Annotated in this window: 221 protein-coding genes, 5 tRNA genes, 1 pseudogene and 1 riboswitch (1 of these 228 running past the window's edge); of the genes and pseudogenes, 172 read left to right on the top strand and 55 right to left on the bottom strand. The window is 65.8% G+C overall.

All coding sequences use genetic code 11. The annotated features are described in order from the left end of the window. From ACH82I_RS06300 to ACH82I_RS06285, 4 genes are all read left to right on the top strand, one after another. A protein-coding gene (locus tag ACH82I_RS06300; RefSeq protein WP_413336240.1) for an ISL3 family transposase crosses the window boundary here: on the top strand, positions 1–629 show its 3' portion. The gene continues 463 nt to the left of window position 1, outside the view; the window shows 629 of its 1092 coding nt (coding positions 464–1092); its start codon lies beyond the left edge, outside the window; its stop codon occupies positions 627–629. Between the two features lie 101 nt (positions 630–730). Then, positions 731–1840: an FUSC family protein gene (locus tag ACH82I_RS06295; RefSeq protein WP_413336238.1), complete on the top strand. Its 1110-nt coding sequence runs from the start codon at positions 731–733 to the stop codon at positions 1838–1840. A 41-nt stretch (positions 1841–1881) separates the two neighbouring features. Next, the gene (locus ACH82I_RS06290) at positions 1882–2652 is read left to right on the top strand and encodes a GNAT family N-acetyltransferase (RefSeq protein ID WP_413336236.1); all 771 of its coding nucleotides are present in this window, start codon (positions 1882–1884) and stop codon (positions 2650–2652) included. A gap of 1218 nt (positions 2653–3870) precedes the next feature. Further along, positions 3871–4107 (top strand): hypothetical protein, encoded by a 237-nt coding sequence (locus ACH82I_RS06285; RefSeq protein WP_413336234.1) that lies wholly within the window; start codon positions 3871–3873, stop codon positions 4105–4107. A gap of 82 nt (positions 4108–4189) precedes the next feature. On the opposite strand, the gene ACH82I_RS06280 is transcribed toward ACH82I_RS06285, so the two are convergent. Then, positions 4190–4414: a 2-hydroxymuconate tautomerase gene (locus tag ACH82I_RS06280; protein ID WP_413336233.1), complete on the bottom strand. Its 225-nt coding sequence runs from the start codon at positions 4412–4414 to the stop codon at positions 4190–4192. A gap of 225 nt (positions 4415–4639) precedes the next feature. On the opposite strand from ACH82I_RS06280, the pseudogene ACH82I_RS06275 reads away from it, so the two are divergent. The 3 genes and pseudogenes from ACH82I_RS06275 to ACH82I_RS06265 all read left to right on the top strand — a co-directional run. Beyond that, positions 4640–4819 (top strand): annotated as a pseudogene (locus ACH82I_RS06275) (winged helix-turn-helix transcriptional regulator); the annotation flags it as partial. 499 nt (positions 4820–5318) lie between these two features. Continuing rightward, on the top strand, positions 5319–5525 hold the full coding sequence (locus tag ACH82I_RS06270) for an Rv0909 family putative TA system antitoxin (protein ID WP_230747214.1): 207 nt from the start codon (positions 5319–5321) through the stop codon (positions 5523–5525). Between the two features lie 36 nt (positions 5526–5561). Further along, entirely contained in the window at positions 5562–6197 is a 636-nt protein-coding gene (locus ACH82I_RS06265) for an AAA family ATPase (protein WP_230747212.1), read from the top strand. 183 nt (positions 6198–6380) lie between these two features. Here the strand turns inward: ACH82I_RS06265 and ACH82I_RS06260 are convergent, their stop codons facing one another. From ACH82I_RS06260 to ACH82I_RS06240, 5 genes are all read right to left on the bottom strand, one after another. After that, positions 6381–6536 carry a hypothetical protein gene (locus ACH82I_RS06260; RefSeq protein WP_413336231.1) on the bottom strand — a complete coding sequence of 52 codons (156 nt, stop codon included), beginning with the start codon at positions 6534–6536 and terminating at the stop codon, positions 6381–6383. A gap of 471 nt (positions 6537–7007) precedes the next feature. Beyond that, positions 7008–7871: a uroporphyrinogen-III synthase gene (locus tag ACH82I_RS06255; protein WP_413336229.1), complete on the bottom strand. Its 864-nt coding sequence runs from the start codon at positions 7869–7871 to the stop codon at positions 7008–7010. A gap of 45 nt (positions 7872–7916) precedes the next feature. Then, entirely contained in the window at positions 7917–8519 is a 603-nt protein-coding gene (locus ACH82I_RS06250) for a DUF4396 domain-containing protein (RefSeq protein ID WP_413336227.1), read from the bottom strand. Between the two features lie 99 nt (positions 8520–8618). Beyond that, positions 8619–8966, bottom strand: coding sequence for a hypothetical protein (locus ACH82I_RS06245; protein WP_413336225.1), 348 nt, complete (start codon positions 8964–8966; stop codon positions 8619–8621). A gap of 133 nt (positions 8967–9099) precedes the next feature. After that, the gene (locus ACH82I_RS06240) at positions 9100–9510 is read right to left on the bottom strand and encodes a hypothetical protein (RefSeq protein WP_413336223.1); all 411 of its coding nucleotides are present in this window, start codon (positions 9508–9510) and stop codon (positions 9100–9102) included. Between the two features lie 295 nt (positions 9511–9805). Between ACH82I_RS06240 and ACH82I_RS06235 the strand changes: the two genes are divergently transcribed. The 3 genes from ACH82I_RS06235 (at position 9806) to ACH82I_RS06225 (ending at position 14255) form a co-directional block, all read left to right on the top strand. Beyond that, positions 9806–11014 (top strand): acetyl-CoA C-acetyltransferase, encoded by a 1209-nt coding sequence (locus tag ACH82I_RS06235; protein ID WP_230747200.1) that lies wholly within the window; start codon positions 9806–9808, stop codon positions 11012–11014. Position 11015: 1 nt separating this feature from the next. Next, positions 11016–13193: a 3-hydroxyacyl-CoA dehydrogenase NAD-binding domain-containing protein gene (locus ACH82I_RS06230; RefSeq protein WP_413336221.1), complete on the top strand. Its 2178-nt coding sequence runs from the start codon at positions 11016–11018 to the stop codon at positions 13191–13193. Positions 13194–13334: 141 nt separating this feature from the next. Next, positions 13335–14255 carry an NADP-dependent oxidoreductase gene (locus ACH82I_RS06225; protein ID WP_413336219.1) on the top strand — a complete coding sequence of 307 codons (921 nt, stop codon included), beginning with the start codon at positions 13335–13337 and terminating at the stop codon, positions 14253–14255. A gap of 21 nt (positions 14256–14276) precedes the next feature. Here the strand turns inward: ACH82I_RS06225 and ACH82I_RS06220 are convergent, their stop codons facing one another. After that, entirely contained in the window at positions 14277–14912 is a 636-nt protein-coding gene (locus ACH82I_RS06220; RefSeq protein ID WP_284934742.1) for a TetR/AcrR family transcriptional regulator, read from the bottom strand. Positions 14913–15006: 94 nt separating this feature from the next. Here ACH82I_RS06220 and ACH82I_RS06215 point away from each other — a divergent pair, with 94 nt between their 5' ends. From ACH82I_RS06215 to cls, 4 genes are all read left to right on the top strand, one after another. Beyond that, positions 15007–16620 carry a carboxyl transferase domain-containing protein gene (locus ACH82I_RS06215; protein WP_230747197.1) on the top strand — a complete coding sequence of 538 codons (1614 nt, stop codon included), beginning with the start codon at positions 15007–15009 and terminating at the stop codon, positions 16618–16620. Positions 16621–16628: 8 nt separating this feature from the next. Beyond that, positions 16629–18638, top strand: coding sequence for a biotin carboxylase N-terminal domain-containing protein (locus tag ACH82I_RS06210; RefSeq protein WP_413336217.1), 2010 nt, complete (start codon positions 16629–16631; stop codon positions 18636–18638). 25 nt (positions 18639–18663) lie between these two features. Next, positions 18664–19836: an acyl-CoA dehydrogenase family protein gene (locus tag ACH82I_RS06205; protein ID WP_230747195.1), complete on the top strand. Its 1173-nt coding sequence runs from the start codon at positions 18664–18666 to the stop codon at positions 19834–19836. A gap of 183 nt (positions 19837–20019) precedes the next feature. After that, the gene (gene cls, locus ACH82I_RS06200; RefSeq protein WP_230747194.1) at positions 20020–21492 is read left to right on the top strand and encodes a cardiolipin synthase; all 1473 of its coding nucleotides are present in this window, start codon (positions 20020–20022) and stop codon (positions 21490–21492) included. Positions 21493–21585: 93 nt separating this feature from the next. On the opposite strand, the gene ACH82I_RS06195 is transcribed toward cls, so the two are convergent. Together ACH82I_RS06195 and ACH82I_RS06190 are read right to left on the bottom strand one after the other, a co-directional pair. Next, the gene (locus ACH82I_RS06195) at positions 21586–22617 is read right to left on the bottom strand and encodes a hypothetical protein (protein ID WP_413336214.1); all 1032 of its coding nucleotides are present in this window, start codon (positions 22615–22617) and stop codon (positions 21586–21588) included. A gap of 328 nt (positions 22618–22945) precedes the next feature. Further along, positions 22946–23767, bottom strand: a complete 822-nt coding sequence (locus ACH82I_RS06190) for an HAD-IIA family hydrolase (RefSeq protein WP_413336212.1) — start codon at positions 23765–23767, stop codon at positions 22946–22948. A 149-nt stretch (positions 23768–23916) separates the two neighbouring features. Between ACH82I_RS06190 and ACH82I_RS06185 the strand changes: the two genes are divergently transcribed. Both ACH82I_RS06185 and ACH82I_RS06180 read left to right on the top strand, forming a co-directional pair. Next, on the top strand, positions 23917–24264 hold the full coding sequence (locus ACH82I_RS06185; RefSeq protein WP_413336210.1) for an ArsR/SmtB family transcription factor: 348 nt from the start codon (positions 23917–23919) through the stop codon (positions 24262–24264). A 23-nt stretch (positions 24265–24287) separates the two neighbouring features. Beyond that, positions 24288–24767 carry an SRPBCC family protein gene (locus ACH82I_RS06180; RefSeq protein ID WP_413336208.1) on the top strand — a complete coding sequence of 160 codons (480 nt, stop codon included), beginning with the start codon at positions 24288–24290 and terminating at the stop codon, positions 24765–24767. 34 nt (positions 24768–24801) lie between these two features. Here ACH82I_RS06180 and ACH82I_RS06175 read toward each other — a convergent pair whose 3' ends face one another. Continuing rightward, entirely contained in the window at positions 24802–25461 is a 660-nt protein-coding gene (locus ACH82I_RS06175) for a histidine phosphatase family protein (protein ID WP_413336207.1), read from the bottom strand. A gap of 88 nt (positions 25462–25549) precedes the next feature. Between ACH82I_RS06175 and ACH82I_RS06170 the strand changes: the two genes are divergently transcribed. The 9 genes from ACH82I_RS06170 to ACH82I_RS06130 all read left to right on the top strand — a co-directional run bounded on the left by ACH82I_RS06170 (position 25550) and on the right by ACH82I_RS06130 (position 37782). Continuing rightward, positions 25550–26059, top strand: a complete 510-nt coding sequence (locus ACH82I_RS06170) for a MaoC family dehydratase (RefSeq protein ID WP_230747185.1) — start codon at positions 25550–25552, stop codon at positions 26057–26059. Between the two features lie 8 nt (positions 26060–26067). Continuing rightward, the gene (locus ACH82I_RS06165) at positions 26068–26871 is read left to right on the top strand and encodes an HpcH/HpaI aldolase/citrate lyase family protein (RefSeq protein ID WP_413336205.1); all 804 of its coding nucleotides are present in this window, start codon (positions 26068–26070) and stop codon (positions 26869–26871) included. A 19-nt stretch (positions 26872–26890) separates the two neighbouring features. Beyond that, a complete protein-coding gene (locus tag ACH82I_RS06160; RefSeq protein ID WP_413336203.1) occupies positions 26891–27556 on the top strand; it encodes a peptide deformylase in 666 nt (221 codons plus the stop codon). Between the two features lie 58 nt (positions 27557–27614). Continuing rightward, positions 27615–28145 (top strand): peptide-methionine (S)-S-oxide reductase MsrA, encoded by a 531-nt coding sequence (msrA, locus tag ACH82I_RS06155; RefSeq protein ID WP_230747178.1) that lies wholly within the window; start codon positions 27615–27617, stop codon positions 28143–28145. Beyond that, positions 28146–28982 carry a nitroreductase family protein gene (locus ACH82I_RS06150; RefSeq protein WP_230747166.1) on the top strand — a complete coding sequence of 279 codons (837 nt, stop codon included), beginning with the start codon at positions 28146–28148 and terminating at the stop codon, positions 28980–28982. Beyond that, the gene (locus tag ACH82I_RS06145; RefSeq protein WP_230747164.1) at positions 28979–30265 is read left to right on the top strand and encodes an MFS transporter; all 1287 of its coding nucleotides are present in this window, start codon (positions 28979–28981) and stop codon (positions 30263–30265) included. The genes ACH82I_RS06150 and ACH82I_RS06145 overlap by 4 nt, the downstream gene beginning before the upstream one ends. Before the next feature lie 111 nt (positions 30266–30376). Further along, positions 30377–34246: an efflux RND transporter permease subunit gene (locus ACH82I_RS06140; protein WP_413336200.1), complete on the top strand. Its 3870-nt coding sequence runs from the start codon at positions 30377–30379 to the stop codon at positions 34244–34246. Positions 34247–34281: 35 nt separating this feature from the next. Continuing rightward, entirely contained in the window at positions 34282–35043 is a 762-nt protein-coding gene (locus ACH82I_RS06135) for a CPBP family intramembrane glutamic endopeptidase (RefSeq protein WP_413336198.1), read from the top strand. Between the two features lie 177 nt (positions 35044–35220). After that, positions 35221–37782: a PhoX family protein gene (locus ACH82I_RS06130; RefSeq protein WP_413336196.1), complete on the top strand. Its 2562-nt coding sequence runs from the start codon at positions 35221–35223 to the stop codon at positions 37780–37782. 215 nt (positions 37783–37997) lie between these two features. On the opposite strand, the gene ACH82I_RS06125 is transcribed toward ACH82I_RS06130, so the two are convergent. Continuing rightward, positions 37998–38642 carry a VOC family protein gene (locus tag ACH82I_RS06125; RefSeq protein ID WP_230747148.1) on the bottom strand — a complete coding sequence of 215 codons (645 nt, stop codon included), beginning with the start codon at positions 38640–38642 and terminating at the stop codon, positions 37998–38000. A 245-nt stretch (positions 38643–38887) separates the two neighbouring features. Beyond that, complete coding sequence (locus ACH82I_RS06120; protein ID WP_230747146.1) at positions 38888–39376, bottom strand: inorganic diphosphatase; 489 nt, start codon at positions 39374–39376, stop codon at positions 38888–38890. A 105-nt stretch (positions 39377–39481) separates the two neighbouring features. Here ACH82I_RS06120 and dacB point away from each other — a divergent pair, with 105 nt between their 5' ends. The 3 genes from dacB to tilS are packed head-to-tail and all read left to right on the top strand — an operon-like array spanning position 39482 to position 42937. Further along, positions 39482–40897, top strand: coding sequence for a D-alanyl-D-alanine carboxypeptidase/D-alanyl-D-alanine-endopeptidase (gene dacB, locus ACH82I_RS06115; RefSeq protein ID WP_413336194.1), 1416 nt, complete (start codon positions 39482–39484; stop codon positions 40895–40897). Further along, complete coding sequence (locus ACH82I_RS06110) at positions 40894–41910, top strand: zinc-dependent metalloprotease (protein WP_413336192.1); 1017 nt, start codon at positions 40894–40896, stop codon at positions 41908–41910. The genes dacB and ACH82I_RS06110 overlap by 4 nt, the downstream gene beginning before the upstream one ends. Then, positions 41897–42937 carry a tRNA lysidine(34) synthetase TilS gene (gene tilS / locus ACH82I_RS06105; RefSeq protein ID WP_413336190.1) on the top strand — a complete coding sequence of 347 codons (1041 nt, stop codon included), beginning with the start codon at positions 41897–41899 and terminating at the stop codon, positions 42935–42937. Before ACH82I_RS06110 ends, tilS begins: the two co-directional genes overlap by 14 nt. A 13-nt stretch (positions 42938–42950) precedes the next feature. On the opposite strand, the gene ACH82I_RS06100 is transcribed toward tilS, so the two are convergent. Next, a complete protein-coding gene (locus ACH82I_RS06100; RefSeq protein WP_413336188.1) occupies positions 42951–44195 on the bottom strand; it encodes an amidohydrolase family protein in 1245 nt (414 codons plus the stop codon). 156 nt (positions 44196–44351) lie between these two features. Between ACH82I_RS06100 and ACH82I_RS06095 the strand changes: the two genes are divergently transcribed. From ACH82I_RS06095 to ACH82I_RS06025, 15 genes are all read left to right on the top strand, one after another. Beyond that, entirely contained in the window at positions 44352–45581 is a 1230-nt protein-coding gene (locus ACH82I_RS06095) for a CynX/NimT family MFS transporter (RefSeq protein WP_230747123.1), read from the top strand. Between the two features lie 78 nt (positions 45582–45659). Then, entirely contained in the window at positions 45660–46211 is a 552-nt protein-coding gene (hpt, locus tag ACH82I_RS06090; protein WP_230747122.1) for a hypoxanthine phosphoribosyltransferase, read from the top strand. Positions 46212–46365: 154 nt separating this feature from the next. Continuing rightward, the gene (gene ftsH, locus ACH82I_RS06085) at positions 46366–48498 is read left to right on the top strand and encodes an ATP-dependent zinc metalloprotease FtsH (RefSeq protein WP_413336185.1); all 2133 of its coding nucleotides are present in this window, start codon (positions 46366–46368) and stop codon (positions 48496–48498) included. Then, positions 48498–49121 carry a GTP cyclohydrolase I FolE gene (gene folE / locus ACH82I_RS06080; RefSeq protein WP_230747113.1) on the top strand — a complete coding sequence of 208 codons (624 nt, stop codon included), beginning with the start codon at positions 48498–48500 and terminating at the stop codon, positions 49119–49121. The genes ftsH and folE overlap by 1 nt, the downstream gene beginning before the upstream one ends. Positions 49122–49130: 9 nt before the next feature. Then, complete coding sequence (folP, locus tag ACH82I_RS06075; RefSeq protein WP_413336183.1) at positions 49131–49970, top strand: dihydropteroate synthase; 840 nt, start codon at positions 49131–49133, stop codon at positions 49968–49970. Then, complete coding sequence (folK, locus tag ACH82I_RS06070) at positions 49970–50893, top strand: 2-amino-4-hydroxy-6-hydroxymethyldihydropteridine diphosphokinase (protein ID WP_413336182.1); 924 nt, start codon at positions 49970–49972, stop codon at positions 50891–50893. Before folP ends, folK begins: the two co-directional genes overlap by 1 nt. An 18-nt stretch (positions 50894–50911) precedes the next feature. Next, on the top strand, positions 50912–51373 hold the full coding sequence (locus ACH82I_RS06065) for a DUF3180 domain-containing protein (RefSeq protein ID WP_230747110.1): 462 nt from the start codon (positions 50912–50914) through the stop codon (positions 51371–51373). Further along, a complete protein-coding gene (locus ACH82I_RS06060; protein WP_230747108.1) occupies positions 51370–51870 on the top strand; it encodes a PH domain-containing protein in 501 nt (166 codons plus the stop codon). Before ACH82I_RS06065 ends, ACH82I_RS06060 begins: the two co-directional genes overlap by 4 nt. A 2-nt stretch (positions 51871–51872) precedes the next feature. Beyond that, positions 51873–53804: a PH domain-containing protein gene (locus ACH82I_RS06055; RefSeq protein ID WP_413336179.1), complete on the top strand. Its 1932-nt coding sequence runs from the start codon at positions 51873–51875 to the stop codon at positions 53802–53804. Continuing rightward, positions 53801–54691: a Rossmann-like and DUF2520 domain-containing protein gene (locus ACH82I_RS06050; RefSeq protein ID WP_230747098.1), complete on the top strand. Its 891-nt coding sequence runs from the start codon at positions 53801–53803 to the stop codon at positions 54689–54691. Before ACH82I_RS06055 ends, ACH82I_RS06050 begins: the two co-directional genes overlap by 4 nt. A gap of 123 nt (positions 54692–54814) precedes the next feature. Then, on the top strand, positions 54815–56374 hold the full coding sequence (lysS, locus tag ACH82I_RS06045; RefSeq protein WP_413336177.1) for a lysine--tRNA ligase: 1560 nt from the start codon (positions 54815–54817) through the stop codon (positions 56372–56374). Between the two features lie 5 nt (positions 56375–56379). After that, positions 56380–56625 (top strand): hypothetical protein, encoded by a 246-nt coding sequence (locus tag ACH82I_RS06040; RefSeq protein WP_413336175.1) that lies wholly within the window; start codon positions 56380–56382, stop codon positions 56623–56625. Continuing rightward, positions 56591–56923, top strand: coding sequence for a histone-like nucleoid-structuring protein Lsr2 (locus ACH82I_RS06035; RefSeq protein WP_230747095.1), 333 nt, complete (start codon positions 56591–56593; stop codon positions 56921–56923). The genes ACH82I_RS06040 and ACH82I_RS06035 overlap by 35 nt, the downstream gene beginning before the upstream one ends. 473 nt (positions 56924–57396) lie before the next feature. After that, positions 57397–59949, top strand: a complete 2553-nt coding sequence (locus ACH82I_RS06030) for an ATP-dependent Clp protease ATP-binding subunit (protein WP_413336172.1) — start codon at positions 57397–57399, stop codon at positions 59947–59949. 139 nt (positions 59950–60088) lie between these two features. Then, positions 60089–60673, top strand: a complete 585-nt coding sequence (locus ACH82I_RS06025) for an amino-acid N-acetyltransferase (protein ID WP_413336170.1) — start codon at positions 60089–60091, stop codon at positions 60671–60673. A gap of 27 nt (positions 60674–60700) precedes the next feature. Here the strand turns inward: ACH82I_RS06025 and ACH82I_RS06020 are convergent, their stop codons facing one another. After that, positions 60701–61735, bottom strand: a complete 1035-nt coding sequence (locus tag ACH82I_RS06020; protein WP_413336168.1) for an A/G-specific adenine glycosylase — start codon at positions 61733–61735, stop codon at positions 60701–60703. A 117-nt stretch (positions 61736–61852) separates the two neighbouring features. Between ACH82I_RS06020 and ACH82I_RS06015 the strand changes: the two genes are divergently transcribed. Then, a complete protein-coding gene (locus ACH82I_RS06015; RefSeq protein WP_413336166.1) occupies positions 61853–62566 on the top strand; it encodes a hypothetical protein in 714 nt (237 codons plus the stop codon). Positions 62567–62575: 9 nt separating this feature from the next. Here ACH82I_RS06015 and ACH82I_RS06010 read toward each other — a convergent pair whose 3' ends face one another. The 3 genes from ACH82I_RS06010 to map (ACH82I_RS06000) form a co-directional block, all read right to left on the bottom strand. Further along, positions 62576–62968, bottom strand: coding sequence for a VOC family protein (locus ACH82I_RS06010; protein WP_230747087.1), 393 nt, complete (start codon positions 62966–62968; stop codon positions 62576–62578). Positions 62969–63024: 56 nt separating this feature from the next. Continuing rightward, positions 63025–64380, bottom strand: a complete 1356-nt coding sequence (gene radA / locus ACH82I_RS06005; RefSeq protein WP_230747084.1) for a DNA repair protein RadA — start codon at positions 64378–64380, stop codon at positions 63025–63027. A gap of 67 nt (positions 64381–64447) precedes the next feature. Next, positions 64448–65215, bottom strand: a complete 768-nt coding sequence (gene map, locus ACH82I_RS06000; protein WP_413336163.1) for a type I methionyl aminopeptidase — start codon at positions 65213–65215, stop codon at positions 64448–64450. Positions 65216–65388: 173 nt separating this feature from the next. Between map (ACH82I_RS06000) and ACH82I_RS05995 the strand changes: the two genes are divergently transcribed. Further along, entirely contained in the window at positions 65389–65592 is a 204-nt protein-coding gene (locus tag ACH82I_RS05995) for a hypothetical protein (RefSeq protein WP_230747075.1), read from the top strand. A gap of 36 nt (positions 65593–65628) precedes the next feature. Here ACH82I_RS05995 and ACH82I_RS05990 read toward each other — a convergent pair whose 3' ends face one another. The 3 genes from ACH82I_RS05990 to ACH82I_RS05980 form a co-directional block, all read right to left on the bottom strand. Continuing rightward, positions 65629–65853, bottom strand: a complete 225-nt coding sequence (locus ACH82I_RS05990) for a PLD nuclease N-terminal domain-containing protein (protein WP_230747074.1) — start codon at positions 65851–65853, stop codon at positions 65629–65631. A 139-nt stretch (positions 65854–65992) separates the two neighbouring features. Further along, the gene (locus ACH82I_RS05985) at positions 65993–67528 is read right to left on the bottom strand and encodes an aldehyde dehydrogenase family protein (RefSeq protein ID WP_413336160.1); all 1536 of its coding nucleotides are present in this window, start codon (positions 67526–67528) and stop codon (positions 65993–65995) included. Positions 67529–67568: 40 nt separating this feature from the next. Continuing rightward, complete coding sequence (locus ACH82I_RS05980; RefSeq protein WP_413336158.1) at positions 67569–68777, bottom strand: NAD(P)/FAD-dependent oxidoreductase; 1209 nt, start codon at positions 68775–68777, stop codon at positions 67569–67571. A gap of 146 nt (positions 68778–68923) precedes the next feature. On the opposite strand from ACH82I_RS05980, the gene ACH82I_RS05975 reads away from it, so the two are divergent. Continuing rightward, positions 68924–69814, top strand: coding sequence for a LysR family transcriptional regulator (locus ACH82I_RS05975; RefSeq protein ID WP_230747064.1), 891 nt, complete (start codon positions 68924–68926; stop codon positions 69812–69814). A gap of 23 nt (positions 69815–69837) precedes the next feature. Then, on the top strand, positions 69838–70440 hold the full coding sequence (locus tag ACH82I_RS05970) for a class I SAM-dependent methyltransferase (protein ID WP_413336156.1): 603 nt from the start codon (positions 69838–69840) through the stop codon (positions 70438–70440). Between the two features lie 13 nt (positions 70441–70453). Here the strand turns inward: ACH82I_RS05970 and ACH82I_RS05965 are convergent, their stop codons facing one another. Continuing rightward, entirely contained in the window at positions 70454–71038 is a 585-nt protein-coding gene (locus tag ACH82I_RS05965; RefSeq protein ID WP_413336740.1) for a DUF1016 N-terminal domain-containing protein, read from the bottom strand. Positions 71039–71112: 74 nt separating this feature from the next. On the opposite strand from ACH82I_RS05965, the gene ACH82I_RS05960 reads away from it, so the two are divergent. Continuing rightward, the gene (locus tag ACH82I_RS05960) at positions 71113–71655 is read left to right on the top strand and encodes a hypothetical protein (protein WP_413336154.1); all 543 of its coding nucleotides are present in this window, start codon (positions 71113–71115) and stop codon (positions 71653–71655) included. A 32-nt stretch (positions 71656–71687) separates the two neighbouring features. Here the strand turns inward: ACH82I_RS05960 and ACH82I_RS05955 are convergent, their stop codons facing one another. Genes ACH82I_RS05955 through ACH82I_RS05945 form a run of 3 tightly spaced genes read right to left on the bottom strand, consistent with a single transcriptional unit; the run spans position 71688 to position 74645 of the window. After that, complete coding sequence (locus ACH82I_RS05955) at positions 71688–72512, bottom strand: energy-coupling factor transporter transmembrane component T (RefSeq protein WP_269067454.1); 825 nt, start codon at positions 72510–72512, stop codon at positions 71688–71690. A 7-nt stretch (positions 72513–72519) separates the two neighbouring features. Then, the gene (locus tag ACH82I_RS05950) at positions 72520–74016 is read right to left on the bottom strand and encodes an ABC transporter ATP-binding protein (RefSeq protein ID WP_413336152.1); all 1497 of its coding nucleotides are present in this window, start codon (positions 74014–74016) and stop codon (positions 72520–72522) included. Further along, the gene (locus tag ACH82I_RS05945) at positions 74016–74645 is read right to left on the bottom strand and encodes an ECF transporter S component (protein WP_413336150.1); all 630 of its coding nucleotides are present in this window, start codon (positions 74643–74645) and stop codon (positions 74016–74018) included. Before ACH82I_RS05945 ends, ACH82I_RS05950 begins: the two co-directional genes overlap by 1 nt. 23 nt (positions 74646–74668) lie before the next feature. Then, a riboswitch (TPP riboswitch) is annotated at positions 74669–74777 on the bottom strand. A 123-nt stretch (positions 74778–74900) separates the two neighbouring features. Here ACH82I_RS05945 and ACH82I_RS05940 point away from each other — a divergent pair. Beyond that, the gene (locus tag ACH82I_RS05940) at positions 74901–76751 is read left to right on the top strand and encodes a metallophosphoesterase (RefSeq protein ID WP_413336148.1); all 1851 of its coding nucleotides are present in this window, start codon (positions 74901–74903) and stop codon (positions 76749–76751) included. Positions 76752–76803: 52 nt separating this feature from the next. Here the strand turns inward: ACH82I_RS05940 and ACH82I_RS05935 are convergent, their stop codons facing one another. Together ACH82I_RS05935 and ACH82I_RS05930 are read right to left on the bottom strand one after the other, a co-directional pair. Further along, positions 76804–77784: a universal stress protein gene (locus ACH82I_RS05935; RefSeq protein ID WP_413336146.1), complete on the bottom strand. Its 981-nt coding sequence runs from the start codon at positions 77782–77784 to the stop codon at positions 76804–76806. A 149-nt stretch (positions 77785–77933) separates the two neighbouring features. Continuing rightward, complete coding sequence (locus ACH82I_RS05930) at positions 77934–78473, bottom strand: DUF4916 domain-containing protein (RefSeq protein ID WP_230747048.1); 540 nt, start codon at positions 78471–78473, stop codon at positions 77934–77936. A 243-nt stretch (positions 78474–78716) separates the two neighbouring features. Between ACH82I_RS05930 and ACH82I_RS05925 the strand changes: the two genes are divergently transcribed. The 10 genes from ACH82I_RS05925 to proC all read left to right on the top strand — a co-directional run bounded on the left by ACH82I_RS05925 (position 78717) and on the right by proC (position 90327). Beyond that, positions 78717–80213 carry an MmgE/PrpD family protein gene (locus tag ACH82I_RS05925; protein WP_413336144.1) on the top strand — a complete coding sequence of 499 codons (1497 nt, stop codon included), beginning with the start codon at positions 78717–78719 and terminating at the stop codon, positions 80211–80213. Then, positions 80213–81118, top strand: coding sequence for a methylisocitrate lyase (gene prpB, locus ACH82I_RS05920; protein ID WP_413336143.1), 906 nt, complete (start codon positions 80213–80215; stop codon positions 81116–81118). Before ACH82I_RS05925 ends, prpB begins: the two co-directional genes overlap by 1 nt. After that, positions 81115–82236 (top strand): bifunctional 2-methylcitrate synthase/citrate synthase, encoded by a 1122-nt coding sequence (locus tag ACH82I_RS05915; RefSeq protein ID WP_413336141.1) that lies wholly within the window; start codon positions 81115–81117, stop codon positions 82234–82236. The genes prpB and ACH82I_RS05915 overlap by 4 nt, the downstream gene beginning before the upstream one ends. A gap of 40 nt (positions 82237–82276) precedes the next feature. After that, positions 82277–83059 (top strand): enoyl-CoA hydratase/isomerase family protein, encoded by a 783-nt coding sequence (locus ACH82I_RS05910; RefSeq protein ID WP_230747040.1) that lies wholly within the window; start codon positions 82277–82279, stop codon positions 83057–83059. A gap of 9 nt (positions 83060–83068) precedes the next feature. Further along, positions 83069–84046, top strand: coding sequence for a Ppx/GppA phosphatase family protein (locus tag ACH82I_RS05905; RefSeq protein WP_230747033.1), 978 nt, complete (start codon positions 83069–83071; stop codon positions 84044–84046). A gap of 179 nt (positions 84047–84225) precedes the next feature. After that, positions 84226–85944: a glycerol-3-phosphate dehydrogenase/oxidase gene (locus ACH82I_RS05900; RefSeq protein WP_413336138.1), complete on the top strand. Its 1719-nt coding sequence runs from the start codon at positions 84226–84228 to the stop codon at positions 85942–85944. 91 nt (positions 85945–86035) lie between these two features. Next, positions 86036–86758, top strand: coding sequence for an MIP/aquaporin family protein (locus ACH82I_RS05895; RefSeq protein ID WP_230747015.1), 723 nt, complete (start codon positions 86036–86038; stop codon positions 86756–86758). Between the two features lie 57 nt (positions 86759–86815). Further along, positions 86816–88348 (top strand): glycerol kinase GlpK, encoded by a 1533-nt coding sequence (gene glpK / locus ACH82I_RS05890; RefSeq protein ID WP_413336135.1) that lies wholly within the window; start codon positions 86816–86818, stop codon positions 88346–88348. Positions 88349–88476: 128 nt separating this feature from the next. Beyond that, positions 88477–89460, top strand: coding sequence for a sugar phosphate isomerase/epimerase family protein (locus ACH82I_RS05885; protein WP_413336133.1), 984 nt, complete (start codon positions 88477–88479; stop codon positions 89458–89460). Between the two features lie 30 nt (positions 89461–89490). Then, positions 89491–90327, top strand: a complete 837-nt coding sequence (gene proC, locus ACH82I_RS05880) for a pyrroline-5-carboxylate reductase (protein ID WP_413336131.1) — start codon at positions 89491–89493, stop codon at positions 90325–90327. Positions 90328–90383: 56 nt separating this feature from the next. Here proC and ACH82I_RS05875 read toward each other — a convergent pair whose 3' ends face one another. Next, complete coding sequence (locus ACH82I_RS05875; RefSeq protein WP_230746998.1) at positions 90384–91265, bottom strand: helix-turn-helix transcriptional regulator; 882 nt, start codon at positions 91263–91265, stop codon at positions 90384–90386. 107 nt (positions 91266–91372) lie between these two features. Here ACH82I_RS05875 and ACH82I_RS05870 point away from each other — a divergent pair, with 107 nt between their 5' ends. From ACH82I_RS05870 to ACH82I_RS05855, 4 genes are all read left to right on the top strand, one after another. Continuing rightward, positions 91373–91714 (top strand): DUF485 domain-containing protein, encoded by a 342-nt coding sequence (locus ACH82I_RS05870; RefSeq protein WP_230746997.1) that lies wholly within the window; start codon positions 91373–91375, stop codon positions 91712–91714. Continuing rightward, on the top strand, positions 91711–93363 hold the full coding sequence (locus ACH82I_RS05865) for a cation acetate symporter (protein WP_230746996.1): 1653 nt from the start codon (positions 91711–91713) through the stop codon (positions 93361–93363). Before ACH82I_RS05870 ends, ACH82I_RS05865 begins: the two co-directional genes overlap by 4 nt. Positions 93364–93657: 294 nt before the next feature. Beyond that, complete coding sequence (locus ACH82I_RS05860; protein WP_413336128.1) at positions 93658–94713, top strand: hypothetical protein; 1056 nt, start codon at positions 93658–93660, stop codon at positions 94711–94713. Between the two features lie 173 nt (positions 94714–94886). Then, positions 94887–94957: transfer RNA gene (locus tag ACH82I_RS05855), tRNA-Gly, on the top strand. 44 nt (positions 94958–95001) lie between these two features. On the opposite strand, the gene ACH82I_RS05850 is transcribed toward ACH82I_RS05855, so the two are convergent. Further along, positions 95002–95664, bottom strand: coding sequence for a potassium channel family protein (locus ACH82I_RS05850; protein WP_230746994.1), 663 nt, complete (start codon positions 95662–95664; stop codon positions 95002–95004). Further along, positions 95657–97075: a TrkH family potassium uptake protein gene (locus ACH82I_RS05845; protein ID WP_230746993.1), complete on the bottom strand. Its 1419-nt coding sequence runs from the start codon at positions 97073–97075 to the stop codon at positions 95657–95659. The genes ACH82I_RS05850 and ACH82I_RS05845 overlap by 8 nt, the downstream gene beginning before the upstream one ends. Before the next feature lie 80 nt (positions 97076–97155). On the opposite strand from ACH82I_RS05845, the gene ACH82I_RS05840 reads away from it, so the two are divergent. The 14 genes from ACH82I_RS05840 to ccsB all read left to right on the top strand — a co-directional run bounded on the left by ACH82I_RS05840 (position 97156) and on the right by ccsB (position 111428). Next, positions 97156–98352: an acetoin utilization protein AcuC gene (locus ACH82I_RS05840; protein ID WP_413336126.1), complete on the top strand. Its 1197-nt coding sequence runs from the start codon at positions 97156–97158 to the stop codon at positions 98350–98352. A 133-nt stretch (positions 98353–98485) separates the two neighbouring features. After that, positions 98486–98584 carry a 30S ribosomal protein bS22 gene (locus ACH82I_RS05835; protein ID WP_009882927.1) on the top strand — a complete coding sequence of 33 codons (99 nt, stop codon included), beginning with the start codon at positions 98486–98488 and terminating at the stop codon, positions 98582–98584. A 74-nt stretch (positions 98585–98658) separates the two neighbouring features. After that, on the top strand, positions 98659–98904 hold the full coding sequence (locus ACH82I_RS05830; protein WP_230746989.1) for a glutaredoxin family protein: 246 nt from the start codon (positions 98659–98661) through the stop codon (positions 98902–98904). Between the two features lie 27 nt (positions 98905–98931). Then, on the top strand, positions 98932–99627 hold the full coding sequence (locus ACH82I_RS05825; protein WP_230746988.1) for a redox-sensing transcriptional repressor Rex: 696 nt from the start codon (positions 98932–98934) through the stop codon (positions 99625–99627). Next, the gene (gene hemA / locus ACH82I_RS05820) at positions 99624–102101 is read left to right on the top strand and encodes a glutamyl-tRNA reductase (protein ID WP_413336123.1); all 2478 of its coding nucleotides are present in this window, start codon (positions 99624–99626) and stop codon (positions 102099–102101) included. The genes ACH82I_RS05825 and hemA overlap by 4 nt, the downstream gene beginning before the upstream one ends. Then, the gene (locus ACH82I_RS05815) at positions 102098–103717 is read left to right on the top strand and encodes a uroporphyrinogen-III synthase (RefSeq protein WP_413336121.1); all 1620 of its coding nucleotides are present in this window, start codon (positions 102098–102100) and stop codon (positions 103715–103717) included. The genes hemA and ACH82I_RS05815 overlap by 4 nt, the downstream gene beginning before the upstream one ends. A 1-nt stretch (position 103718) precedes the next feature. Further along, entirely contained in the window at positions 103719–104711 is a 993-nt protein-coding gene (gene hemB, locus ACH82I_RS05810) for a porphobilinogen synthase (RefSeq protein WP_413336119.1), read from the top strand. Beyond that, a complete protein-coding gene (locus ACH82I_RS05805; protein WP_413336117.1) occupies positions 104708–105193 on the top strand; it encodes a MarR family winged helix-turn-helix transcriptional regulator in 486 nt (161 codons plus the stop codon). The genes hemB and ACH82I_RS05805 overlap by 4 nt, the downstream gene beginning before the upstream one ends. A gap of 47 nt (positions 105194–105240) precedes the next feature. Beyond that, entirely contained in the window at positions 105241–106578 is a 1338-nt protein-coding gene (gene hemL / locus ACH82I_RS05800; protein WP_230746963.1) for a glutamate-1-semialdehyde 2,1-aminomutase, read from the top strand. Then, positions 106575–107216 carry a histidine phosphatase family protein gene (locus ACH82I_RS05795; protein WP_413336115.1) on the top strand — a complete coding sequence of 214 codons (642 nt, stop codon included), beginning with the start codon at positions 106575–106577 and terminating at the stop codon, positions 107214–107216. Before hemL ends, ACH82I_RS05795 begins: the two co-directional genes overlap by 4 nt. Continuing rightward, positions 107213–107809 carry a TlpA family protein disulfide reductase gene (locus ACH82I_RS05790; protein WP_413336113.1) on the top strand — a complete coding sequence of 199 codons (597 nt, stop codon included), beginning with the start codon at positions 107213–107215 and terminating at the stop codon, positions 107807–107809. The genes ACH82I_RS05795 and ACH82I_RS05790 overlap by 4 nt, the downstream gene beginning before the upstream one ends. Beyond that, the gene (locus ACH82I_RS05785) at positions 107806–108570 is read left to right on the top strand and encodes a cytochrome c biogenesis CcdA family protein (RefSeq protein WP_413336111.1); all 765 of its coding nucleotides are present in this window, start codon (positions 107806–107808) and stop codon (positions 108568–108570) included. Before ACH82I_RS05790 ends, ACH82I_RS05785 begins: the two co-directional genes overlap by 4 nt. Further along, complete coding sequence (locus tag ACH82I_RS05780; protein ID WP_413336109.1) at positions 108570–110270, top strand: cytochrome c biogenesis protein ResB; 1701 nt, start codon at positions 108570–108572, stop codon at positions 110268–110270. The genes ACH82I_RS05785 and ACH82I_RS05780 overlap by 1 nt, the downstream gene beginning before the upstream one ends. 138 nt (positions 110271–110408) lie before the next feature. Further along, on the top strand, positions 110409–111428 hold the full coding sequence (gene ccsB / locus ACH82I_RS05775; RefSeq protein WP_230746956.1) for a c-type cytochrome biogenesis protein CcsB: 1020 nt from the start codon (positions 110409–110411) through the stop codon (positions 111426–111428). A gap of 226 nt (positions 111429–111654) precedes the next feature. Here ccsB and ACH82I_RS05770 read toward each other — a convergent pair whose 3' ends face one another. Beyond that, positions 111655–112095 (bottom strand): PLD nuclease N-terminal domain-containing protein, encoded by a 441-nt coding sequence (locus tag ACH82I_RS05770; protein ID WP_230746954.1) that lies wholly within the window; start codon positions 112093–112095, stop codon positions 111655–111657. Between the two features lie 84 nt (positions 112096–112179). Here ACH82I_RS05770 and ACH82I_RS05765 point away from each other — a divergent pair, with 84 nt between their 5' ends. Next, positions 112180–112452 (top strand): DUF4229 domain-containing protein, encoded by a 273-nt coding sequence (locus ACH82I_RS05765; RefSeq protein ID WP_230746952.1) that lies wholly within the window; start codon positions 112180–112182, stop codon positions 112450–112452. Here the strand turns inward: ACH82I_RS05765 and ACH82I_RS05760 are convergent. Genes ACH82I_RS05760 through ACH82I_RS05750 form a run of 3 tightly spaced genes read right to left on the bottom strand, consistent with a single transcriptional unit; the run spans position 112449 to position 115622 of the window. Further along, positions 112449–113381, bottom strand: a complete 933-nt coding sequence (locus tag ACH82I_RS05760) for a 1,4-dihydroxy-2-naphthoate polyprenyltransferase (RefSeq protein WP_413336106.1) — start codon at positions 113379–113381, stop codon at positions 112449–112451. The genes ACH82I_RS05765 and ACH82I_RS05760 overlap by 4 nt on opposite strands. A gap of 52 nt (positions 113382–113433) precedes the next feature. Next, positions 113434–114678 carry an AMP-binding protein gene (locus ACH82I_RS05755; protein WP_413336104.1) on the bottom strand — a complete coding sequence of 415 codons (1245 nt, stop codon included), beginning with the start codon at positions 114676–114678 and terminating at the stop codon, positions 113434–113436. 17 nt (positions 114679–114695) lie between these two features. Beyond that, complete coding sequence (locus ACH82I_RS05750) at positions 114696–115622, bottom strand: 1,4-dihydroxy-2-naphthoyl-CoA synthase (RefSeq protein ID WP_413336739.1); 927 nt, start codon at positions 115620–115622, stop codon at positions 114696–114698. A 75-nt stretch (positions 115623–115697) separates the two neighbouring features. Here ACH82I_RS05750 and ACH82I_RS05745 point away from each other — a divergent pair, with 75 nt between their 5' ends. Continuing rightward, positions 115698–116801, top strand: coding sequence for an o-succinylbenzoate synthase (locus ACH82I_RS05745; protein ID WP_413336103.1), 1104 nt, complete (start codon positions 115698–115700; stop codon positions 116799–116801). A 1-nt stretch (position 116802) separates the two neighbouring features. On the opposite strand, the gene ACH82I_RS05740 is transcribed toward ACH82I_RS05745, so the two are convergent. Both ACH82I_RS05740 and ACH82I_RS05735 read right to left on the bottom strand, forming a co-directional pair. Further along, the gene (locus ACH82I_RS05740; protein ID WP_230746945.1) at positions 116803–117513 is read right to left on the bottom strand and encodes a hypothetical protein; all 711 of its coding nucleotides are present in this window, start codon (positions 117511–117513) and stop codon (positions 116803–116805) included. Positions 117514–117528: 15 nt separating this feature from the next. Continuing rightward, entirely contained in the window at positions 117529–119079 is a 1551-nt protein-coding gene (locus ACH82I_RS05735; protein ID WP_413336101.1) for an alpha/beta hydrolase, read from the bottom strand. 59 nt (positions 119080–119138) lie between these two features. Here ACH82I_RS05735 and ACH82I_RS05730 point away from each other — a divergent pair, with 59 nt between their 5' ends. Continuing rightward, a complete protein-coding gene (locus tag ACH82I_RS05730; protein WP_413336099.1) occupies positions 119139–120860 on the top strand; it encodes a thiamine pyrophosphate-binding protein in 1722 nt (573 codons plus the stop codon). Positions 120861–120906: 46 nt separating this feature from the next. Here ACH82I_RS05730 and ACH82I_RS05725 read toward each other — a convergent pair whose 3' ends face one another. The 3 genes from ACH82I_RS05725 to ACH82I_RS05715 form a co-directional block, all read right to left on the bottom strand. Next, complete coding sequence (locus tag ACH82I_RS05725; RefSeq protein WP_413336097.1) at positions 120907–121851, bottom strand: HNH endonuclease; 945 nt, start codon at positions 121849–121851, stop codon at positions 120907–120909. Positions 121852–121935: 84 nt separating this feature from the next. Next, positions 121936–122373, bottom strand: a complete 438-nt coding sequence (locus tag ACH82I_RS05720; RefSeq protein WP_413336095.1) for a hypothetical protein — start codon at positions 122371–122373, stop codon at positions 121936–121938. Positions 122374–122455: 82 nt separating this feature from the next. After that, the gene (locus ACH82I_RS05715; RefSeq protein WP_230746929.1) at positions 122456–123820 is read right to left on the bottom strand and encodes an isochorismate synthase MenF; all 1365 of its coding nucleotides are present in this window, start codon (positions 123818–123820) and stop codon (positions 122456–122458) included. A gap of 110 nt (positions 123821–123930) precedes the next feature. Here ACH82I_RS05715 and ACH82I_RS05710 point away from each other — a divergent pair, with 110 nt between their 5' ends. From ACH82I_RS05710 to ACH82I_RS05695, 4 genes are read left to right on the top strand one after another with little or no spacing between them, the layout of a single operon-like run. After that, the gene (locus tag ACH82I_RS05710) at positions 123931–124638 is read left to right on the top strand and encodes a demethylmenaquinone methyltransferase (protein ID WP_413336093.1); all 708 of its coding nucleotides are present in this window, start codon (positions 123931–123933) and stop codon (positions 124636–124638) included. Beyond that, positions 124635–125936, top strand: a complete 1302-nt coding sequence (locus tag ACH82I_RS05705) for a geranylgeranyl reductase family protein (RefSeq protein WP_230746923.1) — start codon at positions 124635–124637, stop codon at positions 125934–125936. Before ACH82I_RS05710 ends, ACH82I_RS05705 begins: the two co-directional genes overlap by 4 nt. A 58-nt stretch (positions 125937–125994) precedes the next feature. Further along, on the top strand, positions 125995–127005 hold the full coding sequence (locus ACH82I_RS05700) for a polyprenyl synthetase family protein (RefSeq protein ID WP_230747241.1): 1011 nt from the start codon (positions 125995–125997) through the stop codon (positions 127003–127005). Positions 127006–127010: 5 nt separating this feature from the next. Then, complete coding sequence (locus ACH82I_RS05695) at positions 127011–128069, top strand: permease (protein ID WP_230746921.1); 1059 nt, start codon at positions 127011–127013, stop codon at positions 128067–128069. Between the two features lie 8 nt (positions 128070–128077). On the opposite strand, the gene ACH82I_RS05690 is transcribed toward ACH82I_RS05695, so the two are convergent. From ACH82I_RS05690 to rarD, 4 genes are all read right to left on the bottom strand, one after another. Continuing rightward, positions 128078–128821 carry a hypothetical protein gene (locus tag ACH82I_RS05690; RefSeq protein WP_413336092.1) on the bottom strand — a complete coding sequence of 248 codons (744 nt, stop codon included), beginning with the start codon at positions 128819–128821 and terminating at the stop codon, positions 128078–128080. Beyond that, positions 128818–129735 (bottom strand): ABC transporter ATP-binding protein, encoded by a 918-nt coding sequence (locus tag ACH82I_RS05685; RefSeq protein ID WP_230746916.1) that lies wholly within the window; start codon positions 129733–129735, stop codon positions 128818–128820. The genes ACH82I_RS05690 and ACH82I_RS05685 overlap by 4 nt, the downstream gene beginning before the upstream one ends. Before the next feature lie 3 nt (positions 129736–129738). Then, positions 129739–130140 (bottom strand): GntR family transcriptional regulator, encoded by a 402-nt coding sequence (locus ACH82I_RS05680; RefSeq protein ID WP_230746914.1) that lies wholly within the window; start codon positions 130138–130140, stop codon positions 129739–129741. 82 nt (positions 130141–130222) lie between these two features. Further along, positions 130223–131137, bottom strand: coding sequence for an EamA family transporter RarD (gene rarD, locus ACH82I_RS05675; protein ID WP_230746905.1), 915 nt, complete (start codon positions 131135–131137; stop codon positions 130223–130225). A 116-nt stretch (positions 131138–131253) separates the two neighbouring features. Here rarD and ACH82I_RS05670 point away from each other — a divergent pair, with 116 nt between their 5' ends. From ACH82I_RS05670 to ACH82I_RS05660, 3 genes are read left to right on the top strand one after another with little or no spacing between them, the layout of a single operon-like run. After that, a complete protein-coding gene (locus ACH82I_RS05670; protein WP_413336089.1) occupies positions 131254–132669 on the top strand; it encodes an FAD-dependent oxidoreductase in 1416 nt (471 codons plus the stop codon). A gap of 22 nt (positions 132670–132691) precedes the next feature. Beyond that, positions 132692–133618: a GTP pyrophosphokinase family protein gene (locus ACH82I_RS05665; protein WP_230746902.1), complete on the top strand. Its 927-nt coding sequence runs from the start codon at positions 132692–132694 to the stop codon at positions 133616–133618. Between the two features lie 58 nt (positions 133619–133676). Further along, complete coding sequence (locus ACH82I_RS05660) at positions 133677–134435, top strand: alpha/beta hydrolase (RefSeq protein WP_413336087.1); 759 nt, start codon at positions 133677–133679, stop codon at positions 134433–134435. Positions 134436–134453: 18 nt separating this feature from the next. Here ACH82I_RS05660 and ACH82I_RS05655 read toward each other — a convergent pair whose 3' ends face one another. Next, a complete protein-coding gene (locus tag ACH82I_RS05655) occupies positions 134454–134945 on the bottom strand; it encodes a YajQ family cyclic di-GMP-binding protein (RefSeq protein WP_413336085.1) in 492 nt (163 codons plus the stop codon). Positions 134946–135104: 159 nt separating this feature from the next. Here ACH82I_RS05655 and ACH82I_RS05650 point away from each other — a divergent pair. Further along, positions 135105–135186, top strand: a tRNA-Tyr gene (locus ACH82I_RS05650). Between the two features lie 108 nt (positions 135187–135294). Continuing rightward, on the top strand, positions 135295–135825 hold the full coding sequence (locus ACH82I_RS05645) for a DUF1992 domain-containing protein (RefSeq protein ID WP_413336083.1): 531 nt from the start codon (positions 135295–135297) through the stop codon (positions 135823–135825). 326 nt (positions 135826–136151) lie between these two features. Here the strand turns inward: ACH82I_RS05645 and ACH82I_RS05640 are convergent, their stop codons facing one another. Continuing rightward, positions 136152–137384 carry a M20 metallopeptidase family protein gene (locus tag ACH82I_RS05640; protein WP_413336080.1) on the bottom strand — a complete coding sequence of 411 codons (1233 nt, stop codon included), beginning with the start codon at positions 137382–137384 and terminating at the stop codon, positions 136152–136154. After that, positions 137381–138553 carry a hypothetical protein gene (locus ACH82I_RS05635; protein WP_230746893.1) on the bottom strand — a complete coding sequence of 391 codons (1173 nt, stop codon included), beginning with the start codon at positions 138551–138553 and terminating at the stop codon, positions 137381–137383. Before ACH82I_RS05635 ends, ACH82I_RS05640 begins: the two co-directional genes overlap by 4 nt. A 130-nt stretch (positions 138554–138683) precedes the next feature. On the opposite strand from ACH82I_RS05635, the gene ACH82I_RS05630 reads away from it, so the two are divergent. From ACH82I_RS05630 to ACH82I_RS05595, 8 genes are all read left to right on the top strand, one after another. Beyond that, positions 138684–139484, top strand: a complete 801-nt coding sequence (locus tag ACH82I_RS05630; protein WP_230746892.1) for a glycerophosphodiester phosphodiesterase — start codon at positions 138684–138686, stop codon at positions 139482–139484. Positions 139485–139563: 79 nt separating this feature from the next. Further along, positions 139564–139636, top strand: a tRNA-Thr gene (locus ACH82I_RS05625). 27 nt (positions 139637–139663) lie between these two features. Further along, a tRNA-Met gene (locus tag ACH82I_RS05620) sits at positions 139664–139740 on the top strand. Between the two features lie 138 nt (positions 139741–139878). Further along, positions 139879–140859: a squalene cyclase gene (locus tag ACH82I_RS05615; protein WP_413336077.1), complete on the top strand. Its 981-nt coding sequence runs from the start codon at positions 139879–139881 to the stop codon at positions 140857–140859. Positions 140860–140930: 71 nt separating this feature from the next. Continuing rightward, positions 140931–141947 carry an intradiol ring-cleavage dioxygenase gene (locus tag ACH82I_RS05610; protein ID WP_413336076.1) on the top strand — a complete coding sequence of 339 codons (1017 nt, stop codon included), beginning with the start codon at positions 140931–140933 and terminating at the stop codon, positions 141945–141947. 38 nt (positions 141948–141985) lie between these two features. After that, positions 141986–142231: a twin-arginine translocase TatA/TatE family subunit gene (gene tatA, locus ACH82I_RS05605; RefSeq protein WP_230746887.1), complete on the top strand. Its 246-nt coding sequence runs from the start codon at positions 141986–141988 to the stop codon at positions 142229–142231. Continuing rightward, on the top strand, positions 142228–143019 hold the full coding sequence (tatC, locus tag ACH82I_RS05600; RefSeq protein WP_413336073.1) for a twin-arginine translocase subunit TatC: 792 nt from the start codon (positions 142228–142230) through the stop codon (positions 143017–143019). The genes tatA and tatC overlap by 4 nt, the downstream gene beginning before the upstream one ends. Next, entirely contained in the window at positions 143007–143429 is a 423-nt protein-coding gene (locus ACH82I_RS05595) for a twin-arginine translocase TatA/TatE family subunit (protein ID WP_413336072.1), read from the top strand. The genes tatC and ACH82I_RS05595 overlap by 13 nt, the downstream gene beginning before the upstream one ends. On the opposite strand, the gene ACH82I_RS05590 is transcribed toward ACH82I_RS05595, so the two are convergent. Next, on the bottom strand, positions 143430–144050 hold the full coding sequence (locus ACH82I_RS05590) for a hypothetical protein (RefSeq protein WP_413336070.1): 621 nt from the start codon (positions 144048–144050) through the stop codon (positions 143430–143432). 151 nt (positions 144051–144201) lie between these two features. Here ACH82I_RS05590 and ACH82I_RS05585 point away from each other — a divergent pair, with 151 nt between their 5' ends. The 11 genes from ACH82I_RS05585 to ACH82I_RS05535 all read left to right on the top strand — a co-directional run bounded on the left by ACH82I_RS05585 (position 144202) and on the right by ACH82I_RS05535 (position 155692). Next, entirely contained in the window at positions 144202–145029 is an 828-nt protein-coding gene (locus ACH82I_RS05585; protein ID WP_413336068.1) for an aldo/keto reductase, read from the top strand. Next, positions 145026–145808, top strand: coding sequence for a sirohydrochlorin chelatase (locus ACH82I_RS05580; protein ID WP_413336066.1), 783 nt, complete (start codon positions 145026–145028; stop codon positions 145806–145808). Before ACH82I_RS05585 ends, ACH82I_RS05580 begins: the two co-directional genes overlap by 4 nt. Before the next feature lie 154 nt (positions 145809–145962). Then, positions 145963–147687, top strand: coding sequence for a nitrite/sulfite reductase (locus ACH82I_RS05575; protein WP_413336064.1), 1725 nt, complete (start codon positions 145963–145965; stop codon positions 147685–147687). Then, complete coding sequence (locus tag ACH82I_RS05570) at positions 147684–148424, top strand: phosphoadenylyl-sulfate reductase (protein WP_413336063.1); 741 nt, start codon at positions 147684–147686, stop codon at positions 148422–148424. The genes ACH82I_RS05575 and ACH82I_RS05570 overlap by 4 nt, the downstream gene beginning before the upstream one ends. Next, entirely contained in the window at positions 148421–149329 is a 909-nt protein-coding gene (gene cysD / locus ACH82I_RS05565) for a sulfate adenylyltransferase subunit CysD (protein WP_230746869.1), read from the top strand. Before ACH82I_RS05570 ends, cysD begins: the two co-directional genes overlap by 4 nt. Beyond that, on the top strand, positions 149329–150642 hold the full coding sequence (locus ACH82I_RS05560; RefSeq protein ID WP_413336061.1) for a sulfate adenylyltransferase subunit 1: 1314 nt from the start codon (positions 149329–149331) through the stop codon (positions 150640–150642). The genes cysD and ACH82I_RS05560 overlap by 1 nt, the downstream gene beginning before the upstream one ends. Positions 150643–150644: 2 nt before the next feature. Then, positions 150645–151445, top strand: a complete 801-nt coding sequence (cobA, locus tag ACH82I_RS05555) for a uroporphyrinogen-III C-methyltransferase (RefSeq protein ID WP_413336059.1) — start codon at positions 150645–150647, stop codon at positions 151443–151445. Then, on the top strand, positions 151442–151768 hold the full coding sequence (gene fdxA / locus ACH82I_RS05550) for a ferredoxin (RefSeq protein WP_413336057.1): 327 nt from the start codon (positions 151442–151444) through the stop codon (positions 151766–151768). Before cobA ends, fdxA begins: the two co-directional genes overlap by 4 nt. Before the next feature lie 30 nt (positions 151769–151798). Beyond that, complete coding sequence (locus ACH82I_RS05545; protein ID WP_413336055.1) at positions 151799–153220, top strand: FAD-dependent oxidoreductase; 1422 nt, start codon at positions 151799–151801, stop codon at positions 153218–153220. A gap of 199 nt (positions 153221–153419) precedes the next feature. Further along, entirely contained in the window at positions 153420–154538 is a 1119-nt protein-coding gene (locus ACH82I_RS05540; RefSeq protein WP_413336053.1) for an NAD(P)/FAD-dependent oxidoreductase, read from the top strand. Positions 154539–154555: 17 nt separating this feature from the next. Then, entirely contained in the window at positions 154556–155692 is a 1137-nt protein-coding gene (locus ACH82I_RS05535) for an MFS transporter (protein WP_413336051.1), read from the top strand. Position 155693: 1 nt separating this feature from the next. Here ACH82I_RS05535 and ACH82I_RS05530 read toward each other — a convergent pair whose 3' ends face one another. Together ACH82I_RS05530 and ACH82I_RS05525 are read right to left on the bottom strand one after the other, a co-directional pair. Then, on the bottom strand, positions 155694–156914 hold the full coding sequence (locus tag ACH82I_RS05530) for a serine hydrolase domain-containing protein (protein ID WP_230746846.1): 1221 nt from the start codon (positions 156912–156914) through the stop codon (positions 155694–155696). Between the two features lie 110 nt (positions 156915–157024). Beyond that, positions 157025–158734: a biotin carboxylase gene (locus ACH82I_RS05525; RefSeq protein ID WP_413336049.1), complete on the bottom strand. Its 1710-nt coding sequence runs from the start codon at positions 158732–158734 to the stop codon at positions 157025–157027. A gap of 193 nt (positions 158735–158927) precedes the next feature. On the opposite strand from ACH82I_RS05525, the gene ACH82I_RS05520 reads away from it, so the two are divergent. The 17 genes from ACH82I_RS05520 to ACH82I_RS05440 all read left to right on the top strand — a co-directional run bounded on the left by ACH82I_RS05520 (position 158928) and on the right by ACH82I_RS05440 (position 174598). Beyond that, positions 158928–159377, top strand: a complete 450-nt coding sequence (locus ACH82I_RS05520) for a MaoC family dehydratase N-terminal domain-containing protein (protein WP_413336047.1) — start codon at positions 158928–158930, stop codon at positions 159375–159377. After that, positions 159374–159817 (top strand): MaoC/PaaZ C-terminal domain-containing protein, encoded by a 444-nt coding sequence (locus ACH82I_RS05515; RefSeq protein ID WP_413336046.1) that lies wholly within the window; start codon positions 159374–159376, stop codon positions 159815–159817. The genes ACH82I_RS05520 and ACH82I_RS05515 overlap by 4 nt, the downstream gene beginning before the upstream one ends. Continuing rightward, positions 159814–160896, top strand: a complete 1083-nt coding sequence (locus ACH82I_RS05510; protein ID WP_413336044.1) for a UDP-N-acetylmuramate dehydrogenase — start codon at positions 159814–159816, stop codon at positions 160894–160896. Before ACH82I_RS05515 ends, ACH82I_RS05510 begins: the two co-directional genes overlap by 4 nt. 33 nt (positions 160897–160929) lie before the next feature. Next, positions 160930–162603 carry a metallophosphoesterase family protein gene (locus ACH82I_RS05505; RefSeq protein WP_413336042.1) on the top strand — a complete coding sequence of 558 codons (1674 nt, stop codon included), beginning with the start codon at positions 160930–160932 and terminating at the stop codon, positions 162601–162603. An 80-nt stretch (positions 162604–162683) separates the two neighbouring features. After that, a tRNA-Trp gene (locus ACH82I_RS05500) sits at positions 162684–162756 on the top strand. Between the two features lie 99 nt (positions 162757–162855). Continuing rightward, entirely contained in the window at positions 162856–163134 is a 279-nt protein-coding gene (gene secE, locus ACH82I_RS05495; protein WP_230746836.1) for a preprotein translocase subunit SecE, read from the top strand. A 65-nt stretch (positions 163135–163199) separates the two neighbouring features. Next, positions 163200–164108, top strand: a complete 909-nt coding sequence (gene nusG / locus ACH82I_RS05490) for a transcription termination/antitermination protein NusG (protein WP_413336040.1) — start codon at positions 163200–163202, stop codon at positions 164106–164108. Between the two features lie 313 nt (positions 164109–164421). After that, positions 164422–164859 (top strand): 50S ribosomal protein L11, encoded by a 438-nt coding sequence (gene rplK, locus ACH82I_RS05485; protein ID WP_413336038.1) that lies wholly within the window; start codon positions 164422–164424, stop codon positions 164857–164859. Between the two features lie 64 nt (positions 164860–164923). Beyond that, entirely contained in the window at positions 164924–165619 is a 696-nt protein-coding gene (gene rplA / locus ACH82I_RS05480) for a 50S ribosomal protein L1 (protein ID WP_230746830.1), read from the top strand. A gap of 143 nt (positions 165620–165762) precedes the next feature. Further along, a complete protein-coding gene (locus ACH82I_RS05475; protein ID WP_413336036.1) occupies positions 165763–167061 on the top strand; it encodes a GAF domain-containing protein in 1299 nt (432 codons plus the stop codon). Positions 167062–167174: 113 nt separating this feature from the next. Next, positions 167175–168698, top strand: coding sequence for an aldehyde dehydrogenase family protein (locus ACH82I_RS05470; protein ID WP_413336034.1), 1524 nt, complete (start codon positions 167175–167177; stop codon positions 168696–168698). Positions 168699–168837: 139 nt separating this feature from the next. Beyond that, on the top strand, positions 168838–169857 hold the full coding sequence (gene adhP, locus ACH82I_RS05465) for an alcohol dehydrogenase AdhP (protein WP_230747240.1): 1020 nt from the start codon (positions 168838–168840) through the stop codon (positions 169855–169857). Between the two features lie 362 nt (positions 169858–170219). Beyond that, positions 170220–170753: a 50S ribosomal protein L10 gene (gene rplJ, locus ACH82I_RS05460; RefSeq protein ID WP_230747235.1), complete on the top strand. Its 534-nt coding sequence runs from the start codon at positions 170220–170222 to the stop codon at positions 170751–170753. A gap of 57 nt (positions 170754–170810) precedes the next feature. After that, entirely contained in the window at positions 170811–171197 is a 387-nt protein-coding gene (gene rplL / locus ACH82I_RS05455) for a 50S ribosomal protein L7/L12 (RefSeq protein ID WP_230746818.1), read from the top strand. Positions 171198–171357: 160 nt separating this feature from the next. Continuing rightward, positions 171358–172614 carry a hypothetical protein gene (locus tag ACH82I_RS05450; RefSeq protein WP_413336032.1) on the top strand — a complete coding sequence of 419 codons (1257 nt, stop codon included), beginning with the start codon at positions 171358–171360 and terminating at the stop codon, positions 172612–172614. Next, positions 172611–173393 carry a hypothetical protein gene (locus ACH82I_RS05445; protein WP_413336030.1) on the top strand — a complete coding sequence of 261 codons (783 nt, stop codon included), beginning with the start codon at positions 172611–172613 and terminating at the stop codon, positions 173391–173393. Before ACH82I_RS05450 ends, ACH82I_RS05445 begins: the two co-directional genes overlap by 4 nt. After that, a complete protein-coding gene (locus ACH82I_RS05440; RefSeq protein ID WP_413336028.1) occupies positions 173390–174598 on the top strand; it encodes a hypothetical protein in 1209 nt (402 codons plus the stop codon). Before ACH82I_RS05445 ends, ACH82I_RS05440 begins: the two co-directional genes overlap by 4 nt. On the opposite strand, the gene ACH82I_RS05435 is transcribed toward ACH82I_RS05440, so the two are convergent. Continuing rightward, complete coding sequence (locus ACH82I_RS05435; protein WP_413336026.1) at positions 174585–175382, bottom strand: MBL fold metallo-hydrolase; 798 nt, start codon at positions 175380–175382, stop codon at positions 174585–174587. The genes ACH82I_RS05440 and ACH82I_RS05435 overlap by 14 nt on opposite strands. A gap of 77 nt (positions 175383–175459) precedes the next feature. Between ACH82I_RS05435 and ACH82I_RS05430 the strand changes: the two genes are divergently transcribed. The 3 genes from ACH82I_RS05430 to ACH82I_RS05420 all read left to right on the top strand — a co-directional run bounded on the left by ACH82I_RS05430 (position 175460) and on the right by ACH82I_RS05420 (position 184159). Then, on the top strand, positions 175460–176542 hold the full coding sequence (locus ACH82I_RS05430) for a GNAT family N-acetyltransferase (protein ID WP_413336024.1): 1083 nt from the start codon (positions 175460–175462) through the stop codon (positions 176540–176542). A gap of 196 nt (positions 176543–176738) precedes the next feature. Next, a complete protein-coding gene (gene rpoB / locus ACH82I_RS05425; RefSeq protein WP_413336022.1) occupies positions 176739–180218 on the top strand; it encodes a DNA-directed RNA polymerase subunit beta in 3480 nt (1159 codons plus the stop codon). A gap of 68 nt (positions 180219–180286) precedes the next feature. Beyond that, positions 180287–184159, top strand: coding sequence for a DNA-directed RNA polymerase subunit beta' (locus tag ACH82I_RS05420; RefSeq protein ID WP_284934718.1), 3873 nt, complete (start codon positions 180287–180289; stop codon positions 184157–184159). A 91-nt stretch (positions 184160–184250) separates the two neighbouring features. On the opposite strand, the gene ACH82I_RS05415 is transcribed toward ACH82I_RS05420, so the two are convergent. Both ACH82I_RS05415 and ACH82I_RS05410 read right to left on the bottom strand, forming a co-directional pair. Further along, on the bottom strand, positions 184251–185276 hold the full coding sequence (locus ACH82I_RS05415; RefSeq protein ID WP_413336021.1) for an ATP-dependent 6-phosphofructokinase: 1026 nt from the start codon (positions 185274–185276) through the stop codon (positions 184251–184253). Further along, a complete protein-coding gene (locus tag ACH82I_RS05410) occupies positions 185273–185959 on the bottom strand; it encodes a DUF1707 SHOCT-like domain-containing protein (protein WP_413336019.1) in 687 nt (228 codons plus the stop codon). The genes ACH82I_RS05415 and ACH82I_RS05410 overlap by 4 nt, the downstream gene beginning before the upstream one ends. 108 nt (positions 185960–186067) lie before the next feature. Between ACH82I_RS05410 and ACH82I_RS05405 the strand changes: the two genes are divergently transcribed. The 5 genes from ACH82I_RS05405 to ACH82I_RS05385 all read left to right on the top strand — a co-directional run bounded on the left by ACH82I_RS05405 (position 186068) and on the right by ACH82I_RS05385 (position 192557). Then, on the top strand, positions 186068–187336 hold the full coding sequence (locus ACH82I_RS05405; RefSeq protein WP_413336017.1) for a glycosyltransferase: 1269 nt from the start codon (positions 186068–186070) through the stop codon (positions 187334–187336). After that, positions 187329–189428, top strand: a complete 2100-nt coding sequence (locus ACH82I_RS05400; RefSeq protein WP_413336015.1) for an ArnT family glycosyltransferase — start codon at positions 187329–187331, stop codon at positions 189426–189428. Before ACH82I_RS05405 ends, ACH82I_RS05400 begins: the two co-directional genes overlap by 8 nt. A gap of 15 nt (positions 189429–189443) precedes the next feature. Further along, positions 189444–190172 carry a response regulator transcription factor gene (locus ACH82I_RS05395; RefSeq protein WP_413336013.1) on the top strand — a complete coding sequence of 243 codons (729 nt, stop codon included), beginning with the start codon at positions 189444–189446 and terminating at the stop codon, positions 190170–190172. Further along, a complete protein-coding gene (locus ACH82I_RS05390; protein ID WP_413336011.1) occupies positions 190169–191683 on the top strand; it encodes a sensor histidine kinase in 1515 nt (504 codons plus the stop codon). Before ACH82I_RS05395 ends, ACH82I_RS05390 begins: the two co-directional genes overlap by 4 nt. An 88-nt stretch (positions 191684–191771) precedes the next feature. Continuing rightward, positions 191772–192557: a hypothetical protein gene (locus tag ACH82I_RS05385; RefSeq protein ID WP_413336009.1), complete on the top strand. Its 786-nt coding sequence runs from the start codon at positions 191772–191774 to the stop codon at positions 192555–192557. Positions 192558–192730: 173 nt separating this feature from the next. On the opposite strand, the gene katG is transcribed toward ACH82I_RS05385, so the two are convergent. Together katG and ACH82I_RS05375 are read right to left on the bottom strand one after the other, a co-directional pair. After that, positions 192731–194938 (bottom strand): catalase/peroxidase HPI, encoded by a 2208-nt coding sequence (gene katG / locus ACH82I_RS05380; RefSeq protein ID WP_413336007.1) that lies wholly within the window; start codon positions 194936–194938, stop codon positions 192731–192733. 94 nt (positions 194939–195032) lie between these two features. Beyond that, positions 195033–195509: a Fur family transcriptional regulator gene (locus tag ACH82I_RS05375; protein ID WP_413336005.1), complete on the bottom strand. Its 477-nt coding sequence runs from the start codon at positions 195507–195509 to the stop codon at positions 195033–195035. A gap of 441 nt (positions 195510–195950) precedes the next feature. Between ACH82I_RS05375 and rpsL the strand changes: the two genes are divergently transcribed. The 32 genes from rpsL (at position 195951) to map (ACH82I_RS05215) (ending at position 219436) form a co-directional block, all read left to right on the top strand. Continuing rightward, a complete protein-coding gene (rpsL, locus tag ACH82I_RS05370; protein WP_167951898.1) occupies positions 195951–196325 on the top strand; it encodes a 30S ribosomal protein S12 in 375 nt (124 codons plus the stop codon). Beyond that, entirely contained in the window at positions 196325–196795 is a 471-nt protein-coding gene (gene rpsG / locus ACH82I_RS05365) for a 30S ribosomal protein S7 (protein ID WP_230746784.1), read from the top strand. Before rpsL ends, rpsG begins: the two co-directional genes overlap by 1 nt. Positions 196796–196894: 99 nt before the next feature. Then, the gene (gene fusA / locus ACH82I_RS05360) at positions 196895–199000 is read left to right on the top strand and encodes an elongation factor G (protein WP_413336002.1); all 2106 of its coding nucleotides are present in this window, start codon (positions 196895–196897) and stop codon (positions 198998–199000) included. Between the two features lie 115 nt (positions 199001–199115). Then, positions 199116–200309 (top strand): elongation factor Tu, encoded by a 1194-nt coding sequence (gene tuf / locus ACH82I_RS05355; protein ID WP_230746775.1) that lies wholly within the window; start codon positions 199116–199118, stop codon positions 200307–200309. Between the two features lie 128 nt (positions 200310–200437). Continuing rightward, positions 200438–202183 (top strand): glycoside hydrolase family 13 protein, encoded by a 1746-nt coding sequence (locus ACH82I_RS05350; protein ID WP_413335999.1) that lies wholly within the window; start codon positions 200438–200440, stop codon positions 202181–202183. Between the two features lie 79 nt (positions 202184–202262). Beyond that, the gene (locus ACH82I_RS05345) at positions 202263–203573 is read left to right on the top strand and encodes an extracellular solute-binding protein (RefSeq protein ID WP_413335997.1); all 1311 of its coding nucleotides are present in this window, start codon (positions 202263–202265) and stop codon (positions 203571–203573) included. Further along, positions 203570–204463: a carbohydrate ABC transporter permease gene (locus tag ACH82I_RS05340; protein WP_413335995.1), complete on the top strand. Its 894-nt coding sequence runs from the start codon at positions 203570–203572 to the stop codon at positions 204461–204463. Before ACH82I_RS05345 ends, ACH82I_RS05340 begins: the two co-directional genes overlap by 4 nt. A gap of 2 nt (positions 204464–204465) precedes the next feature. After that, the gene (locus tag ACH82I_RS05335) at positions 204466–205302 is read left to right on the top strand and encodes a carbohydrate ABC transporter permease (RefSeq protein WP_413335993.1); all 837 of its coding nucleotides are present in this window, start codon (positions 204466–204468) and stop codon (positions 205300–205302) included. A 76-nt stretch (positions 205303–205378) separates the two neighbouring features. Beyond that, entirely contained in the window at positions 205379–206635 is a 1257-nt protein-coding gene (locus ACH82I_RS05330; RefSeq protein ID WP_413335991.1) for an ABC transporter ATP-binding protein, read from the top strand. 344 nt (positions 206636–206979) lie between these two features. Further along, positions 206980–207288, top strand: coding sequence for a 30S ribosomal protein S10 (rpsJ, locus tag ACH82I_RS05325; RefSeq protein ID WP_009379191.1), 309 nt, complete (start codon positions 206980–206982; stop codon positions 207286–207288). 11 nt (positions 207289–207299) lie between these two features. Further along, the gene (rplC, locus tag ACH82I_RS05320; protein ID WP_413335988.1) at positions 207300–207974 is read left to right on the top strand and encodes a 50S ribosomal protein L3; all 675 of its coding nucleotides are present in this window, start codon (positions 207300–207302) and stop codon (positions 207972–207974) included. A gap of 5 nt (positions 207975–207979) precedes the next feature. Beyond that, positions 207980–208633, top strand: a complete 654-nt coding sequence (rplD, locus tag ACH82I_RS05315; protein ID WP_413335986.1) for a 50S ribosomal protein L4 — start codon at positions 207980–207982, stop codon at positions 208631–208633. Beyond that, a complete protein-coding gene (gene rplW / locus ACH82I_RS05310; protein ID WP_166970643.1) occupies positions 208630–208929 on the top strand; it encodes a 50S ribosomal protein L23 in 300 nt (99 codons plus the stop codon). Before rplD ends, rplW begins: the two co-directional genes overlap by 4 nt. Before the next feature lie 30 nt (positions 208930–208959). Continuing rightward, on the top strand, positions 208960–209796 hold the full coding sequence (gene rplB / locus ACH82I_RS05305; protein WP_230746759.1) for a 50S ribosomal protein L2: 837 nt from the start codon (positions 208960–208962) through the stop codon (positions 209794–209796). Positions 209797–209811: 15 nt separating this feature from the next. Next, entirely contained in the window at positions 209812–210093 is a 282-nt protein-coding gene (rpsS, locus tag ACH82I_RS05300; protein WP_230746756.1) for a 30S ribosomal protein S19, read from the top strand. A gap of 42 nt (positions 210094–210135) precedes the next feature. Further along, on the top strand, positions 210136–210522 hold the full coding sequence (gene rplV / locus ACH82I_RS05295; RefSeq protein WP_413335983.1) for a 50S ribosomal protein L22: 387 nt from the start codon (positions 210136–210138) through the stop codon (positions 210520–210522). Next, positions 210522–211337 carry a 30S ribosomal protein S3 gene (gene rpsC, locus ACH82I_RS05290; protein WP_230746748.1) on the top strand — a complete coding sequence of 272 codons (816 nt, stop codon included), beginning with the start codon at positions 210522–210524 and terminating at the stop codon, positions 211335–211337. Before rplV ends, rpsC begins: the two co-directional genes overlap by 1 nt. A 3-nt stretch (positions 211338–211340) precedes the next feature. Next, positions 211341–211757 (top strand): 50S ribosomal protein L16, encoded by a 417-nt coding sequence (rplP, locus tag ACH82I_RS05285; protein ID WP_230746746.1) that lies wholly within the window; start codon positions 211341–211343, stop codon positions 211755–211757. 2 nt (positions 211758–211759) lie between these two features. Then, entirely contained in the window at positions 211760–212011 is a 252-nt protein-coding gene (gene rpmC / locus ACH82I_RS05280; RefSeq protein WP_230747230.1) for a 50S ribosomal protein L29, read from the top strand. After that, positions 212011–212298, top strand: a complete 288-nt coding sequence (rpsQ, locus tag ACH82I_RS05275; protein ID WP_230746738.1) for a 30S ribosomal protein S17 — start codon at positions 212011–212013, stop codon at positions 212296–212298. Before rpmC ends, rpsQ begins: the two co-directional genes overlap by 1 nt. A gap of 150 nt (positions 212299–212448) precedes the next feature. Further along, a complete protein-coding gene (gene rplN / locus ACH82I_RS05270; protein ID WP_230746731.1) occupies positions 212449–212817 on the top strand; it encodes a 50S ribosomal protein L14 in 369 nt (122 codons plus the stop codon). Positions 212818–212819: 2 nt separating this feature from the next. Beyond that, positions 212820–213188: a 50S ribosomal protein L24 gene (gene rplX, locus ACH82I_RS05265; RefSeq protein WP_230746726.1), complete on the top strand. Its 369-nt coding sequence runs from the start codon at positions 212820–212822 to the stop codon at positions 213186–213188. Continuing rightward, positions 213188–213757: a 50S ribosomal protein L5 gene (gene rplE / locus ACH82I_RS05260; protein WP_230746724.1), complete on the top strand. Its 570-nt coding sequence runs from the start codon at positions 213188–213190 to the stop codon at positions 213755–213757. The genes rplX and rplE overlap by 1 nt, the downstream gene beginning before the upstream one ends. Positions 213758–213823: 66 nt before the next feature. Then, positions 213824–214222 carry a 30S ribosomal protein S8 gene (gene rpsH / locus ACH82I_RS05255; protein ID WP_230746714.1) on the top strand — a complete coding sequence of 133 codons (399 nt, stop codon included), beginning with the start codon at positions 213824–213826 and terminating at the stop codon, positions 214220–214222. A gap of 16 nt (positions 214223–214238) precedes the next feature. Next, a complete protein-coding gene (gene rplF / locus ACH82I_RS05250; protein WP_230746708.1) occupies positions 214239–214775 on the top strand; it encodes a 50S ribosomal protein L6 in 537 nt (178 codons plus the stop codon). A gap of 2 nt (positions 214776–214777) precedes the next feature. Continuing rightward, a complete protein-coding gene (rplR, locus tag ACH82I_RS05245; protein WP_230746707.1) occupies positions 214778–215158 on the top strand; it encodes a 50S ribosomal protein L18 in 381 nt (126 codons plus the stop codon). Further along, positions 215155–215847 carry a 30S ribosomal protein S5 gene (gene rpsE, locus ACH82I_RS05240; protein ID WP_230746702.1) on the top strand — a complete coding sequence of 231 codons (693 nt, stop codon included), beginning with the start codon at positions 215155–215157 and terminating at the stop codon, positions 215845–215847. The genes rplR and rpsE overlap by 4 nt, the downstream gene beginning before the upstream one ends. Beyond that, positions 215847–216029: a 50S ribosomal protein L30 gene (gene rpmD / locus ACH82I_RS05235; RefSeq protein WP_230746697.1), complete on the top strand. Its 183-nt coding sequence runs from the start codon at positions 215847–215849 to the stop codon at positions 216027–216029. The genes rpsE and rpmD overlap by 1 nt, the downstream gene beginning before the upstream one ends. A gap of 1 nt (position 216030) precedes the next feature. Further along, positions 216031–216483: a 50S ribosomal protein L15 gene (rplO, locus tag ACH82I_RS05230; protein ID WP_230746687.1), complete on the top strand. Its 453-nt coding sequence runs from the start codon at positions 216031–216033 to the stop codon at positions 216481–216483. A gap of 200 nt (positions 216484–216683) precedes the next feature. Next, positions 216684–217985, top strand: coding sequence for a preprotein translocase subunit SecY (gene secY / locus ACH82I_RS05225; protein WP_230746678.1), 1302 nt, complete (start codon positions 216684–216686; stop codon positions 217983–217985). A 51-nt stretch (positions 217986–218036) separates the two neighbouring features. Next, positions 218037–218603, top strand: a complete 567-nt coding sequence (locus ACH82I_RS05220) for an adenylate kinase (protein ID WP_230746670.1) — start codon at positions 218037–218039, stop codon at positions 218601–218603. Beyond that, positions 218600–219436, top strand: a complete 837-nt coding sequence (map, locus tag ACH82I_RS05215; protein WP_413335977.1) for a type I methionyl aminopeptidase — start codon at positions 218600–218602, stop codon at positions 219434–219436. The genes ACH82I_RS05220 and map (ACH82I_RS05215) overlap by 4 nt, the downstream gene beginning before the upstream one ends. Here the strand turns inward: map (ACH82I_RS05215) and ACH82I_RS05210 are convergent. After that, the gene (locus ACH82I_RS05210) at positions 219433–219672 is read right to left on the bottom strand and encodes a hypothetical protein (RefSeq protein ID WP_413335975.1); all 240 of its coding nucleotides are present in this window, start codon (positions 219670–219672) and stop codon (positions 219433–219435) included. The two genes, map (ACH82I_RS05215) and ACH82I_RS05210, sit on opposite strands and share 4 nt — an antisense overlap. Positions 219673–219785: 113 nt before the next feature. On the opposite strand from ACH82I_RS05210, the gene ACH82I_RS05205 reads away from it, so the two are divergent. Continuing rightward, positions 219786–220628: a PaaX family transcriptional regulator gene (locus ACH82I_RS05205; protein WP_413335973.1), complete on the top strand. Its 843-nt coding sequence runs from the start codon at positions 219786–219788 to the stop codon at positions 220626–220628. A 2-nt stretch (positions 220629–220630) separates the two neighbouring features. On the opposite strand, the gene ACH82I_RS05200 is transcribed toward ACH82I_RS05205, so the two are convergent. Continuing rightward, positions 220631–221782, bottom strand: coding sequence for a MalY/PatB family protein (locus ACH82I_RS05200; RefSeq protein WP_413335972.1), 1152 nt, complete (start codon positions 221780–221782; stop codon positions 220631–220633). Between the two features lie 208 nt (positions 221783–221990). Between ACH82I_RS05200 and ACH82I_RS05195 the strand changes: the two genes are divergently transcribed. The 6 genes from ACH82I_RS05195 to rpsK all read left to right on the top strand — a co-directional run bounded on the left by ACH82I_RS05195 (position 221991) and on the right by rpsK (position 228029). Continuing rightward, the gene (locus tag ACH82I_RS05195; RefSeq protein WP_413335970.1) at positions 221991–224987 is read left to right on the top strand and encodes an alpha/beta hydrolase; all 2997 of its coding nucleotides are present in this window, start codon (positions 221991–221993) and stop codon (positions 224985–224987) included. A 118-nt stretch (positions 224988–225105) separates the two neighbouring features. Continuing rightward, entirely contained in the window at positions 225106–226380 is a 1275-nt protein-coding gene (locus ACH82I_RS05190) for an MFS transporter (protein WP_413335968.1), read from the top strand. A gap of 236 nt (positions 226381–226616) precedes the next feature. Beyond that, positions 226617–226838 carry a translation initiation factor IF-1 gene (infA, locus tag ACH82I_RS05185; protein ID WP_009379245.1) on the top strand — a complete coding sequence of 74 codons (222 nt, stop codon included), beginning with the start codon at positions 226617–226619 and terminating at the stop codon, positions 226836–226838. Positions 226839–226900: 62 nt separating this feature from the next. Then, a complete protein-coding gene (gene rpmJ / locus ACH82I_RS05180; protein WP_009884960.1) occupies positions 226901–227014 on the top strand; it encodes a 50S ribosomal protein L36 in 114 nt (37 codons plus the stop codon). Between the two features lie 189 nt (positions 227015–227203). Then, entirely contained in the window at positions 227204–227572 is a 369-nt protein-coding gene (gene rpsM / locus ACH82I_RS05175) for a 30S ribosomal protein S13 (protein ID WP_025777905.1), read from the top strand. A gap of 52 nt (positions 227573–227624) precedes the next feature. Beyond that, positions 227625–228029 (top strand): 30S ribosomal protein S11, encoded by a 405-nt coding sequence (rpsK, locus tag ACH82I_RS05170; protein ID WP_230746638.1) that lies wholly within the window; start codon positions 227625–227627, stop codon positions 228027–228029. The last annotated feature ends 24 nt before the right edge of the window (positions 228030–228053 follow it).

Raw genomic sequence — 228053 nt, 5'->3', positions numbered from 1 at the left:
CGACCCGGTTCGACGGGGTCACCGTCATTGGTGTCGACGAGCACGTGTGGCGGCACACACGGCGTGGTGACAAGTACGTCACCGTCATCATCGACCTCACCCCGATCAGCCAGGCATCAGGTCCGGCGCGGTTGCTCGACATGGTGCCCGGACGGTCGAAGCAGGTGTTCAAGCAATGGTTGAAGGCCCGTCCGAGGGACTGGCGTGAGGGCATCGACGTCGTCGCGATGGACGGATTCTCTGGATTCAAAACAGCCTCAGCCGAAGAACTGCCCGACGCTGTCGAAGTCATGGACCCCTTCCACGTCGTCAAACTCGCCGGTGTTGCACTCGACGAGGTACGTCGCCGAGTTCTCCTGCAAACGGTCATCGACGCCCTGACAGCGAATCTGCCATCCGAACTTGTCGAGCTCAAACGCTTAGGACGAACTTTGAAGCGTCGAGCCTCCGATGTGCTCGCGTTCTTCACCGGACCGGGAACATCGAACGGTCCCACTGAAGCGATCAACGGCAGACTCGAACATCTCCGCGGGTCCGCGCTGGGATTCCGCAACCTCACGCATTACATCGCGAGGTGTCTACTCGAATCCGGTGGTTTCAGACCGGTTCTACACTCTCAATTACGATGAGCCCATAATCCTCAACGATTCCGAATTTCAGACTCAGAAGGATCTGCGTTTACGCTGCAATCGGCATATATCGCGCAGCTATCTCGGAGCAAACCTCGCCAATGGCAACTAAGAAGATCATCGAAACCCTGCAACGCCCAGAATTCACCACCGACACCCTTCAGATCGTGAAGACAGTCATCGCTGCCACGGCGGCATGGTGGCTGTCGATCACGATCCTCGACTCGGCCATGCCATTCCTCGCACCATGGACCGCTCTCCTCACCGTTCACGCGACGGTCTACCGGTCGCTCTCTCGAGGCGCGCAGTCGACGGTGGCCTCCGCGATCGGCGTTGGCCTGTCGTTCCTAATCGGCAGCTTCCTCGGAGTCAGCCTGTGGACGTTTGCTCTTGCACTGTTTGTCGGACTCATCGGAGCTCGCGTGACGTGGATCCGCGATGAGGGAATCGCCATTGCCACCACAGCGATATTCGTCCTTGGGAGTGGCTTCGACAGTCAGCAGCCCCTGCTCGTGGAGCGCATCGTCGAGATCGCGCTCGGCGTCGCGGTCGGTCTCGCTGTCAACCTCATCATCATCCCGCCGATTCGGGACCGGCAAGCTTCCCGCTACGTCGACAGCATCAACCGGCGCATGGGCGACGTCCTCATCAACATGTCAGACGAATTCAGCGACTCCTGGGACACCGACCGGGCGGAGGACTGGTTCCGCGAAACAGAATCGATGACCGACGAACTCAATACCGCTTGGCAGTCCGTGCGCTTCGCGCGAGAGAGCAGAAAGGCGAACCCGAGAGGAGACCTGCGAAAGACGCTCAAGAACCAGCGAGCGAACAGAGAGCACCATGAGGCAGGGGAAGAGGACTACTCGAACATTCTCTCTCGCGTCGATGAAGGGATCTCACACCTGCGGAATTTAGCTCGCACGCTCAGAGACGCCTCGTATGCCGAGGGGGAATGGGACACACGGTTCCGTCGCAAGTGGGCTGAGATCGTCAAGGACACCGGGCGCTCCATCAGTGACCCTGACGCCGATGTCGAACCGGTCTATGATCGTCTGGACACGCTGGCAAAGAACCTCTCAGGCGATGGAAAGCTGCCCGAAACCTCCTGGCCGCTCTATGGAGCTTTGATCACGAGTCTGCGACACATCGTCGTTGTCGTCGACGACGTCGCTTCCGCTCGGGAGGCGCGAGAACCGAACGACGCTTAGGGGACCGTGGAAGAATGCCCTCAGGCTGTGGGTTTGAGCCTATGGTGCAATATGAGGAATCGCGTCAACCGATTGAAGTGGGAACCGCAATGTATAACTTATCTGTCATCGAGCGGTGGATACCACCGGCAGCCCGTAAACTGCAGTCTCATCAGGCATTCGTTGCTGTCACTGACCACCATGGCCGTGATCAGGGAGTCTCCATCTTGCGAGTCCAGGGCGGGCCTACCATCGTCACAACATCAGCCGAACTGGCTTCCCAGTTCGGACTCCGGGATAGTGAAATCATCACCGCTCAGCAAGCTGAGCACCTCGTCGAGACCGACGGCCTCGCCTACGACCCGCAAGAACATATCCGCCTCTTGTATGTACCAGAGGACCGTCGTGCAGGAATGCAGGAACAGGAATCGGATTCACGAACTAGACGTCTGACTCAAGCCGATGAAAAAGCATTCTCCGATTTGACGAAGGCCGCGCCAAAGACAGATCTCGACGAAGCGCTCGTGGAACTTGACGATTGGCTGGTGTACGGAACGTTCGTCAACGAGTCACTTGCATCAGTATCCAGCATGTACATTCTGCAGGACACTCAGATTGCAGACATCGGGGTGATTACTCTCTCGAGAGCACGCCGGAATGGTCTAGCCAAAGCCACCGTTCGAGCGATTACGGCAGATGCCTTGGCTCAAGGTGCCGAACCGCAGTACCGGTGCCAATTCGATAATGCTGCGTCTACTTTCCTGGCGTCAGCAGTAGGATTCGAGCTTTTTGCAGATTGGAGGAAGCTCAGCTTAGTCACTCACTGTTCCTAGTTTCCATTAGCCTCGGCAGAGCAGTAGTGCGCCGACAACCTAGCTCCCGGCCGCACGATCACACCCGAATCTACAGAGGTGTCATGGCAGACGAGCATCAGGCTAGGTGGTCCACCCGCGTTGAGTCCGGGGGCATCGATTCTTCATCAGCTACCCTGAGCCCATGCCCTCATCGTCGAGTCCATCATGACCACTTGTGCTGTTGTTTGGTGTGACCGACCTGCTGTCTTGCGGGGCCTGTGCAGGCGCTGTTATGCCCGGTACCGCCGAGGCATCAGTCCTATTGCGCCAGGGCGAGGCTATGCGGTTGCCGAAGACAAGCAGCGCCTGCGGGTTGAGATCACGCGACGCCGTGAGTTTGGTGAGCGTGTTGCTGATATTGCCGCGGCAGTCGGGGTGGGGGTGTCCACCGTTGGCAGGTGGTTACGCGAGTGGGGTGTTCAGGCCGGGCCGAGGAAAAGCGAGCGAGCGGCGAACCTGTGGCGGCCATGGAGCCAAGAAGACATCGAGTTCGCTGTGAGTCGCACCGATCTGACTGTGGCGGATCGCGCTGCGAAACTCGGTCGATCTGCGACAAGCGTGATCGAGTGCATAAGGAAACACTCTAGACGCTGAATGCACGGGACGGCCCTGGCGCCACGGCGGGGCCAGTTAGTTCTCACCGGCGAGGGCCGGGACCGATCGGGCAACGGAGAGTCGCCGACCTCGCCGACACCAGCCCGCTGGACGCGAGCACGCACCGGGACGGGTGGGCGATGACGTAACGAGCTACGGGCAGGTTCCTGGTTTAGGATCTTCTGCCATTCGCGCCACGTTCCACTGCAGACGTCACTGGACCCGATCATGCGGTCTAATATTGACCGAGGCAGTGACGCGGCAGAGGGCTCAACCGTGAAGCGAGGCCAACCCGTCGATGCGAGCATCGACGGTATACTTCAATTGCTATGCCGACGATGCTAGAAGGTGGTTACCTATGTCAATTCCTCGCGATTTGATCAAAATGGCTTTAACTCTTACTGTCGCAGCGGTCGTGGGTGCTGGGATTGCAACCATCGTCACCTGGTCGCGCTCTCGCAGGACAGAAGGAGACCAGGAATATCACCCATGGGACCACACCATTGCACCTTCCGACAGTGCTAGGTAGTCCCCACGCCGCTCTGAGAATTCCCCAGTAGCGCCCGGTATACTTCGGTGCCCAGCCAACCGCAGGAGCGAATCATGGAACTGATTCAACAAAGCCAAGACGAGTGCACCCTCCGCAATGGCGACACCGCCGCGTACCACGTCGCAATCACCGGTGACGTGCACAGCGACATCAACGTGCCCGAACTGATACCGGGCCAACACGTCCAGTTCGAACTAGCTCCACCCCCGGAGAGGAAAACAGGTCAGCTGCAAGTGACCTGGGAAAATCACCTGGGCGAGAAACAGGTCCTCGACTTCGCGCTTCACTGAAGTAACTCGAAATGGAAACGACAATAGGCCCCCAGCCCACCGGAGTGGTGGGCTGGGGCATTCGAGTCTTGACTCCAAGCTGCTACGGCACTGCCTGCCCCGCGCGGTCAAACTGCTCACTCAGCATGGTGCCTCCGACCTCATACTTCGCGGAGGAGACCTCGTTGATCAGCACGTGCACGGATTCCGCAGGCGCTCCCGTACTCGATACAATCGCGTCAGTGATGCCACGTGTGATTCTCCGATACTGCGACTCCCTGTCGCCGTTCATGAGTTCGGGGACGATGTCGAGATTGACGATGGGCATAGCTTCTCCTTCTGTTCTTCGGCTCGTTCTTCAACTAGCCTGCTTGATACACAGCGAACCCGGAAGACGGCACTTTCAGGTCAGCAGCCATCTTCGAGGTAGGACATGTCAGCGACAGCACGGGACTATTGCGGTGAAGTCATGCGGACCACCATCGACATCGTCGGCGGTAGATGGACGATGCTGGTGCTGTGGGAGCTACTCATGTAAGAGCGTCGTTACGCGGACCTGCAGAGGCCGGTCATCGGAATATCGCAGAAGGTGCTCTCGAGCGAACTGAAGGCTCTAGTCGAACACGGCCTCGTCGATCGTGAAGTGGAACCCACTGTCCCTCCGCGGGTGACGTATCGAATCACAGATGAGGGCAGGAGCCTGGAACCGGTGGTCGAGGTTCTGCACAGATAGGGTCACGAGCATCGTTCGGAGGCGTGAACGTCTGCGCGACTAGCGCCGCAGCGGCGTAATGCGTCTGCACCCTCGCATGCATCATTCGTCCGCGACGAAATTGCTGAGCGCTTCAATTTGGCTTGCTTGAAACCTGCAAGTCCGCGGACAGAATCGGCGGGCGATGGCGGGCCGACTCATGCTGGGCGCATGGGCGAGGCAGTCGTGCTTTGCATAGGTGCAGAACCGCGACGACTCCGGACCGGTCTCGACCGGTCCCCGGCCGCAAGCCATGACCGGGGATTACTGGCGACCAGGCAACGCCCGGCTGGTTTGACTCACCGGCAGCAATCCGCGCGTCGACCGGATGCTTAGCCGGTCTTTTGGCCGCAACGAACGATCGCGAAGTCGGGGTCAACGTTGGGGGATCGCAACATCAGGGTCCTGTTACGCCTTTCACCTTCGAGTCGCAGACTTCGCCTCTATGCTTACTCACACTAGCGGACATAGGGAGGCCATCATGGGACTCGGTTCTTACGTCAGAAAGTTCAAGGCCGCACTCCGGGGAGGGAAAGGCCGGCAGCTCCTCGACCAGGCCGAATCCGCCGCGCGCAGGGCCACCGGAGGACGCCATGACGAGAAGATCAAGAAAGCTCGTGACGCGGCCGATCGGGCGATCGGCCTCGATGACGATGACCCCAATGACCGCCCCGCCGGTCGCCGATAGAACCACGCAATCAAGTCCCGCGCGCAATGGTCTGAAGTGAGTCGACGACAGAGCATCTCAGCCGCCAGGCGATGCCAGGAACCTCAAGTAGAATCCGCTGAACGCGCCAACGCACCGGCCACCCCACTCATTGTTGTTGCCGGCGTCCCCGGTGCCGGCAAGACTGAGGCACTCAAGGCTCTGCGGATTCAATCTCCCGGCCTTCGTATGGCGGACCCGGACCGTGTACGTTGTCGCTTGCGTCGCTTGGTGCCGTGGTTGCCCTACGCGTATGGTCGACCAATCGTCCACGTAATCGCCCATCTCTGGGTATTCGCCCGGATTCTCAACCGCGGCCGCGGTTCTCTTGTGGTCCATGACCCGGGAACTCGACGTTGGAGTCGACGAATGATTGTCGAACTTGCCCGACTGTGTGGGTACCGCCCGATGATCATCTACATCGAAACGAATCGTGACACGGCGCTCAAGGGTCAAACGCAACGGAAAAGAGTCGTCCGCAGCTATTCCTTCAAGCGGCACTGGGAACACTGGCTCGAACTGCAGAACCACATACTCGAAACTGGGGAAGTCGGGGCTGATGAGCCTTGGTGTCGTGTCGTGCTCTCGCGTCGAGAAGCGGTCGTCGATGATGTTCTTGGATTGCTCAGTCCGCGTCGGATCGAGTCGTCGTGAGGAATTGCGCCTCATTGAAAGCGGCCCGGAGAACATCGGTACTTGCCCGAGGCCGCGCCTATGTCCGCTGCAACAGCCCGATCGCCATGGCCGCAGCTGCCTCGCACCGGTTCCGCATAACAGTCATAGTGGGAAGTGTCCATGAGTGCGTCCGTGAGTTCGACTCGCCAGGTGGGGGTGAGTTCAAGTGCTGACGAACGGATGCCGGATGAGACCTGCAGTCGGTCGCGACACATCGGAGGCTCGGATCTGCTCATCGGTGGTGACATTGAAATCGCCGCGGTCGAGGAAGGGTTTGAGCGCAATGTCCTCGATGTGATCCCTGCTGCTGGGCCCCATCTGATGAGGTCAGAGACCGTGACGAACCGATAGCCTCGGTCCTTCAGCCGATCGATGACGGGAGCGACAACGTTTTGTATTGTTGTCCTGCCGGACCAGGGGTGGAGGAAGATGATCGACCCGGGCTGGGTGTTATCGACTGTCGTATCGAGGATGTCAGCGCTGTTCTGTGGATTGCCGGATCAGTACTCGAAGGAGACATCCCACGTCACCGTCAGGCGGTCATGCTTGACAATGAATGAAACGGGCAGCCTGGCTCGATCCAGCGCTCAGCTGGCCCGCTATCTCGGCACTGACTCGGCAATCCTGAGTATCGTCAAGCGAACTGGAGCAACGAAGATTTGCTGTCGATAAGGTTTGGCCAGCATCAAGAGAAATTCTGATCGCGTGAAACGATTGGCCCACCCGCATCATGAATGGGTCGCAGGTTCAATTCCCGCAGGCGGCTCGGAAACTGCTTAATCGCCAGACTCAACCGTCTGCGAGAGGGGAGTTTTTCGTGCCCATGAGTTCGTCGACCAAGGTGTTCACGAGCGCCCCCATCCGGAAGCGGGCAGGGATCGCCACCTTGATCCCGTGGTCCCACAGAGGCGCGGCGGTGACGTCGCCGACGGCTGCGGCAAGAACCCCGTGCTCGTGCGTGAAGGCGGCGATGACCTCAGGCAGCAAGTGCTGTTCCTCGGCGGCCTCGAGGAAGGCGGATGCGCCGGGTGCAGAGGTGAAGGCCACCGCGTCACACTCCCTGCGTGCAACCATTTCGACTGCAGCCACTACGGCATCGGGATCGGGTGCAGGTCCCCACCGGTAGATCACCAGCGAGCAGACATCGGCACCGGCGGCGTCGAATGCCTCGTTGAGTCCGTCGGCTCCAGACCCGTGATGCTGAATCGCAATGCGTTCGCCGTTCACGCCTGCTTCGAGCAGCTTCTCCTGGATCTCCGCACTGGTCTCCGACTCGGCGACCCAGCTGGCTTTCAGACCGGCGGCCTGAATCGCCCCGCGTGCCTTCGGCCCACGGGCGATGATGCGAGCCTCGGACAGCATGGCATGCCATTGCTCGGCAAGCCCGCCGGCCTCGGCCACCTCCGCCCACCCTTTGAAGCCGACGCCGGTCGTGATGACGACGATGTCGGGCCGCTCATCAATGAGCGCGCGAGTGCGTGCGAGAAGTTCGGGATCGTCGACATGCGGCACCACCGACAGCGTCGGTGCGTGCATGATCGTCGCTCCACGCCGCTCGAGAGCAGCCGCGAACTGTTCGGCTCGCCTCTGGGCCGTCAGAACGATCCGCTTGCCGGTCAGGGGGAGGGCATCGCCATCAGTGGACTCTTCCATGCTCTTATCCTTGTCGAGCAGAATCCGCAGGGCAACTTCCCCGGATCAGCTCAGCAGCGAACCGAGCGAGGCGACGAAGCCTCCGAGCAGAAATGCGCTGATGCCGATGACCAGCGGCCGATTGTCCATTCCCGCGTCATCGCCGAGGGCGTGGTGGGTGATGGCGTGCCCCTTCCCGCGACGCAGCAGGGCTCGATTGACGGGCCAGGCGGCGAAGAACGCAACTGTCAGAGAGATCGCCATGGACACCCAGAAGATGGGATTGAGCAGGCCGGCATTCATCGCACCGGGAATCACCATCATCACCAGGTTGTCCACGATCTCCATGGTCGCAATCGACAGAGTGTCGGCGGCGAGGACCAGGCTCAGGGCTGCCGACAGTGCGATGCCGCCGCGCACCAGCGGCAGTGCCGAGAGAGAATAGCCGAAGACGAACGCCAGTCCGATCGACAGGATTGTGGTGGGCAGATTCGACCAGCCGGCGGCGGTGCCGACAAGCAGCCCGATGATCTCGCCGATCGCGCACCCCGTCAGGCAGTGCAATGTCGCCCCGACCGCCATCCCCGACATGTCATGGGCATGGCCTGATGCGTGACCATTGTCGCCGTGGTGAGCATCGTCGTGTCCGCCATGCATGTGGCTGCTCATCGAGACCTCCTTCACCAATACCACCAGGGGGTATCTGAATCCGGACGTTACGCCTCGAGCCCATGAGGGTCAATCAACCACCGGTCACCGACGTGCATCCTATCCATCGACGGCGGCGACCGCGGGCTTCGCGGTGCGCGCACAGAGACGTGCGGACCGCACGACTGCGACCGTCGCCAGCGACAGTCCCCCTCCGGCCAGCATGAGTCCGACGATAAGATTCCTGCTCGAATCGCTGCGACACTCGACGATGCCGGCAGGCGGCGAACGATTCGCCGACTCGGTGATCTGAACGCCGCTGATGCCCGACGGGCAGGCCCACATTGCCTCGTCATCGACGTAGAAACCCTGCCCCAACTCGACGAAGAAGCCGCCGATGAGGAGGCAGAGAGCCACTGTGCCGATGACGACCGTGACGGTCGAGTTCAGCCGCCGCCCGTACTCCACGGCGACAAAACCGAGGATGGTGACGATGACGGCACCGATGGCGAAGAGCCACAGAGTGTAGCCCAGCTCCGACCAGAGAGTATCCGGCAGAGAATACTCGTCGTAGGTGTGGTCGCTGGCGAGTGGAGCGATGCTACTTCTTCTTCGGCTTGAACGACGTCGAGCACTTCCAGGTCGTCTTGCCCTTCTTCGCCACGACGGTCACCGAGACCTTCTTGCCCGGTGTTGCGCCCGAGATGTAGTACTTCAGCGAGGCCTTGCCCTTCTTCGAGGCGGTCGCCTTCTTCTGTGTCTTCGTCGTCTTGTAGTGCGCGGTCGTCGTGATCTTCGCCTTCGAGCCGACCTTGGAGACATTGACCCAGGTGTTCGAGTACTGGCGCGGCTTCGAGTTCGACATCTTCGCCGAACACTTCTTGGTCGCGGCCTCGGCCGGGGGTGCGTCGAGCACGATGGGACCGGCGAGCAGTCCGAGGGCCAGGAACAGTGCGAGGAATTTCGAGCCGAAACGGGAAGGGGCGATTCGGGCAGGAATGATCGAGGACATGATTCTCCGGGAGACTAAGAGTGTTAGATGGACCAATTCTAAGCACTGCGGGCGTGATTTCCAGCATTCGCCAACCGGTCTCAAAAAGTGATGTTGGTCACACGACGCGTCATCGCTCGAACGCTGGGATGCGCCCCTGGTTCGTGTTGACCGTCACAGCCAACTGGTATTGAATGGGGGTGTGAATGTTACTGAACGATCGATCAGCCGCGCGGCCGTTCGATCGTCATCGACTCAGCCACGTCAGGGATCCCACTCGGGGTCCCCGGACGCTCCCTAGGACTGTGAGGACCACATGAGCGAAGCGTACATCTACGATGCGGTGCGCACCCCGCGCGGTAAGAATCGCGGCGGCGCGCTGCACAGCGTCAAACCCATCGACCTCGTGACCGGGCTCATCGATGCCCTGCGCGAACGCAATCCCGACCTCGACGACAAGGCCATCGATGACATGGTCCTCGGCGTCGTCTCACCCGTCGGCGAGCAGGGCGGGGACATCGCCCGCACCGCCGCCCTTGTCGCCGGTCTCGACGAATCGGTGGCCGGGGTCCAGATCAACCGCTTCTGCGCTTCGGGGCTCGAAGCCGTCAACATGGCCGCCCAGAAGGTCGGCTCCGGCTTCGAGAGCCTCGTCCTCGCCGGCGGCGTCGAATCGATGTCCCGCGTGCCCCTCGGCTCCGACGGCGGCGCATGGGCTCAAGACCCGACGACGAACTTCGACACCTACTTCGTGCCCCAGGGCATCGGCGCCGACCTCATCGCCACCACCGAAGGATTCAGCCGTACCGACGTGGACACCTTCGCCGCCGAATCCCAGAAACGCGCCGCCTCGGCGTGGGAGAACGGCTACTTCGCGAACTCGATCATCCCCGTCAAGGATATCAACGGGGTCACCCTCCTCGACCGCGATGAGCACATGCGCCCCGGATCCACCGTGGAATCCCTGTCACAGCTCAACCCTGCCTTCACCAAGGTCGCCGCCCAGGCCGGATTCGACGAGGTGGCCCTGCAGAAGTACCACTGGGTCGAAGCCATCGACCACGTCCACACCGCCGCGAACTCCTCGGGAATCGTCGACGGCGCCGGCCTCGTCATCGTCGGCGACGCCGAGGTTGGCCAGACGATGGGAATGAAGCCGCGTGCCCGCATCGTCGCCACCGCCGTGACCGGATCCGAGCCCACCATCATGCTCACCGGACCGACCCCGGCCACCCAGAAGGTCCTCGACAAAGCGGGCCTGACCGTCGAGGACATCGACCTCTTCGAGCTCAACGAGGCCTTCGCCGCAGTCGTCCTCAAGTGGATGAAGGACCTGTCCATCCCGCACGAGAAGGTCAACGTCAACGGCGGCGCCATCGCCATGGGCCACCCCCTGGGAGCCACCGGCGCCATGATTCTGGGCACCGTCCTCGACGAACTCGAACGCCGCGACCTCAAGCGCGGCCTCGTCACGCTGTGCATCGGCGGCGGCATGGGCATCGCGACGATCATCGAAAGGGTCTGACATGACGAACACTGACAACTCCACCACGGAATACGCACACACCACCGACGCCGAGGGCATCGTCACGGTCGTCGTTGATGACCCGAACGCCAAGGTCAACACCATGAACGAGCACTTCGCGGCCGCCCTCGAGGGCACCGTGAACTGGCTCGAGGCCAACGTCGACGACATCACCGGCGTCATCCTCACCTCGGCGCAGAAGACCTTCTTCGCCGGCGGCAATCTCAACAAGCTGCGCGCGGCCGACCCCGAGAACTCAGAAGCCGAGGCCGCACAGACCAATCACGTCAAGTCCCTGCTGCGTCGCCTGGAGACCCTGGGCAGGCCGGTCGTCGCCGCGATCAACGGCGCCGCCCTGGGCGGCGGACTCGAACTCGCCTTGGCCTCCCACCACAGGGTCGCGGCCGACGACGTCTCGAGCCTGCGCGTCGGCTTCCCCGAGGTCTCCCTCGGGCTGCTCCCCGGAGGCGGCGGCGTCGCGCGAACCGTGCGACTGCTCGGCATCCAGGACGCCCTGCAGAAGGCGATCCTGCCCTCGACGAAGTTCAAGGCCGCCGACGCCCTCGACCTCGGCCTCGTCGACGAGCTCGCTCCTCTCGCCGAACTCGAGGATCGGGCCCGAGACTGGATCCGGGCCAACCCCGAGGCCGCTCAGCCCTGGGACGTCAAGGGCTTCAAGATCCCCGGCGGATCCCCGACATCACCGAAGCTCGGCGCCATGCTGCCGGCGATTCCGGCACTGCTGCGCCGCCAGACCAAGGGTGCGCCGATGCCGGCCCCGCGCGCGGTCATCGCCGCCGCCGTCGAAGGCGCCTACGTCGACATCGACACCGCTCTGGCCGTCGAGACCCGCTACTTCGTCCACCTCACCCACACTCCCGTGGCGAAGAACATGATCAAGGCCTTCTTCTTCGACCTCGGACACATCAACTCCGGCGGATCCCGACCCGAGGGCATCGCGCCCCGGCCGGTGACGAAGCTCGGTGTGCTCGGAGCGGGCATGATGGGCGCGGCGATTGCCTACACCGCGGCCAAGGCCGGCATCGAGGTCGTCCTCAAGGACGTCGAACTCGCCGCCGCCGAGAAGGGCAAGGCCTACGCCGCCAAGCGAGAGGAATCCGCCCTGTCCAAGGGCAAGACCACGGAAGAGAAGTCCAAGGCGGTCCTCGACCGGATCACCCCGAGCGCCTCGGTCGAGGACTTCGCCGGGGTCGACTTCGTCATCGAAGCCGTCTTCGAATCCGTGCCCGTCAAACAGCAGGTGTTCCAGGAGATCCAGAACGTCGTCGCTCCCGACGCCGTCCTCGGGTCGAACACCTCGACGCTGCCGATCACGGAACTGGCCACCGGAGTCGACCGGGATGCGGACTTCATCGGCGTCCACTTTTTCTCGCCGGCGGACAAGATGCCGCTGGTCGAGATCATCCGCGGCGAGAAGACCTCGGACGAGACCCTGGCCCGCACCTTCGACCTCGTCCAGCAGATCAAGAAGACCCCGATCGTCGTCACCGACTCCCGCGGCTTCTACACCTCCCGTGTCATCGGCACCTACATCGCCGAGGCGGTCGCCGCCGTCGGTGAGGGCGTGGAGCCGGCCACCGTCGAACAGGCGGCTCTCCAGGCCGGGTACCCGACCGGTGCCCTGCAGCTGCTCGACGAGCTGACGCTGACCCTGTCCCAGAAGATCCGCCAGGAGACGAAGGCCGGCACCGAGGCGGCCGGCGGCACCTGGGTCGAGCATCCCTCCGAGTCCGTCATCGACTGGATGGTCGAGCAGGGCCGCACCGGACGCAAGGACGGCGCCGGCTTCTTCGACTACGACGAGTCCGGCAAGCGGACCACGCTGTGGCCGGGGCTGCGGGAGAAGTTCGAGTCCGGTTCCACGGATCAGCCCTTTGCCGATCTGCAGGAGCGGATGCTCTTCGCCGAGGCGATCGAGACGATCAAATGCCTCGACGAGGGAGTGCTCACCTCCGTGCCCGATGCCAACATCGGATCGATCTTCGGCATCGGCTTCCCCGCCTGGACCGGCGGCGTCCTCCAATACGTCAACCAGTACGAGGGCGGTCTGGCCGGCTTCGTCGAGCGGGCGAAGGAACTCGCGGCGAACTACGGCGAGCACTTCACCCCGCCGGCCTCACTGGTCGAGCGGGCGAAGACGAACGAGACCTACGAGTAGGAGCTCCGGCCACGTAGGAACTCCATAGGATCTCCCACCACGTAGGATCTCCCACCGCAGGGAATAGGCCGCTGGCCTCCCGGTGTTGTCCGGACACACTGATACCTCAGTCACCGAGACGACAACCGGGAGGCCATTGCCATGCGCGCAGCAGTCTACGACCAGTACACCGACAACCTCGACGACATCACCGTCCGCGAGGTCGACGATCCGAAGCTGCCGCCGGCCTCGGTGCTCATCGAGGTCAAGGCCGCCGGCGTCAACCCGGTCGACTGGAAGCTCGTCGGCGGGCACCTCGACTCCTTCATGCCCGTCCAGTTCCCGGTCACCCCGGGCTGGGATGTTGCGGGAGTCGTCGTCGGACTCGGCTTCGACACCCCCGAATTCTCCATCGGCGATGAGGTCATCGCCTACGCCCGCAAGGATGTCCTGAGCACAGGAACCTTCGCCGAGAGAGTCGCCGTGCCCGTCCGCTCGGTGGCACCGAAGCCCAAGAGCCTGAGCTGGGAGCAGGCCGGCGGGCTGTCGCTGGCCGGGGGAACCGCTCTGCGGACCCTCGAGGCCCTCGGCGAGATCGACGGAAAGACCGTCCTCGTCCATGGTGCGTCCGGGGGAGTGGGCAGCTTCGCCGTGCAGATCGCCCGGGCATCGGGCGCCCGCGTCATCGGCACCGCCTCGGAGCGCAACCACGACTACCTCCGTGAGCTCGGGGCCGAACCCGTTACCTACGGCGATGGCGTGGTCGAGCGTGTCCTCGAGGCTGCCGGCGGCAAGGTCGACGGGGTCGTGGACTACGTCGGCGAACAGCTCGAGACGACTCTGGCCGTCCTCGCCGACGGCGGAGCTCACGCCTCGGTCGCCGACCCGAGCGTGTCCGAACACGGTGGACGCTACATCTGGGTCCGCCCCGACGGATCCGAGACCGCCCGCCTGGGCCAGCTCGTCGACGAAGGTCGGCTCACCGTCGAGGTGGCCGGCACCTACGGCCTCGACGAGGTGCCGCAGGCCTTCAAGGACAACGCCGCCGGTCACACCCGCGGCAAGATCGTCATCGTTCCCTGATCAGCCCTGAACGGGTTCGGCTCAGGCCAACCCCAGCGCCGCGGAAGCGGCGGCGCGCAATTCGACCCCGACCACCTCGGCGCTTGATCGCCGAGCCTGGTACGGGGTCGAATTCATCATCCCGAACACCGCGTGCACCCGCACCGTCGCAGCGTTGAGCGACCACTCGGGGTGCAGGCGGGAGACGACATCGGCCCAGGCGCTGACATAGGAACGCTGCAGACGGCGCACCGTCCGCCGCGATTCCTCCGGCAGAGCCGTGAAGTCGCGATCCTGGATGCGGATGAGCTCGGGCTCGCTCATCGCGAACTCGACATGGAAATCGATGAGAGCCCCCAGCGCCGAGGCGGCCGCCGCCTCTTCGTGCGCCGCGATGATCTGCGTACCGCCGGCATGCAGGTACTCCGAGATCCCGATGAGCAGCTCCTCGAGGACGGCCTCCTTCGAATCGAAGTGCCGATAGACCGCCGGGGCGGAGATTCCGGCTCCCTTGCCGAGGTCGTCGAGCCTGACCCCGTGGAAGCCGTGCCGGGCGTAGAGCGTCTTCGCCACACTCAGCAGCTGCTCGCGTCGAGCCGCCTTCGCCTCGGCGCGGGGAGTCGGCTTCGCCGCGGTCGGTGAGCAGTTCTTCGCTGCGTCCGTGCCCTCGCTTCTCACGCTCTCGCCTCCTTTCGCCCCCGCATTGTCACTTTCGCCTGTGAGCAGTATCATAGCAGTCAGTTAAGATTCATTAACTGAAATGGGGAGTGGAATGAGAGCAGTGGGAACTGCGGTCAGTCCGGCAGCGGGGCAGGTCAACGCCGACGCCCACGCCGAGCTCATCGCCGAGCTCCGGGAGCGCGTGCAGGCCACGGCCCTCGGCGGACCCGAGAAATCGCGGCAGCGGCACATCGATCGCGGCAAACTTCTGCCGCGCGAACGCGTCGAACACCTGCTCGACCCCGGCACCCCCTTCCTCGAACTCTCGCCGCTGGCCGCGAACGGCATGTACGAGGATGCGAGCCCCGGGGCCGGCATCATCACCGGCATCGGTCGCGTGGCCGGACGCGAATGTGTCATCGTCGCCAACGACGCCACGGCCAAAGGCGGAACCTACTATCCCGTCACCGTGAAGAAGCACCTGCGCGCGCAGGAGATCGCGAAGGACAACAACCTCCCGTGCATCTACCTCGTCGACTCCGGCGGTGCGAACCTGCCGAACCAGGATGACGTGTTCCCCGACCGTGAGCACTTCGGTCGGATCTTCTTTAACCAGGCCACGCTCTCGGCCGCAGGCATTCCGCAGCTGGCGGCCGTCCTCGGCTCCTGCACCGCCGGTGGCGCCTACGTCCCCGCGATGGCCGACGAATCGATTATCGTCGCTGATCAGGGCACGATCTTCCTCGGCGGCCCACCCCTGGTCAAGGCCGCGACAGGTGAGGAAGTCACGGCCGAGGAGCTCGGCGGCGGAGCGCTGCACTCTCGGGTCTCGGGTGTCACCGACCACCTCGCGGCCAATGATCCCCACGCTCTGGAGATCATGCGCGATATCGTCTCGACGCTCGGACCGAAGGTGGCACCGAACTGGGACGTCGTCGACCCCCGCGAGCCCGCGTACGCGGCCGAGGAACTCACCTCGGTCGTCCCCGTCGACTCGCGCACTCCCTACGACGTCCGCGAAGTCATCGCCCGCCTCGTCGACGGCTCGGAATTCCACGAATTCAAAGCCGAATACGGCACGAGCCTCGTCACCGGCTTCGGCCACCTCGACGGCCATCCGGTCGGCATCGTCGCGAACAACGGCATCCTCTTCGGCGAATCCGCGGTCAAGGGCGCCCACTTCATCGAGCTCTGCGACCAGCGCAGCGTGCCGCTGATCTTCCTCCAGAACATCTCCGGGTTCATGGTCGGCCGCGACTACGAAGCCGGCGGCATCGCCAAGCACGGCGCGAAGATGGTCAATGCCGTGGCCACCGCCCGCGTCCCGAAGTTCACCGTCGTCATCGGCGGCTCCTTCGGCGCCGGCAACTACTCGATGTGCGGCCGCGCCTACTCACCCCGCTTCCTGTGGATGTGGCCCAACGCCCGCATCTCCGTGATGGGCGGCGAACAGGCGGCCAGCGTGCTCTCCACGGTCAAACGCGACCAGATCGAAGCTCGCGGAGAGACCTGGAGCGCCGAGGCGGAGGATGAGTTCAAACAGCCCGTCCGCGACCAGTACGAAGCCCAGGGCAACCCCTACTACTCGACGGCACGGCTCTGGGACGACGGCATCATCGAGCCCGGCGACACCCGCCAGGTGCTCGCTCTCGCCCTCGACCTCGCCCGCTTCTCCCCGATGGAACGCCCGTTGAACGCCAGCGGCTACGGCGTCTTCAGAATGTGAGCCCCTCCATGTTCAACACGGTCCTCATCGCCAATCGCGGCGAAATCGCGCTCCGCGTCATCCGCACCTGCCGCAGACTCGGCATTCGCACCGTCGCCGTCTACTCCGACGCCGACGCCCACGCCGCTCATGTCAAAGCCGCCGACACCGCCGTGCACCTCGGTCCGGCCGCCGCCTCGGAGTCCTATCTGCGCATCGACAAGGTCATCGCCGCGGCTCGGGCCACCGGCGCCGAGTCGATCCACCCCGGCTACGGGTTCCTCTCCGAGAACGCCGACTTCTCCGCGGCCTGCGATGACGCGGGAATCGTCTTCCTCGGCCCGGGCCCGCACGCCATCCGGACCATGGGCGATAAGATCACGGCGAAGAACGCGGTCTCCCAGCGCGGTGTTCCCTTGGTGCCCGGCACCAAGGACGCCGACATGAGCAACGAGTCCCTCGTCGCGGCCGCTGCGGACATCGGCTTTCCCATGCTCATCAAACCTTCCGCCGGCGGCGGCGGCAAAGGCATGCACTCGGTCTTCGAGCCTGCCGATCTGCCCGCAGCCTTGGAGACCGCGCGCCGTGAAGCCGCGAGCTCCTTCGGCGACGACACCCTCTTCCTCGAACGCCTCGTGGCCACCCCTCGCCACATCGAGGTCCAGGTCATGGCCGATGCGCACGGCAACGTCATCCACCTCGGCGAACGTGAATGCTCGCTGCAGCGCCGCCACCAGAAGGTCATCGAGGAGGCCCCCTCGGCTCTGCTCGACGAGGCGACGCGGGCCCGGATCGGCCAGGCCGCCTGCGAGACCGCGAAGTCCGTGGGCTACGTGGGTGCCGGCACTGTCGAATTCATCGTCGGCGCCGACCGGCCCGAGGAGTTCTTCTTCATGGAGATGAACACCCGGCTGCAGGTCGAACACCCCGTCACCGAGGAGGTCACCGGAGTCGATCTCGTCGAACTCCAGCTGCGCGTCGGTGCCGGAGAGGTGCTGCCGCTGGCCCAGGACGACATCACGATGTCCGGGCATGCGATCGAAGCCCGCATCTACGCCGAGGATCCCTCCCGTGGGTTCCTGCCCACCGGCGGCCGTGCACTCGACGTCGTCTTCCCGAGCGGTGAGGGCATCCGCGTCGACGCCGGACTCGAGGCAGGACAGCAGGTCGCCTCCGACTACGACCCGATGATCGCCAAACTCATCGTCCACGCCCCCGACCGTACAGCGGCGCTCAAGCGACTCGATGCCGCTCTCGCCGCCTCGGCGGTGCCCGGAATCGTCACAAACATCGACTTCCTGCGCACGCTCGCCACCGACGGCAGGGTCCTCTCCGGGGAGCTCGACACCTCACTCATCGACAACCTCGGCGAGGGCCGGCTGGCCCACACCGCGAGCGAGGTCGACGTTCAGGTCGCCGCGGCTGCGGTGCTCCTGACCACGGGTGCGGCAGGGGCGAGCCTGACCGGGGCCGTCACAGCCGATCACCTGTCGCGGAACTCGGAAACCGCCTCGGCGTGGGATCGTCCGACTGCATGGCGGACCTCACGTCCCGACTTCCGACCCACGGTCGCGCTGAGCAGCGGGGGAGAGCTCGCCGAGATCGAGGCGCGAATCGGCGAGGTCACAGTTGACGATGTGGGACAGTGGCACGTCGTCCTCGACGGCATCCAGCACACCGCACGGGTCTTCTCCGACGCGCGCGACCGCAGCATCTGGGTCAGCAGCGACCGCGGCATCCACGTCTTCACCCGACCGCAGGCCGATACCTCACTGACACCCGGGCTCGGCGGCGCCGAGGTGCTCGCCCCGATGCCCGGATCCGTCGTGGCGATCCGCGTCGAGTCCGGCGACCACGTCGACGCCGGCGCCCCGATCGTCGTCATCGAGGCGATGAAGATGGAACACGTGCTCACCGCACCGGCGACCGGGATCGTCACCGTCACCGCCGTGCAGGGAACCCAAGTCGGACTCGACGAGGTGCTCGCCACCGTCGTCGACGAAGATTCTGCCACACCAGCCGATGAACCAACCAACTGACCACGCACAGAGCGGGGAGGAAATCATGACAGCTTTCGTTCCGGGCATGCTGCCCGAAGAATACGAGGACCTGCGCCAAGGAGTCGCGAAATTCGCCGACGAAGAGGTCGCGCCGGTCTCGGCCGAACTCGACGCCAAGCACGAGTTCCCTTATCAGCTCGTGGCGAAGATGGGGCAGATGGGCCTCTTCGGTCTGCCCTTCGACGAGGAGTACGGCGGCATGGGCGGCGACTACTTCGCGCTGTGCCTGGCCATCGAGGAGATCGCGCGCGTCAACCAGTCGCTGGCCATCACCCTCGAGGCCGGAGTCTCGCTGGGCGCGATGCCGATCTACCGCTTCGGCACCGAGGAGCAGAAGCGCGAATGGCTGCCCAAGCTCACCGACGCCTCCGGACTCGCCGCCTTCGGCCTGACCGAACCCGAGGCCGGCTCCGACGCCGGCGGCACCCGGACCAAGGCCACCCTGGACGGCGGCACCTGGACGATCAACGGCGGCAAGTGCTTCATCACGAACTCGGGCACGGACATCACCCGCCTCGTCACGGCTACCGCCGTGACCGGGACGAGAACCTCGAAGTCCGGTCGTGAGGTCCCCGAGATCTCGACGATCATGATCCCGACCGGAACCCCCGGCTTCACCGCCGAACCGGCATACGACAAGGTCGGCTGGAACTCCTCGGACACCCACCCCCTGACCTTCGACAATGTGCAGGTGCCTGAGGCCAACCTGCTCGGCGAGCGCGGGCGCGGCTATGCGAACTTCCTGCGCATCCTCGACGAAGGCCGCATCGCCGTGGGCGCACTCTCCGTCGGTGCCGCCCAGGGCTGCGTCGACGAATCGGTGAAGTACGCGAAGGAACGCCAGGCCTTCGGCCAACCGATCTCCGACTTCCAGGGCATCTCCTTCAAGATCGCCCGCATGGAGGCGCGAGTCGTCGCCGCACGCTCCGCGTACTACCTCGCGGCCTCGCGGATGCTGTCCGGACTGCCGTTCAAGAAGGAAGCGGCCATCGCGAAGATGGTCGCCGGTGAGGCGGCGATGGACAACGCCCGCGACGCCACCCAGATCCACGGCGGCTACGGGTTCATGAACGAGTACCTCGTCGCCCGCCACTACCGCGACTCGAAGATCCTCGAGGTCGGCGAGGGCACCACGGAGGTCCAGCTCATGCTAATCGCCCGCGAACTCGGCATCTGAGGGTCCGGGTGAGCTGAGCAGCCCGGTGCGTCTCCGCTGACCTCGTCGGTGAGACTCCGCTGACCGCGCCGGCCCGCCCGGCGCTTCGGCCCGCGCGACGAACCGATAGTGTTGACCGGGAGCGGCCACAGGTCCGGCCGCCGGTGAACCACAGGGCCGCGAACGCAGGCGAGGAGGGCGTGCATGGATCTCAGCGTCGTAGCGACCGTGGCTTCGGTGACGTGGCTCGTCATCGAATATGCGGCGAAGATCATCGCCATCGGAGTGGTGCCGGAGAACCGCCGGCCGTCCTCGTCCTCGGCGTGGCTGCTGCTCATCCTCTTCGTGCCCATCGTCGGGATCCCGGCATTCCTGCTGCTCGGCAGCCCTTATATCAATCAGCGCAGGGCGCGGATCCAGGCCGAGGCGAACGAACTCATGCACGAGGGTGCCGATGAGCTGCCCGATGTGCCGCCGTCGCTCGACGCCCCGCGTGAATTCGTCTCGGTCGCCCAGCTCGGACGCTCGCTGACCGCGCTGCCGATGGTCACCGGGGACAGCCACGGGGTGATCTCCGACTACGAGGAGAGCATCCGCCGGATGACCGAACTCGTCGACGCTGCCGAGGAGTACGCGCATGCCGAGATCTACATCATGGCCTGGGACTCCACCACCGACATCTTCTTCTGCGCCCTCGAACGCGCCGTGGAGCGCGGTGTGCAGGTGCGGGTGCTCTTCGACCACATCGGTTCGCGGAAGTATCCCGGCTTCCACCGTCTGGGCAAGCGTCTGAGTCGGGCGGGCATCGACTGGCATCTCATGCTGCCGTTCATCCCGTGGCGGGGAAAGCTGCGCCGGATCGACCTGCGCAACCACCGCAAACTCCTCGTCGTCGATGGGAAGCGGGCGATGATGGGTTCGCAGAACATGATCGATTCGAGTTATCTCAAGAAGAAGAACGTGCGGATCGGCCGCCATTGGCACGACATCATGGTCGAACTCAGCGGCCCTATCGTCGCGGGCCTCGAAGCCGTGTTCTCCACCGACTGGTACACCGAATGCGGTGAGGCCCTGGGGATCAGGCCCTATGAGGGCGATGACCATCAGCCCGATGTCGGGGGTGCGACGAGTGCGATGCAGCTCATCCCCTCCGGGCCGGGGTTCACCACCGAGCCCAATCTCAAGGTCTTCACCTCGATGATGTATCTGGCGCAGAAGCGGCTGGCGATCGTCAGTCCCTACTTCGTGCCCGATGAGTCCCTGCTCGCCGCGGTCGTCACGGCCGCCCGGCGCGGGGTCGACGTCGAACTCTACGTCAGCGAGGAGGCCGACCAGTTCATGGTCGACCGGGCCCAATCCTCCTACTACCGGTCCCTGCTCGAGGCCGGGGTGCGGATCTTCTTCTTCCCCAAACCCGAGGTTCTGCACACGAAGTGCTTCGTCGTCGACGACAGGTACGCGGTGATGGGCTCATCGAATATGGACATGCGCTCCTTCGGCCTCAACTACGAGATCAGCCTGCTGACGACCGGCGGGGACCTCGTCGATGACATCAACGAGGTGATCGCCGACTACCAACGGGTCAGCCCTGAGCTCTCTCTCGAGGAGTGGGAGAAGCGTCCACTCATCCGCCGGTACATGGAATCGGCGATGCGCCTGACCTCGGCACTGCAGTAGGAAGCGCCCACCGAGGCGGCCTCGCACCTGGTGATGCTCGCGAGAAACAGGTTAAGTGTCGGAGTGCGGGTGTGCACATGTGTTTCTTGGCACTCAACCCGATTTGGGCGGGCGGGATTGCGGCGAGCCAGTGTCTCGACGCTCAGTCTGTCTTCGGCGGAAACGTGCGGGTAGCCCGTTCAATGCTGCGCTTGATCTCGGCGAATATCCGCGGCCCCGGAACAGGTCGCCGAAGCTCAGATTGAACACCGTGAAGCCGGCATTGAGCAAGTCCATGTTTCGCTGATGGCTCGTTTTCGCAGCCTCGTCGGGACCATTCGAGTTGAGGTAGAACTTGCCGACTCCGTGGACTTCGACTGCTACTTGGGCCTTCTTGTGGCGAAAGTCGTTGCGACCGATGAACTCGCCCGACTCGGTCAAAGCGTCGAGCTGAGGGACCATTCCGGTGATCCCATGCCGATAGAACTTCACTGCGCAGAATGCTTCAGAAGGCGACTCGTGTCGGGCGTCGGCAAGTTCGAGTGCGAGTCTGGCTCGTCTTCGGCCACGTCGGCCGAGCGCCACGAACGCCTCGATGTCAGAGGGTGTCACGGTGCCGGCGTGCAGTGCCTGTGACATGAGTGGAACGGAGACTTCGAGTGCATGATCGAGTGCCAAGTCAGCCAGAGTGCGGGGAAGAGTCGTCGCCGGATAGGCGAACTCGTCTGTCGTATCCCCGGCGGAGAGTGCACGGGAGTAGCTGTAGAGCCCGTTGTAATTTCGGGTGGGGGACTGTCGCGAGATCTCGACTTTCGACGTTCCAGTGAGAACTGGATCGAGGTTGTGAATGAGTGCGGCCGAAACATGTGAGAACACGGCGTTGGGCGGAAGCGAATCGCGGCGGCAGGCGATCTGCAGGCGAAGCGCTTCCGCCCGGTCCCGAATGTCGCCGTACTCCGTGGGAAATGTGGTCTCTTCGTCGCTGGACAGATGAGCAATCGCTTGATGGTGACCTCGATTGCATCTGCGAGTGACCACATAGTGGCCTCGTCTCACCTTGTGCAGGCAGCAAAGCTCGGACTCAGCCAGATGGGCTCGAGACATGCCCAGCTCGCGGAGCTGTTGCGCAGTGAGTACCTGGAACATGAAATCAGTATGTCGATGATGAAAGCCAAATTCAATCAAACGGTACTAAACGTCATCAAAACTCTGGTCAAGGCTGAGCTGGAGGGTTGAGGCCAATCATTGAAAACGGGTTGAGTGTCGAATCGCGGGTGTACACATGCGTGTTTCGACACTGAGCCCGTTTTGGCTGGGAGTGGCGTGCACTAATTCAGTGTTTCGATACTTACCCCGTTTCTCGGCGGGAGAACCGTGTGGGCTGGCTGGTACGACGGAGGCCGCGCCCGTGGAGGCGGCGTCTCAGCCGAGGTGGATTCGGGCATCCCGCCGCGACCGCTCAGGCCGCGCCTGCTCAGGCCGAGCCGGTCACATCGGGGCCGAGCGCCTCGCGCTGATCGAGGGGAACGTCGAGGAGTTCGTGGACGCCGTTGACGATCTCATTGGGGCGGAACGGGAAGTGGCGGACATCCTCGGCGGATGAGATTCCGGACAGGACGAGAACGGTATGCATGCCCGCCTCCATACCGGCGATGATGTCGGTGTCCATCCGGTCGCCGATCATGGCGGTGCTCATCGAGTGCGCGCCGATCTTGTTCAGCGCCGACCGGAACATCATCGGGTTCGGCTTGCCGACGACGTAGGGGTCGCGGTTCGTGGCCTTCGTGATCAGGGCGGCGATGGCTCCGGTGGCGGGCAGAATGCCCTCGGGGCTCGGGCCGGTGGCATCGGGGTTGGTGACGATGAAGCGGGAGCCGCCCTGGATCAGCCGGATCGCCTTCGTGATCGCCTCGAAGGAGTACGAGTGGGTCTCGCCGACGACGACGAACTCCGGATCCCTCTCCGTCATGACGAAGCCGGTCTCGTGGATCGCCGTGGTCAGACCCGCCTCGCCGACGACGTAGGCGGTGCCGTGTTCGACCTGGTTGGACAGGAAGTCCGCGGTCGCCATCGCCGAGGTCCAGATGTTCGCCTCGGGTACGTCGAGTCCGTTTGAGCGCAGCCGGGCGGAGAGGTCACGGGCGGTGTAGATCGAATTGTTCGTAAGCACCAGGTAGGGAATGTCGGCCCGCCGCCACTGCGCCAGCAGCTCGGCGGCACCGGGTAGGGGATTGCTCTCCTTGACCAGGACGCCGTCCATGTCGGTCAGCCAGCAGTCGATCGAATCGCGATCCATCTCTCTCCTCGAGTAAGCGGGTGGGCCGAAGCGGCACACCCCCAGCCTAGTCGCGTTCATGACTGGCGGGGGAGCGGGAGGTGAACCCGCCCTTGACTCCTGCCCGCGAAGATGTAATGTAGGAATTGCTTAATTAAGGAAGTGGTTAAATGGATCTTGACCTCGTCTTCGGGGCTCTCGCCGATCCGACACGACGGGCGATCGTCGATCGTCTGCGCGGCGGAGAACTGAGCTCCGGAGAGCTGGCCGATCCACTGCCGATCAGCCGACCCGCGGTCTCCCAGCACCTCAAGGTCCTCGAAGAGGCCGGACTCATCACCCGGACGAAGCACGCGCAGCGGCGCATCGTCTCACTCAACGCCGATCATCTCTCAGGCGCCACCGAGTGGCTGCTCGCGGCGCACGAAGAATGGCAGCAGCGCTTCGACAACCTCGAAACGGTCCTCGCCGAGGACGGCCCCGGCGGTGACCGGACCACTTCGTCAGCGGAAGAATGATCGACTCAAGGAGGAGAACCATCATGAACACGACCGACACCACCACCGACACCACGCCCGCCGACCAGCCGAGCTTCACCATCGTCCGGGACTTCGCCGCGCCCCGTGACCGCGTGTGGGAAGCCTGGACGAACCCGGACGTCATGGCCCGCTGGTTCCACCCCGAAACCCTCGTCACCCCGCGAGAATCGGTGAGCGTGGACCTGCGCGTCGGCGGCACCTACACCTACACGATGCGCATCCCGGACACCGGTCAGGAGTTCCCGACCGCCGGGCGGTATCGCCGCATCGAGGAGCCTCGGCGGCTCGACTTCACGTGGGGGAGTCCCGAGGACATCGACGATGCACCGCTCGTCAGCATCGTCTTCGACGAGACCGACGCCGAGTCGACGCGGATGACCTTCACCGTCATCGGCCTCCCCAACGATTCGGGCACCGATGCGAGCGCCTACGACGGCTGGAACTCCGCGTTCACTGTCTTCGACGCCGAGATAGTTGGCTGAGCATCGGAGGTGCTCCACTCGAAGACGAACCACATCAAAGATCGCCGAGGTGGTACACCGCAGCCAGCGACCGCAGGGTCCGATTGCCGAACACATCGTCTTCGTTCAGTTCGGTGATGCACCCCGAGGTGGCCGCGAAGGTCGCCCGACCCATCGCCTCGAGCGGCAGCTCGAGCCACCGGCCGACGACGAAGGAGTGCGCGAACCCATGCGTGACGACCACCTGCTCAGTCGCCGGCCGCGCCAGCACGCTGTCCATTGCCGCGTACACCCGTGCCCCTGCCTCGCGCCTGGTCTCCGCTCCGTCGATGCCTTCGACATGGTCGAGGCGGAGGCCATGGTCGAAGGGGGCCTCGGGCACGGGAGGGAACACGAAGCGCTCATCGAGCCACGACTGCTCCCGCCCCTCGGCGACTCCATAGGACTTCTCACGCAGGCCCGGAAGAGCTGAGGCAACGGCGCCCAGGGACTTAGCGATCGCCTCGGCGGTCGACCAGGTCCGGCGCAGATCCGAGGAGAACACCTCCGCCGAGGTGCTCGCCGGGATGCGCCGCCGCAGTTCCGCGGCGATCGCGTCCGCCTGCCGCAGTCCGCGCTCGGTGAGTTCCGAGTCGTACCATCCGCCGACGCGCCCCTCGACGTGATGCCGGGACTCGGGGTGGGCGACGACGAACAGTCTGCGCGTGATGGTCATAGTCACCGAGGCTACCGAAGCCGCCCCGGGTTCACAGACCTCCCGGCACAGGCGATAAGCTCGAATCACGACGAGTGAGGAGAGACACATGAGCGAGAAGGTCATCGAACAACGGGGTCTGTGGCTGGACGAGATGGAAGTCGGAGCCACCTACAGGCATGCCCCGGGCCGGACCATCACCGAGGCGGACAACACCTGGTTCACGGCCGTGACCATGAATACCCAGGCCCTCCACCTCGACGCCGCCTTCGCCGAGACCGAACCCTTCGGCCAGCGACTCGTCAACTCGATGTTCACCCTGGCCACCCTCATCGGACTCTCCGTGACCCAGCTGACCCAAGGCACCATCGTCGGCAACCTCGGCTTCTCCGAGGTGAGCTTCCCGGCCCCGCTCTTCCACGGCGACACCCTCTACGCGGAGACGACGATCCTCGACAAACGGGCCTCGAAATCGCGCCCCGGTCAGGGCATCGTCACCCTCGAACACCGCGGCTACAACCAGGAGGGCACGCTCGTGGCCAAGGCCGTCCGCCAGACCATGATGTTCGACTCGTCCCACGCCAAGCCCGGCACCGACGACACCGCACACGGAAAGTGAGCTCCACGATGGCACTCGACTTCAAACCCGCCTGGCTGTTCTGCCCCGGCGACCGCCCCGACCGGTACACGAAGGCCGCTGAACGCTCCGACATCGTCATCCTCGACCTCGAAGACGCCGTCAACGACGGTGACAAGGCCGCCGCCCGCGAGGCGATCATCGACTATCCCCTCGACCCCAGCCGCACGGTCGTGCGCGTCAACGCCCGCGACTCCGAGCACCTCGGCGAGGATCTGCGGATGCTCGCCCGCACCGACTACACGGCCGTGATGCTGCCGAAGTCCGAGCACGCCTCCGACCTGACGATCCTCTCCGACTACCAGGTCATCGCGCTCATCGAGACCGGACTCGGCGCGATCAACGTCGCCGAGATCGCCGCCGCCCCCAACGCCTACGCCCTGATGTGGGGCTCCGAGGACCTCATCGCCGACCTCGGCGGCGGATCCTCCCGCAAGGCCGACGGAACTTACCGCGACGTCGCCAAGCACGTCCGCAACTCGACCCTGCTCGCCGCCCGCGCCCACGGGAAGTTCGCCCTCGATTCGATCTGGGCCGACATCCCCGACCTCGACGGACTGCGTGAAGAGTCCGAGGATGCCGTGCAGTCGGGCTTCAGCGGCAAGGTCTCCATCCACCCCAACCATGTGCCCGTCGTCCGCGAGGCCTTCCGCCCCAGCGAGGAGCAGCTGACCTGGGCGAACGCCGTCCTCGAACTCGCGCGGACCGAGAAGGGCGCCTTCGCCTATGAGGGCAAGATGATCGACGCACCGCTGCTCAAGCACGCCGAGCTCATCGTCGCCCGCGCCGTCTGAACACACGAAGAAGCAGAACATGAACGACGCTGACACTCGAATCGCCGCCCAGATCCGCTCGGTGCTGACCGCCGCGGCGGACAACGGGGGAGTGGCCCCGATCGTCGAGGCCGGGGACCCGATCCTGCGCTCGCCCACCCGCCCCTTCGACGGGCAGGTCGACGACGGCGAACTCGCGACACTCGCCGAGGTGATGCGGGCGACCATGCTCGCAGCCCCGGGCGTCGGCCTCGCCGGGCCACAGCTGGGCATCGGCCTGTCGATGTTCGTCGCCGAGGACCCCGGCAGCCTCGACCCCGAGGTCGCGAAGGTGCGGCAGCGCCACCCCATGCCCCTGCGCGTGGTCCTCAACGCCGAGTATGAGCGTGCCGGTTCCGAGGACGTCGCCTTCTTCGAAGGCTGCCTGTCGATCCCCGGCTACCAGGCCGTCGTCGCCCGTCCCCGAGAGATCGACCTGAGAGGTCTCGACCTCGACGGCAATCCCCTCGCCGAGTTGGTCACCGGCTGGTCGGCGCGCATCGTCGCCCATGAGACCGACCACCTGTCCGGGATCCTGTTCCTCGACAAGGCCGAGATGCGCTCCCTGGCGACGAACACCTCGGTCGCCCGATTCTGGAATCAGCCCTCGACACAGCAGGCCGCGGCCGAACTCGGCTTCTCCCTGCCCAGCGCCATGGTGATGTGAGCCAGTCCTGATGTCGGTGCTCCGGGAATAAGCGCACGCGCACATCGTTGTAGGAAATATGAGCGATCTTCGTACCCTCACCCTCGGCGCCGGCTGCTTCTGGTGCCTCGACGCCGTCTACCAGCGCACCACCGGAGTCACCTCGGTGATCTCCGGCTACACCGGCGGTCACACCCCGGACCCGCACTACCGTGAGGTCTGCTCCGGGACCACCGGCCACGCCGAGGCGCTCCAGGTCACCTTCGACGCCGACGTGGTCCCCGAGAGCGTCATCCTCGGACTCTTCTTCACCGGCCACGACCCGACGAGCCTCAACCGCCAGGGCTACGACGTCGGCACCCAGTACCGCTCGGCTATGTTCTACCGGGACGAGACGGAGAAGGAGCGCTTCGCCGCCGCCATCACGCAGGCGCAGGAACTCTTCGATTCTCCGATCGTGACCACCCTCGAACCGCTCTCGACGTTCTACCCCGCCGAGGCGGTCCATCAGGACTTCTACACCGCGAACCCCGACAACGGCTACTGCCGTGTCATCATTGATCCGAAGCTCTCCCGCGCACGGGAGGCCTTTGCGGATTGGGTGGGGTGAATGGGCAAGCACAAGGACAAGGGCTCGAAGAGGAAGTCCGACTGTCCGAAGGAGAAGGCGGCGCGGAAGCTCGCCAAGGAGCGGGCGCGCGCCCACTTCCTCGACGGCGAATCCGGGACGTGGGCGAAGAAGCTCGCCGCGGAATCTGAGAGCACCACGGTCCACGGCGGCGCCGAGGCGGGCGCGACCGATACCGCGCCTGATCAGGGACACGGCTCGGCCACCTCGGCGGGCTCACGCGGACCCGACTATTCGACGCCGACTGCGATCGACATCGCAGCCGACCCCGTGCTCAGCGCCATCGCCGCCCGCCGCTCGATCTCCAAGGTCGAATCCCTGACCCCGAACGATGCGGACCTGCGGGAGATCATCCGCACGATCTCCTCGGTCGCCGACCACAAGGGACTGCGCCCCTGGCGCTTCCTCATTATCCGCGGGGACGACCGCATCCGCCTCGGCGAGGCCTTCGACGAAGCGGCCGGAGTGACAAGAAAACCCGGCGAGATCAACGAGAAGCCCCTGCGAGCCGAACTCATCCTCGCCCTCGTCTCCTCATCGTCCGACCACCCGAAGGTCCCCGACTGGGAACAGCACGCCGTCGCCGCCGGAGCCGGGCACCTGCTCGAACTCGCCCTGTGGCAGGCCGGCTGGGGCGTCATGTGGCGCTCGGGCAACCTCACCAACGAACCGTCCGTGCGGCGTCTGCACCGACTGGAGGCGAACGAACTGCTCATGGGCTGGTTCTACATCGGTGCGATCCCGGACCGCTACCGACAGCGCCTGCAGACGAGCACCCGCCCCCTGCCCGAGCCCGAACAGTTCCTCGATACGCTGTGAGCGAGGAGAACGAGAAGACAGGCCCGGACGCGAACCCCACCGACGCAGCCACGGAAGATGATCGCAGACTCCCGAAGCAGATCTACGTCCTCGTCGCGGCCGCCTTCATCGTGGCGCTGGGCTATGGGATCATCGCCCCGGTGCTCCCGCAGTTCGCTGCGAGCTTCGACTTCGGCGTCACCGCCGCGACCATCGTCGTCTCCTCCTTCGCCTTCTTCCGGTTCGTCTTCTCACCCACCTCGGGCCGCCTCGTCGACGCCTTCGGGGAACGTCGCATCTACATCACCGGTCTGCTCATCGTCGCCGCCTCCACCGGCGCCGTGGCCTTCGCCCAGGACTACTGGCAGCTGCTGATCTTCCGCGGACTCGGCGGCATCGGGTCGACGATGTTCAGCGTCTCTGCGATGGCGCTGATCATCCGCCTGGCCCCGGTCGACGCCCGCGCCAAAGCCTCCTCGACCTACGCCACCGCCTTCCTCGTCGGCAACATCGCCGGCCCCGTGCTCGGCGGGGCGATGGCCGGCTGGGGGATGCGCATCCCCTTCATCATCTACGCGGTCGGTCTCGTCATCGCCGCCATCGTCGTGCGCATCTTCCTCGCCTCCACCGCATCCTTCGGTTCCTCGACGAAATCGGGCCGCGCCCGCCTCGAAGCGACGAAGGACGAAAAGCAGATGAAGGTCATGACCTTCCGCCAGGCATGGCAGGACTCCGCCTACCGGTCCGCACTGCTCTCTGCCTTCGTCCAGGGCTGGTCGGCCATGGGCATCCGTGTCGCCATCTACCCGCTCTTCGCCATCCAAGCGCTGAAAGCCGACACCGCAGTGGCCGGTCTGGCCCTGACGATGTTCGCCATCGGCAACGCCTCGGCGGTGACCGTGGTCGGCCGCTTCGCCGACACCTACGGTCGCAAGCCCTTCATCCAATGGGGGCTGCTCAGCCTGGGCGTGACCACCGCAGCTCTGGCCTTCACCGACTCGATCTGGCTGTTCTTCGTCTTCTCCGTCCTCGCCGGCATCGGCTCCGGCCTGGCCAACCCGGCCCAGCAGGCGACCGTCGCCGATGTCATCGGCCGTGACCGCAAGGGCGGACGGGTGCTCTCGAAGTATCAGATGGCCCTCGACGGCGGGGCGATCCTCGGCCCGGTCATCGCCGGAGCCGTCGTCGACCACTTCGACTACTCGTGGGCGTTCGTGCTCACCGGGGCGCTCTGCCTCATCGCCGCGGGGGTGTGGTTCACCGGCCGCGAGACGCGTCCGCGGGTGCGGGTTCAGACCGACTGAGGGACGTCGAGAATTCAGGTTATCCTCATGTGCCGTGGACCTCACACTCACTAGGATGGTGAAGTCGGCGCGTGTCAGCGGCGCCGGGCCCCTCGAAGAGAAAGTCCCCATGTGAGTTTTCTGACCCGCCTGAGCCTGAAGAACCGCGCACTCATCGCACTCATCTCCGTCGTCGCCGTGATCTTCGGTGTGATCGGTGCCGGAGCCCTCAAGCAGGAGCTCTTCCCCTCCCTCGAGAACCCACAGGCCACGGTCAGCGCCTCCTACGAAGGAGCCACTCCGGAGGCCGTCGAATCCGAGGTCATCGACCCGCTCGAAGGTGCCCTGACGGCTCTGCCGGAGGTCGAGGACATGACCTCGACCGCCTCGGCGGGCAGTGCGCAGATCACCGTGAGTACGAAGTACGGCGACGACTCCGACGATGTCATCAAGGCTCTGCAGCGAGCGGTCGCCCAGGTCCAGCCTCAGCTGCCCGACGGCGTCGAACCCGATGTCAACATGATGGGCACCGACGACATCCCCGTCGTCGCCCTGTCCGTGACCTCCGAGGCGGATGAGGACAAGCTCGCCTCCAACCTCGACGACATCGCCGAACCCGAGCTGAAGAAGATCGACGGCGTCTCCCAGGTGATGATCTCCGGGCAGAAGACCAAACAGGTCGAGATCACCATCCGCCGCGACGACCTCGAAGACGAAGGCGCCAGCCTCGACGAGATCGCCGGCATCCTCCAGTCCAACGGCGTCCCCACCTCGGCGGGCGAACTGAACGGCGACGACGGCACGGCCCCGGTCGAGGTCGGCACCCGCATCCGCTCGGTCGATGCCATCAAGGACCTCGTGGTCAGCGGCAAGGACGACCCGATCACGCTCTCCGACGTCGCCGACGTCAAACTCGTCGACGCCCCCATCGAATCGATCTCGCGGACCAACGGACAGCCCTCCCTGTCGATCTCGATCATGAAGGAATCCGACGCGAACACCGTCGACGTCTCCCATGCGGTGGCCGATAAGCTGCCCGAGCTCGAGAAGTCGATGGGCGATGACACTGAGTTCGTCTCCGCCTTCGACCAGGCGCCGTTCATCGAGCAGTCCATCCACGACCTCCTCAACGAGGGCGGACTGGGGCTGATCTTCGCCGTCCTCGTCATCCTCGTCTTCCTGCTGTCCGTGCGGGCGACGATCATCACCGCGATCTCGATCCCGCTCTCCCTCCTCATCGCCCTGATCGGTCTGTGGATGGGCGGGGAGACGCTGAATATGCTCACCCTCGGCGCGCTGACGATCTCCGTCGGCCGCGTCGTCGACGACTCGATCGTCGTCATCGAGGCGATCCGACGACGGCATGCCTCGGGTGGTGACAAATTCTCCAACATCCTCGCCGCGGTCTCCGAGGTCGCCGGCGCCATCACCGCCTCGACCCTGACCACCGTGGCCGTGTTCCTGCCCCTGGCGTTCGTGTCCGGGCAGACGGGGGAGATGTTCCGGCCCTTCGCCCTGACCGCGACGATCGCGCTGCTCTCGAGCCTGTTCGTGGCGCTGACCATTGTGCCGGTGCTCGCCTACTGGTTCCTGCGCCAGCGTGAGGCCAAGGTCAAGCTCACCCGTGCGGAGAAGGCCGAGATCCGTCGCGACCGGAAGTCCATGCTCTCCGAGTGGCGCAGCGAGAGGAAAGCTGCGAAGAAGGCGGAGAAGAAGCACAGCATCTTCGCCACCGGGCGACACGATGAGACCTCCACCGGCGCCGAGGCGGGTGCGGGGTCCACCTCGGACGCGCGGTCCACGTCGGATGCGCGGGCCGCGGCTTCGACCGGGGCGACTGCCTCGATCGGCGCGCCCACGGGCGCTGAGACGACCGCCTCGGTGCCGGGCCAGGGAACTGTGGCCACCGAGGGACCCCGCTACGGCGAGAGCGAGGACGGCACCGTCGAGGTCGACGAACTCGCCGGAATGCGCTCGCCGGTCACCCGGCTGCAGAAGACCTATATGCCGGTCATCGGCTTCTCCACCAAACACCCGGTGGTGATGATCCTCGTCGCAGTGCTCATCCTCATCGGCACCGGGGCGATGGTCCCGCAGCTGAAGACTGAGCTCTTCGGCGACACCGGTCAGGACTCCCTGCAGGTCTCCCAGACCTTCGATCCGGGCACCTCTCTCGAGGAAGCCTCGAAGCAGGCCGAACCCGTGGAGAAGATCCTCGAAGACGACGGCGACGTCGACAACTACCAGCTGTCCCTGGGCGGCACCACCTTCGGGTTCACCGACGACTCCTCGATCACGGGAACCTATATCGTCAACTCGAAGTCCGGAGTCTCCGCGGAGTCGATCTCCAACCAGCTGCAGGATGAGTTCGACGGTCTTGAGGACGTCGGGCAGGTCGAGGTGCAGAGCCAGACCTCGGCACCCGGTGCGCAGACCATCGACGTCACGCTCTCCGCCTCGGAACCCAAGGAGCTCGAGGACGCGACGAACGAGGTGACCGACAAACTCGAAGGCATCGACGGCGCCCAGTCGGTGACCAGCGATGTCGAGGCGGTCCAGCCCGTCATCGAGGTCAAGGTCGACCACAAGAAGGCCGCCGAGGAGAACCTCACCGAGGCCTCGATCGGCCAGTACGTGCAGCGGGCGATGCATGGGCAGAACCTCGGAGAGGTCGTCATCGACGATGTCTCGCATTCGGTGCTGCTCTTCGACCGCAATGCCGACACCGTCGAGAAGCTGCGCGATCTCAAGATCCCCGGCAAGCCCAAGGAGACGACGCCGACCGGCGGTGACACCGGAGCCGGCGGCGACGCGGGTGCAGCCGGCGGGGCCGGTGGCGCGGGTGCTGCCGACGCCGGTGGTGCCGCGGGTGGAGCCGGCGGTGCCGGTTCGGCCGGGGGTGCAGGCGGAGGTGCTGCCGAGGGTGCAGGAGGCGCCGGTGGCGGTGCCGGCGCTGCGGCCGATCCCGGAGCCAACGCCGGGGCGCCAGCTCCGACCGCGGAACCGCGGTTCATCAAGCTCGATGACGTAGCCGAGGTCAAGGAGGTCAAGACCGCACCGACGATCCGCCACACGGATTCGCAGCGTTCGACCACCGTGTCTGTGACGCCGGAGGGCGATGACCTGGGCACCGTGTCGACGAACGTGCAGAGTGCCCTCGACGAGCTCGATCTGCCCGATTCGGTCTCCGTCGACACCGGCGGAGCCACGCAGGAGCAGAACGAGGCGTTCTCACAGCTGGGTCTGGCGATGCTCGCGGCGATCCTCATCGTCTTCGTCATCATGGTCGCGACCTTCAAGTCGCTGCTGCAGCCGCTGATCCTGCTCGTCTCGATTCCGTTCGCGGCGACGGGTTCGATCGCGCTCTCACTGCTCACGGACACCCCGCTGGGTCTGACCTCGATGATCGGTCTGCTCATGCTCATCGGCATCGTGGTGACGAATGCGATCGTGCTCATCGACCTCATCAACCACTTCCGAGCCCGCGGAGTCGAACTGCGCACGGCCATCGTCCACGGTGCCCGGCTGCGTTACCGGCCGATCCTGATGACCGCGGCGGCGACGATCTTCGCGCTCATTCCGATGGCCCTGGGGCTGACCGGCGGGGGAGTGTTCATCTCCAAACCGCTGGCCATCGTCGTCATCGGCGGACTCGTCAGCTCGACGCTGCTCACGCTCATCCTCGTCCCCGTCCTCTACCTCCTCCTCGAAGGAGTCAAGGAACGCCGGGCGGAGAAGAAGTACGTGAAGAACCTCGCCCGCGGGCAGGTCCTCGACGTCGCCGAGGCGCGAGCCGCCGAGACCGCGAACGCACGGTCACAGCGGTCCTCGACAACCGCCTCGGCGTCGGGGAACGGCGCGACGCAGGAGCGCCGGGACACTGAGGCGGCCCCCACCGAGGCCGCCCGCACCGAGGCGGCGCCTGACACTGATGTGCCCAGCACGGACGCGCCTGACTCGGATGCACGGGATCGTGGGCCGGAGGACGAACCGAAGCACTGACTCAGGCACCCTCCCGTGCCGCTACAGTGGGATCCATGATGACCGAGCTCGAACCCCAGGAGAAGAAGCGCCTGTGGTTCGAGCTCGGTCTCGTTGCGGCGCTGTCGCTGGGTCAGTCGGCGATCTACGCGATCGTCCGGCTTGCCGACATCTCCACCCGCGGGCCGATCAGCGATGCCCAGGCCAAGCTCAACACCTCGCTGAACCCGCGGCCCGGCTTCGACCTGATCTACCAGCTGTTCGACATCGGCTTCACCCTGGTGCCCGTCGCCCTCGCCCTCTACCTGCTGACCAGGGACCAGGGCGCCGGGCACCTGAGCGCCCGCCTCGGCGTCGACGGTCACCGGGTCCGGGACCTCGGTCAGGGCACGCTGATCTTCCTCATCATCGGCATCGGCACCCTCGGGGTCTACGCGGGCGGCAGGGCACTCGGGATCACCGCCGAGGTTCAGCCGGCCAACCTCGGCGACCATTGGTGGACGGTTCCGGTGCTCCTCCTCGCGGCCGCGAAGAACGGCATCCTCGAAGAGGTCATCATCTTCGGCTTCGGCGCCGAACGCCTGCGCCGGCTCGGGTACGGGCCGTGGACGATCATCATCGGCCTCGCAGTCTTCCGCGCCAGCTATCACCTGTATCAGGGGATCGGGCCATTCATCGGCAACGTCGCGATGGGCCTCATCTTCGGCTGGTACTTCATGCGCCGGGGGCGGCTGATGCCGCTCGTGTGGGCGCACTTCATCATCGACGCGGTCGGCTTCCTCGCCCCCGGCGTGCTCACCCTCGTCGACAGTCGCTGAAGCTATAGACGAAATCGGCGAGCCCGACGCCGCTGAGTCTTTAGGCAAAGTTTCCCTGACGAAATCTACTGCTCCGCGGGGGTTCACTCTCGGTTCACCGACGGGTAGCGCCCGGGCAAGTTGACGCTGGAAGTCTCGATCGAGTGACTCACCAGAACCGTTGCGAGGAGAAAATCGATGCGTGAACTTCTGCCCATGGCCGGCCATGTGAAGGGAAAGCGAAGCCCCGTCACCTGCGCACTCAAGTGCGGAAACGCCTGCATCAAGGCCACCTGCAACACCTCCGCCAACGGCTACTTCCGTGACATCGTGGGAGCCCAGCTCTCGCGACGCGCCATGCTGGGCGTCTCCGCGGCCGGTGCGCTCGCCGTCGCCGTGACCACGGCACCGAGCCCCAGCGCACAGGCCGCCGCAGCAGCCGGCACCGCGGGCGGCAGCCTCGACTTCACCGCGATCGATCCGGTCCAGCACGAAGTCGACAAGTTCATCGTCCCCGACGGCTACTCCTGGCATCCGATCGTCCGCTGGGGCGACCCCCTGTTCCCGGACGCACCGAAGTTCGACCCCGAGAACCAGAGCGTCGAGGCCCAGCGCCGCCAGTTCGGCTACAACAACGACTACCTCTCGATCCAGGTCGACGAGGACGGCGACGGCAACACGGCGATCCTCTTCGCCAACCAGGAATACACGAACGACGCGATCATGTACCCCGAGTCGATGGATGCGGCCACGCAGCGGGAGATCAGCCGCAACGCCCACGGCCTGACCGTCATCGACCTGGTCCGCGACGACGAGAAGTCCCCGTGGAAGGTCGATGTCAACGGCAAGCACAACCGGCGCTTCCTCATCGACACCGAATACGCCTTCACCGGCCCCGCCGCCGGATCCGATCTGCTGCGCACCAAGGACTACCCGAACGGCGACAAGGCGCAGGGCACCCTGGGCAACTGTTCGGGCGGGCTGACTCCCTGGGGCACCCTGCTCTCCGGCGAGGAGAACTTCAACTCCTACTTCCGGGCGCCGGGCACCTCGGCGGCGGACAAGCGCTACGGACTTGCCGATGAGGAATCGGCCAACGGCTGGGAGGCCGATGAAGACCGCTTCGACACGAACAATGCCGGATACGCCAATGAGGCCAACCGGTTCGGGTGGATCGTCGAAATCGACCCCCGCAACCCGGACTCCACACCCCGCAAGCACACGAACATGGGCCGTCTCAAGCACGAGGGCGCCAATGTCCGCATCGCCGAATCCGGGCAGGCCGTGGCCTATATGGGCGACGACGAGAAGTTCGACTACCTCTACAAGTTCGTCTCGAAGGGCAAGTACGTCGAGGGCGATCTCGACCACAACCTCACCCTGCTGACCGAGGGTGACCTGTTCGTCGCGAAGTTCACCGGAAACTCGCCGAAGGACGAGATCGACGGCTCCGGTGCCGTGCCCTCCGACGGGGAGTTCGACGGATCCGGAAAGTGGCTGCCGCTGATCAAGGGCGGCAAGTCGCAGGTGGCGGGCATGTCCGTCGCCGAGGTGCTCGTGCACACCCGTCTGGCCGCCGACAAGGTGGGGCCGACGAAGATGGACCGCTGCGAGGATGTCGAACCCAACCCGGTCAACGGCAAGATCTACGTGGCGTGCACGAACAACGACGCCCGCGGCACCGAAGGCAAGGCCGGAGTCGACGAGGCCAATCCGCGGACGGAGAACCGCGACGGCCACATCGTCGAGATCACCGAACGCGGGGGAGACCACACCGGGACCGAATTCGACTGGACCCTGCTGATGGTCTGCGGAGACCCGAAGCAGGGCGATCAGACCTACTTCTCGGGATTCCCCGTCGATCAGGTCTCGCCGATCTCGTGCCCCGACAACGTCGCCTTCGACTCCGCAGGCAACCTGTGGATCTCGACCGACGGCGCCCCTGACGGCATCGGCTACTGCGATGGACTGTTCAAGGTCACCATCGACGGTGACCAGCGCGGACGTGTCGAGCAGTTCCTCTCCGTGCCGCGTGAGGCCGAAGTCTGCGGGCCGCTGGTCCACGACTCCTACGCCTCGGCGTTCGTCGCCGTCCAGCACCCCGGCGAGGACGGCGAATGGTCCGATCAGCACTCGCAGTTCCCCGACTACGTCGACGAGACCGACGTCGATGGCGGCAAGGCAGCCCTCCCGCGGCCCACGGTCGTGCAGGTGATCAAGGGCAGCGGCGAGACCCCGACCGATCCGCCGGAGGACCCGGATGACAAGGACGCCGATGCGGATGGTTCCGACGGTGCCGACGGCGGCTCGGCCGACAAGGACGGCTCGGCGAACGAATCCGGTGGTGACGACGGGTCGAAGGATGGTTCGTCTGCCGACAGCACCGGTTCGAAGGCCGGCTCACAGGACGGCGCGAAGGATGCCGCAGCGGCAGGCGCGGCATCGAATTCGGGCGGATCGAGCAGCTCCGGCGGTTCGGGTTCGGGCGGTTCGGGCGGTTCAGGTTCGGGTTCCGGCGGGAACGCGAGCGGAGGCTCCGGAGGAGGCTCGAACGGCGGAGGTTCGAGTTCCGGCGGCTCGGACGGCGGCGAATTGCCGTGGACCGGTTCGGACAGCACGCTTCCGCTGCTCGGCGGCGGTGCGGGTCTGCTGGCCGCCGGCGGTGCTATGGCCACCGCTGCGCACATGAAGCGCAAGAAGGCAGGCGAGGCCGAAGGCGGAGCGGACACTCAGTTCGAGGACGAGACTACTGGCGAGTGACCATGCCAGTCTGCCGGCCATGTGGCCGAATGGAGCAGTCTGACGATCGGATCAGTCGCTGAAGACGAGTTCAGGACGATCCGTGCGGAATCTGACTATAGAATCCCGCACGGATCGTCCTGAACTTGCTTGTTGGGTTGAGTTCTCCGGCGCTGCGGACAGTGAGGGACGCGTGAGTCCCGGTCTGCGGGCCTCGGAACCGGACCTCAGACGGCTCAGATGGTGACGAGGCCGTTGTGTTGCGTCTCGAAGCTCACCGACATGATGCCCGGAGTGCCGTGGGGTGCGGACCAGTCGATGTGGATCTCGGGAATCGGCTTGGCGTCCTGGGTGCCCAGCCAGTCGCGGAGGCGATCGCGATCGCCGGCGATCTGCAGGGTGTCGATGGCCACCGCCCCGTTGGTCTTGTGGGACGAAGGGTGCTGGGACGAGTCGGCGGACCACTTGATGAAGAACGGGAGCTGGGGATCGGCGATGAGCCCCTTGACTCCGATCTGCAGCCACCTGAGCTCGAGGCCGGTCTCCGGTGTGCGGTTGCCGTCGACTGCCTTGCGTTCAAGGCGGGTCTCGACTTCGGTGAGGTCATCGACCGAAACACACCAGCCCATCCAGCCGCCGCCGAGTTCGGACCGCGCCCGAACCGCCTGACCGAAGGGTGTTGACAGCGCGGCCGGGTGCTCCAAGGCTTCGACGACTTCGAGGTAGTGGCCGTTCGCGAGGGGGAAGATCAGATTTCTGGTGCCGAATCGAGGATGCACACCGCCGTCGTAGGGAACCACACCGAGCCGCTCCGAGATCCTCTCGGCCGTTGCCTGGTAGCCATCGGGTTCACTGGCGAATGACACATGATCGAGTTTCATGACTCGACAATCGCATAACCTGGCTCACACTTCCCATTAGGCTCACCTAAGAAATTGTGATCGAGACCACGGCCGCACACCCCGAGGCCACGACCGCGCCGCACCCGAGACGCGCCCACAGCCGGCGCAGAACAGACAACCGCCCGGACGTTCAACGTCCGGGCGGTCGTCGCAGCGCGAACAGCGCTACGCAGGTGTCACTGCGCCAACCGCGACTCAGCGGTCGCGGCTGGGCGTGTCGAGCCTCAGTGCCCCTCGGCCTTGAAGCGCTCGATCGAGGCGTTGACCTCGGCCTCGGCGGCCTCACGGCCGACCCAGCTCGATCCCTTGACGAACTTGCCGGGCTCGAGATCTTTGTACCGGGTGAAGAAGTGCTCGATCGAGTCGAGGGTGAACTTGTCGACATCGCCGATGTCGCCGAAGCCCTCCCAGCGGGGATCGCCGGCCGGAACGGCGAGGACCTTGTCGTCGCCGCCTGCCTCGTCCTCCATCTGGAACATGCCGATGGGCCGGACGTCGACGAGCACGCCGGGGAACAGCGGCTCGGTCAGCAGCACGAGCACGTCGAGAGGGTCGCCGTCATTGCCGAGGGTGTCCTCGATGAAGCCGTAGTCGGCGGGGTACTGCATCGACGTGTAGAGGTAGCGGTCGAGCTTCACCCGACCGGTCTCATGATCGACTTCGTACTTGTTGCGCGAACCGCGCGGGATCTCGATCGTGGCCAAGAGTTCCATAGTGCTCCTTCAAGCTAGGCGTGCATCACTAGAATAGAGCTTACAAGTCCCCACCACCGATGAGCACAGCGACCGGAATGCGGTCAGAAGAACGGGAGCTCGCGTTTGAAACGGAAGAAGACAGGCGCCGTCGTCACCGCCGGCATCGTGGTCCTGGCCCTGGGCGCCTACACCGTCGTCGACGCCTATGATCTCGTCCCCGGGATGCCCGGGTTCCTCACCACCGACCCCGCCATCGAGGTCCAGGCCGTGCCCACCCCCGATGCCACCGGCAAGGAGGTCCCGGCGCCGGCCTCGGCGGTCGACGATTCCGCTCCCACACCGACGAAGATCCCCGAGGAGGTCGACGCGATCCTCAAGGACGCGAAGGTCAAGGGCTTCGGCATCGAAGTCCGCGATGGGCTCAGCGATGACGTCCTCTACGCGAAGGACGAAACCAAGGCGCGCACCCCGGCGTCCGTGACGAAGGTGCTCACCGCGGCCGCCGCCCTTGAGACCATCGGCGGTCAGGCGCGGCTGAAGACCACGACGAGCTTCGACGCCTCCACCGACACGGTGACCCTGACCGGCGGCGGGGACCCGCTGCTGTCCGCGGGGGAGTCCGACCCCGGTTCCGTCAACGGCCACGGCGGACTGAAGACCCTGGCTGAGCAGACCGCTGAGTCCCTGAAAAGCAAGAACGTCGCCGAGGTGGCCCTCAACCTGGATACGTCCCGGTACTCGGGGGAAGACTTCAGTCCCGGCTGGGAGCGGGCGGACATCGCCAAGGGCGTGATCACCCCGATCCAGCCGCTGATGGTCGACTCCGGCTACGTCGGCAGCAAGGACCGTGCATGGCGCGGCCGCAGCGACAAGCCCGCCAAGGACGCCTTCTCCACCTTCGAGAAGGAGCTGAAGAAGGCCGGAATCACGGTCACCGACAGCAGCGACGCAGGCGATCAGGCCGCGGATGAGAATGCAGAGCCCCTCGCCGAGGTGGAATCGGCGACGCTCTCCGAGATCGTCGAATTCGCGCTCGTGCACAGTGACAACGTCGTCGCCGAGGTGCTCGGCAACGAGGTCGCCATCGCCCAGGGCGAACCCGGCAGCATCGAGGCCGGACCCGAAGCGGTGCTTGCCGCCCTCGGCGATTCCCTGGACCTGGGCACCATCCATCTCGAAGACACTTCCGGGCTGTCCTACGAGAACCGGATCAGCCCGCACGACCTGACGACGATCCTCCAGGCCTCGGTGGTCGCCGATGACTCCCTTGCCGGGCTGATCAGCTACTTCCCGGTCGGCGGACTGACAGGAACGCTGACCGAGCGGCTGACCGAGGACGAGAACGCCGCCGGCACCGTGCACGCGAAGACGGGCACGCTCTCGACCGTGACCTCCCTGGCCGGCGGGGTGCTCGACGCCGAAGGGCGCTATCTCGTCTTCTCCCTGCAGATCGACGATGTGGACAAGGACAGGATCTTGGAAGCCAGAAAGACCGTCGACGATGTCGTCACCGTGCTCGCGAACTGCGGGTGCCGATGATCATCGACGAGAAGTTCGCCGCCCGCACCGCCCGCGAACTCGTGCCCACCGCGAAGGTCCCGGACCCGGACGAACTCGACCAGCTGGTCGCCGGACTCAAGGACAATGCGCTGACCGCCCAGGACCTCGTCCTCGACTCCTTCCTGCTGACACCCGAGCACGCCGATGACGTGCGCTCGCGCCTGGCCGCAGGTTCCGTGCTCGTCCTCGACCAGCTCGGCTGGGTTAAGGCGAACGCGCAGTCGATCAACGGCATGGTCGAACCGGGTGCCCTGCCGGCCCCGGTCGGTCCGGCCACGGCGAAAGGCGCGGCCGTCGAACTCGCCGGAGTCCTCTCGCTGCTTTCGACCAGGGTGCTCGGCCAATTCGACCCCTTCGCCGTCGAGACCGGACGCCTGATGTTCGTCGCCCCGGCAGTGCTCATCGCCGAGGAGGCGATGAACGTCGACCCGCGTGACTTCCGGATGTGGGTGGCCCTCCACGAGGCGACCCACCAGGTCCAGTTCGCCACCGCACCCTGGCTGCGCGAGCACATGCGCACCCTGCTCTCCCGCGTCGTCGCCACCCCGCTCAAGGTCTCCGGGATCGGAGGCGTCGCGGATCTCTTCGCCACCCTCGGCCGGATCGTCAAGGGCGAGGCCAGCATGGTCGACCTCATCCGCGATGAGGACATGCGTGAAGCCCTCGATGAGGCCTCGGCGATACTCAGCCTCCTCGAAGGCCACGCCGACGTCGTCATGGACGAGGTCGGCATCGAAGTGATCCCGAGCGTGCGGAAGCTGCGCCGGAAGTTCGAGGCCCGCCGCGACGCCGGACAGGGCGGATTCCTGTCCAATCTGCTGGGCCTGAATCTCAAGCTCGCGCAGTACCGCGACGGGGCGAAGTTCGTCCGCGCAATCCGCCGCGAGGTCGGCCAGACCGGGTTCTCGGCCATCTACGCCTCGGTGCGCAATCTTCCGACGAGCGCGGAGATCCAGACCCCACGCCTGTGGCTCGACCGTGTCCACGGCTGAGACACCCGGCCCGCCGCCTCGCCGTCCGAGCCTCGACCCCGCCAGCAGCGCCATCCGCAATGCCGTGCGCGCCCTGCTGGCCGAGGTGAACGCAAGCGAAGTCGGACCCGGGACCGGTGCCCCGCCACGCATCATCCTCGCCGTGTCCGGGGGAGCGGACTCGATGGCCCTGCTCCACGCCTGCGCCTTCCTCCACCGCCGCGGGGAGTGCGAGGCCCGCGCGGTGACCGTCGACCACGGACTGCAGACCGGTTCCGCCGAGGTGGCCCGCCGTGTCCTCGCCACCGCCGAATCCTGGGGTGTGCCCGCAGAGATCAGCACCGTCTCCGTCGACGCCGGCACCGTAGGCCTCGAGGCGGCCGCCCGGGACGTCCGCTACGCAGCCCTCGAGGCGGCGCGCTCACGGGCCGGGGCGAGATGGATCCTCACCGCGCACACCCAGAGCGACCAGGCCGAGACCGTGCTGCTCGGACTCATGCGCGGCTCCGGCACTCGGTCCCTGGCCGGAATGGCCCCGCGCACGGGGGCGCTGCTGCGTCCCCTGCTCGGCCTGACCCGGGCCGAGACCACCGCTTCGTGTGCGGCACAGAACATCACCGTGTGGGACGACCCGATGAACGAGGACGAGTCCTTTGCGCGGGTGCGCACCCGCCGACTCCTCGCCCGGCTCGAGACCGAACTCGGGCAGCCGATCACCGCGAACCTCTCCCGCACCGCCGAACTGTGCCGGACCGATGCCGACTGCCTCGACTCCATCGCCGAGGAGGACGCAGCCGAACTGCGCGGACACTCCGAGATCCCTTTCGAACGGCTCACCGCCCTGCCCGAGGCGATCCTCACCCGAGTGCTGCGCGACTGGCTGACCTCCCTCGGCGTTCCGGCCCAGAGCTTCGGGGCCCAACGCATCGCCGAACTCTCCGCCCTGATCAGAGCCGGAAAGCGGGGCCGGCTGTCCCTGCCCGGGGACACCGAGGTCATCATCGCCGGATCCCGACTGCGGTTTCAGCTCGCCGCCAAGGCCCGCTGAGACTCTCGCCTCGTCAGTCCAGGCGCAGCCCGCCGAGCAGCCGTCCGCCCGAGGCGATCAGCCGACCCGCCTTGTAAACGTCACGGTCCGTCGGGCAGTCCATGATCGCCGAGGTGACCGTATCGGCATCGACGAGCATGAAGTCCGCGGGGGCGCCGACGGCCAGCCCGAACCTGGCATCCTCGGTCAGTGCGGAGCCGTCGGGTCTGGCCCCGGCCATCACCTGGGCGCCGCCCCGGGAGGCGATGTCGAGGCAGTGCTCGATAGCGGCATCGGCCCGGAACCCGTTCGTGAAGGCCAGCTGCCAGGTCCGCCGCAGCAGATCCCCGTCGCCGTAAGGGCTCCAGTAGTCGCGCTGCCCGTCCTCTCCGAGGCCGAGGGCCACCCGGTTCTCTGTCAGCAGCGTCTGCGGCAGGACGCTCTTGGCAGGAGCCACCGTGGTCAGGCAGATGCCCGCCTCGGCGAGGAGTTCGATCACGCGGCGAACCTCCGATTCGGGGTTCGAACTCAGGGCGAAGGCGTGGGAGATCGTCACCCGGCCTTCCATCGCCAGGGACTTCGTCCGGGCGGCGATCTCCTCCATCGAGAACACGCCGGCGCTGCCGCCCTCATGGAGGTGGATGTCGACGCCTGCCGCGTGCTTCTCGGCCAGAGCGAAGACCACGTTGAGGTGGGCCACGGGATCCCGATCATAGAGCAGCGGATCGAGTCCGCCGACGAGATCGGCGCCTTCGGACAGTGCCGCATCGAGGAGATCCCGCACCCCCTTCTCGGACACGATCCCGGCCTGCGGGAAGGCGACGAGCTGCGAGTCGAGGACATCGGAATGATCGGCCAGGGCATCACGGACCCCACGGAAGCGCTCGAGACCGCAGTCGGCGTCGACCTGCGCATGCGATCGGATCCGCGTGCCGCCGGAGGCGATGATCGCCCCGATCGCAAAGGCCGCCTGATCGCGGACGCTGCGCTCGCCGCCGCGCCAGTTCTCCCGATCGTTCATGATGTACCCGTGCAGGGTCCCATCGGCGGTGTGCGGACGGAAGGTCTGACCCATCCGGTTCGAATCGAGATGAGCATGGACGTCGCCGAGGCTGGGCAGCAGCAGCCTGCCCCCGCCGTCGATGGTCTCGCCGGCAGTCTCAACCGGCGATCCCGCCGAGGCGGTGATGCCGGAGATCCGCCCAGCGGCGATCTCCACATCGACGGCCTGATCATCGGGCCGACGGGAAAACAGGCGGACGTTCGTCAGCAGGGTCATGGCGGCATCTTTCGAGCGGGGACAGGCGGTCACTTAAACGGTATACCATTGAAGCTCGCCTCGGAAGGGATACCCGGCGCACCTCCACAGTTCCGGATGTGAACCTCAGCCGATCCGGGTGCGAACCGACACCGAACCGTCTGAAAGGATGAGGCCATGACCACTGAGCCCACCGCAGCACCCCGCACCGGGCGGGGGCTCGATGCGCTGGCGCTGCTCACCCTCATCCTCATCGCCTGCTCGCTGCGTCCCGCAGCCTCCTCGCTGGGCCCGGTGCTCTCCGAGGTCAAGTCCGCCTTTGCCCTGGTCGAATGGCAGACGGGGCTGCTCACCGCGCTGCCGGGGCTCGTGTTCGCGATCTGCGGATTCCTCGCCGTGCCGCTGCTGCGCCGGGTCGGCCTCTTCACCTCCCTCGTCATCGCCTGCTCGCTCATCACCCTCGGCGTCGGCGCCCGGGTGCTCGTCGGCGACTGGGTCGGATTCGCCGCGCTGACCGTCCTCGCCCTGGCCGGAATGTCGCTGGGCAACGTCATCCTGCCGGTGTTCGTCAAGACCCGCTTCCCCGACCGCGCCGGACTCGGCGCCACCGCCTTCACAGTCTCGCTGGGCCTGGGCTCGATGTTCCCCGCCTTCCTCACCGCCCCCATCGCCGGACACTTCGAGGACTGGCGCTTCGGTCTCGGCTTCTGGGTGCTCCTGCCCGCCTGCGCTCTGCTTTCCTGGACCGTGCTCAGACTGGCCGGATCGGTGCCCAACCTGCGCGCGAGCGCGCCCGAGACGGATGCCGCAGGGTCGCCTCGGCGCCACATATACACCTCCTCCAAGGCCCGGTACATGGCCATGTTCTTCGGGCTCCAGTCCGTCAACGCCTACGTCCAATTCGGGTGGCTGCCGCAGATCTACCGGGACGCGGGCCTCGATCCGGTGGCCGCGGGCATCATGCTCACGATCGTCACCCTCGGCGGGATTCCCGGCGGCTTCCTCGCCCCGCAGATCATCATGCGCGGCATCCTGCCGCGCTTCTTCCTCCTCAGCTTCTCTCTCAGCGCCGTCATCGGATACACGGGCCTGCTGCTGGCCCCGACCGCGGTCCCCGCGCTGTGGGCGATCCTCCTCTCCTACGGCGGCTTCGCCTTCCCGGCCGCACTCGCCCTCATCACCGGGCGAACCCGCGAGGTCTCGGTGACCGCTCGCACCTCCGCCTTCGTGCAGTCCTCCGGCTACATCCTCGCCGCCATCGGCCCGCTCGCCGTGGGCGGACTCCTCGGTCTCAGCGGGGGATGGGCGGTGCCGCTGTGGTTCATGGTCGGAGTCTCGACGCTCATGGGCGTGACCGGATTCCTCGCCGCATCCCCCGGTTCGGTCGACGAGGAACTCACACTGTGACCCTCCGCGGTGGCACGGCGGGTCGTCGGTGACCCATAATGGAGGCACACCCACCCCATACGAGGAGAATCGACCGCAGTGGACATCAACGATCTCGGCAGTGACATCGACCAGGTACTCGTCTCGGAAGAACAGATAGCCGCACGACTCGTTGAGCTGGCCGCCGCCATCGATGAAGACTACAAGGACAAGGACATCCTCCTCGTCGGCGTCCTCAAGGGCGCGGTCATGGTCATGGCCGATCTGGCCCGGGCCCTGCACTCCCCGGTGACGATGGACTGGATGGCCGTGTCCTCCTACGGCTCCGGGACGAAGTCCTCCGGCGTCGTGCGCATCCTCAAAGACCTCGACACCGATCTCACCGGCCGCCATGTGCTCATCGTCGAGGACATCATCGACTCCGGTCTGACCCTGTCCTGGCTGGTCCAGAACCTGCGCACCCGCGGGGCGGCGACCGTGGAGATCTGCACGATGCTGCGCAAGCCCGAGGCCGTCAAGGTCGACATCGACGTCAGGTACGTCGGCTTCGACGTCCCCAACGAGTTCGTCATCGGCTACGGCCTCGACTACGCCGAAAAGTATCGCAACGTTCCCTTCGTCGCGACCTTGGCGCAGCACGTCTACAGCTGAATTACGTCGAGAGCGCAATCGGATCCGCTGGGACCGGTAACAACGCCGGTCCCATTCGGGCTATACCGGTGACAGGGACTAGGCTGTGGGGGATGTTCCCAGGCAGCCTCGGTAGCCTGAAGCGGTTGCCCACATCTTTTTCCTGAGAGGACTTATGGCCGAGTCGAACAAGCGTCGCCCACTGCTCAACAAGGCGACGAAGGGGCCGTTGATCTGGATCGTGATGGCCCTGCTGGTGGTGTCCATCGGGGCGTTGCTCTTCAGCCGGGTCGGGTTCAGCCAGATCGACACCGAACAGGGTCTGGATCTGCTGGGCGACGACAAGGTCGAGCAGGCCAAGATCGTCGACAAGGACCAGCGCGTCGACCTCACCCTCAAAGAGGACTTTAAGGTCGGCGACCAGGACTTCGGCAAGAAGGTCCAGTTCTTCTACGTCGAGCAGCGCGGTGAGCAGGTCGTCAAGGCCGTCGACTCCGCGAGCCCGGACAAGGGATTCACCGACGAGGTGCCTAAGCAGTCCTGGCTGATGTCCCTGCTGGGAACCCTCATCCCTTTCGTCATCATCTTCGTTGTCTTCTGGTTCCTCATCTCCCAGATGTCGGGCGGGAAGATGATGAACTTCGGCAAGTCGAAGGCCAAGCTCGTCAACAAGGAGAACCCCGACGTCACGTTCAAGGACGTGGCCGGAGTCGACGAGGCTCTCGAAGAGCTCGAGGAGATCAAGGAATTCCTCGCCGAGCCTGAGAAGTTCAAGGCTGTCGGTGCGAAGATCCCCAAGGGCGTGCTCCTCTACGGCCAGCCGGGCACCGGTAAGACCCTGCTCGCGAAGGCCGTGGCCGGTGAGGCCGGAGTGCCCTTCTACTCGATCTCCGGCTCCGACTTCGTCGAGATGTACGTCGGCGTCGGCGCCTCCCGCGTCCGCGACCTGTTCGAACAGGCCAAGACCAACGCCCCCTGCATCATCTTCATCGACGAGATCGACGCCGTCGGCCGCCAGCGCGGCGCCGGCATGGGCGGCGGCCACGACGAACGCGAGCAGACGCTCAACCAGCTCCTCGTTGAGATGGACGGCTTCGACGTCAAGACCAATGTCATCCTCATCGCCGCGACCAACCGCCCCGATGTCCTCGACCCGGCGCTGCTGCGCCCGGGCCGCTTCGACCGGCAGATTCCCGTCGAAGCCCCGGACATGAAGGGCCGCAAGCACATCCTCGAGGTCCATGCCGCGGACAAACCCCTGGCCGAGGAAGTCGATCTCGGGCAGATCGCCAAGCGCACCCCCGGATTCTCCGGTGCCGATCTGGCCAACGTGCTCAACGAGGCGGCCCTGCTGACCGCCCGTGAGAACGCGAAGGTCATCGACAACCGGATCTTGGATGAGGCCATCGACCGCGTCATCGCCGGACCCCAGAAGCGGACCCGCCTGATGAACGACAAGGAACGCCTCGTCACCGCCTACCATGAGAGCGGTCACGCCCTGGTCGCGGCGGCGATGAACCAGACGGATCCGGTCACGAAGGTGACGATCCTTCCGCGCGGTCGGGCCCTGGGCTACACCATGGTGCTGCCGAGCGAGGACAAGTACTCGACGACGCGCAATGAGCTGCTCGACCAGCTCGCCTACGCCATGGGCGGGCGCGTGGCCGAGGAGATCGTCTTCCACGACCCGACCACCGGAGCCAGCAACGACATCGAGAAGGCCACGGGCATCGCCCGCAAGATGGTCACCCAGTACGGCATGAGCGAGAAGCTGGGCATGGTCAAGATCGGCGACGACCAGTCCGAGCCCTTCGCCGGCCGCGGCTACGGCGGGGGAGACGAGTACGGGGATTCGACCCTGTCCTCGATCGACGCCGAGGTCAGGACCATCGTCGACTCCGCCCACGCCGACGCCTACTGGGCGCTGACCCACAACCGCGACGTGCTCGACAATCTGGCCTACCAGCTGCTCGAACGCGAGACCCTCGACCAGGCCGCCCTCGAGGCGATCTTCGCCGATGTCGTCAAGCGTCCCACCCGCGAGGTGTGGCTGGCCCACGACGATCGTCCGGTCTCCGAACGCGGTCCGATCGATCCGCCGCCCTCGGCCAACGGCAAGTCCGAAGGTGAGGGCTCGACCGGCGCCGAGGTGGACACCACCGACATCCCGGGCGCGGGCCCCACCGGTGTCAACGGTCCGCACGTTCCCGAGAACCCGAGCGGACCGACCGGCCCCGACGGCCCGACAGGCCCGACCGGCCCCAACGGGCCGATCAACCCGAACGACGACAGAGGGAACGGCATCTGATGGCCGATATCGAAGGGGTGACCGCCGGCCTCGGCACGGCCCCCGCCGGGCACGAGAACAAGGTCGACCAGGCGCGGATCGCCGCCGCCGTGCGTGAGATCCTCATCGCCGTCGGAGAGGATCCCGACCGGGAGGGGCTGCTCGAGACTCCCGCCCGAGTCGCCCGCGCCTATGAGGAGGTCTTCGCCGGTCTCCACCGCGATCCCTCCGAAGTCCTCGGAGTGACCTTCGACATCAGCCACGAGGAGATGGTCCTCGTCCGCGACATCGACCTGTACTCGATGTGCGAACACCACCTCGTGCCCTTCCACGGCGTCGCCCACATCGGCTACATCCCGAGCAAGCAGGGCAAGGTCACCGGCCTGTCAAAGCTGGCCCGCCTCGTCGAGATCTACGCCCGTCGTCCGCAGGTCCAGGAACGGCTGACCACGCAGATCGCCGACGCACTGGTCGAACACCTCGAACCGCGCGGAGCGATCGTCGTCGTCGAGGCCGAGCACCTGTGCATGACCATGCGCGGGGTCCGCAAACCCGGAGCCTCGACGATCACCTCGGCCGTCCGCGGCCAGCTGCGGGAGACCGCCTCCCGAGCAGAAGCGATGAGCCTGATCCTGCGGGGGTAGTGGACACCGATGCCGAATCCCGAACCCACGAAGATCATGGGCGTCCTCAACGTCACGCCCGACTCCTTCTCCGACGGCGGACGCTGGTTCGATCATGAGCGAGCCATCGCTCACGGGATCGACCTCCTCGATGCCGGTGCCGACATCATCGACGTCGGCGGGGAGTCCACCCGCCCCGGAGCCGTCCGCGTCGACGAGGCCGAGGAGCTGCGGCGAGTCATCCCCGTGGTCAGAGAGCTCGCCGCCGCCGGCATCGTGATCAGCGTCGACACCATGCGGGCGAAGGTCGCCGAAGCCTCGCTGGATGCCGGCGCCCAGATCATCAACGACGTCTCCGCCGGACAGTCGGATCCGACGATGCTGTCCGTGGCCGCGCAGACCGCGGCCCCCGTCGTGCTCATGCATTGGCGCGGCTACCTCGATCAGGCAGCCGCTACCTTCCATTACGAGGATGTCGTCGCCGAGGTGATCGCCGAGCTGCGTGTGCGCATCGACGGGGCCACCGCCGTCGGGGTGAAGACGGAGAACATCATCGTCGATCCCGGCCTGGGGTTCTCGAAGAACGCCGAGCACAACTGGCAGATCCTGGCCGCCCTCGATGAGTTCGCGGTGCTCGAGCACCGACTACTTGTCGCCGCCAGCCGCAAGCGCTTCATCTCCACCCTGCTCTCTCCTAAGGATCCGAAGCGCGCCGAGGAGGCCGCGAAGGACCAGGCGACCGCTGCGATCTCGACCCTGGCGGCTCAGGCCGGGGCCTGGGCGGTCCGCGTCCACGAACCGGCCACCTCGGCGATCGCCTGCCGGGTCGTTGCCGCCGTGGCCGAGCATGCCCGCGGGGTGCAGGCCTGATGGGCGTGCAGAAGCACCCGCACGCACCCGACCGGATCGAGCTGCGCGGACTGCGGGTGCGCGGCAACCACGGGGTCTTCGACTTCGAGAAACGCGATGGCCAGGACTTCGTCATCGACGTCACCCTCCACACCTCGGTGGTTGCGGCCGCGGCCAGCGACGACATCGCCGAGACCATCCACTACGGGGAGCTGGCCGAGGACGTCGCGCACATCGTCGAGGACAACACCTTCGATCTCATCGAAACACTCGCCGAGACCATCGCCACGCACTGCCTGACCCTCGCCGAGCGGGTCGACGTCGTCGTCCACAAACCCAGCGCCCCCATCCAACGCAGCTTCGCCGACGTCTCCGTCAGCGTTGCACGCGCTCGCGATGCGGACGCCTCCGTGGACGAGGTGCCCACAGAGACCGAGGCGTACCTCAATCTCGGGGCCAACCTCGGCGATCCGAAGGACACCCTCGAACTCGCCGTCGAGGCTCTCGACCGGCACCCGCGGATCACTGTGACCGCACGGTCCTCGCTCTACCTCACGGCCCCGTGGGGCGGGGTCGAGCAGAACGACTTCCACAACCTCGGCGTTCTGGTCAGGACGAGCCTGACGGCGCACGAGCTGCTGGCCGTCGCCCAGGGGATCGAAGTCGCTTGTGGGAGGACTCGGGAGCTGCGGTGGGGGCCGCGCACGCTCGACATCGACCTGATCCGATACGGGAGAGGCGAGGATGAGACGATCCTCGACACCGCGGTGCTGAGCCTGCCGCACCCGCGCGCCCACGAACGCGCCTTCGTCCTCGCCCCCTGGGCCGAACTCGAGGAGCAGACGAGCATCCTCACCCCTGCGGGCAGGCGTCCGCTGACCACGGTGCTCGCGGAGCTCTCCGGGCAGGAGATCACGAAACTGCCCTCACCAACGGACCCCTGATCTGACAGACTGGGAACCATGCAGAGAACATCCTCGGGGACCCTCGCCGTCTGGGCCGTCATCGGCGCAGTGCTGGCGCCGGTGGTCGACGTGGTGCTCGAAAGCCAGGGCTTTGCACTGCCCGGCCTGCCCTGGTTCGCGATCATCGGGATGCTCATTCTCTCAGGCGTCCTGCTCGTCCTCGGGTGGCCGATCAAGAAATGGAACGACGGCGACCGGACCAAGGAGATCGACCCCCTGCAGGCGGCTCGGGTGGCCATCATGGCCAAGGCCAGCGCCCTGACCGGAGCAGGCCTCGCCGGCTGGTACGTCGGCAATGCCGCATACTACTTCCTCTCCGCCCCAGGAATCCGCAACGATCTGGCGGCAGGTATGCTGTTCGCAATGATCGCCGCCGCCGTCCTCACGATCGTCGGCATGATCGTCGAAGGGTTCTGTGAGATCCCGCCCCAAGACCCGCCAGGAGCCGAAGCAGCATGAGCCGTGACCTGTCCTTCTCAATCGGAGCCGATGTGAACTTCAACCGGGTCAGTCCGAAATACGGGCTCAAGGAGGTCATCGGCAGTCTCATCATCCTCGTGCCGATGATCATCGTCGCCCTCGTCTTCGCCATCATCTTCACCGCCGAGGTGCCCTGGCTGCATGCGATCTGGGCAGTGCTCGTGGCCTTCACCGTCTTCATCGTCATCATCACCCTGCGCCAGGCCAGAGCGATCGGCTATGCCGAACGCGAGGACGATCTGCTCATCCGCCGCGGCATCATGTTCCACCGGGCCACCGTCGTCCCCTACGGCCGGCTACAGTTCGTCGACGTCGACTCCGGCCCCATCGACCGGATGTTCGGGATGGCCACTGTCAAACTCCACACCGCCTCGGCGGCCACCGATGCGACCATCCCCGGCCTGCCCCGTGCAGAGGCCGACCGTCTCCGCGACAGCCTCGCCGGACTCGGCCAGGTCAATCTGGCGGGTCTGTGAGCATGAGCGAGGAACAGCCCGAGCCCACGATCAGCGACTCTGCCGCCGCTGACTCTGCGGTCAGCAACTCAGCCGTCAGCGACTCTCCCGTCACCAGCTCCCTGCACGGTGCGGCCGCACCCGAGGTGTGGCACCGGGTCCACCCGCTGACACCGATCCTCGAGAGCCTGGCCGTGCTCGTCGGTATCTTCATCGCCGCCGCCTACGGACTGCAGAACTTCGTCCAGTCCGCGGTCGAGGATCTGGCCACCGGAGACGGCGTCGACCTCGGGTTCGCCGGGTGGCTGCGCTCCCATCCGCTCGTTATCCTCGCCGTGGTCGGCGGCATCGTCCTCATTCTCCTGCTCACCGCCTTCATCAGCTGGCTGGCGTGGAGGGTGATGGGCTACCGCGTCGACGAGGAGTCCATCTACTACCGTCGCGGACTGCTGTCGAAGAAGCTGCGCAAGGCCCGCTTGGACCGGGTGCAGTCCATCGAGCTGCAGCAGAAGCTGCTGCCGCGGATGCTAGGCATGGCCGAGCTCGTCTTCGACGTCGCCGGCGGCTCCGACTCGAACATCTCCCTGAAGTACCTGGCGAGGAAGCGCGCCGAGGAGCTGCGCGACGAACTGCTCGCCGCCGTCAAGGCGAAGAAGCAGGGGACCGCCCGCGCCGAGGCTGGTGCCGGGTCGGTCTCGCCGGCAGGGGAGTCCGGGACAGCAGGGGCACCTGGGGCGCCTGGGGCGGGAAATTCCGTCGCTGCCGGGACCGCAGGGATTGCCGGTGCCGCTGGAGCCGCGGGGGCCGGCGCCGAGACCGACGGCACCGCTGCTGCCGCCGGTGCCGCGGAGCCGGGCATCGATCGCTCGGTACCCGAACGCCGGGATGAGAGCATCGGCGTGCGCCTTAGCAAGCAGCTCGGGACGATGGCCGATGGCGTCTCCCACGAAGCCGAGGGCAGTCTCAACGAACTGCTGGCGCCGTACAATCTCTCGGCCAATGTCGGCAAGGAGGGCGAGATCATCCGGGTGCCCGTGCACCGGGTGGTGGTGTCCTCACTGCTCAAGACCGAGACCATCATCTCGGTCCTCGTCGTCCTCCTCGTCCTTGCCGCCGCCATCGTGCTCCTGGCCTTCGGCATCACCGAAGCATTCATCCCGATGCTCGTCGGTGTCATCCCCGGCATCTTCGCCGCCTTCTCCGTGTTCAAGAAGAACCTCGACAATGCGAACTTCGTCGTGCGGCTCAGCGAGAACGGATTGGCCGTCAACCACGGCCTCTTCGCCACCTCACGCAAGGTGATCCCGCTCGATCGGCTGCAGGCCGTGTGCCTGCACCAGCCGCTGCTGTGGCGCTGGGCCGGCTGGTGGAAGGCCGAATACAACATCGCCAGCGCGAGCGGCTCGACAGATTCGAACCTGCTTCTGCCCGTCGGCGACATCGACCAGGCGCTGCTCATGGTCGGCCTCGCCCTGCCCGATCCGCAGCTGCCAGAAGGCGTCAGCGCCGACACCCTGATCCGCTCGGCGATGTATGACCGGAAGTCCGAGGATCCGCAGGCCCCCGCCGCGGAGGCGCTGTTCCATGGTCAGCCCCGGTCCTCACGGATCATCGACCCGCTGGTGTGGAAGCGGCGGGCCTACGCGCTGACCGAATCGATGCTCGTCCTCCGCCTCGGGGCGCTCGACCGGAGGGTCGACTTCGTCCCCCACGTGCGCGTGCAGTCGCTCAAATACCATCAGGGTCCTCTGCTGCGGAAACTGCGGCTCGCCTCGGTGTCAGTGCATTCGACCGCGGGCCCGATCATGCCCAGCGTCACCCACCAGGGTGTCGATGAGGCCAAACGCTTCTTCAACGAGCACGCCGATCGCACCCGCATCGCCCGCCAGCGCTTCGACGCGGAGGCGAAGACGGCCACGACCGCCCACCGCCCAGCCGAGGAGGACCGCGGATGAGCCCGGACGACGCCCCGCGGCTGGGCATCGGCATCATCGGCTGCGGCCGCTTGGGTGCGAGCGTCGGTGCCGCCTGGCGGCAGGCCGGGCACGCGGTCATCGGGGTCAGCGCCACCTCGGCGGCGAGCCTGGAGAGAGCCGAGAGCATGCTCCCCGGCGTACCCGTCCTCGACCCCGACGAGATCGCCGAACGGGTCGAGCTGCTGCTCATCGCCGTCCCTGACGGAGAGATCGAATCCCTGGTCACCGGGCTGGCGAACCTGGGGCGGATCCACTCCGGACAGATTCTCGTCCACTGCTCGGGACGCTACGGCACGGATGTCCTCGACGCCGGGACCCGCCTCGGCGCGCTTCCCATCGCCCTCCATCCCTCGCTGTCGTTCACGGGTACCGAGGTCGATCTGACGCGGCTGCGTCAGGCCACGGTCGCGGTCACCGCACCCGCGCCGATCCGCGCGGTCGGGGAGGCTCTCGTCGTCGAGATGGGCGCCGAACCGATCGAGCTCGCCGAGGCCGACCGCGCCCTCTACCACGCGGCCATCACGCATGCCTCGAACCACTCGATCACGATCATCAGCGAAGCCATGGAGATGCTCGCCGAGGCGGGAGTCGACGATCCTGCGCGTGTGCTCACCGCCCTCGTCGATGCGAGCGTGGCGAACACGTTGCAGAACGGACCCAAGGCTCTGACCGGACCGGTCAGCCGCGGGGACACCGGAACCGTCGCCGCCCACCTGAGCGCACTGAGTGAGTTCAGTCTCAGCGTCTCCAACCCGGCGGCCCGCAACAGCTACATCGCCTTGGCCCGGTCGACCACGGCGAAGGCGCTCAGCCTGGGGCGGATCAGCGACGCCCAGGCCCAGGAGATCCTCGCCGCACTCGACTGAGCGCACGGCTGAGCAGTCGGCTGACCACGCAACTGAGCACTCGGCTGCTCACGCGGCTGTTCACCCGACCGGACCGGTGGCTCCGAATTCCCCCGTGGGGCAGGGCACGGTAGCCTTGATTCCATGGCAGATACCGAGTCGAACACGCCCGAGAACGCAGACCTTTCACCCGAACATCTCGATCCGGAGCAGATCCGGATCCGAAAGGAAAAGCGCGCCAGGCTCTTGGACTCCGAGACCGAGGCGTACCCGGTTTCGATTCCCCGCACCCACACGCTGAGCGAGGTCCATGCCGCTCACGACGGACTCGAAGCGGGGGAGGAGACCGAGGACATCGTCGGCGTCGTCGGCCGCGTGGTCTTCGTGCGCACGACCGGGAAGCTGTGCTTCGTGACCCTGCAGTCCGGCGACGGCACCCGACTCCAGGGCATGCTCTCGCTGCGGGAAGTCGGTCAGGAGCGCCTCGACGACTTCAAGACCGATGTCGACCTCGGTGACTTCCTGTTCGTCCACGGCAAGGTCATCAAGTCCAAGCGCGGCGAGCTCTCCGTGCTCGCCGACTCCTGGTCGATGGCCTCGAAGGCGCTGCGCCCGCTGCCGGGACTGCACACCGAGCTGGCCGAGGACACTCGCGTCCGCCAGCGCTACCTCGACCTCATCACACGCGAGCAGGCGCGGGAGACGATGCTCACCCGCTCCAAGGTGATGAGCTCCCTGCGCCGGACCTTCGCCGACCAGGACTTCGTCGAGATCGAGACGCCGATGCTGCAGGTAATGCACGGCGGTGCCGCCGCACGTCCGTTCAAGACGCACATGAACGCCTACGACATCGATATGTACCTGCGCATCGCCCCCGAGCTCTTCCTCAAGCGCGCGATCGTCGGCGGCATCGAGAACGTGTTCGAAATCAACCGCAATTTCCGCAACGAGGGTGCAGACTCCACCCACTCGCCGGAATTCGCGATGCTCGAGGCCTACCAGTCCTATGGGGACTACCATTCGATCGCGGAGCTGACGAAGACGCTGATCCAGAATGCCGCGCAGGAGGCCACCGGTTCGCTCGTGGTCACTCTCGAAGACGGCAGCGACTACGATCTGGGCGGCGACTGGGCCGTGGTGAGTATGTACGAGAGCCTGTCCGCGGAGTCCGGGGTTGAGGTCACCCCGGAGACCGGTCTTGAGGTGCTCGATAAGATCGCGGCCGAACACGATGTCGACCTTGGCGGCGTCTTCCGCTCCCACGGAAAGTACGTCGAGGAGCTGTGGGAGCACTTCCACCAGGACAAGTTGTGGGCGCCGACATTCGTCACCGACTTCCCCGTCGACACCTCTCCGCTGGTGCGCGAGCACCGGACGAAGAAGGGCGTCGTGGAGAAATGGGATCTCTATGTGCGCGGCTTCGAGCTCGCCACAGGCTATTCCGAGCTCGTCGACCCCGTCATCCAGCGCGAACGCTTCGAGGCGCAGGCCGCCGACGCTGCGAAGGGCGATGACGAGGCGATGGGGCTCGACGAGGAATTCCTCACCGCCATGGAACACGGCATGCCGCCGACCGGCGGAATGGGAATGGGACTCGATCGCCTCCTGATGGCACTGACCGGTTTGGGAATCCGCGAGACGATTCTCTTCCCGTTTACGAAGCCGATTGCGAATTCGAGCGACGAAACGGTTCAGGAAGGCTGATTTCAATGATGGATCTCATCAAGGCTCTGCTCCCCTCGATCTGCGTGGGGCTGCTGTTCTGGTACGTGATGCGCAACATTCTTCGCGCTGACCGCACCGAACGCGAGCAGATCGATAAATTCTATTCGGAGCATGAAGTTAGTGAATTAGGCGGTAATACACAAACGGATGTTAAGCTGACTTCGACAAAAACCTCTGATTATGAAAAGAGTGATCATGGCAAGGGAGATGCGACTCGTTCTCACGGATGATTTTGACGGCTCCGAAGCGGCGGAGACCGTGCGCTTCAGCCTCGACCAGGCAACATACGAACTCGAGCTCTCGACAGAGAATGCCGATAAGCTCCGTGAAACGTTCGCTCCGTTCATCGCCAAGGCTCGCCGGGTAGCCAACCCCGGGGGACGCGGACGCCGTGCGGGCTCGAATGCGGGCCCGAAGCGCGACACCGCGAAGATCCGCGAATGGGCACAGGCGAACGGGTATCAGCTCGGTGACCGCGGACGTATTCCGCTGGAGATCGTGGAAGCCTACGAAGCAGCCGATAAATAGGATCTGATTGCGGTTTCTTCGAGAACCGCAGTATCCGCATTCCAAGCCGAGGGGCCAACGGTTCGACCGTTGGCCCCTCGGCCATTCACACGATGAGAATTCAAATCTCGTACGAATCGGCACCGTCAGTTCTTTGTCACAGGAATTTGCCAGAATTAGGTTCGCCCCATCCGTGGTCCGATCCGCGGTTCCCGCAATTGCGGGCAATAGTGTCTTCTTGACAAGGCGATATGTGATGGCTATAGAACTGGTCTCGGAAGGGGAATTCCGAGCGGAAATGGCGTCGCCGTTCTTCGTCGCGGGGTCGTCGGACCACCTTGGCGACGACATTGTGACGCGGCTTGGGTCCGCACGGATTGCGATGACCGGATTTCGCCCACAGCCAAACGGTTTCGGCTGATGGCGAAACGGGCAATAGAACCGTGCCCCAGGTCGTTAGGCTCAGAAGAATAACAAGACCGAGGAGGGTGAATATGTTCGAGCGGTTCACTGACCGAGCCCGCCGCGTGGTGGTGCTCGCCCAGGAAGAAGCCAAACTTCTCAAGCATAACTACATCGGAACCGAGCACATCCTGCTCGGACTGATCCACGAGGGTGAAGGCCTGGCGGCCAAAGCACTCGAGGGAATGGACATCTCCCTCGAGCAGGTGCGCGACCAGGTCCAGGAGATCATCGGACAGGGGCAGCAGGCGCCGAGCGGGCACATCCCGTTCACCCCGCGCGCCAAGAAGGTCCTCGAGCTCAGCCTCCGCGAAGCGCTGCAGCTCGGCCACAGCTACATCGGCACCGAGCACATCCTGCTCGGCCTTATCCGCGAGGGTGAAGGTGTTGCAGCACAGGTGCTCGTCAAGCTCGGAGCGGACCTGGGACGGGTCCGTCAGGAAGTCATCAAGCTGCTCTCCGGCTACCAGGGCAAAGAGCCCGTCTCCGCCGGCGGACGCGAAGAGGGGACCCCATCGGGTTCGCTGGTCCTCGACCAGTTCGGAACCAACCTCACCGCCGCCGCTCGCGAGGCGAAGCTCGACCCGGTCATCGGCCGGCATGAGCAGATGCAGCGCGTGATGCAGATCCTCTCGCGCAGGACGAAGAACAACCCCGTCCTCATCGGCGAACCCGGTGTCGGCAAGACGGCCGTCGTCGAGGGGCTGGCTCAGGCCATCGTCAACGGCGATGTCCCGGAGATCCTCGTCGACAAGCAGCTCTACACGCTCGACCTCGGCTCCCTGGTCGCGGGCTCCCGCTACCGTGGTGACTTCGAGGAACGCCTGAAGAAGGTGCTCAAGGAGATCCGCACCCGCGGTGACATCATCCTGTTCATCGACGAGATCCACACCCTCGTCGGTGCCGGTGCCGCCGAAGGTGCGATCGATGCGGCCTCGATCCTCAAGCCGATGCTCGCCCGCGGTGAGCTGCAGACGATCGGTGCGACCACACTCGAGGAGTACCGCAAGCACATCGAGAAGGATGCCGCCCTCGAGCGTCGCTTCCAGCCGATCCAGGTCCCCGAGCCCTCGCTGGCGCATTCGATCGAGATCCTCAAGGGGCTGCGTGACAAGTACGAAGCCCACCACAAGGTCACGATCACCGAAGGTGCCTTGGCTGCGGCCGTGAACATGTCCGATCGCTACGTCAACGACCGGTACCTGCCGGACAAGGCGATCGACCTCATCGACGAAGCCGGTGCCAAGCTGCGCATCTCGCGTCTCTCGGTTCCCCAGGAGATCCGCGACCTCGAGGAGCAGATCCTCGAGGCTCGGCACCGCAAGGAAGCCGCGATCGACGCTCAGGACTTCGAGCTGGCGGCTTCGGAGCGCGACTCCGAGATGAAGCTGCAGCAGGAGAAGGACGACCAGACCGAGGCCTGGCGCAAGAGCGGCAAGGACACCTTGGCGACCGTTGATGCGGACCTGATCGCAGAGGTTCTCGCCTCGGCGACCGGCATTCCGATCTTCAAGCTCACCGAGGAGGAGTCCTCGCGTCTGCTGCGGATGGAAGACGAGCTGCACAAGCGCATCATCGGGCAGAACGACGCGGTCAAGTCGATCTCCCGTGCGATCCGCCGGACCCGTGCGGGTCTGAAGGATCCGAAGCGCCCGTCCGGTTCGTTCATCTTCGCCGGGCCCACCGGCGTCGGCAAGACCGAGCTTGCGAAGGCTCTCGCGGAGTTCCTGTTCGGCGATGAGGACTCGCTCATCAGCCTCGACATGTCGGAGTACTCGGAGAAGCACACCGTCTCGCGTCTCTTCGGTTCGCCTCCTGGCTACGTCGGCTACGAAGAGGGCGGCCAGCTGACCGAGAAGGTCCGTCGCAAGCCGTTCTCCGTAGTCCTCTTCGATGAGGTGGAGAAGGCCCACTCGGACATCTTCAACTCGCTGCTGCAGATCCTCGAAGACGGTCGCCTGACCGACTCCCAGGGTCGCGAGGTCGACTTCAAGAACACGATCATCATCATGACGACCAACCTGGGAACGCGCGACATCTCCAGCGGTCTTCAGATGGGATTCCAGGTCGAGGGTGACACCAAGAACAACTACGATCGCATGAAGCAGCGGGTCAACGAGGAGCTCAAGCAGCACTTCCGCCCCGAGTTCCTCAACCGCGTCGATGACACAATCGTGTTCCCGCAGCTGAACAAGGAAGAGATCCTCGAGATCGTCGACCTGTTCCTCGAGCGGCTCGACACCCGTCTGGCCGACCAGGGCATGAAGGTCGAACTCACGGATGCGGCGAAGTCCCTGTTGGCCGATCGCGGCTACGATCCGGTGCTCGGCGCCCGCCCGCTGCGTCGGACCATCCAGCTCGAGATCGAGGATCATCTCTCCGAGAAGATCCTGTTCAAGGAGATCGGTCGGGGTCAGACCATCAAGGTCGACGTGACCGGCGAAGGCAAGGACGCAGAGTTCACCTTCGACGGTGTGGAGACCGAGAGCCTCGTCCCGAGCGGTGACGGCGACTCGGATGCCGAGAACGAGCTGGCCGGTGCCGGTTCGTCCGGTTCCACCGGTTCGGGCAGTTCGGCTTCCTGATCGGAGTGATCCGACTGATCGGATCGCTGCCTGGCGAAGGCACCCGTTCGACTCGCTGAGTCGTGAAGGCCCGGGGGACCAGCAGCAGCTGGGACCCCGGGCTTTTTCGTGCCCGCCGTCGATGGTGTTGAATGAGGTCATGAGCTCAGTCGCAGAGGATTTCGACCATGATCGGATCGCCCGGGACCACCACGACAACCACGGACTGCCCGGTGGCCTCTACCTGCGTCGAGCCCGGACCGGTGACGTCAAAGGCATCGAGGCCCTCGTCGCGCCGCTGGCCGAGGATCGCATCCTGTTGGCGAAGGACACGGTGACCTACTTCGAGACGCTGCAGGAGTTCTGGCTCGTCGTCGACCCGCAACCCGACGGCACGGAGATCCTCGCCGGCTGCGGGGCGCTGCACATCATCTGGTCCGATCTCGCCGAGGCGCGCACGGTCGCCACCTCGCCCGACTACCGGGGCAGGGGAGTCGGCAAGGCCCTCATCCGCCAGCTCATCGCCGATGCCCGGCAGCTCGGCGTCGACCGGATCTTCTGCCTGACCTTCGAGACCGGGTTCTTCGGCTCCCTGGGCTTCGAGCCGATCAAAGGCATCCCCGTCTCTCCGGAGGTCTACGTCGAGCTTCTGCATTCGACCGATGAAGGCGTCGCCGAGTTCCTCGACCTTGCTCGCGTCAAACCCAACACCCTGGGCAATTCGCGGATGATCAAGTTCCTCTGAGCCCTCGGCGATGGCGGCCTGCGGGTTTCAGCGCGGCAGGCTCAGCAGTTCGCCCCGGCGGTGCGCCAGCCCGTCGGTGACGAGGTCGGCGATCAGTCGTGAGACTCGTTCGGCATCCGTGCTCAGATCCCTCATCGTCCCCAGCTTCGCCGAGGTGGCCGTCCCCAGGGCGTCGAGGAGTTCGGGATCGATCCGGGTCGTCGAGGCCGTGAAGAGGTCGATGCACACCGCGTCGGAGTCCGTGCCCTCGGCTTCCTCGTGGGCGGCCTTGAGCACGTCCATGATCGCACCCCGGAGCTGCCGGTCCGTGCCCGCCCATTTCTGCGTCTTCGGCTTCGTCGCCGAGGCGGGTCTGCCCAGTCGATTCCAGGCGCACATGTCCTGCAGCGGGCATTGCCCGCAGCTCGGGTTCCGGGCGGTGCACACGAGAGCACCGAACTCCATGACTCCGGCGTTCCATTTCACATGGTCGACCTCGGGAACGAATTGAGCCGCCCACCGGGTCTCCGCCCGGCCGGGCGAGGCCGTCGGCCGCTCCTGTCCGGCGAAGAGTCGGATGAGGACTCTGCGGACGTTCGTGTCGAGGACGGTGGTCCGCTGACCATTGGCGAACGAGGCGACTGCCGCAGCGGTGTATGAACCGATTCCGGGCAGTCGTTCGAGCTCTTCGGCCAATTCCGGCACCTCGTCGTCGAGTTCCTCGCTGATGGCTCGGGCGGCTTCCTGGAGGCGCAGGGCCCGACGGGGGTAGCCGAGCCGATCCCAACGTCGCAGCACCTCGGCGGTGGGCGCCTTCGCGAGGTCGGCCGGTGTCGGCCAGGTCTCCATCCACTCCTGCCACCGGGGTGCGACGCGGGAGACGGGGGTCTGCTGGGACATGATCTCGCTGACGAGAATGGCCCAGGCGCTCGTTCCGGGTGCTCTCCACGGCAGGTCTCTGGCTGCGGAGTCGAACCAGGAGATGATCGTGCTGCGGACTCGGCGAATGTCCTCTGCGGCAACCTCCGGGAAGACGGGACGGGTGCCGCGGGAACTCGTTTCGCCGGTCGCTCGGTGTGTCATTTGGATGCTCCAACGCTTCGGCCTAGGCTCAAAGCGATGACTCCTTCCAATCGTGGTTCGCAGCCGAAGAACGGTGCCGGGCAGCCCCGCCAGTCTAGCGGGAAGCAGCCTGCGCACGTGTACCGTCGGCGACGGATCACGCTGGCTGTGCTCGGGCTCGTCGTCATCGGATTGCTCATCCTTGGCATCGTCGGGATCGTCAAAGCCATCGGTGGCAATGACGAGGGCAAGACCGATGTCGCTGCGGAGACCAGCCCCACGGCCGAGGAGAACACCGAGGCCCCGGTGCCCGATGAGAAGGCAGCGAGCGGGCGATGCCCCGATGACAAGGTCGCTCTCAAGGCCGAGATCGACAAGAAGAGCGTCAAGGATGGGGCCGAACCCGAGCTGGGCATGGTCATCGAGAACAAGCATGATGCCACCTGCCTCATCGAAGTCGGGACGGAGCAGCAGGAATTCGAGGTGAAGAAGGACGGGGATGTCGTCTGGTCCTCGAAGTACTGCGCGGCCGACAAGGACGAGAACGCCGAGGCGTCGACCGAGTTCGCTCCGGAGTCAGAGAAGACCTCGAAGATGAAGTGGAATCGCATCCAGGTCGATAAGAACTGCAACCGGACGAACAAGGACTTCGCTCCCGGCAAGTACGAGCTCGTCGTCAAGCTCGGTGAGCTCAAGAGTGAGCCGACGGAGTTCGAGCTCGAGAAGGATGCGGCCACCAAAGCCAAGGAGAAGAAGGAAGCCGAAGAGAAGAAGGCCGAAAAGGAGAAGGCCGAGAAGGAGAAGGAATCGGGGGAGTCGGAGAAGAAGACCGATGAGCCCGAGGACTCCTAAGGCTGAGTCTCAGGCTCCTCGGTAGGAACCCACTCCCCACGAGTTTCCGTCGTGGTCGCGGAAGTCGAATTCTCTGCCGCCGTGAGGCTGCGTGGCGACGGGGCGGACGATCGCATGCCCCATGTCGACGATCTCCTGGTAGAGACGGTCGACTTCCCGCTCGGTGTCGACGACGACGTAGATCGAGCTGCCGCCCACATTGTCGAGGGCAGAACCGTCGTTGCGGACCGAACCGAACATGATGCCGCCGGTCTCGCCGAGGGCGAACTCGGCGTGGACGATGATCTCCGGGTCCTCTTCGTCGCGGACGAGCAGCCGCTCGGTGAAGCCGAGCGTGGCCAGCAGTGCGAGCGTGGCCTGCCCATCCGTGGTTCGCATGGCTGGAAAGACTGTCGTGGTCATCTTCCAAGGATGCGCCATTTTCGGGCAGAAGTCCCGAGTTTTCCCGCAACTGCCTCTTAGGACTCCTTGGGCTTGAGCAGGATTTCGACGGCTTGGGCGATGTGGTCGCATTCCTTGATCGCCATGTCCTTGGGCGTCGACACGTTGCGCATCGCACCTCTGGCGACGATCGCATGGGTGATGCCCAGGCGGGCCGCCTCGTTGAGTCTCTGGCCCAGGTTGGGTACGTTGCGGATCTCTCCGGAGAGGCTGATTTCTCCGATGCCGACGAACTTCGCGGCCAGCGGTCGTCCCAACGCGGCCGAGGCCAGTGACAGGCAGATGGCGAGGTCGCTGGCCGGTTCGGCGAGCTTCGCTCCACCGACGGTGGCCGTGAACACATCGTTCTTGGCCAGGCTGAGGTTGCCGAGGTTCTGGCTGAGCACCGCGAGCATCATCGCCACTCGGGATGAGTCGACCCCGGAGACGGAGCGTCGGGACTGCCCGCCGGCTGATTCGGTGATGAGCGACTGGACCTCGACGAGCAGCGGTCGTTTGCCCTCCTGCGTCACGGTCAGGCAGGTGCCGGGCGGATTGCTTCCGCTGCGGGAGAGGAAGAGCCCCGATGGGTCTTCAAGGCTCTTGATCCCGTCCTCCTCCATGTCGAAGCAGCCGACATCGTCGGTCGGTCCGAAGCGGTTCTTCACGGCGCGGAGCATACGCAGCCGCGAGTGTCGTTCGCCTTCGAAGTTGCAGACGACGTCGACGAGGTGCTCGAGCAGCCGCGGCCCGGCGATGGTTCCGTCTTTCGTGATGTGCCCGACGAGGACCGTGGGCAGAGATCTCGCCTTGGCCTCGCGGATGAGTGCGGCGGCGACCTCGCGTACCTGGGTGACTCCACCCGGCACGCCGTCGATTTCGGAGGAGGCGAGCGTCTGGATCGAATCGACGATGAGCATCGAGGGAGCTTCCGCCTCGATCATGCCCAGTACGGCCCCGAGATCGGTTTCGGCGGCGAGCAGCAGGGAGTCTTCGAGGGCGTTGATTCGTTCGGCCCGCAGCCGCACCTGTCCCGCTGACTCCTCACCGGTGACGTAGAGGACCTTGGTGCCGAACTTGGCGATGCGGGCGGCCACGTCGAGCAGCAGGGTGGACTTGCCGACGCCGGGTTCTCCGGAGAGCAGCACCACTGCGCCGGGGACGATGCCGCCGCCGAGCACACGGTCGAATTCGCTGACGTAGGTCGTCCGGGCCTGTGCCTGTGAGGAGTCGACCAGGTTGATCGACTTCGCGCCGCTGGACTTCTTGACTTTCGTCTTCACCTTCGTCGACCCGGCGCCCTTCTCCTCGAGGGTGCCCCAGGCTTGGCATTCCGGGCAGCGCCCGAGCCATTTGACCGTCGAGTAGCCGCATTCGGCGCAGGTGAAAGACATACCGCAATTCTGGCACGAGGCACTGACGCCGCAGCGTCAGTGCCTCGCAGCCACGGTCGAGTGGAGATCAGTCGAGGGTGGTGAGCACCCTGGGCCCGTCTTCGGTGATGGCGATCGTGTTCTCCGAGTGCGCGCCGTTCGAACCGTCGGCCAGGCGCAGGGTCCAGCCGTCCTTGTCCACGCTGAGCTTCTTCGAGGTGAAGGACCACCAGGGTTCGATCGCCAGGGTCAGGCCCGGCTTGAGGACGAGGCCACGTCCGCCCTTGCCGCGGTTGGCGACGTGCGGATCTTCGTGCATGGTGTGCCCGAGGCCGTGGCCGCCGAAGTCGAGGTTGACCGGGATGCGCTGAGCGTCGGCGACATCGCCGATGGCCTTCGAGATGTCGCCGAGGCGGTTCCCGGCCTGGGCGGCGCCGATGCCGGCCTGTAGGCCTTCCCAGGTGGAGTCGATGAGACGCTGGTCTTCATCGGTTCCGTTGCCGACGATGACCGACCGGGCGGCGTCGGCGACCCAGCCGTCGATGGAGACAGCGAAGTCGAGGGTCAGCAGGTCGCCGTCTTTCATCACGTAGTCGTGCGGTTTGCCGTGGAGGACGCCGTCATTGACGGAGAGGCAGATGACGTTGCGGAAGGGGCCTTCGCCGAAGGAGGGGGCGTAGTCCCAGTAGCAGGACTTGGCACCGGCATCGGCGACGAGCTGTCGGGCCCGCTTCTCCAGGTGCATGATGCTCATGCCCGGTTCGGCGATCGAAGACAGTTCGGCCAAGGTCTTTGCGACGAATCGGCCGGTCACCGCCATCTTGTCGATCTCGGCGGGTGTCTTCAGCTCAATCACGGGTGCTCTCCTTCATCATTTCTTCGCTCATCTGCAACTTTAGTCGTTCGCACTCAGCCCGTCGCGCTCGCCAGCAGATTCCGTGACGAACCAGACAGCTCGACAACTGACGCTGAGCGGAGACCACGCAGGGAGCCTTGTCAGTCTGTCGCCGTCGAGGTAGATTCCCCGCCATGAGGGATATCTTCACGGCATTCATTCTCGGTCTTGTTCTGGCGAACTCCATGCATTTGGGTATTGACGATATCCACGAGGGCGGTTGGGTGTGGATCCTCGAACTCATCGTCTTCCCCGCGGCGGCCCTGGTCGGCTTGATCTCACTCCTGTGGACGCACAGGAAACGGGCGTCGGCCGAAGACCGACACCCGCATCCTTGAACACTCTTGCAAATCGTCCGATTCGTTCAGCTCAGCTCACTCGAACTGGCTGACGGTGCGGCGTGACTTGATAACGAACCAGCAGATCGGTCCGATCACTGGCAGGAGGAACACGATGATCGCCCATACGAGCTTCGATGGGGCATCAAGATCAGAGCGGTAGATGCTCACGAACGCCCAGATCAGCAGGGCGACGAAGGCCAAGAGAATTCCCGACCAGATGATGTCGTAGGCGGCCGGCAGCAGGGGATTCTCATTCATGGTTTCAGGCTACAACAGTGCCGGAAAAGTGGTCGTTGCGAGCGCCATTGGCGATCGAGGAGGGCCCTGGGCACCATCAGGCAACGCGAAGCTCGAAAAGGTCGTCACTGGCGACGACTTTTTCGAGCTTCGCGTTGACTCAGAGGAACTCCACCCCTTGAGCCAGCGGAAGTTCGCCCGAATAGTTGATCGTGTTCGTGGCCTGCCGCATATACGCCTTCCATGAATCGGTGCCCGACTCGCGGCCGCCGCCGGTCTCCTTCTCACCGCCGAAGGCACCGCCGATCTCCGCACCCGAGGTGCCGATGTTGACGTTGGCGATGCCGCAGTCGGAGCGGGACAGGAACCGCTCCGACTCGGCCAGCTCAGAGGTGAAGATCGCCGAGGACAGTCCCTGCGGCACGCCGTTGTGGATCTCGAGTGCCTCGTCGAGATCCGAGTAGGTGACGACGTAGAGGATCGGGGCGAAGGTCTCGTTCTCCATCACCGCGGTCTGCGCGGGCATCTGCACGACCGCCGGCTGCACATAGTGGGCATCCGGGCGCTCATCGGCCAGCACGCGTGCGCCGCCGCAGAGGACTTCGCCGCCCTCGGCTTCGGCCTGCTTGATTGCCGACTGCATCGCCTCGTAGGCCCCGGAGTTGATGAGCGGGCCGACGAGCACTCCGTCATCGGTCGGCGACCCGATGCTCAGCGTCCGATACGCCGCGACGATCTTGTCCACGAAGTCAGCGGCGATCGATTCGTGCACGATGAGCCGGCGCAGGGTCGTGCAACGCTGCCCGGCAGTGCCGGCCGCGGCGAAGACGACTCCGCGCAGGGCCAGATCGATGTCCGCGCTCGGGGCGACGATCGCGGCATTGTTGCCACCCAGCTCGAGCAGGACCCGACCGAAGCGCTCGGCCACGACCGGACCGACCTCACGGCCCATCCGCACCGAGCCCGTCGCCGAGACCAGAGCCACTCGCGAGTCTCTGACCATCACGTCGCCGATGTCCCGTCCGCCGATGAGCACAGGCACGAGACCCTCGGGCGCCCCCACCTCGGCGGCGGCCCGGGCCAGCAGAGATTGGGCACCCAAGGCAGCGAGCACCGCGTTCTCCGAGGGCTTCCACACCACGGCGTCACCGGCGACGAGTGCCAGGGCGGTGTTCCACGAGTACACGGCCACGGGGAAGTTGAAGGCCGAGATCACGCCGACCACTCCGAGCGGATGCCAGGTCTCCATCAGCCGGTGACCCGGGCGTTCACTGGGCATGGTCTTGCCCCACAGCTGCCGGGACTGACCGAGCGCGAACTCGCAGATGTCGATCATCTCCTGCACCTCACCGGCGGCCTCGGATGGGGTCTTGCCGGCCTCGACGGTGATGATCTTCGCCAGGTCCTCCTTATGCTCGGCCAGCAGCCGGCCCCAGCGTTGGACCAGCTGGCCGCGCACGGGAGCGGGCACGTCACGCCAGGTCTCGAATGCGGTCACGGCCCCGGAGATCTTCGCCGCGGCAGTCTCTGCGGTGTCGGCGGCCAGGGTGTCGAGTTCCTGACCGGTGATGGGGGAGCGGGCAGGCAGACTCGCCGGGGCGGTCCTGCCGTCGAGGACGTATGTGTCCACTCCGCAGGCGTTCAGTCCCGAGGTGAGAAGGTCGGTGATGGTCTGGTCGGTGGGCAGGGCGGTCATTGCTGTCCTTTCGTCGGTGGATCGTGTGCGTGTTCGTGAGTCAGACGATGTTGAGTTCTCGGCGGAGCCCCGAGGTGGCGAAGCGGCGTTTGTCCAGCGGCGAAACGTCGACGAAGGGTTCGCGTCCGGTCATGAGGTCGGCGACGACCTCGCCGACGGCCGGGCCCATGAGGAACCCGTGCCCGGAGAATCCGCAGGCGTAGAAGAAGCCGTCGAGTTCCTCGGCCTCGCCGATGATCGCATTGTGATCGGGGGTCATCTCGTAGAGTCCCGCCCAGCCGCGCCCCGGCTCGACGTCGGCCAGAGCCGGTGCCCGATGGTCGATGTGCTCGGCCAATGTGGCCAGCCAGTCGGGATCGCGTCGATCGTCGAAGCTCTCGACATCGGTCTCATCCGGGCACCCGAAGAGCAGTCCCGGCCCTTCCGGGTGGACGTAGAAGCTCGTCGTGAAATCGATGGTGAACGGCATCGACGCCAGGTCCACGCCGAGGGTGTCCGTGTCCACGGGTTCGCTGACCATGATCTCGCGGCGCAGCGGAGTCACCGGCAGGTCGACCCCGGCCAACTCGCCGATGCGGCCGGACCAGGCTCCCGCAGTGCACACCACCTGAGAGCAGGCGATTGTGCCGCGGTTCGTCATCACCGAGACGACCCGGCGTCCCGCGGTATCCTCACCGGCCGTCTCGAAGCCGGTGACCTCGCAGGACTTGAGTACGCGTACCCCCAGGTCGCGGGCGGCGGTGATGTAGCCTGCGACCACCGCCTCCGGAGTGCAGTGCCCGTCCCCGGGATTGAAGGCCCCCGCCAGGAGTCCTTCTGTCTCGACATAGGGGGCGAGTTCGGCCACCTCGGCGACGGTGAGCATGCGGGAGTCGAGTCCCATACTCTGCTGGAGCGCGACATTGGCGCGGAAGGCCTCAACCGCCTCGGCGGTGTCGAGGAGGAACAGGTAGCCGTTGCTGACCAGGTCGATGTCGATGCCGAAATCGGCCTCGAAGTTGCGCAGCACCTCGAGGCTGCGGACCGAGAGGGCGATATTGAGCGCATCGGAGAATTGGCAGCGGACGCCGCCGGCGGCCTTCGACGTCGACCCCGATCCCGGGGTGTCGCGCTCGACGATCACGATGTCACTCACCCCGGCCTTGGCCAGATGGTAGGCGGTGGACGCTCCCATCACTCCGGCGCCGATGATGACCACCTCGGCGCTCGCCGGTGCGTCGTTCGTCTGTGCTGGTGCTGCGTTGTCCACGTTTCACCTCGCTGTGTCCTGCCGCGCCGACCTCGTCGTCGGCGAACTGTGGCCTGATGCCATTGTGCTTCCGATCACTTTTAAGGACAAGCGCGAGTCTGTGAAAACTGTTTTTAGGAAACGTGAAAACACTCTATGCTGAGCCCATGGGATGGACACTCGGACAGCTGCGTACCTTCGTCGCCGTCGCCGAACTCGGTTCGATGACGAGGGCCGCCGAGCAGCTCGGCTACAGCATCGGCGCCGTCTCCCAGCACATCACCGCGCTGCGCCGGGTCGTCGGCTCCGAGCTCTTCCTCCGCCGCGGCAGGGGTTTGGTCCTCGCCGAGGCGGGCCGAACCCTGCTCCCGCGTGCCCGGAGCATCCTCGCCGCGCAGAAGCAGGCCGAGATGGCCATGCTCGGTCGGGACTTCCGCAGCGAGGCCATCGTCACCCTCGGCGTCTTCGGCTCCGCGTCGACGAGAGCGCTGCCCGAGATCGTGCGGATCCTCGGCGACCGGCATCCCGATATCGGGGTCCGGGCCCGCGAGATCAATGTCGAAACGATGTCCGCGGCCGTCATCGACGGCGCCATCGAACTGGGCATCGGCATCAACTATCCGGCCGTGCCGCTGCCGCCGATGCGGGGGCTGAGCTGGCACGCCGTGGCCGCGGAGGAATTCGGCGTCGTGGTCCCGGCCGGTGCGCCCCTGCCCGAGCCTGAGGAGTTGGCTGAGGCCGATTGGATCCTGCCCCCGGCCGAGGAGCTATTCGGCCGAGCGATGCGCCTTGCCACCTCGGCGCTGGGGATCGCCGCCAAGGAGACTCACATCGTCACGGATACGGCCGTGGCGCTCGCCCTGGCCGGCACCGGACTCGGCCTGACCCTGGCCACGCCGATCATGATGTCCCTGGGCGGGCCGGACGTCGAGCTCCACCCGGTCACCGCAGGCTCCGACGCCGAGGTAGGCGGTCGGGAGATCATCGTGCTGACCTCCCCGGATCCGGCGGGGCCGGTCAGGGCCGTCGCCGAGGTGGTCGCCGAGGTCTTCGCGTGAGGGTTTCGGCCTAGGATTGGGCCATGAGCTTCGATCATCAGTGGAACAGGATCCGTGAGACCAACCCCGATCATTCGGCGAACTACGCCGAACGGTGGCGCAAACTCGTCGCCGCCGGGCACGACATCGGGGGAGAGGCCCGCTTCGTCAACGCCATGGCTCCGCGCGGGGCTCGCATCCTCGACGCCGGCTGCGGCACCGGTCGAGCCGGCGGACTGCTGATCAATGAGGGACATTCGGTCTACGGGGTCGACCTCGACGAATTCCTCATCTCCGTCGCAGAGGAGGACTTCCCGAGCGGCCAATGGCACACCGGTGACCTCGCCGTCTTCGACTTCGCATCCGCAGGAGTCACGGACATCGACGTCGCCTTCTGCGCCGGCAACGTCCTGTCCTTCCTCGATCCGGCCTCACGACGTCAGACGCTGTCGAACATCAAATCGACGCTGAAGTCCGGAGGGCGCTTCGTGGCCGGATTCGGAGCCGGACGTGGCTACGACTTCACCGACTTCATCGAGGATGTGGAGTCCGCCGGCATGATCGTCAACCTCAAGCTCTCGACCTGGGAACTCCACCCCTTTGAGACCGACAGCGGATTCCTCGTCCTCATCGCCGAACGGGTCTGAGGCTGCATCGCCCTCACCACGGACCCTGGAGGTCGTTCAGAGGTCCCTTCGACATGGCGATGAACGCCTCGGTGGCCGGGGACAGGGTCGCATCGGTGCGGGAGATGAAGGCGAAGTGGACGGGGAACGCCGGCGACAGGTGTGCCCATGACAGCTCGTCCCGGAGGGGATGGCGCTGGAGCTCGACGAGTGGCCGTTCATCAACGTCAGATCCGAGCGCCAGAAAATCAAAGACGAAAGGATCCTTAGTCAGGTGGCGTGCCAACGCGGAATCCTGCTTCTCAAGATGTGCAGCGAAATTTGACGAAGCGTTGCCCTCCCGGTCAATCAGTCTGCTGGAGATCTGCTGTTCGAGCACGTTTCGGGACCAGCCGTTTTCGGCCGCTGCTGCCGCATACCATTCTCGGGCGAGTTGACTGTCAACCTTGTCCAGAAGCATTCGGATGTGACCCCACGGAAAAATTCCCACAGCCTGTGGGACTTTTGCCGTCCACTCAGGCCAAGCGCGGGCAAATGACCGCATGTAGAACAAATCCTTGCGGGAAAGCCCTCTCATATCAGGAAACGCGGAACGCAGATCAGCTGCAAGTCGATTTATCTTGCGGCACTGACGTAGATACGGGTACCGAGAACACCATCGACGGGGGACTCACCGCCAACTAGACTTCTGCTATGGCGACGAAGGCAGTGAACATCGAGTCCATCGAGAAGGCGCTCGGAGAACCCTGGGCGAAGACGCGGGAGCGTCTCGAAGCGGCGGGAGGAGCCTCGGCGAGTCACAAGGAACTCGCCGATGCCCTCTATCCGCAGTTCGACGGCGTCGTCGACAAACACGGCTGGTGGGTCCAGGGTGCTGTCGTGGCCTATGAGCAGGAGATCGGCAGGCGGGTGCCCGGCCAACGCGCCGACGGAACCTTCGACGTCGCGGTCTCCCGCACGATCGTCGGGCAGCGCAGCGACCTCGTCGCCGCGCTCGCCTCCCACGTCGACGGATCCCTCAACGGGGTCGCTCTCTCCGCTGCACCTCGCACCTCGGAGACGGCGAAGCGCTCATTCTGGAGAGCGAACCTCGAGGACGGGACGAAGAGCGAGATCGCGGCCGAGACGAAAACCGAGGACAGATCGCTCGTGGTGATCACCGCGTCGAAGCTGCCGAGCCCCGAAGCGCTCGAGGACTGGCGGGCCTTCCTCAAGGGCTTCCTCCAGCAGTTCTGAGCGTGTCTGAGGACTGAGCGAATCCTGACCTCTCAGTCCCCGCCGATGATCGGGTTCCACGTACCCAGGACATGAGCCGCGACGATTGCGAGCACGCACACGCCCATCGCGAGCACCACGACCACGAGATCACGGGCGCCGAATGTCGAACGCCTCCGCCACGTCCTGCCGGGACGCCCGAACGCTCTGCCCTCCATCGCCATGGCCAGAGTGGTGCCGCGGCGGATCGAGACCACAAGCAAGACGAAGACTCCGCCGAATAGACTCCCCGTGCGGCGGAGGATCGATCCTCCGGCCACACCTCTCGCGCGTCTGGCCATTGACAGGGTCTGCCATTCGCTCACGAGCAATCCGAGCAGCCGGGAGGCCGCGAGCACCGAGACGACGACCACCTCGGGCAGTCGCAGATGTTGGATGAGGGCATCGGAGAGGTCGCGCGGATCGATCGTCGAAGCGAGCACGATGAGCGGAATCGCCAAGGCCAGGGCACGGACGAAGATCGCCGCCGCCGCATCGAGAGAGCCTGTGGTGATGAGCAGCAGGCCGAGATCGATGACGACGGCTCCGGTCTTCTCCGCGAGGATTGCCGTGCCCCAGGCCGCCAGCAGCGCACCGAGCGGCAGGAACCACAGGCGCTTGAGCGCGGCGAAGAGGTCGAGCCCGGTCGCCGGCAGGCCGAGCAGGGTGAACCCGAGGACCACGCCCGCCGACACGAGGTCGATGCTCAGCAGCGCCCCGACCATGAGGATGAGTGCCACGGCGATCTTCGTCAGCGGATTGCATCGGACCAGGGCGGTCCGGCGCACCACAGGAATGAGCTGGCTGGGGTCTTCGACCTCGGAGCGTTCTGCCTGCAATCGAGTCTCAGTCGACACGAGCACCCCGTTTCGCCTCGACCCGAACACCGGACCCGGAGGCCGGAAGCTCGACTCGTCTGGCACCGATCGCATCGAGGAAGGCGTGGTCGTGGCTGACCGCGATCACCGCGGTGCCGTGGGCGAGCACGTCGAGGAACAGTTCGACCAGTCCCGCCCAGGTCAGTGCGTCCTGGCCGAAGGTCGGTTCGTCGACGATGAGGACCCGCGGGCGGGGAGCCATCATCGCCGCCACCGACAGCCGCCGCTTCTCGCCGCCGGAGAGTCCCTGCGGATGCGCCTCGGCAAGACCGTCGAGACCGAGCACATCGAGCAGCTCGGAGACCCGGACATCGATCTCGGTCGCCGACCAGCCGGCGAGCTTGGGCCCCAGAGCCAACTCCTCGGCGACGCTGCGGGAGAGGAACTGATGCTCGGGCTCCTGAAAGACCATCCCGATCCGCGGCGCCAGCTGGGCCGAAGGCCAACGGAACGGTCGGGCGTGCTTCGTCCCGGTCCGCAGCCCCGCCTCGGCGAGGACCTCACCGGAGAATTCCGGGATCAGCCCGGCCAGGGTCAGTGCCGTCGTGGACTTGCCCGCGCCATTAGGGCCGAGGATGCCCACGACCTCACCCGCCCGGATCGCGAGGTCGAGCCCGACAGCGGCCGGGACCTTCGCCCGCGCTCGCCCCACACTCAGGTCCCTCGTGCGCAGCAGCACCTCGCTTTCGGTGTGATCTGCAGGTTCGACCGGGCTTCTGTTCTCGTGGCGCCCGGGTACCCAGATCCCGCACTCATGCAGGACCTCGGACAGCGCCGGATCGTCGAAGATCCGCCTCGGCGGGCCCTGGGCGAGCAATCCACGGCGTCCGATCACGACGACGGTGTCGACGTGGTCGAGCCACAGGCTCACCCGGTGTTCGACGATGAGCATCGTCGCCGAGGTGGCCGCCTGGGTGGCGAGAATCGCGTCCCGGACCGCTTCCGCGGAGTCCGGGTCGATGTTCGCGGTGGGTTCATCGAGGACGATGACCTCGGGAGACATGGCGTGGATCCCGGCCAGGGCCAGACGCTGCTTCTGGCCGCCGGAGAGTGCCGCGGTCGGGTGATTCGCCGGCAGTTCGAGGCCCATTGCCGCCAGTGAGCTCGGGATGCGCGACTCGATGGTCGCGGCGGGCAGGCTCAGGTTCTCCATTCCGAAGGCGACATCGTCGCCGACCCGGGAGAAGATCACCTGCGAATCGGGGTCCTGGAGGACCAGCCCGGTGCCGCCTCGGCGAGGATCCGGTGCGGCGTCTCCGACGAGCAGCTCACCGGTCGACTCTCCCGACTCAGCCGGCAGGACGCCGGCGATCGCATGCAGAAGCGTGGTCTTGCCTGCCCCGGACGGGCCGAGCAGGAGGATCTTCTCACCGGCGGCGATGTCGAGATCGAGGGGGCCGACGGCGGCTCGTTCGCGGTCGGCATGGGTCCACGAGTAGCCGTGCGCCGTGATCGGCAGGGACATCAGCGGATGCGGCCGGAGGCGAAGGAGCTCAGCGCCCCGGTGCGGGCGATCGCCCGGTAGGCGTACCAGGCGCCGATGCCGGAGATCACGGCACCGGAGACGATCGCGCACACGGCGTAGGCGATCTGGAAGCTCGGCTGCCATTCGGCGTTGTACATGATGTTCTCGCTCACGGACATGAAGGCCCCGGCCATGAGGCCGGAGAGTGTGGTGATCCACAGTGAGAACCGGCGGTAGCCGAAGGCCGCGAAGATGATTTCGGCGCCGAGGCCCTGGATCAGCCCGGACAGCAGCACGGTGGCCCCGAAGTGCGAACCGAGGACGGCTTCGACGACGGCGGCGATGAGTTCGCAGAGCAGGGCGGCACCGGGTTTGCGGATGATGGCTCCGGCCAGGGGTCCGGCGAGGACCCAGAGTCCGGCGATCAGTCCGATCGAGGGTGGGAAGGCCTGGAAGCCGAGTTCGAGGACCTTCCAGCTCAGGGCCAGCACCCAGAAGATCAGTCCGACGGCGATGCCGAGGACGGCTGTGGTGACGTAGTCGACGACCCGCCACTTCTTCGTCTTCGGTGCCTGGGTGTGTGCGGGTGCGGTCTTCGCAGCGGGTTCCGGTGCGGTCGTTTTCGGCATTGTGCCTCCTCAGATCAAGGAGGGGTAGAAGAGTCTCGACTTCCTTCGGCGGTGCTAACCGCATCAGGTTCGAGGGTCTGCAGCTTCATCTGCACTCTCAGCGCCCCTCGCGGCGCTCCCCTGTCGTAGCCACCACTGTACAACAGGGTCTGGGTTCGGCCGAGCCGTTCTCATCATGGAGCGTTCACCTGCCGTTTCAGGCAGGGACGTATGCCGCAGACTCTTCTGTTACTACTGCTCGGTAGGAATGGTCTGGTGAAAACTCAGCTTCTCATCAGGTCCCTCAGCTCCGCGTCGGTTCTCGCACTTCTCACCGCGTTCGTCGCCGCTCTCGTTCCGGCTCACGCCGAGGTGGTCGAGGACTCGACGATCACCGATCCTGTTCTGCAGGTCGGTGCGGATGAGTTCTCCCGCAATCTGTCGTGGATGAGCGAGAGCTCGGATGGGGGAGAGGTTCGGTGGGTGAAGGTCTCCGAGCTCGAGGGCGAAGAGCTGCCCGAAGACGCCGACAGCGCTGAGACCTCCGATTCCGGTCGCTCGTCCGATCTCAAGCGACATTACAACCATGCGAGCATGACCGGTCTGGAAGCGGGCACCGAGTACGCCTACCAGGTTGGCAGCGAAGAAGATGGGTTCACGTCGGTGGAGACCTTCACCACCGGCACGCCGGGCGGGGACAGCGAGTTCCTGGTCTTCGGTGATCCGCAGGTCGGCTCCGGCAGCGGTGAGCCCGATGATGCGACCGGTTGGGCTCGGACGCTGAGTTCGGGTCTGACCACGGCCGAGGCGCCGCGCTTCTTCTATTCGCTCGGTGATCAGGTGAACTCGGCGGGCGATCAGGACGAGTACGCACAGTATCTCGCTCCGGAGGCGACCCGGACCGTGCCCCAGGCGACGACGATCGGCAACCACGATGTCGGCTCGAAGTCATACGAGCAGCACTTCAACCGACCGAACGTCAGCCAGGATCACGGGGGAGACGGACTGATCACCTCCGGCGGCGACTACTGGTTCATCGACTCCGGCGTGTTGTTCATCAACATCAACTCGAACAATCTCGACACGGATGAGCATGCCGAGTTCATCGACGAGGTTGTGGCTGAGCACGGTGACGAGGCCCGGTGGAAGGTCCTCGGATTCCACCACTCGATCTATTCGACTGCGACGCACAACGATGATCTCGATGTGAAGAAGCTGCGCAAGGCGATTCCGCCGGTCGCCGCTCGCAATGACATCGACCTGGTCGTCTCGGGGCACGATCACATCTATAACCGGACCTTCCTCATGGATTCCGAGGGGCAGCCGGTCGAAGGATCCGATGACGGCCGCGAGCAGGAGAAGGACGAAGGGCAGACCCTCTATCTAACGCTGACTTCGTCCTCGGGGTCGAAGTTCTACGACTACGTGCCCGGTCTCGACTGGGAGGCCAAGAGCGTCCACAACGACGTTCCCGCGTTCACTAGGATGCGGGTCTCCGACGATGCACTGCGGGCGACGACCTACGAGGTGCCGTCAGGAGCCGACGGACAGGTCTCGGCTCAGGCCGCCTCCGAGCAGATCGACGACGTCGAGCTCACTCGAGCCGGCGACGAGGACCCTGATCCCGGTGCGAACGCCGAGGCGGACGCCGATGGTGCCGAGGCGGACGGTGCAGGAGCGGAGGCAGACGCCGGATCCGAAGGCGCTGAAGGGGGCACGGACGCGGGTTCCGAGGCGAATGCTGCCGAAGCGGACACCGATACTGGTTCTGAAGCGGATTCCGACGCTGGCGCCCGAGCGGATGCGGGCGCCGACGGCACCGAAGCTGACTCAGGCGGCACCGAAGCAACGGCAGATGAAAGCGCTGAGGCCGGCGCGGGCGAAGAAGCAGGCTCCGACGGGGGAGAAGGTGACCCGGGCGCGGAGGCGGAATCCGACGCTGCCGGAGCGGAGTCCGACTCGGACTCCCACGACGCCGGTGCCGGTAGCACAGACCCGGTCGGCGGCGACCTGCCCCGGACCGGCGGTGAGATGGGACTGCCGGTCGCCATCGGCGCCGCCGCCGTTCTCCTCGGTGCCGGACTGGTGCTCCTCGCCAGACGTCGCCGTCGCGCTTGCAGTCACTGAGCCCTCCGCTCGCAAAGCGAGCGACACCCGCTCAGTTGGGATCGACACCAGCTCAGCTGGGAACGATCATCACCGGGCCTGCGGCATGATTGAGGACTCCGCGGGAGACGGAGCCAAGCAGCGCCGACTTCACGGCTCCGCGACCGCGTGTGCCCAGCACCGTGAGTTGGGCACGGCCGGTGGTCTCGACGATCGTCGACTTCGGATCGCCCACCGGCACCGAGGTGGTGATCGGCAGCTCGGGGAACTGAGCCTGCAGCCCCTCGGCCTCCGTGCCCAGGGCAGTCTCAAGCTGCTTCTGGCGACGCCCGGTGACCTCGGAGCTGAGTTCGAGGTCGGGGTACCAGTACAGCCATTCCTCGCCCGCGGGAAGAATGCAGATGATCTCGAGCCCGGTGCGCCGAAGCGAGGCCTCCTGGGCCGCGGTGAACATCGCGACCCGGCCGGCCTCCGAGCCGTCCACGGCCATAGCGACGGGACCGGACTCCTGCCCTGCAGCCGGCGAGTGCTCTCCGGAGCCTGAGTGCCGGGGCACGACGATCGTCGGGCAGTGCGCATGGGCGGGCAGGGCGGTGGAGACCGAGCCGAGTATCCGACCCATGAAACCGCCGCGGCCGCGGGCGCCGACGACGGCGACATCGGCACTGGTGCTGAGGGAGATGAGGACACCGGCGGCATCGCCGGGCGCGGTGCGGAAGCTCTTCGGGCCCTCGTGATCGCGGAGCAGTTCGACCGCCTCGGCGAGGGTCCTCTCCGCTGCCCGCTCGGCGACCTCGGCCTCATTCTCGGGCGGCATGGAGGCCATGTTCGCATAGACGGGGACCGGTTCCGTATACGACGTGACGACGGTCAGAGGGACATTGCGTCGGGTCGATTCCGCAGCGCCGTGGCGAACGGCCAGGGCCGACAGCTCGGAACCGTCGAAGCCGACGAGGACTCCCAGTGAATGCTCCAGCGACGCCTCGGATGCACGGGAATCGGTGGCACGGGCATCTGTGGGGCGAGAATCGGTGGGACGGGGTGCGGCAGTCATGATGGACCTCTCCATCGGGGCCTGACCAACCCTGAGACCGACGACGGCCCCGAAAACCAACTCCGTCGGCATCAGGGCCAGTCTATCAAAGGACTTCTACGTCTTGTAGAAAAATTTCCGGCTCAGGTTGCTCCGGCGAGCTCGACCCTTCAGATCGGGAAGCCCAGATGCGCGAGGGCGACTCGCAGGACGTGCTCTTGGCCGTGGCAGAGCTCGGAGACGATGTCCTCTCGCTGCGTCTCCTCCGGAGTCAGCCAATCGAGGCTGAGCGCATCGGCGCGCGGGGTGCACTCGCCGCGGACCTCGAGGATGAAGCACATCGAGATCGCGTGCTGCCTCGGATCGTAGAGAAGGGAGGAGCCCTCTGTCGGGAAGTACTCGGCGATGTGGAACGGGGCGATCGCCGGCGGAATGACGGGCAGGGCCATCGGCCCCAAATCGTTCTCCGCGTGCCTCATCAGCGCCGCGCGGATCGACTCGTGGAAGCGGATCCGTCCACCGACGACCTCACGGCCCAGGGTGCCGTCGTCAAGACTGCGCAGAAGCAGTCCGATGCGCTCGACCTTGCCCGACTCTCCGACCCGCACGGGAATCGCGTTGACGTAGGGGATGGGCATGCGTCGTCGCAGCTGTGAGAATTCGGCGTCGTCGAACCAATTGTCGTCGTAGTCTAAGGCGGTGCGCGTCATTGTGCCATCGTCCCACATCGTGGGCCGCGGCAGAAGACTTCAGCCGGAACCCGGCGGGCCCTGCCGAGTGCCGGGGCTTGGCCCGCTCTTCCCCCCCCGGTGGTGATCGAGGGGAGGCTTCGGGTAAAGTATCTTGATGTCGAGATAAAATTCCGGCCGATCCGTGACAGCGCAGTGACGTAGCCTACAGTGGTGAGCACGACACTCGACCCACACGGTCAAGGACGTTTGAAGGGGAAATCCATGATCAATCATGAAGTCCGCACGCATAAGAGCTCAGAGAACCTGGCTCGCGAAGACCAGCTCGCCTGGAAGATCGCAGAGGTTGCTTCCGACCCGACTCCGGTCGACGCAGACGTCACCGAGATGGTGATCAACCGAGTCATCGACAACGCCTCCGTCGCAGCCGCCTCGGTGCGCCGTTCGGCACCGCTGCACGCTCGCGAGCAGGCCCAAACCCACCCGTTCACCCCCGGCGCCGCAATCTTCGGCCTGCCGCTGAACGAACGCTTCTCCCCGGAATGGGCCGCCTGGGCCAATGGCGTCGCGGTCCGCGAACTCGACTTCCATGACACCTTCCTCGCCGCCGAATACTCCCACCCCGGCGACAACATCCCGCCGATCCTCGCGGTCGCCCAGCATAAGGGCATCGGCGGCAAGGACCTCATCAACGGTGTGGCCACCGGGTACGAGATCCAGGTCGACCTGGTCAAGGGCATGTGCCTGCACGAGCACAAGATCGACCACGTCGCCCACCTCGGCCCCTCGGCCGCGGCCGGAATCGGCGCGATGCTCGGCCTCGACACCGAGGTCACCTTCCAGGCCGTCCAGCAGGCCCTGCACGTGACCACCGCGACTCGCCAGTCCCGCAAGGGCGAGATCTCCTCATGGAAGGCCCACGCCCCTGCGTTCGCCGGAAAGATGGCCGTCGAAGCCGTCGACCGGGCGATGCGCGGCGAAGGCGCACCGAACCCGATCTACGAAGGCGAGGACGGCTTCATCGCCTGGATCCTCTCCGGCCCCGAAGCTCGCTACACCATCCCGCTGCCGGGCGCAGGCGAGGCCAAGCGCGCGATCCTCGACACCTACACCAAGGAGCACTCGGCCGAGTACCAGGCGCAGGCGCTCATCGACCTCGCCCGCAAGCTCGGCGGGGAGATCGAGGACCTGTCGAAGATCAAACGCGTCGTCATCCACACCTCGCACCACACCCACAACGTCATCGGCACCGGCGCCAACGATCCGCAGAAGATGGATCCGAAGGCCAGCCGCGAGACCCTCGACCACTCGATCATGTACATCTTCGCCGTGGCCATGGAGGACCAGGGCTGGCACCACGAGCACTCCTACGCCCCCGAGCGCGCCGGCCGCCTGGAGACCGTGGCACTGTGGCACAAGATCGAGACCACCGAAGACAAGGAATGGACCCGCCGGTACCACTCGACCGATCCCAACGAGAAGGCCTTCGGCGGCCGCGTGGAGATCGAATTCGAGGACGGTTCGACGCTGGTCGACGAGATCGCCGTCGCCGATGCCCACCCGCTGGGTGCCCGTCCCTTCGCCCGAGCGAACTACATCGAGAAGTTCAAGACCCTCTCCGAGGGCATCCTCACCGGTGCTGAGCAGACCCGCTTCATCGAGCTGGCCGAGGACCTCGAGAGCCTCGACGCCAAAGGCGTGGCCGAACTGTCCTTCGCCGTCGACGGACTCGAGCACAGCGGCTCGAAGGGCATCTTCTGATGCTGGGCGCCACAGCGACCCCGGCCGAGCGTCGGGCGAAGTTCCGCGAACTGCTCGCTGGGGACCAGATCGTCCAGTTCCCCGGAGCCATCAACCCGATCAACGCCCAGATCATCGAGCAGACCGGATTCGAAGGTGTCTACATCTCCGGCGGTGCGTTCTCCGCCGCCATGGGCCTGCCCGACATCGGACTGACCACACTCACCGAGGTGGCCGAACACGGCCGCAACATCGCCCGGGTGACGAACCTGCCGACCTTCATCGACGCCGACACCGGGTGGGGCGAGGCCATGAACGTGGCCCGCACCGTCCAGGAGTTCGAGGACGCCGGGATGTCGGGCATGCACCTCGAGGATCAGGTCAATCCGAAGCGCTGCGGCCACCTCGACGGAAAAGAGGTGGTCACCACCGCCGAGATGTCCAAGCGGATCAAGGCCGCGGCCAAGGGCCGCCGGGACGAGAACTTCGTCATCTGCGCGCGCACCGACTCTCGCGCCGGCGAGGGCTTGGACGCGGCGATCGACCGGGCCAAGGCCTATGCCGACGCCGGAGCGGACATGATCTTCCCGGAGGCCATGCGGGATCTGGGCGAATTCGAGAAGTTCGCCTCCAGCGTGGACGTGCCGATCCTGGCGAACATGACGGAATTCGGAAAGAGCGAGCTGTTCACGACCGAACAGCTGGCGAATGTCGGAGTCAAGCTCGTGATCTACCCGGTCACGACTCTGCGCATCGCCATGGGTGCGATCAAGTCGGGCCTGCAGACGATTCGGGACAAGGGCACTCAGGTGGACCTGCTCGAGGGAATGCAGACTCGTGCGGACCTCTACGACACCATCGACTACGCTGCGTACAACGATTTTGACTCAGCCGTATTCAACTTCTCACAGGAGGGTCACCAGTGACCGAAGAAATCAAGAAGGGACTGGCCGGGGTCGTCGTCGACACCACGGCCGTGTCCAAGGTAGTCCAGGAAACGAATTCGCTGACCTATCGCGGCTACCCCGTGCAGGAGCTCGCCGCCAAGCGCAGCTTCGAAGATGTCGCCTACCTGATCTGGAACGGCGAACTGCCCACCGAGGCTCAGCTCGAGGAGTTCAAGGCCCGGGAGCGCTCTCAGCGGACCGTCGATGATAGGCTGGTCCAGCTCATCCTCGACCTGCCCAAGGACTGCCACCCGATGCACGTGGTGCAGACGGCCGTGTCCTACCTCGGCGCCGTCGATCCTGAGGCCGACGTCGAAGGCGAAGAAGCCAACCTGGCCAAGGCCGAGCGTCTCTACGCCCAGCTGCCGACGATCGTCGCCATCGACCACCGTCGTCGCCACGGACTCGACCCCGTCGCCCCGACGACGGACCTCGGCTACGCCGCGAACTTCTTCAAGATGGTCTTCGATGAGGTTCCCGACGAGGCGGTCGTGCGCTGCTTCGACATCTCGATGATCCTCTACGCCGAGCACTCCTTCAACGCGTCGACCTTCACCACCCGCGTGATCACCTCGACGACGGCCGACCTGTACTCGGCGGTCGCCGGCGGCGTCGGTGCCCTCAAGGGACCCCTGCACGGTGGTGCCAACGAGGCCGTCATGGCGATGCTCGAAGAAGTCGGAACCGCTGACAAGGCATCGGCCTGGATCGACGACGCCCTGGCCAAGAAGGCCAAGATCATGGGCTTCGGGCACCGTGTCTACAAGAACGGCGACTCGCGGGTGCCGACCATGCGCAAGGCCTTCGAGAATATGGTCGAGGCGAAGGGTGCCACCGATCTGCTCGACCTCTACAACGCCTTCGAAGAGGACTTCGTCGGCCGCAAGGGCATCTACCCGAACCTCGACTACCCGTCGGGCCCGGCCTACCACCTGATGGGCTTCGACACCGATCAGTTCACCCCGATCTTCGTCATGGCCCGGATCACCGGCTGGACCGCTCACATCATGGAGCAGCAGGCCAACAACGCCCTGATCCGGCCCTTGAGCGCCTACGGCGGTGAAGAGCAGCGCGAAGTTCCGGACAACCGGGGCTGAAGCGGCAGCGCTGAATCGTCACAGCTGAAAGGCTCAACACATGACCGCTGACGGTGCCTACCGTCCGGTCGATCTCGAGGGTTTCGACTTCACCGTCACCGGTGGAGTCGGAACCCTCGTCATCGATCGGGAAGAAAAACGCAACGCCATCTCCCGCCCGATGTGGCGGGCCCTGCCGGACATCATCGCCGGCGTCGATGCCGATGATTCGATCGGCGCCCTGGTGATCACCGGTGCCGCCGGGCATTTCTCCGCAGGTTCCGACATCGCCGATCTCGACGTCCCGCTCGATGATTTCTGGTCCCTCAATTCCACCGCCGAGGCGGCCGTGGCGAATGCGCGGACCGTGACCATCGCGGCCATTGCGGGCAACTGCGTCGGGGGAGGCACCGAGATCGCCGCGGCCTGCGATATCCGCATCGCCGCCCCCGGATCGATCTACGGCGTCACCGCAGCGAAGCTCGGGCTCGTCTACCCGCCGGGACCGACCCGCCGACTGGCCAAAGTCCTCGGCGACGCCTGGGCCAGATACCTGCTCACCACCGCCTCGATCGTCTCCTTCGATCAGATGCGCGAGCTCGGATTCTTCCACGAGGTTTCAGAGGCCCCGCTGGCTGCGGCGCAGTCGCTGGGGGAGCGGATCTCTGCGCAGTCCCGGCTCAGTCAGATCGGGGCCAAGGCCGTGCTCGCCGGCGAACTCGACACCGCTGCGCCCCCGGCGTGGCTCGACGAGGCGTACCGGGCGGAGATCGCTCGCGGCCAGGAGGCCTTCTTCGCCAAGCGGTCGCCCGAGTTCGACTTCCGCGGCTCGGACTGGCGCTAAACTGAGCGAATGCGCCTAGCCGTTCTGGACATCGGGTCCAACAGCGTCCACCTGCTTGTCGTCGACGCTCATGTCGGAGCCCCGCCTCTGCCTGCAACCTCCCATAAGGAGGTGCTGCGTCTGGCCGAGTACTTGGGCGATGACGGTGAGATCTCCGCGGAGGGGCAGGAGCGTCTGCACAGCTTCATCGCCGAGGCGGTCGAGATCGCCGAGGACCAGGGTTCGGAGCAGATCCTCGCCTTCGCCACCTCGGCGGTCAGGGACGCCCCGAATGGAAACAGTCTGATCGAGTCGATCAACTCCCAGCTCGGGGTCACCCTCAACGTCATGTCGGGCAAGGACGAGGCCCGGGTGACCTTCCTCGCCGCGCGTCGCTGGTTCGGCTGGTCGGCCGGCAAGATCCTGCTGTTCGACATCGGCGGCGGTTCGCTCGAGATCGCGGCCGGACAGGACGAGTACCCGCAGGCGGCGGTGTCGATTCCGCTCGGCGCCGGTCGCACCTATTCCGATTTCCTGCCCGATCCGCTGCCCAGCGAGGACGACATCCACCAGCTGCGCAAATACGCGCGCTCCCAGATCGGCCGCATCGCCGGCAAGGTCAACCGCGTCGGCACCCCGGACCATGTCGTGGGCTCCTCGAAGACCATTCGGTCCCTGGCCCGGATCGCCGGAGCCGCCCCGAGCGGGGACGGCATCTACGCTCCGCGCAAGCTCTTCCGCCGGGACCTCGCCGGCATCATCGACACCTTGGCTGCGCGGACCCCGGAGGAGCGGGCGACCCTGCCGGGAGTCTCGCAGGCCCGGGCCGGTCAGGTGCTCGCGGGAGCCATCGTGGCCGAGGCGGCCTTCACGATCTTCGACGTGGGAGTCATGAGCATCTCTCCCTGGGCGCTGCGCGAAGGCATCATCATGCGCAAACTCGACCTGCTCGACTCCGCCGAGACCTCCTCGGCGATGCGTGTCGAACCGGTCGGCGGACTCGACTGACCCACGGATCGCGGCCGACAGAGCCGGATAACCGGACGTTTTCTCTTCTGTGCGGACAGTTTCACTTCTGCTCATTGCCTGTTAGGTTCTTCATATCTACCGAACTTCGCCCCACAGAGTCGGTCGGAAGACGATAATGGTGGATGTCCGAACGTTTGATAGAAGGAACAGAACAGTCAATGCGAAATGGCGAACTCTCCCCATCGTTCCGTGATCAGTCCCTGCAGATGCTGCAGAACACCACCGCCTCCGATCCCCTCGACGTCTTCGTCGTCGGGGGAGGAGTGACCGGAGCGGGATCGGCCTTCGACGCTGCGACACGTGGTCTCAAGGTCGGCGTCGTCGATGCGAAGGACTGGGCCTCCGGCACCTCCTCACGCTCCTCGAAGCTCATGCACGGCGGACTGCGCTATCTCGAGATGCTCGACTTCAAGCTCGTCGCCGAGGCACTCAAGGAACGCGATCTGCTGCTCACCCACACCGCGCCCCACCTCGTCGAACCCGTCGCCTTCGTCTTCCCATTCGAGCACCGCCTCATCGACCGGGCCTTCATCGGCTCCGGCGTCCTCCTCTACGACACGATGGCCACACGCCCGGGACGCAAGCGGGCCGTGCCCATGCACCGGCACCTGAGCAAGAAGGCCCTGAGCTCGCACTTCCCGGGCCTGGCCGATGACGCCGCGGTCGGTGCGCTCGAATACTACGACGCGAAGGTCGACGACGCCCGCTTTGTCATGACCCTGGTACGCTCGGCGGTCAGCTACGGCGCTGCCGCGGCCAACCACGTCTCCGTCATCGACTACCTCCATGACGGTGATCAGGTCACCGGTGTCCGCGCCCGTGACGAGCTCACCGGCACCGAATTCGACATCCACGCCAAGCGCACGATCCTCGCCGGCGGGGTCTGGACCGAGGAGCAGCAGGACCTGGCGAACGCCGACGCGGGACTGAAGGTGCTCGCGTCCAAGGGCGTGCACATCACCGTCGCCCAGGACAAGATCAAGGCCGATCCGGGCACGGGCATCATCTCGAAGACCGAGAAGTCCGTGCTCTTCGTCATTCCCTGGGAGGGCTACTGGGTCATCGGCACCACAGACACGCCGTGGAACGAGGACGTGGACGTGCCGGTGGCGACCGAGAACGACATCGACTACCTGCTCGAACACGCGAACGCGATCCTCGCCGACAAGCTCACCCGAGACGACATCATCGGCGTCTACTCGGGTCTGCGTCCGCTGCTCCAGCCGGTAGTCAAGGAGGGTCAGGCCTCGACGAAGGTCTCCCGCGAACACACTGTGATGGAGGTCGAGCCTGCGCTGGCCGCGATCGCCGGCGGCAAGTTCACCACCTACCGGGTGATGGCCGAGGACGCCGTGGACTTCGTGCTCGGCGACGATGCCAAGGATCGCCGCTCGCTGACCGAGTCGGTGCCGTTGCTCGGCGCCCAAGGTGTGGGTGCCGTGCGTCGCGGGGAGTCCGGAATCGCAGAGAAGTACGGCTGGGACACCGACCGGGTCAAGCGCCTCATCCGCCGTTACGGAACCCTGCTCGAGGACCTTCTCGACCTCGTCGACGACGATCCCGAGCTCGGCCGTGAGCTGGAGGGCGCCGAGCGCTACCTGCGCGTCGAGGCCCACTACGCGGCCGCCTCGGAGGGTGCGGTCCACCTCTCCGACATCCTGGAGCGACGGATGCGCCTGAACTACGAAGTCAGGGACCGGGGCAAGAACGCCGCCGAGGCGGTCGCCGCCATCGTCGCCCCGCTGCTGGGCTGGGACGCCGAGAAGCAGGCCGCCGAGGTCGCGGACTTCAAGGCCCACGTCGACGCCCAGATCGCCGCAGAGTCGATGGGTGACGATGCGGAGGCGGCGGCACTCGCAGAAGAGTCCCTGGCCTGAGGTCTGAGAAGTCCAATCGAATAGCGACAACTGAATAGCAACTGTCATGGAAATACCCGCGAGCAGGACAAACAATAGGAGTTTGTGAGATATGGGTACTATCTTCCTCTATGAGATCGGCGGCACCGCCATGCTCATCCTCCTTGGCGTCGGAGTCGTCGCCAATGTGGTGCTGGGCAAGACGAAAGGCAACGGGGGAGGCTGGCTGCTGATCTCGTTCGGTTGGGGCCTTGCGGTCTTTGCTGGTGTGTTCGTCGCCTACAAGACCGGCGCTCACCTCAACCCTGCGGTGACCTTCGGCATCCTCGCCAGCGGAGCCGATGAGTACGCGCCGGGCATCGCCGTGACCTTCGGCAACACCATCGCCTATCTCGCCGCCGAGATGATCGGTGCGATGATCGGTGCCTTCCTCGCCTGGGCCGTGTACAAGAAGCACTACGACGAGGAGAAGGAGGCCGGGAACATCCTCGGCACCTTCTCCACCGGTCCGGAGATCCGCAGCTACGGCTGGAACTTCGTCACCGAGGTCATCGCCACCTTCGTCCTCGTCTTCGTCATCCTGCTCTTCGGCGGGACCCCGCACGGACTGGGACCCTTGGCCGTCGGCCTGCTCGTCGTCGTCATCGGTGCTTCCCTCGGCGGTCCGACCGGCTACGCGATCAACCCGGCCCGTGACCTCGGTCCGCGCATCGTCCACGCCCTGCTGCCGATCCCGAACAAGGGCAGCTCGGACTGGGCGTACTCGTGGGTCCCGATCGCCGGACCGCTGGTCGGCGGAATTATCGCCGGTGTGGCCTCGCGGATCTTCATCTGAGCTATCTGAGCTGAGCACAGCAGCACAGTCCGAACCACCTCGACACAGGAGTCAAGAATGAGCCAGGAAAAGTACATCCTCGCAATCGACCAGGGAACCACCTCGTCGCGGGCGATCGTGTTCGACCACGAGGGACAGATCGTGTCCTCGGGCCAGCTCGAGCACGAGCAGATCTTCCCCCGCGCCGGCTGGGTCGAACACGACCCGACGGAGATCATCAAGAACACGAACGAAGCGATCGGCCAGGCGCTGAGCAGGGCCAACATCAACAGGCACCAGCTCGAGGGCATCGGCATCACCAACCAGCGTGAGACCACGGTGGTCTGGAACAAGAACACCGGCGAACCCGTCTACAACGCCATCGTCTGGCAGGACACCCGCACCCAGAAGGTCTGCGACGAGCTCGCCGGAGACGAAGGACCCGATAAGTACAAGGACCGAGTGGGTCTGCCCCTGGCCACCTACTTCGCGGGACCGAAGGCCAAGTGGATCTTCGACAACGTCGACGGGGTCAAGGAAGCCGCCGAGGCCGGTGACCTGCTCTTCGGCACCATGGACACCTGGGTGATCTGGAACCTCACCGGCGGCACCAACGGGGGAGTCCACGTCACCGACGTCACGAACGCCTCGCGGACGATGCTGATGAACATCGACACCCTCGACTGGAACGAGGACATCGCCTCCGACATGGGGATCCCGGTCTCCATGCTGCCCGAGATCCGGTCCTGCTCCGAGATCTACGGCTACGGTGCGAAGAACGGGCTGATCATCGACACCCCGATCTGCGGCATCCTCGGCGATCAGCAGGCGGCGACCTTCGGGCAGGCCTGCTTCGAGAAGGGCCAGGCCAAGAACACCTACGGCACCGGCAACTTCATGCTCATCAACACCGGCACCGAGCCCGTGGCCAGTAAGAACGGTCTGCTCACAACCGTGGCCTACAAGATCGGCGACGCCGAGGCGGTCTACGCCCTGGAGGGATCCGTTGCGGTCACCGGTTCGCTGGTGCAGTGGATCCGCGACAACCTGGGCCTGATCAAGGACGCCCCGGAGGTCGAGACCCTGGCCAAGCAGGTCGAGGACAACGGCGGCTGCTACATCGTCCCGGCATTCTCCGGTCTCTTCGCCCCGCACTGGGAATCCGATGCCCGCGGCATCATCGTCGGCCTCACCCGCTATGTGAATAAGAATCACATCGCCCGTGCGGCTCTCGAGTCCGTGGCCTTCCAGTCCCGTGAGGTCCTCGATGCGATGAACCTCGACTCGGGCGTCAAACTCACCGAGCTCAAGGTCGACGGCGGCATGGTCGCCAACGAGACGCTCATGCAGTTCCAGGCCGACCTCCTCGGCGTTCCCGTCATCCGTCCCGAGGTCGTCGAGACCACGGCCCTGGGTGCGGCCTATGCGGCCGGAATCGCTGTGAAGTTCTGGAACGGCGAAGAGGACGTCAAGGCCAACTGGCACGAGGACAAGCGCTGGAACCCCGAGATGGACGAGGAGAAGGTCGACCGCGTCTACCGGCTCTGGTCCAAGGCGGTCGACAAGTCGAAGAAGTGGGTCGACGAGGACGTCGAAGAACTCTACGGCTGATCCCCACCACCACTGCTACCCGACGGGGGCTGAGCTACCTGGCGCCAGGTAGCTCAGCCCCCGTCGGGTAGCAGTGGGAGGGGCGGTTCTGAGCAAACGTGGAATTTCGGGGCGTTAAAATGGAGTCGATGAGCAGCTCGAAGCGGTCGAAGTCCCAGCGCAAGGTGTACACCACCAAGAATTCCGCGCGCTCGAATTCCCGACGCCATCGCAATTACTTCGATTCTCACGAGGTCTACGACCACGACGCCCACCACGTCTCCGAACATCCCATCCGGCTCGGTCTCTCCAGCTCCTCGGTGTCCCCGATGACCGTGCAGGAGACCTTCTCCCAGGCGGCCAAGCACGGCTACGACGGCGTCGAGATCATGGTCACCCACAATGCCGAGACCCGCGACGTCGACCTCATCAACGGCCTCGCTGCTGAAACCGGCCTCGAGGTCATGTCGCTGCACGCTCCGACCCTGCTGTTCCTGCCCAGGGTCCTCCACAAGGACCACTGGGAGAAGCTGCGGATCACCGCGAACCTCGCCAAGGAGGTCGGCGCCACGACCGTCGTCCTCCATCCGCCCTTCCGCTGGCAGGGCGAATACGCGCTCGGCTTCGTCGACGGGGTCCGTCAGGTCTCCGAGGAGACCGGAGTCGCACTCGCCGTGGAGAACATGTACCCGTGGCGGGCGGGCCTGCGGGAGATCCTCGTCTACTACCCGGACTGGAATCCGCTCGACGAGGACTACGACAACCTCACCTTCGACTTCTCCCACGCCTCCACGGCCGGTATGAACGCGGTCGACACCGTCGCCGAGATCTTCGACAAACTCCGCCACGTTCACCTCACCGACGGCTCCGGCTCACTCAAGGACGAACACCTCGTCCCCGGAGCCGGCACCATGCCGGTGGCAGAGACGCTGCAGTACCTGGCCAAACACGACTGGTCCGGCGACGTGGTCGTCGAGGTCAACACCCGCTTCCAGCGCAAGCAGTCGACCCGGGAGCAGATGCTCGCCGATTCGATCGCCTTCGCCCGCAAGCATCTCGGACTCAACGACCGCGGCCCGCACCGCAACTCCGGCAGCCATGTGCGCACCTCGGATCGCACCGGGAAGAACTGAACCAGACGCAATGAGAAAGGAAGGTCCGAATTGACCTCCATCGCCTCCATCGGCACGGGAAACATGGGCTCGGCACTCATCAAGGGAATCCTCAGCGCCGACGAGAACCTCGAGGTCAGGGCCACAACGAATTCGACCGCCTCGGCGCAGAGGCTCTCGACCGAACTCCCGAACGCCACGGTCACCGCCGTGGAGGACGATCCTGAGGCCAATCGAAAGGCCGCCGCCGGCGCGGACTTCGTCTTCCTCGGCGTCAAGCCCTGGATGATGGCAGAGACGCTGCGCGACCTCGCCGCCGAACTCGACCCGCAGGCCGTGCTCGTGTCCATGGCGGCCGGCGTCGCGTCCTCCGACCTGGCGGTCCTCGCGCCGGGCAACCCGATCGTCCGGATCATGCCGAACACCCCCAGCTCCATCGGCCACGGCGTCATCGCGCTGGCCCCCGACGCCGAGGTGGACGCCGCCACCGTTGAGACCCTGCACACCCTGCTGTCCGGAGCGGGGCTCGTCGTCGAACTCTCCGAATCCGAAATCCCCGCGATGACCGGGATCTCCGGGTCCGGTGTCGCCTATTTCTTCCTCCTGGCCGAAGCGATGATCGCCGCCGGGGTGAAGATGGGGCTGAGCGAGGAGACCGCGAAGCAGATGGTCGTGGCCACCGCAGACGGCGCCGGTCGACTGCTCAGCGAGAAGCCCGACCCGGCCGCGCAGCGCCAGGCCGTGAGCAGCAAGGGCGGGACCACCTTGGCCGGGCTCTCACAGTTCCTCGATTCCAGAATCTTCGACATCGCCGAGGCGGCCGCCCGTGCCGCCGGTGACCGCTCCCTTGAGATGGAGCGGGAGAACTCCGAGGTCATCAACGGCTGAGTGCCCAGCGGCGGCTGTTGGGTCAGCAGCGACGCAGCCGTGAGCGCAGCCGTCCTTCAGGGCAGGATGCTCGAGGATCGAGCGATCGACACGGCTTCGTGCCGGGTCCTGGCCGAGAGTTTGACCATGGCGGTGTTGAGATAGGACTTCACCGTCGACTCACGGAGCTTCAGCGCCTCGGCGATCCTGGCATTCGACCATCCCAGGGCGACGTGGGAGAGGATGTCCGTCTCCCTGGGAGACAGGCTCACCTTCGACGTCGGGGTCGGAACCAGGTCCGGATTGTGGCCGGAGAGGATGTCCGCGAGCCGGTTCTCCACCGAGGACAGACGGTCCCTTGTCTCGTCGTCGGCGAGCTCGGAGCGGATGGCGCGCAGTTCGGCGTAGGTGTGGCGCAGCGCCTCGCGGCTGGACGCATCGAGGTCGGAGTAACGCTGCTCGGGCTCCGGGACCGCCTTGCGCAGTGAGGGCTGTCCGAGCCGTCCGAGGTCGACCGAGAGCTGCCGAACCCGCTTGACCAGATCACCGGTCTGCTGAGCGGCCGCGGCATAGTCGCTGCGGTGACCGCAATAGACCATCCCCGTCACGTCTCCGCCGCGAAGGGTGGGCACGGCGATGAGCACCTTGATCCCCTCGCCCAGAACCTCTTCGTCATAGTGGTGGGTGATGAAGGGATCGATCTCGTAGTCTCTGGTCAGCTGCGGCGTTCCCTCGGTCATCGCGCGTCCGCCCAATCCGCGCCCGGTGCTCACGACCAGTGACGAGAGTCTGTCCTTGCCGGCGCCGGCGACAGCCTCGACGGCGACCGAGTCCTCTTCGACCATCCCGCCGAACACGACATCGCCCGTTCCGCTGCGATGCAGGGAGTCGACTGCTTCGACGAACAGCCGGCGGGTCTCGGCCTTGAGCACCCGGGTTTCTCTGCCTTTCGCATTCATGTGAATAAGCTACCAACTTTCGGTGGTATTCCCCAGTACATACTGAGCGTTAGTTTGAACGTATGTGATCCAGACCACCGTAGTTCTGCACATATGAAGGAGAAGCTATGACCGATCCTGCCACCCAGCGGGTCGACTTCCTCGCCGAAGAGGACGATCCCGCTTTCAAGGCGCTCAAGCGCAAGAGATTCTCAGTGGTGATACCGCTGTCGATCGCATTCCTGGCGTGGTACTTCCTCTACGTCATCCTCAGCACCTACGCCCATGACTTCATGTCGACGAAGGTTGCGGGCGAAATCAATGTCGGGCTGGTCCTCGGGCTCCTGCAGTTCGTCTCGACGTTCGCGATCACGATGTTCTACGTCTCGTTCGCCAACAAGAAGCTCGACCCGCCGGCCTCGCAGATCCGTGAGCGCCTGCAGCGGGAGTCGGAAGGACACACCTCATGAGCACCTTGGCCATCGGAGACCTCTTCGCATCCGGAGTCGATCTCGTCTCCCAGGGTGTGACCGAGGTCGAGAACAACCCGGTCCTCAACATCACGATCTTCGCCGCCTTCGTCGCGGTGACCATGTTCATCGTGCTGCGGGCCAGCCGCAACAACAAGTCCGCCTCCGACTACTATGCCGGCGGTCGGTCGTTCACCGGCCCCCAGAACGGGTTCGCGATCTCCGGCGACTATCTCTCGGCGGCATCCTTCCTCGGCATCTGCGGGGCCATCGCCGTCAACGGCTACGACGGATTCCTCTATTCGATCGGCTTCCTCGTCGCCTGGCTCGTCGCTCTGCTCATCGTCGCCGAGCTCATGCGCAACACCGGCAAGTTCACCATGGCCGATGTGCTCTCGTTCCGCCTCAAGCAGCGGCCCGTGCGCATGGCGGCGGCGCTGTCGACACTCGCCGTGTGCTTCTTCTACCTGCTCGCGCAGATGGCCGGAGCCGGCGGACTCGTCTCGCTGCTGATGGGAATCGACAGCAAGGTCGGCCAGTCGCTGGTCGTCGCCGTCGTCGGCGCGCTGATGATCATCTACGTGCTCGTCGGCGGAATGAAGGGCACCACCTGGGTGCAGATCGTCAAGGCGGTCCTGCTCATCGCCGGTGCCGGTGCGATGACCATCTGGGTGCTCGCGCTCAACGGCTTCAATCTCTCGACCCTGCTGGCCTCCGCGGCGGACAATGCGGCCGAGGGTGTCGGCGAGGCCGTGCTCAATCCGGGTCTGCAGTACGGGGAGAACCCGCTCGACTTCATCTCCCTGGCGCTCGCCCTGGTGCTCGGCACGGCGGGACTGCCGCACGTGCTCATGCGCTTTTACACGGTACCCACGGCCAAGGAGGCCCGGCGTTCCGTGGTGTGGGCGATCTGGCTCATCGGCGCCTTCTACCTCTTCACCCTCGTCCTCGGCTACGGTGCCGCCGCGCTCGTCGGCGCCGATGCGATCAAGGAAGCCCCGGGCGGAGTGAACTCAGCGGCACCGCTGTTGGCACTCCACCTCGGCGGGCCCATCCTGATGGGCTTCATCTCCGCGGTGGCCTTCGCGACGATCCTCGCCGTGGTCGCGGGGCTGGCGATCACCGCCGCGGCCTCGTTCGCCCACGACATCTACGCCAATGTCATCAAGAAGGGCAAGGTCGAGGACTCGGAGGCCGAGGTCAAGATCGCCCGTCGCACGGTCATCGTCATCGGTGCCGTCGCGATCATCGGCGGCATCGGCGTGCAGGGTCAGAACATCGCATTCCTCGTCGCCCTGGCCTTCGCGGTCGCGGCGAGCGCGAACCTGCCGACGATCATCTACTCGCTGTTCTGGAAGCGCTTCACCACCCGCGGTGCGGTGTGGTCGATCTACGGCGGCCTCGGTTCGGCGATCCTGCTCATCGCCTTCTCCCCGGTCGTCTCCGGTTCGGAGACCGCGATGATCCCGGGCGCCGACTTCGTGATCTTCCCGCTGTCGAATCCGGGAATCATCTCGATTCCGCTCGGGTTCATCCTCGGCTGGATCGGATCGATCTCCGACCGGACCGTCGAGAGCCCGGAGTTGGCCGCGGAGATGGACGTCCGCGCTCACACCGGCTTCGGCGCCGAGGAGGCCGTGGAGCACTAGCGCCGTCGCGCCCTCGCCGACAACCGCTCGCCAGAAGTCCCTGTGTACCGGACTAGTTCCGTGCGCAGGGACTTCTGGCGAGCGGTTGTGCATGGCTGGAGCCCATTCGCCGAACTTCCGGTCGTTTGCCGCACCTTTCTGCGCCACTTCCTGGCCAGGCATGGCCCACTCGAGGCAGATCGGCTGGGGATAGGAGCCGGACTCGCGTGCAGATTGCCTGTGGATGGGGAAGCGGTTTCCCCAAGGGGATCTGCCGTCGTTGCCCCCATTCGCCGCTGCCAGGATGATCAGTGGATGTACAACGTCGTGCGAACCTCCGAACTGCGCAGCCACGGAAGCAACAGCAGGCTCATCTCACACGCGATCGGCTGCTGCCTTCTCAAACTGACCTATGGAATGTACTCGATCATTCGCCGCTGCGGTCGATCCGAGCACCGGCCGATCGCAGCCCTCATCAGTGACGAGGCGTGGATCGCAATGGTGCGAGAGGAGACGGACAAGTCGGGGCGGCGAAGCTACAGACTTCTCGACACGATCGAGAAGCTGTGTGTGGCCTCGTACCCTCACTACTGGCCCGATGACGTCGTCTGGGGGAGTTCGGCGGCGTTCATCCACGAGCTTCCTCTGTATCGTCCGCCTCGGGGACGGGTCCGCATCGCCAATCCTTCCCGGCGCGGTGCCAGTCGAGACATCACTCGCACGACGAGGCCGATACCGGAGGAGGATGTGGTTCGGATCGGCAAGATGGCGCTGACCTCTCCGATTCGCACCGGCTTCGACCTCGTCGGACAGCTCGGGGAAGCCGAGGGGTTTGCGGCACTTGAATCATGCCTGCGGCTGAGGGTGTTCGGCTCGGCGAAGGCGGCCGATCACGCAGCTCTCGTGGGATACGCGCCCGATACCGCGAGGCTCGCGCAGGGAGTCGTCGAGCAGGAGTTCGCTCCCGTACTCGACCGGCTGACAAAGGGCCGGAAGCGTGCAGCACATCTGGCCTCGATCATCGGTCCGTTCTCCGAGAGCTATGCGGAGAGCCGCTGTTCGTACAACCTTCGTCTGCTCAAGCTGACCGGCTTCGAACAGCAGGTCGACATTGTCGATGCGGGGCGGACGATCGCGCGTGTCGATTTTCTGCACCGCGAGACGAAGACGATCGTCATGGTCGATGGAGTGACCAAATATGCCGACAACGGCTTTCCGCTCATGCAGAAGGAGGCGCTGCAGACGAATCGGCTCATCGCGATGGGATATCGGATCGTCAGGCTCACCTTCGCCGATGCGACACGGCTGGAGGACTGTGCGACGCGACTGTTCGGTCAAGTGCCCCAGCTGCGCGGCTTCCAGGACCGCTGATGCGGCGAAAGCGCCGAGCTGCCCGCAACGCCCGGGTCAACCGCTTGCCAGAAGACCGAGTGTCACGGACAAGTACATGGCACAGGGACTTCTTCCCAGCGGTTGTGGCTGAGCGAGCTCGCCGAGGCTGTACACTGGTGGCGAGTCGTTCGACCCCAGGTCAGACACGATTCGCGGGCGTAGCTTAATGGTAGAGCTTCGGCTTCCCAAGCCGACGACGCGGGTTCGATTCCCGTCGCCCGCTCTCTTTGTGCCCGCACAGCGCGGCAAGTCTGCGCCAACCCGCCCCTACGGCCGGCCGGCGAAGCGACCGAGCAGCTCGACGTGGCCGGCGACGATGAGCAGATCCTGTTTGCCCACACGTGTCGTCGGCTCCGCATAGGTGAAGTCGCGACCGGGACTCTTGATGCCCACGATCGTCACACCGTACTTGTCGCGCACTCCCGATTCGCTGAGCGTGAACCCCTGGATCTCTCGGGGCGGACGCATCTTCACGACCGCGAAGTGGCCCTCGTCGAACTCGATGTACTCCATCATCCGCGAACTCACGAGGTGCGCCACCCGTCTGCCGGCATCGGATTCGGGGTAGAGGACGTGGTGGGCGCCGATACGGTGGAGGATCTTGCCGTGCGAGGGCGAGATCGCCTTCGCCCATACCTGACCCACGCCCAGGTCGACGAGGTTGGCCGTCGTCAGCACGCTGTCCTCGATCGAGGTGCCGATGCCGACCACGGCGGTGGAGAAGTCACCGGCCCCGACCTGTCGCAGGGCGTCGATGTTCGTGGCATCGGCCTCGACGACGTGGGTGAGCTTGCCGCTCCAGTCCTTGACGAGTTCGGCGCTGTGCTCGATAGCCATCACCTCCCGGCCCAGCTTGGCCAGGGTCGCCGCCGTCGACGACCCGAAGCGTCCGAGCCCGATGACCAGGATTGAGGTGTTCTCGTTAGCCAACGACCGGCCTTTCTTCGGGATAGCGGTACAGGCGCACCGTGTCCTGCATGGACAGGGCTGCCGCAAGTGTAATCGTACCCAGACGTCCGATGAGCATGATCACCGAGAGCACGTACAGCCCGGATTCGGACACGGAAGCCGAGACTCCGGAGCTCAGACCCACCGTGCCGAAGGCGGAGATCACCTCGAACAGCACCCGGTCGAGCGGTTCGGCGCTGATCTGGAGCATCAGCAGGGTGCCGATGAAGACGATGGTTGCGCCGGTGAGCAGGATCGAGATCGAGAGCTTGATCGTCGAGGAGGTCAGCCGCCGCCCGAACACGTGCACATCCTGCATTCCTCTGGCCTCGGCGAGGGCGGCGAGGACCAGCACCGCGACCGTGGTGACCTTGATCCCGCCGGCCGTGGACGAGGATCCGCCGCCGATGAACATCATCAGGTCCATGAGCAGGTGGGAGGCCTGGCTCATGTCCGCGATCTCCATCGTCGCGAACCCGCCCGAACGCGGCATCACCGCCATGAACAGGACCTCGACGAAGGTGTGCCCGGCCCCTTTGTCCCCGAGCGTGGCGGGGTTCGCGGACTCGAAGATGAGCAGGAAGAGCAGGCCGATCGCGAGCACCGCGGTCGTCGTCGTCAGCGTCAGCTTGGTGTGCAGGTCCCAGCGCTTCGGATGGTTCCATTGGATGGCGATCATCAGCACGACCGGGAAGCCGAGGGCGCCGACGAAGACTCCGAGCATGAGCAGGGACAGGATCCACGGATCCGAGGCGAAGTAGGCCCCGCCGCCCGGGTGGATGGTGAAGCCGGCGTTGTTGAACGCCGAGATCGAGTAGAACACCGAATACCAGACGGCATCGCCGAGGCTCTCCCCGCGGATGAGGAACCGCGGGAACAGGAGCAGCGCCAGGATCGCCTCGGCGGTGACGATGGTGATGACCACGGTCTTGAGAAGTGTGCCGACCTGGCCCAAGTTGAGCGCCGAGGTGGCCTGCTGGGCGATCAGCCGCTGCCGCACGCCGAGGCGGCGGGACACCGCCATCCCCAGCACCGAGGCGAGGGTGAGGATCCCGAGACCGCCGACCTGGATGCCGGCGGTGATGACCGAGACGCCGAAGTCCGACCAGTAGCTCTCCGTGACAACCGGGGTCAGCCCGGTCACGCACACCGCGGAGACCGCGACGAACACGGCATTGGCGATGTGCTCGGCCTGTCCGACCGAACCCGGGTCGCGCATGCTCGCCGGGAGCATCAGCAGGATCGCGAACAGCGCCACCACGGCGAGGAAGGAGCCGATGGCCAGGCGTGCGGGGGAGGCGACGGCGAGGTCGTCGACGAAGTCGCGGACCCACCGGCCGGGCCGCAGCAGCCGATCGAAGCGCTGCGAGGAATTCTTGGACACAAGCACCATGGTAGATCTCCGCGGACGGGAATCAGATCTCCGCGGACGGGAATCGGCGCAAGTGAACTGCGCCATATAGCATGGAGCACATGGCCGATAGCGATGTGTATGTCGTCTGGGACGATGCGGTGACCGGATACAACTTCGGTCCCAGCCACCCCATGCACCCCCTCAGGCTCGACCTGACCGCCAAGCTGGCGATGGACTTCGGGCTCTTCGACGCCGCCAACGTCCACGTGAACACCGTCGGCGAGATCGACGAGGACAAGCTCGCCCGCCTCCACGACGCCGCCTTCATCTCCGCGGTGAAGCAGGCCGGCACCGCAGCGGGTCTGAGTGACGAGGATGCCCAGCGGTACGGGATCGGCACCGAGGACGTCCCCGGATTTGAGAACATGCACACCGCCTCGGCGATGCTGTTCCAAGGCTCCGTCGATGCCGCACAGGCGATCATCTCCGGTGACTTCGCCCACGCCGTGAACTTCACCGGCGGTATGCACCATGCGATGCCGGACAAGGCCAGCGGGTTCTGCGTCTACAACGACGCGGCCGGAGCGATCCACGAATTCTTCGACGCAGGCTTTGAACGCATCGCCTACATCGACATCGACGCCCACCACGGGGACGGCGTCGAGACCTTCTTCTGGGACGACCCCCGGGTGCTGACGATCTCGATCCACGAGTCCGGCAAATTCCTCTTCCCCGGCTCCGGCTTCGCCGCAGACATCGGCGGACTCCGGGCGGCCGCCTCGGCGGCGAACATCGCCCTGCCCCCGCGCACCGGAGACGCCGACTGGCTGCGTGCCTTCGACGCCACCGTCCCGGCCATCATCGACGGCTTCGCCCCGGACGTCATCGTCTCCCAGCACGGCTGCGACGGGCACCGCTCGGACCCGCTGACGCACATGCGACTGAGCGTGGACGCGATGCGGGTGGCCGCGGAGATGATCCGCTCACTGGCCGAGACCCACGCCGAGGGCCGCTGGCTCTCCGTCGGGGGAGGGGGCTATTCGATCATCGACGTCGTGCCCCGGGCCTGGACGAATCTCCTGGCGATCTCCGCGGGACTCGACATCGATCCGGCCGCGCGGATCCCCGGCCGCTGGGCCCACTACGCACAGACGAAGACCGGTCGCGAGGCTCCGCTGTCGATGACCGACGGCTATGCGGGGGAGTTCACGGCTTGGACGAACGGCTTCGACCCCGAATCCGAGCTCGACCGGGCGGTGATGGGAACCCGGAAGAACCTCTTCCCCTTCTTCGGACTCGACCCGTACTTCGACTGACGAGATCCCCGCCCTGCTGTGGATCGCGACACAGTTTTGGGAATGCGGGCGGCCAAGCGATAGAATTGCACGGTTAGTTCAAAGGGTGGGCACCTGATGTTCACCTCCACCGACAAGCACAAGGGGTACCCGCGTGGGCTCAGTCATCAAGAAGCGCCGCAAGCGTATGTCGAAGAAGAAGCACCGTAAGCAGCTTCGCAAGACACGTCACCAGCGTCGCAACAAGAAGTAAGGCCGAGTCACGGTCCTACGCCCCCGCTCGAATTCATTTCGGCGGGGTTTGTTGCACCCGATGAGGAGCAGACCATGGTCGAGCTGACCTTCCTCACCCGCGTCGACTGCCATCTGTGCCAGAGTGCACGTGAGACCATCGCCGAGGTGGTCGGAGGCAGAGACGTGAGCGTGCGCGAGGTCGATATCGACACCGACGACGACCTGGCCGGACAGTACGGCTGGGACGTCCCGGTGGTCCTCCTCGACGGGCGGCAGCACAGCTTCCATCGGGTCGAGAAGAACCGGCTGACCAGGGCGCTCGACGCTCTGGGAGCATGAGATCGAATGAAGGAGTGACACGGATTCGTGGGCGAGATTCTGTCCGCCAACAGGATTGAGGGTGTCGTTCGCAAGGACGTACCCGAACGCGTGATCTCCCGACTCCCGATCTACCTGCAGGCGATCGAGACGATCGGTGCCACTGGTCGGACCACCGTGTCCTCGGATGAACTCGCCGCGCACAGCGGGGTGTCGCCGTCGATCCTGCGCAAGGACCTGTCACAGCTGGGCCGTTCGGGCCGTCGCGGGGTCGGCTACTCGTGTGAGGACCTGACGTCCACGCTGCGGACGTTCCTCGGACTCGACCGCTCCCGGAGCGTGGCCATCATCGGCGCCGGACGCCTCGGTTCGGCCCTGGCCGACTATGCCGGATTCCGACGCCGCGGCCTCGAACTCATCGCGATCTTCGACATCGACGAGGAGAAGATCGGAACCGCGATCGGCGGGATCACGATCTCCCGCCTCGACGAGCTTGCGACCTGGCCCGAACACATCGACCTCGTGGTCATGGCCGCGCCCGCCTCCGCCGCTCCGGCGGCAGCCCGCACGGCCGCCGCCGCGGGAGTCGGCGGCATCCTCAACTTCGCACCCACCGTGCTCGACGCCCCGGACACCGTCCGCGTGCATCAGGTCGATCTGGCCAGTGAGCTGCAAGTACTCGCATACTATTCGGCGCTTGATTCGGCACCGCTCAATCCAGGTTTTGAGGAGCACAGGCATTGACTCTCTTGGTTCTCGGCATTTCGCACCAGTCGGCGCCGATCGACATGCTCGATGCGCTGGCCTTCCGCGCCGGCGAGGTCTCCGAGCTGCGCAGCGACGCGATCGCCGGTGAGAACGTGGACGGACTCGCCGTCCTCTCCACGTGCAACCGCCTCGAACTCATCGCCGACGTCACCGCCTTCCACGGCGGGCTCGCCGACCTCGGCAATGCGCTGGTGTCTTCGATCGACAAGGAATGGTCGGACATCGCCGGGCACTTCTATGCCCATTACGACACCCAGGCCATGCAGCACCTGCTCAAGGTCGCCTGCGGGCTCGACTCGATGGCCATCGGCGAGGCCCAGATCCTCGGCCAGCTGCGCTCGACCTTCACCGACTCGCTGTCGGCCGGAGCACTGACTTCCGGTCTCTCCCACGCCCTCCAGCAGGCCCTGCGGGTGGGCAAGCGTGCGCACTCGGAGACCGGCCTCGACGAGGTCGCCCGTTCGCTCTTCAGCGCCGCCCTCGAAGCCTCCGCCGCCCACATCGGCTCCCTGCGCGCAGCGAACGCCCTGGTCATCGGGGCCGGTGCGATGTCGGGGCTCGTCGTCTCGGGTCTGCACAAAGAAGGCGTCAGCCGGATCACCGTGCTCAACCGGACCCTTGAGAAGGCGGAGCGCCTCGTCGCCGAGGTGGGCGGCCGAGCCCGCGAACTGACACCGCGGATCATGGCCGAGGAGATCGCCGACGCAGACCTCATCGTCTCCTGCACCGGTGCCCGCGCCGTGGTCGTCGGCCGTGACGACATCGTCGCCGGTCTCGCCCAGAATCCCAAGGGTGCGGCGAACAAGGCCTTCGTCGACCTCGCCCTGCCCCACGACATCGACCCCAGCGTCCGCGAATTCGAGCACGTCGCCCTGTTCGGCCTCGGCGAGATCCGGACCATGCTGACCAGCTCCGACAAGCAGCGTGACGCCCAGGTCGTCGAAACCGTGGAATCCGTGCGTCGGATCATCGACGAGGAGCTTTCGAAGATCGAGACCGGAGCCAAGGAACGCGCCGTGGCACCGACCGTGACTGCCCTGCGCTCCCACGCCAAGGACGTGCTCGCAGCCGAGACCGCCCGGCTGGAGAAGAAGCTGGGCGAGAGCATCGACGCGAAGTCCTTCGCGGAGGTCCGCAAGTCCCTGCACCGGGTCGCGGAGAAGCTCATCCACACCCCGACCGTCAAGGTCAAGGAACTGGCTGTGAGCGAGACCGACGTGGACTACGCGCAGGCCCTCATGCAGCTCTTCGACCTGCCCACGAACAAGGTCGCCCACGCGATCACGAAGCCCGAGACGAAGGTCGCGACCGCCTCGAGCCCGAACCACATCGAGGCCGACGGGATCCGTCCCGTGGCCGATCACACCCTCGACGTCGTCGAACCCGAGAACTTCTCCGGCCGGACCATCCGACTCGGCACTCGCCGCTCCCAGCTCGCCCGCTCCCAGTCCACGGCGATCGCCCATCAGCTCGCCGCCCTGACCGGCTGGCGGGTCGAGATCGTCGAGGTCGTCACCGAAGGCGATGTCAACATGTCGCCCCTGGCCGGCTTCGGCGGCACCGGCGTCTTCGTCTCCGCGGTCCGGCAGGCCCTGCACCAGGGCAAGATCGACATCGCCGTGCACTCGCTCAAGGACCTGCCCACCACCCCCGAGGCGGGCATCCAGATGGCCGCGATCCCACCCCGGGTCGACCCTGCCGACGTCCTCATCGGCCGTGACGGGCTCAGCCTGTCCCAGCTGCCCGCCGGCTCCGTGATCGGCACCGGCTCACCCCGGCGTGCCGTGCAGCTGCGTGCCGCCCGCCCCGACATCGAGGTCCGCGGGGTCCGCGGCAACGTCGACACCCGCATCGCCCACGTCCGCGACGGCCGCCTCGACGCGGTGGTCCTCGCCGCCGCCGGAGTCCGCCGCATCGGACGACTGGCCGAGGCCACCGACTCCCTCGATTTCAGCACCATGTTGCCGGCCCCGGGCCAGGGTGCCCTGGCCGTGGAGACCCGGGGTGCCGACAGCCCCTACGCCGTGGACACCGACGCTATGGCCGCCGACGTCGAGGTCCGGGCCGCGCTGCGCCGCCTCCACGATGTCACCACCGACCTGGCGGTGACCTGCGAACGGGCCATCCTGTCCCGCGCCGAGGCCGGATGCTCGGCCCCCATCGGGGCCTTGGCCACGATCGACGGTCGGGAATTCGTCGTCGACGCCGTCATGGCCGATGACGACGGAAAGCTCGCGCGCACCCGCCAGCGTGCCGAACTGCCGATCGTGCCCGATGTCGACTGGTCCTCCGAGTCCGAGACCGCGGTCTCGATCGCCGGGAAGGAACTCGCCCGCATCGCCGACGAGCTGGGCATCGCCGCCGCTGAGGACCTGCTGGGTCAGCTCGGCATCGATCCCGCCGCCTCGGCGGACCACCTCACCCCCGTCAAGGCCCAGGAGCAGGTATGACGAGCGACGCCGGAGCGAATTCGAGCCAGACGGGACAGGTGCAGCCGCGCCGGCTGCTGCCCGAGGCACCGCGCGTCGTCTTCATCGGCAGCGGGCCCGGCGAAGCCGGACTGATGACCATGCGCGGGGCCGACATCCTCGCCGATGCCGAACTCGTCGTCTACGACACCGATGTGCATTCGGAGATCGTCACCGCCTACGTGCCCCAGGCCGCCGAGCTCATCGAAGCCTCCTCCCTCGGCGCCACGGCCTCGACCCGCGGGCGCAAGCTCGCCGAGCTCGCCCGCCCCGACAAGACTGTGGTCCGGCTGAGCAACGACGACGGCATCATCTTCACCACGACCACCGCCGAGGCTGTCGTGTGCCGCAAGGCCGAGGTCGAGGTCGAGATCGTCCCGGGTGTGGGCCTGTCCGCGTCGACCGCGGCCTTCACCGGCACCGCGCTGACGACGAATCGGGTCCGCTCAGTCCGCTTCATCGAGGCCGGACCGCAGACTCACGTCGATGTCTCCCGCCACCGCAACACCACACACGTCCTCACGGGTTCCGCCGCCGGACACGAGCAGGCCATCCGCGCCCTGCTCGACGACGGCTGGGACGAGGAGACGACGGTGCTGCTGGGCTGGGACGTCTCCACGACCGAGCAGACGAGCATCGAAACCACCCTCCGCCAGGCCCTGACGATGGTCCACAGCGGTTCGGACCGTATGGTGGTCATCATGGGACAAGGTGTGGATTCGCGGGACGAACTCGGCTGGTTCGAGTCCAAGCCGCTCTTCGGCTGGCAGGTCCTCATCCCGCGGACCAAGGAACAGGGCACCTCCACCGCCGAGGCGCTCGGAGAGTTGGGTGCCGTCGGCACCGTCGTGCCGACGATCGCCGTCCAGCCCCCGCGGACTCCGACGCAGATGGAGAAGGCCATCCGCGGGCTTGTCGACGGCTCTTACGAATGGGTGGGATTCACCTCGGTCAACGCCGTGCGGGCCGTGCGGATGTGGTTCGAGGACTTCGGGCTCGACTCCCGTGCCCTCGCCGGGGTCAAGGTCGCAGCGGTCGGCGGGCGCACCGCCGCCGCGCTCACGGACTGGGGCATCACCCCCGACCTCGTGCCCGAGGGCGAACACTCGGCCCGGGGCCTTGCCGCCTCCTGGCCCGAGTACGTCGAGGACCTCGACCCGATGAACACGGTGCTGCTGCCGCGCGCCGACATCGCCACCGAAGTGCTCGTGTCCGGGCTGCTCGAGAAGGGCTGGGACCCCGACGACGTCACCGCCTATCGTACCGTCCGGGCCTCTCCGCCGCCGGCGCCGATCCGCGAGGCCATCAAGGCCGGCGACTTCGACGCCTTCCTCTTCACCTCCTCGTCGACGGTGCGCAACCTCGTTGGCATCGCCGGCAAACCGGCGCCGAGCTCGGTGATCTGCTGCATCGGCCCGGCCACGGCCAACACCGCAGCCGAGCACGGACTGCGCGTCGACGTGCTGGCCGAGGAAGCCAACCTCACCTCACTCATCGACGGACTCGTCGACTATGCACTCGCGAAGCGGCAGGAGGACCTGGCCGCCGGGACGACCCCGAGCCGGCCCAGTCAGACACGCCGCAGAAAGAAGGCCTGAGATGTCCCTGGTACCCGGAACCGTCCGCCCCCGCCGCCTGCGCACCACCCCGGCCCTGCGCCGCCTCGTCTCCGAGGTCCGGCTGCACCCCGCCGAGCTGATCCTGCCGATGTTCGTCAAAGAGGGACTGAGCGAGCCCGTGCCGCTGGGCGCGATGCCCGGCGTCATGCAGCACACGCTGGAGAGTCTGCTCGAGGCCGCCCGTGAGGCCGTGGACGCCGGGGTCGGGGGCCTCATGCTCTTCGGCATCCCCGAGCACAAGGACGAGATCGGATCCCAGGCCGATGCCCCCGATGGCATCCTCAACCGCGCTCTGGGCCTTCTGGCCGAGCACCTCGGCGAGGACACCGTGGTCATGGCCGACCTCTGCCTCGACGAATTCACCTCCCACGGACACTGCGGAGTCCTCGACTCCGCCGGCGGTGTCGACAACGACGCCACCCTGTCCCGCTACGCCGCGATGGCCGTGACCCAAGCTCGCGCCGGTGCCCAGGTCCTCGGTCTCTCGGGGATGATGGACGGCCAGGTCGCGGTCTGCCGCGAAGCCCTCGACGAGGCCGGATTCTCCGACACCGTGATCATGGGCTACACCGCGAAATACGCCTCGGCCTTCTACGGTCCCTTCCGGGAGGCCGTGGACTCCGAACTCCAGGGCGACCGCAAGACCTACCAGCAGGATCCTGCGAATGGACGCGAGGCGATGCGCGAACTCAGCCTCGACCTCGCCGAAGGCGCCGATGTGGTCATGGTCAAGCCCGGACTGCCCTACCTCGATGTCCTCGCCGAGGTCGCCCGCGAGTCGCTCGTGCCGGTCTGGACCTACCAGGTGTCGGGGGAGTACGCGATGATCGAATTCGCGGCCGCCGCCGGTGCCATCGACCGCGAACGGGCGATCGAGGAATCCCTCATCGCCTTCAAACGTGCCGGCGCCGACGCGATTCTGACCTACTGGGCGACCGAGGTCGCCCAGGGCCTGAAGGGACCGAAGCCATGAGCGAGACCCGCTGGCTGAGCACCGTCGACCAGAAGTCCTGGAGGAGCTTCCTCACCGGACACCAGCTGCTCACCGCGCAGCTGGACAAGGAGATCCGCGAGGAGCACGGCATCGGCATGCCCGAGTACGAGATCCTTGTGCGGCTGAGCGAACACGAGGACCGGACGATGCGGATGGCGCTGCTGGCCAGCGACACGACGATGTCGCGGTCGCGGCTGACCCACAGTGTGGCCCGGATGGAGAAGAAGTGCCTGCTGGAGCGCTTCGCGATCCCCGAGGACGGACGCGGCGTGAACTGCCGGATGACCGAGGCCGGATGGGAGCTGCTCACCGCGGCCGCCCCGACCCACGTCACCGGAGTCCGCGAGCACCTCGTCGATCTGCTCGATCCCGAGGAGATGGCCGTTCTGGGGCGGATCTTCACCAAGGTCACCGCGCACATGCGCGATATCGACGCCGACCCGAGCCACCCCTGCGACTGACCCCGTCCAGCCCGACCGTGACCCCGGCGAGACAATCAGGAGAACCCATGACAGCACAGACAGCGAACTCGGCGGCCCTGTTCACCCGGGCCGAACACGTCATCCCCGGCGGAGTGAACTCCCCGGTGAGGGCCTTCAAGGCCGTCGGCGGCACCCCGCGCTTCATCACCTCGGCGACTGGGGCCTGGCTGCGCGATGCCGACGGCAACGACTACATCGACCTCATCGGCTCCTGGGGGCCGATGATCATGGGCCACTCCCGCCCCGAGGTGCTCGCCGCCGTCCAGGAGGCCGCCGTCAAGGGCTTCTCCTTCGGCACGCCCTCGACCGGTGAGGTCGAACTCGCCGAGGAGATCGTCGCCCGCGTCGACCCCGTCGACCAGGTGCGCCTGGTCTCCTCGGGCACCGAGGCGACGATGTCGGCCATCCGTCTGGCCAGGGGATACACCGGCCGGTCCAAGGTCGTGAAGTTCGCCGGCTGCTACCACGGACACGTCGACTCCCTGCTCGCACAGGCCGGATCCGGCCTGGCGACCTTCTCCCTGCCTGACACTCCCGGTGTGACCGGAGCCCAGGCGCAGGACACGATCGTCGTCGACTACAACGATGCCGCCGGACTCGAGGCCGTCTTCGCCGAACACGGAGCGGACATCGCCTGTGTGATCACCGAGGCCAGCCCCGGCAACATGGGCGTCGTGCCGCCGCGCGAGGGCTTCACGAACACCATCCGAAAGCTGACGAAGGCGCACGGCGCGCTGATGATCAGCGACGAGGTGATGACCGGGTTCCGCGTCTCCGCCGCCGGCTGGTACGGCTTCGAAGCGGAGTCGCTGGGGTACCCGGAGGGTCCGGCCGACCTGTTCACCTTCGGCAAGGTGATGGGCGGCGGCTTCCCCGCGGCGGCCTTCGGCGGTCGCGCCGATGTCATGGCCCACCTCGCTCCTTCCGGTCCCGTCTACCAGGCGGGAACCCTGTCCGGGAACCCCGTGGCCACGGCGGCCGGTCTGACGACGCTGAAGCTCACGACCGAACTCGACGTCTACAGCCACATCGCCCGTGCCGCGGACATCCTGCGCCCCGCGGTCGCAGCGAGCCTCGAGGCCGAAGGCGTCGCCCACGTCATCCAGTCGGCGAATTCGATGTTCTCGGTCTTCTTCACCGACCGTGAGGTCGTCGACTACACCGACGCACGTTCGCAGAACGTCGCACGCTACTCGGCGTTCTTCAATGCGATGCTCGACGCCGGCATCCACATGCCGCCGAGCGCCTTCGAGGCCTGGTTCCTCTCCTACGCCCACACCGATGAGATCCTCGAGCGGATCATCGCCGCCCTGCCCGCCGCCGCCAAGGCTGCGGCCGCAGTGCCGGACGAGGCCACGGCATGACGGTCATCCACCTGGTCCGCCACGGCGAGGTCGACAACCCGGAGGGCATCCTCTACGGTCGGTTGCCGAACTTCGGGCTGACCGAACGCGGACACGAGATGGCCCGCCGGGTCGGTGACCACTTCGCCGCTGCCTCGACCCGTCCCGCCGTGCTCGTGGCCTCACCGCTGCTGCGTGCCCAGCAGACGATCGCGCCGCTGCACGAGAAGCTGGGTCTGCCGGTGCACACCGACGATCGGGTCATCGAGGCCGCGAACTCCTTTGAGGGGCAGAAGCTGGGTCCCCGCAGGCTCGCCGAACCGCGCAATCTCGTGCGCCTGTACAACCCGCTGACTCCGTCCTGGGGTGAGCCGTACAAGCAGATCGTGCTGCGCATGCAGGCGGCCATGGCCAGCCTGCGGGCGAAGCTGGCCGGATACGGGGCTGAGGCCGAGGGCGTCATCGTCTCCCACCAGCTGCCGATCTGGATGTCGCGCCTGGCGGGGGAGTCCCGTTCGCTTGTCCACGACCCGCGGAAACGGGAGTGTGACCTGGCTTCTATCACGAGTTTCACATTCGATTCGGCCACACTTGTATCCGTGAGTTACGAGAGCATCTGTGCAGATCTGCAGCCCGGTCAAGCGGTGGCAGGAGCATGAGTGGAGGACCCAATCCGCTCAACCGACGCGCTCTGCTGACGGGACTGATCGCGGGCACCGCCGTGGTGCTCAGCGCCTGCAGCGAGAACGATGAGCTGGCCGATCAGGCCGGATCCGACCAAGGCTACGTCTCCGGTTCCGGAGTCGTCTCCCAGGTCGCGGTCAAGGATCGCGGTGAGCCGCTGGAACTCGGGTTCGAGACCCTCGACGGCACGTCGATGTCCCTGGCCGAGCTCCGCCCCACCCCCGTGGTCATCAACCTCTGGTACGCGGCCTGCCCGCCCTGCCGGAAGGAAGCTCCGGACCTCAAGTCCGTGGCCGAGGGATTCGGTGACAAGGTGCAGTTCATCGGCGTCAACGTCCGCGACCAGGAGGCCGCGGCGAACGCGTTCATCTCCAACTACCAGGTGCCCTACGCGAACATGCTCGACACCGACGGTGACATGGTCGCCCTGCTCTCGGGCGTGCTTCCTCCGCAGGCCACGCCGTCGACCGTGGTCCTCGACGCCGAAGGACGGGCCGCGGCCCGGGTCGTCGGCGAGGTGGACGCCTCGACGCTGAAGGGACTCATCGAGGACGTGCAGGCCGAGTGAGTGGGATCGGGGCGGACTTCGCCCAGACGGTTCTCACCGGCCCGCTGCTCCTCGCCGCAGGCGCGGCCGCCCTTGCGGGTGTGGTGTCCTTCGTCTCGCCCTGCGTGCTGCCGCTCGTCCCCGGCTACGTCGGCTATGTCACCGGACTCTCCGGCTCCTCGCTCAAGGACAAGCAGACGTGGAAGGTCGTCGTCGGCATCGCCCTCTTCGTCCTCGGCTTCACCGTCGTCTACGTGGCCCTGGGCACCGGATTCTCGGCCCTGGGTGCAGTGTTCTCCCAGTGGCAGGGAGTGCTCATCCGCATCCTCGGCGCCGTCGTCATCATCGCCGGCTTCGTATTCATGGGCGGTTTCGGTCTGCTGCAGAGAGAGCACCGGATCCAGGCCAGACCCAAGGCCGGACTCTGGGGCGCCCCCGTCCTCGGTGCCACCTTCGCCCTCGGCTGGGCTCCCTGCGTGGGACCGACCCTGTCCGCGGTTTTGGCGATGTCCGTCGGCTTCGGCGGCGACGGCTCGATCTGGCGCGGGACGCTGCTGGCTTTCGTCTACTGCCTGGGACTCGGCATTCCCTTCATCCTCCTGGCCATCGCGATCCACAAGGGCGCGGGCCGCCTGACCTGGGTGCGCAGGCACCAGGCCACGATCGTGCGGGTCGGTGGCATCCTGCTCATCGTCCTCGGCCTGGTCATGGTCAGCGGACTCTGGAACCTGTGGATGACGAACCTGCAGGGACTGATCTATGGATTCGAAGTGGTGATCTAGTGACGGAGCGAACCAAACCGTCGAACGGGAAGAAGACCGCCGACGCGAAGGCCGCGAAGGCGAAGTCAGGCGCCGCGAAGGCGAACGTGACTCAGCCGCAGCTCGGATTCATCGGCATGTGCCGGTGGGCGTGGCGACAGCTGACGACGATGCGTGTGGCACTCATCCTCCTGCTCATCCTCGCCCTCGCAGCGATTCCCGGCTCCCTGCTGCCGCAGCGGATCCAGGACCCGGGCCGAGTCAACACCTTCCTCGAGAACAACGGGGCCTGGGGCGAGTTCCTCGACACCATCCAGATGTTCGATGTGTACTCATCGATCTGGTTCTCCGCGATCTACCTGCTGCTGATGATCTCGCTCATCGGCTGTGTCATCCCGCGCTCCGCCCAGCATTGGAAGGCGATGCGCTCGGCCCCGCCCAAGGCGCCGAGGCGGTTGGGGCGGATGCCCGGATACGTGGCGTTCACCTCGGCGAGGAATGAGGACGGGTCCGGGGACCGGGCCGCGGCCGACGAAGCCTTCCTCGACACCGCGCAGGCGCGGCTGAAGAAGCTCGGCTACCGCACTTCGCGTCATTCCGACCACATCGCCGCCGAACGCGGGTACCTGCGTGAGACCGGCAACCTCGTCTTCCACATCGCCCTGCTCGTGGCCACGCTGACGATGGCGATCGGGTCTCTGTTCGGCTACCAGGGCCAGCGCATCCTCGTCGAGGGCGACACCTTCACGAACTCGCTCGTCGCCTACGATTCCTTCGAGCCGGGCTCCTACTACGATGCCGACAATCTGCCCGACTTCCGGCTCAAGCTCGACAGCTTCACCTCGACCTTCGACGACCGCGCGGCGGGCAATCAGTTCGGTCAGCCGCGGACGTTCGATGCGAAGGTCACCGCGACCGCCGACGGGAAGTCCGAATCGCATGTCCTGCGCGTCAACGAACCCGTCCGCGTCGGCAGCACCGGGGTGTACCTGACCGGCAACGGCTACGCCCCGGAGATCACGGTCCGCGATGCCAAGGGCGATATCGTCCAGTCCGGTCCGCAGGTGTTCATCCCCGACGGCGGAGACCCGGGCTACACCTCGGAGGGCGTCATCAAGGTCCCCGATGCCGCCGGCACGCAGATGGGCTTCGTGGGAGTCTTCCTGCCCACGGCCACGCAGAACGAGGACGGCGAGCTGGTTTCGAGCTTCGCCGAGCTGCGCAACCCCTACCTCGTGATGAGCGGGTACACCGGCGACCTCGGCCTCGACAACGGCACCCCGCAGTCCGTGTACTCCCTCGACGCGGAGAACATGACGGAGATGACCGACGCCTCGGGCAATCCGCTGCTCATCCAACTGTCCGAGGGCGACACGCAGAAGCTGCCCAACGGCGGTTCCGTGACCTTCGACGGGGTCAAGAAGTACATCGCCGTCGACATCTCCCAGGACCCCACGCAGGGTCTCATGCTCGCCAGTGCGATCTTCGTCCTCCTCGGACTCGGACTCTCCCTGTTCATTCCGCGGCGGCGCATGTGGGTGCGGATCAAGGACGGCGCCGTCGAGGTGGCGGCACTGGCCCGCGGTGAGGATCCGATGGTCGAACGTGCGGCCACGGACCTGGCCGCGGACCTCCGCGATGACGATGACGACCCGGATGACGCGGAGGGCCGAGACGCCCCGAAGAGCCCGACCGATTCCCGCGGCCGGAGCAAAAGATGAGCTATCACCACTACGCGGAGTAGAATTGCCGCGGAGTGCGGTTGTCGGCCATCGCGACACGGCGACCGCCGACGCGGCAGACCGAGAATGCAGCAACCGAACGACGCAATGGAAGAGCACCCGTGGTGCGGAGGATGAATGGACGTCAACACTGACCTCGCAATGTGGTCGAACCAGCTGATCATCTCGGCGATGATCGTCTATGCGGTCGCCATGATCTTCTTTGCCTTCGACCTCTTCGGCGGCCGAGAGCTCAAGACCACACAGGACAAGGTGGCCGCGACCGCCAAGGTCTCGACGGTGCGCCGGACGAATCGGAAGACCGCCACCACGGCCGTCCTCGATCCGCCGGAGACCGAGGACGACGAGGCGGCCCCGAGCACATCGAGCTCCACGAGCCGGGCCAAACGTCGCCGGGGAGCCCGGATCGGCACCTCCCTGCTCGTGCTTGCGTTCCTCCTCCACGCCGCCGCGGTGATCACTCGCGCCCTGTCCGTGATGCGGGTGCCGTGGGGCAACATGATGGAGTATGTGCTCACCGCCACCGCGATCACCGTGCTCGTCTACCTCACCGTCAACATCAAGAAGGACGTCCGCTACCTCGGCACCTTCGTCTCCGGGGGAGTGCTCCTGTGCCTGGGACTGGCGATCACGGTCTTCTACACCCCGGCGGCCAAGCTCATCCCCGCCCTCGATTCGTACTGGATCGCCATCCACGTGCCGATCGCGATCCTCTCCACCGCGCTGCTCTACATCTCAGCGATCCTCGCGGTGTTCCAGATCCTGAAAAGCGTGCATGAGACGAAGGACCCGAAGTGGCTGCGGTTCATGCACCGTCTGCCATCGAGCGTCGACCTCGAGCGGATCTCCTACACGATCGCCGCGGTCGGCTTCATCACCTGGACCTTCACCCTCATCGCCGGCGCCATCTGGGCCGAGGTGGCCTGGAGCCGCTACTGGGGTTGGGATTCGAAGGAGATCTGGACCTTCGTCGTCTGGGTCATCTACGCCGCCTACCTCCATGCCCGTGCGACGCGCGGCTGGGGTCCGACGAAGGTGGCGGTGCTCAACCTCATCGGCATCGCCGCGGTGATCTTCAACTTCACCGTCGTCAACGTCTACTTCAACGGACTGCACTCGTACTCAGGCCTCGACTGAGCCGACGGCCGTAGGGCCGACCGGCCCTTCGGCGGAGGATGCCACTCTCATCCACGCTCACCCGCCTGGTCGGGACTCTGCCTCTGCTCGGCGGCAGGCCATTGCGCGAGGGACTGGCGTGAAGAGATGCAACAAGCCCGGATCGGCTGATTGCCGATCCGGGCTTGTTTCTGTTCGGAACTGTCTCCGAAGCGTCTCGGAAGTGTCGGTTCGAGCGGGACTGCGCTCAGTTCGAGTGGCCGCGGCCCTCGCCCTTCGAGCCGTGCTCGTCGGTGTTGGAGTCACGCTCACCGGTATCGCCCGAGGCGTCGTCGGCGTCCGTGACCGGCGGCTCAGGGGATGAGGGCTTCGTGTCCTCGGACTTGGGCGGCTCGGGGGCGTGCTTGCCGAGTTTGACGTCGCGATCGACCTTGCGCAGGTAGTCCTCATCGTCGTCAGGAGCGGTCGGTCCGCGGCGGCGCGGCGCCTGGGAGGGCTTGTCCTCCGAACCGCGTCCGAAGATGTACCACAGGACGAACCCGAGGACGGGGAGGACGAGGATGATGATCGCCCACACGGGTTTGGGCAGGACTCGGACCAGACCCCGATCGCGCAACAGGCAATCGAAGAGTCCGTACAGTGTCACCGCTGCCGCCAGGACGATCGCGGCAATGAGTAGTCGTGCCATGATCCAAGGATAGTCCACGAACCTGAACACCCACTCAGGCGGGCGGTGACGAAACGGTCACGAGAACGGACTAAAATGGTGCCAATGCGAAACTTCTGGATCTATACGCTCGCCCGCCTGGGCATCATCGTCGCCGTCGGATTGGTGCTGCAGCCCTTCCTCGGGTTCAACCTCGTCATGGCCGTGGCGGCCATTCTCATCGGGGCCCTGCTCAGCTACCTGTTCCTCGGCAGGATGCGCACCAAGGTCGCCGAGGAGATCGAAGAACGCGTGGCGAAGCGGGCGAACCGGCCCAAGAAGAAGGGCGTCGACGAATCCGTCGAGGACCACATCGTCGACGAGAACGAAGACCGCTAAAGCGCCAGTCCGAGCCCCATCAGTCCCGCGAAGCACAGGGCAGTCAGGCCCGTGGACTTGATCGGCGGGATCAGACCGGGGCCCGTCCTGCCCCGCAGCACCGTCTTCAGCGGGTTCAAGGCGAGCACGAGCGCGAGGATCGCCAGCGCCACCGTAGGATGTCCGTCGAGGATGGCCAGAGCCAGCAGGGCGAAGGGCAGCAGCACGAGCACGGCGTAGGCGATGCGCGCCCGATTGTCCCCGAGACGCACCGCCATGGTGATCTTGCCCGCGTCGAGATCGGTGGGGATGTCGCGGAGGTTGTTGACCATGAGCACCGCCGAGGCCAACGATCCGATGGCCACGGCACCGGCCCAGCCGCTGAGGGTGAGCTCGCCGACCTGCATCCACATCGTGCCCAGAGTGGCGACGAGGCCGAAGAAGATGAACACGAAGACCTCGCCGAGCCCCATGTACCCGTAGGGGCGCTTACCGCCCGTGTAGAACCAGGCGGCGGCCACGGCTGCAGCCCCGACGAAGAGGAACCACCAGGCCTGGGCGATGAGCACGAGAGCGACCCCGACGACTCCGGCGAGGCCGAAGAAGCCGAAGGCCGCACGTTTGACCGCGGCCGGTTCCGCCAGTCCCGTTGCGGTCAGTCGGACGGGGCCGACGCGGACGTCATCGGTGCCGCGGACACCGTCGGAGTAGTCGTTGGCGAAGTTCGAGCCGATCTGCAGGCAGAGGGAGACGATCAGCGCCAGCACTGCGCGGAACAGGATCTGCGGCAGCGACAGGTGTGAGGCATTGTCGCTGAAGTCATCGATGATGAATGCGGTGAAGCCGCCGAGCGAGCCGATCGCGGCTCCGGTTCCGATGAGAACGGGGGCGACTGCCAGTGGCAGGGTCCGTAAGCGTGCACCGGAGATCCACTGCGCGGCAGTTGCCATGGGTGGGATACCTTCCTCACGAATGTCGGAACCGTCTCATATTACCGATAGTTCACTTCATAGGGTATTCGGCGTCCGGCCCCTCGAGACGCAGCGCCAGATCTGCCGCGGCTCGTCGGTCGGGTTTGCCGATCGAGCGGTTGGGGATCTGCTCGACGACGAAGACCTCGGTGGGCAGCAGGCCGCCCATTCCGTGGTCGAGGCCGGTGAGGAGACGGGCGAGCCCACGTGGGGAATCGAGCGTCTCCTCCACCGCGGAGTCGACGTCGTCGCCGAGTCGGACGAGGCCGACGATCCGCTTCCCCCACTCCTCGTCGGGCACCCAGGTCACGAGCACCTCGGCGATGCCGTGCTTCTGCCAGCTCGGCAGCAGCCCGGTCTCGAGGGCATGCGGCGAGACGTTCTCACCCCCGGAGATGATGATGTCATCGGCACGGCCGAGGACCGTGAGCACACCGGCATCGAGGCGTCCGAGATCGCTCGTGCCGATCATCCTCCTGCCCTGTCCGTCGCGCGTCAGCGTCGTGCTGGGCAGCGCGGTGATGGTGCCGTCGTCGCCGATGTCGACGTAGGTCTCGGCGACGACATCGCCGTGCAGGTCGATCGTGCCCGCCTCGGAGATGGTGACGGCGACCCCGTCGAAGGGGATGCCGTCATAGACGCAGCCGCCCGCGGTTTCGCTCATCCCGTAGGTGCGCACGATGGACAGTCCGCGCTCGTCCGCCCGGTCGAGCAGCGCCGGTGAGATCGATGAGCCGCCGAGCAGGATCGCCTCACAGCGGGCGGCCGCGGCGCTGGCCTGCTCGTTCTCGAGCACGCGGTGCAGCTGAGTGGGCACAAGGGAGGTGTAGGCGGGACGCTCCCCGGCGCCGGTGAGGAGGTCCTCGATTTCGGCGGCGAAGGAATCGCCGGTGAACCTCGCCGAGGTGGTCCGCACCGGTGCGCGTCCGGCCAGCCGGGCCCGCAGCTCCACCTGGAAGCCCGCGATGTGGTTGACCGGCAGACACAGGTGCCACACGCCGGGACCGGCGAGGAATCGCTCGGTTGCCCACGCCGAGGTGGTCAGGGCCTCGGCGGACAGGGCCACGCCCTTGGCTGCGCCCGTCGATCCGGAGGTGAAGAGGATGAGGGCCGGAGCCGGACCGGAACCTGCCCAGGAACCCGGCTCCACCTCGGCGATGGCACCGTCCCGAGTGCGGGGCAGGACGAGGATCGAATCACCGTTCAGGGCCCGGTCGATGGCCTCGGGAAGCTCGGACGGGGTCAGCTCGGTGGCCTGCATGGCGGGGGAGTCCACGGTTCGCCTCGGCGCGCTCAGTAGTACCAGGGGTAGGGGACCCAGTCGGGGTCGCGCTTCTCGAGGAAGGCGTCTCGGCCCTCGACGGCTTCGTCGGTCATGTAACCCAGACGGGTGGCCTCACCGGCGAAGACCTGCTGGCCCATGAGTCCGTCGTCGACGAGGTTGAACGCGAACTTGAGCATCCGCTGCGCGTTCGGGGACTTGCCGAGGATCTCACGGGCCATGGTCAGCGCCGCGGTCTCGAGTTCGGCGTGGTCGACGACCTCGTTGACAGCCCCCATCTCGGCCATGTCCTGGGCCGAATAGGTCCGGCCGAGGAAGAAGATCTCGCGGGCCTTCTTCTGCCCGACGAGCTTCGCGAGGTAGGCGGAGCCGTAGCCGGCGTCGTAGGAGCCGACATCGGCGTCGGTCTGCTTGAACTTCGCATGCTGGGCCGAGGCGATGGTCATATCGCACACGACGTGGAGGCTGTGCCCGCCGCCGGCGGCCCAGCCGGGGACGACGGCGATGACGATCTTGGGCATGGTGCGGATGAGGCGCTGGACCTCGAGGATGTGCAGGCGTCCGGCCCGGGCGGGGTCGACCGTTTCGCGGGTCTCTCCCTCGGCGTACTGGTAGCCGGAGCGTCCGCGGATGCGCTGGTCGCCGCCGGAGCAGAAGGCCCAGCCGCCGTCCTTCGGGCTCGGTCCGTTGCCGGTCAGCAGGACCGCACCGACGTCCGAGGTCTGCCGAGCGTGGTCGAGGGCCCGATAGAGTTCGTCGACCGTGTGCGGGCGGAAGGCGTTGCGGACCTCGGGGCGGTCGAAGGCGATGCGCACGCAGCCGAGGTCGCTTCCGTCGGGGTTGACGGCGCGGTGGTAGGTGATGTCGGTGAAGTCGAAGCCGGAGACTTCGCGCCATTGGGAAGGGTCGAAGATGTCAGAAACCGTCATGGTCCCCAGCCTATCGCCTGTGCGGCGGTGGGGTGAGGCGGCGTCGGGGTCCGGGCGCTGCGGCCCAGGCGATAGGCTGGCCGCATGATTGCCAGTGAGAGCGGGGTGCACGGTTCCGCAGGTCTCGACTCGGTGGGTGACCTCGTCGACCGGATGCATGTGCTGCGGCTGCCGATGGTCACGCGTTTCCGCGGGATCACCGAGCGGGAGATCGTCGTGTTCGAAGGTCCTGCCGGATGGGCGGAGTTCTCTCCGTTCCTCGAATACGGCACCGCCGAGGCCTCGCGGTGGCTGCGGGCGGCCCTCGAGTTCGCAGGCCTCGGCGCCAGTGCGCCCCTGAGTCCTGCCGCGCCAAACGCTCCTGTGCGGTCCGTCGCCGTCAATGCGACTCTGCCGGCCTGTGCTCCCGGCGAAGTCGAGCCGATCCTCGCCCGCTATGGCCGGGTCGGCACCGTCAAGGCGAAGGTCGCCGAGCACGGGATCGACTCCCTGCCTGCGGATCGCGAGAGGCTGCAGGAATTCCGCCGGCTGTTTCCTGACACGACGCTGCGCCTCGATGCGAACGCCGGATACTCCCGCACCGATGCTCTGCGTGCCTGCAATGAGTTCGCGGGCCTCGGCCTCCAATACTTCGAACAGCCGGTCGCCGCTGTCGAGGAGCTGGCGCGACTGCGTGAGGACCTCGATGCGCGCGGTCTGCCGATCGTGCTCGCCGCCGACGAGTCGATCCGGAAGGCCGAGGATCCGATGCGCGTGGCTGAACTCGGTGCTGCCGAGGTGATCATCGTCAAGGTCCAGCCCCTCGGCGGAGTGGCGGCCGCGCGGTCCATCATCGAGGCATGCGGCCTGCCGGCAGTAGTCTCCTCCGCGCTCGAGTCCTCGGTCGGTCTGGCCGCCGGGGCCGAGCTGGCCGCCCAGCTTCCTCACACCGCACGCAGTCGGGAGATCCTCGGGGCGAGCCCGGCCTGCGGGCTGGGCACGGTGCGGCTCTTCGGCGCAGATGTCGTCGCCGATGACGCGGGGATGCGACCGGTCGACGGAGAGATACCCGTGACGCGAATCGTCCCGGACCCTGACCGCCTGCAGGAGCTGGCGGTGGATCCGGGACGATTCGAGTGGTGGGCCGACCGAGTGCGGCAGTGCTGGGCCTATCTGCGCAGCCGAGAGGCCGTCACGCTGAGACGCTGACTCAGCCCGCGTTCTGGACGGCTTCGACGAAGGTCTCGGCGGTCTTGCCGACCGTCGCCTCGTCGATGTCGGCGATGTTGGCGGCGGCGACGATGTTGTTTCCGACGCGGGCGTTGATCGAGCTCGTATTCAGCACCGTCTGACCACCGGCATCGATCGTGGCCTTGACTCCGACGGTTTCGTCGGCGCCGGCGACGCTGGCGTCGAAGGGCTCGAACTTCATCGTCATCTCAATGCCCTGGGTCTTGATGGTGACATCGTTGCATTCTTCGGTGACCTTGCTCGAGTTCTGCAGCTGCGATTCGGCGGCACCTTCGTCGGCGAAGCTGCTCAGACCGACCGAGAGCGTGCTGTCCGAGGAGGCACCGGCGACCGTGGTGCCCTTGCTGGCCTGCGAGGCGTTGAGCGCGGCCATGGTCAGGTCTTTGCATTCGGCCGGTTCGAATTCGGCGTTCTCCATGGCTTTGAGTGCTTCGCTTCCCGAGGAAGAGCCGGTGTCGATGGACTTGAAGGTCTGCCCGTCGGCATCGGTGGACTCGAGGATCTCCTTGAGCTTCGCCTCGTCGAGCTGAGTCACCTGTGACTCCTCGGCCGCTGCCGCCTGCGAAGGATCGTTGCCGCCCTCGTCCTGAGTCTGTCCCTCACCGCCTCCGGTGCAGCCTGCCAGGGACAGTCCGGCGATGAGAGCGATGGCTGGGAGTATGCGTTTCATGGTTGACCTCTCGAGTCAGCGTTCCGAAGGAGATTGCGCGGCCGCGGAAGTGCGACCGGTATAACCATATGCGGAGCTCTGACCGGTTTCGTCGTCGACGTGTGCCGGATCCGACACATCGGCCTGCGAGTCGGCCTGCGAGTCGCGCGAGACGATCGTGGTCGAGTCCTCCGGCGCCGAGGCGATCCGCACGGTGATGATCTCCTCCTGTCCCAGCGTGGTGAAGTGCTGGGTGCGCTTTCCCGGGATGATCGGGTCGTGCATGGCCGCGGCCAGCCGTCCGGTGAAGGTCAGACGTCCCTTCTTGTCCGCGCGCTGCTGGTAGGCGTTGTCCCCAGTCGGACCCGAGACCGAGATGTCGTAGCGTCCGTTCGGGGTGTAGAGGCCGGGCGTGCGAACCCGGAAGCTGCCGGTGCCGCTGAGCGAGAAGCCGGCCGCGCTGACCTCGCCGAAGCGCACGATCTGTGCCCGGCGGCGTGAGATCTCGACCCGCCACCCGTGGATGTCGAAGAGAGCGTGCCCGGTGAGGAAGGAGAACTCCCCACCGTCGGCGACCTCTCGGCGCGGTCGAGTCCGACGGTTCGAATCTCCATAGTCGCGACGGCGCTCGAGCGTCTTCAGCCATGCGCCGAGCTCACGCTCCCAACTCGTCCAGTTGTGCAGCCCGCTGGTGCGCGGGAACCAGGAGTGGCGGATGCCCAAGGCGTTGAGGCGCGCGGAGAAGCGCTCGCCATGACTGTTGATCATCGACTCGAGCAGGTCCCGGTCCTTCGACTCTTCGAGGCTGCCCGAGCCGGCGCTGAACCACAGGTCGAGCCCGCGGAGGTTCTCGGCGAGACCGTAGGGCGAGTTGGCGATCCATTCGCTGCGGTCGGAGGTGGGGTCGCCGAAGATCGTCATCGACTTCGCGCCCTCGCGCATGGCGATGATGTCGAAGGCCGGGACGGCGGAGAGCGGATCGAGCGGAGAGGAGAACGCCGCGGCACCGCTGTAGCGGTCGGGATGCCAGGCCGCATACTTCATCGCCCCATAGCCGCCCATCGACAGGCCGGCCAGCAGCTGGCTCTCCGGTGCGAAGTCGACGGAATAGGTCTTGCGCAGGAAGTCGGGGATCTCGACGTTGTGGAAGCGCGGCCAGTCATGGACCTCGCTGCCGACGGCCAACCGCGAATAGGTTCCGGCGCCGCCGTCGGGCATGACGATGAGATAGGGGGAGTTGAGGGTGAGCTCCTCCGCGGCACCGAAGTCGGTCCATGACCGGAAGTCGTCGCCGCCCCCATGGTAGAGGTGGATGACGGGGCTGACCTCGGCAGGGATGCCGGGCAGGAGCACCCTGACACCGACGGTGCGGCCGAGGGCGGGGGAGTAGATGAAGAACTCCCGCAAGCGGGGTGAGAGCTTGCGCTTGTCTCGGATATGCCACTTGCGGGCATCCTTGCCCCGGGGTTCGGGGCCGAGGAATGAGCTGTTCTGGTCGAGGGTGGGGAAGCGTCCGCGGTGGGAGCGGGCGGCGGTCAGCGAACGGATGGCACGCGCTCCAACCGCAATGAGGATCGATCGGCGCATGGGTCGAGCGTAGTCGGCCAATGTGAACCGCAGGTGGGTTAGTGGTTGAATATCAGGTGATGTCGAATTCGAGCGCAGTGGCGCAGCAGATTGCCCGGGCCCTGGTCGCCTCTTCGGTCACGGACGTCGTCATTGCGCCCGGTTCCCGGTCGGCGCCCTTGATCTATGCGCTCGCTCCACTCGCCGAGGCGGGGCTGATCCGCACGCATGTGCGCATCGATGAGCGCGATGCCGGGTTCCTGGCGCTGGGTCTGGCGCGCGGGCTGCGCGCGGCTCGGGGTCGCGAAGCGGGCGCTGCCTCTGAGTCGGGGTCGAATGCGTCGGGAGCCGTCGCCATCATCACGACCTCGGGTTCGGCCGTGGCGAACCTCCATCCGGCGATCCTCGAGGCCTCGTACGGGCGCCTGCCTCTCATTGCGATCACCGCCGATCGCCCCGCCAGGCTACGGGGGACCGAGGCGAATCAGACGATAGACGACCAGTCGCGGGTGCTCAGCGATGTGCGGGCTCGCTTCGACGTGCCTGCCCTCGGCGGCAGTGATTCCCTCGGTGGCGGCAAATACGGCAAAGTGGGCGACGTTGAAACCTGGCTCGCCGAGGCGGTCGGCCGGGCCGTGGGCGAGATCGGCGGAGTCGGCCAGAGAGCATCCGGTCCGGTCCAGTTCAATGTGCAGTTCGACGTGCCATTGGTGCCCAGCGAAGAGGAGCTGGGTGCCTGGAAGTGCGAAATCGAGGGCTTGCGGCACGAGTCCGGCGGCGAGCCGGACACTGGTGCAGAGCCGGCGCCCACTCACCGCTTGCGCATCACCGAGGCCACCGTCATCGCCGGCGGTGACGCGGGCGGTCACCCGGCCGATTCTCTGCGGCAGCTCGCGGAAGCGCACAGCCTGCCGGTGCTTGCCGAGCCCTCGAGCCCCCTGAGCTTCGACACGAGAGGCTCGCGGACGTTCGTGCCCGCCCATGCCGAGGTGCTCAGCCAGCGAGCCGAGCTGCGCGCGGCCGTCGACACCGTCATCGTCCACGGCAAACCGACCCTGACTCGTCCCGTTGCCGCGCTGTTGGCCGACGAGGGGGTGCAGATCCAGCGCCTGCCCGATGACGTCGATGCCCTCAGGCTCGAGGTGAAGACGGAAGCGCCCTCGAGCGCAGGCGCGGACGCAATCGACGGAGCACCTGCACGTCCTGATCGAGCCCAGTGGTGCCGGAAGTGGACCGAGGCGGGGCAGGAGCTCGTCGCGCGATCGACAGAACCTGCCTCGCGTGCCCGCGCCATCACCGAACGTCTCGCCGCTTCGCCGATCACCCTGTTCGTCGCGAGTTCGAACTCGGTCCGCTACCTCAGCAAGGTCACCGAGGTTCGCGCGCACATCCACGCCTCGCGTGGTCTCGCCGGCATCGACGGACTGGTGTCGACGGCGACGGGACTCTCGCTCGGACTCGGCGACCATGTCGTCCTCCTCATCGGCGACGTGGCGATGCTCCACGACGTCGGGGGGCTGCTCACCCCGAGCAGCGAAGAGGTCGGAGACGTCACCATCGTCATCCTCAACGATGACGGCGGTGCGATCTTCTCCGGCCTCGAACACTCCCAAGGCCACGTCGAGCAGTACCTCGAACGCTATTTCACCGTGCCGCACGGGCGCCGATTCGATGCGCTCGCCGCCGCCTTCGGCTGGGACTACGCAAAGGCCGATGACGCCGATGCCGTCATGAAAGAGATCGAGAGACCGAAAGACGGCGGTCCGGTGCGCCGGATCATCGAGGTCGCCATCGGCGAGTGATCGAGGGCGGCGGCGACCGAGCGAGGCGCTTGCGCCCCGTGGGCGGTCAGCCCGTATCCCGCAGGATCCGCTCGGCGAAGAGCTTCTCGACGGCACTGTTCTCCTCGGTGCTGTGCGTGACCGGGTTCTGCCCAACTGCTGACCCATCGGCCGATCGGCGCAGCTTCGTCACGAGCGGTGCGTCCTCGGCGGTGTAGGTGCCGGTGGGAGTGATCACCGTCAGGCCCTCGGCCGTGGCCTCGTGCCGCCATCCCGCGTGCTCCTTGGCGAAGTTGCACGAGGCGCACAGGCCTGAGGCATTCGACCATTCGGTTTGGCCGCCCTCGGCCGCCGGCCTGACATGGTCGGCGTGCTTGATCGGGGCATCGCACCATGGGGTGCGGCAGACGTCGTCGCGGAAGATGAGCATGCGACGCAGAAGTCCCCTGAAATTGCGTCGACGTTGGTCCATCGAAACCAATTTCCCGGATTCGGGTGCGGTGAAGACGCGCCGGAGGTAGGTGTCGGCTTCGTTCGCCGTGAGGAATTCCCGTGCCGTCCGCGCCGGCAGCGGGCCGTGCTCGGGCAGCCAGGCGGGGACTCTGCCGTCGGCGAAGAGGCTCTCGGCCTCCATCACGATGTGGACCTGTGTGGGTACGTCGCCGGCTCTCGATTGACCGGTGAGCTGTTCGACAAGCACATCGGCCATCAGCTGCCTCTCGGTCCGTCGGATTCCGGCGAGATCGCCGGCGGCGGAGGGGGCGCCACCATCGCCACCCTCGCCGGCATCGTCAGCGCCCCGACTCGCCGTCGCGGCCCGGCTGAGTGCGGCCTCCCGCAGACCGTCGAAGACGGCAACGGCCTGAACCATCGGCAGGACGGCATTGATCCGCGCCATCCCGTCGTCGAGGCAGCGCAGGGACACGTGACGCTGTTCGGCAGCCGCGGCGGCACGGTCGGCGGCAGTATCGGCAGTGATCTCTTGGACGAGCCCGCGCACTTCACGAGCCACGCGTCTGTTGCCCGTCCAGGTGAGTCGACCCTCCAGCTCCTTGTCGACGATCTTCCTCTCGCGGCGACTCAGCTTCGCGGTCCCTTAGGCGACGATCTGCGCACGGCTCTCGGGAATCGCTCCCTCGCTCAAGGCGGCGTAGGTCTTCGGCAGGTCCTGGCAGAGAGTGCGCGACCTGCTGAGGAACTTCCGTCCGGTGGCCGGTGAGACGCGCTTGGCCAGGGCGATCTCGTCCCCGGCATAGACGCCGCGCTGTTTCTTGGGCAGACCGTTGGCGAGGTCCTCGCGCCTGCGGAAATTGTGCAGTGAGACGGCCTCGCGGGACTGCACTGCGGCAATGGTGGAGGCGAGACGTTCGAGTGTGTGGATCCTCAGCTGCGAGTCCTTGGCAGACTGCGACGGTCCGAGCGTGCGCAGGCTTGCACACCACCGATCGATTTCAGTGAAGACCTCGGGATCCGCGAGCCAGGGCTCCGGATCCACGAACCCGTCTTCGGATCCGTCTGCGCTGTGTGCGTCCATGGATCAACACTATGAGTCGGCACTGACACGGCACTGACGTCGCACTCGCCAACCCTGACAGCGTGTCAACCCAAGCCGCGACCTACCCCAACCCCAGCGCCCGGCGCATCGGAGCGAACTTCGCCTCGGTCTCGGCCACCTCGGCGTCGGGGTCCGAATCGGGCATGATGCCGGCCCCGGCGAACAGTCGGATCCGATTGCGCTCCTCGAGCTGCCCGCACCGCAGGGCGATGCCGAACTGACCGTTGCCGCGCCCGTCCATCCAGCCGACCGGACCCGAGTAGCGGCCGCGATCGAGCGGTTCGAGCTCATCGACATGGACCACGGCACTGGCCTGCGGATACCCGCCGACCGCCGCCGTCGGATGCACCGCCGCGGCAACATCGAGGGCGGTGAGCTCCGAGCCCTGGGGCAGCTGCGCCTGCGCGTCGGAGGCGGAGTGGATGACATTGGCCAAGGGCAGCAGGTGCGGGCGTTCGTCGACGGAGACGTCCTCGGCCACGGAGCCGAGGCTGCGCTGCAGGGACGCGATCGCGAAGGCGTGCTCGGTGGAGTCCTTGTGGGCGCTCAGCAGCTTCCGCGCCGCCGGCATCTCCGCACTCGGGTCCGACTCGACCCGGTACGTGCCCGCAAGCACCCGTGAGGACACCCGCCTGTCGTCGACGCCGATGAGCAGCTCCGGAGTCGACCCGATGAGGCCGGCGACATCGAAGGTCCAGCAGCTCGGGTAGCTGCGGTTGAGCGCCCCGAGCACCGAGCGCACGTCGATGTCATCCTCGGTGGTGACCACCTCGTCGCGGGCGAGGACGATCTTGCGCAGTGTCGGATCCTCGGCGAAGGCGTCCACCTCGGCGGAATCGGCGACTGGGGTGAGCATGTCCGAGACTCGGGCGACGAGTTCCGCCCAGTCCGCGGCGGGAAGGTCCCCGTCCGAGGACCTCGCCGAGGTGACCCGGCGCAGGGGTTCGGCGTGGAGGACCGGGGGAGTGGGGACCGTGCCTTCGGCGGCGATCGAGGTCAGCCACACGCGACCGCCGCGGCGACCGAGCACGAATTCGGGGACGTGGATGATCGAATCGACCTCGGACTCCCCGGAATAGGCGACAGTGGCGAAGCACATCAGTCCCGAGCCGAGGAGTTCGACCTCGTCCTCGACCGAGGCGGCCGCCGTGAGCGCCTTCCAGGCCGCGGAGAGCTCGGCGAAGCGTTCGGGGCCTCGGGCGCGGATCCGCAGGGTCCGCCCGAACCCGATCAGCCCGGAGGTGTCGCGGACCCAGCAGGAGAACGCCGAGGTGGGCAGCAGCTCCAGCGTCTGTTCGACCGTGGTCGGCAGTCCGGATTCGAAGGGGAAGCCGGGCCCCGGATCGACGTCGTCGACGAAGCGGGAGCGCACGTGCAGGCGCTGTGGGGCGGAGGTGATGGCGGAGGCGGTGAAGGTCGTAGTCATGACGTGCCCAGCCTAGTCGAGTTCCGCGCGAATTCGGGCTGAATCCCGCGCCGTGAGAAGCCGGTGTCCGAGGATTCGCCCCCGGGCTCAGGTGTTGAGAGAATAAGGACATGAACCGTGCCCAGCTGGACAAGCAGCCCGACGACGTCGCCTCGATGTTCGATGACGTCGCCTCCCGCTATGATCTCACCAACGACGTCCTCACCTTCGGTCTCGCCCGCTCCTGGCGGCGGACGGTTGCGTATTCGGTGGCGGCCGGACCCGGCGAGCGGGTCCTCGATCTCGCTGCGGGCACCGGCACCTCGTCGATGACCTTCACCCGGCACGGCGCCGAGGTGGTCGCCGGGGACATCTCCTCCGGGATGCTCTCCGAAGGCCGCCGCAGGCACCCGAAGATCGACTTCATCTACGCCGATGCGATGGATCTGCCGTTCTCGGACTCGAGCTTCGACGTCGTCACGATCTCCTTCGGCATCCGCAACGTCCACGAGGTCGACACCGCCCTGGCGGAGATGCTGCGCGTGCTCAAACCCAGCGGCCGGCTCGTCATCTGCGAATTCTCGACGCCGACCTTCGACCCGTTCAGCCTCGTGTACAAGGAGTACCTGATGCGGGCCCTGCCCGCGGTCGCGAAGGCCGTGTCCTCGAACCCCGAGGCCTACGTCTACCTCGCCGAATCCATCCGCGCCTGGCCCGATCAGGACGAATTCGCCCACCAGATCCGCGACGCCGGCTTCGACCAGGTCAAGTACCGCAACCTCACCGGCGGGATCGTCGCCGTCCACCACGCGCTCAAGCCGGGAGCAGCCCGGTTGTGAACGAATTCGACGCCGAGGTCATCGTCGTCGGCGCAGGTCCCGCAGGCTCGGCGATCGGGGCCTACCTCGCCCAGACCGGCCATGAGGTCATCATCCTCGAGAAGTCCGGCTTCCCCCGCGACAAGATCTGCGGAGACGCCCTGACCCCGCGCGCTGTCAAAGAGGTCGGCTACCTCGGCATGGACACTCCCGTCGAGGACGGCTGGCACCGCAACCGCGGGCTGCGTCTCATCGGCGGAGGGCACCGACTCGAACTCGACTGGCCCGACATCGACGGCACCCCGAACTACGGGCTGACCCGCCCGCGCATGGGCATGGACGAAGCCTTCGCCCGCCACGCCGGGCGCAGCGGCGCCAGGCTCTTCGAGCAGGTCAAGGCCATGTCACCGGACATCGGCGAGGACGGCTGGATCCAGGGCGTGCACGCTTCCGGCACCGACCACCGCGGCCGTCGCGTCGGCCCCGAAGCCCATTTCAGAGCCCCGATCGTCATCGCCGCCGACGGGGTCTCCTCCCGGCTGGCCGTGTCCATGGGCCTCGAGAAGCGCGACGACCGGCCGATGGGTGTGGCCGTCCGCGCCTACCATTCCTCGCCGAGGCATGCCGACGACTACATCGAGAGCTGGGTCGAGATGCGCTCGACGAACCAGGCGGGCCAGTCCGAGATCCTGCCCGGCTACGGCTGGCTGTTCCCGCTGGGCGACGGCACCATCAACATCGGTGCCGGCCTCCTCGACTCCTCACCCCAGTTCGGTCAGGTCGACTTCAAGGCCATGATGAGTCAGTGGATCGCCGATATGGGCCACGAATGGGGCATCGACGAGACCACCTCCCTGGGCCCGATCAAGTCCGCGGCACTGCCGATGGCCTTCAATCGCACCCCGCACTTCCATCGGGGGCTGCTGCTCATCGGCGACTCCGGCGGCATGGTCAACCCCTTCAACGGAGAGGGCATCGACTACGCCCTCGAGTCCGCCAGACTGGCCGCCGAGGTGATCTCCACCTACGCGCGCTATCCCCGGCACGTGATGCGCCGACGCCTCGAGGAGTACCCGGCTCTCATCGGTGACTCACTCGGCGGCTACTTCACCCTGGGGCGCGTGTTCTCCGCCGTCATCGGACACCCTGCACTCATGCACTTCGGAATCAAGTACGGTATGGGTGTTGACGTCGTGATGGAGTTCGTCGTGAAATTGCTGGCGAACCTCTACCGCGACCCGACGGTGACCGAGGCCGATCTCATCGACCGGGTGATCTCCGCCCTGACCCGAATTGTTCCGGCCACGAGCAATGCCTGAGCACGATCGCGACGGCGGCACCCGCCCGCCGACACCGACTACGACGAATGACGAGGACATGAGCCACCTAGCCTCTCCGGCGACCTTCATCGGTGCCGATGCACAGCTTTCGGCGGACATCTCGACCCAGTTGGAGGCCGTCGAGACCAGGCTCTACGATGCGACCGCGCAGACGAGGAAGCTGCCGGACACGACGTCGAAGCATCTCCTGGCCGCCGGCGGAAAACGCGCCCGACCGAACCTCGTGCTGCTCACCGCCCGCCTCGGCGAGGCCGACTGCGACGAGATCCTCGATGCGGCCGTGGCCGTCGAGCTCATCCACCTCGCCTCCCTCTACCACGACGATGTCATGGATGACGCCCCGGTACGTCGGGGTGCTCCGGCCGCACACGAGGTGTGGGGCAACTCCGTGGCCATCCTCACCGGCGACCTGCTGTTCTCGAAGGCCTCGGGGGTGACCGCGAAGCTCGGTCCCGAAGCCGTGCGGATCCAGGCCGAGACCTTCGAACGCCTCGTCCTCGGACAGCTCAACGAATTCACCGGCCCGCCCGAGGGCACCGATCCGATCGAGCACTACATCCAGGTCCTCGCCGACAAGACCGGGTCGCTCATCGCGACCTCGGCGCAGTTCGGGGTCATGTTCTCCGGTGCCGATCAGGCCCTGGCCGAACCCGTCCGCGACTTCGGCGAACGCGTGGGCATCGCCTTCCAACTCGCCGACGACATCATCGACCTCACCACCACCTCATCGGTCTCAGGCAAGACTCCGGGCACGGACCTGCGTGAAGGCGTGCCGACCCTGCCCGTGCTCTACGTCCGCGCTGCTGCCGCCGACGGTGATGCGGCCGCCGCCGAGGTGGTCGATCTCCTCGACGCGGATCTGTCCTCCGATTCTGCGCTCGAGGCCGCGCGTGCCGCACTGGCCGCGCATCCCGTGACCGAGAAGGCCCGCGCCGAGGCTCTGCGCTGGGCCGAGGACGCGAAGTCCTCGCTGGGGCCGCTGCCCGACGGGCTGGTCAAGGACTCCCTGTTCGCATTCGCGGACTCCGTGGTCGCCCGCAGCGCCTGACCACCATGTCCGTCACCTCGGCTCCAAGCAGTCCCCGCCGGCTCTCGCCCGTCGATTGGGTGGGCCTGGGCGTTCTGGCCGCCGTGCTGGTCATCGGCCTGAGCTGGTCGAAGTGGATGCCGTACTGGGACAAGGCCTGGACGATGAGCCAGACCTCTGTCTGGGACGGGACTCCGCTCTTCGACGCCGCCGGGGAGACGATCTCACTGGCCGGCGCCTGGGACTTCACGCTCGTCTACTTCACCGCCGTGTGGAAGGCGCTGCTCGTGGCCCTGCTGATCGCGGCCGCTATCGATGCGCTCGTCCCACGGGACTGGCTGCTGCGGCTGATGAATCGGCGCAGTCATACCGGTCAGGCCCTTGTCGGGGCCGCACTCTCCACACCGTCCATGATGTGCACCTGCTGTGCCGCCCCCGTCGCCGCCGGCCTGCGCGACACCGGGGTGAGGAGGTCGGCGGCGCTGGCCTATTGGGTGGGCAATCCGCTGCTCAACCCGGCCGTCCTCATCTTCCTCGTTCTCGTCCTGCCGTGGCATTACGTGGCCGTGCGGATAGTCTTCGCCCTCCTCATCGCCGTGGGTGCCAGTGCCCTCATCGGGCGTTGGGTGACCGGCCGCGCCGAGGTGGTTCCGGAGCCCGAGCCGAGCCCGCCGAGGCTGTCCTCGCTTCCCACCCGATATCTGCGGTCCCTGTCCAGGTTCACCCTCATCCTCGTTCCCGAACACCTCGCCCTCGTCTTCCTCATCGGACTCATCAGTCCCTGGCTGACCGGGGTCTACGGACTTGAGGCGCAGCTCGGGGCCGGAGCGATCCTGCTCGCCGCGGTCGTGGGCACGCTGCTCGTCATTCCCACCGGCGGGGAGATTCCGATCGTCCTCGCTCTGCTGGCCGCGGGCGTCGGAGCTGGAGTCACCGGTGCCCTGCTCGTGGCGCTGCCGGCGCTCAGCGTCCCCTCGATGGTCATGGTGGGCAAGTCCATGGGCTGGCGCACCACCGCGGCCATGGGTGCGGCCGTGGCGGTGGCCGCTGTGCTCGCCGGCGGCCTGCTCCTTCTGCTCGGCTGAGTCCTCACTCAGGTGGTCAGGCGACGCAGGGTGAGGTAAGAGCCGGCGGCGAAGACCGTGCAGAGAGCCGCGGCCCACAGTGCCAGTCCGGTGGCCTCGGCGGAGACGAACCACAGCCACACCTCGGGCCAGGCCTGATTGGCGCTGATGAGTGCAGCCCCGCCGAGAATCAGGAGCGCGATCACGAGCAGCGAGATCGTGAGGATCAGCGGCCCGAAGCGCTTATAGGCGATCGCGAACCAGAAGCCGAGGACGAACCACAGCATCGTGAGGACGAAGTAGGTCAGTCCAGCGGCCAGCGGTCCCGCCTCCCACAACCAGGGCAGGTAGGCGAAGTAGCCGTTGATTCCGTACCCGTCCGTGGCCTGTTCGATGAGGCCGAGGAGAACGAAGACGAGGGAGATCCCGACCGCGCTGATTGCCGCGGCCACCAGTGAGCCGAGGCAGAATTCGCGACGGGTCAGACTCATCGCCTGGGAGAAGTAGAAGGTCAGATTCATCGCTTGGGCACCGACCACGGCGAAGTACCACAGGGGAGCCTGGGACCCGCCGCTGTACATCGGACCCTCGACCCCGGAGGCAGAGATGATCCAGTAGACGATGAGCGTGATCAGCCACACCCCGCCGAGGACGAGCACGGGCACCCACACGAAGGTCTGCGTGTTCGTGAACTGAAGGCGCACAACGCCGATGGTGCGGCTGCGAGGTCGGGGCAGGGCCGGGAGGCCGGGGGAATCTGCTGTGGCGGTCATGGCTGAAGGCTCCTGACATCGGTGTCGGAATCGGTGTGCTCGGCTGTCTCATCGCGGGTGGAGCGCACGACGAGCTGCTGCAGGGAGACCGGGGTGAGATCGAGATTGGCTTCGGCGATGTAGTGGCGGTCGACCTCGCTGAGCCGGCCGAGCATCGTCACCGAGGCGACCCGGCCCAAAGTCTCACGGTGGATGACCTCACGGCCGGCGACGAGGCGCTGGATGGAGTCGGCGTCGCCGACGATGTTGACCGCGCGACCCCGCACCGCATCGGTGGGTTCGTCCATGATGATGCGACCATGGTCGATGACGATGACATTCTCGATGAGATCGGCGACCTCGTCGATGAGGTGGCTCGAGAGCAGGATCGTCCGCGGGCATTCGGCGTAGTCGGCGATGAGATGGTCGTAGAACAGCTGGCGGGCGACGGCGTCGAAGCCCAGATACGGCTCGTCGAAGAACGTGATCTCCGCTCGTGAGGCCAAGCCGATGATGACTCCGATGGCGGACTGCTGTCCGCGCGAGAGCTTCTTGATCGGCGTCTTGAGCGGGAGCCGGAAGTCAGCGACGAGTTCCTCGGCGAAGGCCTGATCCCAGCGGGGGAAGAACAGCCGGGCACCGGCCAGCGCGTGCCTGGCGGTGGAGTCGTCCGGGTACTTCTGACTCTCCCGGACGAAGCACATCCGGTTGAGCACTCGGGCGTTCTCATAGGGGTGTTCGCCGAACACCTCGACCTCGCCGGAGGTGGCGAAGTTCTGTGCGGTGAGAATCGACATCAGCGTCGTCTTGCCGGCGCCGTTGCGGCCGAGGAGTCCGTAGATCGAGTCCGCCTCGATGCTCAGGCTGACATCATCGAGAGCGGTCGTGGTCTTGTACGTCTTGGTGAGGTGGCGGACCTCGATGACGGAGGTCATGTCTCATCCCTTCGTGGCGGCGGGGTCGAGTGCGGTGGTCAGGTGGATCTCTCGGGAGCGCTCGGTGATGAGCGCGATCACGTCCTCCGAGCCCAGGCCGAGGCGATTGGCTTCGGTGAGCAGGGGAGTGATGAAGCTGTCGGAGAAGGTGGTGCGGTGTTCGTTGATGAGCAGCGCCCGAGCGCCGTCGGTGACGAACATGCCGATGCCGCGCCGTTTCTCGAGCACCCCTTTGGATACGAGGAGATTGATTCCCTTGGCCGCGGTGGCCGGGTTGATCGAATAGAAGTGCGCGAGTTCGTTCGTCGAGGGTGCTCGGGACATCTCGGGCAGTGTGCCGTTGATGATCGAATCCTCGACCTTCTCGGCGATCTGTGCGAACAGCGGTCTGTCGTCGTCGATCACGGTGACTCCTGGTGGGTTGGTTAGTTACTCAACTAATTAACCATGCCACCAATGCGGTTGTCAAGGGTCTTCGGTCCCGAAGTCAGCGTCGCCGGCGACTGGCTCGGACGAGGTCGACGCTGAGCAGGATCACGGCGATCCAGATGACGACGAAGCCGATCCACCTCGGCGTGGACATCGCCTCGCCGAGGATGACGGTGCCGATGATGAACTGCATCGTCGGAGTGATGTACTGCAGCATGCCCACCCAGGACAGGGGGATGCGGCGGGCGGCGGCGCTGAAGAGGATGAGCGGGATCGCCGTGGCCGGGCCCGTGATGAGGATGATGATGACGTGGGAGGCGCCGAAGCCGGTGAACGTCGACAGGCCCTGGGCGCCGAGGGCGATGAGGTAGATGAGTCCGGGGACCGTGAGCACCATGCTCTCGATCGTCATCCCCTCGAGCGCCCCGACCCGATTGCCGACCTTGTTCTTCACCAGTCCGTAGAGGCCGAAGGACAGGGCGACGGTGAACGAGAGATAGGGCATCCGGCCGAGGCCGAGGCCGACGATGATGACGGCGACGAGGCCGAAGCCCACGGCCGTCCACTGCAGCGGGCGCAGCTTCTCACCGAGGAAGAGCACGCCCAGTCCGATCGAGATCAGCGGATTGAGATAGTAGCCCAGTGAAACCTCGACGAGGTGGCCGGATTCGACGCCGTAGATGAAGGCCGTCCAATTGATCGCGATGAGCACCGAGGCGAGGGCGAGGAGGCCGAAGGTGCGGCCGGAGGTGATGATCTTCCAGGTGCGGGCGAATCCGCCGGTGAAGAGCAGCAGGATCGCGCAGAAGACGAGGGACCAGATGACCCGGTGCGAGACGAGCTCGAGGGCGCCGGTGGGAGCGGCCGCGGCGAACAGGAGCGGGATGATGCCCCACAGCAGGTAGGCGCTGAAGCCGTTGATCAGGCCGGCGCGGCGGAAGGCGCTTTCATCGGGGGCAGGATTCGTACTCACACACAGAGTCTAGTGAGGTCTCGGGCCGCGGTGGGAATGCGAGCTTGCTCACGTCGTTGTAAGGACGACCTACATTGGCGATAGACTCGGGTATGAATGACTAGAGAGGTGTGAGAATGACTCGTCCCTTCCGGGTGGCCATCATCGGTGCCGGCCCTGCAGGTATCTACGCGGCTGATCTGCTGACGAAGGCCGAACGCGACTTCGAGGTCAGCATCGACCTCTTCGAGCGTCTGCCGACTCCCTTCGGTCTCGTCCGCTATGGTGTGGCTCCCGATCATCCGCGGATCAAGGGCATCATCAATGCGCTGATCAAGGTCCTCGATCGCGGCGACATCCGCCTGTTCTCGAATGTCGAGTACGGCGTCGACATCAACCTCGGTGAGCTCACCGACCGCTACGATGCCGTGATCTTCTCCACCGGCTGCTTCGTCGATGCCTCACTCAACCTGCCTGGTGTGGATCTGCCTGGTTCCTATGGTGCCGCGGACTTCGTCAACTGGTACGACTCGCACCCCGATGTGGGTCAGACCTGGCCGCTGGAGGCGAAGAGCGTGGCCGTGCTCGGCAATGGCAATGTCGCTCTCGATGTGGCCCGGGTGCTGGCTAAGCAGGCCGATGACATGCACACCACGGAGATCCCCGAGCATGTCTACGCGGGATTGAAGGATTCGCAGGTCACCGACGTCCATGTCTTCGGCCGTCGCGGACCGGCGCAGGCGAAGTTCACACCGCTGGAGCTGCGTGAACTCGGTCATGTGGCCGATGTCGATATCATCGTCTATCCCGAGGACTTCGAGTTCGACGAAGGGTCGATGGCTGCGATTGAGTCCTCGAACCAGGTCAAGCAGGTCGCGAAGACCCTGACCGATTTCACGATGCGTGAGCCCACGGGTGCGAAGCGACGCCTCCACCTGCACTTCCTCCACGCACCGGTGGCCATCCTCGGCGAGGATCGGGTGACCGGGCTGCGCACGGAACGCCAGGAGCTCGACGGGACGGGCAATGTCACTGGCACCGGCGAATTCCACGACTGGGACGTCGAAGCCGTCTACCGGGCCATCGGCTATGCCGGTACGGCGCTGCCGCAGCTGCCCTTCGACGCCGCCAAGGGCGTCATCCCCAACCATGAGGGACGCGTCGTCGACGCCGAAGAACAGGCCAAGGCCGCCGAGGCCGATGTCATCCCCGGCGTCTATGCGACCGGCTGGATCAAGCGCGGTCCGGTCGGGCTGATCGGGCACACGAAGGGCGATGCCCTCGAGACGATCACGCACATCATCGACGACCGCAGCGCCGGTGTGCTCAGCGATCCCGTGTACCCGGGGGAGGATGCGATCGTCGACCTCCTCGAGTCCAAAGGCATCGACTATGTCGACTGGGAGGGCTACCACCGGGTCGAGACGGCGGAGAAGGCCGCGGGCGAGGCCGAGGGCCGTGAGCGTGTGAAGATCGCGACCCGTGGGGGGATGCTCGCCGAGGCGCGCGGACACGTCCACAGCGAATCCGCGGCACCCGTCTCGGGCCACTGATTCGACTGCGGCAGGCGAGGACATGAGCGCGGATTCGACGCTGCGAACGCTTGTTGAGCAGGCGTATGCGCAGCGGCTCGAGGCCTGGGAGTCTGCCGCTGTGCAGATCAAGCACTGGCTCAAGGCCCAGCAGCGGGGACTGCTCAAGGACAAGGACATCTCTCGGCTCGACGTCGACGGCCATCGGATCAAGGACTCGGCACGGACGTTGAAGAAGCTCACTGAGAAGCTCGAGGATGATCCCACGCTGCACCTCGAGTCGGTCGGCGATGTCGAAGATCAGATCCGCGATATCGTCGGGGTCAAGGTGCTGTGCAAGTCCCCGCGGGATCAGATCATGATGTTCGACTCCCTGCGGGATCCGCAGCAGCTGGGCTCGTTCGTCCTCGTCGACGAGAAGAACTACGTCGACCCGCCGAAGCCGAGCGGGTACCGTGCCTGCCATGTGACCCTGCAGATCCCCTCCGACCATGGTGAACCGGTGTTCGCGGAGATCCAGGTCAAGACCCGCCTCCAGGATGCCTGGGGCGAACTGACGCATGAGGACATGTACAAGCCCGGTGCGGCGATGAAGCCGAGCGAGCTCCACGGGGAGTTCGCTCGGGCCATGGCGAACATGCTCGCCACCGTCGACGATATGGCCGACACTCTGGCCGAAGAGCTCTCGGCCCTGACGAACCCCGAACCGGACTCGGACCTCGCGGCCCAGCTCGCGGAACAGCGGACCATCGTGGTCAAGGTCCGCGCCACCGGGCCCAAATACGCCTTGGCCGTTGACGGCGACGGCCGTCAGGGACTCATTCCTGCCTTCGCCGTGCGCAGACTCGCCGAGGTCAAGGGCACCATCAAGGTCAATGAGTTCGTCCAGGTCGACGACCGCCTGCGGGTCAGCGTGGAGGAGGACTCGAAAGGCCTGTACTACATTCCCCTCGAGCTGCCCGGACACTGATTCGTCTCTTGGGCCTGCTGCGGCGTCGGCGGTCGTCCTGGAAGAGTAGGATCCAGACGTGGCCTCTGCTCGAACCGTGCGCCGGTGGGCGATCCGCCTGATCGCCGTCCTCCTCGTGATCATCGTCTGTGCGGCGATCGCGCTGGCGGTGTGGGCGAAGACCGGCGTGATGGAGGCCGAACCGGGACCGTTGGAGTCCGTTCTCACCGAGCCTGGCCTCGAGGTGGCCGAGGATGCGGATGCCATGGTGCTGCGCCCCACGGGAGAGGCCGATTCGAGCCTCGGGCTCGTCTTCTATCCGGGGGCGAAGTTCGATGCCGACGCCTACGCCGCACGACTGGTCGGACTGGCCGTCGACACCGGGACCACTGTGGTCATCGTCAAGCCCTGGCTGGGTCTGGCTCTCTTCGACCCGCGCGGGCTCACGGCGTTCACCGGGCATGTGCCCGAGGTCGAGACGTGGATGGTCGGTGGCCACTCGATGGGCGGGGTGCGCGCGTGTTCCGCGGCCTCCGAGGCCGCGGCCCTCGTCCTCTTCGCCTCCTACTGCGGAACAGATATCTCCGATTCGGACATTCCCGTGCTCAGTCTCTCCGGCAGCGCCGACGGACTCTCCACACCGCAGAAGATCGCGGAGAACCGTGACCATCTGCCCGCTTCTGCCCGGATGGTCGAGATTCCCGGTGCCAGTCACGCGAGCTTCGGCGACTACGGGCCGCAGAGCGGCGACGGGACACCGAGCATCGATGACGAGCAGGTGAGCACCGCGGTCACGGGCGAACTCACGGAGTTCGCCCGCAGCCTCTCGGCAGGGTGAGGGAGCCCGGCCCTGCCTCTAGCGGTAGTTGACGAACTGCAGGTCGACCTCGAAGTCCTGGCTCTTGAGCAGGGCGATGACCTCCTGCAGGTCATCGCGCTTTTTCGAGCTCACGCGCAGCTCATCGCCCTGGATCTGCGCCTTGACGCCTTTGGGGCCCTCGTCGCGGATGATCTTCGAGATCTTCTTCGCATTGTCCTTGTCGATGCCCTCCTTGATCGAGGCATCGATGCGATACTCCTTGCCGGACGGGTAGGGCTCGCCGTCCTCGAGGGACTTCAGCGAGATTCCGCGCTTGACCAGCTTCGACTGGAAGACGTCGAGGATGGCCTTGACTCGGTCCTCGCTGTTGGCCTTCATCTGCACGGCCTCGCCGCTCCAGGCGATCGAGGCATCGGTGCCGCGGAAGTCGTAACGGGAGTTGACCTCCTTCGCAGCCTGATTGAGGGCGTTGTCGGCCTCCTGCCGATCGACCTTGCTGACGATGTCGAACGATGATTCGCTGGCCATGGAAGCTCCTTCGTGGTCGGTGACCGGCAGCAGCCGGTATGGGTGAGTCACTGATGCCCGAGTCTAGTCGAGACCGGCAATTGTGACCTGCGTCTATCGAGTTGGTAAAACGGTCCCGCTGCTAGTATTCTTTTCGAGTGCTCATCGAGCGCCACCTGCGGCAGATTGCCCGAGCGGCCAAAGGGAGCTGACTGTAAATCAGCCGGCATTGCCTTCGAAGGTTCGAATCCTTCATCTGCCACGCAGAGCGGATCAGCCCCGTGACCAGTTTCTGGTCACGGGGCTTTTCCCTTGCCTCGGAGCTCCCGAGTCCATAGCGTAGGGATAAGCGGACACGAGGGGCACAGTGATGAACGGCGATGCGAACGACGACCACGCACCCAAGCGGATGAACTCGCTCGAGGACCGCAACGCCATCGTCGAATCCGCACTCGACGAGGCGATCAGGCGCGGTGACTTCGACGACCTGCCCGGACTGGGCAGACCCCTGAGCGGACTGCACAACTCCGAGGATCCCGACTGGTGGATCAAACAGAAGATGGAGCGCGAGGACATGAGCGGGGTCGCCCCCGCCGCCTTCCAGCTGCGCAAGGAGAGCGCGGTACTCGAGGACACTCTCGACGCCTTCACCCGCGAAACCGACGTCCGGGACTACCTCGCCGGCTTCAATGCCCGAGTCCGCGCCGCCGTGATGGACCTGCGCGAAGGCCCACCCGTGTTCACCCCGCCCCGCGATGTCGAGAAGGAGGTCGCCGCCTGGCGGGAGCGGAGGTCGGACAGCGAGCGGGCCGCGGACCGGGCCGAAGAACCGACGAACGGCGATGGCGCGGAGACCCCGCCGTCACCTCGGCGCCGGTGGTGGTCCTTCCGTCGAGGCTGAACCGCTGGTGAGGACCACCGCGGCGCGAGCACCGGCTTCGGGCTCTCCCACCGTTTGGTCCCCGTCGAGATCGCCCACACGAGCAGCAGGACCGCGATGACGAAGAGCGGTCGGCTCAGCCACCACACCCCGCTACCCGGGGCAGGCATCGGCAGCCACAGCAGCTGCACCCCGGTGAGTACGAGATGGACGAAGACGACGATGAGCACGCAGACCACGCGGGCGAGGTCGAGGGTCAGGTCACGGGTCCGGGGGATCGTTGGATTCACACTGGCAATGCTAGCCAGGCCCTGGTGAGCCGGGTGGGCAGTCGTATTCCGATTCGGTTACGCGGACACCTCGGCCGCGAGTCTCTCGATCGCCAGGTGCGCGAGCAGCCCGGCCTGATCCCCGAGCACCGAATCGTCGAAGACGACGAAGGGGGAGTGGTTGTTCCCCTGCCGCTCCTCGGGCACATCGGTGCGTTTGGCCCCGAGCATCATGTACGTGCCCGGCACCTCGGCGAGGACGAAGGAGAAGTCCTCGCTGGGCATGATCGGCTGTTCGAGGACCTCCACTCTGTCATCGCCGAGGAGACCGCGGACCTGGTCAAGGGCCCAGGCGGTCTCGTGTTCGTCGTTGACGGTGACGGGGTACTGGACTTCGAAGCCGACCTCGGCGGTGCAGCCGTGGGCGGCGGCGATCCCCTCGGCCAGCTGCTTCGATCGCGTCCGGACGGTGTCAAGGGAGTCTTCGGACAGGGTCCGCACGGTGGCTCCGAGGCTCGCCGAGGCGGGAATGACGTTGACGGCCTCACCGGCCTGCAGCTGGGTGACCGAGAGCGCGATCGGGTCGAAGACGTCGATACGGCGACTGACCATGTTCTGTAGAGCGGTGACGAGCTCGGCCAGGGCCGGGACCGGATCGACCGCCGTGACCGGTTGGGAGCCGTGGCCGCCGCGGCCGTTGATCGTGACGTGCAGGACGTTCGAACCGGCCTGCAGGGTCCCGGGCCTGGTGGCGACGACCCCGCGTTCGCCCATGTGGACGTGGGCGCCGAAGGCCGCGATCGCCCGCGGGCCAGCGGCGTCGAGGACGCCTTCGGCGATCATCACCGACGCCCCGTTGTACCCCTCCTCGCCCGGCTGGAACATGAACACGACATCTCCGCGCAGCTCGCCGCGGTGGGTGTGGAGCAGGCGTGCGGCACCGACGAGTCCGGCGGTGTGCAGGTCGTGTCCGCAGGCGTGCATGTTCCCGTTGGTCGAGGCGAACGGCTCTGCGGTCAGCTCCTCGACGGGTAGGGCGTCCATGTCCCCGCGCAGCAGCACCGCGGGAGCCTCGGCCGGTCTGTCCGGATGAGTGCCCCGCAGCACGGCCACCACCGAGGTGGTTCCCTCCCCGGTGGTGATCTCGAGGTCGAGGTCGGCCAGGGACTCCATCACCGTGGCCTGGGTGCGGGGGAGATCGAGTCCGACCTCGGGGTCGGCGTGGAGTCTGCGTCGCAGTTCCTGCAGCTGCGGCAGGAGTCCGGCGGCCTCGGCCAGGAGGCCCTGACCGGCGCTGGTCACGCCGCTCACAGGAGGCTCACGAGCACGCTGGCGATGACCACGGAGCCTGCCGAGACCGAGGTGAAGCCGCCGACGAGCATCGGCGGGAGCATGACGTTGAGCAGGGCCTCCTTCTCATCGTCGTCGCGGGCGATCGATCGGGCCACCTCGTTGGTCAGGAGGTAGTCGGCGGGGAAGCCGTACATGGCGGTCAGCGCCACCGACATGCCCAGGGTGGACTTCCACCGCAGCAGCTTGGTGGCGATGTAACCACCGCCGATGATGCCGGCGCCGCCGACGATGAGGATCGTGACGGTGGGCAGGAAGGCGTTGATCACGTCCTGCACCGAAGCGGCCACCAGCGGGGCCATGACGATGGCAATGACGCCGGCCATGGCGACGCCGAAGGAGTTCGATCGCTCCATCGCCTTGTCCGGGGAGAGCCCGATCGCGGTGGCGATGATGCCGAGGATGAGAGCGACGATCGACGATGGGATGTGGGTCGGGATCGCAATGAGAGTCGCGAGCGAACCGCCGACGAGGATGAGGAAGAGCATGAAGAGCTGATTGTCGACGAGAAAGTGCGGCAAGGTGACGAGCTTCTTCTTTGTCGCGGCCTCCTGGTCCTCCTCGTGATGGGCGGCGGCGAGTTCGTAGAGTTCGCCGCTGTCGCGCAGTTTGGTGGCATAGCGGCGGAGCAGGAAGTTCGTCATCGGCATCGACGGCAGTGACTGGAGCATGAGCACGAGGGCGGGCAGCACGATGATTGATGAGGCGGCTCCATGGGCCGTTAGGCCCTCGGTGGTCAGGCCGGTAGCGACGATGCCCCCGGCCAGCGGTCCGGAGCCGGCGACGAAGGTCTCGAAGCCGAAGAGCGGGGCGACCACGACGAGGATGAGGAGGACGGCGGCGAGCATTCCGGCTACGGCGATAATGACCGAGCGCCACTGTTTGAGCATCACCCGCAGGGGGATGAGCGTACCCATGTGGAAGAGCAGGGGTGCGACGAGGATGGTGTAGATCTGCACGAGCATCGAGTCGTCGACGACGGTGTCGGGGACGATGCCGATCTTCGCGAAGATGAAGATGCCGAGCATTGCGACGAGCAGGCTGGGCACCCGCGCTTTGGACCAGATCGAGATCAGTTCGCCGAGAGCGATGAAGGCGAGGACGATCGCGGCTGCGAATATGGCTTCCATGGTGAGCCCTTCTTAGGGGAAAGTGAATCAGCTCACAAGATAGTACGTCATCGGAGCTCTGAGCGTGTTTCGTCCTCGTTTCCTGAACTGTGGGACTACGTGCGCAGGCGGTAGGGCATAGTGTGGGCGTATGAGTTTTCTGCAGTTCCTGCATGAGCGAGGCATGACCGAGCGACCCGGATCGATGAACCGTCCGCTGGTCATCGCGCACCGAGGTTACTCCGCGGTGGTGCCGGAGAACAGTCTCGCCGCGGTCGATGCCGCTCGTGCCCTCGGCGTGGATTTCATCGAGGTCGACACCTCGACGAGTGCCGATGGTGTTCCCGTCATCCTCCACGATCCCGATCTCGACCGGACCACGAACCGGAAGGGTCCGGTCGCGAACCTGACCGCCGAGGAGCTGTCCTTCGTCGATGCCGGGTCGTGGATGGGCCCTGGTTTCACCGGGGTGCGGATTCCCACGCTGGCCGCGGTGATGCGCGATATCCAGCACCGAGGTGGTGAGCTCCTCCTCGAGCTCAAGGGGGAGTGGTCCTCCGGTGCGGTGGCCCGCATCGCCGAGCTCGTCGTCGAGACCGGCACGGCCGACCGGATGGTCGTCCAGTCCTTCAACACCGAGACCCTCGAGACCTGCCGGGATCTGCTGCCGATGGTCACTCGCTTCCTGCTCCGGATGGTGCCCAAGCCCGAGGACATCGAGATCGCCCGCGGTCTCGGTGCGGTCGCGATCAACCCCTCGTACAAGGGCTTCAGTCTGCGCAAATCGGTCGTCGCCGAGATCCGCGACAACGACCTCGGCGTGTTCGTGTGGACGGTCGACGGGATGAACGAATGGCGGGAGCTCCTCGACGCCGAGGTCGATGGGATCATCACCAATCAGCCCGGGCGGCTGCAGGGGTTCCTGGCCGGCCGATTCGATCCCGTGAAGTAGGAGTCGGGCGATTTGTGAGTGAGGTCACCGAGACCGGATTTGCCCCGGTCATGGAAACCCGTGTAAATTCTTACCTGTTGCCCCGATAGCTCAGTCGGCAGAGCATCTCCATGGTAAGGAGAAGGTCAAGGGTTCGATTCCCTTTCGGGGCTCTCGTGTCGCCTAGATTGCGGCGCTGGGGCGGGGTAGCTCAGCTGGTTAGAGCGCACGACTCATAATCGTGAGGTCGGGGGATCGAGTCCCCCTCCCGCTACCACTCAACTCCCTCACCAGGACGGACAGTCCGGTGGGGGAGTTCTTTCGTCTCCGGAGGTTCCGCGCATCCGTAGGGCGGCGTAGCCTCGTGCCAGGAACCTCACCCGTCCGGGGCGAGGCTGGATGCAGAGGAACGACGATGATCGATGCACGACTGGCTGACTGGCTTCTCGACTCCGACCCCGCCCTGCGGTGGCAGGTCGAGCGCGACCTCCTCGGCGCCGCAGAGGAGACCTGGCAGTCCACGCGAGCACGAGTGGTGCGCGAAGGATTCAGCCGCGAGCTGCTGAGCCGGCAGGATCCGGAAGGCACCTGGGCTGGAGGAGCCTTCTTCCCCGCGAACTTCAGCGGCGACGAAGACACACCACAGCCATGGACGGCCACCACCTGGGCACTCAACGATCTGCGCGACTGGGGAGTCGACGCCTCGGCGCTGGCCGGCACCGCAGAGAAGCTCACCGCGGTGCGCTGGGAATACGAGGACCTGCCCTATTGGGGCGGCGAGGTCGACGTGTGCATCAACTCGTGGACCCTGTCGAATGGACTCTGGCTCGGCGCCGAGGTCGACGGCATCGTCGACTGGTTCCTCACCCACCAGCAGGACGACGGAGGATGGAACTGCGAATGGGTCGAGGGTTCGCAGGTCTCCTCATTCCACTCCACCCTCAATGCCCTGATCGGACTGCTCGACTACCAACAGGTCACGGGTGATTCCGCACGGGTCGCCGAGGCGCGGGCCCGGGGAGAAGAATACCTGCTCACCCGCGATCTCTTCCGACGGCAGAGCAGCGGCGAACCCTTCGACGATCGCGTCTTCGCACTCTTCCACCCCCGACGGTGGTTCTACGGCTTCCTCCCCGCGACCGACTTCCTCCGACGCGCGGCGCAGGCCGACAGAGCGGTCCCCGACCCGCGGATGAGCGAGGCGATCGAGTCCATCCGCAGCCAACGGGAAGAAGACGGGTCCTGGCTGCAGGGGCACCGACACGACGGAGAGGTGTGGTTCCACGTCGACGTTCCCCCTGGCCAGCCCTCGAAATGGGTGACCCTGCAGGCCCTGCGCGTCCTCGACTGGTGGGACGGCGCACATTCGTCCTCCGCATCCTCAGCTGTGACCTAGGAACGCCACAGTCCCGCGCCAGAGCCGGCCTCCACGATGGTGTCATCACATCAGCGAAGGAAGGACAGCTCATGGCTCGCGTACCCGAACCGGACCAGACACCCGACGGCCCCGCCTTTGAGGGCAGGCTCCTCGACCGTCCAGAGGAGGAGGTCGTCGACCAAGGCGCCTCCTTCGACATCCGCACTCTCTTCAGCCGTCGCGGGGTCCTCGGACTCGTCGGCGCCGGAGTCGGCACCATGGCCCTGGCCGCCTGCAGCTCCGGAGCCTCCGGCTCGACGAGTTCGAGCTCGAGCAGCAGCGGATCGGTCACGGAGATCCCCGACGAAACGGCCGGCCCCTACCCGGCAGACGGCTCCAACGGACCGGACATCCTCGAAGAGTCGGGAATCGTGCGCTCCGACATCCGCTCGAACATCGACGGCTCCGACACCGTCGAGGGCGTGCCCCTGACCTTCAATCTCAAGGTCACCGATATGGCGGGCGACAACGCCCCCTTCGAAGGAGTCGCCGTCTACGCCTGGCACTGCGACGCCCAGGGCCGGTACTCGATGTACTCCGACGGTGTCGAGGACGCGACCTGGCTGCGCGGCGTCCAGGTCGCCGACGAGAACGGCGAAGTGTCGTTCACCTCGGTCTTCCCGGGCTGCTACTCCGGGCGGTGGACGCACATCCACTTCGAGGTCTACCCCGACGTCGACTCCATCACCGATGCCGAGAACGCGATCGCCACCTCGCAGATGGCCCTTACCGAAGACGCCTGCAACGCCGTGTTCGAACTCGAGGCCTACGACGGATCGGCGAAGAACCTCGCCGCCATCAGCCTCGATGACGACAACGTCTTCGGCGACGACGGCGGCGAACACCAGCTCGCCACGATCAGCGGCGACACCGACTCCGGCTACGTGGCCTCCCTCGACGTCCCCGTCGACACGGACACCGAACCCACCGGCGGTGCCGCACCTGCCGGGGGAGGCGGCGGCGAAGGCGGTCAGCCGCCCGAGGGCGGCGTCGGACCCGAGGGCGGAGGAGCACCTCCCGACGGTGAGGCTCCCGCCGGAGACGGCAGCGACTCCTCCGCCCAATAGTCACGCCCAGCAGACACCCATTCGAAAGGCCACACATCATGCTGCACAACCTCACGGGCTGGCACGCCCTCGTCATCCTCGCGATCATCGTCCTCGTCTTCGGGGCGGCGAAACTCCCCGCGCTCGCCAAGAGCCTCGGACAGTCCGTCCGGATCCTCAAGGACGAGACCACCGAGAAGAAGTCCCCGTCCGACACCGGCTCGGCGGCCGAGAGCGAATGCGTCTCCTATGAAGCAGTGACCGACCCGATCACCGCCGAGGCGCGGGCGCGGACCCGATCATGAGCACTGCCACCGCCGCGTCGAAGATGCCGCTGTCCGCGCATATCAAGGAAGCCCGCAATCGGGCGATCCGCGCGACGGTGGCGCTGCTCATCGGCACCGTCATCGGCTACCTCGCCTCGGACTTCGTCATGGATGTCCTGCGGGCACCGATCACCGAGCTCGCCGAATCCCGCAGCGCCTCGCTCAACTACGACAGCGTCACAGGAGCCTTCGACCTCCAGCTGCGGATCGCCGTGTACTCCGGAATCATCGTCTCCAGCCCGGTCTGGCTGGGCGAGATCTTCGGTTTCCTCACCCCGGGGCTGACGGTCAGGGAGAAGCGATACACCTTCGGATTCCTCTCCGCCGCACTCCCGCTCTTCATCGGCGGCTGCCTCACCGGCCTCTATATCTTCCCCCAGATGGTCGAGGTGCTCACGTCCTTCGCCGCCTCCGAAGACAGCACCATCCTGCAGGCCTCCTACTACTTCGACTTCGTGTTCAAGATCGTGCTGGCCACCGGCATCGCCTTCGTCCTCCCGGTCTTCCTCGTCGTCCTCAACTTCATGGGGCTGCTCTCGGCGAGCACGATCGCCAAGGCATGGCGGGTGAGCATCGTCGGAATCGTCGTCTTCGCGGCCCTGGTCACCCCGGCCGCAGATGTCCTCTCCATGATCTTCGTCGCGGCGCCCATGGCCCTGCTCTTCCTCGCCGCGCTCGCCATCGCCTGGATCCACGACCGCACCCGCGGCTATGACCGGCCACCGGATCAGCCGCACACTGAAAGGAGCCGAACATGTTCGGTCTGAGCTTCGAGAAGATCGTCCTCGTCGGCATCATCGCGGTGATCGTCATCGGTCCGAGCCGACTGCCCTCCTACGCACAGAAGCTCGGCGAGCTGGTCCGGCTGCTCCGGTCTCAGCTCGACGTCGCCAAGGACCGTGCCGCCGAGTCGCTGGGTGCCGAGGACTGGCAGACGCTCGACCCCCGCCACTACGATCCGCGACGGATCATCCGCGAAGCCCTGGACGAACAGGACCCGGTCCGCAGTGCGGAGGGCGAACCCGGTGCGGCCGGCGCTTCCGCCGCCGAGGCGCCCGGTCGATATGTCATCAGCGGATCATCCGGACACCCCCGGAAACGACTCGTCGCCCACACGACCGATGGTCATGTGGGCGACGAGGAGAGGGCAGCGGTGGGATCGACCGCCGATCGGTGATCAGTCCTTGAAGTCGAAGTCCTCTTTGTCGATCCCGGGGAACATGAGCTCGTACTTGATCATCTTGTGTTTGTGGTCGACGATCTTCACCGTCCCGTAGTAGGTCTTCTCCTTCTTGGTCATCGAGTCGTCCTTGACCGTGACGTTGCACGTCTCGAAGCCGTACCATTCGCGGAGATCCATATCTTCCGCGCACTCTGCCTTCTTGACCTCGAAGTCGAGTTTGTTCTCGAACAGGTCGACGAGATCGGCCTCGAGTGATGTGGCCGGCACCGTGCCGTTGCCCTTCTTGTCGACTTCCATCGCATCGTCGCTGGCCCAGTTGGTCGTTGTGGCAGCGTCGGCGAACGGATCCTCGGATTCGGTCTCGCTCGGCTCGGGCTCGGCCGCCTCGGTGGGCTCTTCGGTCTCCGCCGCCTGTCCCATCTGGCCCTCGGATTCGCCGAACTCCGCAGCCTCAGCGGACTGGGCATCCTCCGTCTGGGCGGCGTCTGACTCTGCGGGGTCGCTCTCATTCCCGCCGCCGAGCAGACCGCAGCCGGTCAGGGACAGAGCCAGCGCGGTGCCGGCGAGGGCAGTGAGAAGTCGCGGCATCGAAGTCAGCCGGCGCATCGGTGTCATGATCATTCTCCTCGGTGGATCACGGGTGTCGTTCGTACACCGTCGATTCTGCCACGGTCGATCGCCGCCCGAGCGTGGAGCGTGTGCGCATCCGGGGACATATGTGTCCGGACGGACACATCGGCAGACCGGCGTCGGCTACCATGACCGAATGATCCCGACCACCACACTGGCCGACGGCACTGTGCTTCCCCTCCTCGGGCAGGGCACCTGGCACCTCGGGGACCACACCGCCACTCGGTCCAGCGAGATCGCGACCCTGCGAACCGGCATCGAACTCGGCCTCACCCTCATCGACACAGCCGAAATGTACGGGTCCGGCCGTGCCGAGGACCTGGTCGCCGAGGCGATCGCCGGGATGCGCGACGACGTCTTCCTCGTCGACAAGGTGCTGCCGGCCAACGCTTCGAGGGAAGGCACGGTCACCGCGTGCAGGCGTTCGCTGCGGGCACTGGGCACCGACCGCATCGACCTCTACCTCCTCCACTGGCCCGGGCCCCATCCGCTGGAGGAGACGATCGCCGGATTCGAGGAGCTGCGCGAGCGCGGACTCATCGGCTCCTGGGGTGTGAGCAACTTCGACCCCGCCGACCTCGCCGGACTGCCGGCCATGCCGCAGGCCAACCAGATCCTCTACAACCCGTCCCGGCGCGGACCGGAATTCGACCTCCTCCCGCACCATCGAAGCGCCCAACCCCCGATTGGAACCATGGCCTATTCTCCGATCGAACAGGGCCGACTCCTCGACGACCCGATCCTCGCCGAAGTGGCCGGACGACACGAGGCCACCATCGCCCAGATCCTCGTGGCCTGGGCGATCCGGACCGGTGACGTCATCGCCATCCCCAAATCCTCGACGCCCGAGCACGTGCGCGCCAATGCCGCTGCCGCAGCCATGGAGCTCACCGCCACCGACCTCGCCGACATCGACGCAGCATTCCCGCCGCCCACCTCACCGCTTCCACTGGAGGTCCTGTGAACCCGCGCCCCGCACTCGGACTGATCTCCCACGGGACCTCCTCGGCGCAGGGCCAAAGGCTCATCGAGGCGCTCGCCGCCCGGGTCACCGCGGACCTGCGAGCCCGAGGCCTCGTCGCCGAGGTCATGCTCGGCCATGTCGATGTGCAGAATCCCGATGTCGCCGAGGTGCTCCGAACGCTTCCGTCCGAGGCCCCGACCGTGCTGGTCCCACTTCTGCTCTCCCCGGGCTATCACGTCCACGTCGATCTGGCCGAGGCCGTGGCGACGGCAGGCGGGGCCGGCGGGGCGAACGGAACTGCGGCCCGCGACATCCGGCTGACCCCGACACTCGGACCCGACCGACGCCTGGCCCGAGTGCTCGCCGCCCGCCTGCCCTCACTCACCGATGACGACCACATCGTCCTCGCCGCCGCAGGATCGAGCGATGAACGGGCGAACGCGGCCTGCCGGGAGATGGGCGAGGATCTGTCGGTCGAACTGGGACGTCCCGTCGACGTGGGATTCCACGCCGGGGGAGAGGCCAGCCTCGGCGGCATTGTTGAGCAGAAAAGAGCGCTCGGTGGCAGGATTGTCCTGTCCAGCTACCTGCTCGCCCCCGGCTTCTTCCAAGACCTCGCGCAGAAGCTCGTGGAGGGCACTGCCGACATCCTCACCGACCCGCTGCTGACCTCGGCCGACGATGCGAAAAGCCTGGTCGACCCTGCGGGAGAGGCGATCGACGACGTGCCCCAGGGGCTCGTCGACGTCGTCCGGGAGCGCATGATCTCAGTGCTGTGAACGACGGTCAACTCCTCCGTCGCAAATCGTCACGGACCGTCTCATGACTTAGTTCGACACGATGCGACATTGTTTGGGCACCCTAATTTGTTGAGCAATCAGGCCTCCAGTAGCGTAACCAGTCGAATGTGCACCGCAGCGTTTGGAGGCGACGATGTCCACACATGTCGATGAGTTGAAGAAGGACCCCGACACGGGGGCTCCGAAGCGACCCGCACGGCCGAAGAAGTCCAACGGCCAGTGGAAGGTCGACGGCACCGAACCGCTCAACCAGAACGAGATCGACAAGGCCGCGGACAACGGGCTGAATGTGCGCGCCCGCATCGAAGAGGTCTACTCGAAACAGGGGTTCTCCTCGATCACCGGCGATGACCTCCACGCCCGGTTCCGCTGGTGGGGGCTCTACACCCAGCGCAAGCCCGGCATCGACGGCGGCCGCACCGCGAAGCTCGAACCCCATGAGCTCGAAGACGAGTACTTCATGCTCCGGGTCCGCATCGACGGCGGCAAGCTCACCACCGAGCAGCTGCGCACGATCGCCGACATCTCGAACGACTTCGCGCGCGGATCGGCCGACCTCACCGACCGGCAGAACATCCAGCTCCACTGGATCGAGATCGAGAACGTCCCCGAGATCTGGCAGCGCCTCGAGGCCGTCGGCCTGCAGACCACCGAGGCCTGCGGAGACGTGCCCCGTGTCATCCTCGGCTCACCCGTGGCCGGCATCGCCGCCGACGAGCTCATCGACCCGACGCCGGCGATCGAGGAGATCTCCCGGCGCTACATCGGCGATACGAGCCTGTCGAACCTGCCGCGCAAGTACAAGACCGCGATCACCGGCCACCCCAGCCAGGACGTCGTCCACGAGATCAACGACTGCTCCTTCGTCGCCGTCGACCACCCCGAACACGGCATCGGCTACGACCTGTGGGTCGGCGGTGCCCTCTCCGTGGTTCCCCGCTTCGGTGAACGGCTGGGCACGTGGGTCGCCCCCGACCAGGTCGTCGAGACCTGGCTGGGCGTGACCCAGATCTTCCGTGACTACGGCTTCCGCCGCCTGCGGAACAAGGCGCGCCTGAAGTTCCTCCTCGCCGAGTGGGGACCCGAGAAGTTCCGCGAGGTCCTCGAGACCGAATACCTCGGCTACCGCCTCGCCGACGGGCCCGCACCGACCAAGCCGATCGTCGCCGGAGACCACGTGGGCGTGCACAAGCAGGTCGACGGCCGTTACTACATCGGCGTCACCCCGGTCGTCGGACGCGTCTCCGGGACCCTGCTGGGCCAGATCGCCGACCTCGCCGAGAAGTTCGGCTCGACCCGGCTGCGGACCACTCCGCACCAGAAGCTCCTCCTCCTCGACATCGAGAAATCCGATGTCGATGACGTCGTCGCCGGCCTCGACGCCCTCGGGCTCTCCAGCCGCAAGGACCTCTTCCGCCGCTCGACGATGGCCTGCACGGGCATCGAATACTGCAAACTCGCGATCGTCGAGACCAAGCAGACCGCCGCGGACACCATCGACAAGCTCGAGGAGCGCCTGGCCGGCATCGATCTGCCTCATCCGATCAGCCTCCACCTCAACGGCTGCCCGAACTCCTGCGCCCGGATCCAGACCGCCGACATCGGACTCAAGGGTCAGATCGTGACCACCGACGACGGCGAACAGGTGCCCGGCTTCCAGGTCCACGTCGGCGGGGGACTGGCCTCGAAGGACCGCGACGAAGCCGGCCTCGGACGCACCGTCCGCGGTCTCAAGGTCACCGCCGACAACCTCGGCGACTACGTCGAGACACTCGTCCGCCGCTTCCTCGACGGCCGATCCGAGACCGAGACGTTCTCCGAATGGGCCCACCGCGTCGATGATGAGGAGCTGGTATGAGCACGACCACCACGGACAAGCGCAGCATCGAGGAGCTCAAAGCCCTCGCCGAGGCAGGCAATCGGGCGCTGGCCGGAGACCCCGACAACGGCGTGGCCGAATCCAACCCCGCCGATGTCATCCGCTGGGTCTCCCGGAACTTCGACACCTCCGCCTGCGCCGTGGCCTGCTCCATGGCCGATGCCGCCCTGCCGCACTACGTCGCTCAGTACCTGCCCGGGGTCGACGTGCTCTTCCTCGACACCGGCTACCACTTCCCGGAGACCTACACCACCCGCAACGAGGTGGCGGCGAAGGTCGACGTCAACATCGTCGACGTGATGCCCGAGCAGACGGTGGCCGAGCAGGACGCCGAATTCGGCAAGGACCTCTTCGCCCGCGATCCGGGTCTGTGCTGTGCCCGTCGCAAGGTCGCACCTTTAAGCAAGTCCCTGGCCGGCTATGAGCTCTGGTTCACCGGGGTGCGCCGCGACGAGGCTCCGACGCGGGCGAACACCCCGCTGGTGACCTTCGACGAGAAGAACGGCCTGGTCAAGGTCAATCCCGTCGCCTCTTGGTCCTTCGATGACCTCCTCGACTACGCGCGCGCCTTCGACGTGCCGGTCAATCCACTGCTGTCGCAGGGCTACCCGTCCATCGGCTGCCAGCCCTGCACCCGTCCCGTGGCCGAGGGGGAGGACCCTCGCGCCGGTCGCTGGTCGGGCACTTCGAAAACAGAATGCGGACTACACGTATGAGCATCGACCACGCACCCCTGTCCACCCTCGACGTCCTCGAGTCCGAGGCCATCCACATCATCCGTGAGGTCGCGGCCGAGTTCGAGAAGCCGGTGCTGCTGTTCTCCGGCGGCAAGGACTCCGTGACCGTGCTGCACCTGGCGGCGAAGGCCTTCTGGCCAGCGAAGATCCCCTTCGGGCTGCTCCACGTCGACACCGGGCATAACTTCCCGGAGATCCTGAAGTTCCGCGACGAGACCGCCGAACACTACGGCCTCGAGCTCAGCGTGGCGAAGGTCCAGGACTACATCGACGACGGTCGGCTGCGCGAACGCCCCGACGGGACGCGCAACACCCTGCAGACCCAGCCGCTCCTCGACGCGATCGCGGCCGGCGGCTATGACGCGGTGTTCGGCGGAGCCCGCCGAGACGAGGACAAGGCCCGTGCCAAGGAGCGCATCCTGTCCCTGCGCGATGAGTTCGGCGGCTGGGACCCGAGCAACCAGCGACCCGAGCTGTGGAACATCTACAACGGCCGGCACGTCAGCGGTGAGCACGTCCGCGTGTTCCCGATCTCGAACTTCACCGAACTCGACGTGTGGAGCTACATCGCCCGGGAGAACATCGCCCTGCCCGAGCTCTACTACGCCCATGAGCGCGAGGTCTTCAACCGCGACGGCATGTGGTGGGCCACGGGTGAGTTCTCGACCCCGCGCGAGGACGAGAACGTGATCCGACGGACCGTGCGCTACCGCACCGTCGGCGATATGAGCTGCACCGGAGCCGTGGAGTCCGATGCCTCCGACATCGACTCCGTCCTCGCCGAGGTGGCCGTGACAACCGTGACGGAGCGCGGAGCCACACGCGCCGACGACCGGATCTCGGCCGCGGCGATGGAAGACCGGAAGAAGGACGGATACTTCTGATGACGACGACACCAGTGACCACGACGACGAAGACGCTGCTGCGCTTCGCCACCGCCGGATCCGTCGACGACGGCAAATCGACGCTCGTCGGCCGGCTCCTCCACGATGCGAAGGCGATCCTCGCCGATCAACTCGAGGCCGTCACGGCGACGAGTCGGGAACGCGGATTCCTCGGCGGAGAGTTCGACTTCGCCCTGCTCACCGACGGGCTGCGAGCCGAACGCGAACAGGGCATCACCATCGACGTCGCCTACCGGTACTTCGCCACCGACCGCCGCTCCTTCATCCTCGCCGACTGCCCCGGACATGTGCAGTACACCCGCAACATGGTCACCGGAGCCACGACCGCCGACGCCGTGGTTGTCCTCATCGACGCCCGCACCGGAGCCACCGAGCAGACTCGCCGCCATCTCACCGTGGTCCAGCGGCTCGGCATCGAGCACGTGATCATCGCGATCAACAAGATCGACCTCCTCGGCTACGATCGGGCCGAACTCGAACGGGTCGAGGCCGAGGTCGAGGCGCTGGCAGCGGAGATCGGCCTCGAGGCACCGCATCTCATTCCCGTCTCCGCACTGGCCGGGGACAATGTGGCGGAGACCTCGGCGAACACGCCGTGGTACTCCGGGCCTGCTCTGCTCGAACTCCTCGAGACCCTGCCGAGCAAGGAGGAGAACACCGCCGACCTCGAGCCCTTCCGCCTCGATGTGCAGTCGGTGCTGCGACCTCAGGGAGGGCTCGCACCGGGACTCGACCCCGAGGAATACCGGGACTACCGGGCCGTGACCGGGCAGGTGACCTCCGGGCGGGTCCACCTCGGCGATGAGATCGACGTCCACCCCGCCGGCATCAGGACCACGGTCGTGGGCATCGACACCGCCGACGGGCCTTTGGAGTCCGCGGGCGCCCCGCTGTCGGTGGCGCTGCGCCTGGCCGATGACATCGACACCGCCCGCGGCAGCGTGCTCGCCGCGGCCGGGACCCTGCCGCAGCCGCGCAAGGAGCTGCGCGCCGAGGTGTTCCCATTCACCACTGAGGGACTGCGCACCGGAGATCGGGTGCTCGTCAAGGCCGGCACCACCACGGTCAAGGGCATCGTCACCGTCGAATCGAGACGGAACCTCGCCACCTCGCAGATCGAGGACGCCGAGGTGCTCGCCGGCAACGACATCGGCGTGGCCCGGGTGAAGCTGGCCAGTGCGCTGCCGCTGCCCGACTTCCGCGAGCACGGCCGTTCCGGCGGCTTCCTCATCATCGATCCGCAGTCCGGGGGGACCGTCGCCGCCGGCATCCACGCCCCCGAGGAGGAGTGACCATGAGCCTGTTCACCCGTCAGGAACCGGGCAGCGTGCTGCTCATCGGCGCCGGCCCCGGTGACCTGGGTCTGCTCACGGTCAAGGGTCTGCGTGCCCTGGAAGGCGCCGACGTCATCGTCGCCGACCGCCTCGGCGCCCGCTCGGTCATCGAGCAGCTCGAAACCGAACGGGGACGAGCACTCGAAGCGGAGATCATCGACGTCGGCAAACATCCCGGTCATCACCCGGTGCCGCAGCAGCGCATCAACGAGATCCTCGTCGAAGAAGCCCGCCGCGGTCGCCGCGTCGTCCGCCTCAAGGGCGGAGACCCCTTCGTCTTCGGCCGCGGTGGGGAGGAGACCGCCCACTGCATCGCCGCCGGCGTCGAGGTGCAGGTCGTCCCGGGTGTGACCAGCGCGAACTCGGTGCCCGCCGTGGCAGGCATCCCCCTGACCCACCGCGGACTCGCCACCGCCTACAGCGTCGTCACCGGACACGACCAGCTGGCCGAACTCGGCGGGGGACGCGACCACACCGTCGTCGTCCTCATGGGCATCGGCACCCTGGCCCACTCGGCGATGACTCTCGCGAGAGGACCACGCGGGGGAGACTGCCCGGTCGCGATCATCGAGGACGGGTACGGAGAGAACCAGCGAGTGACCGTCGGAACGCTCGACACCATCACCTTCCAGGCCGCCAGACGCTCGGTGAAGTCCCCGGCCATCATCGTCGCCGGAGACGTCGTGACCCTGAGCCCCTACGCCGTCGGTGCCTTCAGAGCAGCGGCGCAGACCCAACCCGCACTCATGAGGAATCCATGACCTACATCATCGCCCAGCCCTGCGTCGATGTGAAGGACCGCGCCTGCATCGAGGAATGCCCGGTCGACTGCATCTACGAGGGCAAACGCTCTCTCTACATCCACCCCGAGGAATGCGTCGACTGCGGTGCCTGCGAGCCCGTCTGCCCGGTGGAGGCCATCTTCTACGAAGACGACGTCCCCGAGGAGTGGGAGTCCTACCACGCCGCCAACGTTGACTTCTTCGACGACATCGGCTCCCCGGGCGGAGCCGCCTCCCACGGCGTCATCGACGCCGACCACCCCTTCATCGCGGGCCTGCCCCCGCAGAACACCGACGACTGACCCGGGCTTCGCCCGATGAGAAGGAGAACCATGACGACCCAGCCCTTCCGGGTGGCCATCATCGGTGCCGGCCCAGCCGGCATCTACGCCGCCGATCTGCTGACCAAGGCCGAACGCGACTTCGAGGTCAGCATCGACCTCTTCGAGCGCCTGCCGACTCCCTTCGGCCTCGTCCGCTATGGTGTGGCTCCCGATCATCCGCGGATCAAAGGCATCATCAATGCTCTGATCAAGGTCCTCGACCGCGGCGACATCCGCCTGTTCTCGAACGTCGAGTACGGCGTCGACCTCGGACTGGGCGAGCTCACCGACCTCTACGATGCCGTGATCTTCTCCACCGGCTGCTTCGTTGATGCGCCGCTGTCGATTCCCGGTGTCGACCTGCCTGGTTCCTACGGCGCCGCAGACTTCGTCAACTGGTACGACTCGCACCCCGATGTGGGTCAGACCTGGCCGCTCGAAGCGGAGCAGGTCGCCGTGCTCGGCAACGGCAATGTCGCTCTCGACGTGGCCCGGGTGCTGGCCAAACAGGCCTACGACATGCACACCACCGAAATTCCGGACCACGTCTACGAAGGGCTCAAATCTTCGCAGGTCACGGACGTCCACGTGTTCGGACGCCGCGGACCGGCACAAGCGAAGTTCACACCGCTGGAGCTGCGCGAACTCGGTCATGTGGCCGATGTCGATATCATCGTCTACCCCGAGGACTACGAGTTCGACGAAGGGTCGATGGCTGCGATCGAGTCCTCGAACCAGGTCAAGCAGGTCGCGAAGACCCTGACCGATTTCACGATGCGTGAGCCGACGGGTGCGAAGCGCCGTCTGCACCTGCACTTCCTCCATGCACCGGTGGCCATCCTCGGCGAGGATCGGGTGACCGGGCTGCGCACGGAACGCCAGGAGCTCGACGGCGACGGGGGAGTCAAGGGCACCGGGAACTTCCACGACTGGGACATCCAGGCCGTCTACCGGGCGGTCGGGTATGCGGGCAGCGAACTGCAGCAGCTGCCCTTCGATGCGAAGCGAGGCGTCATCCCCAACCATGAGGGCCGCGTCGTCGACGCCGAAGAACAGGCCAAGGCGGCCGAGGCCGACGTCATCCCCGGCGTCTACGCGACCGGGTGGATCAAACGCGGTCCCGTCGGGCTGATCGGGCACACGAAGGGCGATGCCCTCGAGACGATCACGCACATCCTCGAGGATCGAGCTTCGGGAGCTCTCACCGGACCGGTGAACCCGAGCGAGGACGCGATCGTCGACCTCCTCGAGTCCAAAGGCATCGACTATGTCGACTGGGAGGGCTACCACCGGGTCGAAGCCGCCGAGAAGGCCGCGGGTGAAGCCGAGGGCCGTGAGCGTGTGAAGATCGCGACCCGTGAGGGCATGCTCGCCGAGGCGCGCGGACATGTCTCGAACGAACCGGCAGGGCAGCCGGCCGCCGGACACTGAGCCGCTGAGGCAGTGGTCTCCGAGACACTAGTCGCCGCGGCACTCGGTCTCCGAGACAACAGTCGCCGAGAGTGACACGTCCTACCGTTGCAACGGTAGAACGTGTCAGTCTTGGGGCGTTATGCGCCGAGGAAGGACGTAGGCTCGGAAAGAGGCGCCGCAGGCCGCGGCGCACAGGCATCGACGAAGGAGTCTGACCGTGACCGACCGTTCTGCCCGGATCGCCGTGATCGGAGGCGGCATCGCCGGAGCTTCCCTCGCCTTCGGACTGGCCTCCCGAGGTGCCGACGTCACCGTCATCGACGACGCCATGGCCGGCCAGGCCACCGCGGCCAGTGCCGGGATCATCGCCCCCTGGGTGTCCACGAGCACGGGTGCCTACTATGACACCTACGCCGCCGGCGGGGACTTCTACCCCGAATTTCTCGACCGGCTGCGCGAGCTCGGGATCCCCGAACTCGGCTATCGGCGCACCGGAGCCCTCGTCGTCAATCGGAACCCCGAGACCCTCGCCGAGGCGGCCGAAACCATCTGTGCACGCGTCGCCGCCGCCGGTTCCGTGGCCGGTGAGGTGTGCGAACTCGATGCGGCGGAGTCCGCCGCGGTCTTCCCTCCGCTGGCCGCCGAGATGACCGGGCTGCTCGTGACCGGCGGCGGGCGGGTCGACGGGCGCACCTTCCGCGATGCCATCCTCACCGGCGCCGCGCTCAAGGGCGCGAGGCTGATCCACGACGCGGCCCACACGATCACCGCCGCCGGTGCGCGCACGTGGTCGGTGGGCACGACCTCGGCGAGGGAGGACTTCGACGTCCTGGTCATCGCCGGGGGTACCCGCAGCGCCGCGATTCTGCAGACCCTCGGCACCGCGGTGGAGATCGCACCCCAGCGCGGACAGCTCATGCACCTGCGGCTGCCGGAGACCAACACCGCGGTGTGGCCGACGGTCCACCCGCTCGACCACCACTACATCACCCCCTTCGACGGCGGGCGCATCGTCATCGGCGCCACCCGTGAGGACGGTGTCGGGTTCGACGTCAGGACGACGGCCGCCGGGCAGAAGCAGGTGCTCGACGATGCCCTGTCCATCGCACCGGGACTCGCCGAGGCGAGCGTGCTGGAGACGCGGATCGGCATCCGCCCGATGTCGGTGCGTGCCGACGGACTGCCGTTCGCCGGTCCGGTGCCCGGCGCGCCGGGCCTGTGGCTGGCCTCCGGGTTCGGTGCCGGCGGACTGACCATGGGCCCGCTCATCGGCGACGCGGTGGCCAGGGCGATCCTCGGCCAGCCCGCCGCGGAGATCGCCGACCTCGGACTGTGACTTGCTAGTCTGAGCCCATGAGAGCGGTGCTGCCCCGAGCCTTCCGCTGGTTCTGGGCGGCCGAAACGGTCTCCGGCTTCGGCGCCTGGATCACCTTCCTCGCACTCCAGGTCATCATCGTTGAGCACCTGCATGCCGGGGCGATCGGCCTCGGCTGGCTGGGTGCCGCCAGATGGCTTCCCTATCTGCTCTTCGGCCTCGTCCTCGGCGCACTCATCGACCGGGTGAGACGGCGGCCGGTGATGATCGCCAGCGATCTGATGCGGGCCGGCCTGCTCTGCCTCATCCCGCTGCTGTGGTGGTCAGGGCACCTCTCGCTGCCGATTCTGCTGGTGCTCGTCGCCGTGCTCGGCACGGCCACGCTGATCAATGACAGCGCCTCCCAGGCGTTCGTCCCCCGACTCATCCCGTCCGCTGCGCTGCAGTCCGCGCATGCTCGCATCGACGGGACCAATGCGGCCGCGGAGACCGCAGGACCGGCGCTCGGCGACGGTGACCGGAAGCTGCTCAGGGAGATCGGGGCCGGTCTGCGCTGGGTGTACGCGAATCGCAGCCTGAGAGACTTGGCGATCTGGACCCATGTCTGGTTCGCCGCCCAGGCGATCCTTCTCACGGTCGCTGCCGACTACATCCTCTCCGACATCGGCCTCGACGCCTTCTGGTTCGGCATCATCGTGGCCGGCAGCGGACTGGGCGGGATCATCGGAGCGGTGGCGGCACGGCCGGTGGGACTGCGTCTGGGCTACGGCCGGACGGTGATTCTCGCCCATGCGATCTCCACGGTGGGAGTGCTCGTGCTCCTGGCCGCAATGCCTGTACATCAGGCGGGGCAGGTCGGGCAGGCCCCGCAGCTGACTGCCGTGTCCGTCCTCTTCCTCGGGCAGCTCCTCCACGGCTTCGCGATCGGGCTGAGCAACTCGCACGAGCTGGCCTACCGGCAGTCGATCACCCCGGATGCCTTCCAGGCCCGGACCAACACGACGATGCGCTCGACCAACCGGGCCGTCTTCGTTGTGGTCTCACCCGTGGCCGGGGTCGTCGCCGCGGCAGCGGGCGCTCAGTTCGCGCTGACCGCGGCGGTCTGCATCTTCGGACTCACCGCGATCGGACTGTGGTTCTCTGCGTTCCGCACGGTCCGCCTCGGCGAGGACTGACTCAGTCCGGCAGGGGCGAGGCGACGGCCTTGGCCACCGCGTCGAAGGCCCGGATGGTGGGGAACAGCTTCGTCGCGTCCTGGGGCAGGCCCCAGCTCGAGAGCTTGACGCCGACGACGTTTGCGCCGGGGTTGATGTAGATCATCTGGCCGTGGATGCCCAGGGCCAGGAAGGCGTGCGAATCGGGGTAGGGGAACCAGAACTGGTTGCGGTACATCCCCCCGGGCATCCGATTGTCGCCGGGGCCGTCGGCGAAGGCCTGCCGGGTGTCCGCGTCGCCGGTGAGCGTGTCACCGATCCACGAGGTCGGCGCCACCTGCTCGCCGGTCAGGGACACTCCGCGGTTCGCATAGAGGCAGCCGAACCGGGCGAGGTCCCGCAGGGTCGTATTGATCCCTCCGTCGAACATTCCCACACCGTACTGATCGGTGGCGATGAGGGCGTCGCGTTCGGCGCCGATGCGCGACCACAGCAGACGCGACATCAGCGTCTGCATGCTCTCGCCGGCGACCTTCTCGCACACCCAGCCGAGGACGTCGGTCTCACACGAGCGGTACTCGAAGGGCCCGCCGTGCTCGGACTTCGCCTCAAGAGTGGTGAGGAAGTCATACATGCCGATGCCCGGGGTCTCCCGCTTCGCCTCGGACCAGCCGATCGACTCCTCGATCTGTCTGACCTCGGACTGCGGGTCGAGGTAGTTCTCGGAGAACCTGATGCCCGAGCGCATGTCGAGGATGTGGCGCACGCTCGCCCCGGCATAGCCGGAGGAGGCGAGCTCGGGAACGTAGTCGGTGATCGGGCGAGCAGGATCGAGATCCCCGGCGCCGACGAGGTTGCCGGCGACGGTGCCGATGAGCGACTTGCTCACCGACATCAGCAGGTGCTCGGTCTCCGGTCCCATCGTGCCGAAGTACTCCTCGGTGAGCACGGTGGAGTTGTGGAGGACCATCCAGGCATCGGTGTCGCTGTCCTCGATGACGCTGCGCACGGTGCGCGCCGCGGAGAACTCGGTGGCCGGGATCTCGACGGCACCGAGGTCCTGCAGGTCGGCGGGGAGTTCGGCGATCGGGCCCGAGCCGCGTGAGATCGGCGTCGTCGGCAGCACCTGATCGACGTGCTGGAAGGACCAGCGGACGTGGTCGGGTTCCTGCCAGTTGTCCCGGTCGACCCCTGCGGCGGGGTCGACGACGGGCACGGTCTCCTCGGGTGACGTCTCAGCCACGCTTCACCTCTAGCTCTCTCATCGCTGCCTCGAAACTCCTCAGGCGGCCGGCTCCGGCCGCGCAGTCCGTGACGAGAGTATCACCGGGCGCCGCGGCGCCCGCCGTTCGGTCAGTCACCTTTGGCGCCGGGCCCGCCCAGGGCGGGGGAGGGGTCCTCGGCCGCGACCGGGACGCCGGAGTACATGGCGCGGATCGAATCGATGAAGTGCTTGGCGCGGATGCTCAGGGCGTTCGAGCCGCCCGCCTTCGTCTGCAGCGGGTTCTTCGTCACCAGCACGCCGAGGTCGGCTCCCTTCCAGCGATACTCCCCGGCACCGTAGATGCGCAGGAAGAACACCTCGCTGCCGTTCTGCAGGGGATGCCAGTCGAGGGCCGCCCGCTTGTACGTCAGGGTGCCGTACTGGTCGAGGAAGTACTGTCCGGTCAGCGGGGAGTGGGTGATGTACTCGGTGATGTCGGCGGTCTCCTTGATGACCATCTGCGACCACTCGTCGGCACCCGAGAGTTCCTCCCACCGTTCGTTGATCTCGTCGACGTCGAGATCGAATTCGACGTCGAGGTACTCGAGCAGATGGAACAGGAACAGCGGCACGTCGGCATAGGCTCCGGCCGTGACGTTCGTGATCGCCGAGGCGCCCGAGATCCGCGGATTGAGCTCGCCGAGCCAGACATCGTCGGTGTCGAGATCGACGAGCACATCGACCTCGAAGAAGCCGCGATACCCGCGCTTGCGCAGACCTTCGCCCATCTTCCGCACGAGGTCCCTGGCGCGGGTTCGCTGATCGGCGGTGAGCACATCCGGGGTCATCTCATTGCCGCACCAGCCGCCCTTGTACGGAGTCAGCTCGGTGAACCCGGCCAGCTCGGTGAGGAAGGGGCCGACGACGACGCCGCTCGAGGTGATCACGGCCTCCACAGCCACCGGTGTGTTGTTGATCCGCTTCATGATCTTCAGCTGTTCGCCGATGATGTCGTCCTTGTACTTCTCCCAATCGGCGGCCGAGGAGATGAAGAACGTGGTCTTCCCGGAATCGCCGTAGGGGGTCTGCACGACCAGATCGGTGCCCAGGTCCGCCTCGGCGGCCCCCGCATTCAGGGCCTCATAGGTATCGGCCGTGGTCAGGACGTTGGGCACGGAGAAGGCACCGGCCTCATTGCCGAGCTTCGTCGTCTCGATCTTCGAGTCGAGCTGATTGCGCAGCGCCGCCGAGGGCAGGATGAGATCGTAGCCGAGCTCACGGCAGATCCGCTCGGTCTCCTCGTCGAAGAAGACCATCGCCACCTGCACCCGCTCGCCGTGCGGGACGTTGCGGGTCATGTGCGCCCGGACCTCGGCGTTGAGCAGCAGCCAGTTGTTGATCGCCTCACCGGACTCGAACTCGACGAAGGGCTTGTAGCGCGGGGAGAAGACGCGCGGGTGTCCGCCGTCCCAGCCGTCGTAGTAGGTGATGTAGGAGAAGTTGCGCACCCAGCGGTCGAGGCCGAGCAGATTGAACGGGGTCGCACCGATGAAGTAGATCGGGGTCTGATTGGTGCGGAAGAAGTGTCGGACCTCCGAGATGTTGCGCAGGGGCCGTCGGATCTGGACCCGGTCGGCCTCCTCACCGGCGTAGGCGGCATCGGTGCCGACCGCGACCTCGGCTTCGGCCGGATCGATCGGCTCGCTCGGTGCTGCGGCACCCGTCGCCGAGGCGGTCGCGGCCTTCGGAGGAGGTGTTCCCGGAGAGTCGGGGGACGGAACCGCCACACCGTCCTTGACCCGGGCTCGGTCGTTCGTCTTCTGCGACGTGGCGGTCGTGTTCGAAGATTCAGTCGTCATCGCTCACTCCTTCGTACAATGTGATGTGGACAACATATAACAGTTCTAGTGCGCTGTGGCCGATAGTGGAGCAATTCCATGAACCGGAAGCGAACTCCCGGTGGCCCGCACCCGCCGCCGCTCGGATTCCGCCGAGGCGAAGCAGGCGGCTAGGCTGGGAGTACGCAGTCCCCACCGTCGGAAAGAGAGCACTATGCCGGTGAATACCGAGAAACAGGGAGCGAGCTACTCCCTGCCCAGGCCCTATGAGGTGTCCCGGGAGGCGATCGCGGAATTCGCGCTCGCCACCGGAGCCGAGGCCGACTACCACTTCGACGCCGAGGCGGCGACCTCCCTGGGCTACCGCGATGTCGTGGCCCCGACCACCTTCGCCGTGATCATCGCGCAGAAGTCGGAGGCCGCCTACATCTCCGATGCGGACTCGGGCATCGACTTCTCGAAGGTCGTCCACGGTTCCGAGCAGTTCTCCTTCACCCGCCCCATCGTCGCCGGCGACAGCCTCGAGGCCACCACCCATGTCGACGGAGTCCGCGCCGCCGGCAGCAACGCCATGATCACCACCCGCACCGAGATCACCGATATCGCAGCCCAGCCCGTGGTCACCGTGACCTCGACGATCGTCGTGAGAGGAGACGGAGAATGAGCACCATCGACTTCTCCCAGCTGACCATCGGCGACACCGTCGTCGAAGCCGAGATCCCCCTGTCCCGAGCCTCCCTGGTCGACTATGCGGCCGCCTCGGGCGATCACAACCCGATCCACTGGAACGAGCGCTTCGCCACCGAGGTCGGACTCGAGGGAGTCATCGCCCACGGCATGCTCTCGATGGCCGTGGTCATCGCCCCGATCGTCGAATGGCTCGGCGATCCCGGTTCGGTCGTCGACTACCGCACCCGCTTCTCCGCCCCGGTGCTCGTCCCAGACGCGGAATCCGGGACTCCGGCGACCCCGACCGCCTCGCTTGCGCTGAGTGCCACCGTCGGCGCCGTCGACGCGGCCGTGGGCACAGCGCGCATCGACGTCACCGTCAAGTCCGGCGAAACCGACGTGCTCAGCCGCACCCAGGTGCGGGTCTCCCGGTGATCTCGACCCACCTGTCCGAATTCACCACCTTCCACCTCGGCGGTCCGGCCCCGGATCTCAGGCTGGCGCGGGACCGCGCGGAGCTGCTCGACTTCTGCCGTGAGCACTCCCTGGAGCTGCAGACCCAGGGCGGTCACGATGTGCTCTTCATCGGCGGCGGCTCGAACCTGCTCATTGCCGATGAGGGCTTCCCCGGACCCGTCTGCGTGGTGGCGACCACGGGTGTGGGCGTCACGGAGGTCTCGGAGTCAACGAGCGAAGTCACCGCCGAGGCGGGGGAGAGCTGGGATGAGTTCGTCTCCCTCACCCTCGAGCGCGGACTCTCCGGACTCGAGGCGCTGTCCGGGATCCCCGGCTCGGTCGGGGCGACCCCGATCCAGAACGTCGGAGCCTACGGCACCGAGGTCGGCGAACTCATCACCTCCGTCGAGGTCTTCGATCGCATCGCCGGTCAGATCCGTCATCTCAGCGCGGTCGAACTCGAATTCGGCTACCGCACCTCGGCGCTCAAACGTGCCGCACAGGCGGCCGGGACACCGCAGTTCGTCGTGCTCTCGGTGACCTTCGCGCTCCAGCGCAGCTCCGAGTCGCTGCCCGTCCGCTACGCCCAGCTGGCCTCGGCGCTCGACGTGGAGATCGGTCAGCGCGTCGCCGCCGAGCGCGTGCGCAGCAGCGTCGTCGCCCTCCGCCGGTCCAAAGGCATGGTCCTCGATCCGGCGGATCACGACTCCTGGTCGGCCGGATCGTTCTTCACCAATCCGATCGTCGACGACCCGGATGCGCTGCCGTCCGAGGCGCCCCGCTTCCCCGTCACGGACCCGCTCAGCGGGGCCGAGATTCCGGGGCGGACGAAGACCTCGGCGGCCTGGCTGATCGAACACGCCGGTTTCGCCAAGGGCTTCGGCGTGGGCGCCGGGCGGGCCCGGCTCTCGAGCAAGCACACCTTGGCGCTGACGAACCGCGGTGAGGCGAGCACGGACGATGTGCTCGAACTCGCGCGCACGGTCGTGGCCGGTGTCGAGGAGTCCTTCGGCATCGTCCTCGAACCCGAACCGACCTTCGTCGGCTGCCGGCTCTGAATCTTCCCTGGATTTCTTCCCTAGACTGGGGGAGTGTCACCGCGCCGCCGAACCTCCACCCTGCTCATCACCCTCGCCGTGGTCGCTCTGGCGACCCTGCCGTGGTCGCTCTTCACCGCCCGCGCCGATCTGACCTTCGGCCCGCATGAGGCGCAATATCGTCTCACCGCGGACTCCCGGCTGACCGTCGACTTCGGGCCGCTGGGGCGCCTCCTCGTCCCCGCCGAGGACTACATCCCCCTCGGCCTGGGGCTGCGAGTCGACATCGGCGAGATTCCGGTCTCCGGGGTCTCCGCGGACGAGGGCCGGACCTCGGCATCCCAGCGACGGGACGCCGACGGCGGACTCGGCGATGGGAAATCGGCCGCCGAGGCGGTTCCCGGGGGAGGTGCCGTCGATGCCCTCGGCGGCGACATCGCCTCCTACGCCTCGCTGTTCTCCGCCCCGCAGGCTCAGGTCGACCAGGTCGTCGAGGGGCTGAGCAGAGAGATCCTCTCCCGTTGGGCACTGGCCGTCTGCCTCATCACCGGAGTCCTCGTCGGCGTGGCCGTGGTGCTCGGACCCACCCGCCTGGACGGGATCATGCGTGCCTTCGTCGGCAAGGAGCTCATCGGCATCGGCCTCGTCACCGTGCTCGTCCTCGCGGGCCTGGGCACCGCCGTGCTCAGACGCCCGGAGCCCCTCGTCGCCGATCCCGCCTTCGACGGGACTCCGCTGGCCGGATCTCAGGTCACGGGCCGCCTCGGCGGGATCATCGACACCGCGTTCACCGCGGTCAAAGACTTCTCCGACGACAACGACGCCTTCTACGATCAGGTGCTCGCCAACCTCCGCGCGCAATGGAACCAGCGACCCCTGACAGGAAACTGGAGCGACCGAGGCCTCGTGCCCCCGGCAGGAGTCGGCACGGGCGGTGACACCGGGGCAGGCGAGGGCGTGAGCACCTTCGTGTTCGGCTCGGACATCCACTGCAACATCGGCATGGCCCGGGTGGTCGGGGCCGTGGCGGGCATGAGCGGAGCCGACGCCTACATCGACGGCGGCGATATCACCATGACCGGAACCTCGGCGGAGAACTACTGCCTCGACGTCCTCGACGACGAACTGCCCGATGGCCTGCCGCGGATGATGGTCAAAGGCAACCACGACTCGACCGAGACGAGCGGACATGCGAAGAGCCGCGGCTGGAAGGTGCTCGAGGATTCGACCGCGGAGATGGCCGGAGTGACCTTCTTCGGCGGCCCCGACCCCAGACGCACAGTCTTCGGCTCCGGAGCTCAGCTCGAGACCGACCTCACGGCCGACCAGTACGCGCAGAAGCTTCGCACCGAGGCCTGCGAGACCGAGTTCGACATCATGCTCATCCACGATGCGAAGGTCGGCGCCCCGGCGCTGCGCTCGGGCTGTGCGCAGTACGCTCTGAGCGGACACTGGCACCGGCGGGTCGGACCGGAGACCTTCGGCAGCGGAGTCCGCTATCTCAGCTCCACCACCGGCGGGGCGCTGGCGAACGCGCTGACCCCGGGCCCGCTGAAGATGAACGCGGAACTCTCGATCCTCCGCGTCGACAACGCCACGAAGCGCCCCATCGACGTGCAGATCATCACGGTCACACCCGATGAGGTCGTGACCATCGAACCCTGGGTCCGATTCCCGACTCCGCTGCCGCTCGCGGCCCAGCCGCCGAGCACGCCCGACGAGGACTGAGACGCCCCCGGAGACCCGGTTCGACGAACGGCGGTCGGAGACGGTATGCTCGTTTCTCGTGGTCGGAGAAGTCCGGCCGAAGGGGTGTGGCGCAATTGGTAGCGCAACGGTCTCCAAAACCGTAGGTTGCAGGTTCGAGTCCTGTCACCCCTGCGCAGTTGACATCTGCCGTCGTCGTCTCGGCGAGATGCCGTCCTCGACAGGCATGAAACAATTGTGAAGTCCCCAATGAAACCGACCGAGTGAGGATGTGTGAGCGACACACCGGCAAAGAAGACTGGCAGCGCACCCAGCAGTGCCACCGGTCGAAAGAAGCTCGGGTTCTTCGGACGAATCCTCCAGTTCTTCCGCGAAGTCGTGGCCGAACTCAAGAAGGTCGTCACCCCGACACGCAAGCAGCTGGTCAACTACACCTTGGTGGTCCTGGGATTCATCCTCTTCATGATGCTCCTGGTCACGGTCCTCGACCTCGTCTTCGGCAAGCTCGTCGGGTTCGTCTTCGGCGGGACACCGCTGTGGCCATTGTGGTGACACACTCAGCTCAGACTTTTCACTCCCATCCGGGAATCACTACACCAGAAGCGAGGATTTGATCGGTGTCGGATACCAGTTCACCCGAGCAGGAGACCCCTGAGACTCAGGACGCGACCGTCGACGAATCGATCGACGCACCGGCGGCCGACGCCGAGGCTGTCGTGACCGAGGATGTCGTCGAAACCGACGATGTCGCCCAGACCGCAGACGTCGCGGACTCCGCCGAGGGCGAAGCCGCCGAAGCCACCGCGGACGAGGCTCCCGCCACCGACGCATCCGCAGACGCGGACGAGGCTCCCGCCGAGGATGTCGAAGGCGATGCCGCCGAGGCTCCGGCCGAAGACGATGCCGTGGATCCGGCCGAGGAGTTCAAATCCGAACTGCGCATGCAGGAGGGTGACTGGTACGTCATCCACTCTTACGCAGGGTATGAGAACCGCGTCAAGCAGAACCTCGAGAACCGCACCGTCAGCCTCAACCTCGAAGACTTCATCTTCGAATCCCAGGTTCCGATGGAAGACGTCGTCGAGATCAAGAACGGCCAGCGCAAGCAGGTCCGCCGCGTCCGCATCCCCGGCTACGTGCTCGTTCGCATGGAGCTGACCGATGAGTCCTGGGGCGCCGTGCGCCACACCCCGGGCGTGACCGGCTTCGTCGGCAACGCCTACGATCCGACCCCGCTGTCGATCGACGAGGTGTTCACGATGCTCGCCCCGATCTTCGAAGAGCGTCAGGCCGAGGCCGCCGCTGCCGAAGGTCCGGCCGCCGAGGCGGCTGCGAAGTCCGCCCCGATCACCGAGGTGGAGTTCGAGGTCGGCGAGTCCGTGCTCGTCAAGGAGGGCTCCTTCGAGGGTCACCCCGCGACCATCCAGGAGATCCGTCCGGAATCGCAGAAGCTCACCGTGCTGCTGTCGATCTTCGAGCGCGATGTCCCCGTCGAACTCGGCTTCGACCAGGTCTCCAAACTCTGACCACAGATGCGCAAACGAGAAGGGCCCGGATTCGTCCGGGCCCTTCTCGCGTCTCGGGGGTCCGAGCCGGGACCTCGAACTGTGGCCTCGAGCCGTGGCCTTGTGCCGGGACCTCGAACCGTGGCCTTGAGCCGGGCCTCGAGCCGGGATTCGGGTGATCGGAGCCGCCGTGATCCCACTCACGGGCATTTGCTCCGGGGTGAGTGCGCATGGAATACTGGTGTGGTTTGATCGCGGCTCTTATCGGAGGCCGCGATCGGACGATGCGCCGTATTCGTCTGGCGCATCGAAACTTCAAGATTAAGGACCGTACATGCCTCCCAAGAAAAAGGTAGCCGGCCTCGTCAAGCTCCAGATTCAGGCAGGTGCCGCCAACCCGGCGCCTCCGATCGGTCCGGCGCTTGCCCAGCACGGCGTCAACATCATGGAATTCTGCAAGGCCTACAACGCCGCCACGGAATCCCAGCGCGGGAACGTCGTTCCCGTCGAGATCACTGTGTTCGAAGATCGTTCGTTCAGCTTCGTGCTCAAGACCCCGCCGGCCGCAGAGCTGATCAAGAAGGCTGCCGGAGTGAAGTCGGGTTCGGCCACTCCGCACACCGTCAAGGTCGCTCACCTCAGCGCCGATCAGGTGCGTGAGATCGCCAGCACGAAGATGCCTGATCTCAACGCCAACACCCTGGAACAGGCCGACCGCATCGTGGCCGGAACCGCTCGTTCCATGGGCATCACCACCGACGTCGAGGTCTGAGACCCCACAACCCACAGTGGCAGGGCCCACGCAGCCCACACCACGACTGCAAGGAGAGAAGCAGATGGCAAAGCGTTCAAAGGCCTATGAGGCCGCGGTCGAGAAGATCGCCGCAGATGTGAAGTACGAACCGGCTCAGGCGATCGTCCTGGCCAAGGAGACCACGGTGGCGAAGTACGACGCCACCGTCGAGGTCGCCCTCCGCCTCGGGGTCGATCCCCGCAAGGCAGACCAGATGGTGCGCGGCACCGTCAACCTTCCGCACGGTACCGGCAAGACCGCCCGGGTCCTGGTGTTCGCCGCCGGCGACCGTGCAGAGGCAGCCCGCGAAGCAGGTGCTGACTTCGTCGGCTCCGATGACCTGCTGGAGAAGGTGGCCGACGGCTTCACCGACTTCGACGCCGCGGTTGCCACCCCGGACATGATGGGCAAGGTCGGCCGTCTCGGTAAGGTGCTGGGTCCCCGCGGCCTGATGCCGAACCCGAAGACCGGCACCGTGACCATGGATGTCGCCAAGGCCGTGACCGACATCAAGGGCGGAAAGATCGAATTCCGCGTCGACAAGCACTCGAACCTGCACTTCATCATCGGTAAGGTCTCCTTCACCGAGGCTGCTCTGCAGGAGAACTTCGACGCCGCGATCGAGGAGATCCTCCGCCTCAAGCCGTCCTCCTCGAAGGGCCGCTACATCACGAAGGCGACCGTGTCGACCTCGAACGGTCCTGGTGTGCCGATCGACAACTCGACTCTGCGAGTCTGATCGACTGATCCGGACATAGAGTTCGCCTGAGAAGGGGCGGGAAGTGAGCTGATCACTTCCCGCCCCTTCTTGTCTGCGGCCTTGCCCGGGTCGGGCTTCGAGGATAGATTGTGACCACTGAGACAACCCTCTGACTCCCGCCGATGGAGGTGGATCGCCCCGCCATGCAATCGATGCCGCTGCTCGAAGACGAGTACCAGCGCATGGTCCGCCGGGCCCATGAACGCCTGCAGAGTCTCAGCTCCCACGACACCGACCCGTCTGCGCCGGGCGTGCGCCCCTCCGTCCTCGAATCCTGGACCCGCTCCCTCGACCGCCTGCGGGATCCTGCCGGGGTGCAGACCCGGGTGGCCTATGAGGCCGAGCAGCTCGCCGAGGTGAGACGGCGTCACCCCTTCCACTCGATCATGCCTTTGCTGCGTTCCCACCTCATCGAACCCGCGAACGATGCGGGCCTGCTCGTGGCGCTCGGTGACGAGCAGGGACGACTGCTGTGGGTCGAAGGCGAACGGTCGGTGCGCAATCGGGCCGAATCGATGGGATTCGTGCCCGGAGCCGACTGGTCGGAGGATGTGATGGGCACCTCGGCGCCCGGTCTGGCCCTGCGGTCGGGCAGCGCCGTGCAGATCAGCCAGGCCGAGCACTTCGCCCCCGAGGTGCATTCCTGGAGCTGCAGCGCCGTGCCCGTCAAACACCCGCTGACCGGACAGGTCCTCGGCATCATCGACGTCACCGGGGGAGACGACGCCGTGTCCTCGATCGTCCTGCCGCTGCTGACCTCGACGGCCAAGGTCGCCGGCGCCGGACTCTCCGAGCTCTACACCCCGAACTCCGGCGAGCTCTCACGTCCCGGCGAAGGATCGGATGCCTACCTCACGGTCACCGGTTCCACTCCGCAGCTGCGCGGCCCCGACGGCACCTCGTTGACACTGACCAGACGCCACGCGGAGATCCTGCTCCTCCTCCACCGCAGCCCGGAGGGCATCAGCGGCGGGGGACTGGTCGAGCAGCTGTGGCCGGTCGGCGGCAGCGAAGTCACGGTCCGCGCCGAGATCACACGTCTGCGCCGGGCCATCGACCACCTCGGCGATCTGCGGGTCGACGCTCGCCCCTACCGGCTGCGCGGCGGCTTCGGCTCCGATGTCGAACGGATCCACCAGGCGCTGGCGCAGGGGGATGTGGAGACCGCGCTCGATCGGTACCGTGGGCGGGTGCTGCCGGAGTCCGATGCGCCGGGCGTCCGGGAGATCAGCGATGAGCTCGATGCGCTGATGCGCGAGACTCTGCTCCAGGACGGAACCTGGCAGCAGCTGTGGCGCTATGCCGGACTGCCGCAGTTCCGCGGCGATGACGAAGTGCTCATGGCCGTGCTGCGCCTCGCCCCGCCCGAGGCCCCCGAACGCAATGCGGCGCTCGTCCGCCTCGAAGCCCTCGGACTCTGAGCCTCGCGCCGCCGGCCGAGGATGTGATGCAACGCACGTGCAACGTTGCCCTCTGTAGCGTCTGAAGCACACGGAGAACATCCGGTGGAAGCAGACGCATCAAAGGAGTTGCAATGACTGTTTATGCACAGCCCGGCCAGGACGGCTCGCTTGTGACCTTCAAGTCTCGGTACGAGAACTTAATCGGAGGACAGTGGGTTCCGCCGGTCAAGGGCAACTATTTCGAGAACCCCACCCCGATCACCGGCAAGACCTTCACCGAGGTCCCCGCGAGCACGGCCGAGGACATCGAGGTCGCCCTCGATGCCGCGCACAAGGCGGCACCTGCCTGGGGCAAGACCTCACCGGCCGAGCGTGCGGTGATCCTGAACAAGATCGCCGACCGCATCGAGGAGAACCTCGAGACTCTCGCCGTCGCCGAGACCTGGGACAACGGCAAGGCGGTGCGTGAGACACTCAACGCCGACCTGCCCCTGGCCGTCGATCACTTCCGGTACTTCGCCTCGGCGATCCGAGCCCAGGAAGGTGGACTGTCCCAGATCGACGAGGACACCGTGGCCTACCACTTCCACGAACCCCTCGGCGTGGTCGGGCAGATCATCCCCTGGAACTTCCCGATCCTCATGGGCGTGTGGAAGATCGCCCCGGCGCTGGCCGCAGGCAACGCGATCGTCCTCAAACCCGCCGAGCAGACCCCGGCCTCGATCCTCGTCCTCGCCGAGCTCATCGCCGATCTGCTGCCCGACGGCGTGCTCAACATCGTCAACGGCTTCGGTCTCGAGGCCGGCAAGCCGCTGGCCTCGAACAAGCGCATCCGCAAGATCGCGTTCACCGGTGAGACCACCACGGGTCGTCTGATCATGCAGTACGCCTCGCAGAACATCATCCCGGTGACCCTGGAGCTCGGCGGCAAGTCCCCGAACATCTTCTTCGAGGACGTGCTCTCCAGCGACGACGCGTTCTGGGACAAGGCGCAGGAGGGCTTCACGATGTTCGCCCTCAACCAGGGTGAGGTCTGCACCTGCCCGTCCCGTGCCCTCGTTCAGGAATCCATCGCCGATCCCTTCCTCGACGCGGTCGTCGCCCGGACGAAGAAGATCGTCCAGGGCAACCCGCTCGACACCGACACCATGATGGGCGCCCAGGCCTCGAACGATCAGCTTGAGAAGATCCTGTCCTACCTCGATATCGGAAAGCAGGAGGGCGCCGAGGTGCTCACCGGCGGTGCCCGGGCCGACCTCGGCGGGGACCTGTCCGGCGGCTACTACGTCCAGCCGACGATCTTCAAGGGCAGCAACAGCATGCGGATCTTCCAGGAGGAGATCTTCGGACCCGTCGTCTCGGTGGCCACCTTCAGCGACTACGACAATGCGATCGCCACGGCCAATGACACTCTCTACGGCCTCGGCGCCGGAGTCTGGTCCCGTAACGGCAACACCGCCTACCGGGCCGGTCGCGACATCCAGGCCGGTCGCGTGTGGGTCAACAACTACCATGCCTACCCGGCACACGCAGCGTTCGGCGGCTACAAGGCCTCGGGCATCGGACGTGAGAACCACCTGATGATGCTCGACCACTACCAGCAGACGAAGAACCTGCTGGTCAGCTACGCGGAGAGCAAGCAGGGCTTCTTCTGACCCCGCACCCACTGCTACCTGACGGCGGCGCAGCAACCTCGCGCCACGTAGCTGGGCCGCCGTCGGGTGCTTCGGCCACAATCTCAAACCCCGCAATGCAGGAAATCCACCTCGCCGCATCACCACAAAGGAGTCAATGATGTCAGGAATGAAAGCAGCGGTCGTCGAGGAATTCGGCAAAGACCTCACAGTCGGTCAGAATGCCATCCCGGAGCCGGGCCCCGGCCAGGCACTCGTCAAACTCATCGCCTCGGGCGTATGCCACACGGACCTCCACGCCGCCCACGGCGACTGGCCGGTCAAACCGAAGGTCCCTCTCATCCCCGGCCACGAAGGTGTGGGGACCGTGGAGAAGGTCGGCCCCGGAGTCACCGACGTCGAGGTCGGGCAGACCATCGGCAACGCTTGGCTGTGGAGCGCCTGCGGAACCTGCGAACACTGCCGACAGGGCTGGGAGACGCTGTGCGAGTCCCAGGTCAACGGCGGTTACGGGATCGACGGCTCCTTCGGCGAATACATGCTCGTGGACACGAAGTTCGCCGCGATCATCCCCGAGGGCGCCGACCCCTATGAGATCGCCCCCGTCCTGTGTGCGGGAGTGACCGTCTACAAAGGCCTCAAGCGCACCGAGGTCAAACCAGGACAGTGGGTCGTCATCTCCGGAATCGGCGGGCTCGGGCACATCGCGGTGCAGTATGCGGTGGCCATGGGCATGCGCGTCATCGCCGTCGATGTCGCCGATGACAAGCTCGCCCTGGCCAAGAAGCACGGCGCGGAGATCACCGTCAACGCCTTCGCCGAGGACCCGGCGGAGATCATCCAGGAGAAGGTCGGCGGCAGCCACGGCGTGCTCGTCACCGCGGTCCACCCCGCGGCCTTCGGCCAGGCGATCGGAATGACCCGCCGAGGCGGCACCATCGTCTTCAACGGTCTGCCCCCGGGCGACTTCCCGGCTCCGATCTTCGACATCGTCCTCAAGGGTCTGACGATCCGCGGGTCGATCGTCGGCACCCGCCAGGACATGGTCGAGGCGCTCGAGTTCTATGCCGCCGGTAAGATCCACCCGACGTTCTCGAAGCGTCCGCTCGAGGACATCAACGGCATCTTCGACGAGATGCTCCACGGCAAGATCGACGGCCGCGTGGTCATCGAATACTGACCCCACTGCTACCTGACGGCGGCCCAGATACCTCGCGCAAGGTATCTGGGCCGCCGTCAGGTAGTTGGGGGAGGGGACGTGACCAGGCTCTCGGTGCGTATTCCGAGGGCGAGTGGACGGGATCGCTGCCGATTGGTTAGACTGAAGACACCCAAGACCGTCGGTCTCTGTGGATCCATCGAAATTCGCCATCGAATCTCGATGCCCGCAGACGAAGACTCGCAAGCGAGTGACCCACGCAGGTGAGCACGAGATACTTCCGGAAGGTTCGCATGAACCGAACGGTGAAGCGTTTCACGCCTTCCTGCGTGGAGCGCTTTTTTGGTGTCGGGGCAGACCGTGCGACTTATGAAAGGAATACCATGGCGAGGCCAGACAAGGCAGCCGCAGTAGAGGAGATCAAACAGCAGTTTGAGAACTCCGATGCTGTGTTGCTGACCGAGTACCGCGGTCTCACCGTTGCGCAGATGAAAGAACTGCGCGTCTCTCTCGGTGAGAACGTCAGCTACGCCGTGGTAAAGAATACGCTGACCAAGATTGCAGCCAAGGAAGCCGGAGTCGCCGGTCTCGATGAGCACCTCAGTGGGCCCACCGCGATCGCGTTCGTCAACGGCGAACCCCCGGAGGCTGCCAAGGTTCTGCGTAACTTTGCCAAGGCGAACTCCCAGCTCGTGGTGAAGGGCGGCTACTTCGATGGAGCAGCCCTGACCGCCGAGCAGGTCAACCAGCTCGCCGACCTCGAATCCCGCGAAGTGCTGCTTGCAAAGGCAGCCGGTGCCATGAAGGCAAGCCTCCACCAGGCTGCCTACCTGTTCACCGCTCCGCTGGTCAAGGCCGCGCGCACTGTCGATGCCCTCCGCGAGAAGCAGGAATCCGCTCCTGCTTCGGACGACTGAGCATCACCCCATCAACCTGGTCACACCGTGTGACCCCCACAGGAAGGACTGGCCACCATGGCTAAGCTCACACCCGAAGAGCTCATCGAAGGCTTCAAAGAGCTCACCCTGATCGAACTCTCCGACTTCGTCAAGAAGTTCGAAGAGGAATTCGACGTCGAGGCTGCCGCTCCGGCCGCCGTCGCCGCCGCTCCCGCTGCCGGTGGCGGAGAAGCCGCTGCCGCTGAAGAGCAGACCGAATTCGACGTCATCCTCGAATCGGCCGGCGAGAAGAAGGTTCCCGTCATCAAGGAAGTTCGTGGGCTCACCTCCCTCGGACTCAAGGAAGCCAAGGACCTCGTCGACGGAGCCCCCAAGGCCGTCCTCGAAGGCGCTTCCAAGGAAGATGCCGAGAAGGCCAAGGAAACCCTCGAGGCTGCCGGCGCGACCGTCACCCTCAAGTGATTCCACAGGCAGCGGTCTGACTGCTGCCTGATCCCGAAGAACCCCACAGTGGACCACTGTGGGGTTCTTCGCGTTCGGGTCCTGCGCCGTAAGTGTGAGTGTTGCAGAACCGGAACCGAAGGCGTCGGCGGGATCAGCGCCGACGCAATATCCTTGAACAGTGACCGAGAAGACCACCGGGGCCTCCGCGCTCGAGACGCTGCGATCGCGCATCCGCGACGCCTGGGCCGATGGCCCGCTCTACATCGATGAGATCGTCGCTCCCGGACTCACCGAGAACCAGAAGAGTGCGATCGAATCGGCCTCCGCGCAGACCGCGAAGTCGGGCCTGCCCCATTACATCGCCATCGTCTCCGAGGTCCCGCCCCGAGCCGCCGAAGACTGGGCACGGTTCACCTCGGATCTGGCCTACCGCGTGCACGAAGACGGAGATGCCGAACAGACGCTCATCCTGTTCTCGCAGGCCGTAGGAGGAGCGAACGCCCAGGCCTACCTCGTCGACGGCAACGGCCCAGCGATCCCACGGTCGTCCACGGCGCTGGCCCGCTCGGCCAGCGGCGACTTCCTCCCGGTCGAACTGGCTGTGCCCTACCAGCTGGCCATCCTCGTCGCGGCAGCACAGGGTGAGGAACCGCCCTCCCCGCCCGATTTCGACACCCGTGATGCGGGAGATCGCAACGAGGACTACATCTCCGCGACGGGGCTGAACATCGGCAACCCTGACGGACTCGTCTTCGGCGCCGCCGCCCTCGCAGCCCTCGGACTGAGCGCCTGGCTGCTGCGACGCCGGGAACAGTACTCCTGGCGGACGAGCCTGACGACCGAGCCCGAACTCGTCCGCAGTCGATCCCTGAAGGACCGTGTGGAGAAGGCCCTCGAACCGCTGCCCGAACCCACAGACGCGAACGAGGAGAGGTGGAGTCTCTACGACCGGGGACGGCGAATCCAAGAGGCGCTCACCGCCCTCATCGACACCCATCCCGATTGGGCCGAGAGCCCCGACTTCACCCACCGCCACGGAGTCAATGCGCTCGTGGTCACCGATCGTTGGGTGCGCTCATGCCTGCGCTCACGCTCCTCGTCCACGGCTCAGGCACCACGCTTCTGCTTCCTCTTCCCCCACCACACGAAGGGCATCGAAGAGTTCGTCCTCCGCCAGCAGGGAACGAACCTCACCGTCGACCTGTGTGCGAACTGCCGGGGTGCGGTCGACGAAGGACACGAACCGGCACGGCTGATGGTGCCCAAACGGCCGGGCTCGCGCCGCCCGGTGCCCTACTACCTCCGCGACGATGCCTATGCGCATTCGGGCTTCGGCAGCTTCCAACCGCTCGAGGACGCGCTGCTGGCATCCCTGGGCTCCGCGAACTCTCTGGCGGGCTCCTCCAACGCCCTGGCATCGGGAGGTCCGCGATGACCAGATGGTGGAGATGGGCGCTGGCAGTCTTCGTCTTCGCCGCGGTGACCCTCGGGGCGACGATGTTCAGCGTCTCGAAGTTCGACGAGGCCAGGTCGGTGCGGATCGCCGCCGGGGACAGCGATGAGATCTCCGTCGACTCGATCTACGACGATCGCATCGACGGTCAGTACGACCCCGACTACGACCCGGCACGCTACCGCGCGATCGCTGCCTCCTTCGCGGCCGACCCGATCCACATCGACGGCTACCAGGCCTTCGACATCGACGACGCCGACCTCGCCGCCATCCGAGACGAGACCCGCGACCTCGAGGTGCCGATCTACGTCGCGTTCCTGTCCACCTCGAATCTCGACGATGCCGACGGCGAGGCCGATCTGCTCGCCGCCCGCATCGCCGCGGAACTGCCCGATGACCGGGCCACGGTCCTCGTGATCGGCAACAGCACCGAGGCGGTCGGGGACAAAGGCGCCGTCCGTCGCCTCGAGGAACGCCCGGAGACCGATATCGACGACAGTGCCTCGGCTCAGGCCCTCACCTACGTCCGCGCGCTCGAAGGCGCAGAGGTCGAGGACCCCGCGGACAGCTATTCGCGCACGCTCGACCGGGACGGCGAACCGATCGTCGTCAACGAGGAACGTGAAGACGATCCCCGGGCCCTGAGCTATCCGGCCGGCAGCGCGGTCGCCGGCGCGATCTTCGGCATCCTCGTCGGAGGCGGACTGGGCACCGGCGGAATCTTCGCCTGGCGGGCATGGACGAGGAAGAGACAGACATGAGCATCGATGCACAGCAGGTCGCCGAGGCGCTGCACACCGACCCGTTCTACGTCGAGGAGTCCCTCGCGGGCACCCTCAACCCCGGCCTGCTGGAGAAGGCCGAGGCGAAGACGGGGGACATCGACTTCGCCGTCTACGTCATCGCCGTGGATGAGCAGACTGTCGACCGGGACCTCCTCGAGCAGATCAAGGTCTTCCACGGGGGAGAGGGCGCCTTCATCATGATCAACGGCCAGTCAGATCTAGCCGTCGACGAGCATTTCGAGGACCAGCACGAGCTGCACATGCAGGTGATGCACCAGCTCACCGTCGCCCGACAGGACTGGAACGTCTCGACCCCGTCGACGACGAAGCTGAATACGCTCCTCGACCTCTATGCGGACCCGCAGGAGCGCACCGAGGACGAGGCGGTCACCGGGCAGCAGGCTCCCGGCAGCGAGGTGCAGACGGTCGACGGTTCGGGATCGTTCTCGAGCCTGTTCCTCGGCGGTGCCGTGCTCGTGCTCGCCCTCGTCATCGCCGGGATCTGGCTCGCTCGGGCCGGGCGTTCGCGGGCGGCGGCGAGGCGCACGCAGCAGCAGTTCCGTCTTCCCTCCCGGATGCTCGAGAGGGTCGATTCCCTGCAGCGGAGGTCCCTGCGGGAGACCATCAGCTCCGAGACCCTCGAACTGGCCGAAGAGATCGAGGCGCTGCAGACCAGCAGCCTTGAGCCCGCCGATGCCGAGAGGGTCGAGCGCGGACTCGACGCCTATCAGGCGGCCCGGGCCATCGTCGACGACGAGGACTCCGAGCGCATCGACCTGGCCGGAGCGATGGTGCTCCTGCGCCAGGCAGGACGGGAGATCGCCGAGGTGAAGCTCCATCGCTCCGGCCAGCGCGGTTCCCGTGCGGCCCGGGCCGAGGCGAAGCGCGCCGGAGGCGCCCCGCAGAGCCTGTGCACGATCAACCCGCTGCACGGCGAAGCACAGACGAGCGCGCGAGTTAGCTCGGCCGCGACAGGATCTTCCGAGGGCAGAAGCGTGCGCGTACCGGTCTGCTCGACCTGCCTGGACGATCTCGACGCAGGACGGGAACCGCAGTGGATCTACGACGGCGACCGCCGCTATGCGGAGGTGCCCGGCATCTGGTCGCATACGCTCTTCGGCGCCATCGGCGGCGACCTCGTGACCGAGCTGCACCGCCAGCGCGGCATCACACCACCCTGATCTCCCGGGGAACCCGACGATCATGCTCACCGGGCAGGGCACGGGAGGGCAGGGCCACCTCGGCGTCGGACTGCTTCTCCCGCAGACCTTCGACATCGGCGAGCTGACGCTCGACGAAGCTGCGGTCGACGGGATGTCCGTGCCCGGGGACGAAGATCTCCGCCTCCGGGAAGTCGAGCAGCGCGCGCAGGCTGCTCGCCCACTCGCTCAGCGATGCGTCGGCCCCGGCCTGTGGGGGAGCGCCCTCTTCGACGAGATCGCCGGCGAAGACGATGCCGGCCTGGGGGAGTCGGACGATGAGGTCGGCCGTCGAATGTCCGCCGAGGACATGGAACTCCACCGGGCAATCCCCGAGGTCGAGGGTGCCGTGCCCGTCGGGCGAACCGTCGACGGGGGAGACGGCGACGACGAGCTCCATCGGATCGAGGGGCAGCTGCCCGAGGTAGTCGTCGGATTCCTCACCGCTGCGCACCGCATCGAGCGCGATCCAGGCGGTGGCCTCCTGATCGGCGGCGAAGGAGGCGGAGGCGTGCACGGTCTCGGCCCCGGCCCGCACGAGTTCCGCGGTGCCGAAGAAATGATCCCAATGGTCGTGGGTGATGACCACGTCCACAGGCTGCGACCGCCCGTTGGATCCCTCTCCCAACTCCACCGCACGGTCCATGAGAGTCCGCGCGGCGAGAGGGCCGGGGCCGGAGTCGACGAGCAGGCTGCGCTGCCCGCCGGTGATGATGCCGCAGTTGACGCCGGCGGGATCGAAGCTGAGTACATGTACGCTGACCATCCTCGAAGTCTAGAATGTCTGCCAGAGGCTGTCGCGTGAGGACGGTCACCACGCACACGACGAGGACGGTCCTGACAATGGAGATCACCCGGATCCGGGCGGGAGAGCTGAGCGAGCAGGCCGTGGACGGCATCCTCGCCGAGGTGCTCGACTTCGACACGCTCATCAACCGCGGTTCCGGACTCGGGGAGGATTTCGATCCGCTGCCCGCCGAAGTCCGCCGCCAGCTGTCCTCGGTCAACGACTATCTCACTCATACGACCTGGATCGGTCGCCTCGGCGGGATGATCGTGGCCAAAGGCCTCGCCTATCTGCCGCTGAGCGACAACATCGATGTCGCCGATCTGTGGTGCGCCGTCCATCCCGCCTATCGGCGGCAGGGGCTCGGTTCCCGGCTGCTGCAGGTGATGGAGGAGGAGATGCGAGCCGCCGGACGGACGCGGCTGTCGAGCTACTGCGAACTGCCGCCGACGGTCCGCGATGCCGCGCCGCAGGGCGCGCACATCGCGGCGGGGTCCGGGTTCGGCAGCCTGCCCAGCGCCCAACCAGATGTCGCCTTCCTGGCCGGCCGCGGATACTCGTTCCGACAGCTCGAACGCTGCTCGGTGGCGAGGGTCGGCGGCGAGGCCACGGGAGACGGGCCGGCCGGGGCGGACGAAGACCCAGCGGATCGCGAGGACGGCTATGTGATCGAGACCTGGCAGGGTCCGACGCCGGAGCACCGGCTCGAGCAGATCGCCGTCCTCCATCAGAAGATGTCGACGGACACTCCAGGTGCCGCCGAATTCGGCGACGAGGAGAAATGGGATGCGGCCCGGGTCCGGGTCCTCGACGCGGAACGGGCCGAGAAGCGCGAGATCGTGTCCACCGCACTCGCGCTCAGAGGAGAGGAGGCCGCGGGTTTCACCGAGGTCGCACACTTCGCGGATCGGCCCGAGATCGGCTGGCAGGGATCGACCCTGGTGGCTCGAGAACATCGCGGGCACGGTCTCGGTGCGCGGCTCAAGATCGCCAATCACGCGCGCCTCGGCGCCGATTCGAGTGTGGAGCGCGTGTACACCTGGAACGCGGTGGAGAACACGTGGATGCTCGCGATCAACGATGCCGCGGGATTCGCCACCTGGGCGTGGGTCGGCCTGTGGAAGAAGAATCTTGCATGACTTGACCGGATGCTATAAGCTTGATATTTGCGTTACTCTGCCTGTGGCGTGCCTTCATATAGCGGGGGGCAAGCCAATTCCACTCAAGTGAACCACGTTGTCGCCGAGTGTCGAAACCCGACACACCCACGGCTGGGAATGTGATGGCGAGTGGGCAGTCAACGTATCAAATGGTGAAGCACTCGGAAGGATCCCATTGGCCGCCGCCAACGACAACACCAGGACCGCTAACCCCCCACAGAGAATCTCCTTCGCGAAGATTCGCGAACCCCTCGAGGTTCCCGATCTGCTCGGTCTCCAGACCGACAGCTTCGACTGGCTCATCGGATCGGAAGCGTGGCAGGACCGCGTCGCCGAAGCCATCGAGGTCGGAGACGACTCTGTCGCCACCACCTCGGGACTCGAGGACATCTTCGAAGAGATCTCACCGATCGAAGACTTCGGTGGATCCATGTCGCTGTCGTTCCGGGAGCACCGGTTCGAGGCTCCCAAGTACTCGATCGACGAGTGCAAGGAACGCGATATGACCTACTCGGCGCCGCTCTACGTGACCGCCGAGTTCATGAACAACAACACCGGCGAGATCAAGAGCCAGACGGTGTTCATGGGTGACTTCCCGCTGATGACGGACAAGGGCACGTTCATCGTCAACGGCACCGAGCGCGTCGTCGTCTCCCAGCTGGTCCGGTCGCCCGGCGCCTACTTCGAATCCAGTGTCGACAAGACCACGGATAAGGACATCTTCACTGCGAAGATCATCCCCTCCCGCGGTGCCTGGCTGGAGTTCGAGGTCGACAAGCGCGACCAGGTCGGGGTCCGCCTCGACCGCAAGCGCAAGCAGTCCGTGACCGTCCTGCTCAAGGCCCTCGGCTGGACCGAATCGAAGATCCTCGAGGAGTTCGGCGAGTTCGAGTCGATCCGCGAGACCATGGCCAAGGACACGGTCAACACGCAGGACGAAGCGCTGCTCGACATCTACAAGAAGCTGCGCCCCGCCGAGCCCGCGGCCGCCGAGGCGGCCCGCAACCTGCTCAACAACCTCTACTTCAACCCCAAGCGCTATGACCTGGCGAAGGTCGGCCGCTACAAGGTCAACCGCAAGCTGGGCGTCGACGCTCCGCTCTCGGACTCGGTGCTCGCCACCGACGACATCGTCGCGACCATCCGCTACCTCGTGTCCCTGCACGCAGGTGTGGACACCTCGAAGGGTGTGCGTGACGGCGAGGACATCGAGCTCAGCGTCAAGCTCGATGACATCGATCACTTCGGCAACCGCCGCATCCGTGCGGTCGGCGAGCTCATCGAGAACCAGGTCCGCACCGGTCTGTCCCGCATGGAGCGCGTCGTGCGTGAGCGCATGACGACCCAGGACGTCGAGGCGATCACCCCGCAGACCCTGATCAACATCCGCCCCGTGGTGGCGGCGATCAAGGAGTTCTTCGGCACCTCGCAGCTCTCGCAGTTCATGGATCAGAACAACCCGCTCGCGGGTCTGACCCACAAGCGTCGCCTCTCCGCTCTGGGACCGGGCGGTCTCTCCCGTGACCGTGCCGCCATGGAAGTCCGCGACGTCCACCCCTCGCACTACGGACGCATGTGCCCGATCGAGACCCCTGAGGGTCCGAACATCGGTCTCATCGGTTCGCTGGCCTCGTATGCGCGGATCAACCCGTTCGGCTTCATCGAGACGCCCTACCGCAAGGTCGTCGACGGTGTCGTCACCGACGACACCCAGTACCTCACCGCCGATGACGAGCTCGAGTTCAACATCGCGCAGGCCAACGCGCCGCTGACCGAAGAGCAGCGCTTCGCCGAGGTCGAGGTCCTCGCCCGTCCGAAGGGCGGCGGCGGCGAAGCCGAGCTGGTCCAGTACGACTCGATCGACTTCATGGACGTCTCCGCACGTCAGATGGTCTCGGTCGCCTCGGCGCTGATTCCGTTCCTCGAGCACGACGACGCCAACCGCGCCCTGATGGGTGCGAACATGCAGCGTCAGGCTGTGCCGCTGGTGATGTCCGAAGCTCCGGTCGTGGGCACCGGCATGGAATACCGTGCCGCCGTCGACGCCGGTGACGTCATCGTCGCCGAGAAGCCCGGTGTCATCACCGAGGTCTCGGCCGACTTCGTCACCGTCCTCGCCGACGACGGAACCCAGCAGACCTACCGGGCTGCGAAGTTCAAGCGTTCGAACCACGGCACCTCCTACAACCAGCGCATCCTCGTCGACGAAGGCGATCGCGTGGAGGTCGGTGCGGTTCTCGCCGACGGCCCCTCGACCGAGAACGGCGAGATGGCTCTGGGCAAGAACCTCCTCGTGGCGTTCATGTCCTGGGAAGGCTACAACTTCGAGGATGCGATCATCCTCTCCCAGCGACTCGTCCAGGACGACGTCCTGTCCTCGATCCACATCGAGGAGCACGAGGTCGATGCTCGCGACACCAAGCTCGGTGCCGAGGAGATCACTCGGGACATTCCGAACATCTCGCCCGACGCCCTGGCCGACCTCGACGATCGCGGCATCATCCGCATCGGCGCCGAGGTCACCGATGGCGACATCCTCGTCGGCAAGGTCACCCCGAAGGGTGAGACCGAGCTGACTCCGGAGGAGCGCCTGCTGCGGGCGATCTTCGGTGAGAAGTCCCGTGAGGTCCGCGACACCTCGCTGCGCGTGCCCCACGGCGAGATCGGCACCGTCATCGGCGTCCGCGTCTTCGACCGTGAGGAGGACGACGAGCTCTCGCCCGGCGTCAACCAGATGGTCCGCGTCTACGTGGCCCAGCGCCGCAAGATCACCATCGGCGACAAGATGGCCGGCCGTCACGGCAACAAGGGCGTCATCTCGACGATCCTGCCGGTCGAGGACATGCCGTTCCTCGCCGACGGAACCCCTGTCGACGTCATCCTCAACCCGCACGGTGTTCCCCGTCGTATGAACATCGGTCAGGTCTTCGAGATCCACCTCGGGTGGATTTCGAAGCAGGGCTGGAAGATCGAAGGCAGCCCCGAATGGGCCGCCGAGCTGCCCGACGCCGCCCGCGAGGCCGGTGCCGGCACCAACCTCGCGACCCCGGTCTTCGACGGTGCGCACGAGCAGGAGCTGCGCGGACTGCTGGATTCGACCACCCCGAACCGCGATGGGGATCGTCTCATCGACTCCTCGGGCAAGGCCCAGCTGTTCGACGGTCGCTCCGGTGAGCCGTTCCCGTACCCGATCTCGGTCGGCTACATGTACATGCTCAAGCTCCACCACCTCGTCGACGACAAGATCCACGCGCGTTCGACCGGACCGTACTCGATGATCACCCAGCAGCCGCTCGGTGGTAAGGCGCAGTTCGGCGGTCAGCGCTTCGGTGAGATGGAAGTCTGGGCCCTCGAGGCCTACGGCGCTGCGTACACGCTGCAGGAGCTGCTGACGATCAAGTCCGATGACATTCCGGGCCGTGTCAAGGTCTACGAAGCCATCGTCAAGGGCGAGAACCTGCCCGATCCGGGAATCCCCGAATCGTTCAAGGTCCTCATCAAGGAGATGCAGTCCCTGTGCCTCAACGTCGAAGTTCTGTCTTCGGACGGCGACGAGGTCAACATGCGTGACTCGGAGGACGAAGTCTACCGAGCAGCTGAAGAGCTCGGCATCGACCTCTCCCGCCGCGAAGCCCAGACCGTAGAAGAAGTCTGAGGACTTCCACTTCAACCGACACAACTTTGCGATGAACGAGGTGTTCATCGCCAGGAAAGAGGATTTACGTGCCTGACGTCAATTTCTTTGATGAACTGCGCATCGGTCTTGCCACCGCGGAAGCCATCCGCGGTTGGTCACACGGTGAGGTGAAAAAGCCTGAGACCATCAACTACCGCACCCTGAAGCCGGAGAAGGACGGACTCTTCTGCGAGAAGATCTTCGGACCCACCCGGGACTGGGAGTGCGCCTGCGGCAAGTACAAGCGAGTCCGCTTCAAGGGCATCATCTGCGAACGCTGCGGCGTCGAGGTGACCCGGGCCAAGGTGCGCCGTGAGCGCATGGGCCACATCGAGCTCGCCGCTCCCGTCACCCACATCTGGTACTTCAAGGGCGTTCCCTCGCGCTTGGGCTACCTGCTGGATCTGGCTCCGAAGGACCTCGAGAAGGTCATCTACTTCGCCGCCTACATGATCACCTCGGTCGACGAGGACTCCCGGCACCGGGATCTGCCCAGCCTGCAGAACAAGATCGATGTCGAGAAGCAGCAGATCGGCACCCGCCGGGACGCCGACATCGACCGCCGAGCCAAGAAGCTCGAAGAGGATCTCGCAGCCCTCGAGGCCGACGGCGGCACCGCCCAGGCCAAGAAGAAGCTGCGCGACGTCGCCGAGAAGGAGATGGACAAGCTCCGCAAGAACGCCGACCGTGAGGTCGACCGTCTCGAGCAGGTGTGGGACCGCTTCAAGAACCTCAAGGTCAACGACCTCGAGGGCGATGAGAGCCTGTACCGCGAGATGTTCCACCGCTTCGGCCTCTACTTCACCGGAGCGATGGGCGCCGAGGCGATCCAGAAGCGTCTGCTCGACTTCGACCTCGATGCCGAATCCGAGAAGCTGCGCGAGCTGATCAACACCGGCAAGGGACAGCGCAAGACCCGCGCGCTCAAGCGCCTCAAGGTCGTCAACGCGTTCCTGACCACGGACAACAATCCCGAGGGCATGGTCCTCGACGTCGTTCCCGTGATTCCGCCGGAGCTGCGCCCGATGGTCCAGCTCGACGGAGGCCGCTTCGCGACCTCGGATCTCAACGACCTCTACCGTCGTGTGATCAACCGCAACAACCGCCTCAAGCGTCTGCTCGACCTCGGTGCTCCCGAGATCATCGTCAACAACGAGAAGCGGATGCTCCAGGAAGCCGTCGACTCGCTGTTCGACAACGGCCGCCGCGGTCGCCCCGTCACCGGACCGGGCAACCGTCCGCTGAAGTCGCTGTCCGACATGCTCAAGGGCAAGCAGGGCCGGTTCCGTCAGAACCTGCTCGGCAAGCGCGTGGACTACTCGGGCCGTTCGGTCATCGTCGTCGGCCCGCAGCTGAGCCTGCACCAGTGCGGTCTGCCCAAGACCATGGCACTCGAGCTGTTCAAGCCCTTCGTGATGAAGCGCCTGGTCGATCTCAACCATGCGCAGAACATCAAGTCGGCCAAGCGAATGGTCGAGCGTCAGCACCCGCAGGTGTGGGACGTCCTCGAAGAGGTCATCACCGAACACCCGGTGCTGCTCAACCGTGCGCCGACCCTGCACCGTCTGGGCATCCAGGCCTTCGAGCCGCAGCTCATCGAGGGCAAGGCCATCCAGCTCCACCCGCTCGTCTGCTCGGCGTTCAACGCCGACTTCGACGGCGACCAGATGGCCGTGCACCTGCCGCTGAGTCCTGAGGCGCAGGCCGAGGCCCGCATCCTCATGCTCTCGGCGAACAACATCCTCAAGCCCTCGGACGGCAAGCCCGTGACCATGCCCTCACAGGACATGATCATCGGCCTCTACCACCTCACCTCCGAGCGCAAGGGCCTGGCCGGCGAGGGACGTTCCTTCTCCGGCATGGGCGAGGCCGTCATGGCCTTCGATCGCGGTGAGCTGGACCTCGGTTCGGTCATCACGATCCGCCTGGAGAACGTTGTTCCCGGCTCCGACATCGAGGTGCCCGAGGGCTGGCAGGCCGGCGATCCGCTCGACGTGCAGACCACCCTCGGTCGCGCCGAGTTCAACGAGTACCTGCCCGCCGACTACACCTTCATCAACTCCACGATCGACAAGAAGGCGCTGAGCCGGATCGTCAACCACCTCGCGGAGGAGTACCCGAAGGTCGAAGTTGCCCACACGTTGGACAACTTCAAGGCCGGCGGCTTCCACTGGGCCACTCGCTCGGGAATCACCGTGGCGATGTCCGATGTCGTCTCGCCCGAGGCGAAGACGGAGATCCTCGCCGAGGCGGAGACCATCGACACCAAGGTCCAGCAGCAGTACGAACTCGGTGCCCTGACCGATGACGAGCGCCGCAACGAGCTCGTCAAGCTGTGGACCGAGACGACCGAGAAGGTCGACCAGGTGATGCGGACGAACTTCCCTGCGGAGAACTCAGTGCTCCGCCTCGTCGAGTCCGGTGCCTCCGGTAACTGGATGCAGGTCCGTCAGCTGGCCGGTATGCGCGGTCTGGTGACGAACCCGAAGGGTGAGATCATCCCGCGTCCGATCGTCTCGAACTACCGTGAGGGCCTCGCGGTGCTCGAGTACTTCATCGCCTCGCACGGTGCTCGTAAGGGACTGGCCGATACGGCTCTGCGAACCGCTGACTCCGGTTACCTGACCCGTCGTCTCGTCGATGTGTCCCAGGACGTCATCATCCGCACCGCCGACGCCGACACCAACAAGGGCATCACCCTGCCGGCGGCCGAACGCGACCACGAGGGCAACCTGGTTCCGCACGAATATGCGGAGACCAGCCTCTACGGTCGTCTCACGGTCTCCGACGTCACCGATGCCGATGGCAATGTCATCGTCCCGGCGAAGACCGACGTCACCGCCGCGACGATCGACACGCTGGTCGCCGCCGGCATCGAGGACCTCAAGGTCCACTCGGTGCTCACCGCGGATTCCGATACTCAGATCTCGGCCATGCACTACGGCCGTTCGATGGCGACCGGAAAGCTCGTCGACATCGGCGAGGCCATCGGCACCGTCGCTGCCCAGTCGATCGGTGAGCCGGGAACCCAGCTGACGATGCGTACCTTCCACACCGGTGGTGCGGCGGCGTCCTCGGGTGACATCACCCAGGGTCTGCCGCGTGTGACCGAGCTCTTCGAGGCTCGCACACCGAAGGGCTTCGCTCCCATCGCCGAGGCGACCGGTCGGGCCAAGATCGACGACAGCCGCAAGACCCGCTTCGTCATCATCACCCCCGATGACGGCAGCGAAGAGATCGAGCACGCAGTCTCCAAGCGTGCCCGACTCATGGTCGAGGACGGGCAGCACATCAAGGCCGGCGAGCAGCTGGTCGTCGGTGCTGTCGATCCGAAGCAGGTGCTGCGCATCCGCGGTCGTCGTGAGGCCGAGCGCTTCCTCGTCGAGGAGGTCCAGAAGGTCTACCGTTCGCAGGGTGTGGGCATCCACGACAAGCACATCGAGGTCATCGTGCGGCAGATGCTGCGTCGCGTGACCGTGATCGAGTCGGGCGACACGAACCTGCTGCCCGGCGAGCTCGTGGACCGTGGCCGCTACCAGGCCGAGAACCGTCGTGTGGTCGCCGAAGGCGGCCAGCCGGCATCGGCTCGTGACGAGCTGATGGGCATCACGAAGGCTTCGCTGGCGACCGAGTCGTGGCTGTCCGCCGCGTCCTTCCAGGAGACCACCCGCGTCCTCACCGAGGCCGCGATGGAAGGCAAGTCGGATACGCTCATGGGTCTGAAGGAGAACGTCATCCTCGGTAAGCTCATCCCTGCCGGCACCGGCCTGCAGACACACCGCAACATCGTGGTGGAGCCGACCGAAGAGGCCAAGGCCGAGATGTTCACCAACAGCTACGGCGACTTCTACGCGGGCATCGGCGCCGATTCCGGCTCCGCGATCCCGCTGGAGGACTACGACTACGGCGCGTTCAGCTGAGGCTGAGCCGCTGAGCCGCTAGGCAGACAAGAGGGGCACCCGCCATCAGGTGGGTGCCCCTCTTGTCATTCACCGGTTCACATCCGGGGCCTCAGCCGAAGAGGACCTGCGCCTCTTCCCACCGGTCCAACGGCACGGATTTGAGGCTGTCCACTGCCGAGGCCATCTCCACGGCGACGATCTCCGTGCCCTTGAGGCTGGCCATCTTCCCCCACTGTCCCGCCTCGGCGAGGTCGGCGGCGGCCATCCCCAACCGGGTCGAGAGCACGCGGTCGTAGGCGGTGGGGGAGCCGCCTCGCTGCAGGTGGCCGAGTATCGTGGCCCGCGATTCGATGCCGGTGATCTCCTCGATCTTCGGTGCCAGGAGGTTCGCGATTCCGCCGAGGCGGGTCCGGCCCTTGTTGTCGACACCGGCGTCGGCGATCTGCTCGTCGAGTCCTTCGGGGATGAACCCCTCGGCGACGACGACGATGGGTGCACGGCCGCGATCCCGGGCAGAGGTCACCCACTGCTCGATCTGGTCGAAGCTGACGGGGAACTCCGGCATGAGGATCGCGTGGGCGCCCGCGGCCATACCCGAGTGCAGGGCGATCCAGCCGACGTTGCGGCCCATCACTTCGATGACCATGCAGCGGTGGTGGGACTCCGCCGTGGTGCGCAGACGGTCGATCGCCTCGGTGGCGATGGACTGGGCGGTGTCGAAGCCGAAGGTGTAGTCGGTGTTGCCGAGGTCGTTGTCGATGGTCTTCGGGACCCCGATGATGTTCAGGCCCTCCTCGTCGACGAGTCGGGAGGCTCCGGCGAGGGTGCCCTCCCCGCCGATGGCGATGATGGCATCCATGCCGTGCTCGGCCATCACCGTGCGCATCCGCTCCGGCCCGCCGTCTTCGTAGGGATGCGTCCGGGAGGTGCCGAGGATCGTGCCGCCGCGCCCGGAGAGGCCGCGGACGTCGAGCATCGACATCTCGAACATGTCGTCGGTGAGCAGTCCGCGCCAGCCGTCGCGGATGCCGACGAATTCGTTGTGATGTGATCGGATGCCCTTGCGGACTATTCCGCGGATGACCGCATTGAGTCCGGGGCAGTCGCCGCCGGAGGTGAGTACGCCTATCTTCATTCCAGTTGTCCCTGATCCTTCGCTCGGTATCCCTTGGCCAGATGCACATCGTGACCGGCCATGAGGGACACGCCCTTGAGGACGAGAGTCCCGTTCGAACCGTCGCCCTTCGCCGATTGGCGGATCTCGTTGCCGGCCATGATGTTCACGGTGTCGTCGCGGACGCGCACACCGGGCGGCACATAGATGTCGTGGCCGCCCCACATGGAGTACGAGGTCACCGACACCGTCACCCCGGGGCCCATGACTTCGCAGAGGTCGATGTTGTCCCCGCCCATGAGAGCGTAGGTTGTCACCTCGGCGGTCCCTGCGGGCACGTCGACCTCGCGTCCGGACATGATGGCCACGGAGTTGACGGGTGCCGCGGATCCCGGATCGGCTCGCGGGGCCAGGGGAGAGGGCCCGGAACGCTGGACCAGCGAGGCACCGGCCGTGGTCCCACCCCCGGTCTGGCGCTGCAGATCACGGTAGAGCTCATGACCTTCGGGCAGGTCGAGGATGAGGGGCAGGAGTTCGTCGAGGTATTTCGCGGAGATCGCCTCGTCCTGACGTTCGGCGGTCTCCTCCGGATCGAGTCGACCATTGCTCACGGCTTCGGTGATCACCGCCAGGACGGCGTCCCGGTCCTTGTCGGAGGCGCGGATGCGTGGTGTCGCAGGCTGCTCGGAGTCGTCGTGTGGCATGGTGCCCAGTGTAGCGGGAACCACACTCGGGCCTGCCGGACACAGTCCACAGGCTGGCCACAGCTTCGACCCATGCCCGGCCTAAGCGCTGACGGGAATGTGGAGTCCATGAGACACGAGAACATCGCCTGGCAGGAGCCCGAGGCGCAGACAGCATCCACGGCCACCCGTCCGCCCACGACCGTCGACCTCGTCGTTCCGGTCTACAACGAGGAGGCCGGCCTCGCCGCCTCCGTCGAGACCCTGCTCGCCGCGGACAGCGGACGCACCACCGAGGTCACGGTCATCATCGCCGACAATGCGAGCACCGATTCGACTCCCGAGATCGGGGCGAGGCTGGCAGCGACACATCCGAACGTCGAGTACGTCCGACTCGAGGAGAAGGGCCGCGGACGCGCGCTCTCCCAGGTGTGGCGGGCCTCGAACGCCGAGGTGGTCGCCTATACGGATGTGGACCTGGCCACGGACATCAGGGTCCTCGACCCGATGGTCGAGGTCATCCGTTCGGGCCTGGCCGATGTCGCGATCGCCTCCCGGCTGCTGCCCGGGCTGGAGGTCAGCCGCGGGGTCAAACGCGAGATCATCTCCCGCTGCTACAACCGGCTGCTCAAGTTCAGCCTCGGCGTCGGATTCAGCGACGCCCAGTGCGGGTTCAAGGCGCTCTCTGCGAGAGCGGCGCAGGAGCTGCTGCCCGAGGTCGAGGACGAGGAATGGTTCTTCGACACCGAGCTGCTCGCCCGTGCCGAATGGGCCGGTTACCGGATCCACGAGTTCGGCACCGACTGGACAGACGATCCCGACTCCTCCGTCGACGTCGTCGCCACGGCGTGGAAGGACATCAAGGGGATCGTGCGGCTGCGCAGCAGCGGCCGGTCCTGGGACGGGCACGAGGTGCCGGCCCCGAACACCGGAGCCCAGATCCTCCATTTCATCGACGTCGGAATCATCAGCACTCTCCTCTACGCGGTGCTGTTCCTGTTCGGCATCCAAGTGGTCTCCCCGGCTGTGGCCAACATCGGTGCCCTGCTCATCTCGACGGTGATGAATACGGGCCTCAACCGCAGCCACACCTTCGGCGTGCGTTCACCGCACCGCCGTTTCGTCTCCCAGCTCAAGGGGTTCGCCGCCTTCGGCCTGTGCCTCGCCTTCACCTCTGCGGGTCTGGCCGTCTCTGCCGGTTTCACCGGCGAGTGGGCGAGCATCGCCACGCTCGCCGTACTCACGGCGGCGAACCTCGCGGCCACCATCGTCCGCTTCGTCCTGATGCGCACCTGGGTGTTCGCTCGCGCTCCTCGCCATGCGGGGACACGCAGCGTCGGCTCCGCACAGACCACACAGACCATTCAGACCACACAGGAGGAGACGCAGCATGTCTGAGACTCGCAGCGAAACACACACCACCGGATGGCGACGGCACTGGTACCCGGTCGCACTGGCCGTGCTCACGCTCGGCACCGTGGCAGCCTTCCTCGTCAACCTCAGCGCGAACGGCTGGGCGAACTCGTTCTACGCCGCGGCCGTCCAGGCAGGATCGGAGAACTGGGAGGCGTTCCTCTTCGGCTCCCTCGACTCCGCGAACGCGATCACCGTCGACAAACCCCCGGCCGCCCTGTGGCTGATGGCACTGAGCGCCCGCGTCTTCGGGTTCTCCTCGTTCTCGATGCTGCTGCCCGAGGTGCTTCTCGCCGGAATCTCCGTGCTTCTCATCGCCCACTCGACGCGGCTGGCACTGCGCGGACACCTCGGCGCCGGACTCGAGCGGGCCGCTGCCCTGGGTGCAGCCGGGATCTTCGCCCTCTCTCCCGTCGTGGCACTGATGTTCCGCTTCAACAACCCGGACGCGCTGCTCGTGACCCTCATGGTCGGAGCCGTCGTGGCCACCCAGCACGCCCTGCGCACCGCTGCCGGAAGGCATGACCGGGCACTGCGCATCGGCGGATGGCTGCTCCTCGCCGGAGTGTGCCTGGGCCTGGGCTTCCTGACCAAGCAGTTCCAGGTCCTCCTCATCGTGCCCGGCCTCGCCGCCGCCTGGGTGCTCTTCGCCCGCACCTCGTGGATCAGGCGTCTGCTGTGGCTGCTCGTGCCGATCGGTTCGATGGTCGTCAGCGCCGGATGGTGGATCGCGCTCGTCGAGCTCACGCCCGCAGACAGCCGCCCCTACGTCGGCGGCTCCCAGACGAACTCATTCCTCGAACTCACCTTCGGCTACAACGGCTTCGGCCGGCTGACCGGCAACGAGACCGGTTCCGTCGGCGGCGGTGGCGGCGGTCAGGGAGGCGGCTGGGGCGAAACAGGAATCACCCGCCTGTTCACCGGCAGCTTCGGCCAGCAGATCTCCTGGTTCCTGCCCACCGCACTCGTTCTCCTCGTCGTCACGATCGTCCTCCTCATCCTCGCCGAGGTGGCCCGTCGTCGCGGCGGCACCGCGGTGACGAAACGGGTCACCGACGGGGTGACCGGCGGCGTGGCCGACAGGGCGACAGACGGCAACGGCAGGAGCGGCAGCCTCGGCGCGGCCGTGCTCATGTGGGGCGCTTGGCTCGTCGTCACCTGGCTGGTGCTCTCGAATATGAACGGAATCGTCCACGAGTACTACACTGTGGCTCTCGTTCCGGCGATCGCCGTGGTCATCGGCATCGGCGTGGCCGTGCTGCTGAGCCGACCCGGCTATGTGCGGCGACTGCTTCTCGCGGTGGCCTGGGCGCTGACCGGTGCCTGGCAGTTCATCATCAGCTCGGAGATGTCCGGGATCCCCGAGTGGCTGCGGTGGGGCGTGCTCATCGTGTCCGTCCTCGGCAGCCTGTGCCTCATCGTCACCGCGCACCGGCGACCCACCCGCCCGCTCGCCTCGGTGCTCGTGGCCGTCGCCATCCTCGGCAGCGCAGCGATCCCGGCGCAGCTGTCCGTGCGGACGATCGTCGGCACCACCCAGGGATCCATCGTCACCATCGCCGGCACGAGCTCGGGAATGGGCGGAGGTCCCGGTGGCGGAGGCGGCATGCCCGGCGGCGGGGGAGCCCCCGGCGGGGGGAGCACGACCGCCGGGGACGGCACCGAACGCGCCGCGGGCGGACCCGGCGGCGGTGGGGGAGGCGGCATGGGCGGTCTGCTCAACGGCTCCGAGCCCTCGGACGAACTCACCGAACTGCTCTCCGCGGACGCCTCCGACTTCACCTGGGTCGCGGCGGCGACCGGGGCGAATCAGGCCGCCGGCTACCAGCTCGCGCTCGAGGAGCCCGTGATGGCCATCGGCGGGTTCAACGGCACCGATCCCTCACCGACCCTCGAGGAGTTCAAGCAGCTCGTCGCCGAGGGGCAGATCCACTACTACATCGGATCGGGATCCGGCGGCGGACCCGGCGGTTCGTATTCCGATTCCTCCTCCTCGCAGATTGCGGCCTGGGTCGCGGCGAATTTCGAGGCGACGACCGTCGATGATGTTGCGCTCTACGATCTCAGCGCCGGTTGAGGGGATAATCGTTCTATGAATCCGACTGCGAAGGGCCTCGACACGAGCTCGCCACGCGTGCTCATCGTCGATGACGAAGCGAATCTCTCGGAACTCCTCGTCATGGCCTGTCATGTCAGAGGCTGGGAGGCGACAGGAGTCGGCACCGGCCGAGAAGCCGTGGCCTTGGCCCGCAGCGAGCACTTCGACGCCATCGTCCTCGATGTCATGCTGCCCGACCTCGACGGGTTCGCGGTCATCGAGAAGATCCGCGGAGAGGGCATCGACACTCCGGTGGTCTTCCTCTCGGCCCGTGACGAGGTCGACGACCGGCTCACGGGCCTCCGTCTCGGCGGGGACGACTATGTGACGAAGCCCTTCAACCTCGACGAGGTGATCGCCCGGATCGAGGCCAGGCTGCGCCGCAGCGCCCCGAGCGTCCCGGCCGACGAGGACGATGTGCTGCGCGTGGGTGATCTCGAACTCGACGAACGATCCCATGAGGTCACCCGCGTCGGGCACCCGATCGAGCTGACGGCCCGCGAATACGAGGTGCTGCTGCTGTTCATGCGCAATCCGCGGGTGGTGCTCTCGAAGGCGCAGATCCTCGACCGGGTGTGGGACTACGACTTCGGCGGCAACGGCAACATCGTCGAACTCTATGTGTCCTATCTGCGGAAGAAGATCGACGCCCCGTTCGCCGAGCTGCCGAACCTCTTCCACACCAAGCGCGGGGCCGGCTACATCCTGCGGGCGGATCAGTGAGCCGGGGATTCTCCGTGCGCAGGCTGCGGCTGCAGACTCGGCTGATCATCATCGCCGGTCTCGTGCTCCTCCTCGTCGGGGCCGGGATCGGAGCCGCCTCGTGGCTGAGCGTGCGGACCTCGCTGATGTCCGACCTCGACGCCCAGCTCTCAAGCATGACCCAGCATGCCCGCTCCGACGGCGGGCCGAACCAGGGTCCCGGCGGCTCTGATTCGCAGTCACCGGTCGACGAAGCCCTGCGCTACCTGTTCCAGCCCGGAGTCGGGGACGGCGCCCTCGTCGTCGTCGATGCCGGCGACGGTGGTGAGGGGCTGATCGCCGAGGCGGGGCAGTCCCGGCCGCAGGTCCTCCCCGCCGAGGCCGTGTCGACGCTGCTGGAGAAGGGCACCCGGTCCGCGGCCGGGGGACACCGCTCCGTCGACGTCCCCGGTTTCGGCTCCTATCGTGTCGTGGCCTTCGACGATGACGGGACGACGACCGTCTACGGAGTCCCGCAGGGCAATGTCGACTCCGCGCTCGAGCGCACCGCGTGGACGACGGTCTTCGTCGTCATCATCGGCGTGCTCACCACTGCGGCGCTGATGGCGATCATCATCCATCGGCAGCTGCGCGATCTCCGAGACGTCGCCCGCACCGCGCGCGAGGTCGCCGATCTCGAGCTGAGCGCCGGCAGACCAGAACTCGCGCTGCGGGTGCCGAGCGAGCTCGCCGTGCCGGGCACGGAGGTCGGCGACGTCGGAGCCTCCGTCAACCGGATGCTCGACCACGTCGGGTCCGCCCTCGAGGAGCGCTATCGGGGCACGGAGCAGATGCGTCGCTTCGTCGCCGACGCCTCGCACGAGTTGCGCACCCCGATCGCGACGATCCGCGGCTGGGCCGATCTCACCCGGCCCTACCGTGAGGACCTGCCCGCCGAGGTGACCACCTCCCTGTCGAAGATCGATGCGGGGGCGATGCGGATGTCGGCTCTGGTCGATGATCTGCTGCTCCTGGCACGGCTCGAGGCCGGACGTCAGCCGACGAAGCAGGACACCGTGGACGTGTCCTCCCTGCTGCTAGAGCTCGTCGAGGACGCCCACGTCGTCCACCCCGACCATTCGATCGTCCTCGACCTCCCGCCCGAGGCCCTCGAAGCGCGGGGTGCTGTCGATCAGGTTCGGCAGGCCGCGTCGATCGTGATCACCAATGCCTGCGTGCACACACCCCCGGGAACCCGGGTCCACGTCGAAGCCCTGGCTGCGCACAAGCCCATCTCCGGGCAGATGCCCGGGGACATCGTGGCGATACGCATCAGCGACAACGGGCCGGGAATCCCCGAGGAGATCCGTGACAGGGTCTTCGATCGCTTCGTCCGCGGCGACGCTTCACGGACTCGGGCCGGGGTGCAGGGAGGCTCCTCCGGTTTGGGCCTGGCGATCGCGGCCGGTCTCGTCGACCTCATGCACGGCAGCATCACGATGTCGAGCTCCGACGATGGAACGGTCTTCGAGCTGCGACTCCGCGCGGCCTGAAGATCCCACAGCCAGGGCACAGGCTCGGCTGGGACTGGCTACAGCGCCGTGGCCGAGAGTGGAATCACTGACCAACAGAGGAGATTCCATGACCGAGAACCAGAACTCGAACCCGAGCCAGAACCCCAACCAGGCGCCGACTCCGAACCCGAGCCAGAACCCCAACCAGGGCCAGAACCCCAACCAGGGCCAGAACCCCAACCAGGGGCAGAACCCGAGCCTGGGCCGGAACCCCAACCAGGTGGCGTCTCCGGGCCCTGCTTCCAACCAGGGCCCGGCCATTGCCTACCCGCCGACGGCGGCGACCCCGGAGAGCGGGAAGAAGAAGCGGCGCGTGCCGCTCGTTCCGGCGATTCTCGCCGGTTCGGCCCTGTTCGTCGTCGGCGGACTCGCTGGGGGCGCGATCGGCGCCTCTGCCGTCCTGGCCTCATCCGACTCCGGCTCAAGCCAGGGACCGGGCGGACAGAACGGCCCCGGAGGAATGGGCGGCCCCGGCGGCCAGCAGGGCGGGACCCAGAACGGGGGTGGTGCCCAGCAGGGCGGCGGAACGCAGAACGGCGGAGGCATGCCCGGCGGCCAGTCGAACGGCAGCCAGGCGAACGGAGGCCAGTCGAACGGCGGAACGACGTCGGGCGGCTCCCAGGACGGCAGCAGCTCCGACGGAAGCAGCACCGACGGTAGCAGCACCGACGGTAGCAGCACCGACGGCGGCAGCCAGGACGGTTCGTCATCGACAGGCGACTCGTTCGACGGCTCGGATGCCACCGGTGACACCACCTCGGCGACGAGCGACGACACTGACATCGAGAACGCCGCCGAGACTCACTTCGGTCAGATCCTCACCGGGTTCGCCGTCCTCAATCGAGACGAATAGCGCCGAGCCCGGCCGAGCCTAGCTGAGCCGAGCCCGTCCGAGCCCGACCCAGCCGAGCCGAGCCGGACAACAGCGCCGACGACAAACATGCAGAGACAACGATGCCCCCACCGAAAACGGTGGGGGCATCGTCATGCGCTCACGCCGGTCACCTCAGTGACCGTGTCCGTGACTCAGCGGTGGAGATCGAAGCGGTCCGCCTCGACGACCTTGGACCAGACCTTGACGAAGTCCGCGAGGAACTTCTCGTGGGCATCGTCGGAGGCGTAGACCTCGGCGAGGGCCCGCAGCTCGGAATTCGCACCGAAGAGCAGATCGACCCGGCTGCCCGTCCACAGCTTCTCACCCTCGGGAGAGTAGCACTCGTAGACGTTGGCGGTCTCGGAGGGGCCGATCGGCTTCCACACATTGCCGAGTTCGAGCAGGTTGACGAAGAAGTCGTTCGTCAGCTCACCCGGACGCTGCGTGAACACGCCGAGCTCGGAATCCTCGTAGTTCGCTCCGAGGACCCGGAGGCCGCCGATGAGCACGGTCAGCTCCGGAGGGGTGAGGCCTAGCAGGCTGGCCTGATCGAGCAGCAGGTACTCGGCCTTGAGCGGCAGACCCTCCGTAAGGTAGTTGCGGAACCCGTCGTGGGTCGGCTCGAGGTAGCCGAAGGAATCGACGTCGGTCTGCTCCTGGCTGGCATCTCCGCGGCCGGTGGAGACCGGCACGGTGATCTCGTGGCCGGCGGCAGCGGCAGCGGTTTCGATGCCTACGGCACCGGCGATCGCCACGACATCGGCGAAGGAGGCGCCGGTCTGCTCGGCGATGCCTTCGAGAACCGGGATCACCTCGGCGAGCTTGGCAGGCTCATTGGCCTCCCAGCTGCGCTGCGGCTCGAGGCGGAGGCGTCCGCCGTTGATTCCGCCGCGCATATCGGAGACGCGGTGCGAGGAGGCGGCGGCCCAGGTCGTCGAGACGAGCTGGGACACACTCAGACCGGACTCGCGCACGGCTGCCTTGACGGCCTCGAGCTGTCCCTTGTCGAGCTGAGTGCCGGCCGGAACCGGATCCTGCCAGATGAGCTCCTCACTCGGCGCCTCGGGACCGAGGTAGCGGGTAGCCGGTCCCATGTCGCGGTGGGTGAGCTTGAACCAGGCGCGGGCGAAGGCGTCTTCGAAGGCCTTCTGATCGTCCTTGAACCGACGCGAGATCTTCTCGTAGGCCGGATCGAAGCGCAGCGACAGGTCGGTGGTGAGCATGCGCGGCTCACGGCGTCCGTCACCCTGGGCCATCGGGACCATGTCGTCCCCGCCGCCGTCCTTGGGACGCCACTGCAGGTGACCGCCCTCGTTCTCGAAGACCTCCCACTCGTAGGCGAAGAGGATGTGGAAGAACTCGTTGTCCCAGCGGGTCGGGTGGTAGGTCCAGGTGACCTCGATTCCCGAGCCGATGGAGTCATTGCCCTGGCCGCTGCCGAAGTCGGACTTCCAGCCCAGGCCCTGCTCCTCCAGGGGAGCGGCCTCGGGGTCAGCAGCCTTGTGGGACTCGGGTCCAGCGCCGTGGGTCTTGCCGAAGGTGTGGCCGCCGGCGATGAGGGCGACGGTCTCCTCGTCGTTCATCGCCATCCGTCCGAAGGTGTCGCGGATGTCGTGCGCGGCGGCGACGGGATCGGGCTCGCCCTCCGGGCCTTCGGGGTTGACGTAGATGAGACCCATCGTGGTCGCGGCCAGAGGCTTCTGCAGTTCGCGGTTGCCCGCGTAGCGCTTGTCGGTGCCCAGCCATTCGGACTCCGAGCCCCAGTACACGTCGTTGTCGGGCTCCCACACGTCCGTGCGGCCACCGGCGAAGCCGAAGGTCTTGAACCCCATCGATTCCAGGGCGACATTGCCGGCGAGGATGAAGAGGTCGGCCCAGGAGATCTTCTGTCCGTACTTCTTCTTGATCGGCCAGAGCAGGCGCCGGGCCTTGTCGAGCGAGACGTTGTCCGGCCACGAGTTCAGCGGGGCGAAGCGCTGCTGGCCCTCACCGCCGCCGCCACGGCCGTCCTGCACGCGGTAGGTGCCGGCCGAGTGCCAGGCCATGCGGATCATGAAAGGACCGTAGTGACCGAAGTCGGCGGACCACCATGCCTCATTGGACTTCTGCAGCTCTTCGATGTCGGCCTTGAGCTGGTAGTAGTCGAGGCTGTTGAACTCGGCCTCGTAGTCGAAGCCCGGGTCCATCGGATTGCGGGCCGGCTGTCCCTTGGCCAGGATCTTGAGATTGAGGCGGTTGGGCCACCATTGCGAGTTCGCATCGCCCTGGAAGGGGGTGACGAGATTCTCGTTGTCCGGCTCCTGTTCCGGTGCCGAGCTCGTGTGTGCGACGGGGCAGCCGCCGGTGGTCGTTTGGGTCATCGTGTTCCTTTCGCGGTCGAGTCCGCTGCGGACTCGTTGGGAGACAGATCGGAGAGAGGACTGGACTGGGGGCTCGGCCGGGGTCTGACCCGACTCAGACGGCAGGGGACAAGTCGGAATCCGTCGGCCCAGACTCCGATCCCGCACACTCGGGGCACAGGCCCCAGAACGTGATCTCGGCCTGTTCGACGATGAATCCCGAGTCGTGTGAAGGTGTCAGGCACGGGGCCTGACCGATCGTGCAGTCGACATCGACAATGAGATTGCACGAACGGCACACGAGGTGGTGGTGGTTGTCCCCGATCCGTCTTTCGTAGCGGGCGACGGACCCGGACGGCTGGATGCACCGCACGAGTCCAACCTCGGTGAGCGTGTGAAGCGAGTCGTAGACGGCCTGGTGAGAAACCGAGGGCAGTCGTTCGCGCACAGAATTGATGACGGTCTCGGTGTCCGCGTGCGGATGATCCCACACGGCATCGAGGACCGCTGACCTCTGCTTCGTCACGCGCAGAGAGCTGCTCCGCAAGGCTGCGGAGGAGTCCTGCCCGTGATCTTGAGTCGTCTCGCTCACAGCAACAGAATGCCGTCTACATTTGAATGAGTCAAGGAAGGCCTGCCTTTCCCTGCGCCGAGGCGGGGCGTGGTCCCCTTCGCGCGCGGAGTCACAGCCCGGAGCCGCAGGGGCCGGTTTTGACCTGATGTGCACGGGCGCGATATTCTGTAATGCGACTGATTGTGTTAACTGCACCGTCGAATGATCCTACCGAGCGTTCTGTGAGGCTCGGACCCTCAGTGAGAATTCTTCGGAGCAGGCCGCCGATCCTCGTTTCTGTGAGTCCGTGTCCTTGCGACACACCCGACCGCAGGGTTCGCAGGTTCGCGCGGTTACTGGCATCGGGAGCCGAGCTTCACCCGGTGTCCAGTCGGATATGTCCCACGGTTCGCAGACATGGCGTTCGCCATGGCCGGAATTGGGAATTAGGTCTATCGAGAAGCAAATGGAGAACGCTTAGTGCCGACAATCCAGCAGCTCGTCCGCAAGGGACGACATGTCAACCCAGCAGGATCCGACGCTCCTGCCCTGAAGGGCAGCCCGCAGCGTCGTGGAGTGTGCACCCGTGTGTACACCACTACCCCCAAGAAGCCGAACTCGGCTCTTCGCAAGGTCGCTCGTGTCAAGCTTTCGAGCCAGATCGAGGTGACCGCCTACATCCCAGGTGAAGGACACAACCTGCAGGAGCACTCGATCGTGCTCGTGCGCGGTGGTCGTGTCAAGGACCTGCCGGGTGTCCGCTACCGCATTGTGCGCGGTTCGCTCGACACCCAGGGCGTCAAGGGACGTCAGCAGGCCCGCAGCAAGTACGGTGCGAAGAGGGAGAAGAAGTAATGCCACGTAAAGGTCCTGCACCCAAGCGACCGATCGTCGTTGACCCGGTCTTCAGCTCGCCGCTCGTCACCCAGCTGATCAACAAGATCCTGCTTGACGGAAAGCGCTCGACCGCTGAGCGGATCGTCTACGGTGCCCTCGAAGGCACCCGCGAGAAGAACGGCAACGACCCAGTTGTCAACCTCAAGAAGGCTCTCGACAACATCCGTCCGTCCCTCGAGGTCCGCTCCCGCCGTGTCGGCGGTGCGACCTACCAGGTGCCGGTCGATGTTCGTCCGACGCGTTCGACCACATTGGCGCTGCGCTGGTTGGTGGGATACGCCCGCCAGCGTCGTGAGAAGACAATGACCGAGCGACTGATGAACGAGATCCTCGATGCGAGCAACGGCCTCGGTGCCGCTGTCAAGCGTCGCGAGGACACTCACAAGATGGCGGAGTCCAACAAGGCCTTCGCTCACTACCGCTGGTAATCGTCTGCTCCGCAACCCGTTCGGCGGATCTCGTCCGCGAGATCTGCCGGCCGGGTTGCCGGGGGAGTCGAACAAATCATCGATTGAGAGAGAGACACCGTGGCACTTGACGTGCTCACCGACCTGAACAAGGTCCGCAATATCGGCATCATGGCCCACATCGATGCCGGTAAGACAACTACGACCGAACGCATCCTCTACTACACCGGTGTGAACTACAAGATCGGCGAGACCCACGACGGCGCCTCGACGATGGACTGGATGGAGCAGGAGCAGGAGCGTGGCATCACGATCACCTCTGCCGCCACCACCTGCTACTGGCACGACAACCAGATCAACATCATCGACACCCCGGGTCACGTCGACTTCACGGTCGAGGTGGAGCGCTCGCTGCGCGTCCTCGACGGTGCAGTTGCTGTCTTCGACGGTAAGGAAGGCGTTGAACCGCAGTCCGAGACCGTGTGGCGCCAGGCCGATAAGTACGACGTGCCGCGTGTGTGCTTCGTCAACAAGATGGACAAGCTCGGTGCGGACTTCTACTTCACCGTGCAGACCATCAAGGACCGCCTCGGTGCGAAGCCGTTGGTCATCCAGCTGCCCATCGGTGCCGAGAACGACTTCGAAGGTGTCGTCGACCTGCTTGAGATGAAGGCCTACATCTGGCCTGATGAGTCCAAGAAGGGTCAGGACATGACCGAGATCGAGATCCCGGCGGACCTCCAGGCCAAGGCCGAGGAGTACCGGGCTCAGCTGGTCGAGGATGTCGCCGAGAGCACTGAAGAGCTCATGGAGAAGTACCTCGAGGGTGAAGAGTTCACGATCGACGAGATCAAGTCGGGCATCCGTGCGCTCGTCGTCAACTCCTCCGCCTTCCCGGTGATGTGCGGTTCCGCGTACAAGAACAAGGGCGTCCAGCCCATGCTCAACGCGGTCATCGACTACCTCCCCTCTCCGCTCGACGTGCCTCCGATGATCGGACACAACCCGAGCAACGAGGAAGAGGAGCTCACCCGCACGCCCTCGAAGGACGAGCCGTTCTCGGCCCTGGCCTTCAAGGTCGCCACGCACCCGTTCTTCGGTGCGCTGACCTATGTGCGCGTGTACTCCGGTCACGTCAAGTCCGGCGAGCCGGTGCTCAACACCACCTCGGGCAAGAAGGAACGCGTCGGCAAGCTCTTCCAGATGCACTCCAACAAGGAGAACCCTGTCGAAGAGGCCTTCGCCGGCCACATCTACGCCTTCATCGGTCTCAAGGACACGACGACCGGCGATACGCTCAGCGACCCTGCGAACCCGATCGCCCTCGAGTCGATGACCTTCCCGGAGCCTGTGATCTCCGTGGCCATCGAGCCGAAGACGAAGAGCGACCAGGAGAAGCTGTCGGCAGCCATCCAGAAGTTCGTCAAAGAGGACCCGACCTACCAGGTCGAACTCGATCCCGAGACCGGCCAGACCGTGATCCGCGGAATGGGCGAGCTTCACCTCGACATCCTCGTCGACCGCATGCGTCGCGAGTTCAAGGTCGAGGCCAACGTCGGCAAGCCGCAGGTCGCCTACCGTGAGACCATTCGCCGCACTGTCGAGAAGTACGACTACACCCACAAGAAGCAGACGGGTGGATCGGGACAGTTCGCGAAGGTCCAGGTCACCTTCGAACCCCTCGAGGTCGAAGGCGATACGATTTACGAGTTCGAGAATGCCATCACGGGCGGACGCGTTCCGCGCGAGTACATTCCGAGCGTCGATGCCGGCATCCAGGACGCCATGCAGCTCGGTGTCCTCGCCGGTTACCCGATGGTCGGCGTCAAGGCCACCCTGGTCGACGGCGCCTACCACGATGTCGACTCCTCGGAGATGGCATTCAAGATCGCCGGTTCGATGGTCTTCAAAGAGGCTGTCCAGCGGGCGAACCCGGTTCTGCTTGAACCAGTCATGGACGTCGAGGTGCGCACCCCTGAGGAATACATGGGTGACGTCATCGGCGACCTGAATTCCCGGCGTGGCCAGATTCAGTCCATGGACGATGCTTCCGGTGTGAAGGTCGTCAAGGCTATGGTCCCGCTGTCGGAGATGTTCGGTTACATCGGGGATCTGCGGTCGAAGACCCAGGGTCGTGCGGTGTACTCGATGACCTTCTCCAGCTATGCGGAGGTCCCCAAGGCTGTTGCCGAGGAGATCGTCCAGAAGATGCGTGGCGGAGAGTAATCTCCGGTCCCCGGTCGAACCGGTGACCAAGAACATGGTCATCGGCATGAAAGATAACCAACAAAGGTCTAAGATATGAACCGCATATCTTCTGACAACCACGAGGAGGAACCCAGTGGCAAAGGCTAGTTTCGATAGGACTAAGCCGCACGTCAACATCGGCACCATCGGCCACGTTGACCACGGAAAGACCACCTTGACCGCAGCGATCACCAAGGTGCTCGCGGACAAGTACCCAGATCTCAACGAAGCTCGCGCCTTCGACCAGGTGGACAACGCACCTGAGGAGAAGGAGCGCGGCATCACCATCAACGTCTCGCACGTTGAGTATCAGACCGAGAAGCGTCACTACGCTCACGTCGATGCCCCTGGTCACGCCGACTACATCAAGAACATGATCACCGGTGCTGCTCAGATGGACGGCGCGATCCTCGTGGTCGCCGCCACCGACGGTCCGATGCCGCAGACCCGCGAGCACGTTCTGCTGGCTCGCCAGGTCGGCGTTCCCTACATCGTCGTCGCACTGAACAAGTCCGACATGGTCGATGACGAGGAGCTCCTCGAGCTCGTCGAGTTCGAGGTTCGCGACCTGCTCTCGAGCCAGGACTTCGACGGAGACAACGCTCCTGTCGTCCAGGTGTCCGCTCTCAAGGCGCTGGAAGGCGACGAGAAGTGGGTCAAGAGCGTCGAAGACCTCATGCAGCAGGTCGACGACAACGTTCCCGAGCCGGAGCGCGACGTCGACAAGCCGTTCCTCATGCCCGTCGAGGACGTCTTCACGATCACCGGTCGTGGAACCGTCGTCACCGGTCGTGTCGAGCGCGGCGTCCTCCTGCCGAACGACGAGATCGAGATCGTCGGCATCAAGGAGAAGTCGTCGAAGACGACCGTCACCGCCATCGAGATGTTCCGCAAGACTCTGCCTGACGCACGTGCAGGTGAGAACGTGGGACTGCTGCTTCGCGGCACCAAGCGCGAAGACGTCGAGCGCGGCCAGGTCATCGTGAAGCCGGGTTCGATCACCCCGCACACGAAGTTCGAAGGCCAGGTCTACATCCTGAGCAAGGACGAGGGTGGACGCCACAACCCGTTCTACTCGAACTACCGTCCGCAGTTCTACTTCCGGACCACGGACGTCACCGGCGTCATCACGCTGCCCGAAGGCACCGAGATGGTCATGCCCGGCGACAACACCGACATGTCGGTCGAGCTGATCCAGCCGATCGCCATGGAGGACGGCCTCCGCTTCGCTATCCGCGAGGGTGGACGCACCGTCGGCGCCGGTCGAGTCACCAAGATCGTCGCCTGATCTGAGTCACCAGCTCCACCGGCAAGGGCCGCAATCGATTCGATTGCGGCCCTTGCCGCATCTGTATCCTGAAACTCCGGAGCACACGCTGCTCGACGTCCCGGCGGTGAGAAGGAGAACGACGGTCCATGAGCACAGGTGAGTCTGCGATGAGCACAGGAGAACGGAATCCCGCACAGGATTGGGCGCGGGACGCAGTGATCTACCAGATCTACCCGCGATCCTTCGCAGACGGCAACGGGGATGGCAGCGGCGATCTGCGCGGCGTGATCGCCCACCTCGACCACCTTGTGCGACTCGGCGTCGACGCCCTCTGGCTCTCACCGTTCTACCCTTCACCGAAGAACGACGCCGGCTACGATGTCAGCGACTACTGCGACGTCGATCCTCTCTACGGCAGCCTGGCCGACTTCGACGAACTGCTCGGTCGGGCCCACGGACTCGGGCTGAAGGTCATCGTCGACCTCGTGCCCAACCACACCTCCTCACGACACCGCTGGTTCCGGGAAGCGCTGGCAGCGGGTCCGGGGGTATCCGCGGCCCGGAGCCGCTACCACTTCCGTCCCGGTCGCGGTGCCGACGGAGAGCTGCCGCCGAACAACTGGAGCTCGGTCTTCGGCGGACCCGCATGGACACGCACCGACGAGGACGGTCAGTGGTATCTGCACCTCTTCGACCCCAGCCAACCGGACCTCAACTGGACCGATCCCGCCGTGCACGCCGAGTTCGAGGAAGTTCTCTGCTTCTGGCTCGACCGCGGCGTCGACGGCTTTCGCGTCGACGTCGCCCACGGTCTCGTCAAGGCAGCAGGGCTGCCCGATCAGACCCTCGCCGAGGCGGACCCTGAGCCCGCATCGACTGCGCAGTCCGATGCGACGGCCCCGTTCGGATCTCCGGCGCAGTCCGATGTCTCACCGTTCTTCGACCAGGAAGGCGTGCACGAGATCTACCGGTCCTGGCGGCAGGTTCTCGACGACTATCCCGGGCAGCGGATCCTCGTGGCCGAGGCCTGGGTCGAACCGCTCGAACGACTCTTCCGCTACGTTCGCCCGGGGGAGATGGACCAGGCCTTCAACTTCACCTTCCTCATGGCCGGGCACAGAGCTCCAGGACTCCACACCACGATCGACGAGACCTATGCTGCGGCAGAGAAGGTCGGGAGCGCGCCGACCTGGGTGCTCTCGAACCACGACACCGTCCGACACGCCAGCCGCTTCGGCCTCGAGAATGCTCCTGCCCACCAGCGGGGGATCGGTCCGGACGATCCGCAGCCCGACCGGGAGCTCGGACGACAGCGCGCCGCGGCACTTGCGCTCATCGAATTCGGACTTCCCGGCTCGGCGTACGTCTTTCAGGGAGACGAGCTCGGCCTGCCCGAACACACCGAGCTGCAGCCCGAGCAGAGGCAGGACCCGGTGTTCGTCCGCAGTCAGGGCACCGAGCTCGGCCGGGACGGGGCTCGGATTCCTCTGCCCTGGTCGGCCGGAGAGCCCCATCTGGGGTTCGGTACCGCCCTAGCGACACCGACATGGCTGCCCCAACCCGAGGGCTTCGGCGAGTTCGCCGTCGATCGGCAGGAGGCCGAACCGAACTCGATGCTCCATCTCTACCGTCGCCTGCTGCAGATCCGCCGGAGACGCGGACTAGGTCGCGGAAGCTTCGCCTGGCACGATCTCAACGAGCCCGACCACGGTCTGCTTGCCTTCGTCGTCACGGCCGGTGAGGCGAAGACGCTCGTCATCGCCAACCTCGGCGATGGGGCGCGCACGATCGCGGAGCTGCCGGACGGGCGGATCCTCACCTCCAGCCGGCCCGGGTGCCTGCAGGGTCGGGTGCTCGCGGCACCCGCCGCAATCTGGTGGGCGCTCGACTGATAACTTTCTGTGCAATCCGGGGTAACCTGAGTCACAAGCGAGTGAAATTCGAAGTCAGAGAAGACCGGCGGACGGTGGAATGAAGCACACGGCAAGAACCCGGGGGAGATGGCGCACCGTCATGGCCGCAACCGTCCTGTTCGGACTCGTGGGCGCCAGCGGCTGCGCAGCGGACGCCGCCACACCGACGCTGACCTGGTACATCAACCCGGACAACGGGGGACAGGCGAGCATCGCCGCGGACTGCACTGCGGAGGCCGACGGTGCCTATCGGATCTCGACGAGCCTGCTGCCCAATGACGCACCGGGCCAGCGTGAGCAGCTGGTCAGACGTCTGGCTTCGGAGGATTCCTCGATCGACATCATGAGCCTCGACCCGGTCTACGTCGCCGAGATGGCCAATGCCGACTATCTGGCACCGGTCCCCGACGACTACATCGAGGAGTTCACCGACGGCGTCATCCCCTCTTCGGTGGAGTCCTCGACCCGTCAGGACGAACTGGTCGCCACCCCATTCTGGGCCAATACGCAGCTGCTCTGGTACCGCAAATCCGTCGCGAAGGCCGCCGGCCTCGACATGTCGAAACCGGTCACCTGGGATCAGATCATCGACGCGGCGGCCCAGGAGGACAAGCGCGTCGGGGTGCAGGGGATCAGGGCCGAGTCCCTGACCGTGTGGCTCAACGCCATGATCGAATCCGCCGGTGGGGCGATCGTGACGAACCCCGACTCCGACGGTGCCGCCGAGGTGGAGCTGGGCATCGACACCGAGGCCGGAGAGAAGGCCGCCGCGATCATGGCGAAGATCGGCGAGACCGGAGTCGGCGGACCCCAGCTGAGCAATCTCGACGAGAACGCCGCGATGCTCGAATTCCAGAGCGACGACGGCGGGTTCATGGTGAATTGGCCGTTCATCTACGCCGCGACGAAGGCCTCGGTCGATGACGGAGTCCTCGAGGAGAGCCTCCTCGAGGACATCGGCTGGACGTTCTACCCCCAGGTCGACGAGGCCGAGGAATCGAGTCCGCCCCTGGGTGGGATCAACCTCGGCGTCGGGGCCTTCTCCGAACATCAGGATCTCGCCTACCGGGCCGTCGACTGCATCCGCCAACCGGAACGACAGAGCGCCTATTTCCTCTCTGACGGAAATGCGCCCTCGAACCTGGCGGCCTTCGACGATCCCGAGGTGCAGAAGGAATTCCCCGCCGCTGAGGTCATCGCCGAATCCCTCAAACGCTCGGCGGCACGTCCGCTGACCCCCTACTACAACGAGGTGACCGGCGGAATCCAGAAGTCCTGGCACCCGCCGGGCAGCGTCGACCCGGAGAGGACGCCCGCGAGCTCCCAGCGGTTCATCCTCGAGATCCTGCGAGGGGAGAGGCTGCTGTGAGCTCGCGTCTGTCGAACCGCGCCAAGGGCGAGATGAAGCTCGGGTGGCTGCTCTCGGCGCCGGCCGTGATCATCCTGCTGGCCGTCACCGGCTACCCGATCCTGCAGGCCGTGTACTACTCGTTCTTCAACTACCGCCTCACGGACCCCGACAACCGGTTCGTCAACTGGGGACACAACTACCTCGTCATCCTCACCGACCCGCTGTGGTGGCAGACGATCTGGGTGACCCTGCTGCTGACCGTCGTCACCGTCGCCGTCGAACTCGTCCTCGGCTTCGCCCTCGCGCTGGTCATGCTCAATGCGCTGAAGTCCGTGCGTCCCTGGGTGCGCACGGCGATCCTCATCCCCTACGGCATCATCACCGTCGTCGCCGCATTCTCCTGGAAATACGCCTTCGACCTCGGCACCGGCTTCGTCGGCACCTGGCTGTCGATGCCGGGATTCGACTGGTTCGGCGACTTCTGGTCGTCCTTCCTCGTCATCTGCGCAGCGGAGATCTGGAAGACCACCCCATTCATCTCCCTCCTCCTGCTCTCCGGGCTCGCCCAGATCCCCGGTGACATGCTCGAGGCGGCGACCGTCGACGGCGCCACCTGGTGGCAGCGGATGTCGAAGGTGATCATTCCCAATATGAAAGCCGCGATCATGGTCGCCCTCCTCTTCCGCACCCTCGACGCCTTCCGGGTCTTCGACTCCGTGTTCGTCATGACAGCAGGAGCCCAAGACACCGCCACGGTCTCCTTCCTCACCTACAACCAGTCGATCGGACAGCTGCAGCTGGGCATGGGCTCGGCGCTGTCGGTGCTGCTCTTCCTCAGCGTCGCGCTCATCTGCTTCATCTTCATCAGAATCTTCAAGGTCGATCTGGCCCAGGCGAGGGGTGAGTGACGATGTCCGGTCGCAGACACACGATCTGGTGGATCGTCATCAGCCTCGTCGTCGCCGTCTACGCGCTCTTCCCCGTGCTGTGGATCGTCTCCCTGTCCCTGAAATCTGCGGGGGATGTCGCCAACCGGAAGTTCTGGCCCACGGCGGTGGACTGGTCGAACTACGAACTCATCTTCACCGGAGCGGCCAAAGACCTGTTCCTTCCGGCGCTGGTCAACTCGATCGGCATCTGCCTCATCGCCACGCTCATCGCCGTGGTGCTGGCCACGCTCACGGCCTACGCGGTGGCCCGCCTCGACTTCCCGGGCAAGAAGTTCATCCTCACGATGGCCCTGGCAGTCTCCATCTTCCCGGTCATCTCCCTGGTCACCCCGCTGTTCCGCATCTGGTCGGCCATCGGTCTCTACGACACCTGGGCGGGACTGATCATCCCGTATCTCTCGCTGACCCTGCCCATCTCGATCTGGACGCTCGCGGCCTTCTTCAGGCAGATCCCGTGGGAGCTCGAGCAGGCCGCGCAGGTCGACGGAGCGACGAGCTTCCAAGCCTTCCGGAAGGTCATCGTCCCGCTGGCCGCGCCCGGTGTGTTCACGACGGCGATCATCGCCTTCTTCATCGCCTGGAACGACTTCGTCTACGGCATCTCGCTGACCTCGACCTCGGCGGCCAGACCGGTGCCGGCGGCGCTGTCCTTCTTCACCGGGGCCAGCCAGTTCGAGGAACCGGCCGGAGCGATCTCCGCCGCCGCCATCGTCGTCACGGTCCCGATCATCATCATCGTCCTGCTCTTCCAGCGCCAGATCGTCAGCGGCCTCACCTCCGGCGCGGTCAAGGGCTGACGATGCGCAGCCAACCGAGCCCGTCTCAGCTCTACAGCCTGTCGGTACCGCACCCATCCGAACGGAGTCAACGGCCATGTCCGTGATCGAACTGAAGAACATCGTCAAGCGCTACGGCGACGGCTACCCCGCGATCAACGACGTCAGTCTCGACATCGCCGAGGGGGAGTTCGTCATCCTCGTCGGCCCCTCCGGTTCGGGGAAGTCGACGCTGCTGCGGATGATCGTCGGACTCGAGGACATCACGAACGGCGAACTCCGCATCGATGACGAGCTGATCAACGATGCCGCTCCGCGTGAACGCAATCTGGCCATGGTGTTCCAGAACTACGCGCTCTATCCGCACTTGAGTGTGGCGGAGAACATCGCCTTCCCGCTGATGCTGACCAAAGGCCAGTACAGCAAGGCGGAGATCGACGAGCGGGTCAACCGTGCCGCCACGCTGCTCGAGCTCGGCGATCACCTCGATCGGAAGCCGGCGAACCTCTCCGGCGGCCAGCGCCAGCGCGTCGCCATGGGCAGGGCGATCGTCCGTGATGCCAACGCCTTCCTGTTCGACGAACCCCTGTCGAACCTCGACGCCAAGCTCCGGATCCAGATGCGCACGGAGATCTCGCGGATGCAGCGCAACCTGGCCGTCACCACCGTCTACGTCACCCACGACCAGACCGAGGCGATGACCCTCGGTGACAAGGTGGCGGTGCTGAAGAAGGGCGTGCTCCAGCAGTACGCGAGTCCGCAGGAGCTCTACGACGAGCCTGTCAACCTGTTCGTCGGCGGCTTCATCGGCTCTCCGCCGATGAACTTCCTGCCGGTGGAGAACGTCGACGGCGCGCTGCATTCGCCGTTCGGGACGTTCTCCCTGCCCGAGGCGCGATCGGCGAAGCTGCGCGAGGCCCCGCGCTACCTCGTGGCCGGAATCCGGCCGGAGGACTTCCACGATGCCGCGGCCCTCGACGAAGCCAAGCGTTCGAGCGGTGCGCTGCTGACCGCGGAGGTCGACGTCACGGAGTGGCTGGGCAACGAGGTCTACGCCTACCTCCCGTTCGAAGCCGCACCCGAGATCAGGAAGGCACTCGAGGAGCTGGACCGGGATCTCGACGGAGAAGGCACGCGCACCCAGGTGGTGGCCGCACTCGATCCCTCGACCGCCGTCGCCGAGGGCGATGAGGTCCAGCTGTGGTTCGACCCCGCCAAGGTGATGGTATTCGATCCCGAAACGGGGGAGAATCTGACCCGGGATCCGGAGAATGCGCAGCGCCTCGCCGACGCCTCCGAAGCCGCCCGCCGCCGGGCACTCGAGCGCGCACGGGAGCAGCAGCAGCGCGCCTGAGAGATCGCTCACAGCCCATAGGCCCGGAATTGCGCGGATGAAGTGGTATGTGACAAGATAGTGAAGTTGCGTTTTGGGCGTTGACCCCTGCACTGCGGCAGAAATGCCGCGAACAGCCCGAAACACTATCGGATCGATGAATCTGCGAATCAGCGGGTTCGGACCGAGCAGCCAATGAGTAGAAAGCGCCGTCGGCCTTGGCGGAGGAATCGCGAGATTCTCCGCCAGGATTAGCCGACACGCCCGACCTCGGGGGTCGGTCATGGTCAGCCGGCACAGACCACAGTCATCCCAGATCGACTGTCGGTTGATGGCCGGAAGCAACTAAAGAAAGAGACGACGCCATGGCGGGACAGAAGATCCGCATTCGGCTCAAGTCGTACGACCACGCTGTGATTGACAGTGCCGCACGAAAGATCGTGGACACCGTCACTCGCGCAGGTGCGACTGTAGTGGGCCCCGTGCCGTTGCCAACGGAGAAGAACGTGTACTGCGTCATCCGTTCGCCACACAAGTACAAGGACAGCCGTGAGCATTTCGAGATGCGCACGCACAAGCGTCTGATCGACATCGTCGATCCGACGCCGAAGGCAGTCGATTCGCTCATGCGTCTCGACCTCGCCGACGATGTCAACATCGAGATCAAGCTCTAAGGGAGGGAAACATGGCGAACAATCGTTCCTCAGCTCTCCCGACCACCCGCAAGGTCAAAGGCCTTCTGGGAACCAAACTGGGCATGACCCAGGTGTGGGATGAGCAGAACAAGCTCGTGCCGGTGACCGTTGTGGCCACCGGGAACAACGTCGTGACGCAGGTCCGCAACGAGGAAACCGATGGTTACCCCGCTGTGCAGATCGCGTTCGGCGAGATCGATCCGCGCAAGGTCAACAAGCCGACTGCCGGCCACTTCGAGAAGGCCGGCGTGACCCCACGCCGTCACCTCGTCGAGCTGCGCACCGCAGATGCTGCTGACTACGCACTCGGCCAGGAACTCGGAGTCGACACCTTCGACGCCGGGATCAAGGTCGACGTGACCGCCAAGACCAAGGGCAAGGGCACCGCAGGCGTCATGAAGCGTCACGGCTTCCACGGCGTCGGCGCCTCGCACGGTCAGCACCGCAACCACCGCAAGCCGGGTTCGATCGGCGGAGCCGCGACACCTGGTCGCGTGTTCAAGGGCATGCGCATGGCCGGCCGGATGGGCGCGGTCAAGCACACCACCCAGAACCTCACCATCCACGCCGTGGACACCGAGAACAACTTCCTGCTCATCAAGGGCGCCGTTCCCGGCCCCAAGGGTGGAGTCGTTCTCGTTCGCTCGGCCGTGAAGGAGGCCTGAACGATATGACTGATGTCAAGACAGTCGACGTCCTCGACGCCGCCGGTGCCAAGGCCGGTTCCGTTGATCTGCCCGCCGAGGTCTTCGGTGTGCCGACCAACGTGCCGCTGATCCACCAGGTCGTCGTCGCCCAGCTGGCAGCAGCCCGCCAGGGTACGCACAAGACCAAGACCCGCTCCGAGGTCCGCGGTGGTGGCCGCAAGCCCTACCGTCAGAAGGGAACCGGCAACGCCCGTCAGGGTTCGATCCGCGCTCCTCAGTACAACGGCGGTGGAATCGTCCACGGACCGGTGCCTCGCGACTACTCGCAGCGGACGCCGAAGAAGATGAAGGCCGCCGCCCTGCGCGGTGCGCTGTCCGATCGTGCACGCCTCGATCAGGTCTTCGTGATGAAGAACCTGATCTCCGGCGATGCGCCGTCGACCAAGCAGGCGAAGGCCGCACTGGCCGGCCTGTCCGACCGTAAGAACACCCTCGTGGTGCTCGACCGTGACGACGAGCTCACCTACCTGAGCGTGCGCAACCTGCCTCACGTCCACGTGCTCACGTCCGATCAGCTCAACACCTATGATGTGCTGCTCGCCGATGACATCGTGTTCACCGAGGCCGCGCTGCAGTCGTTCCTGGGCGGAAACCGCGAATCGGAGGACGCATCATGAGTCTGAACTTCAAGGACCCGCGTGACATCATCGTCGCACCGGTCGTCTCGGAGAAGACCTACAGTCTGATGGATGAGGGGAAGTACACCTTCATCGTCGACCAGAACTCGAACAAAACCGAGATCAAGCACGCCATTGAATCGATCTTCGATGTGCAGGTCGCCAAGGTCAACACCCTGAATCGCCAGGGCAAGCGCCGCCGCACCCGCACCGGTTGGGGAAAGCGCAAGGACACCAAGCGTGCCATTGTCGCCCTCAAGGACGGATCAATCGACATCTTCGGTGGATCGCTCTAAGCGATCCTTCGTCAAAGAAGGACAAGACTCATGGGAATCCGTAAGCACAAGCCGACGACTCCGGGCCGCCGTGGCTCGTCGGTCGCCGACTTCGTCGAAGTGACCCGGTCTACACCGGAGAAGTCGCTTCTGCGTCCGCTGCCCAAGCGCGGCGGCCGCAACAGTCAGGGACGCGTGACCACTCGCCATCAGGGCGGCGGCCACAAGCGTCAGTACCGTGTCATCGATTTCCGCCGCCATGACAAAGATGGCGTTCCGGCGAAGGTGGCACACATCGAATACGACCCGAACCGCACCGCGCGGATCGCTCTGCTGCACTACGCAGACGGAGAGAAGCGCTACATCATCGCCCCGCAGAACCTCAAGCAGGGCGCACAGGTGGAAGCCGGACCGGGTGCAGACATCAAGCCGGGCAACAACCTCGCCCTGCGCAATGTCCCCGTCGGCACCGTGGTGCACGCAGTTGAGATGCGTCCCGGTGGCGGAGCCAAGATCGCCCGTTCTGCCGGTTCGTCCGTGCAGCTCGTGGCGAAGTACGGCCGTTTCGCTCAGCTGCGGATGCCTTCGGGCGAAATCCGCAACGTCGATGCGCGCTGCCGTGCCACGATCGGCGAGGTCGGCAATGCCGAGCAGTCGAACATCAGCTGGGGCAAAGCAGGCCGGATGCGTTGGAAGGGCAAGCGCCCCTCCGTGCGTGGTGTCGTCATGAACCCGATCGATCACCCGCATGGTGGTGGCGAGGGCCGTACCTCGGGTGGTCGTCACCCGGTCAGCCCGTGGGGTCAGCCAGAAGGCCGCACACGCCGGCCGAACAAAGAGAGCGACAAGTACATCGTGCGCCGTCGCCGGACCGGCAAGAAGCGCTGATTGGAGTACTGACTTATGCCTCGTAGCCTCAAAAAGGGTCCTTTCGTCGACGAACACCTCTACCAGAAGGTGGCTCGCCAGAACGAGAAGAGCACCAAAAACGTCATCAAAACATGGTCTCGTCGCTCGATGATCATCCCGGACTTCCTGGGACACACCATCGCAGTACATGACGGACGCAAGCATGTCCCTGTCTTCATCACCGAATCGATGGTCGGACACAAGCTTGGCGAGTTCGCACCGACACGGACGTTCCGTGGCCACGAAAAGGACGATCGCAAGGGTCGCCGCCGCTGAGGCGGGGGACTCGAGCGATCCTAGACAAGAGAGAAGGAAGCGATGGAAGCCAAGGCTAAGGCGCGTTACCTGCGCGTCACGCCTCGCAAGGCTCGGCGCGTCGTCGACCTCATTCGTGGTCAGCAGGCGACCGAAGCACTTGCAGTGTTGAAGTTTGCAGAACAGTCGGCATCAGATCCGATTTACAAGCTCGTTGCCTCCGGCATCGCCAATGCGCGTGTCCGGGCCGACGAGACAGGCGTTGCGTTCGACGAGAACGAACTGGTCATCTCCGAAGCATTCGTGGACGAGGGACCGACCATGAAGCGGTTCCGCCCGCGTGCTCAGGGTCGCGCTTTTCGCATTGAGAAGCGCACATGCCACGTGACCGTGGTCCTGGCCAGCGGTGACGACCTGCCTCAGCGCAAGAGCCGGAAGGGGAACCGCTAATGGGCCAGAAGATCAATCCGAACGGATTCCGTCTCGGAATCACCACGGATCACAAATCCAAGTGGTTCGCTGACTCGACGAAGCCGGGTCAGCGTTACAAGGACTACGTGCTCGAAGATGTGAAGATCCGCGAACTGATGACCAAGGGCCTCGAACGGGCCGGCATCTCGAAGGTCAACATCGAGCGCACACGTGACCGTGTCCGCGTGGACATCCACACCGCACGTCCGGGCATCGTCATCGGACGCCGCGGAGCCGAAGCCGATCGCATCCGCGGTCAGCTCGAGAAGCTCACCGGCAAGCAGATTCAGCTCAACATCCTTGAGGTGAAGAACCCGGAGATCGACGCGCAGCTCGTCGCTCAGGGTGTTGCCGAGCAGCTCGCCAGCCGCGTGGCCTTCCGCCGCGCGATGCGCAAGGCGATCCAGAGCGCTCAGCGTGCCGGTGCCAAGGGCATCCGCGTGCAGTGCTCGGGCCGTCTCGGCGGTGCTGAGATGAGCCGTTCCGAGTTCTACCGCGAAGGCCGTGTGCCCCTGCACACCCTGCGCGCGAACATCGACTACGGTCTCCACGAAGCCCACACCACGTTCGGACGCATCGGCGTCAAGGTGTGGATCTACAAGGGCGACATGACCGACAAGGAGCTTGCCGCAGAGCAGGCCAAGGCTCCTGCTGCTCGTGGCCCCAAGGGCCGTGGGCGTGGTCGTGGTGGCCGCGGACGTGGTCAGGAAGGCGCACCGCGCCGAGGTGACCAGGCCCGTAACACTGAGAACAGCGCCGAAGCCCCCGCGGCTGAGGCCGGATCGGAGGGCTGAGCCATGTTGATCCCTCGTCGAGTGAAGTTCCGCAAGCAGCACCACCCCAAGCGGGGCGGCGCAGCGAAGGGTGGCACCACGGTGTCATTCGGTGACTACGGCATCCAGGCTCTCGAGCCCGCCTATGTCACGAACCGGCAGATCGAGGCCGCACGTATTGCCATGACGCGCTACATCAAGCGCGGCGGCAAGGTGTGGATCAACATCTACCCAGACCAGCCGCTGACGAAGAAGCCTGCCGAGACCCGCATGGGTTCCGGTAAGGGTTCGCCGGAGTGGTGGGTCGCCAATGTCAAGCCGGGACGGGTCATGTTCGAACTCGCCGGTGTGTCCGAGGAAGTTGCTCGTGAGGCCCTGCGTCTCGCGATTCACAAGCTTCCGCTCAAGGCCCGCATCGTGGCCCGCGAAGGTGGTGAGTGAGTATGGCAATCGGTTCGAAGAACCTTTCCATCGACGCACTGGACGGTTTCGACAACGAGCGTCTGCTCGAGGAGCTCAAGAAGGCCAAGGCCGAGCTCTTCAACCTGCGTTTCCAGTCGGCCACCGGCCAGCTGGAGAGCCACGGTCGGCTCAAGGCAGTGCGTCGCGACATCGCTCGTATCTACACCGTGCTCAACGAGCGGGAGTTGGACATCCGTCCGAACCCCGCCGACGCTAAGGAAGAGGACAAGTGATGGCGGAGACCACGAAGCCGGAGTCCGCGGCTGCGGAGCGCAACACCCGCAAGACCGTGCGTGGATACGTTGTGTCCGACAAGATGCAGAAGACCATCGTCGTCGAGGTTGAGGAGCGGATGAAGCACCGCCTCTACGGCAAGGTCCTGCGCAAGTCGGTCAAGTACAAGGTGCACGATGAGGAGAACAGCGCCGGCATCGGCGACCTCGTCCTCGTGGCCGAGACGCGGCCGGTTTCGGCCGCGAAGCGCTGGCGGCTCGTCGAGATCATCGAACGCGCCAAGTAAGCCAACGCCGTCCCTCCCACCCGGTCCCGCCCGCGGCCCTGTCCCAGGGTCGCGGGCGGCCACCGGGAATGGGGCGAAATGTCAATGAATCCGTTCCGCAAGGCTCATGCATATCACGCGTGAGAACCAGCGCGACGACAGGAGAAAATAGTGATTCAGCAAGAGTCGCGACTCAAAGTCGCCGACAACACTGGCGCCAAGCAGATCCTGGCCATCAGGATCCTGGGTGGCTCCGGTCGGCGCTACGCCTCGATCGGTGACACCATCGTGGCCACCGTCAAGGACGCTATCCCTGGTGGAAACGTGAAGAAGGGTGACGTCGTCAAGGCCGTCATCGTTCGCACGGCCAAGGAGCGTCGCCGTCCCGACGGTTCGTACATCAAGTTCGACGAGAATGCAGCTGTCATCCTCAAGAACGACGGCGAACCGCGCGGAACCCGTATCTTCGGACCCGTGGGACGCGAACTGCGCGATAAGAAGTTCATGAAGATCGTCTCCCTGGCACCGGAGGTGTTGTGAGCATGGCGGACAAGCTCAAGATCAAGAAGGGCGATCTCGTCCAGGTGATCGCAGGCGCTCGTGAGTCACGGGGCGGCGACCGGGGGAAGCAGGGCAAGGTCCTTGCCGTCTACCCCGAACGCAACCGCGTCCTCGTCGAGGGCGTCAACCGCGTGATCAAGCACAAGAAGGCAACGCAGACTCAGGCCGGCGGCACCGCCGGCGGCCGTGAGACTCACGAAGCCCCCATCCACGTGTCCAACGTGGCGCTCGTTGATCCCAAGGACAACAAGCCCACCCGCGTCGGATACCGCGAGGAGAGCGTCGAGCGCGACGGTCGCACCAAGACCGTTCGGGTTCGCTACTCGCGTCGCACCGGGGAGGAGATCTGATGACGGAAACAACCACCAGCCGTCCCGCGCCACGTCTCAAGCAGGTCTACCGCGAAGAGATCGTGAGCAAGCTGCAGGACGAGTTCAACTACGCCAACCCCATGCAGGTTCCCGGTCTGACCAAGGTCGTCGTGAACATGGGTGTGGGAGACGCAGCACGCGATTCCAAGCTGATCGAAGGCGCCGTCAACGACCTGACCCTGATCACCGGTCAGAAGCCGGTCGTGACGCGGGCCCGCAAGTCCATCGCACAGTTCAAGCTGCGCGAAGGTCAGCCCATCGGCGCCCACGTGACCATGCGCGGAGCTCGGATGTGGGAATTCGTCGACCGTGTCATCTCGCTGGCACTTCCGCGAATCCGCGACTTCCGCGGCCTCTCGGATCGTCAGTTCGACGGCAACGGAAACTACACCTTCGGTCTCACGGAGCAGTCGATGTTCCACGAGATCGACCAGGATCGCATCGACCGTGTCCGTGGTATGGACATCACCGTTGTGACCACGGCGGCGACCGACGATGAGGGACGTGCACTGCTGCGTCACCTCGGGTTCCCGTTCAAGACAAAATAATCGCTACGTTGCAGGTCCAAGCACGAATGTGGGCGGAAACCGTAACGAGGAAGGGCTGGAGCCCAAATGACAATGACTGATCCAGTCGCAGACATGCTGACACGTCTGCGCAACGCCAACTCGGCTTACCACGAGGACGTCAGCATGCCGTTCTCGAAGCTGAAGTCGAATATCGCTGAGATCCTCAAGAGCGAGGGCTACATCACCGACTGGAGCGTCGAAGACGCTCAGGTCGGCAAGACCCTGCTCCTGGACCTCAAGTTCGGTCCCAACCGTGAGCGTTCGATCGCCGGCCTCCGCCGCGTGTCGAAGCCCGGACTCCGCGTCTACGCGAAGTCGACCAACTTGCCCAAGGTCCTCGGTGGACTCGGCATCGCCATCCTGTCGACCTCCTCAGGTCTCCTGACGGACCGACAGGCCGCAAAGAAAGGTGTGGGTGGGGAAGTCCTCGCCTACGTCTGGTAAGGAAGGAGAGAGAAGTATGTCACGCATTGGCAAGAACCCGATCTCCGTTCCCAGCGGCGTCGAGGTCAAGGTCGACGGCCAGGATGTCGCCGTCAAGGGACCGAAGGGCGAACTGTCCGTCACCATCGCCGAGCCGATCACCGTATCGCTCGAAGACGGCGTCGTGACGGTGGAGCGTCCGGACGAGGAGCGCGAATCGCGTTCCCTGCACGGCCTCTCCCGCACCCTGATCAACAACATGGTGGTCGGTGTGACCGAGGGCTATTCGAAGTCCCTCGAGATCGTCGGCACCGGTTACCGTGTGCTGGCCAAGGGATCGAACCTCGAGTTCGCTCTCGGCTACAGCCACTCGATCACCGTCGAACCTCCTGAGGGCATCTCCTTCAGCGTCGACGGACAGACCAAGCTGGCGGTCCACGGCATCGACAAGCAGCTGGTCGGAGAGACCGCTGCCAACATCCGGAAGCTGCGCAAGCCTGAACCCTACAAGGGCAAGGGTGTGCGCTACGCCGGCGAAAATGTCCGTCGCAAAGTCGGAAAGGCTGGTAAGTAAAGATGGCCTTTGGCAAGAAGGAAAGCTACGGCAAGGGCAGGGCTGCGGCTCGCAAGCGCCGTCACGCACGTCTGCGCAAGCATGTCAGCGGTACGGCCGAACGTCCTCGTCTCTCAGTGACTCGTTCAACGCGCCACGTCTTTGTCCAGGTCATCGACGACACCGTCGGCAAGACCCTGATCTCGGCCTCCACCATGGAAGCGGATCTGCGGACATTCGACGGTGACAAGACCGGCAAGGCCCGCAAGGTCGGCGAGCTGGTTGCTCAGCGCGCCAAGGACGCCGGAATCGAAGCCGTCGTGTTCGACCGCGGGGGCAACGCCTACCACGGTCGCGTGCAGGCGATCGCCGAAGGTGCCCGTGAAGGAGGATTGGCCCTATGAGCACTGAAGAGAATAACGAACAGCAGGCATCTGCCGAGACCCGCACCGACAACAGCGGTGACCGCTCCTCCCGTGGCCGCGGCCAGGGTGGACAGGGCGGCCAGGGTCGCGGACGCGGCGAAGGCGGCGGACGCGGCGGTCGCGGTGGACGCGGCGACCGTGAAGAGAAGAACCAGTTCATCGAGCACGTCGTCACAATCAACCGCGTGTCGAAGGTCGTCAAGGGCGGACGTCGGTTCTCCTTCACGGCACTCGTCGTCGTCGGTGACGGAGACGGCATGGTCGGAATGGGCTACGGCAAGGCGAAGGAAGTTCCTGCAGCCATTGCCAAGGGTGTCGAGGAGGCGAAGAAGAACTTCTTCCGGGTTCCCCGCATCCAGAAGACCATTCCCCACCCGGTCCAGGGAGAGGAAGCAGCCGGCGTCGTCCTGCTGCGTCCGGCTGCCCCCGGTACGGGTGTCATCGCCGGCGGACCCGTCCGCGCGGTGCTCGATGCCGCAGGCGTCCAGGACATCCTGTCCAAGTCGCTGGGTTCGTCGAACGCAATCAACATCGTGCACGCGGCCATCACTGCTCTCAAGAGCCTTGAGCGTCCCGAGGAAGTCGCGGCTCGCCGCGGACTGCCCGTGGACGAGGTCGCACCGCACGCGCTGCTTCGCGCAGCGGCAGAAAGCGGGGCGAAGTCCTGATGGCAAAGCTCAAAGTTACTCAGCGCAAATCCGAAATCGGCGGCAAGCAGAACCAGCGTGATTCGCTGCGTTCGCTCGGGCTGAAGCGGATCGACGACGTCGTGGTGCACGAGGATCGCCCGGAGATCCGGGGCATGATCAACGTCGTGCGTCACCTCGTGACTGTGGAAGAGGTCGATTGATATGTCGAACAACGACTCACTGAAGCTCCACGACCTCCGTCCCGCCCCCGGAGCCAAGACCGCGAAGACCCGTGTGGGTCGCGGTGAGGCTTCGAAGGGCAAGACGGCCGGTCGCGGAACCAAGGGCACCAAGGCCCGTTACCAGGTCCCTGCCGGCTTCGAGGGTGGACAGACACCCATGCAGATGCGTCTGCCGAAGCTGCGCGGATTCAAGAACCCGGCCAAGGTGACGTTCCAGGTTGTCAACCTCGACAAGCTGTCATCCCTGTTCCCCGAGGGCGGAGACGTCACCGTCGCCGACCTCGTGGCCAAGGGTGCCGTGCGTCCCAAGCAGCCTGTGAAGGTTCTCGGCACCGGTGAGATCACCGTGGCCCTGAACATCACTGCGGATAAGTTCTCGGGCTCTGCCGTCGAGAAGATCCAGGCAGCAGGCGGAAGCGCCACAGGAGCCTGAACAGCTCCCGCACAGCGGGTCTGAGGTTTCTCTGAAGAAGGGGACGGCCACATTGTGGCCGTCCCCTTCTGCGTGCCGTCTCGCAGAGCTCGCCGGTTTCGGTCCAGGCCCCTGATCCTGGTAGTCTTTTGCAGGTATTTGTCTCATTCGCCAGGTCGCGGCCGCGACCCTGACTTTCCATCCCCCAACGAGGAGGACGCTTGATCGGCGCAATCCGGAGGGCTTTCAGAACGCCCGACCTGAGGAACAAACTCCTCTTCACCCTGGGCATTCTTGTCATCTTCCGACTCGGATCGTTCATCCCTTCCCCCGGCATCGACTACACCCAGGTCCAGGAATGCGTTGCTTCCCCGCAGCTCAACGAGGGCGGATTCGCGATGATCAACCTCTTCAGCGGCGGCGCGCTGCTGCAGCTGTCGATCTTCGCTCTGGGCATCATGCCATACATCACCGCCAGCATCATCGTTCAGCTCCTGCGCGTGGTCATTCCGCGCTTCGAGTCCCTGCACAAAGAAGGTGCCTCCGGTCAGGCGAAGCTGACGCAGTACACGCGCTACCTGACCATCGGCCTCGCCGTGCTCAACTCGACGACGCTGATCGCCACTGTCCGTTCGGGCGCGCTGTTCGGCGGCATCGAAGGCTGTGACAACCTCATCGTCAATGACACCTGGTGGGGCATCGCGGTCCTCGTCCTCACCCTCACCGCCGGCACCGGCCTGATCATGTGGCTCGGCGAGCAGATCACCGAACACGGAGTCGGCAACGGCATGTCACTGCTCATCTTCACCTCGGTGGCCGCGGCCTTCCCGTCCTCGCTGGGAGCCATCCTCCGCGAGCAGGGCGTCGATATCTTCATCATCGTCCTCGCGGTCGGACTCGTCCTCGTCGCGCTCGTCGTCTTCGTCGAGCAGTCGCAGCGACGCGTGCCCGTGCAGTACGCCAAGCGCATGGTCGGCCGGCGGATGTTCGGCGGCACCTCGACCTACATCCCGATCAAGGTCAACATGGCCGGCGTGATCCCCGTGATCTTCGCCTCCTCGGTTCTCTACCTGCCCAGCCTGGTCTCGCAGTTCGGCGATCCGGAGAGCCCGTGGGTCGAATGGATCAACACCTACTTCACCCGCGGAGACCACCCGCTCTACATCACGGTCTATGCGCTGCTGACGATCTTCTTCGCCTACTTCTACGTGGCGATCACGTTCAACCCCGAAGAGGTCGCGGACAACATGAAGAAGTACGGCGGCTTCATCCCGGGCATCCGCGCGGGCCGCCCCACAGCGGACTACCTGAGCTTCGTGCTCAGCCGCATCAACTTCCCGGGCTCCCTGTACCTGGCGTTCGTCGCGCTGATCCCGCTGATCGCGCTGGTGCTCATCAACGCGAACCAGAACTTCCCGTTCGGCGGCACCTCACTGCTCATCGTCGTCGGCGTCGGGCTCGAGACCGTCAAGCAGATCGACGCGCAGATGCAGCAGCGGCACTACGAAGGTCTGTTGCGCTGATCTGACGCAGTCACCCAGAGACCGCGGAAATCCATTGGAAGAAGGACACTCATGAGTTCACGCATCATCCTGATCGGCCCTCCCGGCGCCGGCAAGGGCACCCAGGCTGCCCGACTCTCCGAGGCGCTCGGCGTCCCGGCGATCTCGACCGGTGACATCTTCCGGGCGAACGTGAAGGGTGAGACTGAACTCGGCACACTCGCCAAGCGGTATATGGACGCCGGAGAATACGTCCCCGACGAGGTGACGAACTCCATGGTCGCCGATCGACTCGCCCAGGATGATGCCGCCGAGGGCTTCCTGCTCGACGGATACCCCCGCACCAGCGCCCAGGTCGACGAACTCGATCGGATGCTGGCAGCGGAGGGCAAGGAGATCGAACACGTCGTCGAGCTCACCGCCGACACCGACGAGGTCGTCGCCCGTCTGCTGGCCCGGGCACAGACCGAGGGACGCAGCGACGACAGCGAGGACGTGGTGCGTCACCGCCTCGACGTCTACGAAGAGCAGACCCAGCCGCTGACCGACATCTACCGTGAACGCGGACTCCTGCGTCAGGTCGACGGGCTCGGCGAGGTCTCCGAGATCACCGAGCGCATCCTCGACACCATTCGATGATCTTCGGTCCCCGGATCGAACTTAAGACCGATCGGCAGCTGCTGAGCATGCGCAAGGCGGGCCTGGTCACACACGCCGTGCTCGACGCAGCACGGGCAGCCGCGGTCCCGGGTGCAACCACCGCCGAGGTGGACACCGCCGCCGAGGCCGTCATCGACGCGGCCGGAGCCGCTTCGAACTTCAAGGGCTATCAGGGCTTCCCCGCTGTCGTGTGCATCTCCGTCAACGAGGAGATCGTGCACGGGATCCCCGGGTCACGAGTGCTCGCAGAGGGAGACCTCGTCTCCATCGACGGCGGCGCGATCGTCGAGGGTTTCCACGGGGACTCCGCGATCACCATGATCGTCGGCGGTGAGGAGAGTGCCTCGGCCGCCGATCTCGCACTGTCCCGTGCCACTGAGGCAGCGATGTGGGCGGGCATCGCCGCGTTCGCCACGGGGACGAAGGTCAGTGACATCGGCGATGCGATCGACGATTTCGTGTCCGAAGCCCACCCGGAACTCGGGCTGGTCGAGGAATTCACCGGACACGGGATCGGCACGTCCATGCACATGGCGCCCGAGGTGCTCAACTACCGTGCGAAGTCCAACGGTCCGAAGATCAAGCCGGGGATGTGCCTGGCGATCGAACCGATGCTCACCGCCGGCGGGTCCGAGACCGTGACCTTGGCCGACGACTGGACCGCTGTCACCGCCGATGGGTCACGGGCCAGCCATTGGGAGCACAGCGTGGCCAGGCATGACAGGGGAGTCTGGGTACTCACTGCTGAGGATGGGGGAGTGGCCGGTCTGGCACCCTTCGGGATCACCCCGGTGGCGCCGGCAGTCGACTAGACGGCGGAGCGCAGATTCCGCTGGCGCGACCTGGTCACGATGTAGACGGCGACGAATGTTCCGGAACCGGCCATGAGGCTGAGTGCGAACATCCAGGTGGCGGTCTCCACGATCTCGAATCCGAAGAGTTCGAACACGCTGAAGGCGAGGAATGCCGTGATGGCAGCCGCCAGGACTCCTGAGACCTTGGCAGAGTGGTAGGTCCGGCGGTCGAGTTCGTACTTCTCGTCATCCATGACGCAACTCCTTGAGTCGAGCTTGAGCGATGCAGGTGCCCGGCACGGGCCTTGTGATTCACGTTTTGATCTGCCCATGACAGGTGTCCAACACGATACGAAACGTCGGCCAGATGTGGGTGATCGCTATCGGCTCACGCGCAGCGCCTTCGACGTCGTCTCGGCCTTCGGCTGCCTGCGCGCGCGTGCCCTGCCCGGTCATCGTCGCGGTCCTGGCCGAACACGGGTATTCCACCTCCAGTGTGCACAACCAGCTCGTGCGGATGGTCAACCGCGGGATCATCACGAGCCGTCGGCACGGACGGGTCGGCGTCTACCGCCTCGGCGAGCAGCTCCTGTCCGGTTTCATGGACATCTCAGGCGAGAGCAGGGCCCCGGGATACGAGGGCCACCTCCACGCGGCCGCCTACTCGATCCCCGAGACCGAGCGGCTGCTGCGCGACCGCTTCCAGTACACGGCGCGTTACCTCGGCTACCGACAGCTGCGACCGGGACTGATGATCGGCTTCGCCGACGGTTCGGCACAGCTCCATGCCCAGCTTTCGCTCGTCGCGGCCCCGAGCTGGTTCGAGACCTTCACGATCGAACCCGAGAATGTGGATTCCGCCCGACGCATGAGCGCGCAGGCATTCGAACTCGCCGCCGCGCTCCAGGAGCTGCCCGGTCTCGAGACACAGCTGTCCGAGCTCAGCTGCGGCGGCGCCACTCCGGGCGGGGGAGCCCCGGAGATGTCGATCACGAAGTTCTTCGACCTCTACTTCGCCGTGGCCCTCGCGGTTCTCGCGCACCCGATTCTGCCCACGGAGCTGGTCGGCGCCGACCAGCCCGCTCGACGCTTCCGCGAACTGATGTCCCGGTGCAATCTCGAATACCTTCTGCGCTTCGATCAGAGGGTGCTCGAGATCGCCGGGGGCTCGTCCTCATTCGATCTCATCGAATGGCTGCCGGTGAGCTGAGTTCACAGGGCCTGGGCGATCCGCTCGACCGCCTCGGTGAGCAGCGGGCGGGGGAGCGCGAAGTTGAGCCGAATGTGCCCGGACCCGACCTGCCCGCACAGGCGCCCCTCGGTGACGGCCACCCCGGCCCGGTCGTTGAAGTGCTTGGCCAGGCCTTCACTCAGCCCGTAACCGCGCAGGTCCAACCAGGCGAGGTACGTGCCCTCGGGAGGCAGGTAGGTGGCGTTGGGCAGGAGGGTGCCGATGAGATCGGTGAGGTGATCGCGGTTGCCCTTCAGGTAGGCGGTGATCTCGGCCAGCCAGACGGCTCCCTGGGTGTAGGCGGCAGTAGTGGCCAGGATGCCCGGGTTCGACGCCGCCCCGGAGACGAAGCCGCTGCGCCGGGCCCAGACCGCGCGGTCCTCGGGATTGGTCAGGATCAGCTGCGCACACTTGAGCCCGGGGATGTTGAAGGCCTTGGATGCAGCGGTCGCGGTCGTCGTATGCGCGGCAGTGGTCTCATTGAGGCCGGCATAGGGCAGATGCCGGGCGGGATCGAAGACGAGCGGTGCATGGATCTCGTCGGAGAACACGCGTGCCCGGTTGGCCTCGACCACCTCGGCGAGCCGAAGCAGCTCATCCTCGCCGTAGACCTTGCCGATCGGGTTGTGGGGATTGCACAGGACGAGCGTCGCACCCGGCACCAGAGCCGCGTCGATGGCCTCATAGTCGATCGCCCAGCCGGTCTCCGAGCGGATCATCGGCACTTCGATGAGCTCCCTGTCGGTCGCCTGCGCGACCTCGAAGAAGGGCATGTACGCGGGGGTCGGCAGAACGATCGGGGTGCCGGCCGGTGTCAGATGCGTGAGCACCCCGATGAAGGCGGCGATGACGTCGCTGGCGAGCTCGATGTGCTCGGCCGGGACGGCCCAGCCGCAGTGCCCGGCATAGAACGTCGAGGTGGCCGACTTGAGGTCGGCGGTGGCGTCGTAGGGCGCATAGCCGAAGAGGTCGCGGTCATCGATCTCGCGCAGGGCCTGCCGGACGGCAGGGGCGACTCCGAAGTCCATCTCCGCGATGAAGGCGCCGATGGATCCGGGGAAACTCGACCATTTGCGGCCGCCCTTGGCGACGAGGGATTCCTGTGTGATCGAGTCCAGGTCCAGCATGCTCATTCTCCTTCGACGTTCGCGGTGGGGGGATCGGGACGCCTCGGGACGGTCGAGGCGGATGCTGCGATGCTCACGCTAGCAGGAGACGCTCACACGTCGAGACGGGGAATGACTTCCGGCGTCACTCCTGCGTGGACGCGCTGAGGTCACGAACAGATAACGAAAAGTTTGAAAACTCGCTGAACGTTATCTGTGCGTTACTATAGCCGTTATGACCCGAATCACATTCAAGGGGTCTTCGCGTGTTCTCGGAGCGTCGGTCATCGGCGCTTCGATGCTGTTGGCAGGCGGTTCGCCCGCCCTCGCCACGGATTCAGCGGAGCCGACCCAGTCCACCCAGCAGACTTCCCCCGAACCCCAGTCCGAGCATCCCGCGGACGAACTCGAGATCACACTCGGCATCGACGCCGAGGTGGAGGCCTCGACCGAACTCACCATTCCCATCACCGTCCGCGGCAGCGAAGCCACGACGGTGAAGATCGTCCACGCCTCGAACAACGAGACCGTTGCGGGCAGCGAGACCGAACTCGACGCGGAGAACGGAACGCTGGCAGGCGACCTCGACGGTTCCGGCCTCGAACCCGGCACCTACATCATCAAGTCCGACGACGATCTCAAGAGCAGCGAGGACTTCACCGTCGTCGCACCGGAAACCCCGAGCGGGTCACCGAGCAGCACCCCGAGTCCGAGCGAACCCGGAGACGGCGATGAAACCGCCGGGCCCGGCGAGTCGCCGGCCGCGACCGACGAGCCGAGTGAGGGCCCGAGCGAGGACCCCGCCGCGGTGCCCGGCGACCTCGACGAGTACTACCCGGAGCTTGCGAAGGAGCTGTTCGGCCAGGATGACGGCACCTACAAGATCTCCGACCCGAAGGGCGGCGGCAAAGGCGCCGGCAACATTCCCTCCGGACTCGGCGCGTACTACAACCAGGACGTCGACCTCAGCGCGGAGAACTGCGGAAAGCTCGGCTACCCCGACTACACGGAGCGCATCGGACGCGCCCCGGAGTGCGGGTACGTCATCGCCCCCATCGACGCGAAGAACCCGGAAGCGGGCAATGTCGCCATCGCCATGATGAAGGTCCCGGCCGGCAAGATCGTCGACGGCAAGTTCGTCAAGACGAAGTCCCAGGGAACCGTGGCCTGGAACCCCGGCGGACCGGGCGGTTCCGGCATGACCCTCGGAGTCGCCGGCGCCCTCTACGAACCCGACCTGGCCGCGAACTTCGACCTCGTCGGCTTCGACCCTCGCGGCACCGGCGGCTCGATGCCGTTCTCGCAGTGCTCGACCGATGAGCAGATCGACGCCGACCGCGCCGAGGACGCCTGGGCGGGGGACCGCGACGACGCCGAGGACGTGCTCAACGACCAGGCCGAGCGTTTCGCCAACGACTGCATCGAGAACACCGGCAAGCTCTTCGACCTCGGCGCAGGCGGCCAGGAGAACCTGATGAAGCACCTGGGCACCTGGGATGCCGTGGGGGACCTCGACCTCATCCGCTCGACCAGCCAGGACGACAAGCTCGACTTCATCGGCTTCTCCTACGGCACCCGCCTCGGCTACGTCTACGCCCAGAAGTTCCCGAACAGCGTCGGCCGTCTCGTCCTTGACGGTGCCGTCGACCCGGGCAACGTCTCCGCCTACAAGGCACTCAAGGACATCAACAAAGACCCGCAGGCCTACCTCGACGCCAGCGGCAAGATCGTGGCCGCCGAGGACGCCGAAGAGGACGCGGACGACTCGGTCAATCAGATCGCCGGGTTCCAAGGCACCTTCGAAGAATTCGCTCTCGACTGCTCGGCCAAGGGCGCCGAGGGGATCACCTGGGGCGAGGCCTACCCGAATGCCGAACTGCCCGATGAGCTCAAATCCGAGGCCTTCACCTGCGCCCTCGGCGACGGGATCTCCGACCGCAAGGAACTCACCACCGCGGTGCAGGCGATCCTGCGGTCCCTCGAGGGCAGTCCGGTGCCCACCGGCGTCGACGGCGATGACCGTCAGGTCACCTTCGGCGACGCCCGCACGGGTGTCATCCAGGCCCTGTACTCCGAGTCCCTGTGGGCAGATCTCGCCTACGGGCTGAACGAACTCAAGGAAGGGGAGTCCGCCGGAGCGCTGATGACCCTCGCCGATGCCTACAACGAACGCAATCCGGAGTCGGGCCACTACGATCCGATGCTCCAGGCGTTCACGAACATCCGCTGCACGGATGAGAACAGCTTCGGGGACAAGCCGGACATCGACGCACTCCGCGACCTCGCGAAGCGCTACGACGAGGCCGGTCCCTTCCAGTCTGCTTCGGTCTCGCCGGGAGTCTACGACTACTGCGACTTCTGGAAGTTCAAGGGCACCCTGCCTAAGCCGGAGAAGCTGACCGCGGTGCCGAACATCCTCGTGGTCTCGACCTCACACGACTCGGCCACGCCGTATGCCTCGGGAGTCAAGCTGGCTCGCACGATCGACGGCAGCCTGCTCTCGGTCTCCGGTGCCTCGCACACCTCGTACATGTCGAATGATGAGAATAAGGCGTGCACCGACGATACGGTGAACAACTTCCTGTCCAAGGGCACGCTGCCGAAGCTCGGCGACTTCGGACCGAAGCTGCCGAAACCGGACACCGCCGTCGACGACCGCGGGGAGACCATCACTCTGCCCAACCGGTGCAAGATGGACACCTTCCGCGCCGACGACTTCACCCTGTCCAAGGACGAAGTCCGTGCCGGCGACGACCTGACGGCCACGGTCGAACACCTCGGCTCCGAGCAGAGCTACACCGTGGCCTTCGAGACCGGGGGTACGCTGGGAACGCTGTCCACCGACAACGGCGGCAACGCCTCCGGCACCGTGAGTGTGCCCGCCGATGCCAAGCCCGGCACCTACGTCGTCCAGGTCCTCGACGCTGACTCCAAGACCGCGGCGAACACCACGCTGACGGTCGTCGGTGAGGGCGACGGCAAGGGCGACGACGGCGGCAAGGACGGCGACGATGACGATCCGAAGGGCGGCGGTGACGCCTCCGACGGCGGAAACGGCGGATCCTCGGACGGCTCATCCGATGGTGAGGACAACAACGGCAACGGCTCCGGCGGAGGCAGCCTGCCCCGCACCGGTGCCGAGATCTGGCCGCTGCTCGCCGGGGCGCTGGCCCTGCTCACCGCCGGCGGACTCGTCTATCGGGCCTCGCGGCGCAGGGTCGCAGCGCACTGATCCCCAGCGACACCGCTGCCGCGGTTCGCTGAGGCCATAGAGTAGAACCGGACACGAGAGCCGGGAGCGGATCACCGTCCGCTCCCGGCTCTCTCGCTTAGTCAACAGGAGGACGACGATGTCGCCGACGCCGCGCTCGACCTTCCGCCGCAACCAGTGGTCGCTCAGTCTCGCCCAGCTGTTCTCGGGCATCGGCATCGCCACCGGATTCGCCGTGGGCGGCATCCTCGCCGAGCGGCTGACCGGACGGACGGAGTTGGCCGGCTTCGCGCAGACGGCGTCCATCCTCGGCGCAGGCCTCCTTGCTGTCCCACTGGCCAGGCTCGCAGCCCGGCACAGCCGCCGGTTGGCCCTCGGCTGCGGCTACGGGATCGCGCTGGCCGGAGCGGTGCTCATCGTCTCAGCGATCGTGGGCTCCCATGACATCGTCTTCTTCCTCGGCATGGCCTGCTTCGGCGCCGCCACCGCCGCGGGACTCCAAGGCAGATACGCCGCCACCGACGCCGCACCGGAGCACCTCAAGGGATCGGCGATGTCCGTGGTGGTGTGGGCGACGACCATTGGCTCGGTGGCCGGGCCGAACCTCTCGGAACCCGGGACCCGCCTCGGCGCGGCCCTGGGCATCGATCCTCTCGCCGGTCCCTTCGCGATCGCCATCCTCGCCTTCCTGCTGTCCCTGCTCAGCGTGCTGTTCCTGCGGAGGGTCTCCCCGGTGGTCCGGGCAGAGGCCGGGCCGGACCCGGCGCACCGGCCTCGCCGAGGCGGTACCTGGGCGGCCATCCGCTCCTCGCCGAGTGCGCTGATGGGACTGCTCACGGTCATCACCGGACACATGATTATGGTCGCCACGATGGTGATGACGCCCCTGCACATGGACCATCACGGTCTGGGGCTGGGACTCATCGGCATCACCATCGGCGGACACATCTTCGGCATGTACGGGCTCTCACCGGTGTTCGGCCTCCTCAGCGACCGGTACTCGCCCGGACGGGTGATTCTCCTCGGACACGGACTCTTCGCCGTCTCGCTCGTGCTCGGCCTCATCGACGCTCTGGGCGAGTCCTCGTTCCTCCGACTCTCGATCGCCCTGTTCTTCCTCGGCGTCGGCTGGTCGGCCTGCCTCATCGCCGGGTCGACGCTGCTGACGAAGGAGATCGACGAGGAGCACCGGGTGGCGGTGCAGGGCCTCTCCGATGCGGGAATGAACATCGGGGCCGCCGGACTCGCGGCCGCGGCGGGTCCGCTGCTGGCCGTCGGGGGCTTCGCCTGGATCACCGCTGTGGGCTTCACGGTGCTCGCGATCGCCGTCATCGCCAGCCTGCGGGCGGGGTACGGGACCCGGCGCACGCGGCCGAGCGAGGACCGCCTCGGCGACGGTGAAGGGCGATTGTAAGGGACTTCACGTCGGGAAGCCAGGACCGTGTGGAAGATCTTTCACAGATCGTGTAGGGTTGATGATTGGTCTGTTCTCACTCAACTCACCCCTTTTCAGTTGTGGGCGGCATCTGCCATCCGCAACTTTTCATGTGGTGGGGAGAACACAGTCCATGGGGTCATCGGCATTGAGTCGGTGATACACGATTACGTCGAACGCGAAGGTTTCGCGGGAATACGAGGTTTGCGAACGATATGGCCAAAAAAGAAGGGGTCATTGAGATCGAAGGCACCGTTGTCGAGGCTCTCCCGAACGCATCGTTTCGGGTCGAGCTGAGCAACGGGCACAAGGTGCTCGCTCACATCTCCGGAAAGATGCGGCAGCACTATATTCGAATCCTGCCCGAGGACCGGGTCATCGTGGAGCTGTCTCCATACGATCTCTCGCGTGGACGAATCGTTTACCGCTACAAGTAAAGATCTTCGATCATTCGAGTCGTACTCCCGAGAGGGAGTAGGGGCCGGAAGAAGGAATAACGATGAAGGTTAAGCCCAGCGTCAAGAAGATCTGCGAAAATTGCCAGATTACCCGCCGTCACGGTCGGGTCATCGTCATCTGCTCCAACCCGCGCCACAAGCAGCGCCAGGGTTGAGCAGCTCTTCGAGCAGATCGAAGCACCCGTGAGGGGCTTCAGCAGCACCACACCCGCGCAGACCTCGCCACCTGCACGTGCCTCTGAGGCACAGGCAGGACGATACCTTCGGTCGGGGGCCGAGGACCTTGGTTCGCCAAGGACAGGTCTGCATCAGCACCTCCGAAACAACAACAGGAGCTAGTACCTATGGCACGACTTGCCGGAGTCGACATTCCACGCGAAAAGCGCGTGGAAGTCGCCTTGACTTACATCTATGGTGTGGGCCGCACCCGTGCGCGCCAGACCCTGACCGAAACGGGAATCAGCCCTGATACCCGTGTGAAGGACTTGAGCGACGCGGAGCTCGTCCAGCTGCGTGACTACATCGAGGGCACATTCCAGGTTGAGGGTGACCTCCGTCGTGAGGTGGCCGCCGATATTCGCCGCAAGGTCGAGATCGGAAGCTATGAAGGCCTGCGTCACCGCCGCGGTCTCCCGGTTCGCGGACAGCGGACCAAGACGAATGCGCGTACCCGCAAGGGACCGAAGCGCACCGTGGCCGGTAAGAAGAAGTAACATGCTCACCCGGTTGACCATGGTCAACCACCTCGATCAGGAGTAAAAACACATGCCTCCCAAGTCACGCGCCGCAACAGCGCGTAAGCCTCGCCGCAAGCTGAAGAAGAATATCGTCGCCGGCCAGGCTCACATCAAATCCACCTTCAACAACACCATCGTGTCGATCACCGATCCGACCGGTGCTGTCATCTCCTGGGCCTCCTCAGGTGAGGTCGGCTTCAAGGGTTCGCGCAAGTCGACGCCCTACGCCGCGCAGATGGCTGCGGAATCCGCCGCCCGCCGCGCGCAGGAACACGGCCTGAAGAAGGTCGACGTGTTCGTCAAGGGACCGGGCTCGGGCCGCGAAACCGCGATCCGCTCCCTGCAGGCCGCCGGTCTGGAACTGGGCACCATTCAGGATGTCACCCCGGTTCCGTTCAACGGCTGCCGTCCCCCTAAGCGCCGCCGCGGCTGATCCTTCCGTGGATCTGCAACGGAT

It is taken from the genome of Brevibacterium sp. GP-SGM9, from assembly GCF_047300845.1.
Classification (GTDB): domain Bacteria; phylum Actinomycetota; class Actinomycetes; order Actinomycetales; family Brevibacteriaceae; genus Brevibacterium.
This window is presented reverse-complemented; position numbering and strand designations above follow the sequence as displayed.

Excerpts from the sequence above, each read along its gene's own strand:
- ACH82I_RS06295 (WP_413336238.1), top strand. The coding sequence starts at position 731 with ATGGCAACTAAGAAGATCATCGAAACCCTGCAACGCCCAGAATTCACC.
- ACH82I_RS06290 (WP_413336236.1), top strand. The coding sequence starts at position 1,882 with ATGGTGCAATATGAGGAATCGCGTCAACCGATTGAAGTGGGAACCGCA.
- ACH82I_RS06285 (WP_413336234.1), top strand. The coding sequence starts at position 3,871 with ATGGAACTGATTCAACAAAGCCAAGACGAGTGCACCCTCCGCAATGGC.
- ACH82I_RS06280 (WP_413336233.1), bottom strand. The coding sequence starts at position 4,414 with ATGCCCATCGTCAATCTCGACATCGTCCCCGAACTCATGAACGGCGAC.
- ACH82I_RS06270 (WP_230747214.1), top strand. The coding sequence starts at position 5,319 with ATGGGACTCGGTTCTTACGTCAGAAAGTTCAAGGCCGCACTCCGGGGA.
- ACH82I_RS06260 (WP_413336231.1), bottom strand. The coding sequence starts at position 6,536 with ATGGGGCCCAGCAGCAGGGATCACATCGAGGACATTGCGCTCAAACCC.
- ACH82I_RS06255 (WP_413336229.1), bottom strand. The coding sequence starts at position 7,871 with ATGGAAGAGTCCACTGATGGCGATGCCCTCCCCCTGACCGGCAAGCGG.
- ACH82I_RS06250 (WP_413336227.1), bottom strand. The coding sequence starts at position 8,519 with ATGAGCAGCCACATGCATGGCGGACACGACGATGCTCACCACGGCGAC.
- ACH82I_RS06240 (WP_413336223.1), bottom strand. The coding sequence starts at position 9,510 with ATGTCCTCGATCATTCCTGCCCGAATCGCCCCTTCCCGTTTCGGCTCG.
- ACH82I_RS06235 (WP_230747200.1), top strand. The coding sequence starts at position 9,806 with ATGAGCGAAGCGTACATCTACGATGCGGTGCGCACCCCGCGCGGTAAG.
- ACH82I_RS06230 (WP_413336221.1), top strand. The coding sequence starts at position 11,016 with ATGACGAACACTGACAACTCCACCACGGAATACGCACACACCACCGAC.
- ACH82I_RS06225 (WP_413336219.1), top strand. The coding sequence starts at position 13,335 with ATGCGCGCAGCAGTCTACGACCAGTACACCGACAACCTCGACGACATC.
- ACH82I_RS06215 (WP_230747197.1), top strand. The coding sequence starts at position 15,007 with ATGAGAGCAGTGGGAACTGCGGTCAGTCCGGCAGCGGGGCAGGTCAAC.
- ACH82I_RS06210 (WP_413336217.1), top strand. The coding sequence starts at position 16,629 with ATGTTCAACACGGTCCTCATCGCCAATCGCGGCGAAATCGCGCTCCGC.
- ACH82I_RS06205 (WP_230747195.1), top strand. The coding sequence starts at position 18,664 with ATGACAGCTTTCGTTCCGGGCATGCTGCCCGAAGAATACGAGGACCTG.
- cls (WP_230747194.1), top strand. The coding sequence starts at position 20,020 with ATGGATCTCAGCGTCGTAGCGACCGTGGCTTCGGTGACGTGGCTCGTC.
- ACH82I_RS06195 (WP_413336214.1), bottom strand. The coding sequence starts at position 22,617 with ATGTTCCAGGTACTCACTGCGCAACAGCTCCGCGAGCTGGGCATGTCT.
- ACH82I_RS06190 (WP_413336212.1), bottom strand. The coding sequence starts at position 23,767 with ATGGATCGCGATTCGATCGACTGCTGGCTGACCGACATGGACGGCGTC.
- ACH82I_RS06185 (WP_413336210.1), top strand. The coding sequence starts at position 23,917 with ATGGATCTTGACCTCGTCTTCGGGGCTCTCGCCGATCCGACACGACGG.
- ACH82I_RS06180 (WP_413336208.1), top strand. The coding sequence starts at position 24,288 with ATGAACACGACCGACACCACCACCGACACCACGCCCGCCGACCAGCCG.
- ACH82I_RS06175 (WP_413336207.1), bottom strand. The coding sequence starts at position 25,461 with ATGACCATCACGCGCAGACTGTTCGTCGTCGCCCACCCCGAGTCCCGG.
- ACH82I_RS06170 (WP_230747185.1), top strand. The coding sequence starts at position 25,550 with ATGAGCGAGAAGGTCATCGAACAACGGGGTCTGTGGCTGGACGAGATG.
- ACH82I_RS06165 (WP_413336205.1), top strand. The coding sequence starts at position 26,068 with ATGGCACTCGACTTCAAACCCGCCTGGCTGTTCTGCCCCGGCGACCGC.
- ACH82I_RS06160 (WP_413336203.1), top strand. The coding sequence starts at position 26,891 with ATGAACGACGCTGACACTCGAATCGCCGCCCAGATCCGCTCGGTGCTG.
- msrA (WP_230747178.1), top strand. The coding sequence starts at position 27,615 with ATGAGCGATCTTCGTACCCTCACCCTCGGCGCCGGCTGCTTCTGGTGC.
- ACH82I_RS06150 (WP_230747166.1), top strand. The coding sequence starts at position 28,146 with ATGGGCAAGCACAAGGACAAGGGCTCGAAGAGGAAGTCCGACTGTCCG.
- ACH82I_RS06135 (WP_413336198.1), top strand. The coding sequence starts at position 34,282 with ATGATGACCGAGCTCGAACCCCAGGAGAAGAAGCGCCTGTGGTTCGAG.
- ACH82I_RS06130 (WP_413336196.1), top strand. The coding sequence starts at position 35,221 with ATGCGTGAACTTCTGCCCATGGCCGGCCATGTGAAGGGAAAGCGAAGC.
- ACH82I_RS06125 (WP_230747148.1), bottom strand. The coding sequence starts at position 38,642 with ATGAAACTCGATCATGTGTCATTCGCCAGTGAACCCGATGGCTACCAG.
- ACH82I_RS06120 (WP_230747146.1), bottom strand. The coding sequence starts at position 39,376 with ATGGAACTCTTGGCCACGATCGAGATCCCGCGCGGTTCGCGCAACAAG.
- ACH82I_RS06110 (WP_413336192.1), top strand. The coding sequence starts at position 40,894 with ATGATCATCGACGAGAAGTTCGCCGCCCGCACCGCCCGCGAACTCGTG.
- ACH82I_RS06100 (WP_413336188.1), bottom strand. The coding sequence starts at position 44,195 with ATGACCCTGCTGACGAACGTCCGCCTGTTTTCCCGTCGGCCCGATGAT.
- ACH82I_RS06095 (WP_230747123.1), top strand. The coding sequence starts at position 44,352 with ATGACCACTGAGCCCACCGCAGCACCCCGCACCGGGCGGGGGCTCGAT.
- ftsH (WP_413336185.1), top strand. The coding sequence starts at position 46,366 with ATGGCCGAGTCGAACAAGCGTCGCCCACTGCTCAACAAGGCGACGAAG.
- folE (WP_230747113.1), top strand. The coding sequence starts at position 48,498 with ATGGCCGATATCGAAGGGGTGACCGCCGGCCTCGGCACGGCCCCCGCC.
- folP (WP_413336183.1), top strand. The coding sequence starts at position 49,131 with ATGCCGAATCCCGAACCCACGAAGATCATGGGCGTCCTCAACGTCACG.
- folK (WP_413336182.1), top strand. The coding sequence starts at position 49,970 with ATGGGCGTGCAGAAGCACCCGCACGCACCCGACCGGATCGAGCTGCGC.
- ACH82I_RS06065 (WP_230747110.1), top strand. The coding sequence starts at position 50,912 with ATGCAGAGAACATCCTCGGGGACCCTCGCCGTCTGGGCCGTCATCGGC.
- ACH82I_RS06060 (WP_230747108.1), top strand. The coding sequence starts at position 51,370 with ATGAGCCGTGACCTGTCCTTCTCAATCGGAGCCGATGTGAACTTCAAC.
- ACH82I_RS06055 (WP_413336179.1), top strand. The coding sequence starts at position 51,873 with ATGAGCGAGGAACAGCCCGAGCCCACGATCAGCGACTCTGCCGCCGCT.
- ACH82I_RS06050 (WP_230747098.1), top strand. The coding sequence starts at position 53,801 with ATGAGCCCGGACGACGCCCCGCGGCTGGGCATCGGCATCATCGGCTGC.
- lysS (WP_413336177.1), top strand. The coding sequence starts at position 54,815 with ATGGCAGATACCGAGTCGAACACGCCCGAGAACGCAGACCTTTCACCC.
- ACH82I_RS06040 (WP_413336175.1), top strand. The coding sequence starts at position 56,380 with ATGATGGATCTCATCAAGGCTCTGCTCCCCTCGATCTGCGTGGGGCTG.
- ACH82I_RS06035 (WP_230747095.1), top strand. The coding sequence starts at position 56,591 with ATGGCAAGGGAGATGCGACTCGTTCTCACGGATGATTTTGACGGCTCC.
- ACH82I_RS06030 (WP_413336172.1), top strand. The coding sequence starts at position 57,397 with ATGTTCGAGCGGTTCACTGACCGAGCCCGCCGCGTGGTGGTGCTCGCC.
- ACH82I_RS06025 (WP_413336170.1), top strand. The coding sequence starts at position 60,089 with ATGAGCTCAGTCGCAGAGGATTTCGACCATGATCGGATCGCCCGGGAC.
- ACH82I_RS06020 (WP_413336168.1), bottom strand. The coding sequence starts at position 61,735 with ATGACACACCGAGCGACCGGCGAAACGAGTTCCCGCGGCACCCGTCCC.
- ACH82I_RS06010 (WP_230747087.1), bottom strand. The coding sequence starts at position 62,968 with ATGACCACGACAGTCTTTCCAGCCATGCGAACCACGGATGGGCAGGCC.
- radA (WP_230747084.1), bottom strand. The coding sequence starts at position 64,380 with ATGTCTTTCACCTGCGCCGAATGCGGCTACTCGACGGTCAAATGGCTC.
- ACH82I_RS05995 (WP_230747075.1), top strand. The coding sequence starts at position 65,389 with ATGAGGGATATCTTCACGGCATTCATTCTCGGTCTTGTTCTGGCGAAC.
- ACH82I_RS05990 (WP_230747074.1), bottom strand. The coding sequence starts at position 65,853 with ATGAATGAGAATCCCCTGCTGCCGGCCGCCTACGACATCATCTGGTCG.
- ACH82I_RS05985 (WP_413336160.1), bottom strand. The coding sequence starts at position 67,528 with ATGACCGCCCTGCCCACCGACCAGACCATCACCGACCTTCTCACCTCG.
- ACH82I_RS05975 (WP_230747064.1), top strand. The coding sequence starts at position 68,924 with ATGGGATGGACACTCGGACAGCTGCGTACCTTCGTCGCCGTCGCCGAA.
- ACH82I_RS05970 (WP_413336156.1), top strand. The coding sequence starts at position 69,838 with ATGAGCTTCGATCATCAGTGGAACAGGATCCGTGAGACCAACCCCGAT.
- ACH82I_RS05960 (WP_413336154.1), top strand. The coding sequence starts at position 71,113 with ATGGCGACGAAGGCAGTGAACATCGAGTCCATCGAGAAGGCGCTCGGA.
- ACH82I_RS05950 (WP_413336152.1), bottom strand. The coding sequence starts at position 74,016 with ATGTCCCTGCCGATCACGGCGCACGGCTACTCGTGGACCCATGCCGAC.
- ACH82I_RS05945 (WP_413336150.1), bottom strand. The coding sequence starts at position 74,645 with ATGCCGAAAACGACCGCACCGGAACCCGCTGCGAAGACCGCACCCGCA.
- ACH82I_RS05935 (WP_413336146.1), bottom strand. The coding sequence starts at position 77,784 with ATGACTGCCGCACCCCGTCCCACCGATTCTCGCCCCACAGATGCCCGT.
- ACH82I_RS05930 (WP_230747048.1), bottom strand. The coding sequence starts at position 78,473 with ATGACGCGCACCGCCTTAGACTACGACGACAATTGGTTCGACGACGCC.
- ACH82I_RS05925 (WP_413336144.1), top strand. The coding sequence starts at position 78,717 with ATGATCAATCATGAAGTCCGCACGCATAAGAGCTCAGAGAACCTGGCT.
- prpB (WP_413336143.1), top strand. The coding sequence starts at position 80,213 with ATGCTGGGCGCCACAGCGACCCCGGCCGAGCGTCGGGCGAAGTTCCGC.
- ACH82I_RS05910 (WP_230747040.1), top strand. The coding sequence starts at position 82,277 with ATGACCGCTGACGGTGCCTACCGTCCGGTCGATCTCGAGGGTTTCGAC.
- ACH82I_RS05905 (WP_230747033.1), top strand. The coding sequence starts at position 83,069 with ATGCGCCTAGCCGTTCTGGACATCGGGTCCAACAGCGTCCACCTGCTT.
- ACH82I_RS05900 (WP_413336138.1), top strand. The coding sequence starts at position 84,226 with ATGCGAAATGGCGAACTCTCCCCATCGTTCCGTGATCAGTCCCTGCAG.
- ACH82I_RS05895 (WP_230747015.1), top strand. The coding sequence starts at position 86,036 with ATGGGTACTATCTTCCTCTATGAGATCGGCGGCACCGCCATGCTCATC.
- glpK (WP_413336135.1), top strand. The coding sequence starts at position 86,816 with ATGAGCCAGGAAAAGTACATCCTCGCAATCGACCAGGGAACCACCTCG.
- ACH82I_RS05885 (WP_413336133.1), top strand. The coding sequence starts at position 88,477 with ATGAGCAGCTCGAAGCGGTCGAAGTCCCAGCGCAAGGTGTACACCACC.
- ACH82I_RS05875 (WP_230746998.1), bottom strand. The coding sequence starts at position 91,265 with ATGAATGCGAAAGGCAGAGAAACCCGGGTGCTCAAGGCCGAGACCCGC.
- ACH82I_RS05870 (WP_230746997.1), top strand. The coding sequence starts at position 91,373 with ATGACCGATCCTGCCACCCAGCGGGTCGACTTCCTCGCCGAAGAGGAC.
- ACH82I_RS05865 (WP_230746996.1), top strand. The coding sequence starts at position 91,711 with ATGAGCACCTTGGCCATCGGAGACCTCTTCGCATCCGGAGTCGATCTC.
- ACH82I_RS05860 (WP_413336128.1), top strand. The coding sequence starts at position 93,658 with ATGTACAACGTCGTGCGAACCTCCGAACTGCGCAGCCACGGAAGCAAC.
- ACH82I_RS05845 (WP_230746993.1), bottom strand. The coding sequence starts at position 97,075 with ATGGTGCTTGTGTCCAAGAATTCCTCGCAGCGCTTCGATCGGCTGCTG.
- ACH82I_RS05840 (WP_413336126.1), top strand. The coding sequence starts at position 97,156 with ATGGCCGATAGCGATGTGTATGTCGTCTGGGACGATGCGGTGACCGGA.
- ACH82I_RS05830 (WP_230746989.1), top strand. The coding sequence starts at position 98,659 with ATGGTCGAGCTGACCTTCCTCACCCGCGTCGACTGCCATCTGTGCCAG.
- ACH82I_RS05815 (WP_413336121.1), top strand. The coding sequence starts at position 102,098 with ATGACGAGCGACGCCGGAGCGAATTCGAGCCAGACGGGACAGGTGCAG.
- hemB (WP_413336119.1), top strand. The coding sequence starts at position 103,719 with ATGTCCCTGGTACCCGGAACCGTCCGCCCCCGCCGCCTGCGCACCACC.
- ACH82I_RS05805 (WP_413336117.1), top strand. The coding sequence starts at position 104,708 with ATGAGCGAGACCCGCTGGCTGAGCACCGTCGACCAGAAGTCCTGGAGG.
- hemL (WP_230746963.1), top strand. The coding sequence starts at position 105,241 with ATGACAGCACAGACAGCGAACTCGGCGGCCCTGTTCACCCGGGCCGAA.
- ACH82I_RS05795 (WP_413336115.1), top strand. The coding sequence starts at position 106,575 with ATGACGGTCATCCACCTGGTCCGCCACGGCGAGGTCGACAACCCGGAG.
- ACH82I_RS05790 (WP_413336113.1), top strand. The coding sequence starts at position 107,213 with ATGAGTGGAGGACCCAATCCGCTCAACCGACGCGCTCTGCTGACGGGA.
- ccsB (WP_230746956.1), top strand. The coding sequence starts at position 110,409 with ATGGACGTCAACACTGACCTCGCAATGTGGTCGAACCAGCTGATCATC.
- ACH82I_RS05770 (WP_230746954.1), bottom strand. The coding sequence starts at position 112,095 with ATGGCACGACTACTCATTGCCGCGATCGTCCTGGCGGCAGCGGTGACA.
- ACH82I_RS05765 (WP_230746952.1), top strand. The coding sequence starts at position 112,180 with ATGCGAAACTTCTGGATCTATACGCTCGCCCGCCTGGGCATCATCGTC.
- ACH82I_RS05760 (WP_413336106.1), bottom strand. The coding sequence starts at position 113,381 with ATGGCAACTGCCGCGCAGTGGATCTCCGGTGCACGCTTACGGACCCTG.
- ACH82I_RS05745 (WP_413336103.1), top strand. The coding sequence starts at position 115,698 with ATGATTGCCAGTGAGAGCGGGGTGCACGGTTCCGCAGGTCTCGACTCG.
- ACH82I_RS05740 (WP_230746945.1), bottom strand. The coding sequence starts at position 117,513 with ATGAAACGCATACTCCCAGCCATCGCTCTCATCGCCGGACTGTCCCTG.
- ACH82I_RS05735 (WP_413336101.1), bottom strand. The coding sequence starts at position 119,079 with ATGCGCCGATCGATCCTCATTGCGGTTGGAGCGCGTGCCATCCGTTCG.
- ACH82I_RS05730 (WP_413336099.1), top strand. The coding sequence starts at position 119,139 with ATGTCGAATTCGAGCGCAGTGGCGCAGCAGATTGCCCGGGCCCTGGTC.
- ACH82I_RS05720 (WP_413336095.1), bottom strand. The coding sequence starts at position 122,373 with ATGGACGCACACAGCGCAGACGGATCCGAAGACGGGTTCGTGGATCCG.
- ACH82I_RS05715 (WP_230746929.1), bottom strand. The coding sequence starts at position 123,820 with ATGACTACGACCTTCACCGCCTCCGCCATCACCTCCGCCCCACAGCGC.
- ACH82I_RS05710 (WP_413336093.1), top strand. The coding sequence starts at position 123,931 with ATGAACCGTGCCCAGCTGGACAAGCAGCCCGACGACGTCGCCTCGATG.
- ACH82I_RS05700 (WP_230747241.1), top strand. The coding sequence starts at position 125,995 with ATGAGCCACCTAGCCTCTCCGGCGACCTTCATCGGTGCCGATGCACAG.
- ACH82I_RS05695 (WP_230746921.1), top strand. The coding sequence starts at position 127,011 with ATGTCCGTCACCTCGGCTCCAAGCAGTCCCCGCCGGCTCTCGCCCGTC.
- ACH82I_RS05690 (WP_413336092.1), bottom strand. The coding sequence starts at position 128,821 with ATGACCGCCACAGCAGATTCCCCCGGCCTCCCGGCCCTGCCCCGACCT.
- ACH82I_RS05685 (WP_230746916.1), bottom strand. The coding sequence starts at position 129,735 with ATGACCTCCGTCATCGAGGTCCGCCACCTCACCAAGACGTACAAGACC.
- ACH82I_RS05670 (WP_413336089.1), top strand. The coding sequence starts at position 131,254 with ATGACTCGTCCCTTCCGGGTGGCCATCATCGGTGCCGGCCCTGCAGGT.
- ACH82I_RS05665 (WP_230746902.1), top strand. The coding sequence starts at position 132,692 with ATGAGCGCGGATTCGACGCTGCGAACGCTTGTTGAGCAGGCGTATGCG.
- ACH82I_RS05655 (WP_413336085.1), bottom strand. The coding sequence starts at position 134,945 with ATGGCCAGCGAATCATCGTTCGACATCGTCAGCAAGGTCGATCGGCAG.
- ACH82I_RS05645 (WP_413336083.1), top strand. The coding sequence starts at position 135,295 with ATGAACGGCGATGCGAACGACGACCACGCACCCAAGCGGATGAACTCG.
- ACH82I_RS05635 (WP_230746893.1), bottom strand. The coding sequence starts at position 138,553 with ATGGAAGCCATATTCGCAGCCGCGATCGTCCTCGCCTTCATCGCTCTC.
- ACH82I_RS05630 (WP_230746892.1), top strand. The coding sequence starts at position 138,684 with ATGAGTTTTCTGCAGTTCCTGCATGAGCGAGGCATGACCGAGCGACCC.
- ACH82I_RS05615 (WP_413336077.1), top strand. The coding sequence starts at position 139,879 with ATGATCGATGCACGACTGGCTGACTGGCTTCTCGACTCCGACCCCGCC.
- ACH82I_RS05610 (WP_413336076.1), top strand. The coding sequence starts at position 140,931 with ATGGCTCGCGTACCCGAACCGGACCAGACACCCGACGGCCCCGCCTTT.
- tatA (WP_230746887.1), top strand. The coding sequence starts at position 141,986 with ATGCTGCACAACCTCACGGGCTGGCACGCCCTCGTCATCCTCGCGATC.
- tatC (WP_413336073.1), top strand. The coding sequence starts at position 142,228 with ATGAGCACTGCCACCGCCGCGTCGAAGATGCCGCTGTCCGCGCATATC.
- ACH82I_RS05595 (WP_413336072.1), top strand. The coding sequence starts at position 143,007 with ATGTTCGGTCTGAGCTTCGAGAAGATCGTCCTCGTCGGCATCATCGCG.
- ACH82I_RS05590 (WP_413336070.1), bottom strand. The coding sequence starts at position 144,050 with ATGACACCGATGCGCCGGCTGACTTCGATGCCGCGACTTCTCACTGCC.
- ACH82I_RS05585 (WP_413336068.1), top strand. The coding sequence starts at position 144,202 with ATGATCCCGACCACCACACTGGCCGACGGCACTGTGCTTCCCCTCCTC.
- ACH82I_RS05575 (WP_413336064.1), top strand. The coding sequence starts at position 145,963 with ATGTCCACACATGTCGATGAGTTGAAGAAGGACCCCGACACGGGGGCT.
- ACH82I_RS05570 (WP_413336063.1), top strand. The coding sequence starts at position 147,684 with ATGAGCACGACCACCACGGACAAGCGCAGCATCGAGGAGCTCAAAGCC.
- cysD (WP_230746869.1), top strand. The coding sequence starts at position 148,421 with ATGAGCATCGACCACGCACCCCTGTCCACCCTCGACGTCCTCGAGTCC.
- ACH82I_RS05560 (WP_413336061.1), top strand. The coding sequence starts at position 149,329 with ATGACGACGACACCAGTGACCACGACGACGAAGACGCTGCTGCGCTTC.
- cobA (WP_413336059.1), top strand. The coding sequence starts at position 150,645 with ATGAGCCTGTTCACCCGTCAGGAACCGGGCAGCGTGCTGCTCATCGGC.
- fdxA (WP_413336057.1), top strand. The coding sequence starts at position 151,442 with ATGACCTACATCATCGCCCAGCCCTGCGTCGATGTGAAGGACCGCGCC.
- ACH82I_RS05545 (WP_413336055.1), top strand. The coding sequence starts at position 151,799 with ATGACGACCCAGCCCTTCCGGGTGGCCATCATCGGTGCCGGCCCAGCC.
- ACH82I_RS05535 (WP_413336051.1), top strand. The coding sequence starts at position 154,556 with ATGAGAGCGGTGCTGCCCCGAGCCTTCCGCTGGTTCTGGGCGGCCGAA.
- ACH82I_RS05525 (WP_413336049.1), bottom strand. The coding sequence starts at position 158,734 with ATGACGACTGAATCTTCGAACACGACCGCCACGTCGCAGAAGACGAAC.
- ACH82I_RS05520 (WP_413336047.1), top strand. The coding sequence starts at position 158,928 with ATGCCGGTGAATACCGAGAAACAGGGAGCGAGCTACTCCCTGCCCAGG.
- ACH82I_RS05515 (WP_413336046.1), top strand. The coding sequence starts at position 159,374 with ATGAGCACCATCGACTTCTCCCAGCTGACCATCGGCGACACCGTCGTC.
- rplK (WP_413336038.1), top strand. The coding sequence starts at position 164,422 with ATGCCTCCCAAGAAAAAGGTAGCCGGCCTCGTCAAGCTCCAGATTCAG.
- rplA (WP_230746830.1), top strand. The coding sequence starts at position 164,924 with ATGGCAAAGCGTTCAAAGGCCTATGAGGCCGCGGTCGAGAAGATCGCC.
- ACH82I_RS05475 (WP_413336036.1), top strand. The coding sequence starts at position 165,763 with ATGGAGGTGGATCGCCCCGCCATGCAATCGATGCCGCTGCTCGAAGAC.
- ACH82I_RS05470 (WP_413336034.1), top strand. The coding sequence starts at position 167,175 with ATGACTGTTTATGCACAGCCCGGCCAGGACGGCTCGCTTGTGACCTTC.
- adhP (WP_230747240.1), top strand. The coding sequence starts at position 168,838 with ATGTCAGGAATGAAAGCAGCGGTCGTCGAGGAATTCGGCAAAGACCTC.
- rplJ (WP_230747235.1), top strand. The coding sequence starts at position 170,220 with ATGGCGAGGCCAGACAAGGCAGCCGCAGTAGAGGAGATCAAACAGCAG.
- rplL (WP_230746818.1), top strand. The coding sequence starts at position 170,811 with ATGGCTAAGCTCACACCCGAAGAGCTCATCGAAGGCTTCAAAGAGCTC.
- ACH82I_RS05445 (WP_413336030.1), top strand. The coding sequence starts at position 172,611 with ATGACCAGATGGTGGAGATGGGCGCTGGCAGTCTTCGTCTTCGCCGCG.
- ACH82I_RS05440 (WP_413336028.1), top strand. The coding sequence starts at position 173,390 with ATGAGCATCGATGCACAGCAGGTCGCCGAGGCGCTGCACACCGACCCG.
- ACH82I_RS05435 (WP_413336026.1), bottom strand. The coding sequence starts at position 175,382 with ATGGTCAGCGTACATGTACTCAGCTTCGATCCCGCCGGCGTCAACTGC.
- ACH82I_RS05430 (WP_413336024.1), top strand. The coding sequence starts at position 175,460 with ATGGAGATCACCCGGATCCGGGCGGGAGAGCTGAGCGAGCAGGCCGTG.
- ACH82I_RS05415 (WP_413336021.1), bottom strand. The coding sequence starts at position 185,276 with ATGAAGATAGGCGTACTCACCTCCGGCGGCGACTGCCCCGGACTCAAT.
- ACH82I_RS05410 (WP_413336019.1), bottom strand. The coding sequence starts at position 185,959 with ATGCCACACGACGACTCCGAGCAGCCTGCGACACCACGCATCCGCGCC.
- ACH82I_RS05405 (WP_413336017.1), top strand. The coding sequence starts at position 186,068 with ATGAGACACGAGAACATCGCCTGGCAGGAGCCCGAGGCGCAGACAGCA.
- ACH82I_RS05400 (WP_413336015.1), top strand. The coding sequence starts at position 187,329 with ATGTCTGAGACTCGCAGCGAAACACACACCACCGGATGGCGACGGCAC.
- ACH82I_RS05395 (WP_413336013.1), top strand. The coding sequence starts at position 189,444 with ATGAATCCGACTGCGAAGGGCCTCGACACGAGCTCGCCACGCGTGCTC.
- ACH82I_RS05385 (WP_413336009.1), top strand. The coding sequence starts at position 191,772 with ATGACCGAGAACCAGAACTCGAACCCGAGCCAGAACCCCAACCAGGCG.
- katG (WP_413336007.1), bottom strand. The coding sequence starts at position 194,938 with ATGACCCAAACGACCACCGGCGGCTGCCCCGTCGCACACACGAGCTCG.
- rpsG (WP_230746784.1), top strand. The coding sequence starts at position 196,325 with ATGCCACGTAAAGGTCCTGCACCCAAGCGACCGATCGTCGTTGACCCG.
- ACH82I_RS05350 (WP_413335999.1), top strand. The coding sequence starts at position 200,438 with ATGAGCACAGGTGAGTCTGCGATGAGCACAGGAGAACGGAATCCCGCA.
- ACH82I_RS05345 (WP_413335997.1), top strand. The coding sequence starts at position 202,263 with ATGAAGCACACGGCAAGAACCCGGGGGAGATGGCGCACCGTCATGGCC.
- ACH82I_RS05335 (WP_413335993.1), top strand. The coding sequence starts at position 204,466 with ATGTCCGGTCGCAGACACACGATCTGGTGGATCGTCATCAGCCTCGTC.
- ACH82I_RS05330 (WP_413335991.1), top strand. The coding sequence starts at position 205,379 with ATGTCCGTGATCGAACTGAAGAACATCGTCAAGCGCTACGGCGACGGC.
- rpsJ (WP_009379191.1), top strand. The coding sequence starts at position 206,980 with ATGGCGGGACAGAAGATCCGCATTCGGCTCAAGTCGTACGACCACGCT.
- rplC (WP_413335988.1), top strand. The coding sequence starts at position 207,300 with ATGGCGAACAATCGTTCCTCAGCTCTCCCGACCACCCGCAAGGTCAAA.
- rplD (WP_413335986.1), top strand. The coding sequence starts at position 207,980 with ATGACTGATGTCAAGACAGTCGACGTCCTCGACGCCGCCGGTGCCAAG.
- rplW (WP_166970643.1), top strand. The coding sequence starts at position 208,630 with ATGAGTCTGAACTTCAAGGACCCGCGTGACATCATCGTCGCACCGGTC.
- rplB (WP_230746759.1), top strand. The coding sequence starts at position 208,960 with ATGGGAATCCGTAAGCACAAGCCGACGACTCCGGGCCGCCGTGGCTCG.
- rpsS (WP_230746756.1), top strand. The coding sequence starts at position 209,812 with ATGCCTCGTAGCCTCAAAAAGGGTCCTTTCGTCGACGAACACCTCTAC.
- rplV (WP_413335983.1), top strand. The coding sequence starts at position 210,136 with ATGGAAGCCAAGGCTAAGGCGCGTTACCTGCGCGTCACGCCTCGCAAG.
- rpsC (WP_230746748.1), top strand. The coding sequence starts at position 210,522 with ATGGGCCAGAAGATCAATCCGAACGGATTCCGTCTCGGAATCACCACG.
- rplP (WP_230746746.1), top strand. The coding sequence starts at position 211,341 with ATGTTGATCCCTCGTCGAGTGAAGTTCCGCAAGCAGCACCACCCCAAG.
- rpmC (WP_230747230.1), top strand. The coding sequence starts at position 211,760 with ATGGCAATCGGTTCGAAGAACCTTTCCATCGACGCACTGGACGGTTTC.
- rpsQ (WP_230746738.1), top strand. The coding sequence starts at position 212,011 with ATGGCGGAGACCACGAAGCCGGAGTCCGCGGCTGCGGAGCGCAACACC.
- rplX (WP_230746726.1), top strand. The coding sequence starts at position 212,820 with ATGGCGGACAAGCTCAAGATCAAGAAGGGCGATCTCGTCCAGGTGATC.
- rplE (WP_230746724.1), top strand. The coding sequence starts at position 213,188 with ATGACGGAAACAACCACCAGCCGTCCCGCGCCACGTCTCAAGCAGGTC.
- rpsH (WP_230746714.1), top strand. The coding sequence starts at position 213,824 with ATGACAATGACTGATCCAGTCGCAGACATGCTGACACGTCTGCGCAAC.
- rplF (WP_230746708.1), top strand. The coding sequence starts at position 214,239 with ATGTCACGCATTGGCAAGAACCCGATCTCCGTTCCCAGCGGCGTCGAG.
- rplR (WP_230746707.1), top strand. The coding sequence starts at position 214,778 with ATGGCCTTTGGCAAGAAGGAAAGCTACGGCAAGGGCAGGGCTGCGGCT.
- rpsE (WP_230746702.1), top strand. The coding sequence starts at position 215,155 with ATGAGCACTGAAGAGAATAACGAACAGCAGGCATCTGCCGAGACCCGC.
- rpmD (WP_230746697.1), top strand. The coding sequence starts at position 215,847 with ATGGCAAAGCTCAAAGTTACTCAGCGCAAATCCGAAATCGGCGGCAAG.
- rplO (WP_230746687.1), top strand. The coding sequence starts at position 216,031 with ATGTCGAACAACGACTCACTGAAGCTCCACGACCTCCGTCCCGCCCCC.
- ACH82I_RS05220 (WP_230746670.1), top strand. The coding sequence starts at position 218,037 with ATGAGTTCACGCATCATCCTGATCGGCCCTCCCGGCGCCGGCAAGGGC.
- map (WP_413335977.1), top strand. The coding sequence starts at position 218,600 with ATGATCTTCGGTCCCCGGATCGAACTTAAGACCGATCGGCAGCTGCTG.
- ACH82I_RS05210 (WP_413335975.1), bottom strand. The coding sequence starts at position 219,672 with ATGGATGACGAGAAGTACGAACTCGACCGCCGGACCTACCACTCTGCC.
- ACH82I_RS05205 (WP_413335973.1), top strand. The coding sequence starts at position 219,786 with ATGTGGGTGATCGCTATCGGCTCACGCGCAGCGCCTTCGACGTCGTCT.
- ACH82I_RS05200 (WP_413335972.1), bottom strand. The coding sequence starts at position 221,782 with ATGAGCATGCTGGACCTGGACTCGATCACACAGGAATCCCTCGTCGCC.
- ACH82I_RS05195 (WP_413335970.1), top strand. The coding sequence starts at position 221,991 with ATGACCCGAATCACATTCAAGGGGTCTTCGCGTGTTCTCGGAGCGTCG.
- ACH82I_RS05190 (WP_413335968.1), top strand. The coding sequence starts at position 225,106 with ATGTCGCCGACGCCGCGCTCGACCTTCCGCCGCAACCAGTGGTCGCTC.
- infA (WP_009379245.1), top strand. The coding sequence starts at position 226,617 with ATGGCCAAAAAAGAAGGGGTCATTGAGATCGAAGGCACCGTTGTCGAG.
- rpmJ (WP_009884960.1), top strand. The coding sequence starts at position 226,901 with ATGAAGGTTAAGCCCAGCGTCAAGAAGATCTGCGAAAATTGCCAGATT.
- rpsM (WP_025777905.1), top strand. The coding sequence starts at position 227,204 with ATGGCACGACTTGCCGGAGTCGACATTCCACGCGAAAAGCGCGTGGAA.
- rpsK (WP_230746638.1), top strand. The coding sequence starts at position 227,625 with ATGCCTCCCAAGTCACGCGCCGCAACAGCGCGTAAGCCTCGCCGCAAG.